236 protein-coding genes, 4 tRNA genes and 4 pseudogenes (1 of these 244 cut by a window edge) are annotated in these 225,217 nt (G+C 67.6%); 166 read left to right on the plus strand and 78 right to left on the minus strand.

Annotation, left to right across the window (positions count from 1 at the left end):
* The 9 genes and pseudogenes from MFM001_RS24485 to MFM001_RS11670 form a co-directional block, all read left to right on the plus strand.
* Positions 1-444: pseudogene (locus MFM001_RS24485) on the plus strand (hypothetical protein); the annotation flags it as partial.
* Positions 445-537: 93 nt separating this feature from the next.
* Complete coding sequence (locus tag MFM001_RS24490; RefSeq protein ID WP_160118008.1) at positions 538-675, plus strand: hypothetical protein; 138 nt, start codon at positions 538-540, stop codon at positions 673-675.
* Positions 672-935 (plus strand): NUMOD4 domain-containing protein, encoded by a 264-nt coding sequence (locus MFM001_RS11640; RefSeq protein WP_116375447.1) that lies wholly within the window; start codon positions 672-674, stop codon positions 933-935. The genes MFM001_RS24490 and MFM001_RS11640 overlap by 4 nt, the downstream gene beginning before the upstream one ends.
* On the plus strand, positions 932-1,120 hold the full coding sequence (locus tag MFM001_RS24335) for a hypothetical protein (RefSeq protein ID WP_142760687.1): 189 nt from the start codon (positions 932-934) through the stop codon (positions 1,118-1,120). The genes MFM001_RS11640 and MFM001_RS24335 overlap by 4 nt, the downstream gene beginning before the upstream one ends.
* Positions 1,121-1,417: 297 nt before the next feature.
* Positions 1,418-1,786, plus strand: a complete 369-nt coding sequence (locus MFM001_RS11645) for a P27 family phage terminase small subunit (RefSeq protein ID WP_116375448.1) — start codon at positions 1,418-1,420, stop codon at positions 1,784-1,786.
* A complete protein-coding gene (locus MFM001_RS11650) occupies positions 1,783-2,169 on the plus strand; it encodes a hypothetical protein (RefSeq protein ID WP_116375449.1) in 387 nt (128 codons plus the stop codon). The genes MFM001_RS11645 and MFM001_RS11650 overlap by 4 nt, the downstream gene beginning before the upstream one ends.
* Entirely contained in the window at positions 2,166-2,501 is a 336-nt protein-coding gene (locus MFM001_RS11655; RefSeq protein WP_116375450.1) for a hypothetical protein, read from the plus strand. Before MFM001_RS11650 ends, MFM001_RS11655 begins: the two co-directional genes overlap by 4 nt.
* A 200-nt stretch (positions 2,502-2,701) precedes the next feature.
* Positions 2,702-4,051: a phage major capsid protein gene (locus tag MFM001_RS11660; protein WP_116375451.1), complete on the plus strand. Its 1,350-nt coding sequence runs from the start codon at positions 2,702-2,704 to the stop codon at positions 4,049-4,051.
* 808 nt (positions 4,052-4,859) lie between these two features.
* Positions 4,860-7,025 carry a hypothetical protein gene (locus tag MFM001_RS11670; RefSeq protein WP_116375453.1) on the plus strand — a complete coding sequence of 722 codons (2,166 nt, stop codon included), beginning with the start codon at positions 4,860-4,862 and terminating at the stop codon, positions 7,023-7,025.
* A gap of 4 nt (positions 7,026-7,029) precedes the next feature.
* On the opposite strand, the gene MFM001_RS11675 is transcribed toward MFM001_RS11670, so the two are convergent.
* The 4 genes from MFM001_RS11675 to MFM001_RS11690 form a co-directional block, all read right to left on the minus strand.
* Complete coding sequence (locus MFM001_RS11675) at positions 7,030-7,368, minus strand: hypothetical protein (RefSeq protein ID WP_116375454.1); 339 nt, start codon at positions 7,366-7,368, stop codon at positions 7,030-7,032.
* Between the two features lie 111 nt (positions 7,369-7,479).
* A tRNA-Val gene (locus MFM001_RS11680) sits at positions 7,480-7,554 on the minus strand.
* A 16-nt stretch (positions 7,555-7,570) separates the two neighbouring features.
* Positions 7,571-7,644 (minus strand) — tRNA-Cys (locus MFM001_RS11685).
* A 29-nt stretch (positions 7,645-7,673) separates the two neighbouring features.
* Positions 7,674-7,746: transfer RNA gene (locus MFM001_RS11690), tRNA-Gly, on the minus strand.
* 169 nt (positions 7,747-7,915) lie between these two features.
* Between MFM001_RS11690 and MFM001_RS11695 the strand changes: the two genes are divergently transcribed.
* Positions 7,916-7,990 (plus strand) — tRNA-Val (locus MFM001_RS11695).
* A gap of 19 nt (positions 7,991-8,009) precedes the next feature.
* Here the strand turns inward: MFM001_RS11695 and MFM001_RS11700 are convergent.
* From MFM001_RS11700 to MFM001_RS11715, 4 genes are all read right to left on the minus strand, one after another.
* On the minus strand, positions 8,010-8,399 hold the full coding sequence (locus MFM001_RS11700; protein ID WP_116375758.1) for a type II toxin-antitoxin system VapC family toxin: 390 nt from the start codon (positions 8,397-8,399) through the stop codon (positions 8,010-8,012).
* Positions 8,396-8,653 (minus strand): CopG family transcriptional regulator, encoded by a 258-nt coding sequence (locus MFM001_RS11705; protein WP_116375455.1) that lies wholly within the window; start codon positions 8,651-8,653, stop codon positions 8,396-8,398. Before MFM001_RS11705 ends, MFM001_RS11700 begins: the two co-directional genes overlap by 4 nt.
* 39 nt (positions 8,654-8,692) lie before the next feature.
* Positions 8,693-10,498, minus strand: a complete 1,806-nt coding sequence (locus MFM001_RS11710) for a hypothetical protein (RefSeq protein ID WP_238159117.1) — start codon at positions 10,496-10,498, stop codon at positions 8,693-8,695.
* Positions 10,499-10,632: 134 nt separating this feature from the next.
* Positions 10,633-11,745 (minus strand): enolase C-terminal domain-like protein, encoded by a 1,113-nt coding sequence (locus tag MFM001_RS11715; RefSeq protein WP_116375456.1) that lies wholly within the window; start codon positions 11,743-11,745, stop codon positions 10,633-10,635.
* Positions 11,746-11,789: 44 nt separating this feature from the next.
* On the opposite strand from MFM001_RS11715, the gene MFM001_RS11720 reads away from it, so the two are divergent.
* On the plus strand, positions 11,790-13,559 hold the full coding sequence (locus tag MFM001_RS11720) for a glycoside hydrolase family 15 protein (protein ID WP_116375457.1): 1,770 nt from the start codon (positions 11,790-11,792) through the stop codon (positions 13,557-13,559).
* 10 nt (positions 13,560-13,569) lie between these two features.
* Here MFM001_RS11720 and MFM001_RS11725 read toward each other — a convergent pair whose 3' ends face one another.
* Entirely contained in the window at positions 13,570-15,522 is a 1,953-nt protein-coding gene (locus MFM001_RS11725) for a SpoIIE family protein phosphatase (RefSeq protein WP_116375458.1), read from the minus strand.
* Positions 15,523-15,622: 100 nt separating this feature from the next.
* Here MFM001_RS11725 and MFM001_RS11730 point away from each other — a divergent pair, with 100 nt between their 5' ends.
* The 3 genes from MFM001_RS11730 to MFM001_RS11740 are packed head-to-tail and all read left to right on the plus strand — an operon-like array spanning position 15,623 to position 17,909.
* On the plus strand, positions 15,623-16,108 hold the full coding sequence (locus tag MFM001_RS11730; RefSeq protein ID WP_116375459.1) for an oxidoreductase: 486 nt from the start codon (positions 15,623-15,625) through the stop codon (positions 16,106-16,108).
* The gene (locus MFM001_RS11735) at positions 16,105-17,595 is read left to right on the plus strand and encodes a molybdopterin-dependent oxidoreductase (RefSeq protein ID WP_116375759.1); all 1,491 of its coding nucleotides are present in this window, start codon (positions 16,105-16,107) and stop codon (positions 17,593-17,595) included. Before MFM001_RS11730 ends, MFM001_RS11735 begins: the two co-directional genes overlap by 4 nt.
* Positions 17,592-17,909: a hypothetical protein gene (locus MFM001_RS11740; RefSeq protein ID WP_116375460.1), complete on the plus strand. Its 318-nt coding sequence runs from the start codon at positions 17,592-17,594 to the stop codon at positions 17,907-17,909. The genes MFM001_RS11735 and MFM001_RS11740 overlap by 4 nt, the downstream gene beginning before the upstream one ends.
* On the opposite strand, the gene MFM001_RS11745 is transcribed toward MFM001_RS11740, so the two are convergent.
* A complete protein-coding gene (locus MFM001_RS11745) occupies positions 17,845-18,213 on the minus strand; it encodes a hypothetical protein (protein WP_116375461.1) in 369 nt (122 codons plus the stop codon). The genes MFM001_RS11740 and MFM001_RS11745 overlap by 65 nt on opposite strands.
* 7 nt (positions 18,214-18,220) lie before the next feature.
* Positions 18,221-19,258: a hypothetical protein gene (locus MFM001_RS11750; protein WP_116375462.1), complete on the minus strand. Its 1,038-nt coding sequence runs from the start codon at positions 19,256-19,258 to the stop codon at positions 18,221-18,223.
* A 128-nt stretch (positions 19,259-19,386) separates the two neighbouring features.
* On the opposite strand from MFM001_RS11750, the gene MFM001_RS11755 reads away from it, so the two are divergent.
* The 4 genes from MFM001_RS11755 to MFM001_RS11770 all read left to right on the plus strand — a co-directional run bounded on the left by MFM001_RS11755 (position 19,387) and on the right by MFM001_RS11770 (position 25,652).
* Positions 19,387-19,947, plus strand: a complete 561-nt coding sequence (locus MFM001_RS11755) for a hemerythrin domain-containing protein (protein WP_116375463.1) — start codon at positions 19,387-19,389, stop codon at positions 19,945-19,947.
* Between the two features lie 9 nt (positions 19,948-19,956).
* Positions 19,957-20,607, plus strand: a complete 651-nt coding sequence (locus tag MFM001_RS11760; RefSeq protein ID WP_116375464.1) for a UdgX family uracil-DNA binding protein — start codon at positions 19,957-19,959, stop codon at positions 20,605-20,607.
* Between the two features lie 147 nt (positions 20,608-20,754).
* Positions 20,755-22,560 carry a thiamine pyrophosphate-requiring protein gene (locus MFM001_RS11765; RefSeq protein ID WP_116375465.1) on the plus strand — a complete coding sequence of 602 codons (1,806 nt, stop codon included), beginning with the start codon at positions 20,755-20,757 and terminating at the stop codon, positions 22,558-22,560.
* Positions 22,557-25,652 carry an FAD-binding and (Fe-S)-binding domain-containing protein gene (locus MFM001_RS11770; RefSeq protein WP_116375466.1) on the plus strand — a complete coding sequence of 1,032 codons (3,096 nt, stop codon included), beginning with the start codon at positions 22,557-22,559 and terminating at the stop codon, positions 25,650-25,652. The genes MFM001_RS11765 and MFM001_RS11770 overlap by 4 nt, the downstream gene beginning before the upstream one ends.
* Before the next feature lie 4 nt (positions 25,653-25,656).
* On the opposite strand, the gene MFM001_RS11775 is transcribed toward MFM001_RS11770, so the two are convergent.
* A complete protein-coding gene (locus tag MFM001_RS11775; RefSeq protein ID WP_116375467.1) occupies positions 25,657-27,021 on the minus strand; it encodes a 13E12 repeat family protein in 1,365 nt (454 codons plus the stop codon).
* A 180-nt stretch (positions 27,022-27,201) separates the two neighbouring features.
* The gene (locus MFM001_RS11780; RefSeq protein ID WP_116375468.1) at positions 27,202-28,212 is read right to left on the minus strand and encodes an SDR family oxidoreductase; all 1,011 of its coding nucleotides are present in this window, start codon (positions 28,210-28,212) and stop codon (positions 27,202-27,204) included.
* A gap of 89 nt (positions 28,213-28,301) precedes the next feature.
* Here MFM001_RS11780 and MFM001_RS11785 point away from each other — a divergent pair, with 89 nt between their 5' ends.
* The 3 genes from MFM001_RS11785 to MFM001_RS11795 are packed head-to-tail and all read left to right on the plus strand — an operon-like array spanning position 28,302 to position 29,714.
* Positions 28,302-28,619, plus strand: coding sequence for a helix-turn-helix transcriptional regulator (locus MFM001_RS11785; RefSeq protein WP_116375469.1), 318 nt, complete (start codon positions 28,302-28,304; stop codon positions 28,617-28,619).
* Positions 28,609-29,091: an SRPBCC family protein gene (locus tag MFM001_RS11790; RefSeq protein ID WP_116375470.1), complete on the plus strand. Its 483-nt coding sequence runs from the start codon at positions 28,609-28,611 to the stop codon at positions 29,089-29,091. The genes MFM001_RS11785 and MFM001_RS11790 overlap by 11 nt, the downstream gene beginning before the upstream one ends.
* Positions 29,088-29,714, plus strand: coding sequence for a maleylpyruvate isomerase family mycothiol-dependent enzyme (locus tag MFM001_RS11795; RefSeq protein ID WP_116375471.1), 627 nt, complete (start codon positions 29,088-29,090; stop codon positions 29,712-29,714). The genes MFM001_RS11790 and MFM001_RS11795 overlap by 4 nt, the downstream gene beginning before the upstream one ends.
* 10 nt (positions 29,715-29,724) lie before the next feature.
* Here the strand turns inward: MFM001_RS11795 and MFM001_RS11800 are convergent, their stop codons facing one another.
* From MFM001_RS11800 to MFM001_RS11815, 4 genes are all read right to left on the minus strand, one after another.
* Complete coding sequence (locus MFM001_RS11800; RefSeq protein ID WP_116375472.1) at positions 29,725-30,159, minus strand: anti-sigma factor antagonist; 435 nt, start codon at positions 30,157-30,159, stop codon at positions 29,725-29,727.
* Between the two features lie 156 nt (positions 30,160-30,315).
* Positions 30,316-30,975 (minus strand): DedA family protein, encoded by a 660-nt coding sequence (locus MFM001_RS11805; RefSeq protein ID WP_116375473.1) that lies wholly within the window; start codon positions 30,973-30,975, stop codon positions 30,316-30,318.
* Positions 30,976-30,979: 4 nt separating this feature from the next.
* Positions 30,980-31,798 carry an HAD family hydrolase gene (locus MFM001_RS11810; protein WP_116375474.1) on the minus strand — a complete coding sequence of 273 codons (819 nt, stop codon included), beginning with the start codon at positions 31,796-31,798 and terminating at the stop codon, positions 30,980-30,982.
* 22 nt (positions 31,799-31,820) lie between these two features.
* On the minus strand, positions 31,821-32,471 hold the full coding sequence (locus MFM001_RS11815) for a hypothetical protein (protein WP_116375760.1): 651 nt from the start codon (positions 32,469-32,471) through the stop codon (positions 31,821-31,823).
* 32 nt (positions 32,472-32,503) lie between these two features.
* On the opposite strand from MFM001_RS11815, the gene MFM001_RS11820 reads away from it, so the two are divergent.
* Positions 32,504-33,268 (plus strand): IclR family transcriptional regulator, encoded by a 765-nt coding sequence (locus MFM001_RS11820; RefSeq protein WP_238159119.1) that lies wholly within the window; start codon positions 32,504-32,506, stop codon positions 33,266-33,268.
* A gap of 69 nt (positions 33,269-33,337) precedes the next feature.
* On the opposite strand, the gene MFM001_RS11825 is transcribed toward MFM001_RS11820, so the two are convergent.
* From MFM001_RS11825 to MFM001_RS11845, 5 genes are read right to left on the minus strand one after another with little or no spacing between them, the layout of a single operon-like run.
* Positions 33,338-34,051, minus strand: a complete 714-nt coding sequence (locus tag MFM001_RS11825) for a class II aldolase/adducin family protein (RefSeq protein ID WP_116375476.1) — start codon at positions 34,049-34,051, stop codon at positions 33,338-33,340.
* Positions 34,048-34,830 (minus strand): 3-(cis-5,6-dihydroxycyclohexa-1,3-dien-1-yl)propanoate dehydrogenase, encoded by a 783-nt coding sequence (gene hcaB / locus MFM001_RS11830; RefSeq protein WP_116375477.1) that lies wholly within the window; start codon positions 34,828-34,830, stop codon positions 34,048-34,050. The genes MFM001_RS11825 and hcaB overlap by 4 nt, the downstream gene beginning before the upstream one ends.
* Complete coding sequence (locus tag MFM001_RS11835) at positions 34,827-35,039, minus strand: dihydrodiol dehydrogenase (RefSeq protein WP_116375478.1); 213 nt, start codon at positions 35,037-35,039, stop codon at positions 34,827-34,829. The genes hcaB and MFM001_RS11835 overlap by 4 nt, the downstream gene beginning before the upstream one ends.
* Positions 35,036-35,551: a 3-phenylpropionate/cinnamic acid dioxygenase subunit beta gene (locus MFM001_RS11840; protein ID WP_116375479.1), complete on the minus strand. Its 516-nt coding sequence runs from the start codon at positions 35,549-35,551 to the stop codon at positions 35,036-35,038. The genes MFM001_RS11835 and MFM001_RS11840 overlap by 4 nt, the downstream gene beginning before the upstream one ends.
* The gene (locus MFM001_RS11845; protein WP_116375480.1) at positions 35,548-36,876 is read right to left on the minus strand and encodes a Rieske 2Fe-2S domain-containing protein; all 1,329 of its coding nucleotides are present in this window, start codon (positions 36,874-36,876) and stop codon (positions 35,548-35,550) included. The genes MFM001_RS11840 and MFM001_RS11845 overlap by 4 nt, the downstream gene beginning before the upstream one ends.
* A 297-nt stretch (positions 36,877-37,173) precedes the next feature.
* Here MFM001_RS11845 and MFM001_RS11850 point away from each other — a divergent pair, with 297 nt between their 5' ends.
* Both MFM001_RS11850 and MFM001_RS11855 read left to right on the plus strand, forming a co-directional pair.
* Entirely contained in the window at positions 37,174-38,109 is a 936-nt protein-coding gene (locus MFM001_RS11850) for a Rieske 2Fe-2S domain-containing protein (RefSeq protein WP_371685529.1), read from the plus strand.
* Positions 38,106-38,591, plus strand: a complete 486-nt coding sequence (locus MFM001_RS11855; protein WP_062539944.1) for a hemerythrin domain-containing protein — start codon at positions 38,106-38,108, stop codon at positions 38,589-38,591. The genes MFM001_RS11850 and MFM001_RS11855 overlap by 4 nt, the downstream gene beginning before the upstream one ends.
* A 13-nt stretch (positions 38,592-38,604) precedes the next feature.
* Here the strand turns inward: MFM001_RS11855 and MFM001_RS11860 are convergent, their stop codons facing one another.
* Positions 38,605-39,366: a bifunctional 2-polyprenyl-6-hydroxyphenol methylase/3-demethylubiquinol 3-O-methyltransferase UbiG gene (locus MFM001_RS11860; RefSeq protein WP_116375481.1), complete on the minus strand. Its 762-nt coding sequence runs from the start codon at positions 39,364-39,366 to the stop codon at positions 38,605-38,607.
* A gap of 24 nt (positions 39,367-39,390) precedes the next feature.
* Here MFM001_RS11860 and pcaH point away from each other — a divergent pair, with 24 nt between their 5' ends.
* The 5 genes from pcaH to pcaC are packed head-to-tail and all read left to right on the plus strand — an operon-like array spanning position 39,391 to position 42,984.
* Positions 39,391-40,131, plus strand: coding sequence for a protocatechuate 3,4-dioxygenase subunit beta (gene pcaH / locus MFM001_RS11865; protein ID WP_116375482.1), 741 nt, complete (start codon positions 39,391-39,393; stop codon positions 40,129-40,131).
* Positions 40,124-40,630 carry a protocatechuate 3,4-dioxygenase subunit alpha gene (pcaG, locus tag MFM001_RS11870; protein ID WP_116375483.1) on the plus strand — a complete coding sequence of 169 codons (507 nt, stop codon included), beginning with the start codon at positions 40,124-40,126 and terminating at the stop codon, positions 40,628-40,630. The genes pcaH and pcaG overlap by 8 nt, the downstream gene beginning before the upstream one ends.
* Positions 40,627-41,826, plus strand: a complete 1,200-nt coding sequence (locus MFM001_RS11875; RefSeq protein WP_116375484.1) for a lyase family protein — start codon at positions 40,627-40,629, stop codon at positions 41,824-41,826. Before pcaG ends, MFM001_RS11875 begins: the two co-directional genes overlap by 4 nt.
* Complete coding sequence (locus MFM001_RS11880) at positions 41,823-42,602, plus strand: alpha/beta fold hydrolase (protein ID WP_116375485.1); 780 nt, start codon at positions 41,823-41,825, stop codon at positions 42,600-42,602. The genes MFM001_RS11875 and MFM001_RS11880 overlap by 4 nt, the downstream gene beginning before the upstream one ends.
* Positions 42,603-42,615: 13 nt before the next feature.
* Complete coding sequence (gene pcaC / locus MFM001_RS11885) at positions 42,616-42,984, plus strand: 4-carboxymuconolactone decarboxylase (RefSeq protein ID WP_116375486.1); 369 nt, start codon at positions 42,616-42,618, stop codon at positions 42,982-42,984.
* Here pcaC and MFM001_RS11890 read toward each other — a convergent pair.
* Positions 42,981-43,769, minus strand: coding sequence for a class I SAM-dependent methyltransferase (locus MFM001_RS11890; protein WP_116375487.1), 789 nt, complete (start codon positions 43,767-43,769; stop codon positions 42,981-42,983). The two genes, pcaC and MFM001_RS11890, sit on opposite strands and share 4 nt — an antisense overlap.
* The gene (locus tag MFM001_RS11895) at positions 43,769-44,365 is read right to left on the minus strand and encodes a DUF2249 domain-containing protein (RefSeq protein WP_116375488.1); all 597 of its coding nucleotides are present in this window, start codon (positions 44,363-44,365) and stop codon (positions 43,769-43,771) included. Before MFM001_RS11895 ends, MFM001_RS11890 begins: the two co-directional genes overlap by 1 nt.
* A 53-nt stretch (positions 44,366-44,418) precedes the next feature.
* On the opposite strand from MFM001_RS11895, the gene fdxA reads away from it, so the two are divergent.
* Genes fdxA through MFM001_RS11920 form a run of 5 tightly spaced genes read left to right on the plus strand, consistent with a single transcriptional unit; the run spans position 44,419 to position 47,110 of the window.
* Entirely contained in the window at positions 44,419-44,757 is a 339-nt protein-coding gene (fdxA, locus tag MFM001_RS11900; RefSeq protein WP_116375489.1) for a ferredoxin, read from the plus strand.
* Positions 44,754-45,380 (plus strand): metalloregulator ArsR/SmtB family transcription factor, encoded by a 627-nt coding sequence (locus MFM001_RS11905; RefSeq protein ID WP_116375490.1) that lies wholly within the window; start codon positions 44,754-44,756, stop codon positions 45,378-45,380. The genes fdxA and MFM001_RS11905 overlap by 4 nt, the downstream gene beginning before the upstream one ends.
* Positions 45,377-45,802, plus strand: a complete 426-nt coding sequence (locus tag MFM001_RS11910; RefSeq protein ID WP_116375491.1) for a hypothetical protein — start codon at positions 45,377-45,379, stop codon at positions 45,800-45,802. Before MFM001_RS11905 ends, MFM001_RS11910 begins: the two co-directional genes overlap by 4 nt.
* Before the next feature lie 24 nt (positions 45,803-45,826).
* Entirely contained in the window at positions 45,827-46,159 is a 333-nt protein-coding gene (locus MFM001_RS11915) for a cupin domain-containing protein (protein WP_116375492.1), read from the plus strand.
* Positions 46,160-46,162: 3 nt separating this feature from the next.
* Positions 46,163-47,110, plus strand: coding sequence for a nitronate monooxygenase family protein (locus tag MFM001_RS11920; RefSeq protein WP_116375493.1), 948 nt, complete (start codon positions 46,163-46,165; stop codon positions 47,108-47,110).
* Here MFM001_RS11920 and MFM001_RS11925 read toward each other — a convergent pair.
* Entirely contained in the window at positions 47,107-47,790 is a 684-nt protein-coding gene (locus tag MFM001_RS11925) for a metalloregulator ArsR/SmtB family transcription factor (RefSeq protein ID WP_116375494.1), read from the minus strand. The genes MFM001_RS11920 and MFM001_RS11925 overlap by 4 nt on opposite strands.
* Positions 47,791-47,878: 88 nt before the next feature.
* Here MFM001_RS11925 and MFM001_RS11930 point away from each other — a divergent pair, with 88 nt between their 5' ends.
* Complete coding sequence (locus MFM001_RS11930; protein ID WP_116375495.1) at positions 47,879-48,301, plus strand: DoxX family membrane protein; 423 nt, start codon at positions 47,879-47,881, stop codon at positions 48,299-48,301.
* Here MFM001_RS11930 and MFM001_RS11935 read toward each other — a convergent pair.
* Entirely contained in the window at positions 48,283-48,780 is a 498-nt protein-coding gene (locus tag MFM001_RS11935) for a DUF1990 family protein (RefSeq protein WP_116375762.1), read from the minus strand. The two genes, MFM001_RS11930 and MFM001_RS11935, sit on opposite strands and share 19 nt — an antisense overlap.
* 58 nt (positions 48,781-48,838) lie before the next feature.
* Here MFM001_RS11935 and MFM001_RS11940 point away from each other — a divergent pair, with 58 nt between their 5' ends.
* The 18 genes from MFM001_RS11940 (at position 48,839) to MFM001_RS12025 (ending at position 64,808) form a co-directional block, all read left to right on the plus strand.
* Entirely contained in the window at positions 48,839-49,711 is an 873-nt protein-coding gene (locus MFM001_RS11940; RefSeq protein WP_116375496.1) for an aldo/keto reductase, read from the plus strand.
* A 67-nt stretch (positions 49,712-49,778) separates the two neighbouring features.
* A complete protein-coding gene (locus MFM001_RS11945; RefSeq protein ID WP_116375497.1) occupies positions 49,779-50,402 on the plus strand; it encodes a PaaI family thioesterase in 624 nt (207 codons plus the stop codon).
* A gap of 99 nt (positions 50,403-50,501) precedes the next feature.
* Positions 50,502-52,535 carry a threonine--tRNA ligase gene (thrS, locus tag MFM001_RS11950; RefSeq protein ID WP_116375498.1) on the plus strand — a complete coding sequence of 678 codons (2,034 nt, stop codon included), beginning with the start codon at positions 50,502-50,504 and terminating at the stop codon, positions 52,533-52,535.
* Positions 52,528-53,079 (plus strand): HIT domain-containing protein, encoded by a 552-nt coding sequence (locus tag MFM001_RS11955; RefSeq protein WP_238159122.1) that lies wholly within the window; start codon positions 52,528-52,530, stop codon positions 53,077-53,079. The genes thrS and MFM001_RS11955 overlap by 8 nt, the downstream gene beginning before the upstream one ends.
* Complete coding sequence (gene pgsA, locus MFM001_RS11960) at positions 53,076-53,723, plus strand: phosphatidylinositol phosphate synthase (RefSeq protein WP_116375500.1); 648 nt, start codon at positions 53,076-53,078, stop codon at positions 53,721-53,723. The genes MFM001_RS11955 and pgsA overlap by 4 nt, the downstream gene beginning before the upstream one ends.
* Positions 53,720-54,652, plus strand: a complete 933-nt coding sequence (locus tag MFM001_RS11965) for a phosphatidylinositol mannoside acyltransferase (protein WP_238159124.1) — start codon at positions 53,720-53,722, stop codon at positions 54,650-54,652. Before pgsA ends, MFM001_RS11965 begins: the two co-directional genes overlap by 4 nt.
* Entirely contained in the window at positions 54,652-55,776 is a 1,125-nt protein-coding gene (locus tag MFM001_RS11970) for a glycosyltransferase family 4 protein (RefSeq protein ID WP_116375501.1), read from the plus strand. Before MFM001_RS11965 ends, MFM001_RS11970 begins: the two co-directional genes overlap by 1 nt.
* Positions 55,776-56,789, plus strand: coding sequence for an NUDIX domain-containing protein (locus MFM001_RS11975; RefSeq protein ID WP_116375502.1), 1,014 nt, complete (start codon positions 55,776-55,778; stop codon positions 56,787-56,789). The genes MFM001_RS11970 and MFM001_RS11975 overlap by 1 nt, the downstream gene beginning before the upstream one ends.
* 99 nt (positions 56,790-56,888) lie before the next feature.
* On the plus strand, positions 56,889-57,782 hold the full coding sequence (pdxS, locus tag MFM001_RS11980) for a pyridoxal 5'-phosphate synthase lyase subunit PdxS (RefSeq protein ID WP_255422285.1): 894 nt from the start codon (positions 56,889-56,891) through the stop codon (positions 57,780-57,782).
* A 9-nt stretch (positions 57,783-57,791) separates the two neighbouring features.
* Positions 57,792-58,631: an acyl-CoA thioesterase II gene (gene tesB / locus MFM001_RS11985; RefSeq protein ID WP_116375503.1), complete on the plus strand. Its 840-nt coding sequence runs from the start codon at positions 57,792-57,794 to the stop codon at positions 58,629-58,631.
* A complete protein-coding gene (gene pdxT, locus MFM001_RS11990) occupies positions 58,628-59,224 on the plus strand; it encodes a pyridoxal 5'-phosphate synthase glutaminase subunit PdxT (protein ID WP_116375504.1) in 597 nt (198 codons plus the stop codon). The genes tesB and pdxT overlap by 4 nt, the downstream gene beginning before the upstream one ends.
* Positions 59,225-59,252: 28 nt before the next feature.
* Entirely contained in the window at positions 59,253-60,602 is a 1,350-nt protein-coding gene (locus MFM001_RS11995) for an AarF/ABC1/UbiB kinase family protein (RefSeq protein ID WP_116375505.1), read from the plus strand.
* 46 nt (positions 60,603-60,648) lie between these two features.
* The gene (locus MFM001_RS12000) at positions 60,649-61,401 is read left to right on the plus strand and encodes a YebC/PmpR family DNA-binding transcriptional regulator (protein WP_116375506.1); all 753 of its coding nucleotides are present in this window, start codon (positions 60,649-60,651) and stop codon (positions 61,399-61,401) included.
* Between the two features lie 93 nt (positions 61,402-61,494).
* Positions 61,495-62,049 carry a crossover junction endodeoxyribonuclease RuvC gene (gene ruvC, locus MFM001_RS12005; RefSeq protein WP_116375507.1) on the plus strand — a complete coding sequence of 185 codons (555 nt, stop codon included), beginning with the start codon at positions 61,495-61,497 and terminating at the stop codon, positions 62,047-62,049.
* Positions 62,046-62,624, plus strand: coding sequence for a Holliday junction branch migration protein RuvA (ruvA, locus tag MFM001_RS12010; protein WP_116375508.1), 579 nt, complete (start codon positions 62,046-62,048; stop codon positions 62,622-62,624). The genes ruvC and ruvA overlap by 4 nt, the downstream gene beginning before the upstream one ends.
* The gene (gene ruvB, locus MFM001_RS12015; protein ID WP_116375509.1) at positions 62,621-63,670 is read left to right on the plus strand and encodes a Holliday junction branch migration DNA helicase RuvB; all 1,050 of its coding nucleotides are present in this window, start codon (positions 62,621-62,623) and stop codon (positions 63,668-63,670) included. Before ruvA ends, ruvB begins: the two co-directional genes overlap by 4 nt.
* Positions 63,667-64,053, plus strand: a complete 387-nt coding sequence (locus MFM001_RS12020) for a DUF1304 domain-containing protein (RefSeq protein WP_116375510.1) — start codon at positions 63,667-63,669, stop codon at positions 64,051-64,053. The genes ruvB and MFM001_RS12020 overlap by 4 nt, the downstream gene beginning before the upstream one ends.
* A gap of 86 nt (positions 64,054-64,139) precedes the next feature.
* A complete protein-coding gene (locus MFM001_RS12025) occupies positions 64,140-64,808 on the plus strand; it encodes a hypothetical protein (RefSeq protein WP_238159126.1) in 669 nt (222 codons plus the stop codon).
* 69 nt (positions 64,809-64,877) lie between these two features.
* Here MFM001_RS12025 and car read toward each other — a convergent pair whose 3' ends face one another.
* From car to MFM001_RS12045, 4 genes are all read right to left on the minus strand, one after another.
* A complete protein-coding gene (gene car / locus MFM001_RS12030) occupies positions 64,878-68,333 on the minus strand; it encodes a carboxylic acid reductase (RefSeq protein WP_116375511.1) in 3,456 nt (1,151 codons plus the stop codon).
* A 124-nt stretch (positions 68,334-68,457) separates the two neighbouring features.
* Positions 68,458-69,798 carry a 4-aminobutyrate--2-oxoglutarate transaminase gene (gabT, locus tag MFM001_RS12035; protein WP_116375512.1) on the minus strand — a complete coding sequence of 447 codons (1,341 nt, stop codon included), beginning with the start codon at positions 69,796-69,798 and terminating at the stop codon, positions 68,458-68,460.
* Between the two features lie 27 nt (positions 69,799-69,825).
* Positions 69,826-70,071, minus strand: coding sequence for a hypothetical protein (locus MFM001_RS12040; protein WP_116375513.1), 246 nt, complete (start codon positions 70,069-70,071; stop codon positions 69,826-69,828).
* A gap of 56 nt (positions 70,072-70,127) precedes the next feature.
* Positions 70,128-70,799 carry a nitroreductase family protein gene (locus MFM001_RS12045; protein WP_116375514.1) on the minus strand — a complete coding sequence of 224 codons (672 nt, stop codon included), beginning with the start codon at positions 70,797-70,799 and terminating at the stop codon, positions 70,128-70,130.
* Between the two features lie 98 nt (positions 70,800-70,897).
* On the opposite strand from MFM001_RS12045, the gene MFM001_RS12050 reads away from it, so the two are divergent.
* From MFM001_RS12050 to MFM001_RS12090, 9 genes are all read left to right on the plus strand, one after another.
* Complete coding sequence (locus MFM001_RS12050) at positions 70,898-72,298, plus strand: serine/threonine-protein kinase (RefSeq protein ID WP_116375515.1); 1,401 nt, start codon at positions 70,898-70,900, stop codon at positions 72,296-72,298.
* A gap of 15 nt (positions 72,299-72,313) precedes the next feature.
* Positions 72,314-72,643: a preprotein translocase subunit YajC gene (gene yajC, locus MFM001_RS12055; protein WP_116375516.1), complete on the plus strand. Its 330-nt coding sequence runs from the start codon at positions 72,314-72,316 to the stop codon at positions 72,641-72,643.
* A gap of 64 nt (positions 72,644-72,707) precedes the next feature.
* The gene (gene secD / locus MFM001_RS12060) at positions 72,708-74,456 is read left to right on the plus strand and encodes a protein translocase subunit SecD (protein WP_116375517.1); all 1,749 of its coding nucleotides are present in this window, start codon (positions 72,708-72,710) and stop codon (positions 74,454-74,456) included.
* Positions 74,453-75,664 (plus strand): protein translocase subunit SecF, encoded by a 1,212-nt coding sequence (secF, locus tag MFM001_RS12065; RefSeq protein WP_116375518.1) that lies wholly within the window; start codon positions 74,453-74,455, stop codon positions 75,662-75,664. The genes secD and secF overlap by 4 nt, the downstream gene beginning before the upstream one ends.
* A gap of 4 nt (positions 75,665-75,668) precedes the next feature.
* Entirely contained in the window at positions 75,669-77,312 is a 1,644-nt protein-coding gene (locus MFM001_RS12070; protein WP_116375519.1) for an ABC transporter substrate-binding protein, read from the plus strand.
* The gene (locus MFM001_RS12075; protein ID WP_116375765.1) at positions 77,312-77,827 is read left to right on the plus strand and encodes an adenine phosphoribosyltransferase; all 516 of its coding nucleotides are present in this window, start codon (positions 77,312-77,314) and stop codon (positions 77,825-77,827) included. The genes MFM001_RS12070 and MFM001_RS12075 overlap by 1 nt, the downstream gene beginning before the upstream one ends.
* Positions 77,828-77,915: 88 nt before the next feature.
* A complete protein-coding gene (locus tag MFM001_RS12080; RefSeq protein WP_116375766.1) occupies positions 77,916-80,273 on the plus strand; it encodes a bifunctional (p)ppGpp synthetase/guanosine-3',5'-bis(diphosphate) 3'-pyrophosphohydrolase in 2,358 nt (785 codons plus the stop codon).
* Between the two features lie 119 nt (positions 80,274-80,392).
* A complete protein-coding gene (locus MFM001_RS12085; RefSeq protein ID WP_116375520.1) occupies positions 80,393-80,701 on the plus strand; it encodes a hypothetical protein in 309 nt (102 codons plus the stop codon).
* 30 nt (positions 80,702-80,731) lie between these two features.
* Positions 80,732-81,460, plus strand: a complete 729-nt coding sequence (locus MFM001_RS12090) for a hypothetical protein (RefSeq protein WP_116375521.1) — start codon at positions 80,732-80,734, stop codon at positions 81,458-81,460.
* 7 nt (positions 81,461-81,467) lie between these two features.
* On the opposite strand, the gene MFM001_RS12095 is transcribed toward MFM001_RS12090, so the two are convergent.
* Positions 81,468-82,355, minus strand: coding sequence for a peptidylprolyl isomerase (locus MFM001_RS12095; RefSeq protein WP_116375522.1), 888 nt, complete (start codon positions 82,353-82,355; stop codon positions 81,468-81,470).
* Positions 82,356-82,421: 66 nt separating this feature from the next.
* Between MFM001_RS12095 and MFM001_RS12100 the strand changes: the two genes are divergently transcribed.
* Together MFM001_RS12100 and hisS are read left to right on the plus strand one after the other, a co-directional pair.
* The gene (locus MFM001_RS12100; protein WP_116375767.1) at positions 82,422-83,078 is read left to right on the plus strand and encodes an MBL fold metallo-hydrolase; all 657 of its coding nucleotides are present in this window, start codon (positions 82,422-82,424) and stop codon (positions 83,076-83,078) included.
* Positions 83,075-84,337: a histidine--tRNA ligase gene (gene hisS / locus MFM001_RS12105; protein WP_116375523.1), complete on the plus strand. Its 1,263-nt coding sequence runs from the start codon at positions 83,075-83,077 to the stop codon at positions 84,335-84,337. The genes MFM001_RS12100 and hisS overlap by 4 nt, the downstream gene beginning before the upstream one ends.
* Before the next feature lie 135 nt (positions 84,338-84,472).
* Here the strand turns inward: hisS and MFM001_RS12110 are convergent, their stop codons facing one another.
* Positions 84,473-85,690 carry an acyl-CoA dehydrogenase family protein gene (locus MFM001_RS12110; protein WP_116375524.1) on the minus strand — a complete coding sequence of 406 codons (1,218 nt, stop codon included), beginning with the start codon at positions 85,688-85,690 and terminating at the stop codon, positions 84,473-84,475.
* A gap of 57 nt (positions 85,691-85,747) precedes the next feature.
* The gene (locus MFM001_RS12115) at positions 85,748-87,304 is read right to left on the minus strand and encodes a metallophosphoesterase family protein (RefSeq protein WP_116375525.1); all 1,557 of its coding nucleotides are present in this window, start codon (positions 87,302-87,304) and stop codon (positions 85,748-85,750) included.
* Between the two features lie 106 nt (positions 87,305-87,410).
* Here MFM001_RS12115 and MFM001_RS12120 point away from each other — a divergent pair, with 106 nt between their 5' ends.
* Genes MFM001_RS12120 through MFM001_RS12130 form a run of 3 tightly spaced genes read left to right on the plus strand, consistent with a single transcriptional unit; the run spans position 87,411 to position 90,121 of the window.
* Positions 87,411-88,196: an aldolase gene (locus tag MFM001_RS12120; RefSeq protein ID WP_116375526.1), complete on the plus strand. Its 786-nt coding sequence runs from the start codon at positions 87,411-87,413 to the stop codon at positions 88,194-88,196.
* A gap of 10 nt (positions 88,197-88,206) precedes the next feature.
* Positions 88,207-89,082, plus strand: a complete 876-nt coding sequence (locus MFM001_RS12125; RefSeq protein ID WP_116375527.1) for a dihydrodipicolinate synthase family protein — start codon at positions 88,207-88,209, stop codon at positions 89,080-89,082.
* A gap of 31 nt (positions 89,083-89,113) precedes the next feature.
* Complete coding sequence (locus MFM001_RS12130) at positions 89,114-90,121, plus strand: Rv2578c family radical SAM protein (protein WP_116375528.1); 1,008 nt, start codon at positions 89,114-89,116, stop codon at positions 90,119-90,121.
* Between the two features lie 6 nt (positions 90,122-90,127).
* Here MFM001_RS12130 and MFM001_RS12135 read toward each other — a convergent pair whose 3' ends face one another.
* The 3 genes from MFM001_RS12135 to MFM001_RS12145 are packed head-to-tail and all read right to left on the minus strand — an operon-like array spanning position 90,128 to position 92,491.
* Positions 90,128-91,003, minus strand: coding sequence for a neutral zinc metallopeptidase (locus MFM001_RS12135; RefSeq protein ID WP_116375529.1), 876 nt, complete (start codon positions 91,001-91,003; stop codon positions 90,128-90,130).
* Positions 91,004-91,037: 34 nt separating this feature from the next.
* On the minus strand, positions 91,038-91,562 hold the full coding sequence (locus MFM001_RS12140) for an SRPBCC family protein (RefSeq protein WP_116375768.1): 525 nt from the start codon (positions 91,560-91,562) through the stop codon (positions 91,038-91,040).
* A 47-nt stretch (positions 91,563-91,609) separates the two neighbouring features.
* Complete coding sequence (locus MFM001_RS12145) at positions 91,610-92,491, minus strand: oxidoreductase (RefSeq protein WP_116375530.1); 882 nt, start codon at positions 92,489-92,491, stop codon at positions 91,610-91,612.
* A 47-nt stretch (positions 92,492-92,538) separates the two neighbouring features.
* Between MFM001_RS12145 and aspS the strand changes: the two genes are divergently transcribed.
* From aspS to MFM001_RS12160, 3 genes and pseudogenes are all read left to right on the plus strand, one after another.
* Positions 92,539-94,341 carry an aspartate--tRNA ligase gene (gene aspS, locus MFM001_RS12150; protein WP_192886935.1) on the plus strand — a complete coding sequence of 601 codons (1,803 nt, stop codon included), beginning with the start codon at positions 92,539-92,541 and terminating at the stop codon, positions 94,339-94,341.
* Positions 94,328-94,720, plus strand: coding sequence for a PaaI family thioesterase (locus tag MFM001_RS12155; protein ID WP_116375532.1), 393 nt, complete (start codon positions 94,328-94,330; stop codon positions 94,718-94,720). Before aspS ends, MFM001_RS12155 begins: the two co-directional genes overlap by 14 nt.
* 23 nt (positions 94,721-94,743) lie before the next feature.
* Positions 94,744-95,034 (plus strand): annotated as a pseudogene (locus tag MFM001_RS12160) (nitroreductase/quinone reductase family protein); the annotation flags it as partial.
* On the opposite strand, the gene MFM001_RS12165 reads toward MFM001_RS12160, so the two are convergent.
* From MFM001_RS12165 to MFM001_RS12185, 5 genes are all read right to left on the minus strand, one after another.
* Complete coding sequence (locus tag MFM001_RS12165) at positions 95,031-95,474, minus strand: transglycosylase family protein (RefSeq protein WP_116375533.1); 444 nt, start codon at positions 95,472-95,474, stop codon at positions 95,031-95,033. The pseudogene MFM001_RS12160 and the gene MFM001_RS12165 overlap by 4 nt on opposite strands.
* A 329-nt stretch (positions 95,475-95,803) precedes the next feature.
* Positions 95,804-96,193 carry an MmcQ/YjbR family DNA-binding protein gene (locus MFM001_RS12170; RefSeq protein ID WP_116375534.1) on the minus strand — a complete coding sequence of 130 codons (390 nt, stop codon included), beginning with the start codon at positions 96,191-96,193 and terminating at the stop codon, positions 95,804-95,806.
* 36 nt (positions 96,194-96,229) lie between these two features.
* Positions 96,230-96,457: a transcriptional repressor gene (locus tag MFM001_RS12175; protein WP_116375535.1), complete on the minus strand. Its 228-nt coding sequence runs from the start codon at positions 96,455-96,457 to the stop codon at positions 96,230-96,232.
* The gene (locus MFM001_RS12180) at positions 96,450-96,857 is read right to left on the minus strand and encodes an ankyrin repeat domain-containing protein (protein WP_116375536.1); all 408 of its coding nucleotides are present in this window, start codon (positions 96,855-96,857) and stop codon (positions 96,450-96,452) included. Before MFM001_RS12180 ends, MFM001_RS12175 begins: the two co-directional genes overlap by 8 nt.
* 61 nt (positions 96,858-96,918) lie before the next feature.
* Positions 96,919-97,404, minus strand: coding sequence for an LGFP repeat-containing protein (locus MFM001_RS12185; protein WP_116375537.1), 486 nt, complete (start codon positions 97,402-97,404; stop codon positions 96,919-96,921).
* A gap of 233 nt (positions 97,405-97,637) precedes the next feature.
* On the opposite strand from MFM001_RS12185, the gene MFM001_RS12190 reads away from it, so the two are divergent.
* Complete coding sequence (locus MFM001_RS12190) at positions 97,638-98,462, plus strand: DUF3097 domain-containing protein (RefSeq protein ID WP_116375770.1); 825 nt, start codon at positions 97,638-97,640, stop codon at positions 98,460-98,462.
* Here MFM001_RS12190 and MFM001_RS12195 read toward each other — a convergent pair.
* Positions 98,459-99,442, minus strand: coding sequence for a hypothetical protein (locus tag MFM001_RS12195; protein ID WP_116375538.1), 984 nt, complete (start codon positions 99,440-99,442; stop codon positions 98,459-98,461). The two genes, MFM001_RS12190 and MFM001_RS12195, sit on opposite strands and share 4 nt — an antisense overlap.
* Before the next feature lie 125 nt (positions 99,443-99,567).
* Between MFM001_RS12195 and MFM001_RS12200 the strand changes: the two genes are divergently transcribed.
* The gene (locus MFM001_RS12200) at positions 99,568-100,914 is read left to right on the plus strand and encodes a replication-associated recombination protein A (RefSeq protein WP_116375539.1); all 1,347 of its coding nucleotides are present in this window, start codon (positions 99,568-99,570) and stop codon (positions 100,912-100,914) included.
* On the opposite strand, the gene MFM001_RS12205 is transcribed toward MFM001_RS12200, so the two are convergent.
* On the minus strand, positions 100,911-101,552 hold the full coding sequence (locus MFM001_RS12205; RefSeq protein ID WP_116375771.1) for a GntR family transcriptional regulator: 642 nt from the start codon (positions 101,550-101,552) through the stop codon (positions 100,911-100,913). The genes MFM001_RS12200 and MFM001_RS12205 overlap by 4 nt on opposite strands.
* Before the next feature lie 70 nt (positions 101,553-101,622).
* Between MFM001_RS12205 and MFM001_RS12210 the strand changes: the two genes are divergently transcribed.
* The 4 genes from MFM001_RS12210 to MFM001_RS12225 are packed head-to-tail and all read left to right on the plus strand — an operon-like array spanning position 101,623 to position 105,413.
* Positions 101,623-102,966: an LLM class flavin-dependent oxidoreductase gene (locus tag MFM001_RS12210; protein WP_116375540.1), complete on the plus strand. Its 1,344-nt coding sequence runs from the start codon at positions 101,623-101,625 to the stop codon at positions 102,964-102,966.
* Positions 102,966-104,150, plus strand: a complete 1,185-nt coding sequence (locus tag MFM001_RS12215) for a CaiB/BaiF CoA-transferase family protein (RefSeq protein ID WP_116375772.1) — start codon at positions 102,966-102,968, stop codon at positions 104,148-104,150. Before MFM001_RS12210 ends, MFM001_RS12215 begins: the two co-directional genes overlap by 1 nt.
* A 10-nt stretch (positions 104,151-104,160) precedes the next feature.
* The gene (locus MFM001_RS12220; RefSeq protein WP_116375541.1) at positions 104,161-105,081 is read left to right on the plus strand and encodes a CoA ester lyase; all 921 of its coding nucleotides are present in this window, start codon (positions 104,161-104,163) and stop codon (positions 105,079-105,081) included.
* Positions 105,078-105,413, plus strand: a complete 336-nt coding sequence (locus MFM001_RS12225; protein WP_116375542.1) for a hypothetical protein — start codon at positions 105,078-105,080, stop codon at positions 105,411-105,413. Before MFM001_RS12220 ends, MFM001_RS12225 begins: the two co-directional genes overlap by 4 nt.
* A 2-nt stretch (positions 105,414-105,415) precedes the next feature.
* Here the strand turns inward: MFM001_RS12225 and MFM001_RS12230 are convergent, their stop codons facing one another.
* On the minus strand, positions 105,416-106,039 hold the full coding sequence (locus tag MFM001_RS12230; protein WP_116375543.1) for a hypothetical protein: 624 nt from the start codon (positions 106,037-106,039) through the stop codon (positions 105,416-105,418).
* Positions 106,040-106,244: 205 nt separating this feature from the next.
* On the opposite strand from MFM001_RS12230, the gene MFM001_RS12235 reads away from it, so the two are divergent.
* From MFM001_RS12235 to aroQ, 13 genes are all read left to right on the plus strand, one after another.
* Positions 106,245-106,634: a secondary thiamine-phosphate synthase enzyme YjbQ gene (locus tag MFM001_RS12235; protein ID WP_192886936.1), complete on the plus strand. Its 390-nt coding sequence runs from the start codon at positions 106,245-106,247 to the stop codon at positions 106,632-106,634.
* Between the two features lie 57 nt (positions 106,635-106,691).
* A complete protein-coding gene (gene alaS, locus MFM001_RS12240; protein ID WP_116375545.1) occupies positions 106,692-109,388 on the plus strand; it encodes an alanine--tRNA ligase in 2,697 nt (898 codons plus the stop codon).
* Complete coding sequence (gene ruvX / locus MFM001_RS12245) at positions 109,389-109,883, plus strand: Holliday junction resolvase RuvX (RefSeq protein WP_116375546.1); 495 nt, start codon at positions 109,389-109,391, stop codon at positions 109,881-109,883.
* Complete coding sequence (gene mltG, locus MFM001_RS24845; RefSeq protein WP_142760688.1) at positions 109,876-111,111, plus strand: endolytic transglycosylase MltG; 1,236 nt, start codon at positions 109,876-109,878, stop codon at positions 111,109-111,111. Before ruvX ends, mltG begins: the two co-directional genes overlap by 8 nt.
* Complete coding sequence (locus MFM001_RS12255; protein ID WP_238159128.1) at positions 111,089-111,877, plus strand: shikimate dehydrogenase; 789 nt, start codon at positions 111,089-111,091, stop codon at positions 111,875-111,877. The genes mltG and MFM001_RS12255 overlap by 23 nt, the downstream gene beginning before the upstream one ends.
* 10 nt (positions 111,878-111,887) lie before the next feature.
* Positions 111,888-112,307, plus strand: a complete 420-nt coding sequence (locus MFM001_RS12260) for an A24 family peptidase (RefSeq protein WP_116375548.1) — start codon at positions 111,888-111,890, stop codon at positions 112,305-112,307.
* Between the two features lie 41 nt (positions 112,308-112,348).
* Entirely contained in the window at positions 112,349-112,594 is a 246-nt protein-coding gene (locus MFM001_RS12265) for a type II toxin-antitoxin system Phd/YefM family antitoxin (protein ID WP_116375549.1), read from the plus strand.
* Positions 112,591-112,845, plus strand: a complete 255-nt coding sequence (locus tag MFM001_RS12270; protein WP_116375550.1) for a Txe/YoeB family addiction module toxin — start codon at positions 112,591-112,593, stop codon at positions 112,843-112,845. Before MFM001_RS12265 ends, MFM001_RS12270 begins: the two co-directional genes overlap by 4 nt.
* Positions 112,846-112,960: 115 nt before the next feature.
* On the plus strand, positions 112,961-113,374 hold the full coding sequence (locus MFM001_RS12275) for a hypothetical protein (RefSeq protein WP_116375551.1): 414 nt from the start codon (positions 112,961-112,963) through the stop codon (positions 113,372-113,374).
* Positions 113,375-113,416: 42 nt separating this feature from the next.
* The gene (gene aroC / locus MFM001_RS12280) at positions 113,417-114,619 is read left to right on the plus strand and encodes a chorismate synthase (protein ID WP_116375774.1); all 1,203 of its coding nucleotides are present in this window, start codon (positions 113,417-113,419) and stop codon (positions 114,617-114,619) included.
* Positions 114,619-115,239, plus strand: a complete 621-nt coding sequence (locus MFM001_RS12285; protein WP_116375552.1) for a shikimate kinase — start codon at positions 114,619-114,621, stop codon at positions 115,237-115,239. The genes aroC and MFM001_RS12285 overlap by 1 nt, the downstream gene beginning before the upstream one ends.
* The gene (gene aroB / locus MFM001_RS12290) at positions 115,236-116,324 is read left to right on the plus strand and encodes a 3-dehydroquinate synthase (protein ID WP_116375553.1); all 1,089 of its coding nucleotides are present in this window, start codon (positions 115,236-115,238) and stop codon (positions 116,322-116,324) included. The genes MFM001_RS12285 and aroB overlap by 4 nt, the downstream gene beginning before the upstream one ends.
* A complete protein-coding gene (aroQ, locus tag MFM001_RS12295; protein WP_116375554.1) occupies positions 116,321-116,749 on the plus strand; it encodes a type II 3-dehydroquinate dehydratase in 429 nt (142 codons plus the stop codon). Before aroB ends, aroQ begins: the two co-directional genes overlap by 4 nt.
* On the opposite strand, the gene MFM001_RS12300 is transcribed toward aroQ, so the two are convergent.
* Complete coding sequence (locus MFM001_RS12300) at positions 116,746-117,453, minus strand: B-4DMT family transporter (protein ID WP_116375555.1); 708 nt, start codon at positions 117,451-117,453, stop codon at positions 116,746-116,748. The genes aroQ and MFM001_RS12300 overlap by 4 nt on opposite strands.
* Before the next feature lie 34 nt (positions 117,454-117,487).
* On the opposite strand from MFM001_RS12300, the gene MFM001_RS12305 reads away from it, so the two are divergent.
* From MFM001_RS12305 to MFM001_RS24495, 8 genes are all read left to right on the plus strand, one after another.
* Positions 117,488-118,573 carry a Xaa-Pro peptidase family protein gene (locus MFM001_RS12305; protein ID WP_116375556.1) on the plus strand — a complete coding sequence of 362 codons (1,086 nt, stop codon included), beginning with the start codon at positions 117,488-117,490 and terminating at the stop codon, positions 118,571-118,573.
* 239 nt (positions 118,574-118,812) lie between these two features.
* On the plus strand, positions 118,813-119,118 hold the full coding sequence (locus tag MFM001_RS12310) for a DUF732 domain-containing protein (RefSeq protein WP_160118009.1): 306 nt from the start codon (positions 118,813-118,815) through the stop codon (positions 119,116-119,118).
* 119 nt (positions 119,119-119,237) lie between these two features.
* A complete protein-coding gene (locus MFM001_RS25200) occupies positions 119,238-120,122 on the plus strand; it encodes a WXG100 family type VII secretion target (RefSeq protein WP_371685530.1) in 885 nt (294 codons plus the stop codon).
* A complete protein-coding gene (locus MFM001_RS12320) occupies positions 120,107-120,415 on the plus strand; it encodes a hypothetical protein (RefSeq protein ID WP_142760689.1) in 309 nt (102 codons plus the stop codon). The genes MFM001_RS25200 and MFM001_RS12320 overlap by 16 nt, the downstream gene beginning before the upstream one ends.
* Before the next feature lie 74 nt (positions 120,416-120,489).
* Positions 120,490-120,837, plus strand: a complete 348-nt coding sequence (locus MFM001_RS24340) for a hypothetical protein (RefSeq protein WP_142760690.1) — start codon at positions 120,490-120,492, stop codon at positions 120,835-120,837.
* A gap of 277 nt (positions 120,838-121,114) precedes the next feature.
* Entirely contained in the window at positions 121,115-121,636 is a 522-nt protein-coding gene (locus MFM001_RS12325; protein ID WP_142760691.1) for a hypothetical protein, read from the plus strand.
* Positions 121,637-121,704: 68 nt separating this feature from the next.
* Positions 121,705-122,196, plus strand: a complete 492-nt coding sequence (locus MFM001_RS24345) for a hypothetical protein (protein WP_142760692.1) — start codon at positions 121,705-121,707, stop codon at positions 122,194-122,196.
* 47 nt (positions 122,197-122,243) lie between these two features.
* A complete protein-coding gene (locus tag MFM001_RS24495) occupies positions 122,244-122,417 on the plus strand; it encodes a hypothetical protein (RefSeq protein ID WP_238159132.1) in 174 nt (57 codons plus the stop codon).
* A 429-nt stretch (positions 122,418-122,846) separates the two neighbouring features.
* Here the strand turns inward: MFM001_RS24495 and MFM001_RS12340 are convergent, their stop codons facing one another.
* The 7 genes from MFM001_RS12340 to MFM001_RS12365 form a co-directional block, all read right to left on the minus strand.
* On the minus strand, positions 122,847-124,136 hold the full coding sequence (locus MFM001_RS12340; protein WP_142760693.1) for a phage major capsid protein: 1,290 nt from the start codon (positions 124,134-124,136) through the stop codon (positions 122,847-122,849).
* Between the two features lie 438 nt (positions 124,137-124,574).
* Positions 124,575-124,865, minus strand: coding sequence for a hypothetical protein (locus tag MFM001_RS12345; protein WP_116375563.1), 291 nt, complete (start codon positions 124,863-124,865; stop codon positions 124,575-124,577).
* Positions 124,865-125,176, minus strand: a complete 312-nt coding sequence (locus MFM001_RS12350) for a hypothetical protein (RefSeq protein WP_116375564.1) — start codon at positions 125,174-125,176, stop codon at positions 124,865-124,867. The genes MFM001_RS12345 and MFM001_RS12350 overlap by 1 nt, the downstream gene beginning before the upstream one ends.
* Positions 125,177-125,683, minus strand: a complete 507-nt coding sequence (locus MFM001_RS24350) for a hypothetical protein (protein WP_142760694.1) — start codon at positions 125,681-125,683, stop codon at positions 125,177-125,179.
* A 413-nt stretch (positions 125,684-126,096) separates the two neighbouring features.
* Positions 126,097-126,363, minus strand: a complete 267-nt coding sequence (locus MFM001_RS12355) for a hypothetical protein (protein ID WP_116375565.1) — start codon at positions 126,361-126,363, stop codon at positions 126,097-126,099.
* Positions 126,363-126,620, minus strand: coding sequence for a hypothetical protein (locus MFM001_RS12360; RefSeq protein ID WP_238159134.1), 258 nt, complete (start codon positions 126,618-126,620; stop codon positions 126,363-126,365). The genes MFM001_RS12355 and MFM001_RS12360 overlap by 1 nt, the downstream gene beginning before the upstream one ends.
* Positions 126,621-126,767: 147 nt before the next feature.
* A complete protein-coding gene (locus tag MFM001_RS12365) occupies positions 126,768-127,670 on the minus strand; it encodes a tyrosine-type recombinase/integrase (RefSeq protein WP_116375566.1) in 903 nt (300 codons plus the stop codon).
* A 128-nt stretch (positions 127,671-127,798) separates the two neighbouring features.
* Between MFM001_RS12365 and efp the strand changes: the two genes are divergently transcribed.
* From efp to MFM001_RS12445, 16 genes are all read left to right on the plus strand, one after another.
* Positions 127,799-128,356, plus strand: coding sequence for an elongation factor P (gene efp, locus MFM001_RS12370; RefSeq protein WP_116375567.1), 558 nt, complete (start codon positions 127,799-127,801; stop codon positions 128,354-128,356).
* 2 nt (positions 128,357-128,358) lie between these two features.
* Positions 128,359-128,832: a transcription antitermination factor NusB gene (nusB, locus tag MFM001_RS12375; protein WP_116375568.1), complete on the plus strand. Its 474-nt coding sequence runs from the start codon at positions 128,359-128,361 to the stop codon at positions 128,830-128,832.
* Complete coding sequence (locus tag MFM001_RS12380; RefSeq protein ID WP_116375569.1) at positions 128,829-129,206, plus strand: antitermination protein NusB; 378 nt, start codon at positions 128,829-128,831, stop codon at positions 129,204-129,206. The genes nusB and MFM001_RS12380 overlap by 4 nt, the downstream gene beginning before the upstream one ends.
* A 41-nt stretch (positions 129,207-129,247) precedes the next feature.
* Complete coding sequence (locus MFM001_RS12385) at positions 129,248-132,040, plus strand: aminotransferase class I/II-fold pyridoxal phosphate-dependent enzyme (protein ID WP_116375570.1); 2,793 nt, start codon at positions 129,248-129,250, stop codon at positions 132,038-132,040.
* 14 nt (positions 132,041-132,054) lie between these two features.
* On the plus strand, positions 132,055-133,578 hold the full coding sequence (locus MFM001_RS12390) for a CdaR family transcriptional regulator (RefSeq protein WP_116375571.1): 1,524 nt from the start codon (positions 132,055-132,057) through the stop codon (positions 133,576-133,578).
* A gap of 91 nt (positions 133,579-133,669) precedes the next feature.
* On the plus strand, positions 133,670-134,305 hold the full coding sequence (locus tag MFM001_RS12395) for a hypothetical protein (RefSeq protein ID WP_116375572.1): 636 nt from the start codon (positions 133,670-133,672) through the stop codon (positions 134,303-134,305).
* A 127-nt stretch (positions 134,306-134,432) separates the two neighbouring features.
* Entirely contained in the window at positions 134,433-135,659 is a 1,227-nt protein-coding gene (locus MFM001_RS12400; RefSeq protein ID WP_116375573.1) for an FAD-binding oxidoreductase, read from the plus strand.
* Between the two features lie 79 nt (positions 135,660-135,738).
* A complete protein-coding gene (locus tag MFM001_RS12405) occupies positions 135,739-136,209 on the plus strand; it encodes a GreA/GreB family elongation factor (RefSeq protein WP_116375574.1) in 471 nt (156 codons plus the stop codon).
* Positions 136,210-136,407: 198 nt separating this feature from the next.
* Positions 136,408-137,145: a GntR family transcriptional regulator gene (locus MFM001_RS12410; protein WP_116375575.1), complete on the plus strand. Its 738-nt coding sequence runs from the start codon at positions 136,408-136,410 to the stop codon at positions 137,143-137,145.
* Positions 137,142-137,369 carry a ferredoxin family protein gene (locus MFM001_RS12415; RefSeq protein WP_045376345.1) on the plus strand — a complete coding sequence of 76 codons (228 nt, stop codon included), beginning with the start codon at positions 137,142-137,144 and terminating at the stop codon, positions 137,367-137,369. The genes MFM001_RS12410 and MFM001_RS12415 overlap by 4 nt, the downstream gene beginning before the upstream one ends.
* 1 nt (position 137,370) lies before the next feature.
* A complete protein-coding gene (locus MFM001_RS12420; protein WP_116375576.1) occupies positions 137,371-138,717 on the plus strand; it encodes an ABC transporter substrate-binding protein in 1,347 nt (448 codons plus the stop codon).
* The gene (locus MFM001_RS12425; RefSeq protein ID WP_192886924.1) at positions 138,714-139,562 is read left to right on the plus strand and encodes an ABC transporter permease; all 849 of its coding nucleotides are present in this window, start codon (positions 138,714-138,716) and stop codon (positions 139,560-139,562) included. The genes MFM001_RS12420 and MFM001_RS12425 overlap by 4 nt, the downstream gene beginning before the upstream one ends.
* Entirely contained in the window at positions 139,559-140,299 is a 741-nt protein-coding gene (locus tag MFM001_RS12430) for an ABC transporter ATP-binding protein (protein ID WP_116375577.1), read from the plus strand. Before MFM001_RS12425 ends, MFM001_RS12430 begins: the two co-directional genes overlap by 4 nt.
* On the plus strand, positions 140,296-142,980 hold the full coding sequence (locus tag MFM001_RS12435; protein ID WP_116375578.1) for a fumarate reductase/succinate dehydrogenase flavoprotein subunit: 2,685 nt from the start codon (positions 140,296-140,298) through the stop codon (positions 142,978-142,980). The genes MFM001_RS12430 and MFM001_RS12435 overlap by 4 nt, the downstream gene beginning before the upstream one ends.
* Before the next feature lie 59 nt (positions 142,981-143,039).
* Complete coding sequence (locus MFM001_RS12440) at positions 143,040-143,603, plus strand: TetR/AcrR family transcriptional regulator (RefSeq protein ID WP_116375579.1); 564 nt, start codon at positions 143,040-143,042, stop codon at positions 143,601-143,603.
* A gap of 37 nt (positions 143,604-143,640) precedes the next feature.
* Positions 143,641-144,780, plus strand: a complete 1,140-nt coding sequence (locus tag MFM001_RS12445; protein WP_116375580.1) for an acyl-CoA dehydrogenase family protein — start codon at positions 143,641-143,643, stop codon at positions 144,778-144,780.
* A 12-nt stretch (positions 144,781-144,792) separates the two neighbouring features.
* On the opposite strand, the gene MFM001_RS12450 is transcribed toward MFM001_RS12445, so the two are convergent.
* Together MFM001_RS12450 and MFM001_RS12455 are read right to left on the minus strand one after the other, a co-directional pair.
* Complete coding sequence (locus tag MFM001_RS12450) at positions 144,793-145,998, minus strand: serine hydrolase (protein WP_116375581.1); 1,206 nt, start codon at positions 145,996-145,998, stop codon at positions 144,793-144,795.
* 37 nt (positions 145,999-146,035) lie between these two features.
* Positions 146,036-147,325 (minus strand): DUF222 domain-containing protein, encoded by a 1,290-nt coding sequence (locus tag MFM001_RS12455; protein ID WP_116375582.1) that lies wholly within the window; start codon positions 147,323-147,325, stop codon positions 146,036-146,038.
* Between the two features lie 126 nt (positions 147,326-147,451).
* Here MFM001_RS12455 and pyrR point away from each other — a divergent pair, with 126 nt between their 5' ends.
* From pyrR to pyrF, 7 genes are read left to right on the plus strand one after another with little or no spacing between them, the layout of a single operon-like run.
* Positions 147,452-148,015, plus strand: coding sequence for a bifunctional pyr operon transcriptional regulator/uracil phosphoribosyltransferase PyrR (pyrR, locus tag MFM001_RS12460; protein ID WP_116375583.1), 564 nt, complete (start codon positions 147,452-147,454; stop codon positions 148,013-148,015).
* Positions 148,012-148,959 carry an aspartate carbamoyltransferase catalytic subunit gene (locus tag MFM001_RS12465; RefSeq protein ID WP_116375584.1) on the plus strand — a complete coding sequence of 316 codons (948 nt, stop codon included), beginning with the start codon at positions 148,012-148,014 and terminating at the stop codon, positions 148,957-148,959. The genes pyrR and MFM001_RS12465 overlap by 4 nt, the downstream gene beginning before the upstream one ends.
* Positions 148,956-150,248 (plus strand): dihydroorotase, encoded by a 1,293-nt coding sequence (locus MFM001_RS12470; protein WP_116375585.1) that lies wholly within the window; start codon positions 148,956-148,958, stop codon positions 150,246-150,248. The genes MFM001_RS12465 and MFM001_RS12470 overlap by 4 nt, the downstream gene beginning before the upstream one ends.
* The gene (locus MFM001_RS12475) at positions 150,245-150,745 is read left to right on the plus strand and encodes a transporter (RefSeq protein ID WP_116375586.1); all 501 of its coding nucleotides are present in this window, start codon (positions 150,245-150,247) and stop codon (positions 150,743-150,745) included. Before MFM001_RS12470 ends, MFM001_RS12475 begins: the two co-directional genes overlap by 4 nt.
* Positions 150,745-151,863 carry a glutamine-hydrolyzing carbamoyl-phosphate synthase small subunit gene (gene carA / locus MFM001_RS12480; RefSeq protein ID WP_116375587.1) on the plus strand — a complete coding sequence of 373 codons (1,119 nt, stop codon included), beginning with the start codon at positions 150,745-150,747 and terminating at the stop codon, positions 151,861-151,863. The genes MFM001_RS12475 and carA overlap by 1 nt, the downstream gene beginning before the upstream one ends.
* On the plus strand, positions 151,863-155,210 hold the full coding sequence (gene carB / locus MFM001_RS12485; protein ID WP_116375588.1) for a carbamoyl-phosphate synthase large subunit: 3,348 nt from the start codon (positions 151,863-151,865) through the stop codon (positions 155,208-155,210). The genes carA and carB overlap by 1 nt, the downstream gene beginning before the upstream one ends.
* Positions 155,211-155,212: 2 nt before the next feature.
* The gene (gene pyrF, locus MFM001_RS12490; protein ID WP_116375589.1) at positions 155,213-156,013 is read left to right on the plus strand and encodes an orotidine-5'-phosphate decarboxylase; all 801 of its coding nucleotides are present in this window, start codon (positions 155,213-155,215) and stop codon (positions 156,011-156,013) included.
* A gap of 31 nt (positions 156,014-156,044) precedes the next feature.
* On the opposite strand, the gene MFM001_RS12495 is transcribed toward pyrF, so the two are convergent.
* Together MFM001_RS12495 and MFM001_RS12500 are read right to left on the minus strand one after the other, a co-directional pair.
* On the minus strand, positions 156,045-156,308 hold the full coding sequence (locus tag MFM001_RS12495) for a hypothetical protein (protein ID WP_116375590.1): 264 nt from the start codon (positions 156,306-156,308) through the stop codon (positions 156,045-156,047).
* Between the two features lie 157 nt (positions 156,309-156,465).
* A complete protein-coding gene (locus MFM001_RS12500) occupies positions 156,466-156,885 on the minus strand; it encodes a molybdopterin-binding protein (RefSeq protein WP_116375591.1) in 420 nt (139 codons plus the stop codon).
* A gap of 497 nt (positions 156,886-157,382) precedes the next feature.
* On the opposite strand from MFM001_RS12500, the gene mihF reads away from it, so the two are divergent.
* From mihF to metK, 5 genes are all read left to right on the plus strand, one after another.
* Entirely contained in the window at positions 157,383-157,700 is a 318-nt protein-coding gene (gene mihF, locus MFM001_RS12505; RefSeq protein WP_003932123.1) for an integration host factor, actinobacterial type, read from the plus strand.
* A 13-nt stretch (positions 157,701-157,713) separates the two neighbouring features.
* Positions 157,714-158,325 (plus strand): guanylate kinase, encoded by a 612-nt coding sequence (gmk, locus tag MFM001_RS12510; RefSeq protein WP_116375592.1) that lies wholly within the window; start codon positions 157,714-157,716, stop codon positions 158,323-158,325.
* A 67-nt stretch (positions 158,326-158,392) separates the two neighbouring features.
* Positions 158,393-158,716, plus strand: coding sequence for a DNA-directed RNA polymerase subunit omega (rpoZ, locus tag MFM001_RS12515; protein ID WP_062538747.1), 324 nt, complete (start codon positions 158,393-158,395; stop codon positions 158,714-158,716).
* Between the two features lie 19 nt (positions 158,717-158,735).
* Positions 158,736-159,992: a bifunctional phosphopantothenoylcysteine decarboxylase/phosphopantothenate--cysteine ligase CoaBC gene (gene coaBC, locus MFM001_RS12520; protein WP_116375593.1), complete on the plus strand. Its 1,257-nt coding sequence runs from the start codon at positions 158,736-158,738 to the stop codon at positions 159,990-159,992.
* 90 nt (positions 159,993-160,082) lie between these two features.
* Positions 160,083-161,294, plus strand: a complete 1,212-nt coding sequence (gene metK, locus MFM001_RS12525) for a methionine adenosyltransferase (protein ID WP_116375594.1) — start codon at positions 160,083-160,085, stop codon at positions 161,292-161,294.
* 73 nt (positions 161,295-161,367) lie between these two features.
* On the opposite strand, the gene MFM001_RS12530 is transcribed toward metK, so the two are convergent.
* Together MFM001_RS12530 and MFM001_RS12535 are read right to left on the minus strand one after the other, a co-directional pair.
* Positions 161,368-162,846 (minus strand): NAD(P)/FAD-dependent oxidoreductase, encoded by a 1,479-nt coding sequence (locus MFM001_RS12530; protein ID WP_116375595.1) that lies wholly within the window; start codon positions 162,844-162,846, stop codon positions 161,368-161,370.
* A pseudogene (locus tag MFM001_RS12535) lies at positions 162,843-163,005 on the minus strand (cytochrome P450); the annotation flags it as partial. The gene MFM001_RS12530 and the pseudogene MFM001_RS12535, both read right to left, overlap by 4 nt.
* A 90-nt stretch (positions 163,006-163,095) precedes the next feature.
* Between MFM001_RS12535 and MFM001_RS12540 the strand changes: the two are divergent.
* Complete coding sequence (locus tag MFM001_RS12540) at positions 163,096-164,118, plus strand: AraC family transcriptional regulator (protein ID WP_116375596.1); 1,023 nt, start codon at positions 163,096-163,098, stop codon at positions 164,116-164,118.
* 26 nt (positions 164,119-164,144) lie between these two features.
* Here MFM001_RS12540 and MFM001_RS12545 read toward each other — a convergent pair whose 3' ends face one another.
* From MFM001_RS12545 to MFM001_RS12555, 3 genes are all read right to left on the minus strand, one after another.
* Complete coding sequence (locus tag MFM001_RS12545) at positions 164,145-164,387, minus strand: hypothetical protein (protein ID WP_238159136.1); 243 nt, start codon at positions 164,385-164,387, stop codon at positions 164,145-164,147.
* 149 nt (positions 164,388-164,536) lie between these two features.
* A complete protein-coding gene (locus MFM001_RS12550) occupies positions 164,537-165,472 on the minus strand; it encodes an alpha/beta hydrolase (RefSeq protein ID WP_116375598.1) in 936 nt (311 codons plus the stop codon).
* A complete protein-coding gene (locus MFM001_RS12555) occupies positions 165,469-166,407 on the minus strand; it encodes an alpha/beta hydrolase (protein ID WP_116375599.1) in 939 nt (312 codons plus the stop codon). The genes MFM001_RS12550 and MFM001_RS12555 overlap by 4 nt, the downstream gene beginning before the upstream one ends.
* Between MFM001_RS12555 and MFM001_RS12560 the strand changes: the two genes are divergently transcribed.
* The 4 genes from MFM001_RS12560 (at position 166,406) to MFM001_RS12575 (ending at position 172,627) form a co-directional block, all read left to right on the plus strand.
* The gene (locus MFM001_RS12560) at positions 166,406-167,119 is read left to right on the plus strand and encodes a lysoplasmalogenase (RefSeq protein ID WP_116375600.1); all 714 of its coding nucleotides are present in this window, start codon (positions 166,406-166,408) and stop codon (positions 167,117-167,119) included. The two genes, MFM001_RS12555 and MFM001_RS12560, sit on opposite strands and share 2 nt — an antisense overlap.
* A gap of 50 nt (positions 167,120-167,169) precedes the next feature.
* A complete protein-coding gene (locus MFM001_RS12565) occupies positions 167,170-169,095 on the plus strand; it encodes a primosomal protein N' (protein WP_116375777.1) in 1,926 nt (641 codons plus the stop codon).
* Between the two features lie 104 nt (positions 169,096-169,199).
* Positions 169,200-170,642 carry a cytochrome P450 gene (locus tag MFM001_RS12570; protein ID WP_116375601.1) on the plus strand — a complete coding sequence of 481 codons (1,443 nt, stop codon included), beginning with the start codon at positions 169,200-169,202 and terminating at the stop codon, positions 170,640-170,642.
* A gap of 29 nt (positions 170,643-170,671) precedes the next feature.
* Positions 170,672-172,627 (plus strand): aconitate hydratase, encoded by a 1,956-nt coding sequence (locus MFM001_RS12575; protein WP_116375602.1) that lies wholly within the window; start codon positions 170,672-170,674, stop codon positions 172,625-172,627.
* 3 nt (positions 172,628-172,630) lie between these two features.
* Here MFM001_RS12575 and MFM001_RS12580 read toward each other — a convergent pair whose 3' ends face one another.
* On the minus strand, positions 172,631-173,443 hold the full coding sequence (locus tag MFM001_RS12580; protein ID WP_116375603.1) for a class I SAM-dependent methyltransferase: 813 nt from the start codon (positions 173,441-173,443) through the stop codon (positions 172,631-172,633).
* Positions 173,444-173,533: 90 nt separating this feature from the next.
* Here MFM001_RS12580 and MFM001_RS12585 point away from each other — a divergent pair, with 90 nt between their 5' ends.
* Genes MFM001_RS12585 through ribD form a run of 5 tightly spaced genes read left to right on the plus strand, consistent with a single transcriptional unit; the run spans position 173,534 to position 178,107 of the window.
* Entirely contained in the window at positions 173,534-174,037 is a 504-nt protein-coding gene (locus MFM001_RS12585; protein WP_192886925.1) for a MarR family transcriptional regulator, read from the plus strand.
* 27 nt (positions 174,038-174,064) lie between these two features.
* Positions 174,065-174,997, plus strand: coding sequence for a methionyl-tRNA formyltransferase (fmt, locus tag MFM001_RS12590; RefSeq protein ID WP_116375779.1), 933 nt, complete (start codon positions 174,065-174,067; stop codon positions 174,995-174,997).
* Positions 174,994-176,400, plus strand: coding sequence for an RsmB/NOP family class I SAM-dependent RNA methyltransferase (locus MFM001_RS12595; RefSeq protein ID WP_116375604.1), 1,407 nt, complete (start codon positions 174,994-174,996; stop codon positions 176,398-176,400). Before fmt ends, MFM001_RS12595 begins: the two co-directional genes overlap by 4 nt.
* Positions 176,348-177,091, plus strand: a complete 744-nt coding sequence (gene rpe / locus MFM001_RS12600; RefSeq protein WP_371685531.1) for a ribulose-phosphate 3-epimerase — start codon at positions 176,348-176,350, stop codon at positions 177,089-177,091. Before MFM001_RS12595 ends, rpe begins: the two co-directional genes overlap by 53 nt.
* On the plus strand, positions 177,088-178,107 hold the full coding sequence (ribD, locus tag MFM001_RS12605; protein ID WP_116375606.1) for a bifunctional diaminohydroxyphosphoribosylaminopyrimidine deaminase/5-amino-6-(5-phosphoribosylamino)uracil reductase RibD: 1,020 nt from the start codon (positions 177,088-177,090) through the stop codon (positions 178,105-178,107). The genes rpe and ribD overlap by 4 nt, the downstream gene beginning before the upstream one ends.
* Positions 178,108-178,110: 3 nt before the next feature.
* On the opposite strand, the gene MFM001_RS12610 is transcribed toward ribD, so the two are convergent.
* On the minus strand, positions 178,111-179,643 hold the full coding sequence (locus tag MFM001_RS12610; protein WP_116375607.1) for an MFS transporter: 1,533 nt from the start codon (positions 179,641-179,643) through the stop codon (positions 178,111-178,113).
* A 4-nt stretch (positions 179,644-179,647) separates the two neighbouring features.
* Entirely contained in the window at positions 179,648-180,361 is a 714-nt protein-coding gene (locus MFM001_RS12615; protein WP_116375780.1) for an LppX_LprAFG lipoprotein, read from the minus strand.
* 70 nt (positions 180,362-180,431) lie between these two features.
* Between MFM001_RS12615 and MFM001_RS12620 the strand changes: the two genes are divergently transcribed.
* From MFM001_RS12620 to whiA, 8 genes are all read left to right on the plus strand, one after another.
* Positions 180,432-181,031, plus strand: a complete 600-nt coding sequence (locus tag MFM001_RS12620; protein ID WP_116375608.1) for a riboflavin synthase — start codon at positions 180,432-180,434, stop codon at positions 181,029-181,031.
* 92 nt (positions 181,032-181,123) lie between these two features.
* On the plus strand, positions 181,124-182,401 hold the full coding sequence (locus MFM001_RS12625) for a bifunctional 3,4-dihydroxy-2-butanone-4-phosphate synthase/GTP cyclohydrolase II (protein ID WP_116375609.1): 1,278 nt from the start codon (positions 181,124-181,126) through the stop codon (positions 182,399-182,401).
* Between the two features lie 10 nt (positions 182,402-182,411).
* Positions 182,412-182,894 (plus strand): 6,7-dimethyl-8-ribityllumazine synthase, encoded by a 483-nt coding sequence (ribH, locus tag MFM001_RS12630; protein ID WP_116375610.1) that lies wholly within the window; start codon positions 182,412-182,414, stop codon positions 182,892-182,894.
* Positions 182,891-183,352: a PH domain-containing protein gene (locus MFM001_RS12635; protein WP_116375611.1), complete on the plus strand. Its 462-nt coding sequence runs from the start codon at positions 182,891-182,893 to the stop codon at positions 183,350-183,352. Before ribH ends, MFM001_RS12635 begins: the two co-directional genes overlap by 4 nt.
* Before the next feature lie 69 nt (positions 183,353-183,421).
* Positions 183,422-185,332 (plus strand): excinuclease ABC subunit UvrC, encoded by a 1,911-nt coding sequence (gene uvrC, locus MFM001_RS12640; protein ID WP_116375612.1) that lies wholly within the window; start codon positions 183,422-183,424, stop codon positions 185,330-185,332.
* The gene (gene rapZ / locus MFM001_RS12645; protein ID WP_116375613.1) at positions 185,329-186,237 is read left to right on the plus strand and encodes an RNase adapter RapZ; all 909 of its coding nucleotides are present in this window, start codon (positions 185,329-185,331) and stop codon (positions 186,235-186,237) included. Before uvrC ends, rapZ begins: the two co-directional genes overlap by 4 nt.
* Complete coding sequence (gene yvcK / locus MFM001_RS12650) at positions 186,234-187,277, plus strand: uridine diphosphate-N-acetylglucosamine-binding protein YvcK (RefSeq protein WP_116375614.1); 1,044 nt, start codon at positions 186,234-186,236, stop codon at positions 187,275-187,277. The genes rapZ and yvcK overlap by 4 nt, the downstream gene beginning before the upstream one ends.
* Complete coding sequence (whiA, locus tag MFM001_RS12655; RefSeq protein ID WP_116375615.1) at positions 187,274-188,251, plus strand: DNA-binding protein WhiA; 978 nt, start codon at positions 187,274-187,276, stop codon at positions 188,249-188,251. Before yvcK ends, whiA begins: the two co-directional genes overlap by 4 nt.
* A gap of 18 nt (positions 188,252-188,269) precedes the next feature.
* Here the strand turns inward: whiA and MFM001_RS12660 are convergent, their stop codons facing one another.
* A complete protein-coding gene (locus tag MFM001_RS12660; protein ID WP_238159139.1) occupies positions 188,270-188,848 on the minus strand; it encodes a QsdR family transcriptional regulator in 579 nt (192 codons plus the stop codon).
* A 258-nt stretch (positions 188,849-189,106) separates the two neighbouring features.
* Between MFM001_RS12660 and MFM001_RS12670 the strand changes: the two genes are divergently transcribed.
* From MFM001_RS12670 to secG, 7 genes and pseudogenes are all read left to right on the plus strand, one after another.
* Complete coding sequence (locus tag MFM001_RS12670; protein WP_116375616.1) at positions 189,107-190,633, plus strand: long-chain-fatty-acid--CoA ligase; 1,527 nt, start codon at positions 189,107-189,109, stop codon at positions 190,631-190,633.
* A 15-nt stretch (positions 190,634-190,648) separates the two neighbouring features.
* The gene (locus MFM001_RS12675; RefSeq protein WP_116375617.1) at positions 190,649-192,154 is read left to right on the plus strand and encodes a wax ester/triacylglycerol synthase family O-acyltransferase; all 1,506 of its coding nucleotides are present in this window, start codon (positions 190,649-190,651) and stop codon (positions 192,152-192,154) included.
* A gap of 204 nt (positions 192,155-192,358) precedes the next feature.
* Positions 192,359-193,381, plus strand: a complete 1,023-nt coding sequence (gene gap, locus MFM001_RS12680; RefSeq protein WP_116375618.1) for a type I glyceraldehyde-3-phosphate dehydrogenase — start codon at positions 192,359-192,361, stop codon at positions 193,379-193,381.
* Between the two features lie 3 nt (positions 193,382-193,384).
* Entirely contained in the window at positions 193,385-194,593 is a 1,209-nt protein-coding gene (pgk, locus tag MFM001_RS12685) for a phosphoglycerate kinase (RefSeq protein ID WP_116375619.1), read from the plus strand.
* Positions 194,590-195,375: a triose-phosphate isomerase gene (gene tpiA, locus MFM001_RS12690; protein WP_116375620.1), complete on the plus strand. Its 786-nt coding sequence runs from the start codon at positions 194,590-194,592 to the stop codon at positions 195,373-195,375. Before pgk ends, tpiA begins: the two co-directional genes overlap by 4 nt.
* 64 nt (positions 195,376-195,439) lie before the next feature.
* Positions 195,440-195,811 (plus strand): annotated as a pseudogene (locus tag MFM001_RS25205) (hypothetical protein); the annotation flags it as partial.
* Positions 195,812-196,493: 682 nt separating this feature from the next.
* Positions 196,494-196,727 (plus strand): preprotein translocase subunit SecG, encoded by a 234-nt coding sequence (gene secG, locus MFM001_RS12700; protein WP_045377679.1) that lies wholly within the window; start codon positions 196,494-196,496, stop codon positions 196,725-196,727.
* A 2-nt stretch (positions 196,728-196,729) separates the two neighbouring features.
* Here the strand turns inward: secG and MFM001_RS12705 are convergent, their stop codons facing one another.
* The 6 genes from MFM001_RS12705 to tkt form a co-directional block, all read right to left on the minus strand.
* Positions 196,730-197,122, minus strand: a complete 393-nt coding sequence (locus MFM001_RS12705) for an ATPase (RefSeq protein ID WP_116375622.1) — start codon at positions 197,120-197,122, stop codon at positions 196,730-196,732.
* A gap of 175 nt (positions 197,123-197,297) precedes the next feature.
* The gene (gene pgl, locus MFM001_RS12710; RefSeq protein ID WP_116375623.1) at positions 197,298-198,041 is read right to left on the minus strand and encodes a 6-phosphogluconolactonase; all 744 of its coding nucleotides are present in this window, start codon (positions 198,039-198,041) and stop codon (positions 197,298-197,300) included.
* The gene (gene opcA, locus MFM001_RS12715) at positions 198,038-198,949 is read right to left on the minus strand and encodes a glucose-6-phosphate dehydrogenase assembly protein OpcA (RefSeq protein ID WP_116375624.1); all 912 of its coding nucleotides are present in this window, start codon (positions 198,947-198,949) and stop codon (positions 198,038-198,040) included. Before opcA ends, pgl begins: the two co-directional genes overlap by 4 nt.
* 52 nt (positions 198,950-199,001) lie before the next feature.
* Positions 199,002-200,555 (minus strand): glucose-6-phosphate dehydrogenase, encoded by a 1,554-nt coding sequence (gene zwf, locus MFM001_RS12720; RefSeq protein WP_116375625.1) that lies wholly within the window; start codon positions 200,553-200,555, stop codon positions 199,002-199,004.
* Positions 200,552-201,670: a transaldolase gene (gene tal / locus MFM001_RS12725; protein ID WP_116375626.1), complete on the minus strand. Its 1,119-nt coding sequence runs from the start codon at positions 201,668-201,670 to the stop codon at positions 200,552-200,554. Before tal ends, zwf (MFM001_RS12720) begins: the two co-directional genes overlap by 4 nt.
* Positions 201,671-201,686: 16 nt before the next feature.
* Positions 201,687-203,777: a transketolase gene (gene tkt / locus MFM001_RS12730; RefSeq protein WP_116375627.1), complete on the minus strand. Its 2,091-nt coding sequence runs from the start codon at positions 203,775-203,777 to the stop codon at positions 201,687-201,689.
* 207 nt (positions 203,778-203,984) lie between these two features.
* On the opposite strand from tkt, the gene MFM001_RS12735 reads away from it, so the two are divergent.
* The 7 genes from MFM001_RS12735 to MFM001_RS12765 all read left to right on the plus strand — a co-directional run bounded on the left by MFM001_RS12735 (position 203,985) and on the right by MFM001_RS12765 (position 210,613).
* Positions 203,985-204,899: a heme o synthase gene (locus tag MFM001_RS12735; RefSeq protein ID WP_116375628.1), complete on the plus strand. Its 915-nt coding sequence runs from the start codon at positions 203,985-203,987 to the stop codon at positions 204,897-204,899.
* A gap of 73 nt (positions 204,900-204,972) precedes the next feature.
* The gene (locus MFM001_RS12740; RefSeq protein ID WP_116375629.1) at positions 204,973-206,427 is read left to right on the plus strand and encodes a PPE family protein; all 1,455 of its coding nucleotides are present in this window, start codon (positions 204,973-204,975) and stop codon (positions 206,425-206,427) included.
* 111 nt (positions 206,428-206,538) lie between these two features.
* On the plus strand, positions 206,539-206,847 hold the full coding sequence (locus MFM001_RS12745) for a PE family protein (protein ID WP_116375630.1): 309 nt from the start codon (positions 206,539-206,541) through the stop codon (positions 206,845-206,847).
* Between the two features lie 2 nt (positions 206,848-206,849).
* On the plus strand, positions 206,850-208,418 hold the full coding sequence (locus MFM001_RS12750) for a PPE family protein (RefSeq protein ID WP_116375631.1): 1,569 nt from the start codon (positions 206,850-206,852) through the stop codon (positions 208,416-208,418).
* Between the two features lie 3 nt (positions 208,419-208,421).
* Positions 208,422-208,715 (plus strand): type VII secretion system protein EsxG, encoded by a 294-nt coding sequence (esxG, locus tag MFM001_RS12755; RefSeq protein ID WP_116375782.1) that lies wholly within the window; start codon positions 208,422-208,424, stop codon positions 208,713-208,715.
* Between the two features lie 15 nt (positions 208,716-208,730).
* On the plus strand, positions 208,731-209,021 hold the full coding sequence (locus MFM001_RS12760; protein WP_116375632.1) for a WXG100 family type VII secretion target: 291 nt from the start codon (positions 208,731-208,733) through the stop codon (positions 209,019-209,021).
* Between the two features lie 134 nt (positions 209,022-209,155).
* Positions 209,156-210,613: a PPE family protein gene (locus tag MFM001_RS12765; protein WP_238159151.1), complete on the plus strand. Its 1,458-nt coding sequence runs from the start codon at positions 209,156-209,158 to the stop codon at positions 210,611-210,613.
* Here the strand turns inward: MFM001_RS12765 and MFM001_RS12770 are convergent.
* Both MFM001_RS12770 and MFM001_RS12775 read right to left on the minus strand, forming a co-directional pair.
* The gene (locus MFM001_RS12770; RefSeq protein ID WP_116375634.1) at positions 210,610-211,587 is read right to left on the minus strand and encodes a quinone oxidoreductase; all 978 of its coding nucleotides are present in this window, start codon (positions 211,585-211,587) and stop codon (positions 210,610-210,612) included. The two genes, MFM001_RS12765 and MFM001_RS12770, sit on opposite strands and share 4 nt — an antisense overlap.
* 60 nt (positions 211,588-211,647) lie before the next feature.
* Entirely contained in the window at positions 211,648-212,832 is a 1,185-nt protein-coding gene (locus MFM001_RS12775; RefSeq protein ID WP_116375635.1) for an RNA-guided endonuclease TnpB family protein, read from the minus strand.
* Between the two features lie 114 nt (positions 212,833-212,946).
* Here MFM001_RS12775 and MFM001_RS12780 point away from each other — a divergent pair, with 114 nt between their 5' ends.
* Positions 212,947-213,597: a hypothetical protein gene (locus MFM001_RS12780; RefSeq protein WP_116375636.1), complete on the plus strand. Its 651-nt coding sequence runs from the start codon at positions 212,947-212,949 to the stop codon at positions 213,595-213,597.
* Here MFM001_RS12780 and MFM001_RS12785 read toward each other — a convergent pair.
* The 4 genes from MFM001_RS12785 to mptB all read right to left on the minus strand — a co-directional run bounded on the left by MFM001_RS12785 (position 213,547) and on the right by mptB (position 218,048).
* Positions 213,547-214,458, minus strand: coding sequence for a heme A synthase (locus MFM001_RS12785; RefSeq protein WP_238159152.1), 912 nt, complete (start codon positions 214,456-214,458; stop codon positions 213,547-213,549). The genes MFM001_RS12780 and MFM001_RS12785 overlap by 51 nt on opposite strands.
* A gap of 187 nt (positions 214,459-214,645) precedes the next feature.
* Entirely contained in the window at positions 214,646-215,422 is a 777-nt protein-coding gene (locus tag MFM001_RS12790) for an ABC transporter permease (RefSeq protein WP_116375637.1), read from the minus strand.
* Positions 215,419-216,351, minus strand: a complete 933-nt coding sequence (locus MFM001_RS12795; RefSeq protein ID WP_238159141.1) for an ABC transporter ATP-binding protein — start codon at positions 216,349-216,351, stop codon at positions 215,419-215,421. The genes MFM001_RS12790 and MFM001_RS12795 overlap by 4 nt, the downstream gene beginning before the upstream one ends.
* Entirely contained in the window at positions 216,348-218,048 is a 1,701-nt protein-coding gene (gene mptB, locus MFM001_RS12800; RefSeq protein ID WP_116375638.1) for a polyprenol phosphomannose-dependent alpha 1,6 mannosyltransferase MptB, read from the minus strand. Before mptB ends, MFM001_RS12795 begins: the two co-directional genes overlap by 4 nt.
* 13 nt (positions 218,049-218,061) lie before the next feature.
* On the opposite strand from mptB, the gene MFM001_RS12805 reads away from it, so the two are divergent.
* The 8 genes in view from MFM001_RS12805 to zwf (MFM001_RS12840) are tightly spaced (at most 49 nt apart) and all read left to right on the plus strand, a layout consistent with a single transcriptional unit that may run on beyond the window.
* A complete protein-coding gene (locus MFM001_RS12805; RefSeq protein ID WP_116375639.1) occupies positions 218,062-218,853 on the plus strand; it encodes a metalloregulator ArsR/SmtB family transcription factor in 792 nt (263 codons plus the stop codon).
* A complete protein-coding gene (gene sufB, locus MFM001_RS12810; protein WP_116375640.1) occupies positions 218,854-220,314 on the plus strand; it encodes a Fe-S cluster assembly protein SufB in 1,461 nt (486 codons plus the stop codon).
* Positions 220,314-221,489: a Fe-S cluster assembly protein SufD gene (gene sufD, locus MFM001_RS12815; RefSeq protein WP_116375641.1), complete on the plus strand. Its 1,176-nt coding sequence runs from the start codon at positions 220,314-220,316 to the stop codon at positions 221,487-221,489. The genes sufB and sufD overlap by 1 nt, the downstream gene beginning before the upstream one ends.
* Positions 221,486-222,259 (plus strand): Fe-S cluster assembly ATPase SufC, encoded by a 774-nt coding sequence (gene sufC, locus MFM001_RS12820; RefSeq protein ID WP_116375642.1) that lies wholly within the window; start codon positions 221,486-221,488, stop codon positions 222,257-222,259. Before sufD ends, sufC begins: the two co-directional genes overlap by 4 nt.
* A 2-nt stretch (positions 222,260-222,261) precedes the next feature.
* Positions 222,262-223,503: a cysteine desulfurase gene (locus tag MFM001_RS12825; protein WP_116375643.1), complete on the plus strand. Its 1,242-nt coding sequence runs from the start codon at positions 222,262-222,264 to the stop codon at positions 223,501-223,503.
* Complete coding sequence (sufU, locus tag MFM001_RS12830) at positions 223,500-223,982, plus strand: Fe-S cluster assembly sulfur transfer protein SufU (protein WP_116375644.1); 483 nt, start codon at positions 223,500-223,502, stop codon at positions 223,980-223,982. Before MFM001_RS12825 ends, sufU begins: the two co-directional genes overlap by 4 nt.
* Positions 223,957-224,304, plus strand: coding sequence for a metal-sulfur cluster assembly factor (locus tag MFM001_RS12835; protein ID WP_116375645.1), 348 nt, complete (start codon positions 223,957-223,959; stop codon positions 224,302-224,304). The genes sufU and MFM001_RS12835 overlap by 26 nt, the downstream gene beginning before the upstream one ends.
* Before the next feature lie 49 nt (positions 224,305-224,353).
* A protein-coding gene (zwf, locus tag MFM001_RS12840) for a glucose-6-phosphate dehydrogenase (protein WP_116375646.1) crosses the window boundary here: on the plus strand, positions 224,354-225,217 show its 5' portion. Its footprint extends 606 nt past the window's final position; the window shows 864 of its 1,470 coding nt (coding positions 1-864); it begins with the start codon at positions 224,354-224,356; its stop codon lies off the right edge, out of view.

Raw genomic sequence — 225,217 nt, forward strand, 5'->3', positions numbered from 1 at the left:
CTGTGCGCGATTCCGGGATTCGACCCCGATTCGGTGCCAGCGTTTGTCGATAGCGGTCTGTGGGCGTATCACGGCACGCATTGGCTGATCGTTGACTTTGCCACCACTCAGACAACGCGCTCGGAGTTGGAAGCGCTCGACCGAGTACGCGCACGCGACCGAGAGAAGAAGGCGCGCAAGCGCGCTGCTCAAAGGACTGTCCCCGGGGACGCTCCCCGGGACTGTCCCTCGGGACAGGACGGGGGACTACACAGGCTAGGCAAGGCTAGGCAAGGCAAGGAAGAAAAGGGGACCAACTACGTAAGCGGCAGCGTCGAAAACGACGACATTCCTGACAGCGCATACGAGCGCGAGTGCGCCGAATACTTCGCTGCCGGCGCCGCTTACGAACCGCCGACCGTTGATGCCGATGGCTTCCCTCTCGACGAGTGGGGCAGCCGATGAGCTTCGCCAACTACGTCCAGGCCGCCTGCCGCTGCCGCCGCGGCTTTCTATGCCCGTTCTGCCGCCCCTGGATTCTCCCGAGGAAGGAAAGCTGTGACCAACGAAAGACTCAGGATCGTCCCGGCCGTCGCGCGCCTGGACGCCAAGCCGCGCAAACCGACCAAGGTGACGCGATTCAAACAGCAGCGCGAGCTGAAAGCCTGGCAGCGGAAAGCGGCTGAGCAGAAGTGAGTTGGCGCGACATTCCTGGCTTCGATGGTCTGTACGAAATCGCTCGTGACGGCCGGGTGCGGTCCCTGGATCGCGCAGTGCCCCAGCGCAGCCGCTACGGCACCACGCAGTACAACCACCACCACGGTCGCGTGCTGCGTCCGTACCGCTGTAAGAACGGCCGGCTGCGCGTGATCCTGCACGACCACACTCACCGCCGGCACATGCGTTACGTCGACCATCTCGTCGATGTCGTGTTCGGCGAAGCGCAGGCCGCATGAGCAAGCACAGTCACGGCCGACGCCGCAACGCACACACCCGCAACGCCATAACGCGGGCTCGTCGCCACAGCGCGCGGCGGATGCAGTTCGGCCCGCAGCCCCGACTCATCCGCGAGGCGCGCTCGGAAGTGACCGCGGACAAATCAGCAGCAGAAGTGATCATGAACGAATCGGGCCAGAAGTGATCATGACCTAGCAAACTCAGGCAAGCCACAGCGAACCCTCCGCGGGGATGGTCCTTATTAGACACAACGGCGGAAGTGATCATGAAATGCCGCTGATCGACCATCGACCCTCCCGATATAACCGCAGGTCAGGACCCCGACCATGCACAGATTCCCTAAAACCGCAGGTAGGGGGGGCTTTTAATCCCTCGGGAGGGCCTCAGGAGCGACCCCGCTCAGCTGGGCGTTTGCGCGCGCACTGTTGCGCATTTAAATCTGGCTATTGACACCATCACGCTCGGGAGAACGGAGCAGCAAATGAGCAAACTCAGCAAACAAGCCGTTGACCCTCCGCGGTCATTGGACCCCATGGCCCGTGAGGTGTGGGACCGCCAGGCCGCCCGGCTGTGGCGCGACGGCCGCTGGCACAGCATCGATCACGACCTACTATGCCTGTTCGCCGAGACGACCGCTTTGTACCTGCGCCTGAAGGCCGACGTGGACGAGCGGGGGTTTCTGGTGACGGGCCGCTCGGACACGGTGGTACGAAATCCCGCCTTGACGCCGCTGGCCCAGGCCCGCGCCGACCTGTTGCGGATCGCCAAGGCGATTCCGCTGGCGCTGCCGGCCGTGCAGGCTGACGGTTTCGGCGCCGAGGTGGACCGGCTGCTAGAGGAGCTGCGGTGAGCCGCCGCGAGTACTACTGCAGCGTCGACGAATATGCCACGCAGATCAGGGATTGGGGCATCTTCAGCAAGGAGGTCCGCGCGCATCGCGGTCAGCTGCCGCTGGACCCGAACGTGGTGTTCAACTTTGCCCGTGTCGCGGCCGTGTGGGAGCGGCTGCGCTGGGACATGCACACCAAGGGCACCACCCCGGGTGACCGTAACCGGCTCGACGAACTCACCGACCAATTGCAAACCCTGGCGACCCAGCTGGGACTAGGCAAGGTCGACCCGGATGGGTTCCTGCCCGGCGACCCGTCTGTGTACCTGGCTCACAACCGGGTCAGCGGTCTCGATCCGTGGTGGATGCACTGTTCCTACGACCCGAAAGCAAACGAAAAATGAAACAAGACGATCCGCAGTGGATTAACGAAATGCTGCGCACAGGAATGCTGGGCATTTTCAACTACGGGCTAGAACCGACGCCGCCGTGGATGAGGACCGCAATCGGTGATGTCGCCGAGCAGGTGAAGCGGAAGGTGCAGGGAGCGTCGACCCCGGTGCCGATTGGCGGTGGTCTGGATGCGGCGCCCATCAGTAGTGACGACGCGCTTTGGTACCGGGCCGCGGTCGCAACCCAGAACCTACTGGCGGACGCGCTCGGGACCGATGGGCCGTCGTATACGGAGTTTTGCGAGGTGTTATGGGAATTACCGCCGGCACCCGTTCCGAAATGAATGACACTAGTGTAAGCTTGGGGATAAGCCATCGGGCTTGACCGCCGCCCCGACCGCTGTGCCGCCGCTACGGCCGCCGCATCGCCGCCGGGACCGCCGCCAAAAACGCTGGTTTACAAATTGAAGAAAATGCTGTTGACCTGCGTAAATGGTCCAGCTAGTTTCTTCGTTCCCAATTCTTATGGACCTTAAGGGTTTAGATGAATGACGCTATGCTGCGCCACCGTGCGCAGGAATTGAAAGATGAGATCGCGCTGAAAACAGCGGATCTCGAAGGCGGCCGGATTACCGCCGCACAATACAAGTCCTTTGTCGACCGGGCCGTGGAGGAAAGCGGCGAGATCGAGACGCATCTCAAGGCCCTGGCAACAGGTGGCCGGTTCATGGCCAGCCAGGATGCCGCGCTCGAGTCCTTAGCCACTCAGGATTGGTCGAACGGCGCGCCCAGTATGAAGGCGTTTGGTGTCGGGTCTACCGTGCCTGGTTACCTTGATGCGGGCCAGGCTAACGAGTTGCGCGTTGCGTTGGAGACGAAACGGCCCTGCACGTTGGAGGTGGATGTCCGTAAGGCGTTCGCTTCCGGTATCCACTTCAAGACTGCGACTGCGGAATCGGCGTTGATAAACGGTCCGCTGCCGGGGATTATGCAGCCGAACCGGTTTATTTCGCTGCCGTATGAGCCGACGCGGATTGCCTCGTATTTGCCGGCTGCCGCTATGGACGGCCCCAGCTCGTATTGGTTGCAGCACACCTCCAACGCCGCGGAGGCGAACGGTGTCGCTGAGCTGGGCAGCAAACCGGACCTTGGGATGACATTCACCGAAAACAAGGTGTTGCCCCAAAAATTGGCCGGCCAGGCATCTGTCTCCATGGAATTCAATATGGACTACCCGGAATTGGGTGGCTGGATGCAGGCCGAGTTGCAGCGGTCGCTTATCAACCAGGAAAACAACTACATCCTGAATGCGGGCGCCGCGGGCGGCCCGACCGGGGCGGCGTTTACCGGCCTGTTGGGGGTTTCGGGAACTCTGACTCAGGATGCCACCGGCACGAACGGTCTCGACGCAATCGCGTATGCCGCGCAGGCGTTACGTAGCAGCACGGCGGCCTACAGTCCACCGGACCTGCTGATCCTTTCCCCGGCAACGGTTACGGCGCTGTTGACGACCAAGGACGACACCGGCCGCTACGTCTTGGACATGCTGCAGGGGCCAGCTGGAAATCTGACCTGGAATGGGGACGCCGCTGCTCATGCGACCACGAACCCATCACTGGGTGGGATTTGGCCGCAAGGCAATGAGGGCGGCAATCTGTCGCTATTCGGAGTCCCGGTCGTTCAGAGCACGCAGATAGCTAACGGCGTCGGCGTAATGCTGTCGATCCGCGGCGGGGCCGCAGTGTATTGGACCAGGCTGAATATGCTGATCATTTTCGATCCGTACACCGGCTTGACGAACAACACGTGGCGGTGGGTTATCGAATCTCGTATATCTCTGTCCACGCCGCGCCCTGGTGCGATCAACATCATCGAGAACCTTCCGTTCGTGTGATGAAGACACCGGAATTAGACCCGCAGGACCCGGATTACCTTTACAGGGCGACTCCGGTTCCCGCGGATTATCCCCGGCCGTCGCGGACAATCAAGGAATACGACGATCCGCCCGTTGCTTTCCTGGGCGGCGCTACGCCGGAGCCTGCGCCCGCGACCTCGGCGGGAGCGGCTATCACCGATGCGGAAGCTAAAGAGGCGGCTACCCCAATCCGGGTGCGCGTCAACAAACCGTATCGGGTCGTGCATCAGGGTGTGCCGTATACGGGTGGGGACAGGATATCTGTCCCGAACGACAAAACTACTGCCGCTTGGCTTGCCGCCGGGTGGGTAACGAAAGTGAGAAAATGAAATGGCGATAAGTACCGGCCAGGTGTCGGTTGGCACTACACCGACGAAGTTGTTCACAAGCGGCCCCGCGCCGATCAGCAGAGCACTCGTGTATTCCAGCGCGGCAGCGTTTATCGGTGGGTCGGCTGTAACCAGCACAACGGGTCTGCCGATCCCGGCGACCACACTGGTAGAGGTTCCGTTGACCGGCGCTGAGGACGACGCAGTATATGCGGTAGTCGGCTCGGGCACCGCGACCGTGTCGTACTTCTTCGTCGCGTGAAATACGTTGCCGTGCTGGGTTTCTCTACCCTCGCGGCACGAAGGGTTGCGCCTGCACCAGCGCCACCCACCGCGGCCGGGTTGGCGGTTCTTTATGCGGTTTCATCAGTCCCGCGCCCTTTCACCCGCCAGCCCGGCCGCACCTAAAACTCGACGAGAGGTAATCGCCTGTGGCAGAAGATGACTCAACGATTTGGGTGGACATCGCACCTCGGCTCGACGAGTCCGCGACCGAGCGCGAGACCGGCAAGCTGCGCGAGAAGTTCAAGAACGCCGGCCACAACATCGGTGACGCGCTCAAGGACATCACGCGGCCGATGTTCGAGGGCATGGCGGATGAGGCCGAGAAGTGGGCTTCGGGTATGGCCCGCAGCTTGGACCACGGCGGTATCTCCGAGGCACTGCAAAAGGTTGGCGACCAGGCTAAGGGGGTCACCGATGTCGTCGCCGGGATCGGCGATGCGTTCGGCGCGGACCTGAGCAGTGTGCGTGGCTTTGGCGACAGCGTCTCAGGGTACTTGGACAAGACCAACAAGGCAGTGGACAGCCTGGCGAAAGCACTGCACGGCGATGTGCTCAAGGGGGCCAACGACTTAGCGAACGCTTTAGGTGTGAAGTTGCCGCCCGCGCTTCAGCAGACCGCCGATAAATCCAAGACCCTGCTCGACACCTTCGGCACCCTCAAGGGTGAAATCAAGGACGTCACAACGCTATTCGGAGACTTTGAAAAGGACGCGCCCGGTATCGCGGGGGCGTTCGCGATGATTTCGGACGCGGCCGGACCTCTGGCGGCACTGCTGGGGACGATGGCGCAGACCTGGCCGACATCAAGCGTGAAAGATCAGATCGACAAAGCCACCGGCAAGAAGCCGCAGGACTGGTGGACGACAATCCTGGGGCCTTCTGTCGGCTCGCGCGCTGAGCGCGGCTACAACGATCTGTTCCATCATGGCGGCGGTGCGCCGGCGCCGGGCGCTGCGCCGCATCCGGCTGCCCCGCCTAACCCAGCAGGGGGAGGCACCGGACTCCCGTCGATGCTGCCGCCCATCGCTGGCGGCGCGCCGGGAATGCCTGGCGCCGCTTTGCCTCCCGGCGTTCCGAATATTGCCCCACCCGACACTGGCGGCGGTGCCCACACTTCCGCCGCCACGACCGGCGGCACGCACGCCGCCACCTTCGTCGACTTCACCTCACCCGCTGGCGGCGCAGGCGACAACGTAGTTCCGCGCCACATCGGCAGCGACAAGGGATTGACGCCGACCAGTATCCAGATGAAGGACATGGTGGCGTCGCTGTTCCCGCAGATCACCGATATCGGCGGCTGGCGTCCACCCGACGGCTACAACGAGCACTCGTCGGGTCAGGCGCTCGACGTGATGATCCCCGGCTGGAACACCCCGCAGGGCAAAGCGCTGGGCGACGCGATCTCGCAGTACGCGCTGAGCACCGGGCTTTCCGACTACACGATCTGGCAGCACGGCCAGCACAACCCCAACGGCACGTTCCAGATGTACGCCGACCGCGGTTCGCCGACGCAGAACCACATGGATCACGTCCACATCCACACCAGGCTGACCGGCTCTCCAACTGGCGGCGGCGGCGGCTTCCGCGCTTCCCCAGCCGGTTTCGGCCCCGGCGGCAGCATCCCCGGCGTCATCGGTAGTCCCGCCGGCATCCCCGGCGGTCCCGTAGCTCCCGGCGGCGGCCTTCCCGGCGCTCCCGGTGGCGGCTCGCTGCCCATCGGGACGCTGCCCAACATCAACCCCACCAACACCTACGGCCAGCAGCAGCCCACGCAGCTCGGCTCCGGCTCAGGCTTCGGACTGACCGGCGGTGGCCTGATCGGGATGGCCGAGCAGGCAGCCTCGATGGCGGCGGGCGCGTTTTCCTTCGGCGGCGGCTCGATGGCCGCGCAGCTGGCCTTCCAGGAGCTGAACCTCGCCGTGCAGAAGGGCGGCCAAATGGCCGCGACGGCGGCGATGGCACCCCTGGAAACCCTGTGGCTCTCGGGTGGTCAGATGGGGGCGCCCAGCGTCGGCGGCCCAGGACAAGCGGGCTGGATCGGCAAGTTGCTCGGCGGCATGGTCGGCTCTCAGTTCGGGCTGCCCAACATCGCCGGGACCGCGCAGCCACCCAAGCAGCAGAAGCAGCCGGGCGAAGAAGCCGACGATTCCAAGCTCGGCGCGGGTCTCGGTGGCGGCGACAAAGGCAAGCAGAGCGGTGGCCAGGGCGGTGGCGGCAACGGGCCAGCCGGGACCAAGGACGATCCCATCCACGTCAAAGGCACCGGGGGCAGCAGTCCGCAGGGCGCGGCCACCAGCGCCGCCAGCATGCACGCCTACATGAGCCCGATGATCGCCTAGGACGTCAGTGCTCGGTGCTCACCCGGTCATAGGTCGCCAGCTCGTCGCACTCATCGGCCACGGCGATCAATGCACGGGCCAGCTGGCGGGCGCGCGCCGGGGTCAGCGGCTCGGCGTCGGTGTGGATATACACCCGAATTTCGCGCTCGCACTGGCCGCTCGACCACTGGATACCGTCGACGTTGATCTGGATGGTGTCGCGCTCACCCTCGATCACGCGGCAGCTACCGGAAAAGCCCCGCGACGGCTCAGCCCAGCCGGTGCGGTGCGGTAGCTCCCAGTCCCAGACCTTCACGGCGCCGGCCGGTAGCGGGACGTCGAAGTGAATGGTGTCGTTGGTCATGGCTGCAACCTTTCATGGTCAGGTTGCCAGCGCGCCGATTCGGTCAGGTCATATCTAGGTCATGGACCCGTATTCGCTGATCTAACTACCGCTACCTAGCTGTGCGAATGTTGGTGCGCGGTACTGGGATTGAACCAGCGACCTCTTCCGTGTCAGGGAAGCGCTCTCCCGCTGAGCTAACCGCGCCCGGGTCAAAAAGAAATGGAGGTGGAGACGGGAATCGAACCCGTGTGCACGGCTTTGCAGGCCGTTGCCTCACCACTCGGCCACTCCACCGCTGGGGTTGATGCCACTTGCACCTTCCGAGCGGATGACGGGATTCGAACCCGCGACCCTCACCTTGGCAAGGTGATGCGCTACCAACTGCGCTACATCCGCGAGCCACGGACGAGATCGTCGCCCGTCGCGAAGCACGACGATAGTCCACCCAAGCGGGCCGCACAAATTTCTCGGTACAGCCCGGCGCGCCTCGCCGGCCACCGGAGCAGCGCGTTCTCGGAAAACGTCTCAGCGTGCTAATCTTCGACCTCGTTCGCCTTTCGGCACCGGTCCTGTAGCTCAGCGGGAGAGCGTCCGCCTCACACGCGGAAGGTCGCTGGTTCGATCCCAGTCGGGACCACCAAAATGTCAAGAGCCGGCCGTCACCTAAGTGGCGTCGTAAACGGTGGCTGCAGATGTTCGAACATCGGGAAATGACGCACGTTGAGTGTTGCCAACTCGAGGCCCTGCACGTCGGCGGTTGCCGCGATGAGGTAGTCGCCGAGTCCGATCGCGTTGTGACTTCTGCGGTATCGGCGCATCAGATCACCTGCGCGGCGCGTGATGATTTCGGTCGCGGGCTCCACGTGAAAAGACGCGAGCAGGCGCCACACCTCACGCCGCTCGGCACTTCTCATCCCACCGATTAATTCGGCGATCGACACCACGCTGATCGCGAGAGTTCCCTCCTTGCGCGTTTTGATCAGCCAGTCGCGGGCTGCTGTGACTCCCCGCAAATGAGCGATTAGTACGTCGGTGTCGACAAGGATCACGACGTGCTGCGCCACACCTGGTCGAGGTGCTCCTCTCGGCCACTGGGGCCGCGTGGGGGCTCCTCGAAGTCGCGAAGCGCTCCGAACGAATCGTTGATCGCTGCGAGGTCCGACACCAAGTCGTCGTCGGCGTTGTTGAGAGCCCGGTTCAGTAGCTGCCGGATGAGCTCGGCACGCGACACCCCTTGCTGTTCGGCAAGCTTGTCGAGGCTGGCCGTCTGCGCTTCATCAAGGTAGATGTTCGTGCGCTTCATACATCACAACATACACCGCTTCCCGACGCGCAGAGACGGTCAGAACTTGAACGACGGCATCGTCGGCAAGCTGAAGTGCGGCATCGACGGCATTGCGGGCGCCGCGGGCGGTGGCATTGAAGGCAACTTGGGCATGGCCGGAGCCGGCATTGCGGGCATGGAAGGCGCTTGCGGCGCCGGCATCTGCGGTGCCTGAAAAAGGGGCAGGTGCATCGGCGGCTCGGGTGAGGGCATGTGCACCGGCGGCTGGGGATCTGGCATCTGAATCGGCGGCGTCGGCAGGTGTATCGGCGGCGTCGGGTCCTGAACCGGCGGCGTGGGCACGTGGATTGGTGAGCTCGGCAGCTTCCAAGGCGGTGTCGGGTCCTGGATGGGCGGCGTCGGTAGGTGAACCGGCGGCGTCGGGTCCTGGATGGGCGGCGTTGGCAGATGTATTGGTGGCGTGGGCTTCTGAACCGGTGGCGTCGGGACGTGCACGGGTGGGGTCGGCTGCCGCACGGGCGGCACACGTACCGGTGGCGACGGTTGGCGAACCGGGGGAGTCGGTACGTGCACCGGTGGCGTCGGGTGCTGCACCGGCGGCTGCGGAACCGGCAGATTGATCGGAAGCTGCGGAACCGACGCCTGAACCGGCGCGGGCGCTGGCACATTCGCAGGCGCGGGAACCGGAATCCGGATCGGCACGGGCACCGGCACAGGTGCCGGCACCGGGGCCGCAGGAGGCGGAACCGGCGCAGGTGCTGCAGGCGGCGCGGGCAGCGCGAGCGGCGCCGGCGGCGCGACGGCATGGACCTGCGCGGGCTGCGGCGCCGGCGCGGCCATGTGTGCCGCCGGTGGTTGCGGCTCGGACACTGACGCCGCCGGCGGCGGGGCGGGCGCCGGCTCGATCGGCTCGATCAGCCTCTGCACCGGCGCCGGCAACAGCGCAACGGTCGGGCGAATGCCGATCGCCAACGCGACTTCCAACGCCACAGCAGCGGTAACGAAAACGACGGCCAATATGCTGCCGACCAACAGCAACGGCCTGCGCCCCTGCCGGACTTCGCCGACAGAGATAACAGCAGTATCGGCCTCGTCGTCTGCGACGGCGCTGTACGCCACATCGTCCGAACCGCCATCCGAGAATGCCTCGAAATAGTAGGGGTTCACGACACCGGTGCCGGGATCCTGCGCGTACGCCAACGCCGCCGTCGACGACGCGAACAACGGCGCGTTCGCCGACGCCAACGCCGCGCCCCGGGCCAGCGCCGTCTCCGGCTCCTCCGGCGCGCTCACCGGCAGCCATGTCGTCGCCTCCAGCGCCGGCTTGATCGGTGCCACATCGACACCCGAGCCCACCAGAAACAGCCCCTCTACGCCGTCCACGTCGGCGACCATCGCCGCAAGCTCGCCCACCACGTCGTCGCTGCGCAGCGGGCGGCGGCGCACATCGGTGACCGAGCCGTCGGAGGCGTCGACGACGGCCAGCGTCGCCGTCTCGGGCTCGACGAACAGCATCGCAGTCTGCTCGTAACCCATTGCATTGCCGACGGTTTGGGCCAACGCCGCCGCCGCCAAGAACGCCGACACCAGCATGACGTTCTCGACCTTGTGGGCCGCCAGCGCATCACGCAGCGCGGCGGCATCGGCCGGGTCGGTCCACGTCACCCCGGTCGACCTCAGCTCGTAGCCGCCTTCGGTGGCGCCCTCACGGGTGCCGAGGATGGCCGCGATCACCTGATCCGGTGTGCTGTGGGCGGTGTCGATGTTGTCTTCCTCGACCGTGACGCCGTCGGCGTCTTCGCCCTCGACCAGCACCATGCGAATTGTCTTGGGAGCCATCGATACCCCGAGTACGATGTCCACTTCTCCTCCAACGTCTCTTGCCGCCGAGCCACGGTCTGTGCGGAGGAGTGCACCGCGCGGGCCGCTACTTACATAGTTTGTCGGTCTAACAGCATTCGACGTTACAACGCCAATATTTGTGCCAGCTGTGAATTTCAGGCCACCCGGAACTGTTCGAGGTCAGCCTGTTTGACGGTCAGCCCATGCCCGGGCGCGCTGCGATCCGGCCGCAGCAAGCCGCCCGGCTCGGGCTCGATCACACCGTCGAACGCCAGCCCTTCGATCCGCACGTGGTCGTGGAAGTACTCGAGATGGCGCAGATGCCAGATCGCGGTGCCGACCTGGCCGCTGATCTGCGGCGCGCAATGCAGCGACAAATCGATGCCGCGCGCATCGCACAGCGCGGAAACCTTGAGCACGCCGGTGATCCCCAGCGCGCGGGTGACGTCGGCCTGTAGACAGTCCACCGCGCCGGCGGCCAGCATCTGGTGGAAGTACGGGAGGTGGTAGCCGTATTCGCCGGCGGCGATGTCCATTCCGGCTGGCCCCTGCGACGACAACTGCCGCAGGCCGTCCAGGTCGTCGGAGCTCACCGGCTCTTCGAACCACCGCACGTCGTACTCGGCGAAGCGTTGCGCCCACAGCAGCGCCTGTTTGCGGTTGTAGGCCCCGTTGGCGTCGACAAAGAGCTCGACGTCGTCGCCAATGGCCGAGCGGGCGGCCTGAACCCGGCCGATGTCGGCATCCGGATCGCTGCCCACCTTCATCTTGACCCTGGGAATGCCGGCTCCCACCCACCCGCACAACTGCTCGCGCAACGCGTCGTTGTCGTAAGACGTGAATCCGCCGCTGCCGTAGATCGGCGTGGCGTCCTGCACCGCCCCGAGCGTGATCACCAGTGGCTCGTCCAGCAGCCGTGCCCGCAAGTCCCACAACGCGATGTCGACCGCCGAAATCGCGCACGCCACCACGCCGGGCTTGCCCAGGTTGCGCACCGCGTGCTGCATCTGGGCCCACCGCGCCGGCGGCTGCAACGCGTCGCCGCCCTTGACGACGTCGGCCAGCTTGGATTGCACGACGGTCGCGACGGCGGTCCCGCCGTAGGTGTAGCCGATCCCCACCTGACCACCCGCTCGCACGCTCACCAGCACGAAGGTGGTCGAATCCCACGCCAGCGTGCCGTCGGCTTCGGGCGCGTCGGTGGGAATGGAGTAGGCCGAGACGTCGACGGATTCGACGGGGATCGCGGAGGCGGCACGCAAAGTCATGCCGGGTGACTACCCGCAACACAAACCGGGTATGCCGCAAACCGATGGACGCAACCCCGCATGTGCTGCGCGAGTACGCGTTGCTCGCCGACGGCGAGCGCGGCATCGTCGTCGGACCGCGCGGCGACTGCTGCTGGATGTGCTTGCCGCGCTGGGACAGTCCCGCTGTGTTCACCTCGCTGCTGGGCGGTGGCGGCCTGTATGCCGTCGCGCCGGATCATCCGCGGTACGTCTGGGGCGGGTACTACGAGAAGGGGTCGCTGATTTGGCGGTCGCGGTGGGTGACCACCGACGGGATCGTCGAATGTCGCGAGGCGCTGGCCTTCCCGGGCGATCCGCACACCGCGGTGGTGCTGCGACGCATCCGGGCGCTCGACAAGCCGATGCGCATGCGGATTTGTCTCGACATCCGCGCGGAATTCGGCGCCGAGCGCATGCACGACCTCGCGCTGCACGACGGGGTCTGGACCGGGCGGTCGGGTCCGCACCGATTCCGCTGGGCCGGTGCGGCCGACGCACAACGCGACGACGACGGCTCGCTGCAGGCGATCGTGCACGTCGTTCCCGGCCGCGACCACGACCTGGTTCTCGAACTGTCCGACCGCGAGTTGCCCGATGATGCCGTCCGGCCCAACGACGCCTGGCGCACCACCGAAAGTGCTTGGGCGCAAGCGGTTCCCGAGGTCTCCGGCACTCTGGCCGACGACGACGCAACAACCGCCTACGCGGTGCTGCAAGGACTGACCAGCAGCGGCGGCGGGATGGTGGCCGCGGCAACGATGTCGCTGCCCGAGCGGGCCGAACAAGGCCGCAACTATGACTACCGGTACTGCTGGATCCGCGACCAGTGCTATGCCGGGCAGGCGGTGGCCGCGGCCGGCGCGCACCCGCTGCTCGACGACGCGGTGCGCTTCGTCAGCGAGCGTGTCCTGGCCGACGGCCCCGGCCTGAAGCCGGCCTACTGCGTCACCGGTGATGCGCCGCCCGAAGAACAAGACCTCGACCTGCCGGGCTATCCGGGCGGCGCGGTCAAGACGGGCAACTGGGTGACCGACCAGTTTCAGCTCGACGCGTTCGGCGAGGCGCTGCTGCTGCTGGCGGCGGCCGGCCGCCTGGACCGCCTCGACGCGCAGCATTGGCGGGCAGCGGAAACACTGGTCGAAGCCATCGAGAAGCGGTGGCGCGAGCCCGACGCCGGGATCTGGGAAGTGGACGACCGGCGCTGGGCGCACTCCCGGCTGATCTGCGCGGCCGGACTGCGGCGCATCGGCGAAGTAGCGCCCACGCGGCAGGGTGCGGGGTGGCAGCGGCTGGCCGACCAGTTGATCACCGACGCCGACTCCGACTGCCTGCACCCGAATGGCAGATGGCAACGCGCGCCGGATGATTCGCGAGTCGACGCCGCGCTGCTGACACCGGCAATCCGTGGCGCGCTGCCGGCCGGCGACCCGCGCAGCATTGCCACGGTCGAAGCGGTGCGCAACGATCTGGGCCGGCACGGCTTCGTGTACCGGTTCCGGCCCGACGAGCGGCCGCTCGGCGAGGCCGAAGGCGCCTTCCTGCTGTGCGGATTCCTGATGGCGCTGGCCGACCATCAGCAGGGCAACGAGCTGGCGGCGGTCCGGTGGTTCGAGCGCAACCGCACGGCATGCGGCCCGCCGGGGCTGTTCACCGAGGAATTCGACGTGGCGCAGCGGCAGTTGCGGGGCAACCTGCCGCAGGCGTTTGTCCACGCGCTGCTGTTCGAGTCGGCGTATCGGCTCGCCGACTCGTGCGGGCCGGGCGTCGGCACCGGCACTGGAAAAGTCGGCTAGACAACGGCTTTCACCCGCGCACGGATTCGCTGGCGGCGATCGGCAGCCGGACGAGCGACAAGACGTGGTGCGCCGGGCTGCCCGGCGGCGCGATCAGCACGCAGTCGGCGGTGTTGCGACGGGCTTGGTGGTGAGCGTCGGCCAGGGTGCTGACTCCGGCCGACCCGAGGTGGGTGACCGAACTGAGGTCGACCGTCACCGGCTTGGTGCCGCCGCGGCTTTGCAGGGAGATCTGCTGGCCCAGCTTGGCCGCGGTCAGGGAGTCGACGTCGCCGACGACGACGATGCGTCCGTCGTCGTCGACCATGGTGCGGAATTCGTAGTCCATGCCGCGCTCGTCGACGACCGGGCTCACCCGCGGGTCGGTGACGATCCGTGCGGGGCGGGTGAGCCGGTGGGTCAGCGCGGCCGTGGTCCCGTCGGCGCCGTGCGTGACACGGATTTCCGAGACCAGCGCCTCGGCCACCGCCAGCCCGCGTCCGCCGTCGCGCGCCGAGTCGTCTCGTTCCTTCCACCGACCGTGGTCGGTCACCCACGCCCGCAGATTGCCGTGGCCGTCCAGTGCCGCCTGGACGACGATGCCGCCGGCCGTTTCGGCCGGATATGCGTGTTGGGCGGCGTTTTCGACGAACTCCGAGATCGCGTGCACGACATCCGAGATGTCCTCGGAATCGGCGCCGATGCCAGACAGCCAGTCGCGCAGCCGCGCCCGCACCGCGCGGGCGGCTTCGAGGTTTGCATCGACCGTCATCCGCAGCGGCGCCGGCGGCGTACGCCGTTGTGCCGCAAGCAGTGTCACGTCGTCGCTGTAGCCGGTGGTGCGCAGCAAAAGTTCTAATGTTTGCGTGCAGAGCCGGTCGATCGGCCGGGTGGTGGCGTCGAGCGGCAACCCGCCGCCCCCGAGAATCTGGGCGGCCAGGTCGGCGAACTCGGCGGTGCTGGCCGCCAGCGGGCGGCCCGGGCGTTCGATCAGGCCGTCGCTGTAGAGCAGGATGGCGTCGCCGATGTCGAGGGTCTCGCTGCGCACCGGAAAGCCGGTGCGGCTGCCCAGCGGGCCGGCGCCGGTCGGCTCCAGATAACGCGGTGTCGCATCGGCCGACACGACGAGCGGCGGCGGATGCCCGGCGGTGCAGTACCGGAATACACCGGTGCTGAGGCTGAGCGCACCGACGCACAGCGTGGACGATTTCGAGCCCGGCACCTCCTCGCGGAAGCGGTCGACCGCCTCCAGCGCCTGAGCGATGTCGCGGCGGTCGAGCAGTTGCATCCGCAGCGCGGTGCGCAATTGGGACATCACCGCGGCGGCTTCGACGCCGTGGCCCACGACATCGCCGACGACGAGCACCAGCTGGTCGCCGAGCGCCACCGCGTCGAACCAGTCGCCGCCGGCCGCGGTGTCTTCCGCGGCAACCAGGTATTCCGCGGCGATGTCGGCGCCGGGCAGCACGGGCACCGACGGCGCCAGCAACGCCTGCTGCATGACGGTCGCCGAATCGCGGACGTGACGGTACCGGTCGGTCATCTCCTGCGCGCGCGCCTCGGCGGCGATCCGGTCCCGCACCCGGGCGGTGACGTCGTCGATGACGAACTGGACCCCTTCGATGGACCCGTCCGGGCGGCGGCGCGGTGTCGCGAGGAAGTCGAAGAACCGCTCCTGAATGGTGCCGGAGCCGTCGACGTCGAGGTGCAGGCGCCACTCGCTCGCCGACTGTGGCTCGCCGGTTTGATACACCCGGTCGAGCATCTCGTGGATCTGCTGGCCAGCGAGCTCGGGGGCGACCTCGAGCAGCGGCTTACCGACCTCGGTGACCCGGGGAAACATGTTGCGGTACGCCTCGTTGACGGCGACGTAGCGATGGTCGGGACCGTCGAAGCCCACCAGGATGGTCGGGACGCTGTCGAACACGCGCCGAACATCGTCGGCCTTGCCGACGGTTCCGTCCCAGTCCATTTCGGCGGGCATTGGCCGTCCCTCCTGCCGCACCCCCGCAAAGGAGGCTATCAAGCCGCGCGGGGACGTAGGCGATGGTTTGCCACGACGCCCCCCGGGGTACGCAGCCGCCGTGGGTCTTGTTGTGCGCCTAAGGGGACCCAGCCGGCTGTATCAGATCCTGCGACTGGGCGGCTGGGTCGCCTTTGACCTACCGCGCACGGTCACCGCGCTGGGCGGACTACTGCTGCTGGGCATTGTGGTGGCACACGTCTACGTCCTGACCTGGGAGCCGGCGCTGCCGGCGTATTTCGTCGTCTACGCCGTCGTGCTGATCGCGGGCTGTCTGGCGGCCGCAGGGGTCATGTGGCTCGCTGTGAATCCCAGTCTCCCGCAACTGGGTTGGCTTGCGGGAGACGTAGTTTCGGTGATCTTCCTCGGCCTGTATCTGGTCAGCCGGGTCACCAGCCTGCCGGGGTTGGTGGCTTTGACCGGCCGCTGGGACGTGGCTCCCGGCTCTTTTGCGGCGGCGTTCGCACTGGGCTTCATCGCGGTGCACTTCTCGGTGCTGTTGGGGATCAATGTGGCGTACCCGCAACGGCAGAATTGGCGCGACTGATGACATTCGACTATCCGGTGTGGCTGCGGATCGACCACTGGCTCAACGTGCTGTTCTTGACGTTGCTGTTGCGCAGCGGCATCGAGATCCTCGGCACGCACCCCAAACTGTATTGGCACGACGACAGCAAGCCGGGCACCGAGTGGGCGCGCTTCACCACCAAGGAAATGCCGACCGACAAGCTCTACGACACCCTCGACGAAGAGGAGCATTACAGCTCGATCGTCGCCCTACCCGGCCACAAGAAGCTGGGCATGGGCCGGCACTGGCACTTTTTCGCCGTGATCGGATGGATTCTGGTTGGCCTGTCGTACTACATCCTGTTGTTCGCGACCGGCCAATGGCACCGGTACTGGCCCTATTCGTGGTCGATCTTCTCCGAGGCGTGGAACGACATCGTCGCCTACATGACGTTCAATCTGCCGTCGCTGTTGCCCAGTGAACCGCTGGATGCCATCCAGAAGTTGACGTACGCCGCTGTGATCTTTCTGCTCGCGCCGTTCCAGATCCTTACCGGCGCAGCTCAATCCCCGGCGGTGGAGGCGCGGTTCCCGTGGTATGTCCGAATGTGGGGTGGTCGGCAGTGGGCACGCAGCCTACATTTCTTCGGGCTGGTCGCGTTCGGAGTCTTCATCGTGATCCATCTGTCGATGGTCTTCTTCTGGGGCTGGGGCCAGCTGACCGCAGCCATGATCTTCGGCTCGGTCCGCAACATCAACTGGGCGACGTTCTTGTCCTTCGTGATCATCGGTGCGATCGTCGCCGTCCACGTCGCCGCGACGGTGTGGAGCCTGAAACGACCGGTGCAGGTTCACAAGATCCTGGGGGCGATCAACACCCCCGCCAAGCTGATGCTGTTGCGGCCGTTGGACTCCCGGCAGAACTATCCGGTGAGCAAGCTGTCCAGGGAACACCGCGTCAACGGCAAGCCGCCGTGCTCGAACGAGTACAAGGTGATGGCGGTGCACAACTTCGTCGACTGGCGGCTGCGAGTCGGCGGCCTGGTCGAAAATCCGGTGACTCTGGACTTGGACGCGCTGCGCGCGCTGGCCGAACCGGAGACGCAACGCGTCATGCACAACTGTGTGCAGGGCTGGACCAGCATCGGCCAGTGGAGCGGCATCCACCTGAGCCGGCTACTAGCGGAGGTCAAGCCGCTGCCGCAGGCGCGCTACATCTGTTTTCTGACCATGCAGGACAACAGCCGTGACGAGCCCAGCTCCGACGGGCTGGGCCAGTTCTACGAAGTGATGGATATGGAACTGGCCTACAAGCCGCAGACCATCCTGGCCTACGAGATGAACGGCCATCCGCTCCCGATCAAACACGGTGCGCCGCTGCGGCTTCGGGTGGAAACCCAGGTCGGTTTCAAGATGGCCAAGTGGATCAACCAGATCGAGTTCGTCGACGACCACAGCGGAATCGGCAGGGGCTTGGGCGGCTGGCGCGAGGACAACATCCATTACGACAAGGATGTAGAGATATGACCGACTGGATTCGCCCCGAGTTGATCCGGCTGGAGCCCGTCGAGTGCGACAAGGTGCTGGCGCAGCTCAACGCCAAGGGCGGACACTGCGAGGCCTGTGGCGCAACGGAATTCGACGTCGGTGACGCGCTGTACCTCGGTTTCCTGTTCCTCGACGAGGACGACGACGCCTACATGGTGGCGTTGACGTGTCGGAATCCGGACTGCCCCAAGCCGCGGACCGGAATCAAGCTGCGGGAGAAAGACTTTCTCAACCGCGATGCAACCGCAGCGCGCGCCGCGAGCTGGACCGTCGAGCTCCCCGATGCCGTTTAGCCTTCGCCGGCGGGCTATCGGTAAACACCGGCTGCGCCAGCTCGAATCGGTCGATCAGGTCGGATAGCCCGCGCAGCTCGTCGCACAGCGCTTGAAACCGGCGTTCTTCGGCCTCGTTGAGGATGCCCTGGGAGCTGTAATGCACCAGCCGTCGTAGCCGCCCGGCCAGCGCCGCGCCCCACCGGATGGAGAAGTCGTAGCTTTCGCCCTCGGCGAGTTTCTCCTTTTGCCCCAGCTTCTTCAGCGCCTCGATCTGCTCGTTGAGCAGTTCGAAGTCGTCGTCGATGCCGGTCGGCGTGGTCATGAGTACCTCACAGGTGTGGTTTGGCGACGCCAATTACAGAGTTGGTTCCGCGCAGGGTGAGGAACACCTGGTGCGGCCCAACGTCCATCCCCGACAGCGGCGCCGACTTCGCTTGGCCGGCAGGCAGGTTCGCGCGGTAGTCGACCACATGGATTATGTGCATGGTGTCGTTGGGGTAGCCGCCGAAGCTGTTCGCCTCGAGCGTCACGAGTTGCCGGTCCGTTGCTGCGTAGATCCTGGTGTCGTCGGTGCCGAGGTAGCGCACCGGAGACGACGGCAGTTGCGCGCGGCCGACCACCTCCAATCCTTTGCCGCCGCGGCGGGAGTCGACGGAGTAGAGCACGTCGTGCTGGTGGTCGGCGACATACGTGCGAGTCACCTTCGTGCTGTTGCCGGCCGATACGGCGACGTCCATGGCCATCGCGCCGCGCTCTTCCGGCGGCGACGACGGGCCTTTGTAGTAGCGGATTCCCGACGGTCCGTACACGTGGTAGTCGATCTCACGGCCGCGGTTGGAGCCGTCGATCGAATCCGCGTGCTCGATCTTGGCGGCCGGCAACTTGCGGTAGCCGTACTGCTCGACCGGGGTCACCGTGGTCCCGTCCGCCGACAGCGCGAGCAGGATGCGCATGCCGGCGTCTTCGGACAGATAGTCGGGGGCCGGGCCCGCGTCGAAGTGGGCGACGGGCCGCAGGGTGGCGATGTCGACGACGGCCACGCTGCCACGCTTCGGCTGCGGCACGAAGACATGCCGGTCGTCGCGTTGGCTGATCTGCAGGTTGCGTCCGGCGTCCAGTGGTTCGGACACAGTGGTGTGCGCGGTGTCCGGATTCTCGGCGCCGCTGACCTTGGCCAGCCGGTGGTCGTCGGTGAGCCCGAGCAGGGTGTGCGTGCCGTACGACCACACCGGGTTGTGCAGCGGCGCGCCGACGGGGATCAGTGTCACCTCTGGTGCGCTCTCCGGCTGGCTGGGCGACGAACAACCCGCGACGACGGCGGCGCCGACAGCTGTGGCGGCACACCAGCGCCGCAATCCGGTGACCACGTTCGATGCAGTACCCCGGCAATCGCGCCGCTACACCTGCGTTTCGCGCGCGAAGGCGTCGGGTAGCCGTTTATCGCGCGCACACCAACAGCCCGGCGCGCAAAATCCAGATATCGCAGGAGGAAACCATGGCAGCGCCTGCCGCCAAGACACCGACGGATGTCGTCGAGTTCCTCGTCAACCAACACGAGCAGATCAAGGGACTTTTTTCCGAGACGCTCAACGCCACCGGCAAGGACCGCAAGGAGCCGTTCGTCAAGCTGCGGCGACTGTTGGCCGTGCACGAAACCGCCGAAGAGGAAATCGTTCACCCGCGGGCCAAGCGCAAGCTGTCCAACGGCAGAGACGTCGTCGCGGCCCGGCTGGAAGAAGAGCACGACGCCAAGAAGGTCCTCGCCAAGTTGGAGAAGCTCGACGTCGCTTCGCAGGAGTTCGCTAAGGAACTGGCCACGTTCCGCGACGCCGTCGTCAAGCATGCCGAGCAGGAAGAGAAGCAGGAATTCGCCAAGCTGCAGAAGGAACTGAGCAGCGAGGAGCGCGAGAAGATGGGCCGCGCCGCCAAGCTGGCCCAGGCGATCGCGCCGACGCGGCCGCATGCGGGGGTGGAATCCCAAGTGGCCAACCTGATGGCCGGCCCGTTCGCGGCGATGCTGGACCGGGCGCGCGACGCCATCACGGGCAAGCGCTGACGCCGTGCAATGACCACCAGCGCGGCGCGCTATCTGCCCGATGACCGCAGCCTGGATTCGCTGCAAGCCGCGGCAAGCAGCTGCCACGGCTGCTCGCTGTACAAGGACGCGTCGCAGACGGTCTTCGGGCACGGGCGGGCGGATGCGCCGATCATGCTGGTCGGCGAGCAGCCGGGGGACCGGGAGGACATCGAGGGGCTGCCGTTCGTCGGTCCGGCGGGGCGGCTGCTCGCCCGTGCGCTGGACGACGCAGGCATCGATCCGGACCTGACGTATCAAACCAACGCCGTCAAGCACTTCAAGTTCACCAGGAAGCAAGGCAAACGGCGAATCCACCAAAAGCCCAGCCGCACCGAAGTTGTCGCGTGCCAGCCGTGGCTGCTCTGCGAAATCGAGGCGGTGCAACCGGAAGTGATCGTGTGCCTGGGCGCAACGGCGGCACAGTCGCTGCTCGGCAGCGCGTTCCGGGTCACCGCACATCGGGGCGAAGTCCTTCAGCTGCCTGTCGATCTGGACATGCAACTGGAGCCGGAGCCACGCGTGGTGGCCACCGTTCATCCGTCGGCGATTGTGCGCGACCGCAGCGAGCGCCGGCAGGATAACTACGCGTCATTCGTCGACGACCTTCGCAGCGCACGCAGCGGCATAGCGACCGTTTGACGCTCGTACTCGCGGGTACACGTCGCTTGAGACCACCGGCGTCGTCACCGCCGCCGTGGCATCCATTACCGCCGCCGTTGTTCCCTACCGGCAGTCGGCGGCGATGCCGGTGGTCCTCCTAAGCCAATAGATTCCGAAGGAGTACCAATGCCCAAGACTGCCGACTTTATCCTTGATCGCTTGCGGGAGTGGGGAATTCACCGTATATACGGATATCCGGGCGACGGCATTTTGTCGATGTTGGGTGCCCTGGATCGGGCCGGCGGCGACCCGGAGCTTATTCAGCCGCGGCATGAGGAGATGGGCGCGTTCATGGCGACCGCGCACGCCAAGTTCACCGGCGAGATCGGCTGCTGTCTGGCCACCTCCGGCGGCGGGACCATCCATCTGCTCAACGGCCTCTACGACGCCAAGCTCGACCACCAGCCGGTGGTGGCGATTGTCGGTCAGCAGAAACGGATGTCCCTGGGTGCGGCGTATCAGCAGGAGATCGACCCCAATTCGCTGTACAAGGACGTGTCTTCGGACTTCGTCCAGACCTGCATGGCGCCGGAGCAGGCGCGTCAGCTTGTCGACCGGGCGTGCAAGGTCGCACTGAACAACCGGACGGTGGCGACGATCATCCTGCCGGAGGATGTGGCGGAGGCCGATGCGGTGCCGTCGCCGCCGCGCATGCACGGCGCGGTGTTCACCGGCGTGGGCTGGACCAAACCGCGGGTGATTCCGCCCGAGTCCGAGCTGCAGAAGGCGGCCGGAATTCTCAACGACGGCAAGAAAGTCGCGATCGTTGTCGGCCAGGGTGCCGCCGAGGCGGCCGACGAGGTGGTCCAGGCCGCCGAGTTGCTGGGCGCCGGCATCGCCAAGACGTCGCTGGGCCGGGCTGTCTTGCCGGATGATCTGCCCTACGTCACCGGACCGATCGGGCTGCTCGGCTCCACCGCCAGCGAGACGATGATGTCCGACGCCGACACCCTGTTCTTCATCGGCACCAGCTTCCCCTACACGGAGTGGCTGCCCAAAGAGGGCCAATGCCGCGGCGTCGAGATCAACATCGATGGCCGGATGATCGGCACCCGCTATCCGATGGAGGCAAACCTCGTCGGGGGCTCCAAAGAGACGCTGCAGGAGCTGATTCCGCTGTTGCAGCGCAAGGACGACAGGTCGTGGCAGTCCAAGATCGAAAAGGAAGTGAAGACGTGGTGGGGTGTGCTCGACAAGCGGGCGCACGACAGGGCGAATCCGCTCAATCCGGAGCTGGTGGTGCACGAGTTGTCGAAACGCTTGCCCGACAACACGATCCTGACCACCGACGCGGGTTCGGTGGCGAATTGGTGGGCGCGGCACTTGAAGCTGCGTCCGGGCATGGCCGCGTCGCTGGCCGGCAACCTCGCCACGATGGGCCCGGGCACGCCGTATGCGATCAGCGCCAAGCTAGCTCATCCGGGCCGTCCGGTGATCGCCCTGATCGGTGACGGCGTGTTCCAGATGAACGGCATGGCCGAGATGATCACCGTCAAGCGGTACAAGGATCGGCTGTCCGACGGGCCGCTGATCTTCTGTGTGTTCAACAACGAAGACCTCAACCAGGTGACCTGGGAGCAGCGGGCAATGGGTGGTGAGCCGAAATTCGAAGGCTCACAGTATATTCCGGACGTTCCCTACGCGGAGTTCGCCAACCTGCTCGGCTTGACCGGGATTCGCTGCGACGACCCGGCGAAGATCGGGGACGCCTGGGACCGGGCGCTGGCGGCCAGCACACCGGTGGTACTTGAAGTGGTGGTGGACAAAGACATTCCACCCGTGCCGCCGCACATCAAGAAGATGATGGCCAAAAAGACGGCCAAGGCTGTGATGAAAGACCCCGACCGCGTCAGCATCGGCAAGAAGGGCGCCAAGCAGAAGATGCACGAGTTCACCGAGTCGATCAAGCAGACCGTCAAGGGTGACGAATGACGCAGACGGTTCCTGCCCGGCCCGACACCCGGTTTGTCGCCGGGATGGCGTCCGTCGACAAGGTCAACGTCGCGGGGCTGGAAAACCAGCTGCGTCGGCATGTCAGCGGAGAAGTGCGATTCGACGCGGGCACCAAGGCGATGTACGCCAACGACGCGTCGAACTTCCGGCAGGTCCCGATCGGGGTGGTGGTGCCCAAGACGCTCGAAGACGTCGTGCAGACGATGCGAGCGTGTCACACCTATGGCGCGCCGGTGCTGTGCCGCGGAGGCGGGACCAGTCTGTCCGGCGAAACCGTGAATGTCGCGGTGGTGATCGACTTTTCGAAGTACCTGACCGACATCATCGACATCGACGCCCAGGGCCGCCTGGTCACCGCGGAAACCGGGGTGATCAACGAGAACCTCAACCGGGCCACCGGTGAATACGGGCTGGTGTTCGGGCCGGACCCGTCATCGCATTCGCGCTGCACCATCGGTGGCAACATCGGAAACAACTCCTGCGGGGTGCATTCCATCCAGGCCCACCTGTACGGTCCGGGGCCGCGGACCTCCGACAACACCCATGCGATGGATGTCGTCACGTATGACGGAGCGCGGTTCACCGTCGGCGTCAACGAGGAGAAGGATCTCGATGCGATCATCGCCGCCGGCGGCCGTAAAGGCGAAATCTATGCGGCGCTGCGGGATTTGCGCGACGAGTACGCCGACGACATCCGCAAGGGGTTCCCGTCGGTGGACGAGCTGCCGCGGCGGGTGTCGGGCTACAACCTCGACGAACTGCTGCCGGAGAAGGGTTTCAACGTCGCGCGGGCTCTGGTGGGCACCGAGAGCACCTGCGCGGTGGCATTGACCGCGACGCTGATGCTGACGCCGGCGATGCTGCACCGCACACTGGTGGTGATCCACTACGACACCGCCGGCGAGGCCGGCGACGCGGGCCCGGACATCATGGCGTGGAAGCCGATCGGGCTGGAAGCCGTCGACCATATGCTGGTTCACGATCAGAAGATCAAAGGCACCAACGCCTCCGGGCTGCAGGCGCTGCCGCGATCCGATGCGACCGGGGCCTGGCTGTTTGTGCAGTTCGGTTCGGATTCGCCCGGCGAATCGCTCACGCGCGCCGAGGAATTCGTGCGCTGGCTGAAAAAGAAGAAGCATGTCGACGAGGACCGCATTGTGCTTGCCCGCAGCAAGCAAGACGGAGGCAACAGCGACGAGCTGTGGTCGATCCGCGAAGCGGGCCTGGGGTCGACGGCGTTCCCGGTCGACAGCGACGATCACTGGCCGGGCTGGGAGGACTCGGCGGTACCGCCGGACCGGATCGGCGACTACATCCGCGATCTGCAGCAGCTGTATGCCGACCATGGGTTGCGCGGCGCCATGTACGGCCACTTCGGGGAGGGCTGCATCCACTCCCGCATCAATTTCGACTTGCGGCACAAGGACGGGCTGGCTAACTACCGGCATTTCATGGAGGCGGCCGGTGACCTGGTGGCGTCGTACGGCGGGTCGATGTCGGGCGAGCACGGGGATGGCCAGCAGCGCGCCGAGTTGCTGGGCAAGCAGTACGGTCCGCGGCTGATCGAGGCGATGCGCAAGTTCAAGCTGATCTGGGATCCGGAGTGGAAGATGAACCCGGGCAAGGTCATCGACGCGTATCGCTTCGACGAGAACCTGAAGCTGGGTACTGACTACAACCCGCCGCGGCCGAAAGTGAAGTTCGCCTACAAGCAGGACGGCGGCGACTTCTCGCATGCGGCGCTGCGGTGCGTCGGCGTCGGGAAATGCCGGGTGCCGGAGGCGACGAGCACCATGTGCCCGAGCTATCAGGTGACGCGGGAAGAAAAGCACTCGACCCGTGGACGCGCGCGACTGTTGTTCGAGATGCTGCGCGGGGAAGTGATCACCGACGGCTGGCAATCGGCAGAGGTGGCCGACGCGCTGGACCTGTGTCTGGCGTGCAAGGGCTGCACCAGCGACTGCCCGGTGGACGTGGACATCCCGACCTACAAAGCCGAATTCCTGTATCACCATTTCCGGTCGCTGCGCCGGTGGCGGCCGCGGTATGCCTACGCGTTCGGGTTCATCGACCAGGCGGCTCGATTGGCCAGCGCGATGCCGGAGCTGGCGAATTTTGCCACCCAGACACCGGTGCTGTCGCGGATAGCCAAGTTGGTCGGTGGGATTGACCGGCGGCGGCCGCTGCCGACGTTTGCGCCAATGACATTGCAGCGCTGGTTTTCTGGTCGTCCGGTGGTCAATGAAAACGGGCCGCGGGTGATCCTGTTCCCGGACACGTTCAACAACCGGCTGCACACCGACGTCGGGGTGGCATGTGTGGAGGCGATCGAGGCGGCCGGCTGGCGGGTGATCATGCCTGGCGGGCATATCTGTTGTGGGCGACCGCTCTACGACTACGGCTTCTTGGATGTGGCGGAGCGCTATCTGCGCGACGTCTTGACGCAGTTGCGCGACGAGATCAGGGCCGGCACGCCGATCGTCGGGATGGAGCCGAGTTGTCTGGCGGTGTTCAAGGACGAGCTGCCCAAGCTGATGCCGCACGACGACGATGCAGATCGGTTGGTGCGCAACAGCTATCACTTCGCAGAGTTTTTCTCTAAGTTCGACGTCGAGGTACCGCGGCTATCGGGAACGCAAGCGCTGCTGTGGGGGCACTGCCACCAGCGGGCGACCGGCGGCGTCGACGCCGACCAGCAGGTGCTGGAGAAGATGGGCCTTGAGGTCGAGCCGGTTACCGGCGGCTGTTGCGGGCTGGCGGGCTCGTGGGGCTTCGAGGAAGGCAAATACGACATCTCGATGGATTGCGGCGAACAAGCGCTGCTGCCGGCGATCCGCAAGAATCCCGGCGCCTTGGTGGTAGCCAACGGGTTCTCCTGCCAGACACAGATCAGCGACGCCGGAGCGGCTAAGCCGATGCATCTGGGTCAGGTGATGGCGGGTGCCGCGCCTGCCCGCCCGACGCCGTCGCCGCGCGTCAGAGCCGCCAGGGTGGCTGCACCGTTGGCCGGGCTTGCCGTCGCCGGCGCCGGTGCGTCATGGGCGTTGGCATCCGTGCTCCGGAGGCGTTGAGCCACTACGGATCTTCGTCGTCATCGCCATCCCGGAGGAGTTTTTCGGGGTGGTGGTATTGGTTGACGCGGGGTTGGCCGTGGTCGAGGTGTGGTGGTGGGATCCATTCGGTGTCGCCGTGTGCGTTTTTGCGGGTGGTCCAGCCTTCTTCGGCCAGCGGGTGGTGTCCGCCGCAGCCCAGGGTGAGGTCGTTGATGTCGGTGGTGCGGCATTTCGCGTAGGGGGTGCAGTGGTGGGCTTCGCAGTAGTAGCCGGGCACTGGGCAGCTGGGGAAGCTGCAGCCGCGATCCTTGGCGTAGAGCACAATCCGCTGGGCGGGCGAGGCGAGGCGTTTCGTGTGATAGAGCGCCAGCGCTTGGCCTTTATCGAAAATCGCGAGGTAGTGATGCGCGTGCGAGCCCAGCCGGATGACATCGGACATCGGTAGCAGTGATCCGCCGCCGGTGAGGCCGTGTCCGGTGCCGGCTTCGAGATCGCCCAGGTTGGCGGTGACGATGATGCTGGCCGGTAATCCGTTGTGCTGCCCCAGCTCTCCGGACGCCAACAGCCCCCGTAGCCCGGCTAGCAGGGCGTCGTGGTTGCGCTGCCCGGTGCTGCGCGCGTCACGCTGGGCGGTCTGCTCACAGGGTGTCCGGTCCAGCACTGGCGCCGGGTCGTCGGGGTTGCACATGCCTGGGGCGGCCAGCTTGGCCCACACCGCTTCGATGGTGGCGCGCAGTTCCGGGGTGACCCAGCCGCTCAGTTGCGACATGCCATCGGGCTGCTGGCGGCCCAGCATCAGCCCGCGCCGGCGGGCCCGGTCCTCGTCGGTGAAATCGCCATCGGGGTTAAGGCAGTCGGTGAGCCGGGCGGCCAGCTTGGCCAAATCGTCGGGGCGATGCTGGCTAGCCAGGCCGGCCAGATGGGCTTCGGCGTGCTCGCGGGTCTCGGCATCAACGAACCCGGGCAGGTGGGCAAAAAAGCTGCGGATCACGCTGACGTGAGCGGCACCGATCTGGCCGGCGCGTTGGGCGGCGGCAGTCGCGGGCAACACCGGTTCGAGCGGTTCGCCGGTGAGCGCCCGGCGCTCCCCGAGCTCTTCGGCGTCGTGGATGCGCCGGGAGGCTTCGGCGGGGGTGATGCGTAGCCGTTCGGCCAGCGCAAAGCGCAGCGTGCCGCCCAGCTCGGTGTCGCTGGCCTGCTCGGCGAGCTGGTTGATCAACGGATGCTCTACAACAGGCAGCTGGCGACGCAGCGTTTCGCAGCACTCCAACATGGCCAACGACTCCGGGGTGGTCAGCACCTCGAAAGACAGATCCAGCGCGCGCTTCATGGCAGCCTGCAGCGCGTCGAAGACCTCGACGATCTCCTCACGGCTACTCGAACACATGTTCTAATACTATCACGCGGATGGGACTCGCGCTACCGCGGTCCGCAGGCAAAACGACAGTGGCGCAAGTGGTTACAGTGATCGGTGGGGCAGAATGCCAAAGCCGGTCTGTCGCATCCAGAGCCCCGTCCACGCCTGCCAGCAACCACCGAGGACAGAGGGGCTACTGGGACAGAATGCTTAAAGCTGGCGCTGCGCCCAACTCGATGCGGCAAACAGGCTCGCCAAGAGTCCGGCGCCGAGCAACGACCGCCGATGCCGTGTCAGCCAGAACTGCGCGCTGTGGCCGTGTGACTGGTCGTCGAACACGCCATGGGGCCCGTAGTCGCGACCGCCCGGGCCGTCCAGAGGTTCCCACAGATTCGCCGAGCGGTCTGGCTCGACCTTCTGGTCGGTCTGCTGCGAGTCGTATCCGGTTCGCGCGAGGTACCGGTCGAGCAGCGCCGGGGCCATCCGCTGCCCCATGATCGTGCCAACGGTGCTAGCGCCGACCCAGTACTGCTTGCGGCGGGGATGGTCGAGCGCATGCAGGACCCCGCGCGCGGCGACCTCCGGCTGGTAGATCGGCGGCACCGGCTGCGGATGCTTGTCCAGACGCGATAGCACCCAGGAGAACTGCGGCGTATTGACCGCCGGCATCTGCACAACGGTGACCCGCACCTTGCTCTTCTCGTGCATCAATTCGGTTCGCAGCGACTCGGTGAAGCCGTTGATGGCGTGCTTGGCGCCGCAGTACGCCGACTGCAGCGGAATCGCGCGGTCTCCCAACGCCGATCCCACTTGCACGATGACGCCGGAGTTCCGCGGCCGAAACCGCTTGAGCGCAACCATCGTTCCATACACGAAGCCGAGGTAGCTGATCTCGGTCACCCGGCGGAACTCCTCGGGCTTGATTGCGGCGAAGGGTGCGAACACCGAGCTGAACGCGACATTGATCCACGCGTCGATACGCCCGAACTTTTCCTCGACGCGCTGGGCGGCCCGTTCCACCGCGTCGTAGTCCGAGACGTCGGTCGGGATTGTCAGCGCCTCACCGCCAGCCGCGCGCACATCGTTGGCCGCCCCCTCCAGCCCGGTCTCGCCGCGCGCCAGCAGGCCGACCCGGGCGCCCCGCCGACCGAGCAGTTGCGCGGTGGCGCGACCGATTCCTGCGCTTGCTCCGGTGACGACGACGACTTGTGAATTTCCCATGGCTTAACGATGTCCCGATCCGATGGGCCGTAAACGTTAGTCGTCACGAACCGTTGACAGCTACTTACCGTTCGTGCACACTTACCGATATGGCCGCGTCGGCGGATGTCGTGCTGGATGCGTTGGGAGATCGCACCCGTCGCGCAATCCTGGAAAAGCTGGCGTCGGGCCCGGTTTCCGTCGGCGTGCTGGCCGACCAGTTGCCTGTTTCGCGCCCGGCCGTCTCGCAGCACTTGCGGGTGCTCAAGGGCGCCGACCTGGTCGTCGAATCGGTTGCCGGCACCCGGCGGCTGTACCGCATCAACCAGTCGGGGCTTCAGGTGGTGCGCGACTACTTCGACCGGTTTTGGGAGACCGCACTGGACAACTTCGCGATCCTGGCCGAAAGGAGCAAGGATGAGCACTGAATCCACCGTCGTCGAGGTTTTCCGAACGCTGAGCGTGCCGTTGACGCAGGCCCGCGCGTTCGAGTTGTTCACCGCGCGGATGACCGACTTCTGGCCCAAAGAACATTCGATCGGGAGCTCCGAGCTCGCTGAGGTGGTCGTCGAGCCCTACGGCGGCGGGCGCTGGTTCGAGCGCGGGGTCGAGGGCAGCGAATGTCAGTGGGGCCGTGTGGCTTCCTGGGAGCCGCCCCGAAAAGTCGTGCTGCTCTGGCAGATTGGCGCCGACTGGCGATTCGACCCGGACTTCGAAACCGAGGTCGAGGTGACGTTCACCCCGGAAGGCGCGGACCGCACGCGACTGGATCTGCGTCACCGCAACCTGCAACGCTACGGTGAGGCCACCGAGCAGATGCGCGCGATCTTCGATGATCCGGCCGGTTGGACCGGCACGTTGGCGAATTTCGCCGACCTCGTCACGGGCGCAGTGCAATGACCGAGACCATGCAGATGGCCTGCGAGGAACGCGGGGACTTCGCGAACCTGCTTGCCGGCCTGTCACCGGCGCAATGGGAGCAACCCACTCTGTGCGAGCGCTGGCGGGTGCGCGACGTCGTCGCCCATGTGCTCAGCTACGACGAGCTCAGCCGCTGGGAAGTGGTGCGGCGCTTCCTCAAAGGCGGCTTGGTGCCCGATCGCGTCAACGCGATCGGCGTCGCCGAGTACGCCACTCGCTCGCCCGAACAGCTCACCGAGTTGATGCACGTCTGTATCCCTCCCCGCGGCCTCATGTCGGCATTCGGCGGCATGCCCGCACTCGTCGACGGCACGATCCACCAGCAGGACATCCGACGGCCGCTCGGTATCGAGCGCGTTATTCCACCCGAGCGCCTGCAACGGGTGTTGGACTTCGCACTGCGTGCTCCCGCCGTGCGGGGCGCCTGGCGGGCCCGGGGCCTGCGTTTGGTGGCGACCGACGTGGACTGGTCCCACGGCAGCGGACCCGAAGTCACCGGTCCGGGGGAGGCGCTGCTGATGGCGATGGCCGCTCGCCCAGACGCGCTCAACCAGTTGAGTGGAGCAGGGAAAGAAGTTCTCGCCCAACGCATTCGCCGTTAGGCGGAAAGCCTTACCAGTCGACCGATGTCGACAGCGCGGCGTCCACGGTGTCGTCGACGGGGAGCAGCTCGCTCAGCCCGCATGCACCGACGATCCGCGCAACGCCCGGCTGATTGCTCACCAAACGCAGTTCGACGCCGCGCCGACGGCACCGCTCGGCCTCTTCGGCGAGCACCGCAAAGGCACAGCAGCCCATGAAATCCAGTCCGCTGGTGTCGATTACAAGCGCACCAGGCGGGAAAGCGGCGGCGCCCGCCTCGCTCAACAGGTGACGCCAGGTGGCCTCGTTCGAGGCGTCCACCTCGCCTCCGGCATGGACGATTACAGCCGGGCCGGTGCGTTCGACAGTGGTCCGCAGCGTGCTGTGCGCATCGGCCAACTCAGAGACGAGCCGACTGCTCAACATCATGTGGCGAAATGATGTTTCGGCGGTGGCAAAGTTCATGGTGAACTCCTTTCGAACGACGCTTCGCGTCGCGAAGGATGCCCGCCCTACGTGCCTGAAGACAGACGTCGCATTTGTGGATCACATTTATATAACACCAGTTCAACCGCCCTGTCCATGCCCAATTTCTTAAGGATTTGGGTGAACGCCGTTAAGCTACTGGGCGGTTGTCGGGTCCGATTCTTCGCTGTGCTCGGCCTCGAATTCGGCGATCGCCCGGGCGGTGCGTTTTCGCAGCAGGATCGCGGCGATGCCGCCGCCCAGCACGGCCACTACCAGCGCGATCCAGGAGAACCGCTCCAGCCAGCGCTCGGCCGCGATCCCCGCGTAGTAGATCACCGCGGTGGTGCCACCCGCCCAACACACGGCACCGGAAACATTGGCGAACAGGAACCGTGGATACGGCATTTTCAGCGCGCCGGCCAACGGCCCGGCGAAGATCCGCAATAACGCGATGAACCGGCCGAAAAACACCGCATGCGAGCCCCATCGCTCGAATATGTGCTCGGCAAGACCGACGTGGCCGGGACCGAAGTGCCGCGGAAATCGTCGGCCCAGCCAGTCGAACAGCGGCATGCCGAACCGCCGGCCGATCGTATAGCCGATCGAGTCGCCGACCGCGGCGCCGATCACGCCTGCCGCGCCGACGCCCAGCGGGTTGACCGCCAGCTCATGGCGCGACGACAGCAGTGCCGCAGTGACGAGCACGATTTCGCCGGGAAGCGGGACCCCCAAGCTCTCGATCCCGACCACGCCGGCGACGATCAAGTACACCGTCAGCGGCGGGATCGACTGCAACAGGGCATCTACAGGCACGGCATCACTTCGTGGCTTCGGGCAGGACGAAGCGCTCGACGGCCTTGGCGAAACCGTCGCTGTCGTTGCTGTCGGTGACCTCTTTGGCGGCCTTCTTCACCTTCTCGTCGGCGTTGCCCATCGCGATGGTCAGCCGGGAGTGCTTGAACATCAGGATGTCGTTGGGCATGTCGCCAATGGTCGCGATCTGTTCGGGCCCGAGCTTGTATTCCGCCGCAAGGTATTTGGCGACCGAGCCCTTGTTTGCCTCCGGATGGGTGACGTCGAGGTAGTAGGGCTGCGACGTCGACGCCGCGACGTGCTCCCCGAATCGGTCCTGCACCGCCTTGGTGGCCGCCGCGACGGCGTCGTGGTCGTCGCTCACGCCGACGATCTTGGCGACCGACTCGGTGTGGTCCTTCACGTCCGTCATGACCTTCGGCTCGAACTGGACGGTTTTCGACTCCTTGTCCACGTGGGCGCCGTCTGGGTCGGGGACATACCAGTCGGCCCCTTGATAGATCCACACGTCGAGGTCGAACGAGCCGATCACGTCGGCGATCTGTGCGACGAGGTCGTCGGGAAGCACCTTCTGTTCGATGACCGTCATGTCCGGTTTGACGAAGATGCCGCCGTTGAATCCCGCGATCGGGGTTTGCAGCTTAAGCGGATCGATCAGCATCGCCATGCCCTTGGGCGGTCGTCCGCTGGTGACGGCGAACAGCACGTCGGCGTCGTGCAGTTTGTGCACCGCGTCGATCGCCGCGTCGGTCAGTTTTTTCTCTTGGTCCACCAGCGTGCCGTCGACATCGGCGAGCAGTAGACGAATTCGGTCGGTGGCCACGTGACCGATGGTAGCCAGCGCCTCAGGCGACCCGGGACATGAGCTGCTGGCGGCGGGTGGACGCCCAGTCGTCGATGTCGATTCCGCTCTCGACGTCGCAGGCCGTCATCAGCAGCGCCGCCCGCGGAACCACCGCCAGGCCGTAGTCACAGGTGCGCCCCGGCGCAGTCATCGCCCACACCAGCACGCCGTCGTCCGCCACGGCGAACCGGCGCAGGCGCATCGGCGCGGAATCACCCGTGGGGGCCACCCCGATGGCGTCGCTGCTGCAGGCGGACACCGTGCTGAAGCCGTTCCACACCACCTCATGCGGGTCCAGCGGTCTGCCGTAGACGTCGATCGATTCGGCGTACAGCGCCGAGTTGCCGACGCGATAGGTCGCATCGGCGTGATCGGAGGCGTTGACGGGCAACAGCGGGGAGCCCTTGAACACCAGGGCCGCCAAGCATTCCGGCGGGCGAGCGCTGGTGAAGAGCTCGTCGCCGCGGGAGGCCGTCGTCGCGGGACCCATCGGCGTGCGGTCGCCGTCGTGCAGCAGGAGCTCGCGCGCCGACGCCAGCGACTTTCGGGGCGCGGGAGGTGGACCCGGCACGGTCGTTGGGTGTCCGGGCACCGACGTCGTGCACGCCGCCAACACCACTGCGAGGCCGGCTGCCCATGATTTCGCGGCCATGTTCGTACGCTACGGCAGGTAGCGTTTCTGCTATGCAGAAAACGGTTGCGCCGCAGTATCCGATCGAGTCGGTCGACAACGCGCTGAAGCTGTTGCTGCTGTTGGGTGAACAACCGTCGATCCGGTTGAGCGAGGCAACCCGATACCTCGGGGTGGCGTCGTCGACCGCGCACCGGCTGCTCGCGATGTTGGCCTACCGCGGGTTCGTGCGGCAGGACCCGGTGTCGAAGGCGTATCTGCCGGGCCCGGCGCTGACCGGGGTGGCGTTTGCGATCTTCGGCCGCATCGACATCGCCGGCACCGCGACGCCGGTGATGCGCGGCTTGAGCGAACGGCTGCGCGAGACAGTTCATGTCGGGATGCTCGACGGCGCCGCGGTCCGGTTCGTTGCCGCCGTGGAGGGCCCGACGGCGGTGCGGGTGGCGTCCCGGTTGGGCCGCGCCATGCCCGCGCACTGCACGTCGACCGGCAAGGTGATGCTGGCCCAGCTGCCGACAGCGGAACTGCATCAGCTGCTGCCCGAGGAGAACCTGGAGCGCATCACCGATCGGTCGATCGGCAGCCGCATCGCCTTGGAGGCCGAGCTGGCCCGTGTCCGCGAACAGGGCTACGCCGTCAACCGGGAGGAAAGCGAGGAGGGCGTGGCATCGGTCGCGGTGGTGATACCGACCCGGGCGCCGGGGCTTCGGCTGGCGCTCAATGCCGCGGCGCCGCAGCAGCGGCTACCCAAGTCGCAGTATTCGTCGGTGGCGGCCGCACTTACGGAGGCGGCCAAGGAGATTGGCGATCAGCTCTGATTTCCTCGAACGTCGAGTTATTGCGAGAATAGGCCAAAATTCGCCCAACAACTCGACATTCGACCGTCCTTACTCACCCAGCCTGGCCACTTCATGGCGCCACGCGGCGTCGGTGAAACCGGGCCCGAGATCGGGAAGGTCGTCCCAGTCCCGGTCGGCGATGTCGCGCAGGGCACCGTCGGCCGAAACGATTGTCAAGGCCATGCGGGCCAACGCGTCGACACTGATGGCCTGCAACACCGCCTGCTGCACGGTGGCCGCGGCGCTGGTGATCCCATGGCCGCGCAGGATCACCACGGGTCGGCCGCGCATCGCGGCAACCATTTCCTTGGCCAATCCGCTGTTTCGGATCAGCACCGCACGTTCGTAGACCGGCACGCCATCACGGGCAAGCCGGGCGCCGGGAATGTCGTACGCGCCGTAGATCGGCCGGATGGTGATGCCGGTGAGATCGGCGGCGACGACGGCGGGCGGGTGCAGGTGCGCGACCGCGCGGTACTGCGGGTTGGCGAGCAGGGTTTCGACGTGGATCGGCAGTTCGTGGGGAACCCGGTAGCCGTCGAGTTCTCCTGCGGCCGCGGCGCTTCCGTCGAAGTGGATGAGCCGGACGTCGTCGGGCCGGGTGAACGCCACACCGGTGTCGGTGTCGCTGCGGCAGCGGATCAGCAGCCGCTCGTCGTCGACCCGCAGGGATAGGTGACCGAGGATGCCGTCGACCAGTCCGCGCGCGGCGGCGACCCGGCATGCTGATGCCACCAGGGCGCGCTGTTCGTCGAGGGTCATAGCCCGAATCCGCCGTCGGGGTGGACGGTGTCGCCGGTGATCCCGCGGGATCTGTCGGAGGCAAGGAACACGAAACTCCAGGCATGGTCGTGACCGGTGAGCGCGACGTTCAACGGTGTGCGGGCGGCCAGGTCGTGCTCGCGGTCGGGGGTGTCGTCGAGGCGTACATCTTGTAGACCAAGGCTTTTCAGGCCACGCAGATCGGTGTTCAGTGTGCCGCCCGGCGCCACACCGTTGACCCGGATCCGCGGTGCCAGTTCGTGGGCGAGCGTGGCGACCAGTCCGCGCACCGCGAATTTCGATGCCACGTATAGCACCCCGCCGCGGCCGGGATAGAACGAGGAGGTGGATTCGGTCAGCACGATCGACGGGCCGTTCCCGGCTTGTAGCGCCGGCAGCGCCGCCTTCACCGATTGCAGATGGCTGAGCACGTTGGTGCGGAACATTTCGTCGAATGCCGCCTCGAGGACGCCGGCGGCGATGTCGGCGATTCCCTTGTAGAAGTCGAAGATTCCCACGCAGTTGACCAGCGTGTCGAGGCCGCCGAACGACTCCACAGCGGTAGCTACCGCCCGCTCGTTGTCCTCGCGGCTGATCGCGTCGCCGTCGACTACCGGGATGTCCGGGCATTGCTGTCGCAGCGCGTCGCATTTGCCGGGATCCCGTTCCAGCACCGCGACTTTGGCGCCCTCGGCACGAAAGGCGTCGACGAGGGCCCGGCCGATGCCGGATCCGGCGCCCACCACCAGTGTGCGTTTGCCGTCCAGCCAGCCGGTCATGGCAGCAGGGGCCCGTCGGTATTGCCCACCATTGCCTCCAAAGTGCGCGGGTTCTGGCGGGTCAGCGCCTCCAGCTCGAGCGCGTCCAGGCTGATCGACCGCCCGGACTTGGGCGCGGTGATCAGCAGTCGCGACCCGTTGCGGGTATCGACGCGGCACACCTCGACTTCGGCGAATTCGTTTGCGATGGTGAGGGTTTCATCGTTCACAGGAACACCGCCAGGTTCTGCATCCGCAACACCGACTCGTCGACCATGATGGTGCGGCGCGCCAGTTTCCATTGGCCGTCTTCGCGGCGCAGCACATCGCGGCGCCCACAGGACACCAGCGCGGACTCGTTGACATCGCCGCGGCTGCGGAAGAGCAGCTCCGCGGATTCGACGACCACATGGGCATCATCTTCGCAGGCGAACGTCCGAACGTTGGTGATGTAGTGCCGCAGCCGCGACGGCGGATCCTCGGTCCAGGCGTGTTCGGTGCGAAACCGGGCCACCCGCCGGGAGAGCGAGTACTTGTTCTCGTCGAAGTGCGCCATCCCCGGCGAGGTGTCGAACCCCGCGCCCAGCGCGGTGGTGACCCGCACCGGCATCAGGTAGTGGACGTCGTCGGTCAGGGTGTCCAGCCACGCCTCGTACTGCTGGGCGTCGAGCAGATAGGCCTCGTCGACCAGAAATTGGTGGGCCTGCAGATGCCTATCGTCGTTGAACGGCAGGGGTTTCATGCCGTCTCCAGATAGCTGGCCCACAGCTTGAGCAGTTCGCGCTGGTTGTTTTCGTTGTAGCCGACCTGGGCGCGTCCGGGTCCGTGAAATGCTGCGGCGGGCAAGGTTTCGACGACGGGGCGGTCGTCGGAGAGCAGGCCCATCCTGCTGTTGAGCAGCAGCCGGCGGGCCATCGAGCCGCCGGCGGTGGTGGTCAGCGACACCCAGTTCTCGACGTCGTCCTGCTCGAACATGCCCGTCGATCCGAAGCACATCAGATAAGCCTTGTACGAGTCCTTCTTGTATCCCGCTGGCGCGGCGGAATCCACCGCGAACCAGGAACATACCTCGGTTTCGTTCTCGCTGACCGGCTGCCAGAGCCTGATCGAGATGAACGGCAAAACCGCTTGGCCTTCCTGCACTTTGGGCCAGTTGTGCACGAAGCTCAGGTTCGGGAAGCACGACGCGGCCGAGATCATGAAGCCGTCCTCGCCGACCACTTGAAGGTGGCGCGGCGACCAGACCTCTTTGACCCGCTCGATCATGGCGTCCGGGTAGCCGACGTAACGCATGCGGTCGTCGAAGCCGCCCGGCGGGAGTTTGTAGGTGGTGCCGCCGCCCGGGCCGGCCCAGTACGTGGCGCCGTCCTTGCGCTTCTGCGCTTTGGGTTCGCGGAACAGCCCGATCTCCACGATCGACGTGTGCGTGTGTGGGGTGTGGTACATATCGCCGGCGAAATTCTCCGCGCCGATCTTCCAGTTGGCGTTGATCCGCCAGCGCTGCGGGCCGCGGACCTCCAGGCCGTCGCGGCTCTGCTTGGTGTAGTAGTCCAGGTAGAACCGAAAGTCGCCCAGGTAGTCCTCCAGCGGCTCGGCGTGGGGGTCCATGTTGATGAAGATCAGGCCGTTGTAAGTCGCGAGATTCGGTGCGGGCAAGAGCGTTTGGTTGGTTTTCGGGAAGCCGTCTTCGCCGCCGTAGGCTTCGCGGTGAAACGGCAGGCCGGTGAGCCGTCCGTCGTTGCGGTAGGTCCAGCCGTGGTAGGGGCAGCGAAAGTTCGAGGCGTTGCCCATTTCTGCGCGGCACACCTGCATTCCGCGGTGCAGGCACATATTAAAAAGAGCGCGTACCCGGCCCTCGACATCGCGGGTGATGATGAACGAGTCGGCCAGCACGCGGCGCACCACGTAGTCGCCGTCGTGCGGGATCTCCGACTCGTGGGCGACGAACATCCAGGCCCGGCTGAACAGCCGCTCCTTTTCCAGCTCGAAGATTTCTTTGTCGTTGTAGATGTGCGCGGGGATCATCCCGCGCCGCACGTCGTCGAAGATGCGGCGGTGATCGGTCATGGCATCCTCACGTGGTCTGCTGTGCAGAAAGCTACTCTACTACACAGAGATGCTGTATGGCGAGTGCGTTACCGTTGATGAAAGGCCTTCTGCCTCAAGGCTTCCGGCGAGTTAACGGCTCCTGTGAATTCACTGCGCGAACCGTCGCCCGAATAGCGCGTTGTCGGACCGTTCGGGTACCTTGGTCACGGCGCTGCACCGCATATGCGTATGGTGTTGTCGTATTTACTTGGGGTTCTGTGAAGCCATGCGTGCATTATGCGTATTTGGCTCCGCAGTTGAGGAAGGACTGATGCCGTGGTCGAGGCCACTCCGGAAAGTCGGTTGCAGAGGCGGGGGGCGCGACTGCTGTCCTTCATCGGACATCAGGAATGGCTGGATCGGCCCAGCTACCGGTTCGAGCACCTGCTCAGCTACGCCTTCAACGCGCTGGGCGGGGCCCGCGATCGAGTCTCCAACGCGCTCAACGGCGTCTGGCTCGGGCATCCGGTTCACCCGCCGCTGGCGTCGCTGACCAGTGGCGCGATCGGCACGACGGTGGGGTTGGACGCGCTCAGCCTGCTGCCGGGCCGGCCCAAATCCGAGCTCATCGACGCGTCCCGGTTCGCCTCCCGCGCGCTGGGGCTGGGCATCGTGGCGAACCTGGGCTCGGCGGTCACCGGCGTCGCGGACTGGCAGCACACCCACGAGGAAGACCGCCGCATCGGCGCGGTGCACGGCCTGCTGAACCTGCTGGCGACGGGCCTGTACATCGCGTCGTGGGTGGATCGGCGGCGCGGCCGGCACCGCCGGGGCATCGTGATCAGCGCGGTGGGCTACGCCATCACGGCCGGCAGCAGCTACCTGGGCGGCGCGTTGGTGTTCGACTCCGGAATCGGCATCGACCAGTCTGGCCGGCGGCTGCGTACGGCGGACTGGACGCCGGTGTTGCCGGTGGGGTCGCTGAAGAACGGCAAGCCGCAGCGCATCGAGGTCGACGGGGTCGGTCTGGTGCTGTGCCGGACCGGCAGCAACGGGGAGATCGCGGCGTTCGGCGAGTTCTGCCCGCACCTGGCCGCACCGATGGCCGACGGCTGGGTCGATCGCGGCCGGCTGGTGTGCCCGTGGCATGGCTCGCGCTTCGACGTCTGCTCCGGCGAGGTACTGCGAGGGCCGTCGGCGGCACCGTTGCCGCGCTACCAGACGCGAATCAACGACGGGATGATCGAGTTGCGAAACGAGGCCGCCAAATGAACGCCTACACCGTGTTGCAGGACCACCACAAGACGCTCAAGGGGCTGGTCAAGAAGATCTACTCGACGCCGGCGACCGCCCCGGAACGTCAGGACTATCTCGACGATCTGCTCGTCGAACTCGACATCCACTTCCGCATCGAGGACGACATCTACTACCCGGCGTTGGCCGCGGCCAGCACGTTGATCGCGATCGCGCACGCCGAACATCGGCAGGTCATCGACCAGCTCTCGGTGCTGCTGCGCACGCCGCCGAGCGCGCCTACCTACGAGGACGAATGGCATTCGTTCGCAACGGTTTTGGAGGCGCACGCCGACGAGGAAGAGCGCGACATGATCCCGGTGCCGCCCTCGGTGAAGATCAGCGACGCCGAACTGGTCGAGCTGGGCGAGAAGATGGCGGCCCGCATCGAGGAGTTGCGCGAATCCACCGCGCACCGACTGCGGGTGAAGGGGCGCAAGTCACTGCTGCGGGCCCTGTAGCTCCGAATTCCGCTCAGCGGCGGCCGATTCCGGCGACCATCATCGGCGTGAGCAGACGCGTGTGCTCACCGAAGCGGGCGGCGGCCGCGTCGGCATCGGCAGCGGAGAGCAAACCGGCGTCGACGACGGCGTCGCGGATGCTCTCGAACGACAGCCGGAAGAAGTCGAAGCCGGGGGAGTCGGAGTCGATCACCCGGGCGCGGCCCTCGCCGCGAATGTCGGCCAGCCCGGCGGCGGCCATGTCGGCGACGACGCGCCGGCCGTAGCGCGGGTCGAAGCCGGCCTGCGCCATGAACGCCATCACCGACTCGGTCACCCGCTCGAAACCCGGATCGGCGTCTTCGAATCCGAAGGCGGTCCAGTCGTAGTCCTCGATCACCAGCCACCCGGCCGGGCGTAGCGACGCCGCCAGCCGGTCGATGATCTCCCGGCGCTCGGCGAGGTGTTCGAGCACCAGACGCGCGTGGACCAGGTCGAACTCGTTCTGCGGTAACTCGTCGGTGCGGATGTCCACCCGTCGTACGTCGACCATGTCACCGGCCATCGGCTCGATGAACCGCGTGTCGATATCGATTGCCGTCACAGTGGCGCCGCGGCTCACCATCCACTGAACCAGTGAGCCGCCGCCCGCGCCGACCTCGAGACATCGCCAGCCGTCGGTGATGCCGACGTCGTCGAGCAGGGCCTGACTTCCGGGATCCCACAAGCTTTCGATGCCGGCCAGCCGGATCCTCTCGTCGGCGAAGCTCTGGTCGTAGACATAGCCACCCGCCACGGGCTAACGGTACCGTCAGCAGTCATGGCGGCTGCAGCGGAGCGTGTCGCGTCCCAGCGTGACATCACGGCGGAGATCGCGAGCATCGCAGCGCAGTACCAGGGCAACGACGAAACGCAGCCGCGACTGAACTATCCGCCGTACCGCAGCAGCGCGCTGCGCCATCCGCAATCGCCGTTCGTCCGCGTCGACCCCGAGGAACTCGAACGCCGTAGCCCGTGTTTCGGCGAGCAGGACGTCGACCCCGGTGATGCGGACCTCACGGCCGGCCACGCCGGTGAGCCGATCGGCGAGCGCATCGTCGTGACCGGCCGGCTGCTCGACACGGCGGGCCGGCCGATTGCGGGCCAGCTCGTCGAGATCTGGCAGGCCAATGCCGCCGGCCGCTACCACCACCAGCGCGACCAGCATCCCGCGCCGCTCGACCCGAATTTCACCGGGGTCGGCCGGTGCCTGACCCAAGCCGACGGAACCTACCGCTTCCTCACCGTCAAGCCGGGCCCCTACCCGTGGCGCAATCACCACAATGGGTGGCGGCCCGCGCACATCCACTTCTCGGTATTCGGAACGGCTTTCACCCAACGGCTGGTCACCCAGATGTACTTTCCGGGCGACCCGCTGTTCGCGTCGGATCCGATCTACCAGTCCGTTGTCGATCCCGTTGCGCGCCAACGGCTGATCGCCAGCTACGACCACGACCTCACCCAGCCCGAGTACGCGACCGGCTACCGGTGGGACATCGTTCTGGACGGTGGGCATGCGTGAATTCGCCTGCACGCCAGGGCAAACCGTCGGCCCGTTCTTCCATTGCGCGCTGCCGTATTCTGGCGACAACCGGTTGGTGGACGATGATCACCCGGACGCCATTCGGTTACACGGCACGGTGTACGACGGGGCCGGCGACGGCATCCCGGATGCGCTGGTCGAAGTCTGGCAGCCGGGTCCCGACGGGAGCGTCGTCGCGCAAGCCGGTTCGTTACGGCGCGGCGACGCGTTCACCGGGTGGGGACGATGTGCCACCGACGCGGCTGGGCGCTACACCTTTACGACGCTGACACCCGGGCCGCCGGGGTTCTTCGCGATCGCGGTTTTCGCCCGCGGGCTGTTGAACCGGTTGTTCACCCGTGCCTATCTGCCGGATAGCGAGCCCCTGCTCTCGGATACCCTGCTGTGTGTCGCCGAGCCGGCCGGGTACCGTTTCGACATCCACCTGCAAGGCGCGCGTGAGACGGTTTTCCTGGTGTATCGCGGTGATCCGCGATGACGAACCTGTTGTGGCCGGGCGATCACCGCGCGGGTGACCTGATGACCGACCAGGCTCTGCTCGCGGCGATGGTGGCAGTGGAATCGGCGTGGCTGGACGCGCTGGTTGGCGCGGGACTGGCGCCGGGCGATCCGGTGGACCTTCGCGGGCTGTTGCAGCCGCAGGACTGTGAAGCGCTGGCGCTGGGCGCCGAGGATGGCGGCAACCCGGTCATCGGCCTGGTGGCCCTGCTGCGCGAACGGGTCGGCGCGCCGCCTGGCCGCTGGATTCACCGCGGGCTCACCAGTCAGGATGTCCTCGACACCGCGCTGATGCTAGCTATTTGCGGGGTGGTCGAAACATTGGCAGACCAACTCGCCGAACAGATTTCGACGCTTTCCGCGCTTGCGACAGCCCATCGCGCGACGCCGATGGTGGCCCGGACCTTGACCCAGCACGCGGTGCCCACCAGGTTTGGCGCCAAGGCGGCGGTGTGGCTGAACGGTGTGGTGGACGCCTACCGGCAACTCGAGGCGCTGAGCTTTCCGGTCCAGATCGGCGGTGCCGCCGGAACACTCGCCGCGACAACCGAATTGGCCTCTTCAGAGGTCTCGGTCCAGCTGGTGCACACCACCGCGACCGCACTGGGTTTGGACTACCGGTTGCCGTGGCACACCACACGGGCGCCGGTCACGGCGATCGGTGACGCCCTGGTCGGCTGCACGGACGCCTGGGGCCACATCGCCTCGGACGTCGTCACGCTGGCCCGTCCGGAGATCGGCGAGCTCAGCGAGCCGGCCGCCGGAAGCCGTGGTGGATCGTCGACGATGCCGGGCAAGCGCAATCCTGTGCTGTCCATCCTGATTCGCCGCGCCGCGATGGCTGCGCCGCCGCTGGCCGCGACACTGCACACCGCTGCGGCGCTGGCCCACGACGAACGTCCCGACGGCGCCTGGCATGCCGAGTGGGACACCCTGCGCACGCTGGCCCGCCGGACCGTGGCTGCCGGGTCGCAATGCAGCGAACTGCTTGCCGGGCTGGACGTCCACGCCGAGCAGATGGCGGCCAACCTGGCCAGCGCCGACGTCAAGGGTGAACAGCGTGCTATCGCTGAACTCGTCGAGAAAGAGCCGTCGTCAACGTATTTCGGCGCCGTCGACCTGCTGATCGACGAAAGCGTGGACCGCGCGCAACGGATCGTGAAGGAACGCCGGTGAGCGTCCCCACCATCCGCGGAGCACAACTGGGCGGCACACCGGACCTGCCGCTGCTGGTCGTCGGGCCGTCGCTGGGCACGCCGGTCGGCACGTTATGGTCGGCCGCGGCACGGCGTCTGGCGGACAACTATCACGTCGTCGGCTGGGACCTTCCCGGCCACGGCGCCAGTCCGCCGCCGCGCGACGCCTTCACGATCGCGGACCTGGCCGCCGGTGTCGTCAAACTGGTGGACCGCACGCTGGGCGGCAGGCCGTTCACCTACGCCGGTGTGTCGGTCGCCGGTGCCGTCGGAATCCAGCTGCTGCTCGCTCACCCCGAACGCGTCCTGGCCGCCGCACTGATCTGCACTGCGGCCAGGATCGGCGATCCGGACGACTGGCAATCGCGAGCGCAGGTCGTTCGCACCGGGGGCACCGGCGAAGTCGTGTCCCGGTCGGTCCAGAGATGGTTCGCGCCAGGGTTTTTCGAGCGTGACCCGGAGTCGGCGCGAGCGCTTCTCGACGCGTTACGGAGGGTGGACGACGACGGCTACGCGCGGACGTGTGAGGCGCTGGCCGAATTCGACGCCCGCAAGCGGCTTTCCGAGATCGACACCCCGATTGTCGCCGTCGCGGGGGCGCACGACATCGCGACACCGCCGGACTCGGTGCGGTTCATCGCCACCAACGTGAGCCGCGGCCGGTTCGTCCAGGTGCCCAACGCCGCGCACCTGGCGCCCGCCGAACAGCCCGACCAGATCGCCAATGTGCTTGCCACGCTGAAGAAGTGGAGATGAATTGACCGACAGTATGTACGACCGCGGGATGGCTGTGCGACGCGAGGTGCTCGGCGACGGGCATGTCGAGGGCGCCGAGGCCCGGACCACCGACTTCACCCGCGACTTCCAAACGCTGATCACCGAATACGCCTGGGGCGCAATCTGGACACGCCCCGGGCTGGACCGGCGTAGCCGCTCGATGATCGCGCTGACCGCGCTGATCGCCCGTGGCCGCGACGACGAACTCGCGGCGCACATTCGCGCCGCACTGCGCAACGGGCTGTCCCGAGACGAGCTCAAAGAGGTTCTGCTGCAGACGGCGATCTACTGCAGCGTGCCCGACGCCAATAGCGCGTTCCGGATCGCCCAGTCCGTCTTCGACGAGCTCGACTCGGCCTAAGCGGGTTTGTGCGCGACGATCGCGACGGCGATCAGCCGGTCGCGGTACTTGCGGAACGTGCGGCGCATGGTCAGCACTCGCCGCCGGGCGTCGCGGTGGATCAGCAGGTTCCTGGCGAACCGCAGCGCTCCCAGCACACCCTCGTCGGCGATCAGGCGCCGCGGCTGCAACAACGCCATCGGCGCCGTCGCCACCTCGTCGACCACCAGGCCGCACTCGGCCAGCAACGCGGTCCACTCGGTCACCGTCAGCGGGCGAGCGTTGACTTTGATTGCGCGAGCGAGGGATTGGCGCACGTCGGTCTTGACCTCGTCGGAGACGGTGTCCGGTGTGAGCGCGAGTTCGTGGATCGCGTAGCGCCCACCCGGCCGCAGCACCCGCGACGCCTCGGCGACGATGTTGTGCTTGGCGGCATCGCCCTGCATCGTGAGCATCGCCTCGCCGATCACGACATCGGTGGCCGCATCGGGCAGCCCGGTGTCGGCGGCGTCGGCGACACGGACGTCGCCGTGGCCGGCGACGAGATCGCGCACCGCCCGCGCGGCGTCGGGGTCCTGCTCCGCGCCGAGGTACGAACGCGGGTGGCGCGCCAGGATTTCGGTCGCGGTGCGGCCCAGCCCGGGTGCCAGCTCGAGCACGTCGGCGTCGGTGACGCCGGCGCGGGCCAAAAGTGTGCGGGTCAGCCCGATCCCGCCCGGTCGCAGCACCCGCTTGCCCAGCCGGGCCAGCAGCCAGTGGCCCTGGACGGCGTTATCGGCGCGATCAGCCGAGGGCAGGCCGGCCATCAGACTGCCTGTCGCACAGTCGGAGTCAGCGGCAGGATCTCGCGCTTCTGGTGCACGGTCAGGTACCGCAGCCCGTCGGGGCCGGCGCTGAACTGGCGTCGGGACCGCTTCGGCAGCCACAGCAGCGCGCCTGGGGCCAGCTCGATCTCGCCCTGCTCCGTGGCCAGCCGCCCGCTGCCGGACAGCACGTGGATCAGCACGTCGACGTCGGCGCCGGCGTGCGCGTCGATCCCGCCGCCCGGCGCCAGCGCAATGACATTGGAATCCAGGTCGCGATCGCGGACTTCCAGCTTCCACACCGCACCGGTCACGTCCGGCTCGGCCGCGACCTCGGCGGTGTTGGCGAGGATCCGGGGGAGCGAAGTCGCAGTGAGTTTGGTGATCCGGATCCGCCAGACCTTCGGCCCCTTTTCCACGTACTCCCAGCCGTAGCTGCCCGGGTAGTCGGTTTCGAACTCGTCGCGCAGGTGTTTGGGGTCGTGGTTGTTGACCAGCACGAACGATTCGCCGACGGCCAGTGCGCCGTAGGTGGCGAAGATCGTCGGGTGCTTCTGCGGCTTGGGCAACTCCCGGACGTCAAGTTCGTTCTCGGCCATGGATTTTCGAGCCTCCCTAGTTTTTACAATATGCCTTGTGTAAACTCTAGCGCATGACGTACGTGATCGGGAAGCCATGTGTCGACGTGATGGACCGGGCCTGCGTGGACGAGTGCCCGGTCGACTGCATCTACGAGGGCGGACGCGCCCTCTACATCCACCCCGACGAATGCGTGGATTGCGGAGCCTGTGAGCCGGTCTGCCCGGTCGAGGCGATCTACTACGAAGACGACCTTCCTGAGGATCTGCAGCCGTATCTGGCCGACAATGCCGCGTTCTTCAGCGAAACGTTACCGGGCCAGGACGGGCCGTTGGGCTCGCCGGGCGGAGCGGCCAAGGTCGGGCCGCTGGGTGTGGACACGCCGCTGGTGGCTAACCTGCCGAAGGGATGAGCGCAATCAAGGAACCAGTCGGCCGCCGCCGCGATGTGCTGCGGGTGCTGAAGGCGGCGGCTGCTCCGATGAGCATCGTCGCGATCGCCGACGAGCTGGGCGTGCATCCCAACACCGTGCGGTTCCATCTCGACTCGCTGCTGGGCGACGGGCAGGTGGAGCAGGTGAGGCCGGAGCGCAAGGGGCCGGGCCGCCCGGCGCTGATGTTCCGCGCCACACGTCAGATGGATCGCGGCGGTCCGCGGCGCTACCGGCTGCTGGCCGAAATCCTGGCGATGGGCTTCGCGGCCGACCGCGATCCGGGCGCCAAGGCACTGGCCGCCGGCCGCGCGTGGGGACGGCAACTGGAACCGCCCCGGCGCACCAAGGAATCGGTCGAGCACCTGGTCGACGTGCTCGACGAACTCGGGTTCGCCCCCGAGCGGCGCGGGCGCAAACAGCTCGGCCTGCGACACTGCCCCTTCCTGGAAATGGCCGAAGCGCGGCAAAGCGTTGTCTGCCCGATCCACCTCGGACTCATGCAGGGCGCATTGGAGAACTGGTCGGCGCCGGTGACCGTCGAACGGCTAGATGCGTTTGCTGAACCCGATCTCTGCATGGCGCACCTGGGCGCCGCGCGATGAGCCCCGCACCGGCAATCGCCGTCGCGGTCACGTTCGTGTGGTTGGGCATGGTGCTGGCCATCTCGTTCCTCGAGGCACCGCTGAAGTTCCGCGCGCCGAACGTGACGCTGCAGATCGGGCTCGGCATCGGGCGGCTGGTTTTCCGTGCGCTCAACACGGTCGAGGTCGTACTGGCGCTGGTCGTCGTCGCGGTCATCGTTGCCGACCCGCCGGCACCCGCGGTCATCGGGGCGTTCGTGATCGGGTTCGCCGCGCTGGCCCTGCAGTTGGCGGCGGTGCGGCCGCGGCTGAATCGCCGCTCCGACAAGGTGCTCGCCGGCCTCAACGCGCCGCGCTCGCGCGGCCATTACGCCTACGTCGGCTTCGAGTTGGTCAAGGTGATCGCCTTGGCCGTCGCCGGGATTCTTCTACTATCCAGCTGAAGACGTCACCAGAAAAGGACTTCCATGGAAACGATTTCGCTGACCAGCCTGGCCGACGAAAAACTGGCCGAGGCCCGCGAGACACGCAGCGGGCGCGCCGCGCACACCCTGCACGGCGGCCATACCCACGAGCTGCGCCAGACCGTGATGGCGCTGTTGGCCGGGCGTGAGCTGTCCGAACACGACAGCCCGGGACAGGCGTCGCTGCAGGTGCTCAAGGGTCACGTCCGGATCAGCGCCGGCGACGACTCCTGGGACGGCAAGACCGGCGACTACGTCGTGATTCCGCCGCAACGGCACTCCCTGCAGGCGGTCGACGATTCGGTGGTCCTGCTGACCGTCTTCAAGAGCCTCTAGCCGTTGCTGTCGACGCCCTGGTCGCGCGGTGTGGGGCTGCGGGTCCCGATCGTCAACGCGCCGATGGGCGGGGTGGCCGGTGGCCGACTAGCCGCCGCGGTCACCGCGGCGGGCGGGCTGGGCATGGTCGGCATGGGCAGCACCGGGTCGACGTCGTCGCTGACCGCCGAGCTGCAGCACGTGCGCGGGACGTTCGGAATTGGCTTGGTGGACTGGGTGATTCGCCAGGAGCCGGACCTGCTGGACGCCGCTCTGGACGCACAGCCGGCGCTGTTGTCGGTCAGCTTCGGCACCGACCTGTCCTGGGCCGCGCGCGCCCGTGACGCCGGAATCGCCACGGCCACACAGGTTTACGACGCCGACGGCGCCCGGCGGGCGGCCGACGCAGGGATCGACGTGCTGGTGGCCCGCGGCGCCGAAGGCGGCGGCCACGGAGAGGCTACGATCGCGACGCTGCCGCTGCTCGACGCGGTACTGGACGCCGTGTCGGTGCCGGTGCTGGCCGCCGGCGGAATCGGGTCGCCGCGAAGCCTCGCCGCCGTGCTGGCCGCCGGCGCTGCCGGCGCGTGGTTGGGCACCTGCCTGTCGGCCTGCGCGGAGGCGCTGACCACCGACGCCGCCCGCAAGGCACTGATCGCCGCCCGCGAGACCGACACCACCCCCACCCGCGTGTTCGACGTCGGCCGCGGATACCCGTGGCCGCAGCGGTTTCCGTCGCGGGTGCTGCGCAACGACTTCGTCGCACGGTGGGCCGGGCGGGAAGACGCGCTGGCCGACGATGCCGGCGCGCGGGCCGAGCTTGCCGACGCGATCGCCGCCGAGGACTACCGGATCGCTCCCGTCGACGCCGGGCAGGGCGTCGGGATGATCACCGGGGTGGAGCCCGTCGCCGCCGTCATCGAGCGGCTGTGCGCCGGCGCCGAACGCCTGCTGGCACGTTGGGCCGGCTAGCCCGCGGCAAGCACCACGCAACACCGGTCCGGGTGCGGATCGAGCCGGGTGTGCGGGCTGTGTGGCGCCAGCGCCTCGGCCACGCCAGCGATCAGCGCGTGGTTCATGCCGCAAGCCAATTCGGTCTGCTGGCGGGCCAGCGCGTGGAACGGGCAGTTGGCCAGACAGATCTCGTCGCCGACGCGGCGGGGTTCGTAGCCGTGCGCGGCCAGCAGCGCCGCCGCGAGCTCCAGCGCCGACTCGGCGTCGCGCGGCCGCTCGGCGTCCTGCGCTATCGCCCGGCCGTGGTCGTGGGCGATCCGGTGTAGCACGTCGACGGCGGGTACGCCCGTCGCGGCGGACTCGGCAATGGCGTCGGCCATCAGCCGGCCGGCCAGCTCGTACTCGCGCTGCGGCAGGCTGACCGCGATGTCGCGGCCCGCCCGCCGATACAGCTTCGAGGGGCGGCCCGCCCCCGGGCCCGAGCGTCCGGTCAACCGGGCGTAGTCGCATTCCAGCAGGCCCTCGGCCGCCAGCCGGTCGAGATGGAATTTCGCCTGGTGGCGGGCGATGCCGACGGCCTCGGCGGCCTGGTCGCGGCTGACCGGTTCGGCTTGTGAGCACACGAATCGGTAGAGCTGGCGGCGTACTGGATCGGCGAGTGCGCCGATCCCGGCGGCGTCACGCTGCAGGTCGTCCATCGAGCCCATTTCTAACTAACAAAACGCTTGACGTTACATTCTACAAGTTCTAACGTTCAAATTATTATCCGTTAGTCAGGAGGCAGTCATGGCCACCGATCAAGCCACCCCCGCAATCACGCTGAAGGATCCGGCGCACGCCGCATACCTGCTGCTGCGCGTCGTGTTCACCGTCGCGCCGATCGTGTTCGGGCTGGACAAGTTCTTCAATCTGCTCACGCACCCGCATCACTGGAGCATGTACCTGGCGCCCTGGATCGACGACATCGTTCCGGGCAGTGCCGACCAGTGCATGTACCTGGTCGGCGTGATCGAGATCGTCGCCGGCGTGCTGGTGGCCGTCGCGCCGCGCATCGGCGCGTGGGTGGTGGCGGCCTGGCTGGCCGGCATCATCATCGACCTGTTGACCTTGTCCGGCTACTACGACATCGCGTTGCGCGACTTCGGTCTGCTCGTCGGCGCTGTCGCGCTGGGCCTGTTAGCGCAATCCGCTCACACCGCGCGCACGTAGCGCTTGGCGATGACCCGCTGGCCCAGCTTGGTGAACGGGCCGGCGGCCTTGGCCCACCACGCCACCGGCCGGGAGAACGACGACACTTCGGCGAACACCGCGGCGGTCACCGGGTCGTGGCGCACCACGAACCGCTCCTCGCCGGACTCGGGGTGGCCGGGCAGCGTGCCGTAGGCAAATCCCTTGGCCTCGGGTTCGTCGACCACATACACCACCCGGCAGGGTGCTTGCAGCGGGCCGAGACCGACCAGCACCACCGCGCCGACCGTCACCACGTCGCTGCTGGCCTTCACCCGCAACCCGGCGCCACGCTGCATGCCCCAGTGCATGACGGCGTCGGCGGCGTCCTCGAAACGCTTTTGGCCGGCGCCGATTTGGGTGGCAAACCCGAGATGGTCATAGCCCGGTGGCGGCGGACCGGCGGTCGCGCCCACTTCGGGATAGGTCAACGGCAGATCGGTCAGCGTGTGCAAGTCCACGCGCTTCAGCTTGCCACGCGCGGCGGCGGCCACGCAGGCGCGGCGTACGGTCGAAAAGGTGACTGCACAAACCGCAAAAGCTCAAGCATCCGGCACGTTCACTCTCGGCGACATGACGGTCAACCGGCTGGGTTTCGGCGCCATGCGCCTGACCGGCAAGGGCGTGTGGGGCCCACCCGCCGACCGCGCCGAAGCCGTGCGGGTGCTGCGTCGGGCGGTGGAGCTCGGCGTCAACTTCATCGACACCGCCGACTCCTACGGCCCCTACGTCTCCGAAGAAATCATTCGCGAGGCGCTGCACCCCTACGACGGCCTGGTGATCGCGACCAAGGCCGGCCTGCTGCGCACCGGGCCGGATGTGTGGATCCCGCTGGGAAACCCGAGCTATCTGCGCCAGGAATGCGAGATGAGTCTGCGCCGGCTCGGGGTCGACACGATCGACCTGTTCCAGCTGCACCGCGTCGACGCCAATTTTCCGCTGGCCGACCAGGTCGGCGAGCTCGTCAAGCTCAAAGACGAAGGCAAGATCCGCCACATCGGCCTGTCCGAGGTCGATGTCGACCAACTGAGACAGGCCCAGCAGATCACACCGATCGTGTCGGTGCAGAACATGTACAACCTGACCGCGCGTGCCGCCGAGCCGCTGCTGGACGCGTGCACCAAGGAGGAGATCGGGTTCATCCCGTGGTTCCCGCTGGCCGCCGGCCCCCTGGCCGCCCCCGACGGCCCGCTGCAGCGGATGGCCGGCGAGCACGACGCCACCGCCTCGCAAATGGCGCTGGCCTGGCTGCTCAAACGCTCGCCGGTGATGCTGCCGATCCCCGGGACCTCCAGCGTGGCGCACCTGGAAGAGAACGTCGCCGCCGCCGAGATCACGCTGTCGGACGACGAATTCGAGCTGCTGGCGGCCATCGGCGAACAGAACGCCTAGCGGCGATCGCAAGCGCGGCGAAGCCGGGCGCAGCGGGTCGCCGCCATCGAGGCAATACGGTGTCCTGGTGGCACCCGAGAACACGCGACACCCCGGCGGCGGATTCAACCCGCCCGAGCCGACCACCAAAGGCGGTCCCGACTACGGCAGGTTCATCGAGGCGGTGCGGGTGCTGCAGGACCATGCCCGTGCCGTCGACGCACCCGACGAGGTGATCGGCGAGGCGGCCGATCTGTTGGAAAAGGTGTCCGACCTGTTGACGCCGTTCGACACCGACGAATGGCGCTCGCCGTCGGGCCGCCGGATGGACCTGCCGATGCGCGGCAACATCTCGTCGATACCGATGAAGATGAACAAGACCGACGACGGGCGGATCCGCGGCTGGGCCCGTTTCCGCCGGTTCCATTTGGGGCGCAACGGCGCTGTACACGGCGGCATGGTTGCGCAGCTCTTCGATTCGGTGCTGGGGCTGACGTCGGCGGTGCTCACGGGCGGCCCCTACCAGCGCACCGCCTACCTGCATCTGGACTACCGGCACATCGTGCCGATCGAGAAGGAGCTGCAGGTGGAGGCCGGAATCAGCCGGGTCGAGGGCCGCAAGATCTTCGTCTCAGGCCACCTGAGCGACGGCGACACCCTGCTGACCGAAGGCGAAGCGCTGTTCGTGATGCTCAAACCGGGCCAGGCGTAGCTGTTTCAGCGGTTCCGGTGGCGGCTCGGCGGCCCTGCTTGGCCACGGGCCGCCCCGATAGCATGGTCGTCGACCCACCGAACTTTGGAGACCGCCCCGATGACTGCAGCCCTGATCCGGGTACCAGCCGGAACGAGCGCTGCTGCGGCGGTACGCGAGGCGGGATTGCCCGGCCGCGGCGAGCCCGACGCGGTCGTGGTGGTGCGCGACGCCGACGGCAAACTGCGCGACCTGAACTGGGTACCCGAGGCCGACGCCGAGGTGGTCCCGGTTGCGGCCAACACCGAAGACGGTCGCAGCGTGATAAGGCATTCGTGCGCCCACGTGCTGGCGCAGGCCGTGCAGGAACTGTTCCCGGCTGCCAAGCTCGGCATCGGCCCGCCGATCACCGACGGCTTCTACTACGACTTCGACGTGCCGGCGCCGTTCACGCCGGAGGATCTGGAGGCGCTGGAAAAGCGGATGCGCCAGATCGTCAAGGAGGGTCAGCTGTTCTCCCGGCGGGTCTACGAGTCCAAGGAGCAGGCCCGCGAGGAGTTGGCCAATGAGCCCTACAAGCTGGAATTGGTCGACGACAAGTCCGGCGACCCCGCGGTGATGGAGGTCGGCGGCGACGAGCTGACCGCCTACGACAACCTGAATCCCCGTACCCGGGACCGTGTTTGGTACGACCTGTGCCGCGGCCCGCACATTCCCACCACCCGCCACATTCCGGCGTTCAAGCTCACGCGCAGCTCGGCGGCGTACTGGCGCGGCGACCAGAACAACGCCAGCCTGCAACGCATCTACGGCACCGCCTGGGAGTCGCAGGAGGCATTGGACCGTCACCTCACACTGCTGGAGGAAGCCCAGCGCCGCGACCACCGCAAGCTGGGCACCGAGCTGGACCTGTTCAGCTTCCCCGACGAAATCGGTTCGGGCCTCGCGGTTTTCCACCCGAAGGGCGGCATTGTGCGCCGGGAGCTGGAGGAGTACTCGCGGCGCAAGCACATCGAGGCGGGCTACGAGTTCGTCAACACCCCGCACATCACCAAGGCCGACCTGTTCCACACCTCCGGGCACCTGGACTGGTACGCCGACGGGATGTACCCGCCGATGCACCTCGACGCCGAATACGACGACGACGGCGCAGTGCGCAAGCCCGGGCAGGACTACTACCTCAAGCCGATGAACTGCCCGATGCATACGCTGATCTTCCGGTCGCGGGGCCGGTCGTATCGCGAACTTCCGTTGCGGCTCTTCGAGTTCGGCACCGTCTACCGCTACGAGAAGTCGGGTGTGGTGCACGGCCTGACCCGGGCGCGCGGCTTCACGATGGACGACGCCCACATCTTCTGCACCCGCGACCAGTTGCGCGCCGAGCTTGCGTCGCTGCTGCGGTTCGTGCTCGACCTGCTCGGCGACTACGGCCTGGAGGACTTCTATCTGGAGCTGTCCACCAAGGACCCGGACAAGTTCGTCGGCTCCGACGAGCTGTGGGCCCAAGCCACCACCGTGCTGGCCGAAGTGGCGGCGGACTCCGGCCTGGAACTGGTGCCCGATCCGGGCGGCGCGGCGTTCTACGGACCGAAGATCTCGGTGCAGGCCCGCGACGCGCTGGGCCGCAGCTGGCAGATGTCGACCATCCAGGTGGACTTCAACTTCCCTGAGCGTTTCGAGTTGGAGTACACCGCCGCCGACGGCTCCCGGCAGCGGCCGGTGATGATCCACCGCGCGTTGTTCGGGTCGATCGAGCGGTTCTTCGGCATCCTCACCGAGCACTACGCCGGCGCGTTCCCCGCGTGGCTGGCGCCCGTGCAGGTGGTCGGCATCCCCGTCGCCGACGACCACGTGCCCTATCTGGAAAGCGTTGCAGCGCAACTGAAAGCGCACGGCGTGCGCGTCGAGGTGGACACCAGCGACGACCGGATGGCCAAAAAGATCGTCAACCACACCAACCAGAAGGTGCCGTTCATGCTGCTGGCCGGCGACCGTGACGTCGCAGCCGACGCGGTGAGCTTCCGGTTCGGTGACCGCACGCAGATCAACGGGGTGCCGCGCGACGACGCCGTCGCCGCTATTGTGCAATGGCTCGCCGACCGCGAAAACGCCGTGCCCACTGCAGAACTGGTGAAAGTGAGTGGCCGTGGCTGACGAGGACGCGATCGTCGACCGGGGCGTGGGTGAGGCCGACCGGCTGCAGCGCTTGTGGACGCCGTACCGGATGAGCTATCTGGCCGAGGCGCCGCTGAAGCGGGAAAACTCCGATCCCGCACAGCTGTTCACCGACATCCCGCAACTGTCCGACGAAGACGGCCTGGTGGTCGCCCGCGGCGAGCTCGTCTATGCCGTGCTCAACCTCTACCCGTACAACCCCGGCCACCTGATGGTGGTGCCCTATCGGCGGGTATCCGAACTGGAGGACCTCACCGACAAGGAAAGCGCCGAGCTGATGGCGTTCACGCAGAAGGCGATCCGCGTCATCAAGGCCGTGTCGCGGCCGCACGGCTTCAACGTCGGCCTGAACCTGGGAGTCTCGGCGGGAGGCTCGCTGGCCGAACACCTGCACGTGCACGTGGTTCCGCGCTGGGGTGGCGACGCCAACTTCATCACGATCGTCGGCGACTCGAAGGTGATCCCGCAGCTGCTGCGCGAGACCCGCCAGCTGCTGGCCACCGAGTGGGCGAAACAGTCGTGAGCAAGTTGTTGTCCCGGGAAGGGGTGGCACGGGTCACCACGCCGGTGGCGAGGGCATTGCTGCGGCTCGGCCTGACCGCCGACGCGGTCACGATCATGGCTACCGCGGCATCGGTTCTCGCCTCGCTGACGCTGTTTCCGACCGGCCAGCTGTTCGCCGGGACGTTCGTCATCTGGTTCTTCGTGATGTTCGACATGGTCGACGGCGCAATGGCCCGGGAGAGCGGCAACGGCAGCCGGTTCGGGGCCGTGCTGGACGCCACCTGCGACCGGATCAGCGACGGCGCGGTGTTCTGCGGATTGTTGTGGTGGGCGGCGTTCGGGCTGCGCAGTCCGTCGCTGGTGGTGGCGACGTTGATCTGTCTGGTCACCTCGCAGGTCATCTCCTACATCAAGGCCCGCGCCGAGGCCAGCGGGCTGCGCGGCGACGGCGGATTCATCGAACGCCCGGAGCGGTTGATCATCGTGCTGGTGGGCGCGGGATTGTCCGATCTGCCGGTGTTTCCGCTGCCGTGGGCGCTGCACGTGGCGATGTGGCTGCTGGCGGTGGCCAGCATGATCACCTGCGCGCAGCGGCTGCACACCGTGCGGCACTCGCCCGGGGCGGCGGAGCCGCTGCACGCACCGGGGAAGAGCGAGCCGTGATCTCGCTCCCCGGAGTTGACGGCTTCCCGTTGGCTGACCGGGCAAGCGACTGGGGCTATGCGGCCGGCTGGATGGTAGTGCGGGCCATGCCGGAGTTCGCCGCGCGCAACGTGTTCGACGCCGGCGCGCTGTACGCGTCGCGAGGCGGCGGGCCGGTCCAGCTGCGCAAGAACCTGGCTCGCGTCATCGGCGTGCCGCCCGGCGACGTGCCCGGCTCGCTGATGCGGGCCTCGCTGGCGTCCTATGCGCGCTACTGGCGGGAAGCATTCCGGTTGCCGACGATGGACCACGCCAAGCTGGCCCGCCGGCTGCACGAAACGATTCTGGGACAACAACATCTGAATGCGGCGCTGGCGGCCGGCCGCGGCGCGGTGCTGGCGTTGCCGCACAGCGGAAACTGGGACATGGCCGGCGTGTGGCTGGCGCAGACGCACGGCACGTTCACCACGGTGGCCGAGCGGCTCAAACCCGAGTCGCTGTATCGGCGGTTCATCGCCTACCGGGAAAGCCTTGGCTTCGAGGTGCTTCCGCTGTCCGGCGGCGAACGCCCGCCCTTCGACGTGCTCTGCGAACGGCTGCGCGACAACAAGATCGTGTGCCTGATGGCCGAGCGCGACCTCACGCGCAAAGGGGTTCAGGTCGACTTCTTCGGCGAACCCACCCGGCTGCCCGCCGGGCCGGCCAAGCTGGCGCTCGAAACCGGGGCGGCACTGCTGCCGACGCACTGCTGGTTCGAGCGCGACGGCTGGGGCGCCGAGATCTATCCGGCGCTGGACTGCACCGGCGGCGACGTCGCCGCGATCACCCAGGCACTCGCCGAGAAGTTCGCCGCCAACATCGCCGAACACCCCGCCGACTGGCATATGCTGCAGCCGCAATGGCTGGCCGATCTGCCCCGCGAGCGTCGGGCCCGGTTGGAGGAGGCCTGATGCGCATCGGCATGGTGTGCCCGTACTCGTTCGACGTGCCGGGCGGGGTGCAATCGCACGTGCTGCAGCTGGCCGAGGTGATGCGCTCTCGCGGGCATTCCGTCAGCGTGCTGGCGCCGTCGTCACCGCATGTGAAGCTGCCCGACTACGTCGTCTCGGCCGGCAAGGCCGTGCCGATCCCGTACAACGGCTCGGTGGCCCGGCTGCAGTTCAGCCCGGCAGTGCACGGCCGGGTTCGGCGCTGGCTGGCCGAGGGCGACTTCGACGTGCTGCACCTGCACGAGCCCAACGCGCCCAGCCTGTCCATGTGGGCGCTGCGGGTGGCCGAGGGGCCGATCGTGGCGACCTTTCACACTTCGACCACCAAATCGCTGACGCTGTCGGTGTTCCAGGGCGTGCTGCGGCCCTGGCACGAGAAGATCGTCGGCCGGATCGCGGTGTCGGATCTGGCGCGGCGCTGGCAGATGGAGGCGCTGGGCTCCGACGCGGTCGAGATTCCCAACGGCGTCGACGTCGGGGCGATCAGTGCCGCACCGCTTTTGGACGGATATCCCCGGCCGGGCAAGACCGTGCTGTTCTTGGGCCGCTACGACGAGCCGCGCAAGGGCATGGCGGTGCTGATGGACGCGCTGCCTGCCGTGGTGCGCCGCTTCCCGGATGTGCAGCTGCTGGTCGTCGGCCGCGGCGACAAGGACGAATTGCGTGATGCCGCAGGGTCTTTGGCGGGTCACCTGCGTTTCCTGGGTCAAGTCGACGACGGCGGGAAGGCGTCGGCGCTGCGCAGCGCCGACGTCTACTGCGCGCCCAACACCGGCGGCGAGAGCTTCGGCATCGTGCTGGTGGAGGCGATGGCCGCCGGCACCCCGGTGGTGGCCAGCGACCTGCACGCGTTCCGGCGGGTACTGCGCGACGGCCAGGCCGGGCGGCTGGTGCCGGTCGAGGACAGCGCCGCGCTGGGGGCGGCGCTGGTCGCGGTGCTGGAGAACGACGTGCTGCGGGAACGGTATGTGGCGGCCGGCGCCGAAGCAGTGCGCCGCTATGACTGGTCGGTGGTGGCCAACCAGATCATGCGGGTGTACGAGACGGTCGCCGGCTCCGGCACCAAGGTGCAGGTGGCGAGCTGATGGTCTGGCTGGTCGCGGCGCTGGCCGTGCTGCTGGTGCTGCTGGCCGTGTTCGGCTCCTGGGTGTATCACACCGCCCACCGGCTGGACCGGCTGCACGTGCGTTACGACCTGTCCTGGCAGGCGCTGGACGGGGCGCTGGCCCGTCGCGCCGTGGTGGCCCGCGCGGTGGCCGTCGACGCCTTCCACGGCGCGTCGGAGGGCAAGCGGCTGGCGGCGCTGGCCGACGCGGCCGAACGCGCGCCGCGGCAGAGCCGCGAGGCGTGCGAGAACGAGTTGTCTGCCGCGCTGGCGATGGTCGACCCGGCGTTGCTGCCGTCGGCGCTGGTCGCCGAACTGGCCGACGCCGAAGCCCGGGTGCTGCTGGCCCGTCGCTTCCACAACGACGCGGTGCGCGACACGCTGGCGCTGCGCGAGCGGCCACTGGTGCGGCTGCTTCGGTTGGGTGGAACCGCTTCGCTGCCAAGCTATTTCGAGATCGCCGAACGCTCGCATTCGGCGGGGCACCGGTCGAGCAAGCGCACGTCGGCGCGGGTGGTGCTGCTCGACGACGCCGGCGCGGTGCTGCTGCTGTGCGGATCGGACCCCGCGCTGCCTGCGGGAAGCGCGCCGCGGTGGTGGTTCACCGTCGGCGGCCAGACCCGCGACGGCGAGGACCTGGCCGCGACCGCCGCGCGCGAGCTGGCCGAGGAGACCGGCCTGCAGGTCAACGCCGCCGACATGATCGGACCGATCTGGCGGCGTGATGCGGTCTTCGACTTCAACGGTTCGGTGCTCGACAGCGAGGAGTACTTCTTCGTCTACCGCACGCACCGGTTCGAGCCGTCGATCGCCGGGCGGACCGAGCTGGAACGCCGCTACATCCACTGCCACCGCTGGTGTGACGCCGGCGACATCGCTTCGCTGGCCGCCGCCGGCGAGACCGTCTACCCGCTGCAGCTCTCCGAGCTGCTGGCCGATGCGAATGCGCTGGCACAGACCCGCGAGCCCCGCCAGCTGCAGTCGATCAGGTAGCCGCTTCTGCCGAGTGTGCGGCCAGCTTCACATTCGGCGCCGAGCGTGCGGCCAGCTTCACGTTCGGCGCTTTGGGGGCCACCATTTAGACTGGTAGCCGTGACTTCGAATGGGCAGACCGGCACCGCGCGGGTCAAGCGCGGCATGGCCGAGATGCTCAAGGGCGGCGTCATCATGGACGTCGTCACCCCCGAGCAGGCCAAGATCGCCGAGGGCGCCGGCGCCGTCGCCGTGATGGCGCTGGAACGGGTGCCCGCCGACATTCGCGCCCAGGGCGGGGTGTCCCGGATGAGCGACCCCGACATGATCGAGGGCATCATCTCCGCGGTCACCATCCCGGTGATGGCCAAGGCGCGCATCGGGCACTTCGTCGAGGCGCAGATCCTGCAGTCCCTCGGCGTGGACTACGTCGACGAGTCCGAGGTGCTGACCCCGGCCGACTACACCCACCACATCGACAAGTGGAAGTTCACCGTGCCGTTCGTCTGCGGCGCCACCAACCTGGGCGAGGCGCTGCGGCGCATCAACGAGGGCGCGGCGATGATCCGCTCCAAAGGCGAAGCCGGTACCGGCGACGTCTCCAACGCCACCACCCACATGCGGGCCATCACCGGGGAGATCCGCCGGCTCACGTCGCTGTCCGAGGACGAATTGTTCGTCGCCGCAAAGGAATTGCAGGCGCCCTACGAGCTGGTGGTCGAGGTGGCCCGGGCCGGCAAGCTGCCCGTCACCCTGTTCACCGCCGGCGGGATCGCCACCCCGGCCGACGCCGCGATGATGATGCAGCTCGGCGCCGAGGGCGTGTTCGTCGGCTCCGGCATCTTCAAGTCGGGCGACCCGGCGCAGCGGGCCGCCGCGATCGTCAAGGCCACCACCTTCTTTGACGACCCCGACGTGCTGGCCAAGGTGTCGCGCGGGCTCGGCGAGCCGATGGTTGGCATCAACGTCGAGGAGATCGCCGCGCCGCACCGGCTGGCCGAACGCGGCTGGTAAGAACGATCCGTGGCGATCGAGCAGATCCTCGACCTCGAGCAACTCGAGGTCAACATCTACCGGGGCAGCGTCTTTTCCGCCGAGTCCGCGGCGTGGCAGCGCACCTTCGGCGGTCACGTCGCCGGCCAGACCCTGGTGTCGGCGGTGCGCACGGTCGATCCGCGGTTTCTGGTGCACTCGCTGCACGGCTACTTCCTGCGGCCCGGAGATGCCAAGGCGCCCACCATCTTTATCGTCGAACGGATCCGTGACGGCGGCTCGTTCTGCACCAGGCGGGTCAACGCGATCCAGCACGGCGAGACGATCTTTTCCATGTCGGCGTCGTTTCAGACCGACCAGAGCGGCATCGAGCACCAGGACGTGATGCCCTCGGCGCCGCCGCCCGACGACCTGCCGGGGCTGAAGTCGATGAAGGTGTTCGACGACGCCGGGTTCCGCCAGTTCGACGAGTGGGACGTGCGGATCGTGCCGCAGGAGAAGCTGGAACGCCTGCCCGGGCTGGCGTCGCAGCAGCAGGTGTGGTTCCGCCATCGCGACCCGCTGCCCGACGATCATGTGCTGCACATCTGTGCGCTGGCCTACATGAGCGATCTGACCCTGCTCGGCTCCGCGCAGGTGATCCACCTCGAGGAGCGCCAGCACCTGCAGGTCGCCTCGCTCGACCACGCGATGTGGTTCATGCGGCCGTTCCGGGCCGACGAATGGCTGCTCTACGACCAGTCGTCGCCGTCGGCGTGCGGCGGGCGGTCGCTGACCCAGGGCAAGATCTTCAACCAGTACGGCGAGATGGTCGCGGCGGTGATGCAGGAGGGCCTGACCCGCTACAAGCGCGACTTCCGGCCAGAGTGAGCGACCCACGCGTCGGCGTCCTGGCACTGCAGGGCGACACTCGCGAGCACATTGCGGCCCTGCGCGAGGCCGGGGCGTCTGCGGCGCCGGTGCGTCGCCGCGACGAGCTCGAGGCCGTCGACGCACTGGTGATCCCGGGCGGCGAGTCCACCACGATGAGCCACCTGCTGCGTGATCTCGACCTGCTGGAGCCGCTGCGCAAGCGGCTGGCCGACGGGCTGCCGGCCTACGGGGCGTGTGCCGGCATGATTCTTTTGGCGAGCGAGATCCTGGACGCCGGGGCGGGCGGGCGTGAGGCGCTGCCGCTCGGTGGCATCGATATGACCGTGCGGCGCAACGCTTTTGGGCGACAAGTCGATTCGTTCGAAGGCGATCTGGAGTTCGCCGGTCTCGACGATCCGGTGCATGCGGTGTTCATTCGTGCGCCGTGGGTGGAGCGCTGCGGATCCGACGTGCAGGTGCTGGCCCGTGCGGCCGGTCACGTTGTCGCGGTGCGTCAGGGCCCGGTCCTCGCGACGGCGTTTCACCCGGAGATGACCGGCGATCGCCGCATCCACCGGCTGTTCGTCGACATCGTCACCGGCGACGCCTGAACGCAGCCCGCCAAGGCATGATGTGGGCATGGCCGACATCGTGCGGGGCCGATTCGGGCGCGTCGCAAAGCTGGCGAGCCTTCCGGCGGGCGCGGCCGGGCGCGCCGCGCTGGGCGTGGGCAAGCGGATGACCGGCAAATCCAGGGACGAGGTCAACGCCGAACTTCTGGAGAAGGCCGCCGACGAGCTGTTCCAGGTGCTCGGCGAGCTCAAGGGCGGCGCTATGAAAGTCGGTCAGGCGCTGTCGGTGATGGAGGCCGCGATCCCTCCGCAATTCGCCGACCCGTTTCGCGAAGCGTTGGTCAAGCTGCAAAGCGAAGCCCCGCCGCTGCCGGCGGCCAAGGTGCACCGGGTGCTCGACGCGCAGCTCGGCACCAAATGGCGCGACCGCTTCCAGTCCTTCGACGACACGCCGGTCGCCTCGGCGAGCATCGGGCAGGTTCACAAGGGCATCTGGAAGGACGGCCGCGAGGTCGCCGTCAAGGTCCAATACCCCGGCGCCGACGAGGCGCTGCGCGCGGACCTCAAGCTGATCAAAAGGTTCTCCTGGGTGGTCAAGCAGATTGTGCCGCGAGCCGACGTAGACCGGATCGTCTCAGAGGTCAGCGAGCGCATCGAGGCGGAGCTGGACTACCGGCTGGAAGCCAACTATCAGCGTGCCTTCGCGAAAGCCTTTGCGGGCGACGAGAAGTTCTACGTGCCGGCCGTCGTCGCTAGCGCGCCCAAGGTCATCATCTCGGAGTGGATGGAGGGCCGGCGTCTTTCCAACATCATTGCCGAGGGCACCCGAGATGAACGAGACTCCGTGTGCGCCTTGCTTTTCGAGTTCATCTTGAGCTCACCGGCACGCGTCGAGCTGGTGCATGCCGACCCGCATCCGGGCAATTTCATGGTGCTGGCAGACGGCCGGCTCGGAGTCATCGATTTCGGCGCCGTCGCCGAGCATCCCGGCGGCCTGCCTCCCGAGTTCGGCGAACTGCTGTGCTGGGCGCGCGACGAACAGTGGGACGAAGTGATCCGGCTGCTGAAGAAGCTCGGGTTCATGCCGCGCGACTACGAGCTGACCGCCGAGCAAGTGGTGGAGTACATCGACCCGCTGTGGGCCTACATCGACCCGCTGCGGGCCGGTGAGTTTCATTTCACCCGCAAGTGGTTCCAGAAGACGGCATTGGTCACGACCGACCCGATGCGCGACGGATTCGCCGACCGGTTCAAGCTTGCCCGCCAGTTGACCATCCCGCCCGGCTGGGTCATGTTGCTCCGCACGCTCGGCGGCCTGCTCGGAGTCGCCGTGCAACTCGACGCGCACGTGGCGTACGCCACGCTGGTCGAGCGATGGGTACCGGGATTCTTCGAGGCCGACCAGCCGCCCACGTAGACTCGTCTGGCGAACTTTGCCAAGCGACGACAAGAGGTAGTAACCGATGAGCGGCCATTCCAAGTGGGCCACCACCAAGCACAAGAAGGCCGTCATCGATGCGCGCCGCGGGAAGAACTTCGCCCGGCTGATCAAGAACATCGAGGTCGCGGCCCGGGTCGGTGGCGGTGATCCGGCGGGCAACCCCACGCTGTACGACGCCATCCAGAAGGCGAAAAAGAGCTCGGTACCCAACGACAACATCGAGCGGGCCCGCAAGCGGGGTGCCGGCGAGGAGGCCGGCGGCGCCGACTACCAGACCATCACCTACGAGGGCTACGGCCCCAACGGCGTGGCGGTGCTGATCGAATGCCTGACCGACAACCGCAACCGGGCCGCCAGCGAGGTGCGGGTCGCCATGACCCGCAACGGCGGCAACATGGCCGACCCCGGGTCGGTGTCCTACCTGTTTGCCCGCAAAGGCGTGGTCACGCTGGACAAGAACGGGCTGACCGAGGACGACGTGCTGGCGGCGGTGCTCGATGCCGGCGCCGAGGACGTCAACGACCTCGGCGACAGCTTCGAGATCATCACCGAGCCGGGCGATCTGGTGGCAGTGCGCACGGCGCTGCAGGACGCCGGCATCGACTACGACTCTGCGGAGGCGGGATTTCAGCCGTCGGTCACCGTCCCCCTCGACGCAGAGGGCGCGCGCAAGGTGATGAAACTGGTCGACGCGCTCGAAGAGAGCGACGACGTGCAGGACGTCTACACCAACGCCGACATCCCCGACGAAATCCTGGCCCAGATCGAGGCATGACGCGGGGCGGGCTCTTCCCGCGTGTCCTACCGGCCGCTGTCGGTCCCGCCCAGTAGGGTATCGAACAACCGTTCGGCATCGAGGGAGCGTGGCGTGCGCGTGATGGGCGTCGACCCGGGACTGACCCGCTGCGGGCTGTCGGTGGTCGAAAGCGGCCGGGGCCGGCAGATCGTCGCCCTGGACGTCGACGTCGTGCGCACCCCGGCCGACCAGTCGCTGCCGAACCGGCTGCTGACCATCAGCGAGCACGTCGAGCACTGGCTGGACACCCACCATCCCGAGGTGATTGCCATCGAGCGGGTGTTCTCCCAGCAGAACGTGTCGACGGTGATGGGCACCGCGCAGGCCGGCGGCGTGATTGCATTGGCGGCCGCCAAGCGCGGCATCGCCGTGCACTTCCACACGCCGTCCGAGGTGAAGGCCGCGGTCACCGGCAACGGCGGCGCGGGTAAGACGCAAGTCACCGCGATGGTCACCAGAATCCTTGGGCTGCAAGCCAAACCGACGCCCGCGGATGCCGCCGACGCGCTGGCGCTGGCCATCTGCCACTGCTGGCGCGCGCCGATGATCGCCCGGATGGCGCAAGCCGAAGCGGCAGCGGCCCAGCAGCGCAAGAAATTCGCCGCGAAAGTCAAGGCCGCAACATGATCGCCTCGGTGCGCGGGGAAGTGCTCGACGTGGCGCTGGACCACGTCGTCATCGAGGCAGCCGGCGTCGGCTACAAGCTGATGGCGGCGCCGTCGACGCTGGCGACGCTGCGGGTCGGCAGCGAGGCACGGCTGATCACCGCGATGATCGTGCGCGAAGACTCGATGACGCTCTACGGCTTTCCCGACGCGGACACCCGCGACCTGTTCCTGACGTTGCTGGGGGTCTCCGGCGTCGGGCCCAAGATCGCGCTGGCCACGCTCGCGGTCTACGGCGCGCCGGCGCTGCGGCAGGCCCTTGCCGACGGCGACGTCACCGCGCTGACCCGGGTGCCCGGCATCGGCAAGCGCGGCGCCGAGCGGATGGTGCTCGAGCTGCGCGACAAGATGGGCGCGATACCGACCGCAACGGTCAACGGTCACTCGGTCCGCGGTCCGGTAGTGGAAGCCCTTGTTGGACTTGGCTTTGCGGTCAAGCAGGCCGAGGAGGCCACCGACAAGGTGCTGGCGGGCGAACCGGAGGCCAGCACGTCGAATGCGCTGCGCGCGGCGCTGGTGATGCTGGGTAAGAAATGAGCGAGCCCGACGAACGCGAGGTGACGCCGGCGCTGACCGTCGGCGAGGGCGACGTCGACGCCAGCCTGCGACCGCGCTCGCTGCGCGAATTCATCGGCCAGCCGCGGGTCCGCGAACAACTGCAGCTGGTGATCGAAGGCGCCAAAAACCGCGGCGGCACACCGGATCACATCCTGTTGTCGGGCCCGCCGGGATTGGGCAAAACGTCGCTGGCGATGATCATCGCCGCCGAGCTCGGCTCGTCGCTGCGGGTGACGTCCGGGCCGGCGCTGGAACGCGCCGGCGACTTGGCCGCGATGCTGTCCAACCTCGTCGAGCACGACGTGCTGTTCATCGACGAGATCCACCGCATCGCCCGGCCCGCCGAGGAGATGCTGTATCTGGCGATGGAGGACTTCCGCGTCGACGTCGTCGTCGGGAAAGGCCCTGGGGCGACGTCGATTCCGCTCGAGGTGGCACCGTTCACGTTGGTGGGCGCCACAACTCGCTCCGGCGCGCTGACCGGCCCGTTACGCGACCGGTTCGGGTTCACCGCGCACATGGATTTCTACGAGCCCGCCGAGCTGGAGCGGGTGCTTGCACGTTCGGCCGGGATCCTGGGCATCGAGCTGGGCGGCGAGGCGGCGTCGGAGATTGCGCGCCGCTCGCGGGGGACCCCGCGGATCGCCAACCGGCTGCTGCGCCGGGTGCGCGACTATGCCGAGGTTCGCGCCGACGGCGTGATCACCCGCGACGTCGCCAAGCAGGCGTTGGAGGTCTACGACGTCGACGAACTCGGGCTGGACCGGCTGGACCGCGCGGTGCTCTCGGCGCTGACCCGCAGCTTCGGCGGCGGCCCGGTCGGCGTGTCGACGCTGGCGGTGGCGGTCGGGGAGGAGGCCACCACCGTCGAGGAGGTGTGTGAGCCGTTTCTGGTGCGCGCGGGCATGATTGCGCGCACGCCGCGCGGCCGGGTGGCCACCGCGCAGGCCTGGACGCATCTGGGCATGGCGCCGCCGGTCGGGGTGATGGGCCAACCGGGACTTTTCGACGAGGAGACGGATTGATCACTGCCGCAATGGTTTTCGCTGCGCTGGCGGCGCTGTTACACGTCTACATCTTCGTCATGGAGTCGCTGCGGTGGACCGCGCCGCGGACACGTGCGACGTTCGGAACCACCCCCGAAGAGGCCGAGACCACGAAGCTGCTTGCCTTCAACCAGGGTTTCTACAACCTGTTTCTGGCGGTCGTGACCGGCGTGGGCATCGTCGCGCTGGCGGTGGGCAGTACCGCGGTGGGGTCGGCATTGGTGTTCGCCGGCGTGGGCTCGATGGCGGCAGCAGCCGCCGTTTTGGTGGCTTCGGCGCCGGACAAAGCGCGTGCTGCGGCCATCCAGGGCACGTTCCCGGTGGTCGCGATCGTTTTGCTCGCGATCGCGCTGGTCGGCTAGGGCGCCGGTTTAGCGCGGCAAACCGTTGGGGTACTCAGCACGGATTCGGCACCGCCGGTGTCGGTGTGTTGTGAGGAGATTCTGAAATGACCGACTCGCGAATAGGTCGCGGTGCGCTGCACATGCCACGCAGCCGCGGCGCAGTCAGCGGATTGCTCCTGATCATTCTCGGCGCGTGGGGCGCATTGATTCCGTTCGTCGGACCGTATTTCCACTGGGCCTACACGCCGGACAAGGAATGGACCTGGACTGCGGCCAGGGGTTGGTTAGAGGTGTTCCCCGGGGTCGCGGCCGTGGTGGGCGGCCTGCTGCTGGTGGGCTCGGGCAACCGCGCCACCGCGATGTTCGGCGGCTGGCTGGCGGCATTCGCCGGCGCCTGGTTCGTTGTCGGCCGCCCGTTCGCTTCGCCGCTGCGACTCGGCGACGTAGGTCAACCGGTGGCGTCGAACGACACTAAGCGCGCCCTGCTCGAAATCACCTACTTCTCGGGGCTGGGCGCACTGATCGTGTTCCTGGCGGGTGCCATCCTGGCGCGGTTGGCGGTCCGGACGGCGCGTGACGTGGAAGCGGCGGCAGCCGTCGCTCCCGCCGATGTGCCGCCGGCCGATGTGCCGCCAGCGCCGGAGTATACGCCCGCGCCCGAGGCGTCGCCGGATGCGGTCACCCAGGCTCGCGCCGAGCCGTTCCCGGCCGAGAAGCGCGAGGAAGGCAGGAGTCTGTTCCGTCGCCGCAAACGCGCCGACGCGTCGCGGTAGGGCTCGCGAGCTAGAAGCCAGGGTCGTGATTCGGCGGGAATCACGACCCTGGCTTCTGTTTCGCGCTCGTCAGAGTAAGCCGAGCAGCTGCAGGTCGGTGATGTACTTGACGATGATCGGCGCCGTGACATGTGGAATGTCTTTGTCCGGACCGATTTTCGCCTCTTGCACCGCGGCGCGGAACCGGTCGGTCGGTGCGATCGACCCGCGGATGGGCTTCTCCGGCTTCTGGTAGTTGTGCAACAGCGGCAGCAGCGACGCCTGGCGCTGCTTCTCCGGCAGAGCCCGCAGGCTGGTCTCGAACCGCTGCACCCACTCGCGGTAGTCGTCGATGCGCTGGACCGGATAACCGGCTTCGATCAGCCAGTCGACGTACTCGTCCATCCCGATGCCGTCGTCGTACGGGTTCATCACGTGATACGTCTGGAACGCCTCCACGTTCTGGGCTCCCAGCGTCGAGATCGCCTCGGCGATGAACTCGACCGGCAGACCGTCGTAGTGGGCGCGCTGCCGGTTGCCGTCGGCGTCCAGCTCGTAGAACGACTTCGGCGCGATACCGGTGGCCACCAGGGAAAGCATCATCCGGGTGAACATGTCCGGCAGGTTGAGCTGGCCCGCGTAGGTGGTGTCGGCCAGGATCATGTCGCAGCGGAACACCGCGACCGGCAGGCCGCACAGGTCGTTGGCCTCCCGCAGCAGCACCTCGCCGGCCCACTTGCTGTTGCCGTAACCGTTGGCGTAGCCGTCGTTGATGGCGCGGGTCGGGCTCATCACCCGGACGTCGGCGTCCTCGGTGAACTTGCCGGGCGCGATCTGGTCGCCCACGCCGATTGTCGACACGTAGGTGTACGGCTTCTTCTTGGTGGTCAGCGCGATGCGAATCAGCTCGGCGGTGCCCAGCGCGTTGGGTCCGAACAGCTCGCTGTAGGGCAGCACGTGGTTGACCAGTGCGGCGGGGTCGACGATCAGGTCGACGGTGTCGGCCAGCCGCTGCCAAGTCTGTTGATCCAGGCCAAGATTCGCCTCGCCCTTGTCGCCGGCGATGACCTCCAGGTGGTCGGCGGCCAGCTCTTGGTAGTGCGCAAGGAGTTCCGGGTCGCCGCTGTCGAACGTCTTGTCCAGACGTTCCCGCGCCGCCGCGTCGTCCTTGGCGCGCACCAAGGCGATGACCTTGCCGTCGACCAGGTCCATCCGCTCCAACCACTCCAGAGCCAGGTAGCGGCCCAAGAATCCCGTTGCGCCGGTGAGCAATACCGTGCGCACTTCGTGGTTGGCCCGCGGCAGATTCCGCGCGGCGGCCAAAGTCTCGGCGTCGAGGAACTTGTCCAGCGTCAGGTCTTTCGCGTGCACCTCGACGGCGTCGCGGTCGTGCACCGAAGCGAATGTCGGCCGTTTCGAGCCTCGGCGTTCGCCCTCGATGTAAGCGGCGATGGACTGCAGGTCCGAGGCCGGGCTGACGATCACGCCCACCGGCACGTCGACATCGAAGATCTCACGCAGCAGGTTGCCGAATGTCAACGCCGACAACGAGTCTCCGCCCAGATCGGTGAAATGCGCGTCAGGCGAGACGTCACTGGTCGATGCGCCCAGCAGCGCCGCCGCGGCCCGGCTCACCGTCTCGAGCACCGGCTTGTCGGCACCGTTTTGGCGCAAGGCCCGAAGCTCGTTGGCCTGGCCTTCTTCCAGCTCGGCGTAGAGCTGTTCGAGCCGCTCGCCGTAGTGCTGCTTCAGCTTGGGCCAGGCTAGCTTGCGGATGCCGGTCAGCAGACCGTTCTCCAGCGTGAAAGGCGTTGTCTCGATGATGAAGTCACGCGGCACCTCGTAGGACTGCAGCCCCGCTTCCTTGGCGACGGCCTGCAGCGACTCGGCAATCGCCGACTTCGGCGCGTTCGGCTCCGTCGGCACCACGACCGCCAACAGGTACGGGTGTGCGCTGTTGCCGTAGATGTAGATCTGGCGGACCAGTGGGCTGTTGCCGAACACCGCCTCCAGCTTGGCGAGCGTGACGAACTCGCCCTGCGCCAACTTCAGGACGTTGTTGCGCCGGTCGACGTAGACCAGCCGGTCTGGGGCGACCTCGGCCACCACGTCGCCGGTGTGGTAGTAGCCGTCGGCGTCCAGCACGTCGGCGGTGATCTCCGGGCGCTTGTAGTAGCCCGGGAACATGTTCTCGGTCTTGAGCAGCAATTCGCCTCGGGGATAAGGCTTGTCGGTGGCGAAGTAGCCCAGATCCGGGACGTCGGCCAGCTTGTAGTCGATCACCGGCGGCCGCTGCACCTCGCCGTCGAACAGGACCATGCCGGCTTCGGTGGAGCCGTAGCCGTCCATCAGGTGCATCTCGAGTAAGGACTCGACCCAGGCCTTCAGCTCCGGGGAGGTGGGCGCGGAGCCCGTCATCGCGAAGATGAACCGCCCTCCGAGAAGGTTCTGCCGCATGTCGGCCATCACGTCGGATTCGTCACGGCCGCGGTCGAGTTCGCGCTGATACTCCTGGTACAGCGTCTCCCAGATCCGCGGCACGAAGTTCAACTCCGTCGGCCGCACCAGCGTGAGGTCCTCCAGCAGGGTCGACAGGTCGCTCTTGGCGCCGAAATAGGCGGTGCCGCCGTTGCCGAGCGTGCCGTAGAGAATTCCGCGGCCCATCACGTGGCTCATCGGCATGAAGTTCAGCGTGATCGACGCGGCGCTGGGCCCGAACCAGTTGCGGGCGGACCGCCGCCACATCTTGGCGACGTTGCGCTGCGGATACATCGCGCCCTTGGGTGCGCCGGTGCTGCCGGAGGTGTAGATCAGCAACGCCAACGCGTCATCTCCGGCATCCACCGCCGGCACGGGCGGCAGCGACTTTCCGCGGTCCAGCACGTCGGCCAGGGTCTCGACGACGACCGGGCTGTCCGCCAGCCGGGTGCGCGCGGCGTCGATGGCCTCGCGGTGGTCGTCGACCTCCGGGTGCACGTCGAACACCACCAGCCGTCCGGGCTGGTGGCCGGACTGGATCAGCTCGACGGCGTCGGACAGGTAGTCGACGCTCGCGGCGAGCACAACAGGCTCGGTCTCGGCGACGATCGGCTGCAGCTGAGTGATCGCGGCGCTGGTCTGCAGCGGAACCGAGACGGCGCCCAGCTGGCCCAGTGCCACGTCGATCGTCGTGTAGTCGACGCTGGTGAACCCCAGCACGGCGACGCGGTCGCCGGGGGCGACCACGCCGTCGGCCCAGGCGGCCGCGAGAGCGCCGACACGGTCGCCGAGCTGGCGGTAGGTGATGGTGTCGAAGCGGGGGAGGAGTTGCGCCGACGTGCGACCGGTCGCCGGGTCGGTGACGAATTCGACGGCACGCTGACCGAGAGCCGGCCGGTCGGCGTAGCCCTCGAGGATGGTCTGGATGACCTGCGGCAGCGTGAGCCCCGGCTGCTCGACCGCGGCGGCGACGGCCTCGCTGGGCCGGGCGGCGGCGAACTGCGGGTCGCTGGTAGTCAGGTCGGCGATGCGGCGTTCCAGCCGCTCTTCATTGATTTCAATCGACATAACGGACCTCTAAGACAAATCACTGGGGAAGTTTGGCCGGCGCCACGCTGCGCCCAACAGAAAACTACGTTAGCAAAGCTAATATTATTCCGGAAGCGAGGCGATAAGTGACATCGGCCACCGTTTAGAGCTCGGCCAGCAGGCCGGCCAGCACCTCGAGAGCTTCGGAGAGCAGGTCGTCGCTGATGGTCAGCGGCGGTAGGAACCGCAGCACGTTGCCGAACGTGCCTGCGGTCAAGACGATCACGCCGGCGGCGTGTGCGGCGGCGGCGAGCTTGCCGGTCAACTCCGGGTCGGGGTCGGCGGAACCGGATTTCACCAGTTCGGCGGCGATCATCGCGCCGCGGCCCCGGACGTCGCCGATCCGGTCGTCGTCGGCCTGCAGCCGGGACAGCCGGTCGGTCATCAGCTGCCCGATCTGCCGCGCCCGCTCGACCAGCCCGTCGCTCTCGATCGTCGTGATGGCGGCCAGCGCCGCCGCGCAGGCGACTGGGTTGCCGCCGAACGTGCCGCCCAGCCCGCCGGGGTGAGAGGCGTCCATGATCTCGGCGCGGCCGGTGACGGCCGACAGCGGCAGCCCGCCGGCGATGCCCTTGGCGGTGCAGATCAGGTCCGGTTCGATGCCCTCGTGCTCGCAGGCGAACAAGGCGCCGGTGCGGGCGAAGCCGGTTTGCACCTCGTCGGCGATGAACACGACGTTGTTCTGGCGGCACCACTCCAAGAGCGTGGGCAGGAATCCTTCGGCCGGGACGATGAAGCCGCCCTCGCCCTGGATCGGCTCGATCACGAGGGCGGCCAAGTTGTCGGCGCCCACGAGCCGGCGGATCTCCCGGATTGCGCGCTGGGCGGCCCGCTCACCGTCGGTGGCCAGCTCCTTGTCGATCAACCCGTCGCGGTACGGATAGGACAGCGGCGCCCGGTAGATCTCCGGCGCGAACGGCCCGAAGCCGCTCTTGTAGGGCATCGACTGGGCGGTCAGGGCCATCGCTAGGTTGGTGCGGCCGTGGTAGGCGTGGTCGAACGCCACCACCGCCGGCTTGCGCGTGTGGACGCGCGCGATCTTGATGGCATTCTCCACCGCCTCGGCGCCGGAGTTGAACAGCACCGACCGCTTCTCGCCCGACCCCGGGGTGAGCCGGTTGAGCTCCTCGGCGACGGCGATGTAGTTCTCGTACGGCGTCACCATGAAACAGGTGTGGGTGAAGTCGGCGACCTGCGCGCGCACCGCGTCGACCACCCGGGGAGAGGCGTTGCCGATCGTGGTGACCGCAATCCCGGAGCTCAGGTCGATGAGCCGGTTGCCGTCGACGTCTTCGACGATGCCGCCGCCGGCGCGCACCGCGTACACCGGCATCGTGCTGCGCACCCCCCGGGCCACTGCCGCGGCCCGCCGCTTGGTCAGTTCCAGCGATGCAGGGCCGGGGATTTCGGTGACGAGGTGGCGACTCTGTTCGAGAGTGGTCACCTCAGCAGCCTAACCGCGCGGCGCGGTTCAGAGTTGGCCGAGCGGCCTGCACACGTTGTCGCCCGGCTTCCAGTACTGGCCTTCCGGGCAGTTCAGGGGCTGCGGCCCTTCGCCCAGCGGCCGGCACACGTTGGCGGTCGGGTCCCACCACTGGCCTTCGGGACAGTTCAGGGGCTCCGCCGAGCTCACAGCCGGCGTCGCGACCGCCACCAGCGCCGTCGCTGCTGCCGGCAACACCGCCACCGTCGCCAACCGTCCAACAAGGTTTCTCATCGCAGGCCTTTCAGGAGAGCGTACGAACGTCGCGCAGAGCTTATTTGACGCCACCGTCATCCGTCGAACGCGGGTCCGTCGATCGAGTCGACGGTAGTGAACGAGTCGACGGGCGCACGCCTGAGCCGCCTCGCCGCCCGGACCGGATGGCCCAAAGCGATCACCGCGGCCAACGCACAATGGTCGGGTGCGCCGAGCAGCGATTTCACCTGCGGCTCTTCGCGGATCGCAATCGTGGTGATCACGCCGCCGAGCCCTTCCTCGCGGGCGGCCAGCAGGACGCTCCACGCGAACGGGTAGATCGACGCGCCGCCGGCAAACGTGTACCGGTCGGCGTCGCGGTCCACCGCGGCCAGCATCGACAGGTCGGCGAACAACGCCAGCAGCACCGGCGCCGCATCGAAGTGTTCGGCGAATCCTCCTGGCGTTGCCGGGTTTTCGGCCGCCAGGGCGCGGGCCTCGGCGTCGCGGTCGTTGGTCGGCGCCCACGGCCGCAGGCCGGCGGCGCTCAGCGCCATGTAGTCGCGCGAACCCTGCAGGTACAAGTCGCGCAGCCGTCGTCGCCGCCCCGGGTCCTTGAGCACCACGACCCGCCAGGCCTGCGCGTTGGCGCCGCTGGGCGCGAACCGGGCGGTGTCGAGGATCCGGGCCACGGCGGCGTCGTCGACCGGCTGATCGGTGAAGTCGCGGACCGCGCCGGTGGTGCGCAACGCCTCGGTGAGTTCCATGCGTTTCTCCTAGCACCGCGCCGACGTGCGGCATGTAGCCCGTTGTCTCACTCCCGCTTTGCCACGTCAAGGGCTCGTATGTTTGAGAGGATGCCGTCATGCCCTCACCGCGGCAGGGTTCACGTGTCGGCACCATGTTCGGGCCGTACGAGTTGCAGGCGCTGCTCGGCGTCGGCGGGATGGGCGAGGTGTACCGCGCCTACGACACCGAGAAGGGTCGCACGGTCGCGCTGAAGCTGCTGCTCGACGACCTGGCCGCCGACGACGATTACCGGCGGCGCTTTCAGCGGGAGTCCCGGGTGGCGGCGCGGCTGGCCGAACCGCACGTCATCCCGGTGCACGACTGGGGCGAGATCGACGGCGTGCTCTACATCGACATGCGCCTGGTCGAGGGCCGCAACCTGAAGACCGTGCTGAGCGAGGACGGCCCACTGAGCCCGGAGGCGGCCGGCTCGGTGATCAGCCAACTGGCCAGCGCGCTGGACGCTGCGCACCGCGACGGCCTGGTCCACCGCGACGTCAAGCCGGAGAACGTGCTGATCACACCGGACGGCTTCGTCTACCTGGTGGACTTCGGGATTGCCTATTCGGGCGTCGACCCGGGCCTGACCACCACCGGTCACCTGGTTGGCTCCAAGTCGTACATGGCGCCGGAGCGGTTCACCAGCGAACCGTTCGGCCCGGCTTCCGACATCTACTCGCTGGCCTGCCTGCTCTACCAATGCCTTACCGCCACCGCGCCGTTCCACGGCGCCGACGTCAGCCAGCTGATCGCCGCGCACCTGTTCTCGGCGCCGCCGCGACCATCCCAGGTCCGTCCCGGCCTCAGCCCGGCGTTCGACGCGGTGGTCGCCAAGGGCATGGCCAAGCGGCCCGACGAGCGGTTCGCGTCGGCCGGCGAGCTGGCCAGGGCAGCGCTCGACGCCGCCGCTCCGCAGCTGACGCCGCACCTACGCGAGCCCGCCAAGCGGCCGGGCCGGCTGGTTGCCGGGGCGGCCGCGGCCGCGGTCGTCGTCGCAGCTGTTGTCGCGACCGTCGTCGTCCTCGCCCGGCCCGACCACCGGTCGTCGCCGGCCGCGCCGCCGCCGTCGTCGCGCACGCAGCAGGCGCCCAAGCCGACTCCCAAGCCGACGACGGCGTCGGCGCTGGCCCCGGCAACCTCGGGGATCTCGCTGCCCGACGCGGACGCGCACGGCTTTCTTCGTTACCCCGAGGCGCGATGCCATGGCGCGGACGTGGCGGCGCTGGCCGAGCGGACCACCAAGTCCGCACTGGTCGTCTGCAAATCGGCGGGCAGCGACACCTACTACTACCGCGGCGTGCGGCTCTCGGACGGGGCGGCCATCGAGTTGCCCGGGGCGATGCCGGCCGGCGACGGCTTCGACGCGATGAATCCCGAGGACGCCACCCGGTACGAGATGCGCCGCGACGGGTTGACGATCGTGGTGAACGGAGAGGTCGCGGACACCGAACCGATGGTCGAATATGCGGGCGAGTAGGGCACACTGGCGGTCATGGAACAACTGGTCGTCTTCTTGCCGCTGCTCGTCATCCTGGGCGTGTTCATGTTCTTCGCGTCGCGGCGTCAGCGGCGTGCGATGCAGGCCACGATCGACCTGCACGAGTCGCTGCAGGTCGGTGACCGGGTGCACACCACTTCCGGCTTGCAGGGCACCGTCACCGACATCACCGACGACACCGTGGATCTCGAGATCGCCCGGGGCGTGGTCACCACCTGGATGAAACTGGCCATCCGCGACCGCATCGAGCCCGAGGTACCCGAGCTCGACGAGACCGAAGCGGTCGAGCTCACCGCCGACCCGGAGCGAGCGCCCAAGGACTGAGTTCGGCTGACCGGCACGTACCCTTTGCGGGTGCGGTCGTAAATCAACGAGGAGACTCAACAACGTGGCATCGCCTTCGGCGCCGGTGCACCCTGCCCGCTATCTGACGGTGTTTTTGGCCCTGCTCATCGGCGTGTACCTGCTGGTCTTTTTGACCGGTGACAAGCGCGCGGAGCCGAAGCTCGGTATCGACCTGCAGGGCGGCACCCGGGTCACGTTGACCGCACGCACCCCGGACGGCTCGAAGCCGACCCGCGACGCGCTGGCGCAGGCGCAGTCGATCATCAGCTCCCGGGTCAACGGCCTGGGTGTCTCTGGTTCCGAAGTCGTTGTCGACGGCGACAACCTGGTGATCACGGTGCCCGGAAACGACGGCAACGAGGCCCGCAACCTCGGCCAGACCGCGCGGCTGTACATCCGCCCGGTGATCAATGCGCTGCCGGTCGAGACCGCTCCGCCGCCGGAGCAGCCAGCACCGGCCGGCACGCCGCAGTCCCCGGCCGGCGAGCCGGGTCAGGCGCCGGGGGAGGCGCCCGCCGCGCCGGGCGAGCTGCCGGGCCCCGCCCCCGGCGAGACTCCGCCGCCACAGCCGCGGCCCTACCCGCAGGAGCCGACACCCGCCCCGTCGCCGTCCCCTGCACCGGGGCAGGCGCCCACGCCGCCGGCGCCACCCGTGCAGCCCGCGCCGCCGGACCCGCGCAAGGACCTCGCCGAGCGCATCGCCAAGGAAAAGCAGTGGCGGCAGAGCACCAACAAAGGGGTGCAGTTCCTGGCGCTGCAATTCGAGGCCACCCGCTGCAACCAGGAGGACATCCTGGCCGGCAACGACGACCCCAACCTGCCGCTGGTGACCTGCGACAAGGACCACAAGTCGGCCTATCTGCTGGCGCCGTCGATCATCAGCGGCGACCAGATCCAAAACGCCAGCTCCGGCCTGGACCAGCGCAGCGGCGGCTACGTCGTCGACCTGCAGTTCAAGAGCGCGGCCGCCAACGTCTGGGCCGACTTCACCGCCGCCCACATCGGCACCCAGACCGCGTTCACCCTGGACTCGCAGGTGGTCAGTGCGCCGCAGATCCGTGAAGCCATCCCCGGCGGGCGGACCCAGATCACCGGGAACTTCACCCAGGGCCAGGCCCGTGAACTGGCCAACGTCCTCAAATACGGTTCGCTGCCGCTGTCGTTCGAATCCTCGGAGGCCGAAACCGTTTCGGCCACACTGGGTTTGACGTCGCTGCGGGCAGGCCTGATCGCCGGTGCGATCGGTCTGGCGCTGGTGCTGGTGTACTCGCTGCTCTACTACCGGGTGCTGGGGTTGCTCACCGCGCTATCGCTAGTAGCTTCCGGCGCAATGGTTTTCGCGATCCTGGTGTTGCTGGGCCGCTATATCAACTACACGCTGGACCTGGCCGGTATCGCGGGTCTGATCATCGGTATCGGCACCACCGCCGACTCGTTCGTGGTGTTCTTCGAACGCATCAAAGACGAGATCCGCGAAGGCCGTTCGTTCCGCTCGGCGGTGCCTCGCGGTTGGGGGAGGGCCCGTAAGACCATCGTGTCGGGTAACGCGGTGACCTTCCTGGCCGCCGCGGTGCTGTACTTCCTGGCGATCGGACAGGTGAAGGGCTTTGCGTTCACCCTGGGCCTGACCACAATCCTCGACCTCGTCGTGGTGTTCCTGGTCACGTGGCCGCTGGTGTACCTGTCGTCGAAGTCGCCCACGCTGGGCAAGCCGGCCTACAACGGCCTGGGCGCGGTTCAGCAGGTTGCGCGCGAACGCCGGGCCGCCGCGCATACGGGGGTAGTGCGATGACCGAACTCACCGAGTCCGAGGGCATCCTCGTCGAGGACGTCAACGGGGCCCAGTTGCCGCACCACAGTTTCCTGTCGCGGCTCTACACCGGCACCGGGGCGTTCGAGGTGGTCGGGCGCCGCCGGATGTGGTACGTGATCAGCGGGACGATCGTGGCGATCGCGATCGCCAGTATTGTGTTGCGCGGCTTCACTTTCGGCATCGATTTCGCCGGCGGTACCAAGGTGTCGATGCCCGTCGCGGCTGCAACGGGCACAGTGAAGGTCAGCCAGGTGGAAGACGTGTTCCGCCAGACGATCGGCAAGGACGCCGAGTCGGTGGTGATCGTCGGCAAGGGTGCGTCGGCGACGGTGCAGATCCGCTCGGAAGCCTTGTCCAACGACCAGACGGCCAAGCTGCGCAATGCGCTGTTCGACCGGTTCCAGCCCAAGGGGCCCGACGGCAAGCCCAGCAAGCAGGCGATCAGCGACTCGGCGGTCTCGGAGACCTGGGGCGGTCAGATCACCAAGAAGGCGGTGATCGCGCTGGTGGTGTTCCTGGTGCTGGTCGCCCTCTACATCACCGTGCGCTACGAGCGCTACATGGCGATCTCCGCGCTGGCGGCGATGTTCTTCGACGTGGGCGTCACCGCCGGGGTGTACTCGCTGGTCGGCTTCGAGGTCACCCCGGCCACCGTCATCGGGTTGCTGACCATCCTCGGGTTCTCGATCTACGACACCGTGATCGTGTTCGACAAGGTCGAGGAGAACACCCACGGTTTTCAGCACACGACGCGGCGCACGTTCGCCGAGCAGGCCAACCTGGCGGTCAACCAGACGTTCATGCGCTCGATCAACACCAGCCTGATCTCGGTGCTGCCGGTGGTCGCGCTGCTGGTGGTGGCGGTGTGGCTGCTGGGGGTCGGCACGCTCAAGGACCTGGCGCTGGTGCAGCTGGTCGGGATCATCGTCGGCACGTACTCGTCGATCTTCTTCGCCACGCCGCTGCTGGTCACCCTGCGTGAGCGCACCGAGTTGGTGCGCGGCCACACCCGCCGGGTGCTGCGACGCCGCAGCGGAGCTCCCGAAAAGCCTACGGAGCCAAGGGAATCGACCGAGACCGAGCCTAAGCGAGAGACCGCCGCGGCCGCTCCGAAGAAGCCCGCGCCGAGCAAGCCGGCTCCGGGCGCGCGGCCCGTCCGGCCGACCGGCAAGCGAAACAAGCGGTAACCCGATGGCTGCCTGGCGTCGGCGCGCTGCGGCCGTCTCTGCGGCGATGCTCGTGGCCTTGTCGCCGCTGACCGCGTGTTCGGGCAGCGCAGCCGGTCAGATCGACTACGCCGTCGACGGCGCGCTGGTCACCTACAACACCAACACGGTCACCGGCGCCGCCTCGGCGGGCGCGCAGGCGTTCGCCCGCACGCTGACCGGGTTCGGCTACCACGGCCCCGACGGGCAGGTGGTGGCCGACCACGACTTCGGCACCGTCTCGGTGGTCGGCGGCGCGCCGCTGGTGCTCGACTACCAGATCGCCGACAACGCCGTCTATTCCGACGGCAAACCGGTCACCTGCGACGACATGGTGCTGACCTGGGCCGCGCACTCCGGGAAATTCCCCGGGTTCGACGCCGCCAGCCAGGCCGGCTACATCGACATCGCCGGCATCGACTGCCAGCCCGGGCAGAAGAAGGCGCGGGTGTCGTTCGCGCCGGACCGCAGCGTCGTCGACTACGACGAGCTGTTCACCGCGACCTCGCTGATGCCGTCGCACGTCATCGCCGACGAAACGGGTGTCAACGTCACCGCCTCACTGCTGGGCAGGAACATGCCGGCCGTCGAGCGCATCGCCCAGCAGTGGAACACGATCTGGGACCTCAAGCCCGGCCTGGACACCAAGCGCTTCCCGTCGTCGGGGCCGTACAAGATCGAGTCGGTGTTAAGCGACGGCGGGGTGGTCCTGGTCGCCAACGACCGCTGGTGGGGCCCCAAGCCGATGACCAAGCGGGTCACGGTGTGGCCGCAGAAGGCCGACATCCAGGACCGGCTCAACAACGGCAGCATCGACGTCGCGGACGTCGCGGCCGGGTCGTCGGGCTCGGTGATCACGCCGGACAACTACCGGCGCACCGATGCGCCGTCGGACGGGATTCAGCAGCTGATCTTCGCGCCGCACGGCCGGTTCGCCGACACGCCGGTGCGCCGCGCGGTCGCGTCATGCACGCCGCGGGACGTGATCGCGCGTGACGCCGGGGTGCCGATCGCCAACTCCCGGTTGCACACCGCCGCCGAGGACGCCATCGCTCAGGCCGAAAACGTCCCCGAGGCAGGGCAATTCGTGAAGGCGAATCCGGACGCGGCCCGAAGCGCGCTGGGCGGGGCGCCGCTGACCGTGCGCATCGGCTACCGGGCGCCCAACGCCCGGCTGGCCGCCACCGTCGGCGCGATCGCCAAGGCCTGCGCACCGGCCGGTATCACGGTCTCCGACGTCACCTCGGACACCACCGGACCGCAGACGCTGCGCGACGGAAAGATCGACGTGCTGCTGGCCACCACCGGCGGCGCCAGCGGCAGCGGATCGACCGGCTCGCCGGCGATGGACGCCTACACGCTGCACACCGGCAACGGCAACAACCTGCCCGGCTACAGCAATGGCCAGATCGACGGGATCATCAGTGCGCTGGCGGTGTCGGCCGACCCGGCCGAACTGGTGCGGCTGCTGGCCGAGAGCGCGCCGGTGCTGTGGGCCGACATGCCGACGCTGCCGCTGTATCGCCAGCAGCGCACCCTGATGGCGTCGAAGAAGATGTACGCCGTCACGGCCAATCCGACTCGCTGGGGCGCCGGCTGGAACATGGACCGCTGGGTGCTGGTGCGGTGATTGCTGAGCTCATCGCATCGTTGACCCGGGAGATCGACGACTTCCCTACGGCGGGAATCCAATTCAAGGACCTCACCCCGCTGTTCGCCGACCATCGCGGCTTTTCCGCGGTGACCGAGGCGCTGGCCGACGTGGCGGCCGGCGCCGACCTGATCGCCGGGATCGACGCCCGTGGTTTTGTGGTGGGCGGCGCCGTCGCGGCCCGGCTCGGCATCGGCATGCTGGCCATCCGCAAGGGCGGCAAGCTGCCGCCGCCGGTGCGCGCCGAGCAATACGACCTCGAGTACGGCACCGCCACCCTGGAGATCCCGGCCGACGGAATCGAGCTGGCCGGGCGCCGCGTGGTCATTGTCGACGACGTGCTGGCCACCGGCGGGACCGTGGCGGCGGCTTACCGGTTGTTGGAGCACAGCGGCGCGCACGTGACGGCCGCCGCCGTCGTGCTGGAGCTGGCCGGGCTGGGCGGCCGCGACAGGGTTGCGCCGTTGCCGGTACACAGCTTGCGCTCTGTCTAGCCCGGCGACGATGCAGACCGGGTACCGCGATGAGGAGGAGCCGGGCAAGCATCTTGAGCGATATCCTTGGTGGTCGGAGGTGACAAACGTGGCGGACGACCAGCGCACGGCTACCCAGCCCCCCACCGAGCCGCTGCAGGTCCCCGATGCCCTGCCGGCCGAGCCCCGGATCGGGCTGAAGACCTCCACCAGCGCGTCGCGACGGGTGCGGGCCCGGTTGGCGCGGCGAATGACCGCTCAGCGCAGCACCGTCAGCCCGGTGCTCGAGCCGCTGGTGGCGGTGCACCGTGAGATTCATCCCAAGGCCGACCTGTCGATCCTGCAACGCGCCTACGAGGTCGCCGAGCAACGGCACGCCGACCAGATGCGCCATTCCGGTGACCCCTACATCACCCACCCGCTGGCCGTCGCCAACATCCTGGCCGAACTGGGGATGGACACCACCACGCTGGTGGCCGCGCTGCTGCACGACACCGTCGAGGACACCGGTTACACCTTGGCGCAGCTGTCCGAGGAATTCGGCGAGGAGGTCGGCCATCTGGTCGACGGGGTGACCAAGCTGGACCGGGTGGTGCTGGGCAGCGCCGCCGAGGGCGAGACCATCCGCAAGATGATCACCGCGATGGCCCGCGACCCGCGGGTGCTGGTGATCAAAGTGGCCGACCGGCTGCACAACATGCGGACGATGCGTTTCCTGCCGCCGGAGAAGCAGGCACGCAAGGCCCGTGAAACGCTGGAAGTCATTGCACCACTGGCACATCGGCTGGGGATGGCCACCGTCAAGTGGGAGCTGGAGGACCTGGCGTTCGCGATCCTGCACCCCAAGAAGTACGAAGAGATCGTGCGGCTGGTGGCCGACCGGGCGCCGTCGCGCGACACCTACCTGGCCAAGGTGCGCGACGAGATCGTCTCCACCCTGGGCGCATCCAAGATCAACGCGGTGGTCGAGGGCCGGCCCAAGCACTACTGGTCGATCTACCAGAAGATGATCGTCAAGGGCCGCGACTTCGACGACATCCACGACCTGGTCGGCATCCGCATCCTGTGCGACGAGATCCGGGACTGTTATGCCGCTGTGGGCGTGGTGCATTCGCTGTGGCAGCCGATGGCGGGCCGGTTCAAGGACTACATCGCCCAGCCGCGCTACGGGGTGTACCAGTCGCTGCACACCACGGTCGTCGGCCCGGAGGGCAAGCCGCTGGAAGTGCAGATCCGCACCCGCGACATGCACCGCACCGCCGAATACGGCATCGCCGCGCACTGGCGCTACAAGGAAGCCAAGGGCCGCAACGGCGTTCCACACCCGCACGCCGCCGCCGAGATCGACGACATGGCATGGATGCGTCAACTGCTCGACTGGCAACGTGAGGCCGCCGACCCCGGCGAGTTCCTGGAGTCGCTGCGTTACGACCTTGCGGTGCAAGAGATTTTCGTGTTCACCCCCAAGGGTGACGTGATCACGCTGCCCACCGGGTCGACGCCGGTGGACTTCGCCTACGCCGTGCACACCGAGGTCGGCCACCGCTGCATCGGCGCCCGGGTGAACGGGCGGCTGGTGGCGCTGGAGCGCAAGCTCGAAAACGGGGAAGTCGTCGAGGTTTTCACGTCCAAGGCGCCCAACGCGGGGCCGTCGCGGGACTGGCAGCAATTTGTGGTCTCGCCGCGGGCCAAGACCAAGATCCGCCAGTGGTTCGCCAAGGAGCGTCGCGAGGAGGCGCTGGAGGCCGGCAAAGAGGCGATGGCCCGCGAGGTGCGCCGCGGCGGACTTCCGTTGCAGCGCTTGGTTAATGGCGGGTCAATGGCCGCGGTGGCCAACGAGTTGCACTACGCGGACGTGTCGGCGCTCTACACCGCGATCGGTGAGGGGCACGTCTCCGCCAAGCACGTGGTGCAGCGGCTGGTGGCCGAACTGGGCGGCATCGACCAGGCCGAGGAAGACCTCGCCGAGCGGTCCACCCCCGCCACGATGCTGCGACGCCCGCGCAGTACCGACGACACCGGGGTCGCGGTGCCCGGCGCCCCGGGCGTGCTGTCCAAGCTGGCCAAGTGCTGCACACCGGTGCCGGGCGATGCGATCATGGGGTTCGTCACGCGCGGCGGCGGGGTCAGCGTGCACCGCACCGACTGCACCAATGCCGCGTCGCTGCAACAGCAGTCGGAGCGCATCATCGAGGTGCACTGGGCGCCGTCGCCGTCGTCGGTGTTCCTGGTGGCCATCCAGGTCGAGGCGCTGGACCGGCACCGGCTGCTGTCGGACGTCACCCGGGTGCTGGCCGACGAGAAGGTGAACATCCTGTCGGCGTCGGTGACCACGTCGAACGACCGGGTGGCAATTAGCCGGTTCACCTTCGAAATGGGCGACCCCAAGCACCTGGGACATCTGCTGGACGTCGTGCGCAACGTCGAAGGCGTCTTCGACGTCTACCGGGTGACGTCGGCGGCTTAGTGGTGGCGGCGCGCAACAAGCGTCGGCGCTTCAGTCCATAAAAGTAAACCAAAGTAGTTAATACAGGTTTTACGTACACGTAATCGGTACTTCGTTCACTGAGAGCATCGTGGGTGCCCATGGACGACCACGAAAAGGACCCGGCGGTGGTGTTGCCGTACCTCGTGGGCAGGCCACTTGCCGCCACCGAGGTCTATGAGGCGTTCGGCTATCGAAAATCGGCTTACTACAAGGCAGCTCGCGAGGGCCGGCTGATCACCGCCGACAACCTCATCAGAGCGGCCGAGTACTTCGGGCTGAATCCGGTTGACCTGCAGGTCCGTTACGGGTTGATCCGGCGCGAGGCGGTCGCCGAATACGTGGAGTCTGCATCCGGGCGACCAAGTCTGCGCGACCTTGCGCCCGACCCCGCCAAGCCGCCTGTCTGACGCTCATCGCGAGTACGTTGGAGTGTGACAATGATGTCCGCACTCATCCTCGTGACGCTGGCTGCCATCTTCTACAGTCTGTGGATCCGGCGCGACACCTGGCGCTCCCGCTGGGAAGCCGGTGCCAGCCTGAACATTGCCTTGCAAGGCTGCGCGGTGCTGCTGATGTCGCCATGGGCATCGGCGACACTGGGGCCAGTGCTGCACGGCGTATTCCGGCGCTGGAACGTGGAAGATCTGCTCGGCCACATCTGCCTCATCGTCGCGGTGACGGCGATAATCCACCACGGGCTGGCGCGGCTCGATCACGAACGTCAGCTGCGCCGCCTGTTTCGCCGACACGTCGAAATCCCACTGCGGTGGGGTATTCCACTGCTCGTGGCGGTGTTCGTCATCGCCGACGAGGGCTATCACCCCGACCTATTCCCCGCCCACGTCAGCACCGTCTGGTTCGGGGCCTACTGGCTGGTGCTGGGCGGTCTGCTCATCTACTTGTTCAGCTACGCGGGCAGGGTGATGCTGATCTTGCGGAAGGATGCGCGCTCAAGGTCGACGGTCAACCTCTACCTGATCTCGGCCGCGTTCGGGATTGCAGCGACGGCGATTCAGGTCATCACGGCCGAGCTCGGCATTGATATCACGCTGCCCGTCTGGTTGTGTGCCTGCCTGGGCGCCATCGGTTTTGCGTACGGATCCGCCCGATCCTGGCACGCGAAGGTTGCGTGGTTCACGCCCGGCATCCACCGGTCCTCTTGGTAGCCGGCGCTCAGTCCAGCATCAGCGACTTGATCGTCACCGGGGTGGCGGGTGCGCCGTCCTCGCCGCCGCCGGCAACCCCGGCCTTGGCGATCTTGTCCAGCGTGGCCAGCCCGTCGTCCTGGATGGTGCCGAAAACCGTGTACTCGGGCGGCAATTGCGAGTCCTTGTAGACCATGAAGAACTGGCTGCTGTTGGTGCCGGGCCCGGCGTTGGCCATCGCGAGCGTGCCGCGGGGGTAGACGACGGGCTGCTGCAGGGCGGGGTCGTTCGGCGGGTATTGGTCGGTCGGGTATTCGTTGGCGAACTGGTAGCCCGGGCCGCCGGTGCCGTCGCCCTTCGGGTCGCCGCACTGCAGCACGGAGAGTGTCGGCGACGTCGTCAGCCGGTGGCATTGCGTGTCGTTGAAGAAGCCCTGCTGCGCCAGGCTGGCGAAACTGTTGACCGTGCACGGCGATTTGCCGTTGTCCAGCATCAGCCCGACCTTGCCCTGATCGGTCACCATGCTGGCGCTGACCGTGGCCGGATCGGTAGGCACCTTGCCCGTCCGCGGCGGCTTGGCCGGCTTGCTGGCCGGCTCCGGCGACGGCGGGTACTGGCAGTTGGCGCCCAGTTCGGGCGACGGCTTGAACGACGGCAGCGGCGGCACTGCCGGCGCCTCGCCCGGTGCCGATGTCGTCGCCGAAGCGCTGCTGCTGGCGGGCGACGCGGTGTTGTGCTTGTGCTCGCGGTTGGTGAGCAGCACGGTCGTCACGACCGCCGCGATGACGACCACCGTCGCGACCGCTGCGCCGACGATCGCCAAAAGTCGGCGGCGGCGGGCTTGTTCGGCACGGCGTTCCAGTTGCCGTTCGAGTTTGCGTTTGGCGTTGGCACGTCGCTGTTCATTGGTCGGCACGACACCACAGTGTGCCAGTTCATGGTGAATGACTGTGCCGCACCCTGGCATGGGAAACTGGAGACCGTGTTGATCTCCGCGTTTCCGGCCGGGTTGCTGGCGTGCAACTGCTATGTGCTGGCCCAGCGGCCCGGGTCGGACGCCATCATCGTCGACCCCGGCCAGCGGGCGATGGGTCCGCTGCGGCGCATTCTCGACGAGAATCGGCTGACCCCGGCGGCGGTCCTGCTCACCCACGGCCACATCGACCACATCTGGTCGGCGCAGAAGGTGTCCGACACGTTCGGCTGCCCGGCCTACATCCATCCCGAGGACCGGTTCATGCTGACCGACCCGATCAAGGGCTTCGGCCCGCGGATCGGTCAGCTGTTCATGGCGGCGATGTTCCGCGAGCCCAAGCAGGTCGTCGAACTCGACCGCGACGGCGACAAGATCGACCTCGCCGACATCACGGTCACTGTCGACCACACGCCCGGGCATACCCGTGGCTCGGTGGTGTTCAAGGTGACCGATGACACCGACATCGTCTTCACCGGAGACACCCTGTTCCAGGGCTCGGTGGGCCGCACCGACCTGTTCGGCGGCAGCGGCCGCGACCTGATCACCTCGATTGTCGACAAGCTGCTGGTGCTCGACGACAACACCGTGGTGCTGCCCGGTCACGGCCCGAAGACCACGATCGGCGCCGAGCGCCGGCACAACCCGTTCCTGGAAGGCCTATGACCGGATTCCAGGCGCCGAAGGGCGTACCCGACTATGTCCCGCCGGATTCGGCGGCGTTCGTCGCGGTGCGCGACGGCTTGCTCGACGCGGCCCGGCGGGCCGGCTATGCCGACATCGAGCTGCCGATCTTCGAGGACACCGCGCTGTTCGCCCGCGGGGTGGGCGAGTCCACCGACGTGGTGTCCAAGGAGATGTACACCTTCGCCGACCGCGGTGACCGCTCGGTGACACTGCGTCCGGAGGGCACCGCCGGGGTGGTGCGCGCGGTGATCGAGCACGGACTGGACCGCGGCGCGCTGCCGGTCAAGCTGTGCTACGCGGGCCCGTTCTTCCGCTACGAACGGCCGCAGGCCGGTCGCTATCGTCAGCTGCAGCAGGTGGGAGTGGAGGCGATCGGTGTCGACGACCCGGCGCTGGACGCCGAGGTAATCGCGGTCGCCGACGCCGGTTTTCGGTCCCTGGGGCTCGACGGCTTCCGGCTGGAGATCACCTCGCTGGGCGACGACACCTGCCGACCGCAGTATCGGGAACTGTTGCAGGACTTCCTGTTTCAGCTCGACCTCGATGCGGAAACCCGCCGTCGCGCCGAGATCAACCCCATGCGGGTGCTCGACGACAAGCGCCCCGACGTCAAAGCCATGACCGCCGACGCCCCGGTGATGCTCGACCACCTCTCCGACGTCGCCAAGCAGCATTTCGACACGGTGCTCGCCCACCTCGACGCGCTCGGGGTTCCGTATGTGATCAACCCGCGGATGGTGCGCGGACTGGACTACTACACCAAGACCACCTTCGAGTTCGTGCACGACGGCCTGGGGGCGCAGTCGGGGATCGGCGGCGGCGGCCGCTACGACGGGCTGATGAAAGAGCTTGGCGGACAAGACTTGTCCGGCATCGGATTTGGGCTCGGCGTGGACCGCACCTTGTTGGCGCTGAAAGCCGAGGGCAAAACCGTCGGTGCTGCGGCCCGCTGCGACGTGTTCGCGGTGCCGCTGGGGGAGCAGGCCAAGCTGCGGCTGGCGGTGCTGGCCGGACAGTTACGGGCCGCCGGGGTGCGGGTGGATCTGGCCTACGGCGACCGCGGCCTCAAGGGCGCTATGCGCGCGGCCGACCGGTCGGGCGCGCGTGTCGCGCTGGTGGCGGGTGAGCGCGACATCGAGGCGGGCACCGTCGGCGTCAAGGATCTTGCGTCGGGCGAGCAGGTCGACGTCCCCGCCGATGCCGTTGTCGCCGAAGTCCTTTCCCGCCTGCGCCCTTAGCCGCGGGCGAGGGCGCGGGAATCGACTGTGAACTGATGGCTTTCAGTGTGCAACCAGGGCGGCCAGATCGCGAAAATGCCGCCCTACGTTCACTTTCGGCGCCAAGGATTCACACTCGCGCCAAAGGGGTGGGGCTCAGGTTCGGCTGTGCTTGACCTGGTTGAACGGCACCCCGCGATCGGCGGCGTATTCGCGGGGAAAGCCCAGCACCCGTTCGCCGATCACGTTGCGCGCCATCTCGGTGCTGCCGCCGCCCAGCGCCGCGGTCTGCCGGGACAGATAGCGCTCGCCCACACCGAGCAGCTCTCCGACGACACCTGCGGTACCCGCGATCTTCAAAGCGGTGTCGACCTCGAGTTCGATGGCCTCGGCGTGGAAGAGCCGGATCAGCGAACCGGCCGACGCCGGCAGCGAGCCGTCCAGCACGCCGCGGTAGACGTGATCGATCAGCTGATCGCGCACCGCACGGTGCACCAGCGCCCGGCCCGCCGCATCGCGAACATGCTCGGAGTCGCGCCCGATCGCCCGGGCCAGCGCGACGTAGTCGGGCGGGTGGTCCTGGGCGTTTTCGCTGCCGGTCCCGCTGGCGAACTCCGAGCCGCCGCCGACCGCGCGTCGCTCGTGGTAGAGCTGTCGTGACGCCACGTCCCAGCCCCGGTCGACCTCGCCGACCACGTCGTCGTCGCTCAGTTCGAGGTTGTCGAAGAACTCCTCGCAGAACTCCGTCGACCCGTTCACCTGGGTGATGCGGCGCAACGTGATCCCCGGGCTGTCGATGCGCGCCAGAAACATCGTCAGGCCGTCGTGTTTGGGCACGTCCCAATTGGTGCGCGCCAGCAGCAGCCCGTAGTCGGCGGCGAACGCGCCGGTGCTCCACGTCTTGGCGCCGTTGACGATCCATTTGCCGTCGCGGCGCTCGGCGCGGGTGATCACCCCGGCCAGATCCGAGCCGCCGCTGGGTTCGGAGAGCAGCTGGACGAGCACCTCGTCGCCGCGCAGCGCCGCCGAAATGTGTTGGCGCTTCTGCTCTTCGCTGGCCGTGTCGAGAATGGTGGCGCAGCAGATCGTGAAGGTCGGCGTGTTGAGGATCAGCGGCATTTCATAGCCGAGGCATTCGACGTCGAACGCCTTCTGATACTCGATGTCCAGCCCCAGCCCGCCATACTCGCGGGGGAAACAGATCCCGGCGAATCCGCCGTCGTAGAGCCGGCGCTGCAATTCACGGGCCCGCTGCCACGACGCTTCCTCGCCGCGGTCGGCGAACGGCGGGTTGTCCGGGTCGATGCGCGGCATGTTGTCGGCCAGCCACGCCCGGGCGCGCTCGGCGAACTGGGCCACTGATTCTGTCGGCATGCGACGCCTCTCGAGAGTGTCATTCGTCTAAAGCGGAAATGACATTACCATCGCTGGTCACGAGCCACCGCGGGGCTTGGTGAGCACGAACTTCTCCACCACCGTCATCGCGCCGAACGGCCCGGTCACCGCATAGTGGGTCGCCGTGATCGACGTATTGCCGCCCGGCGATCCCGGGTCGACGTCGAATGCCACGAAGCCGTACGGATTGTCGCGGTCGCGAAACGCCGACCAGGGCGCGTCCTCGGTCACGTAGATCGGCGCCTTGCGGCCGCGCGCCGGGTCGAATCCGTCGACGCCGGTCAGCACCCGGCAGCGCGGGTGCGGGAAGAACATCGTGTTCGACGGCGCCGACGTGCCGCCGCCGCCGATCACCACGTGCACGGTTCCCTTGCTGGTGTCTATCACGTCGGCGCGGGTGTCGACGGTAATCGGTGTGTGGGTCTCGTTGTCCACTGTGCCGCGCACTGGGTGTGAGCGTTCGTAATGGTGCTCGTGGCCGCACACCACCAAATCGACTCCGTAGCGGTCGAACAGCGGCAGCCATTGCTGGCGGATTCCGAGGTCGGCGCCGTTGGTCCGGTCGGCGGTCGAGATCGCCGTCTGGTGCATGCACACCACCACCCAGTCGACGTCCGAGTCCCGGCGCGCGTCGGCGAGTTCGTTTTCCAGCCAACGACGTTGCGCCCCACCGGAATAGCCGTGCACATAGAAGTTTCCGCCGTCCTGGAAGCAGACGTCGTCGTTGGACAGGCTGATCACCCGCACCGATCCGGCGGTGAACGAATACCACAGCCCGCGCAGCTCGGCGTCGGCTCCCGAGTCGGGCAACGCGAAGAACGCCTGATACGCCGCGAAGCCGACCGGGCCGTTGCCCAGCTCGTTTTCGTGATTGCCCACCGCCGGCATCCACGGCCGGTAGCGTGTCGAGCGGGTGTTGTTCTCGAACCAGTCCGACCAGCTGCGAACCCGGTCCGTGGCCAGGTTGGCGTAACACAGGTCGCCGTTCACGAGGTGGAACAGCGGACCGATGCGTTCGATCGCGGCGGTGGTGTCGCCGGCGGCCGGCGAGCCGAGGTTGTCGCTGGTATAGCTGTTGCCCATCCGCCTGCCGAGCGTCGGGGTGGCCTGGTCGCCGAAGCTGGTGAACGACAACGGCTTCCGGCCCGACGGAGCGGTGCGCATCGTGCCGAGCTCCGGGCCGGTGCCGTCGTGCACGGCCGCGTACACGTACTCGGTGTCGGGTGCCAGGTTGTCCAGCACGGCGTGGTTGACGCGAACCTCGGTGCGCGACTTGGCATCCCGATAGGTACGGGTCTGGGCCGGCACGGTGCGGCCGAAGCCCGACGTCGGGGTGCCGACCATCACCCGCGGGTTGTGCACCGGGTCGGTGGTGTGCCACGACACCACCACCTCGCGAGAGGCGTGCTTGCCGAATTGCAGATGCAAACCGCCCACCGGCGGCGCGCCGCTGCGATCCGGCTGCGTCCACAGCGCGGGACCCCGTGACTGCAGCAGCGTGGCCGCGGCACCGCCCACTCCCACACCGAGGATCGCGGCCGTGCCCGTCGTCAACACCGTTCGTCGGCTGATGCCGCCGGGTTCTTCGCTCACTCCTGTTTCTTACCGGACCCGGTCGCCGAGTGTGGGCTTGATGCACGCACCACGCGGCAAACCCGTGACGCAACCGCACACTCGGCAGCTGAGTAGCCTGGCAGATATGGCCACCACGTTCACTGATTCCAAGGCCGACTTGATGCAGCGCGCGCAGGACGCGCTGGCCGCCAACGTCGGCGAGTCGGGATTGACCACCCGCCAGAAGCTGGCGTTGACGTGCCGGGCGCTGTTCGACGCCGGCCACGACTCGGGGCTGGCAGGACAGATCACCGCGCGGGCCGAAGAGCCCGGCACCTACTACACCCAGCGGCTGGGGCTGGGGTTCGACGAGATCACCGACGCCAACCTGTTGCTGGTCGACGAGGACCTCACCGTGCTCGACGGCGACGGAATGGCTAACCCCGCCAACCGTTTTCACAGCTGGATCTACCGCGCGCGGCCCGATGTGGCCTGCATCGTGCACACCCACGCGTTCCACTGTGCGGCGCTGGCCATGCTCGAGGTACCGCTGGTGGTGTCACAGATGGACACCACCCCGCTCTACGATGACTGCGCGTTCCTGGCCGACTGGCCGGGAGTTCCCGTCGGCAACGAGGAGGGCGAGATCATCAGCGCCGCCCTCGGCGACAAGAAGGCAATCCTGCTGGCGCACCACGGCCAGGTGGTGGCCGGCGCCAGCATCGAGGAGGCCTGCTCGCTGGCGGTGCTCATCGAGCGGGCGGCCAAACTGCAACTGGCCGCTATGGCCGCCGGCACCATCAAGGAACTTCCGGAGAAACTGGCCCGCGAGGCGCACGACTGGACGCTGAGACCCGAACGCAGCCGGGCGAATTTCGCCTACTATGCCCGCCGCGCGCTGGCCCGCCACCCCGACGTCTTGACCAGCTGAGGAGCCTGCAGTGCCCGACATTCACGGCATCATCGCCTACCCGGTCACCCCGTTCGACGCCAGCGACGCCATCGACGCCGCCGCGCTGTCCACGCTCGTGGATCGACTGGTGGGTTCCGGTGTGCACGCGATCGCCCCGCTCGGCAGCACCGGCGAACTGGCCTACCTCGACGAATCCGAGTTCGACACCGTCGTCGACACCACGATTGCGGCCGTCGACAGCCGGGTGCCTGTCGTAGTCGGCGTGTCGGATCTGACCACCGCCAACACAATTCGGCGCGCGCAATACGCCGAGAAGGCCGGCGCCGACGCCGTGATGATCCTGCCGGTGTCCTACTGGAAGCTCACCGAACGCGAGATCGTGGCGCACTACACCAGCATCGGCGAATCGATCGGGATTCCGATCATGGCGTACAACAACCCGGCCACCAGTGGCATCGACATGAGCCCGGAGCTGCTGGTGAAGATGTTCGAGACGATCGACAACCTGACCATGGTCAAGGAGTCCACCGGCGACCTGTCGCGCATGCAACGCATCGACAAGCTCAGCGGGGGCGAGCTGCCCTTCTACAATGGCAGCAACCCGTTGGTGCTGGACGCGCTGCGGGCCGGGGCTTCTGGATGGTGTACTGCCGCACCATGTTTGCGGCCGCAGCCCTGCATCGACCTGTACGACGCGGTGCGCGCGGGCGATCCCGACAAGGCGCAGAAGATCTACGACGAGCTCAAGCCGCTGCTGGAGTTCATCGTCGCGGGCGGGTTGGCCACCACCGTCAAGGCTGGCCTGGAACTGCTCGGCGCCGGTGTCGGAAATCCGCGACGGCCGCTGTTGGCACTCGATGACGACGGGCGAGCCAAGTTGCGGGAGTTACTCGCCAACGCTTGACTTCTATCCGAACATCCGTTCGAATTGATGTATGCGGTGGGACCAGCAAGGGATCGCCGTCGACGACGGTGCGCTGCCTGGCCTAGAGCGCATCGGGTTCGTCCGCAGCGTGCGCACACCGCACTTCGACGGGATCACGTTTCACGAGGTGCTGTGCAAGTCGGCGCTGAACAAGGTCCCGGACGCGTCCGCATTGCCGTTTCACTACACCGTCAATGCCTACCGGGGCTGCTCGCACGCGTGCCGCTATTGCTTCGCCCGTCCCAGCCACGAGTACCTGGAGTTGAACTGCGGCAACGATTTCGACACCCAGATCGTTGTCAAGACCAACGTCGTCGACGTGTTGCGCCGTGAGCTGCACCGCAAATCCTGGCGGCGCGAGACCGTCGCGCTGGGCACCAACACCGACCCCTACCAGCGCGCCGAGGGGCGTTATGCGTTGATGCCCGGCATCATCGGGGCGCTCGCCGATTCGGGTACCCCGCTGTCGATCCTGACCAAGGGCACGCTGTTGCGCCGCGACCTGCCGCTGATCGCCGGGGCCGCCGCACAGGTGCCGGTGCGGGTGGCTATCTCGCTGGCGGTCGGCGATCCCGAGTTGCACCGGGACGTCGAACCCGGGACGCCCAGTCCGCAAGCCCGGCTGGGACTGATCACCGCGATCCGCGACGCCGGTCTGGACTGTCACGTGATGGTGGCGCCGGTGCTGCCGCACCTGACCGACTCGGTCGAGCACCTCGACGACCTGCTGGGCCAGACCGCTGCGGCGGGAGCCACTGGGGTCACGGTGATGGGACTGCACCTGCGCGGTTCGACGCGGGGCTGGTTCATGTCGTGGCTGGCGCGCACTCACCCGGAGCTGGTCGCCCGGTATCGCGAGTTGTACCGCCGCGGTGCCTATTTGCCGCCGCACTACCGCGACGAGCTGCAGGCCCGTGCGGCACCGCTGATCGCGAAGTACCGGCTGGGCGGTGATCGGCGCCGCCCCGCTGAGCCGGCTCAGGTGGCCGCCGCACCCCTGCAGCCGACGCTGTTCTAGCGGGGGCTATCCCAGCGCGCCGCGGAAGGTGTCGCACTGGTTGGGGTCGCCGGTCTGGTAGCCGACCGTGAACCAGTGCTGGCGCTGCTCGGACGACCCATGCGTCCACGACTCCGGGTTCGTGCGCCCGGTTGCCTGCCGCTGGATGCGGTCGTCGCCCACCGATGCCGCCGCCGACAGAGCGTCCTGAATGTCTTTGTCGCTCAACGGTTCCAGGTACGGCACGCCGGTGCTCTCCTGCTTGGTGATCGACGCGTAGTGCGCCCACACACCGGCGTAGCAGTCGGCCTGCAGCTCGGTGCGCACACCGTTGCCGCCGGCGCCTTGCGCGCCCTGCTGGGCGCGGCCGAGGTTGCCCTGCAGATTCTGGACGTGGTGGCCGAACTCGTGAGCCACCACGTACTCCTGCGCCAATGGCCCACCGCTGGAACCGAATTGGTCGACGAGCACCTGGAAGAAGTCGGTGTCGAAGTAGGCGGTCTGGTCCACCGGGCAGTAGAACGGCCCCACCTCGCTGGTGGCCGATCCGCAGCCGGTGCCGACCTGTCCGCTGAACAACCGCACCCGCGGGCGGGTGTAGCCGCGCATCAGCTGTTTCCAGACGCCGTCGACGGAGTTGCCGGTGGCCACCACGCGGCACTGCACGTACTTGTTGGCGTCGGAGCCGGTCCGGCATTTGTTCAGATCGAACCCCGGCGCCACATCCTCGCGGGTGTTCACCGTTTGCTGGCTGAGCACGTTGCCGGGGTCGACACCGAGCAGCATGGCCACCACGACGATCACTAGTCCGCCCAGGCCGCCGCCGATCGCAATCCCGCGACCGCCACCGCCCGACGACGAGGTGGTGCTGGTGTCGATCTGCATACCCTCGTTGAAGGTCATCGCGCGCTCCGTTGCATCTCGGTGGGGGCTTGCTTCAGCTTTCCACAGCGCGGTCCGGCTTGCCCGTGGTTGCGGCGAAGCGAGCGTTGGTGTAGCTGCGCAGGTTGGCCAGGAACCGCCGCAGCATCCAGTTCATGACCGGGCGGCCCAGGAACAGACCCAGCCGCGCCACACCGAGCGGCTTGATCGCCATGGTCCAGGTCAGCCGACAGCCTGCGCGTGTCGGTTCGACGCGGTAGTCCTCGGCGAACGCGCCAAGGCTGCGCGTCGAGCATTCGTTGAACCGAAAAGCCATGCGGGTGAACGGTTCCCAGACCAAGTACTCCTCGTCGCCGACGATGCCGCCTCGCATGTGCACGATGCGGGTGGTGCCCACGCCGCGCGGCTCGGGGCTGGTCCAGGTCACCTTGGTGATCACCGATGCCCAGCGTGGCCACGATTCGGCGTCGGCGAGGACTTCGAAGAGCTGCTCGGGTGTGATTGCCAGGTCGACGCTGTTGGCGAACCGATACGGCGCGGTCTCGGTGAAGCTTGCGTCGACGCGTTCGCAGGGAAACATTTTCGGCACGGGCACTCCTTGGGGTGGAATCGGGCAGGGGATCGAAGTCAGCCCGGCCCGTCGCTGGCGGCGGCCAGCAGCGGGACCAGGATGTCGCTGATCGGCGTGGGGATGCCGTGACGGCGGGCCTTGCGGATGATCACGCCGTTGCGCACTTCCCATTCCAGCGGGCGACGGGCCTCGCGGTCGGCAAGCATCGAGGTGCCCATGTCGGCGGGGGCGCGGCGGAACATCTCGACCATTTCGTCGACCACTTGCTCGCTCAGGTGGGCGTCCTCGGCGTGCGCCACCGCCAGGCATTCGGCCAGATAAGCGCGCGACATCGCGGCCACGTCGTCGCGGCGGAACATGCCCGAGCGCCGTCCGGTCAGCACCATCAGCCCGGCCAGCGCGTTGACCAGCAGTTTGCGCCACAGCGCGGTGGTGAAGTCGGGGTCGCAGTCCACCATGCAGCCTGCGCCGCGCAGCAGCTCGGCGACCGTCTGCGCCGCCGGTCCGGTGGGCAGCACCAGCCGGGCTTCGGTGCGCAGCCGCACCCACCCGTTGGGCTCGGTCTCGGCGCTGTACCAGACGATGCCGGGCACCACCGCCGACGACGGGCAGTGCGGCTGCACCTGCTCGACCTGCTCGATGCCGTTTTGCAGCACCGCGACGATCGTGTGCTCGTCGCACAGCGGGGACAGCCAGCCGGCGGCCTGGTCGTTTTGGGTGGCCTTGACGGCCAGTACCACCACGTCGACCGGGGCGTCGATCTCGCCGGGGTCGGTGCAGACCGGCCCGGGTACCACGATCGGATCGCCTTCGTCGGGCCGCAGCTCGATCCGGTCGCGCGCGGTGCGCCCGCACAACAACACGCGGTGACCGGCGGCGTGCAGCAGCGCAGCGACCGTCGTACCGACCGCTCCGGGACCTACCACGGCAATATGCATGACGATCGTCGAAACTACCCGCTCTACACTGGGCAGTCGTTCCCACCATTTCCAGAGGAGTATTCGTGCTGCGCACTCACGCCGCAGGTTCGTTGCGCGCCGCCGACGCCGGCCAGAAGGTGACGCTGGCCGGCTGGGTGGCACGCCGCCGCGACCACGGCGGGGTGATCTTCATCGACCTGCGCGACGCGTCGGGGGTATCGCAGGTGGTGTTCCGCACGGCCGACGTGCTCGAGCAGGCGCACCGGCTGCGTGCCGAGTTCTGCGTCGCCGTCGAAGGTGTCGTCGAGATCCGCCCGGAGGGCAACGCCAACCCCGAAATCGCCACGGGTGAGATCGAACTCAACGCCACGTCGCTGACCGTTCTCGGTGAGTGTGCGCCGCTGCCGTTCCAGCTCGACGAGCCCGCCGGCGAGGAGGTCCGGCTCAAGTACCGCTACCTCGACCTGCGCCGCGACGGCCCGGGTGCGGCAATTCGGTTGCGCTCCAAGGTGAATGCCGCCGCGCGGGAAGTGCTGGCACGCCACGACTTCGTCGAGATCGAGACGCCGACGATGACCCGCTCCACCCCGGAGGGCGCGCGTGACTTCCTGGTGCCGGCGCGGCTGCAGCCCGGATCGTTCTACGCGTTGCCGCAGAGCCCGCAGCTGTTCAAGCAGCTGCTGATGGTGGCCGGGATGGAGCGCTATTACCAGATCGCCCGGTGCTACCGCGACGAGGATTTCCGCGCCGACCGCCAGCCGGAATTCACCCAGCTCGACATGGAGATGAGCTTCGTCGACGCCGACGACGTCATCGCCGTCTCCGAGGAAATCCTTGCCGCGCTGTGGACGCTGATCGGATACGAGCTGCCCCGGCCGATTCCGCGGATCACCTATGCCGACGCCATGCGCCGATTCGGGTCCGACAAGCCCGACATGCGTTTCGGCCTGGAGCTGGTGGAGTGCACGGAGTTCTTCTCCGACACGCCTTTTCGGGTGTTCCAGGCACCGTACGTCGGCGCGGTGGTGATGCCGGGCGGGGCGTCACAACCGCGGCGCACGCTGGACGGCTGGCAGGACTGGGCCAAGCAGCGCGGGCACAAGGGGCTGGCCTACGTGCTGGTGGCCGACGGCGGCACGCTGGGCGGGCCCGTCGCCAAGAACCTGTCCGACGCCGAGCGCGCCGGTTTGGCCGCCCACGTCGGCGCCAAACCCGGTGACTGCGTGTTCTTCTCGGCAGGTCTGCCGAAGCCGTCGCGCGCGCTGCTGGGCGCGGCTCGCAACGAGATCGCCAAGCGGCTCGACATGATCGACCCCAACGCCTGGGCGTTCGTCTGGGTGGTCGACCCGCCGTTGTTCGAGCCGGCCGACGAGGCGACGGCCGCCGGTGAAGTCACCGTCGGCGGCGGTGCGTGGACCGCCGTGCACCACGCGTTCACAGCGCCCAAACCGGAGTACGCCGAGCGCATCGAGACCGACCCGGGGGCCGTGCTGGCCGACGCCTACGACATCGTCTGCAACGGACACGAAATCGGCGGCGGCTCAATTCGTATCCACCGCCGTGACATTCAGGAGAAGGTGTTCGCGGTGATGGGCCTCGACAAGGCGCAAGCAGAAGAGAAGTTCGGATTCCTGTTGGAGGCGTTCACGTTTGGCGCGCCGCCGCACGGCGGCATCGCATTTGGCTGGGACCGGACCAACGCGCTGCTGGCCGGCGCCGACTCCATCCGCGAGGTGATCGCATTCCCGAAGTCCGGCGGCGGCGTCGACCCGCTGACCGACGCGCCGGCGCCGATCACCGCGCAGCAGCGCAAGGAAGCCGGCATCGACGTCGTGCCGCCGCCCAAGGGTAGTAATGGAACCCGGTGACCTCGCCTCGGCCATCCCATTGGCGGCGACCCTCGGGATCGAGGTCGGCGAGGTCACGCCGCAACGGGTGACGGCGACAATGAATTGGGCCGAGAACCTCTGCACGACAGGCGGAATCCTGCACGGTGGAGCGCTGATGGCCTTCGCCGACACGATCGGCGCGATCTGCGCGGTGGCCAACCTGCCGCCGGGCGCCGGCACCGCGACAATCGAGTCGAAGACGAACTTCTTCCGCGCCGTACGCTCGGGTGCCGTCACCGCCATCAGCGAGCCGCTGCACGTTGGCCGGACCACGATCGTCGCGCAAACCAATCTCGCCGACGACCGCGGCAAGTTGGTCGCTCAGGTCACTCAGACGCAGGCAGTGCTGACGGAATAGGACTCGCTGCCAAGCGGGTTGAGGAGCCGCGACTTACGCCATTGGCCTACCTGCGCATCGACGGCAAGCTGATCGTCATCGGGTCCTTCGCCGGCGCCGACGTCAATCCCGCCTGGGTACACAATCTGCGCGCCAACCCGGCGGCGCATGTCGAGATCGGGACCGAATCCTTCGACGTGATCGCCCGCGAATTGCCGCCCGCCGAACGGGACGCCGCTTTCCCCAAGATCACCGCCGCGGCGCCGGGTTTCGGTGATTACCAGGCGAAGACCACTCGGGTCATCCCGCTTTTCGAGTTGCAGCCGACGAATTAGTGCGGGATCGCCTTCGACCACAGCTTGTGCAGCGTGGTGCGCACCGGATGCCCGGACCGCAGGATGTTGACCACTTCCGTCGGGAACAGTGTTTGGTCGGGTCCGCACTTCGGCCACGCCTCGGGTCCCTGATTGGCCAGGGTGCGTTCGGCCACAGCGATCTGCTGCTCCCGGGTGGCGTTCGCCGGTGAGCCGACGCCGCCGTTTTCGGCCCAGGTCGATGGCTTGAACTGCAGGCCGCCGTAGAACCCGTTGCCGGTGTCGGCCGACCAGTTGCCGCCTGACTCGCATTCGGCGACGGCGTCCCAGTTGACGCTGTCGGCGTATGCCACCCCGGTCGTGGGGTCGATGACCAGGGAGATCGCGACGACGACGATTGCCGCCTTCACCAATGACTTGCACCAGGTTTCTGCATTGAGTGCTCCACCAAATCGTGCCATTTAACACCAGTAACAAATGATCGTGAAAACTGTCAACAGATGAGTCAATTTTTATTTAGCGAGATTGATGGTGTCCCGGCGTTTCGAGTAGTCATGAGTTAATAGAAGTGTTATTGATGCAAATGATGCAATCGCTATCAAAGTGATGAATGTTATTAGAACAACTTACTGAGGTAGTAGTTAACTACTGTTGTTTCTGTTGCTTGTGATGTTTCTGAGGTGATTTCGGTATCGACGTGCCCTCTATTGAGGTAAGCAGGCGGTGCGAGTGGCGCCGGTGATCCTTGCAGCGGTCGTTGCGACGTGCGTGGACGACCTGGAAGCGGTCATCACGTTGCCTCGCCGAGGAACTCCTCGACCAGGCGTTTCGGCGCCTGCGTCAGCCAAGCCTCGGTGATCACCTCGCGCAGCCCGAGCTCGTCGATTTCGCCCAGTTTGACCAGCACCGCCGGATAGCCGTCGAAATGCGGGGTGGTGAAATACACAGCGGGCTCCTCGGCGATCAATGCGAACTTGACCCCCTCGTCGGCCACCCGTACACCGAGGATGTCGCCGCTGGGCGGTTCAATTCCCTGCGCCGCCAACGCTTCTCGATCGGATTTGCGCAGCGGCCGCTCCCAGGCAATCAGCTTCTTGCCGACCCGCCAGTCGTGTGGTGAGCGCTCTTCGATGAGCGGCAGCTCCCCGACGATGCCGACAACGTCGTCCCACGTGGCCACAATTCGATTGTGCTCCCGCAGAGCCGGTTAGGGTAGCTAGCTACGCACCCAATGTGCGTGTCGTCCGGATATGTTGCGGCGCTTGACCTCTCCCCGGCGTTCGAGCACGGTGAGGCTGCGGTAGACCGTCTCGATGACGATCGGTTGCCGAAAGTGCTCTTCGGTGTGTTCGCGCAGCTGGGCCGTGGTCAGTGAGTGGCTGGAGCGGGTGAGGTAGCTCAGCAGCGTCTGGCGCAACAGCTCTGGGCAGACGCGGTCATGCATCCGCGCTCAGCGCAGCTTGAAGTTTGGGAAGCAGCCCGGCCGTCTCTTCGTCGTCGGTCATCTTGTGCGCCAAGTCGATCGGGCTGACATCGTGGTTGTTCTTCGCGGCCGGGTCCGCACCGCGCTCGAGGAGAAGCCCGACGATCGCATCGGTCCCCGGAGCGTGGTACACCGCTCGCCACAGCGGGGTGTTGCCCCACCGGTCAGGCAGGTTCACGTCTGCGCCGACGCTCACCAGGAATACGGCGAGATCCTCGGCGCCGAGGTCGATTGCGCGGTGCAGCGGCGTCCTGCCGTCGTCGTCGACCGCGTCGATGTCGAGGCGCCCGTCACTGATCTGTTCTTTGAGTTCATCGGCGCCCATCAGCGCCGCGCCGTTGATGGACGAACTTTGCGTCATCTTTCCCCCAGATAACCGGCCGTCGAATTGCCAAGGCAGTCAACGGTTTACCGCAGCATCGCTAGCTGATTGTGATGTGTGGGCCGTCGGTGTACGTGATGGTCCCGTGCTGGAAGTGCTGTTGGCTGCCACCGGGAATCGGTTGCTCGTCGCTGGTCGGGTAGCCCAATTGCCCGCCCGCGCCGCCGTTTTGTAGCCAGGTGTTGCCGATCCCGCCCCAGAGGATGTGGGCGCCCGTGGTGGGCGACCAGTAGATGGCGCCGCCGTCGAACGTGCTGTACTGGCCGTCGCCCGGGCCGGGTCGCTCGCTGGCCGTCGGTCGCGCCAGTGCACTGTTCGGCCCGCCGACCGAGTTGTATTTCTGCAGGATCGCCCCGTGTAGAACGAATTCACCGCTCGGGGTCGGGATTTTCGTGCTCTCGGTGCCGGCGGCTGCCGGCTCACTGAGGCCGGTGCCGTTGGCATCGGCCGTGGGCTTGCCCGAACATCCGGCCAGCGCCGCGGCCCCGGCCGTCACAAGGGCAGCCGCCTGCCGCGTGCGCTTCATGACGATGCCCCCTTCCGCACCGACTTCCCCACGAGTTCGGCGTGCGAACCCCCGAAGTTGACGGATCGCAATCAACCCCCTGGTAGCGACCGCGATCCGCCAACCTCTCGAATCCTTGGACACAGTCCGTCGTATTGTCAAGGGTTCTGACGAAAATGCGGTCGATGTACACGTGTCTGGTAGACGGTGTGGCGACCCGCGATTCGGCCGCGACCGTTCCTAGGATCGCTCGGGTGACCGACCGCTACGGAACCGACGTTTTGGCCAATGACCCGCACCGATCCCGGCGCCCGCGCGCCACGGAACTGCCGGTGGAGCTCGGCATGGTCCTCGAAGACGCCCAGAGCGGCTATGTGGGCGCGGTGGTGCGAATCGAGTACGGCCGCATGGAACTCGAGGACCGCCACGGCCGCACCAAACCGTTCCCGATCGGGCCGGGCTACCTCGTCGACGGCCGGCCGGTGATTCTGACGAAGCCGCGCCGCCCGCTCCCCGAGGCGCCGAAGCGCACCGCGTCGGGCTCGGTGGCGGTGTCGGGGGAGCGCGCCCGGGTGGCGCTGGCCAGCCGGATCTATGTCGAGGGACGCCACGACGCCGAGCTCGTCGAGCAGGTGTGGGGCGACGATCTGCGGGTCGAGGGGGTGGTGGTCGAGCACCTCGGCGGCGTCGACGACTTGGTGGGCGTGGTCGAGCGGTTCCGGCCGGGCCCGGGCCGGCGGCTCGGCGTGCTAGTCGACCACTTAGTGCCTGGGTCGAAGGAGGCCCGGCTGGCGGACGCGGTACGACGCGGGCCGGGCGGCGCGCACACGCTGGTCGTCGGTCACCCGTTCGTCGACATCTGGCAGGCGGTCAAGCCGAATCGCCTTGGGCTGCAAGCATGGCCGGTGATTCCGCGCGGAGTGGACTGGAAGCGCGGGGTGTGCGAGGCGCTGGGCTGGCGGCCGGACACCGCCGCGGCGTGGCGGCGCATCCGCGGCCGGGTGCGGGACTGGAACGACCTCGACCCGGCCCTGATCGGCCGGGTCGAGGAGTTGATCGACTTCGTGACGGCTTCTTAGCTCGTCGGCGCCACCTGTCCGCCGGAGAGGCGGCGGTAGGTGTAGGTCTGGATGAGCAGCGCCACCGGGGCCGCGACGATGAGCCCGACGCCGCAGACCAGCGCGCCGACCAGCACGACCAGGAACTGCACCAGCCACGACAGCAGCGCGCCGCCGATGTTCGACCTGACCGTCCTGAAGCTGGCCTTCAGCGCCTCGAATGCCGGCAGCCCCCGGTCGGTCGCGAAGGCGATCGTGAACAGGGCGAAGAAGCTGAAGATGAGGCCCGGGATGATGAACAGCAGATAGCCGATTGCCGTGAGCACGCCGACCAGCAGCGCCGCCAGGATCACGACGCCGAAGTTGCGCGGCTTGAAGAACGAGCCGATGCTCACCGGCCGGCCGTCGGCAATGTCCAGCGTTCCGGACAACGTGGCCGCCTGCACGAACGTGCCGTAGACGAAGCTGACGACCTCCAACACGATCGTGCCGATGGTTCCGAGACTGGCGGAGAACATTCCGTTACCGGTGGAGGTGTCGCCCAGAAGGGCGAACACCAGGTAGTGCAACACCACCCCGATCACGCCATAAACCACGAACGAAACAATCAGTGGCAGTGGGTTTTTGGCGAACTTGTTCCAGGCCCAGATGAGCGCGTCACCGACACTGAACTGACTCGACGGGTAGCCGGTCGGCGGGTAGCCCGGGGGCGGATAGCCCTGTTGCTGCGGGTAGCCCGGCGGTGGTGGCGCGCCGCCATATCCCGGGGGCGGGCCGTAACCCGGCGGCGGCGGTGGCGGTGCGCCGTAGCCGGGAGGCGGCCCGGGCGGCGGACCGTACCCCGGAGGCGGTCCCGGCGGCGGACCGTAACCGGGCGGGGGCCCGGGCGGCTGGCCGTAGCCGGGCGGGGGCGGCGGTGACTGGTAGCCGGGTGGCGGATAACCGGGGCCACCGGGCTGCGGATCGGTGGGGCTGCCGGACTGCTCCGGTGGTTGGCTCATGTCCCGCTCCTACCTCGTCGGCGTGAAGTCTGCGCTCGCAGAACTTAGCAAGTATTGGGCAGCGCCGCCGGAAACGCGCCGTCCGTCGCTCGCCCGCGCGCGGTTCTCAGCGGCGCCGCCGTGGTATGCCTGAAACCGTGTCCGACGGTCTGTTCGACGTCCCCGACGCGGCCGGGCTCACCGATCGCCCCCAGGGCGGGTCGGCCGCGGCGCCGCTGGCGGTGCGAATGCGCCCGGCCACTCTCGACGAGGTGGTCGGGCAGGACCACCTGCTGCAACCCGGCTCGCCGCTGCGCCGCCTGGTCGAGGGCTCCGGCGTGGCGTCGGTCATCCTCTACGGGCCGCCCGGCAGCGGCAAGACCACACTGGCGGCGCTGATCTCACAGGCCACCGGCCGGCGGTTCGAGGCGCTGTCGGCGCTGTCGGCCGGCGTCAAGGAGGTCCGGGCCGTCATCGATCTGGCCCGCCGCGCCGCGGCACACGGCGAGCAGACCGTGTTGTTCATCGACGAGGTGCACCGGTTCTCCAAGACCCAGCAGGACGCGCTGCTCTCCGCGGTGGAGAACCGGGTGGTGCTGCTGGTCGCGGCGACCACTGAAAATCCGTCGTTCTCGGTGGTGGCGCCGCTGCTGTCGCGCTCGCTGATCCTGCAGTTGCATCCGCTGAGCGGCGACGACGTGCGCGCCGTGGTGCAGCGCGCGATCGACGACCCGCGCGGCCTGGCCGGGCGCGTGCAGGTCGACCCCGACGCCGTCGACCTCCTGGTCCAGCTGGCTGCCGGTGACGCGCGCCGCGCCCTGACCGCGTTGGAGGTAGCAGCCGAAGCCAGCGACCGCGTGGCCGTCGAAACCATCGAACAGTCGCTGGACAAGGCGGCGGTGCGCTACGACCGAGACGGCGACCAGCACTACGACGTGATCAGCGCGTTCATCAAATCGGTGCGCGGCTCCGACGTCGACGCCGCACTGCACTACCTGGCCCGGATGCTGGTTGCCGGCGAGGACCCGCGGTTCGTCGCCCGCCGGCTGATGATCCTCGCCAGCGAGGACATCGGGATGGCCGATCCGACCGCACTGCAGACCGCGGTCGCCGCCGCGCAGACCGTGCAGCTGATCGGCATGCCCGAGGCGCAGCTCACGCTCGCGCACGCCACCGTGCACCTGGCCACCGCACCCAAGTCGAACGCGGTGACCACCGCGCTGGGTGCGGCGATGGCCGACATCAAAGCGGGCAAGGCCGGACTGGTGCCCGTACATCTGCGCGACGGCCACTACTCGGGTGCCGCCGCGCTGGGCAACGCCCAGGGCTACCGGTACTCCCACGACGACCCGGATGGCATTGTGGCACAACAATATCCGCCCGACGAGCTGGTCGGCGTGGACTACTACCACCCGACCGGCCGCGGCGCCGAACGCGAAATCGCCGGCCGGCTGGACAAGCTGCGGGCGATCATCCGCGGCAAGCGCCGCTAACGGCTTTGCAGCGCGTCGGCCAGTGAGCGGCCGGCGTCGAGCACATGGCGTTCGGCGATGTCCCGCGCGCGCTCGGCGTCGCGGTCGGCGAGCGCCTCGACGAGCGCCTGGTGGTCTTCTAGGGCGTGGTGCTCGTGCTCGGGGAAGGCCGCCAGGAAGTTCGACGGCACCACCCGCACGGCCTGCCGGATCTGCGCCATCAGCCGCTGCGAGTGGGCCGCCCGATGGATCTCCCGGTGAAAGCGCCAATTCGCGTCGACGATGCGGCCTTCGCCGGAGTGCGATTCCACATCGGTGGCCAGCGCGCGCAGCCGCTCGATGCCGTCGGGCGTGACCCGCTGCGCAGCCCATGCCGCGGCCTGACCGGTCAGCACACCCAGGATGGTGAAGCTGTCGAGCACGTCGTCGGGGCTGATCCCGATCACCGTGATGCCGCTGCGGGGCGCCACCCGCACCAGCCCGTCGTAGGACAACTCGAGCAGCGCCTCCCGCACCGGCGTGCGGCTGGTGGCGAACTCGGTGGTGATGGCGTCCAGGTCGAGCCGGGTGCCGGCGGGCAGCGCGCCGGTCAGGATGCGGTCGCGCAGTTCGCGGGCGGCGCGCTCCCGCACCGTGCCGGCGATGTCGATGCTGGGCATGACCACGACTTTAAGCCATGCAGACATCTAACACTTGAAATCTAATATATCAAATGTTAGACATCAAGCCATGACCACACGACAGATGGCCCTCGTCGCCTTCATGCAAGCCGGCAACACCTCGGTTTATGCGGGCTCGTGGCGCCACCCCGCCACCGAGCACGGCTACCTCGACGCCTCCTACTACGCCAAGATCGGCCGGCAACTCGAAGAGGGTTGTTTCGACCTGATGTTCTTCGACGACCGGCTCGCGATGCCGGGCATCTACGGCGGCTCGGTCGCCGACGCGGTGCGCTACGGCGCGCGGCCGGTGAAGCTGGATCTGTCGATCGTGCTGGGCGTGCTGGCGCAGGCCACGTCGCGCATCGGGTTGGGCGCCACCTCCTCCACCACCTACTACCCGCCGTTTCACGTGGCGCGCACGTTCGCCACCCTAGATCACCTGTCGGGGGGCCGCGCGGCGTGGAACGTGGTCACCTCGGTCAACGACAGCGAGGCCCAAAACTTCGGCGTCGACGCACATTTGGGCCACGACGCCCGCTACGACCGCGCCGACGAATTCCTCGACGCCGTCGTCGGCCTCTGGGACACCTGGGAGGACGACGCCCTGCTGCACGACCGCACGGCCGGTCGCTACGCCGACCCGGCCAAGGTGCACGAGCTCGGCCACGTCGGCGAGTACTTCTCCGTGCGCGGCCCCCTGACGGTGCCGCGCGGCCCGCAGGGCCGGCCGGTGATCATCCAGGCCGGCTCGTCCGGGCGCGGACGCGAATTCGCCTCGCGCTGGGCGGATTTGATCTTCACCGGCGATCCCGGGATCGAGGTGGCGCGCAGCCACTACGCCGACCAGAAGGAGCGCATTGCCGCCGCCGGCCGCGACCCCGACACGGTCAAGCTCTGCCCGATGGCCTACGCGGTGGTGGGGGAGTCCGAGGACCACGCCAAGCACCGCGAGCAGGTCTTCCTCAACGACCTGGTGCACCCGATGGCGTCGCTGACTCTGCTCTCGGAGCTGATGAACTATGACTTCTCCCAACACAATCTAGACGACCCGATCACCGACGAGCTGATCGCCTCGGTGTCCGGCATTCGTGGCCTGGTGCAGAACCTGCGCACCCATATCGGCGACGCTGTCACGCTGCGCGACCTGGCCGGCCACCGCGCCACCCTGCTGCAGGGACCGCGGTTCGTCGGCACCGGTCAGCAGGTCGCCGACCAGATGGAGGAGTGGTTCCACGGCGGCGCCTGCGACGGATTCGTCTTGGCTGCAACGCATTTGCCCGGGGCGTTCGAGGACGTGGTGCGCATGGTGGTCCCGGAGTTGCAGCGGCGCGGCCTGTTCCGCACCGGCTACGACGGCGTGACCCTGCGCGACCATCTGGGCCTGCCGCGGCCGGCCTGCGTCAGCGCATGATGCTCGACGGCATCCGGATTCTCGACATGGCCACGCTGGCGGCGGCGCCGCTGGCGGCCACCTACCTCGGCGAGTTCGGCGCCGACGTCATCAAGGTCGAGCAACCGGGCAGCGGCGATCCGATCCGCAGCTGGGGACACCAGCGCGACGGCGTCGGGCTGATGTGGAAGTCGGTGTCGCGCAACAAGCGTGCGATCACTCTCGACCTGCGTGTCACCGAAGGCCAGGCGTTGCTGCGTCGCCTCGTTCAGCATGCGGACGCCGTGATCGCCAACACCCGGCCGTCGACGCTGCGGTCCTGGGGGCTGGACTACGACGCGCTGCGCGCCGTCAACGACCGCATCGTGATGCTGCACATCACCGGCTACGGGCTGTCCGGGCCGAAAAGCGACCGGCCCGGCTTCGGCACGCTCGGCGAGGCGATGAGCGGCTTCGCGCATATCACCGGCCAACCCGACGGGCCGCCCACCCTGCCGCCGTTCATGCTGGCCGACGGGGTGGCGTCGCTGAACGCGGCCTACGCGGTGATGCTGGCGCTCTATCACCGCGACGTGCACGGCGCGCCAGGGCAATTGATCGACGTCAACCTGATCGATCCGTTGGCGCGGCTGTTGGAGCAGACGCTGCTCGGCTACGACCAGCTCGGGCTGGTGCCGAACCGGAGTGGCAACCGCTGGGACATCTCCGCGCCGCGCAACACCTATCGCACCGCCGACGGCCGCTGGCTGGCGATGTCGGGCAGCTCACCGGCGTTGGCGCTGAGGGTGTTTCGGGCGATCGGGCGTGCCGACCTGGTCGAGGACGCCGACTTCGCCGACCCGCAGCGGCGGCTGGCCCGGGCCCGCGAGGTCGACCAGGTGGTCGCCGACTGGGTGGCGACCAAGACGCTCGCCGAGGCGATGGCCATTCTCGACGCCGAAAACGTCGCCGCCGCACCCGTTTACGACATCACCGACCTGGTCGCCGACGACCAGCTGACGCACCGTGAGGTGTTCGTCAAAGTCGGCGACGACGAACTCGGCGCCATGACCGTGCAAGCGCCCGTGCCGCGGTTCTCCGACACGCCGGGCCGCGTGGCGCAGCTCGGTCCGCGGCTCGGCGAACACAACACCGAGGTGTACGGCGAGCTACTCGGCTTGACACCCACCGATATCGACGACCTGCACGCCCGCGGCGTGCTGTAGCCAAGGAGACCTGCCAATGCTGTTGCGCCGCTCGGAACTTGCCGTTCCCGCCAGCAACGACCACATGTTCGCCCACGCCGCCTCGTCGCAAGCCGACCTGGTGTTCCTCGACTTGGAGGACGCCGTCGCACCCGCACACAAGGAGACCGCGCGCGCCAAAGCCGTTGCGGCACTGAACGAACTCGACTGGGGGCGCACGGTCCGGGCGATCCGGATCAACGGCCTCGACACCCGTTGGTGCCACGACGACATCATCGACGTGGTCACCGCGGCCCGCGAAAACCTCGACACGATCATCGTTCCCAAGGTGCGCACCGCCCGCGACGTCTGGTGGGTCGACGTGCTGCTGACGCAGCTGGAAGCCAAGCTCGGGCGGCCGCGCCCGATCCGGCTGGAGGTGCTGATCGAGGAGGTCGAGGGGCTGGCCAACGCGGAGGAGATCGCCGCCGCCAGCAGCAGGCTGGACGCGCTGATCTTCGGCGTCGGCGACTACTCGCTGTCGCAGGGCGCGCGGGTGGACACCAACTTCGTCCCACTCGGCGACTACCCCGGCGACTTCTGGCACTACGCCCGCACCAAGGTGCTCGTCGCCGCGCGGATCGCCGGGATCGACGCGATCGACGCGCCCTACCCGGACTACCGCGACCTCGAGGGCTATGAGCGTGACGCCCGCCGCGCCGGGCTGCTCGGTTACACCGGCAAATGGGCGATCCACCCGAGCCAGGTGCCGGTCGCCAACGAGGTGTATTCGCCGACGGCCGAGGAGATCGCACTGGCCGAACGCAACGTCGCCGCCTACCGCGACGGCGAGGCCGACGGCCTGGGTGCGGTGGGAGTGAACGGGGTGCTCGTCGACGCCGCCCATGTCAAGATGGCGCAGGCGACGCTGCAGCGCGCCGCCCTGATCGACGGCGACAGGGGAAGCGGATGAAGACCTTCACCGACGACGAGATGAACGCCCTGCTGCCGGCCGCCAAGACCTACAGCGTCGTCATCCTCACGCGGGGGCCCGATTTCGGCGGCGACGACACCCCGGCGATCATCTGGGAGCACGGTCGGCGCAACTTCGCGCTTCGCCACGAAGGCGTGCTGGCCGTGGTGTTGCCGGTTACCGACGGCTCGGATGTGTGCGGCGTCGGCGTGTTCACCGGGACCGTCGAGGAGACCACCGCGGTGATGCACGACGATCCCGGCGTGCAGGCCGGGGTGTTCACCTACGAGGTGCACCCCTGCCGGGGCTTCCCCGGCGACGCGTTGCCCTAGAGCTAGACCAGCTCGGGCACCCGCAACTGAGCGATCGCCAACTCGAACTCGCCGACGTCCACCTGGTCGGCGCCGAGGTCGCGAAGTATGCCGGTGCGCAGTGAGCGGGCCTGGTCGTCGCTGCGCCGCATCGCCTCCATGCTGTCGAACGTCGACGAGGACACGGCGCGGCACGACGTGCGGTCGAGCATCAGGCTGGCGCTGCAGAAACCCTCGAGTTCCTCGATCGCCGGCAGCACCGACTCCCGGTAGAACCCAATGGCCTTGTCGAACTGCTCGGGCCGGATCTTGAGCCAGGTGGCGCGCACGCCGGCGCCCCGCCCCGAGCGGTGGTCACGGTGCAGCACCGCGATCTCCCACCGGTCGACGGTGGGGGTGCCGCCGCCGAACACTTGCGCCGCGCGCTGCTGAAGCGGCCGGACCTGCTCGCCGCTGGCGTGCATTGTTTTCTCCGAGTCCCACGAGCTGGTGGCGATGCATCTGCCGGACTCGCGGTCGACCAGCAGCGACAGTCCCATGCACCCGTCCAGGTCCTGCAGAGCGGGCATGACCACGTCGCGGATATGCGCAATGCCGGCGTCGATGCACGACCGTTGCGCCTGGATTGTGGTAGAGCGCGCGTACACGATTCAACCCCTCCTTGCTCGGGGGCAGCGCCCCGGTGGCGCCACCGGTCCTATCAACACCTTCCTCCAATGTGATAAGCGTCGCAATGGTTTTGCCGCGGATCGGCGGCTCCGTAAATACCAGCCGGGCTCGACGACGTCGACCCGCTGCGCCCGGCTTCGCCGCGCTTGCGATCGCCGTACCCTGGATGACGTGGATACCGATGTGCTGGATGTGGACACCGCGCGTCGCCGGATCGTCGACCTGACGGACGAGGTGCGCTCGTTCTGCTCTTCGCGCGCTGACGGCCTGTGCAATGTGTTCGTCCCGCACGCGACGGCCGGGGTGGCGATCATCGAGACCGGCGCCGGTTCCGACGACGATCTCGTCGACACGCTCGAGCGGTTACTGCCGCGCGACGACCGTTACCGGCACGCGCACGGCTCGCCTGGTCACGGCGCCGACCATGTGTTGCCGGCCATCGTGTCGCCGTCGGTGACGGTGCCGGTGGCCGGCGGCGAACCGCTGCTGGGCACCTGGCAAAGCGTGGTGCTCGTCGACCTCAACCGGGACAATCCGCGGCGGTCGGTGCGGCTGAGCTTCGTCAAGGGCTGATCCTGCAGACCGGTAAGGTAGTGCGATCAAATTGGCGAGAAGGACAGCGACGACAACGTGCAGACACACGAGATCAGGAAGCGGTTCCTCGATCATTTCGTGAAAGCGGGTCACACCGAGGTGCCGAGTGCCTCGGTGATCCTCGACGACCCCAACCTGCTGTTCGTCAACGCCGGCATGGTGCAGTTCGTGCCGTACTTTCTCGGCCAGCGCACCCCGCCGTACCCGACGGCTACCAGCATCCAGAAATGCATCCGCACTCCGGATATCGACGAGGTCGGGATCACCACCCGGCACAACACGTTCTTCCAGATGGCCGGCAATTTTTCGTTCGGCGACTACTTCAAACGCGGCGCGATCGAGTTGGCCTGGACGCTGCTGACTAATTCCAAAGACGACGGCGGCTACGGGTTTGACCCCGAAAAGCTCTGGGCCACCGTGTATTTGGACGACGACGAGGCCGCCGGACTGTGGCAGGAAGTGGCCGGTCTGCCGGCGGAGCGGATCCAGCGCCGCGGCATGGCCGACAACTACTGGTCGATGGGCATCCCCGGCCCGTGCGGGCCGTCGTCGGAGATCTACTACGACCGCGGCCCCGAATACGGCCCGGAAGGTGGCCCACTGGCCAGCGAAGAGCGCTACATCGAAATCTGGAACCTCGTGTTCATGGAAAACGAACGCGGCGAGGGCACCAGCAAAGAGGACTACGAGATCCTTGGGCCGTTGCCGCGCAAGAACATTGACACCGGCATGGGCGTCGAGCGGGTCGCGGTGCTGTTGCAGGGCGTGCACAACGTCTACGAAACCGACCTGCTGCGCCCCGTCATCGACACCGTGGCCGCCAAAGCGCCGCGGCCATACGACGTCGGCAACCACGACGACGACGTGCGCTACCGGATCATCGCCGACCACAGCCGCACCGCCGCGATCCTGATCGGCGACGGTGTGAGCCCAGGCAACGACGGCCGCGGCTACGTGCTGCGCCGGCTGCTGCGCCGGGTGATCCGCTCGGCCAAACTGCTGGACATCGACGGCCCGATCGTCGGCGAGCTGATGGCTACCGTGCGCGACGCGATGGGCCCGTCGTATCCGGAACTGGTCACCGACTTCGAGCGGATCAACCGGATCGCCGTCGCCGAGGAGACCGCGTTCAACCGCACCCTGGCGTCGGGCTCGAAGCTGTTCGAGGAGGTGGCCGGCGCCACCAAGGCCTCCGGCGCCACCGTGTTGTCCGGCTCGGATGCGTTCACGCTGCACGACACCTACGGGTTCCCGATCGAGCTGACCCTCGAGATGGCCGCCGAAGCCGGTCTGAAAGTGGACGAAAGCGGCTTTCGCGAGTTGATGGCCGAGCAGCGCCGTCGCGCCAAGGCCGACGCCGCCGCCCGCAAGCATGCGCACGCCGACCTCTCCGCCTACCGCGAGCTGGTCGACGCCGGGCCCACCGAGTTCACCGGTTTCGACGAATTGTCTTCGGAGGCACGGATTTTGGGCGTCTTCGTCGACGGCCGACGGGTACCGGTGGTGGCACACGACGACGCCGTCGCCGCCGATCGCGTCGAACTGGTGCTGGACCGCACCCCGCTGTACGCCGAATCCGGTGGGCAGGTCGCCGACGTCGGCACGATCAGCGGCACCGGCGCGGGGGAGAGTGCCCGGGCGGCGGTCACCGACGTGCAGAAGATCGCGCACACCCTGTGGGTGCACCGGGTCAACGTGGAATCCGGTGAATTCGTCGAGGGCGACACGATTGTCGCGGCCGTCGACCCAAGCTGGCGCAAGGGCGCCACCCAGGGCCACTCGGGCACCCACATGGTGCATGCGGCGCTGCGACAAGTGCTGGGCCCCAACGCCGTTCAGGCCGGCTCGCTGAACCGCCCCGGATATCTGCGCTTCGACTTCAACTGGCAGGGCCCGCTGACCGAGGAGCAGCGCACCCAGATAGAAGAAGTGACCAATCAAGCCGTGCAGGCCGACTTCGAGGTGCACACCTTCACCGAACAGCTCGACAAGGCCAAGGCGATGGGCGCGTTGGCGCTGTTCGGCGAGCGCTACCCCGACGAGGTGCGGGTCGTCGAGATCGGTGGGCCGTTCTCGCTGGAGCTCTGCGGCGGCACGCACGTACACAATTCGGCGCAGATCGGGCCGGTGACCATTCTGGGCGAATCGTCGGTGGGTTCCGGGGTGCGCCGGGTCGAGGCCTACGTCGGGTTGGAGTCGTTCAAGCACCTGGCCAAGGAGCGGGCACTGATGGCGGGGCTGGCGTCGTCGCTGAAGGTGCCGTCGGAAGAGGTGCCTGCCCGGGTGGCCAACCTGGTCGAGCGGCTGAAGGCCGCCGAGAAGGAACTCGAACGCGCCCGGCTGGCAAATGCCCGGGCCGCGGCGACCAATGCGGCGGCCGGTGCGCAGCGCATCGGTAACGTGCGTGTGGTGGCGCAGCGGATGTCGGCGGGGATGACGGCCGGTGACCTGCGCTCGCTGGTCGGCGACATCCGCGGCAAGCTCGGCAGCGACCCGGCGGTGGTCGCGTTGATCGCCGAGGGGGAGGGCGACGCCGTGCCGTATGCGGTCGCCGCCAACCCCGCGGCTCAGGAGCTGGGGATCCGGGCCAATGACCTGGTCAAGCAGCTGGCCGGGGCGGTAGACGGGCGCGGCGGCGGCAAGCCCGACCTCGCGCAGGGCTCAGGGAGGGATCCGTCGGGCATCGACGCGGCGCTCGACGCGGTACGGGCAGAGATAGCGCGGGTCAGCTGAGTGGAATCTTCGCAACACCGCCGGCCGGACCGGCCCGGCGGAGACGATCCCGGACGCGGGCGGCGGCTGGGCGTCGACGTCGGCAGCGTGCGCATCGGGGTGGCCGCCAGCGACCCCGACGGCATCCTGGCCACGCCGGTAGAGACTGTTCGCCGGGACAGGTCCGGCCGCCACGTGCGCCGGCTGGCCGAGCTGGTCGCCGAGCTGGACGCTGTCGAGGTGATCGTCGGGCTGCCCCGCACACTGGCCGACCGCACCGGCCCGTCGGCCCGCGACGCGATCGAACTGGCCGAGCTGCTGGCCCGCCGGATCGCCCCGACGCCTGTGCGGCTGACCGACGAGCGGCTGACCACCGTCAGCGCGCAGCGCTCGCTGCGCGAGGCCGGTGTTCGCGCCAAGGGCCAGCGGGGCGTCATCGACCAAGCGGCGGCGGTGGCCATCCTGCAGGGCTGGCTCGACGAGCGGCGTGCAGCGCTGGAGGTCAACGGTGCGTGAGGGACGCGAGCGAGCAGCGCCTGAGGCGGTGGGGCCGCCCCGGCGGGTGCGCAGCCGCGCCGAGCGGCTGCGTGCCGAGCGTGGCCGTCGCCGTCGGCGCCTCGTCAGCGGGCTCGCCACAGCCGTGCTCGTCGTCGTGGTCGTCGCGGCCGTCTTCATCGGCTCCAAGCTGTGGCACATGTTCGGCTCGCAGAACGACTATCGCGGCAGCGGCAAACAGGACGTGGTGATCCAGATCCACTCCGGCGACTCGACCACGGCGATCGGCGAGACCCTGCACGACCGCGGCGTGGTCCGCACGGTCCGCGCGTTTGTCGATGCCGCGCACGGCAACTCCGCGATCTCGTCGATCCAGCCCGGCTACTACCGGATGCGCACCGAGATCCCGGCGTCGTCGGCCGTCGAGCGGCTCGCCGACCCCAACAGCCGGGTGGGCCGGCTGGTGATCCCGGAGGGCCGCCAGCTCGACGACACCACCGACGTCAAGACCAACGCCGTCACGCCGGGCATCTTCACGCTGATCTCGCGGGCCACCTGCGTGGAGCTCGACGGCGACAAGCGCTGCGTCGCGGTCAACGACCTGCGCGCCGCCGCCGCCAGCACACCGCCGGCGGTGCTGGCGGTGCCCGGTTGGGCCGTCGACCCGATGACCCGGATGGGCAGCGACCACCGCCGGATCGAGGGGCTGATCGCGCCGGGCACGTTCAACGTGAACCCGTCGGCGTCGCCGCAGAAGATCCTGTCGACGCTGATCAGCTCCAGCGCGGTCGACTACGTGAAGTCGGGGCTGGTGGACACCGCCAAGGAGATGAACATGTCGTCCTACGACGTGCTCGTCGTGGCGTCGTTGGTGCAGCGCGAAGCCAAGCCGCAGGACTTTCCGAAGGTCGCCCAGGTCATCTACAACCGGCTGGCCGAGCACCGCACGCTCGAGTTCGACTCGACGGTCAACTACCCGCTGGACCGCCGGGAGGTCGCCACCACCGACGCCGACCGCGCCCAGTCCACGCCGTGGAACACCTACCTGTCCGAGGGGTTGCCGGCGACGCCGATCTGCTCGCCGGGCACCGATGCGCTGTCGGCCGCCGAGCATCCCGAGCCGGGTGACTGGCTGTACTTCGTCACGATCGACGCGCAGGGCACGACGCTGTTCACCCGCGACTACCAGCAGCATCTGGCCAACATCGAGCTGGCTCAACACAACGGTGTCCTGGACAGCGCCCGCTAGACGGGCCGGCGTGCTCGGCAAGCCGATCGCGCATTCACGCTCTCCGCGGCTGCACCTGGCGGCCTACCGCGCGCTGGGCCTGGACTGGACGTACGAGCGCATCGAGTGCGACGCCGACGAACTGCCCGGCGTGGTCCGCGGCTTCGGCCCGGAGTGGGTCGGGGTGTCGGTGACGATGCCGGGCAAGTTCGCGGCGCTGCGGGTCGCCGACGAGCGCACCGCGCGCGCTGAACTGGTCGGCTCGGCTAACACGCTGGTCCGCACACCACATGGTTGGCGGGCCGACAACACCGACGTCGACGGCGTGACGGGAGCGCTCGGCGCGGCGTCCGGACAGGCGGTGGTCGCCGGGTCCGGCGGCACGGCACCGGCGGCGGTGGTGGCGCTGGCCGAGCTGGGGGTCAGCGGCATCACTGTCGTCGCGCGCAACCCGGACAAGGCCGCCCGGTTGGTGCAGCTGGGCGCCAACGTCGGGGTGCCGACCCGGTTCAGTGGGCTGGGCACGCCACTCGACGAGGCGACGGTGTTGGTCAATACGCTGCCGGCCGACGTTGCCGCGGAGTATGCGCAGACCCTGGCCGCCGTCCCGGTGCTGCTGGACGCGATCTACGACCCGTGGCCGACACCGCTGGCCGAGGCGGTGGCCGCGACGGGCGGGCGAGTGATCAGCGGCCTGCAGATGCTGCTGCACCAAGCGTTCGCGCAAGTCGAACAATTCACAGGCTTGCCGGCGCCGCGAGAGGCGATGATCGCCGCGGTGGGCTAGCGTGCGCCGCATGCTGATCGCTGCCACGTTGCTGTGGATGGGGGTGCTGACCGGCTACGACATTCGCCAGCGTCGGTTGCCCAACTGGCTGACGCTGCCGGGCTTCGCGGTGATCATGGTGTTCGCGATCAGCTTGGGCCGCGGTCCGGCCGCGGCGCTGGGCGCAGGGCTGCTGGCGACCTGCTATTTGCTGGTCCATGAAGTTGCGCCGGCGGCAATGGGAGCCGGGGATGTCAAGCTGGCGCTGGGCCTGGGCGCGCTGACCGGCTGCTTCGGCGTCGACGTATGGGTGCTCGCGGCAATCGGCGCGCCGCTGCTGACCGCGGTGATCGGGGGAGCGGCATGGCTCGGCTGGTCGATGAGGACCCTGCCGCACGGCCCGTCGATGTGCGCGGCTAGCGCCGCCGCGCTGGGCCTGGCCCAACTGTAAGACTGGTACCATATCTTGTACCACTAACAGGGAGGATTTGCGTGGCAATCACTGCGAGCGAGGCGCGCAAGAACCTGTTTCCCCTGATCGAAAAGGTGAACGCGGACCGCACACCGGTTGAGATCACGTCGAAGGCCGGTCGCGCTGTGCTGATGTCCGCCGATGACTGGGAAGCGTGGCAGGAGACTGCGTATCTGTTCCAGTCCCCGGCGAACGCCCGTAGGCTCCTCGACGCCGCTGACGCCCTGGACAAGGGCCGCGGAATCCGGGGCGAGCTCAGCGAGTGAACCTCGTCTTCGCGCCTCAGGCGTGGGACGACTACCTGTATTGGCAGGCCGCCGACCGTGCAGTGCTCAAGCGGATTAACAAGCTCATCGCGGACACCTGTCGGTCGCCGCAGGAAGGCATCGGTAAGCCAGAGCCGTTGAAATACGGGCTCATCGGCGCCTGGTCCCGGCGGATCACCCAGGAACACCGGCTCGTCTACCGCGTCGTCGACGACGACCTGCAAATCCTCCAGGCGCGATATCACTACTAGCCAATTGTCGCTAGGCGCGGCGCGCGATACGGGACGAAACTAAACGGCTGATGCTGGCAGCGTTTGGCAGCGCTGGTGGTGGAGTCGGCAGCGCTCGGGCCCGGACCATTCGGACATGACAACCACATCGATCTCGACCACGTCCCGCCGCAACGACACCAGACGGTGGCGATCGATCGCCGCCGATCTCGCCTTCTGGACCGTCGCGGGGGGTGCCGTCGCCGCGCTCAGCGGCCCTCTCAGCCAGGCGTGGCACGTGCCGCGGGCCGTGCTTCTCGCCGGCGGGCTGTCATTCCTGGTCCTGGGGCCAGTCCTGCTGCTCGGCCTCAAGCGTGTTCGCCCGACGACCGGCGCACTGGTGTCCGCTTTCGTGGTGACCAACTTCCTGCTGGCACCGATCACGGTGGTTTCGGCCTTTCTCGGCTGGTTGCCGCTCAGCACCGCGGGCAACTGGGCGCTGGCCGACGCGGGCGCGGTCATGCTCGTGCTGGGCATCTGGCAGTTCACCGCGCTGCGACGCCGCCCCTGAGGCTTTTTCGCTGGCGGCGCGTGTCATGGGAAGATGGGACGCGTGTTGCGTTGGACCACTGCCGGTGAATCCCACGGCCGCGCGCTGGTGGCCGTGCTGGAGGGCATGGTCGCCGGGGTGGCCGTCACCTCCGAGGACATCGCCGACCAGCTGGCCCGCCGCCGCCTTGGCTATGGCCGCGGCGCCCGGATGAAGTTCGAACGCGACCAGGTGACGATCCTGGCCGGGGTGCGGCACGGCAGCACGCTGGGCGGGCCGATCGCCGTCGAGATCGGCAACACCGAGTGGCCCAAGTGGGAAGAGGTGATGGCCCCCGACCCGGTCGACCCGGGCGTGCTGGACGTGGCCCGCAACGCACCGCTGACCCGGCCACGACCCGGCCACGCCGACTACGCCGGCATGCTCAAGTACGGCTTCGACGACGCCCGCCCGGTGCTGGAGCGGGCCAGCGCCCGCGAGACCGCGGCCCGCGTCGCCGCCGGCACCATCGCCCGCCAGTTCCTGCGGCAGGCGCTGGGCGTCGAGGTGCTCTCCCACGTCGTCTCCATCGGCGCATCAGAGCCTTACGACGGCCCGCCGCCGCAGCCCGAGGATCTCCCAGCGATCGACGCCAGCCCGGTGCGCGCCTTCGACAAGGCCGCCGAAGAACGCATGATCGCCGAGATCGAAGCCGCCAAGAAGGACGGCGACACGCTCGGCGGCGTGGTGGAGGCCGTCGCGATCGGCCTGCCCGTCGGTCTCGGCTCGTTCACCAGCGGCGACAACCGGCTCGACGGCCAGCTTGCCGCGGCGGTGATGGGCATCCAGGCGATCAAGGGCGTGGAGATCGGCGACGGCTTTGAAACCGCGCGCCGCCGCGGCAGCCGCGCCCACGACGAGATGTACCCCGGACCCGACGGCGTCGTCCGCTCCACCAACCGGGCCGGTGGCCTGGAGGGCGGCATGACCAACGGGCAACCGTTACGGGTGCGTGCCGCGATGAAGCCGATCTCCACTGTCCCGCGGGCGCTGGCGACCGTCGACATGGCCACCGGCGACGAGGCCGTCGCCATCCACCAGCGGTCGGACGTGTGCGCGGTGCCGGCCGCGGGAGTGGTGGTGGAAACGATGGTGGCGCTGGTGCTGGCCCGCGCGGCGCTGCAGAAGTTCGGCGGCGATTCGCTGGCCGAAACCCGCCGCAACGTCGAGAGCTACCAGCGCGCGGTCGCCGACCGGGAAGCACCGGCCGCCCGGGGTACCGCGTAATGGCGCCGAAGGCGGTGCTGGTGGGCTTGCCCGGGTCGGGCAAGTCCACGATCGGCCGGCGGCTGGCCAAGGCACTCGGCGTCGAGTTGCTCGACACCGACGCCGCGATCGAAGCGCAAACCGGGCGCAGCATCGCCGACATCTTCGCCACCGACGGCGAGAAGGAATTCCGCCGCATCGAGGAGCAGGTGGTGCGTCAGGCGCTGGCCGAGCACGACGGCGTGCTGTCGCTCGGCGGCGGCGCGGTCACCACGCCCGGGGTGCGCGCCGCGCTGGACGGCCACACGGTGATCTTCCTGGAGATCACCGCCGCCGAAGGGGTGCGGCGCACCGGCGGCAACACCGCGCGCCCGCTGCTGGCCGGCGGCGACCGCGCCGAGAAGTTCCGGGCGCTGATGTCGCAGCGGGTTCCGCTGTACCGGCGGGTCGCTACGATCCGGGTGAACACCAACCGGCGCAATCCCGGCGCCGTGGTGCGCTACATCGCGTCGCGGCTGGAGGATCCGGAAATGACTCGACGGTGCGGGCGCCGCCGCCTGGACGCCGAACCCTCGTCGCCGTCCACCCCCGTCACGCCGGCCACCCTGGCCGCCGCCCGTCGCGCCGAGGCGGGCAAATGAGCCACCCAGCCGAACCGGTCACCGTGCAGGTGGCCGTCGACCCGCCCTACCCCGTGGTGATCGGCACCGGTCTGCTCGGTGAGCTCGAAGAGCTGCTCGCCGGCCGGCACCGGGTCGCGGTCCTGCACCAGCCGGTGCTGTCGGAGACCGCCGAGGTGATCCGAAAGCGATTGGCGGACAAGGGTATCGACGCGCACCGCATCGAAATACCGGACGCCGAGGCGGGCAAGGACCTGCCGGTAGTGGGATTCATCTGGGAAGTGTTGGGCCGCATCGGGATTGGCCGCAAGGACGCTTTGGTCAGCCTGGGCGGGGGAGCCGCCACCGATGTCGCCGGCTTTGCCGCCGCCACCTGGCTGCGCGGCGTCGACATCGTGCACGTGCCCACCACGTTGCTGGGCATGGTCGACGCCGCGGTCGGCGGCAAGACAGGGATCAACACCGACGCCGGCAAGAACCTGGTCGGCGCATTTCACCAGCCGGCTGCCGTGCTCGTCGACCTCGCGACGCTGGAAACGTTGCCGCACAACGAGATCGTCGCCGGGATGGCCGAAGTCGTGAAGGCTGGTTTCATCGCCGATCCGGTGATCCTCGACCTGATCGAAGCCGACCCGCAGGCCGCGCTGGACCCGAAAGGTGACGTGCTGCCGGAGCTGATCCGGCGCGCGGTCGCGGTCAAGGCGGACGTGGTCGCGGCCGACGAGAAGGAGTCGCAGCTGCGCGAAATCCTCAACTACGGGCATACTTTGGGTCATGCCATCGAGCGCCGCGAACGCTACCAGTGGCGCCACGGCGCCGCGGTGTCGGTGGGTTTGGTGTTCGCGGCCGAGTTGGGCCGGCTGGCGGGTCGGCTCGACGACGCCACCGCCGCGCGGCACCGCAGCGTGCTGACCTCGCTGGGGTTGCCGGTCAGCTACGACGCCGACGCGCTGCCGGAGCTGATGGAATACATGGCCGGGGACAAGAAAACCCGTTCGGGTGTCTTGCGATTCGTGGTTCTCGACGGGTTGGCCAAGCCCGGCCGGCTGGAAGGGCCGGACCCGGCGCTGCTGGCCGCTGCCTACGCGGAGGTTGGTGCCCGATGACAACGGTCAACGTGATCAACGGACCCAACCTCGGCCGGCTGGGCCGGCGGGAACCCGACGTCTACGGCGACACCAGCCACGACGACCTGGTCGCTATGATCGAGCGCGAGGCCGCCGAACTCGGGCTGAAAGTTGTTGTGCGGCAAAGCGACAGCGAAGCCCAGTTGCTGGAGTGGATTCATTCGGCGGCCGATGCGCAGGAGCCGGTGATCCTCAACGCCGGCGGTCTGACCCACACGTCGGTGGCGCTCCGCGACGCATGCAGCGAGTTGCGCGCGCCGCTGATCGAGGTGCACATCTCCAATGTGTATGCCCGCGAAGAGTTTCGGCGGCACTCGTATTTGAGCCCGATAGCGACCGGAGTGATCGTCGGCCTGGGTATACAGGGCTATGTGCTGGCGCTGCGCTACTTAGCCGGCGGCTAGGACTCGTCTTCGCGCTTGGTCTTCTCGGTTTCGGCCTCGGATTCGGCCGGCCGGGCCTCGGTGGGCCGTTCGACGTCGGACAGCTTGATTTCCTCGGTCGGGGATTCGCTGTAGGCCGGCTGCGGCGCCGTGGTTTCTTCGCGTTCGGCCGTGGCCACCGACGACGCCTGCGGCTGATGCGCAGCGCCGCCCTGGGTGGCGGCATCGTCGGGACGGACGGCGGCGAACACGTCGGTGTCCACGCGGTCCTCGTCACCGCCGCCGCGCTGCTGCGGTGCGTAGTCGCCCTTGCGGTCGATGAGCCAGCGGCCCAGCGTCGCTCCACCGATTCCGCCCAGGAACACCAGCAGCGCGGTGAACGCGGCGAACGTCGTCAGCTCGTTGATCAGCCCGCCGGCATAGAGGCCCTTGTAGAGCAATGAAATCAGCCAGGCGACCGCGCCGCTGACGATGCCGGCTACCAGGCCGGCCAGCAGCCACACCATCGCCAGGTCGCCGCGACGGTCCGGGTCGGGCTGCACCCGTGCGTCGGCGCGGCCGTCGATCACGCCCCACACCACGATCCCGATGATGAAGAGGATGAGCAGCACAATGCTGATCAATGCGGCCTGGGTTTGAAAGGCGTTGATCAACGTCCCCTGGAACAGGCGGACGACGACCATCGCGGCGGCGTAGACCAGACCGCGCAGCATCCAGTTACTCATGGGGCCACAGCGTAGACGAGTACCGTCGTCGGGCGTGACACATTCCCAGCGTCGACACAATCTGAGTTCGCGGATCGGCGCCGCCGGGCTGGACGCGATGCTGGTGAGCGACCTGGTCAACGTTCGCTACCTGTCCGGTTTCACCGGCTCGAACGCCGCCTTGCTGGTCTTCGCCGACGACCGCCCGCCGGTGCTGGCCACCGACGGGCGGTATCGCACCCAGGCCGCCGAACAGGCGCCCGACCTGGAGGTGGTGATCGAGCGGGCCTGCGGTCGCCACCTGGCCGGGCGCGCGGCGTCGGCTGGCGTGCAGCGGCTGGGCTTCGAAAGTCACGTCGTGACCGTCGACGGCTTCGACGCACTGGCCGACGAGGCGGGCAGCGCTGAACTGGTCCGCGCGGCCAGAACGGTGGAGGCGGTGCGCGAAGTCAAGGACGCCGGCGAGGTGGCGCTGCTGCGATTGGCGTGCGAGGCGGCCGACGCCGCACTGGCCGACTTGGTCGAGCGCGGCGGGCTGCGGCCGGGCCGGACCGAACGCGAGGTGGGCCGCGAGTTGGAGGCGCTGATGCTCGACCACGGCGCCGACGGCGTGTCGTTCGAGACGATCGTGGCGGCCGGGGCCAATTCGGCGATCCCGCATCATCGGCCGACCGACGCCGTGCTGGCCGCCGGCGACTTCGTCAAGATCGACTTCGGTGCGCTGGTCGCGGGTTACCACTCCGACATGACCCGCACCTTCGTGTTGGGCAAGGCCGCCGACTGGCAGCGTGACATCTATCAACTGGTCACGGCGGCACAGCAAGCCGGGCGCGACGCGCTGCACCCCGGCGCAGTCCTGTCCGAGGTCGACGGCGCCGCTCGCGAGGTGATCGCCGAGGCCGGCCACGGCGAGCATTTCGGGCACGGGCTCGGCCACGGAGTGGGCCTGCAGATCCACGAAGCGCCGGGGATCAGCGCCAGCGCCGCCGGTACACTACGTGCGGGCTCTGTGGTGACGGTGGAGCCCGGTGTCTATGTGCCCGACCATGGCGGCGTCCGCATCGAGGACACGTTGGTCGTGGGAACGCAAGGCCCCGAACTACTTACCCGGTTCCCCAAAGAACTGGCCATTCTAGCCTAGCTAAGCACTGTGCTTGACCTGCAAAGATGAGGTCAGAAGCAAGCGTTATGGGATAAATTAGCTTGGGGATCAGCTAACTCTCATCGAGAGAGGTCTCAGGTGGCGCCGACTTAGCAAGTCACCGACACCTCGCGGACTGACCGCATTCTGTGCCAATCACAAGTGATCAAGGCCTTCGGAGGCATACGCTGCCCCCTCTCAGGCAAGTTCAAAGAGGAGGTCAGCGGCCATGCTTCTCCGTGCAAATCTCATCGCGGCAGCCGTTGCCACCGCTGCGATTGGGGGCGGTATTACCGGCCCATGCTGACTCTGATGACGATGCTTTCCTACGGGCAATGTCCGCGCACGGCATCTCCGACCAGAAGGGGCCGCAGGCCCTTATCCAAATGGGCCATGAGATCTGTGGCCTATTGGGCGATGGCTATAGCGTCAACGGCCTCGCCCAGCATCTCGCGCTGAGCGAACAGAACGGCATGACCGACGACGACACTAAGTACTTGGTGCAGACGTCTGCCGCAGCGTACTGCCCGCAATACTTAAGCTAATCAGTTCGCGGGATGGCGGTCCCGGCTGCACCTGAGGTCAACCGTAACGGATCCTTGTGCGGCCGCGCTCTGGCGGATTACCGCAATTGGACCAGTGCCAGCGCGGATAAACTGCCCGGATGGAGGCGCTGACCACCGATCCCGCTGCCCTGGTGAAAGAGGCCGCGAACTTCGAGCGGATCGCCGGTGAGCTGAAGGGCATCATCGCGAAAGTGGAGCAGATCGCCGCCGACATGGGCGCCCATTGGCAGGGCACAGCCGCCGATGCCGCGCAATCTGCGATTCGCCGGTTCCAGCAGGCCGCCGACGCGCAGATCGCGCAACTTAATGAGATCTCGACGAACGTTCAGACCGCGGCCGCGAAATACAGCGCGACCGATGATGAGAAGGCCGCGGAGCTGGCGTCAATGATGAGCTTCGGAATGGGCGGCCCGCTGCCTACCGACCGCAAACCGTGGGAGTACAACCTCGACCTGAAAAGCCGCGTGACGACCCATGAGCCTGGTATGCCGGGTCCTCCGGTGAGCGCCGGGTCGGTCGCCAGCATCAACGACGTGTGGAATGAGCTGCACCGCTGCTTCAACTGCAACTTTCCCATCGGCGGTGCGCCGCAGCAGTTTCCGAACGTAGGCGACAAGCTGCCGCTTGAGCTCAAGGTGGGCAAGGGGATTGGGGTGAAGGTCGCGAACCTGCCGGTGCAGGTGACGCAGATCCAACGGACCGCCGACCAGATCAACATCGAGTTCGCCACCCTGCCGGGACATGAAGATGGCCTGGGCAGCACGATCCACTTTCAATGGATAAAAGAGGGCGGCGAGATGCACTTACACATACGGGGATACGTTGCGGAGGCCGGTCCTGGGTCGGAGGGCGGGCCGCAGTCTCCCCTGGAGCGCGGTGTCTACGGCGGCATCTTCGCCCCTGTCACCTGGCAGCCCTATATCGACAACGTGACTAAGCACATCGCTGAGGCCAAGGGTTACCCCACGTGGGACACGCCATGAGGTGGGCACGGATTCTGGGCGGTGTCGCTGGCGGTCTGCTCGCCGGTATTGCGTTGTGGGCGTTGGCCGCAATCCTGCTGGCGATCTTCGGCAGCACTCCCGGCCTCGCCATCGGCACAGCTCCCTTCGTAGCGTTAATCGTTCTGCTCGGCTTGCTCTGGTGGCGTCGTCCACTGATAGATGTCGTCTGGAAGGCGGCATTCGGCGCGGCTTTTCTCCTCCTTGTGGCGTGGGCCATCACGAATCTCATTGAGATTCCCAGCGCCGTCATGTTCGTCAACCTGCTCACCTAGCGGAGGTAGTCACTCCTTCTCACCTGGCGCATTCGGCAAACAACCGACGCGAGCCCGTGTAACCATCGGTACCCATGGATCTCTGGGCCGCAATTGCGAGAGCCGCCACCGCATGTTCGGTGTTTGCGTTTCTGACTGGATGTGCGTCGGCGCCACCTTCGTCGGCCGCGCCCACGTTGACCTGTGCAGACGTCGGTGGTGTATTCGTTGCCCACGGCACCGACGGGCGCGGCGATTGTGAGCCAGCAGATCCGCGCCCGAAATGCCATGTTCCGCCAGCCGACCAGGACGCCAATTACCTTGCGGGCCTGACCATGATGCCGCCCTTCCCGAACGGCACGCTCGACCCTTGGATGACGCCGTCGATGATCCAGAACGCGAGCAACAAGGACTGCTGGAAACAACCCGCCTATCCGTCATAGTCAGTCCGCCGTGGGGAGTTTCATCTTGAAACTGCCCGCGGGTTGTCCACAGACTGGGACAACCTTGGTGGGGCCGGTGGGGCGGGTGGGACTTGAACCCGCGACCTCGCAGATTATGAGTCTGACGGCTACGGCGACCCGCTCAGTGCCCAGGCTCAGAGCAAGTGATACCGCCATATGCCGTTAGAGCCGTCGAGCTTCTCCGAGCGCGCCTGCGCGCGGACGCCTGTCGATGAATTGACCGCCCCTTGTCGGACTGGCGAGGGAGAATGGCACCATGAGCAGGTTCGTCCGCAGGCGTGGGGTCGGCGGTGTGGCGCCTCGTCGGGTGGCCATGGGCGCCAACGATCGCAAACGGCTTTTCTGGCTTGTCGCCGCGGGGCTGGTCGTACTCGCCCTGTCGTCGCTGAACGGGCTGCTGTGGATCGTGGGCGTAGCGCTACTGGTGGCCGGCCTGACGGCGTTGATACGACAACCGATAGGGGGCAATTCGTTGACCGGAGACTGGCCCGGAGTCTCACGTGACGGGGAACCCGAATTGGTACGCGGCCCGCAACCCGGCTCGGCGAAGCGGCCGAACGAATACCAGATCCGCACCACACCCGTTCCTGCCGGGGCACATGGCGCCGACTGGCTCGGGCTTTTCAACTCCCAGTTGGCCGGGCCACCGTTCACTGCCTATCACGACGGGAACAAGATCATCGTTGAGTGCCGGCCGGATGACGAACCGACGTTGGTCGAAACGGTCGACGCGGCCATTGAGCACGCGAATGAACGGCTGAGGGCACTTTACGGTTAGGTCGGCTCACACGGCAGGCGCGCGAAATCACGTTTCCCGGTTGACTGTCAGGAGTTTACGATTTTGGCGTGGGGCAGTACCGACAGTTCCATTTCGATCAGCCCGGCCTTCGCGGTCGGCGTATGCGTGTTGTAGCGGAATGGCCTACCGACGATTACGACGTCCCGGTTGACCTGAAGCGTGGCACCGACGTGATATGCCTTAGTGACGAGACCAATGTTTTCTTGGCTCTTGAAGTACACCCTGTGGAAGATCCCAGCCAGGTCTTCAGGGTGCGCTACGACGACCTCGCACTGTATGACGATGGGACGCCGCTTCCGCCGCTTCCCAAGTACAACAGCGTGTTTCCCGTCCATGCAACCGGACTGAGCGGCCGACCGATGCGCGTGGTCGGTCGTCCGGTCAACTTTGTCGGGGAAATCCAAGACATTCCGGTGGACGTGATCGCCATTGACGACACGCCCGACGCCGAGCACAACCTTCTAGTCCGCGCCGCGGACGACCCGAACCGCACAGCCCGCATCTCCTACGACCAGCTGAACCTATGCGACATTACTTAAACGGTCCCAAGCGCCGTAGCGCCCGTGTTTAACTTCTCCCGACGCCAATGACCGGCGTCTCAATCGGAGGACTGAACAAGATGAAGGCTGTTGCGGCACTTATTGCGGCTACAGTTGCCGCGTTCTTGCTGGGCACCGGGGTCGCCAAGGCTGATTGCTACACCAGTTGTTATGACGGCGGTGACAACGGCTATCAGTGCGACACCAACTGTGACGACTGACGGCAACATACGAGCAAGTTTGAGGCTGCGCCGGACGGCTTGGGGGACACCCCCGGGCGCAGCAGGGCGAAAATTTTAAGGTGGGCCAGGGATGAGAAGAGAAACCCATCCCCGGCCCCGCAATGCGGACAAGGAGAATGCGCATTGACAGCCGCATGAAGAAAGGCGCAAATTCATGCGGTTTTGTTGCCGATCGCGTGGGCCTAGTACGAACCACCATCGGCATTCCCGGCCCCTCGGCACAGTAGGGGTTAACGAGAACAGTTCTACCCTTCGGCGATCTCCTCGCGGGTTTTGCGCCGACCTCGCCGCTGATCGTCGGGTGATGTTCCCACCACCACCAGATCAGAGTCGCCGTGCTCGGGTTCCATGGGATTGACAAATCCCGGAAACTCTCCGGTCGGGGCAATGGGCAGCCTACCGAACATTTTAGACCGCGAACGAAGCGGGCAGGCCGGTCAAAAGACCCACAGCCGTGGGCCGAACAACCGCCAGATTAAGACGCTCGATAACCGCCCAGCGTTGCAAGAACTCCGAAAAGTCGCTGGCGTTATAGCCGGGAGACAGCAGACGCAGACCCTCTCGGAGGATGACAAAACCGAAGCGGTCGGTATCAATAAAGACCATCTCGCCAGGAGTAACCTGGGTCGACAGGTAAACCTTGACCCCGAAAATCCGCTCGATAATGTCGGTAGTCGGGTCAGGAGTCGACAGCCAGCGGCCCAGGCTGTCCTTATTCTGCGCCACGATGGCATGGAAAGTCGCAGGATGAACGAACGCTTTATCCGCCACCGCCAGCGACTTAGACACCCGCATGGCATCAATGGTGGAGATCACGTAGTCAAACGTGTTAGCGCCGGTCGGCATAGTGCTGGGAACCGCGACCGTGATGATACCGGGGGTCTGAGTCAGGCCAACGATACCCGAAGTGCCATTCAACAGAAGATTGTTCTCTTCGTCGCTGAATTGCTTGAAAACTTCGGCGGTCAGGTAGCCCAGCAGCGATGGGCGATCGGAAAGCGTCTCATAAGAGGCGCCGAACGTGCATTTAATCGCCTGCGCGGCCAGGGTGGTCTCTCCGAAGTTCAACACCGCATCGGGAGCAGCGACGCCCTCACCGGTAATACCGGTGACCGTGTTGCTGGTCGTATTGTCCGAAATGAACTCATAGTTCAGCGTGGTTGACGATACGGTCGGCAACAGGTCTGCGATACGGGGTTCGTGGATGCGTTCGACCACGCCGGGCATAAGCTCGGCCGGCAACAGTGACTCAACGGTGTTGAATCCCTTGGTGGTCACGCCGTCCTCGACCAGCTTGACCTGAAAAGCGTGCCCGGTCTTCAAAGACTTAGACATCAGGTCAAGGGTGCGGGCATCAATCCGGAAAGGGTTGATATCCCGGCCCAGGGTGGTAATGCGGCGGCCGTGCTGGTCGAAATGCTCGGAGACGGGAGTGCCGTCGCCAGTGGCTTCGCTTGCGGCGGTGCCGAGGTCAGCAGAGTTGCTCATTTTGCTCATAGTTTTGTGTCCAGCTTCTAACTTCTGGCGCGCAATTTTCAGGGCTTCGGATTCCTCGAGCCATTGGTCTTCTTGGCGGTCGATGGACTTCTTCAGCCACGCCGGATTGCCTTTTGCTTTGCATACTTTGTAAAGCTCGTCAATCTCGTCAGAACGCGCCATAAGTTCCCGCTCACGGTTCTCAAGCTGTGAGAGGTTCACTGTGTTTTTACTTTCTTGGTGGTAGTTGATGGGACTACCAGCGGACGCTTTATTGCGGGTTACCTAAGTAAGCGGCAAGCGTCGGGTGGTTGGCTATGCCTGTGTGCGGGTTATGCGGGTCCGTGGGAGCGGCATAAGCGGCTTTGGACAGAGCCTTAAAGGTAATCGCGAATTACCTAAAGTGTTTGGGGGCGCAGCGACCTAGCCGCTGCCTCCCACCGGGAGGCCCATGGTGGCCTTCAGGATCGCGTTTCCGGTCTCCTGGTGGTCTGCGGTGTGGTTACTGACGCCGCAATCTGTGCAGCATTCACCGCGCTTGTTCGTAACTGGTCGGACAGCAGTCATCTCCGCCGTGGCGCCTGAAGCGGCCGAGACGGTCCTTGGCGATCAGCCGATTGCAGATGGGGCAGTCCTGGCGTTGCGCCTTCGGCCGGCGCCTCACTGGAACCACAGCCTCGCACACTCAAGCGATGAGTCGTTGAATATGCGCTGTGGGTCGCCGGGCAGGAATCCGTTCACGCTGTCGCCGAGGCCCAGCTTTTTGGCTAGCGCGCTCAGCATCTCGGTGACTTCACGGAATCTGGCGTCATCGTCGGGGGTAGTCGTGCGGTCGTGCTGCGCCAGCCGCATCTGCTCGAAGCGGGCGGCCACGAACGAGTACTTACGCACAAGCCGCTGTGCGGTGATCGGCATCCTGTAGGGGTCGCTGATCACGATGGTGTCTGTCATTAGTACTTCTCTACTAGCTGTTCGAATGACAAGCGGCCTGCGCGATACTGTTTGACCAGATCTTTAGGAAAAAACATTTCGGGTTTGGCACACATCAGCGTCTTAAGCATCATCTCCGCAATTTCACGCGCAGACTCAAAAGCGATCGGCAGAATGAAGGGGCTGCCGGCCACGGGTTCGACCTGCAGGCCGATCACGGGGTCGCCACCGTCCTTCGGTTGGGGGTCCACCAGGACGTCAAAGCTCTTGGCGTAGATGTGACCGGGGCCGCTGGGGTTAAGGCGCCGCTTGATGCGCTCGGAGTAGTACATTTACGCTCCAATTCGTTGAAGGGTGGTGGGAAGGTTGCCGGGTACGCTGGCTGAGCCAACATATATCGGTTGTTTTAGTAGCATGGGCCGATTCGATCGGCGCCCTACAGGGCTGATGACTACACGATTCGGGAGGTGGTCAGGCGTCAATAGGCGCTTGTGGAATTTGAAGTCCCGCCATTCCAGGAATTCTTCGTCAGCCTCCCAGATCAGATTCCCGGCCGAACAGTCCTGCACATCGCCGTTTTTATGGCGGACGCGGGCCGCCGGCCACCCAAAAGGCGGTTCACCATGAAACTGGAAAGCCACAAGCTCATCAAGCAAGCGTAATGTGCTGTCTCGACCGGGCGCTGGCACTGGGCCGTAGTAATCGTGGCCAAGGTCGACAGTGGGCAATCCGGCGATCGCGTCTGTAATCGACACCACGCGGCGATTGTGGTAGATCACGCCGGCCGCACTGACTTCCCAGCCGTCTAGTCCGGTGATTTTACGTCGCCGGAAGCGCACGTTTCTTTTCTTTCAAAAATCCGTCTTTCTGGTTAACTTCTGTCTTCTATAGTGGGTTGCGCTGGCAAAGCGACCAACAAATTACTCCGCTGGTAACTGCCAGTTCAGAGCGCGCTGGGTCGCGAGATGCCCGCGAGAAAGGTGAGCGCCTCGGTTACGTGAGTGACACTCGCGAAGGCGAGTGACCCGCAAACCCTGTCCTCATCCATGCGCGCCTTACCGAGACGGCTGGGTCCGCAAGAAAGCTCGCTAGCCCGCTACGCTCGCGGCGGAAACTTCGTTGCCTAGAGTTCCCTCTACTTCTAGTATTTCAGGAACCCCCCCGAAAGTGCGCATTAAAGTTGTTACATTCATTAAATCCCCGGTTCGCGGGCGGGCGCGTAGAAGTGCAAAACCGGAACCATTACGGGTTTTTACACCGCGCCGTAATTTTCCAGCACCCACCGCCGGGAAAGGGACTGGTGTACTTCGTGGGCCGGCATGAGGTGCCGAACCACATCTAGCTCGTCTCCGCGAAAGGAGTGGGTAGCGCCGCCGCGTAGGCAGTCAGCCGCCTTGCTGAGTATGCGAAGCGTGGCGGCGTCATAGTCCTCCCCGTCTTCTAGGGGTATGGGCAAGTCGGCCGCCACGTCCGTATACGTCTCGTTGATTGCGTCGCGCCACAGGTCCGCGTAGGTCATCACGCCGCCCCCTTGCGACGGCGACGGGCCTGCGCAGACTTCAGCGCAAGGGACTTGTAGAACGCTTTGCGGGCGCTTTCGGCCATTGCGGCGCGTTGGGCTGGCGGTAGCCGCTGCTCGGGGTCGACCTGCTGTTCGAAACGGTCCCAGGCCGCGAGACGGGCGGGAAGCGTTCGCGCGCTACGGTCTTGGGTCCGCGCCCAGCTTTCGTGGGCGCCGATCTGCGAACGCAACCGGCGCTCGGCGGATGTGGACATACTGCCCCTTCATCATTCTGGAGTGGCCCACGGTGGGCCGCTCTCTGTGGAGGAGGCAGGACGTCATGCCGTTGGACGCTACAGCGTTAAACCACTGCGCGCCAGGCTGATCCGTTACATTCACGAAATTTCCAGTTCAGAAATGTCTTACAGATCGCCGAGGTTTAGCTTGCGCGCCTCGGCTGCGGCACGCTCGGCGGCGGTTGCGGCGGTGTAGCGGTCAAGCATCTTGCGGCTGGACCAGCCTGCGACTGCCATTAGACCGCCCTCAGACCCGCCAGCGGCCAGCCAGCGCGTCGCCGCGGTATTCCGCAGTAGGTGAAGGTGGAAGCCCTCGATGCCGGCCTTTGCAGCCCGTGCCCGTAGCGCGTCATTGAGCCCGAAGTAGCCGAAGCCCTTGCCGCGCGCCCCCAGCCACAGATTGGGCGCGTCAGCGTAGCGGTGGGCGCGCCGCACGCGGAGGTAGCGGTCGATTGCCGCGGCGGTCTGCGGGCCAAATGGGGCTATCCGGCCCTTGCCGCCCTTGCCCCAGATGTTTACCAGCCCGCGGTGTGCGTCGGTGTCTGTCAGCTTCAGCCCGACAAGCTCACTGGAGCGGATCCCCGTCTCGGCCATGAGGCGCACGATGGCCGTATCGCGGCGGTCGGTGAAGCTACGCCCCTCGCACGCCTTGAGAAGCGCACGCAGCTGATCCTCGGTGAGGCCCTTAACCACCTTCGTCGTCAGCTGCGGCGCGGGCAGCCCGACGAGGGGGTTTGCGTCTAGCTCGCCCTCCTCGGCCAGCCACGCGGCGAACTGGCGTAGCGCGGCATGGCGTGCCCGTATCGTGGTCGGCTCTTTGCCGTCGCTGACCAGTTCGGCGGTGTAGTGCTGCACCTGGCCGCGGGTAAGCTGCGGCGGGTGTCCGTTCTCCTCGCACCACCGGAGATACAACCGGATCGCGCTCAGGTAGGAGGTAAGCGTCGTGCGTGACTTGTTCTGTGCGCGAAGGGCAAGCTCCCAGGAGGGAACTAGCTCCGCGAGGTCGGGCGTCAGCAAAGATTCAGCCATACCGGTTATCTTAGGGTATAGCGCTGTGCAAAGTGTTATATTGGGGGAAATCCTGCAAAAGCACAGGTCAAACCAACTTCAGATCAGTAGGCGGTTCCCCAAAGAACTGGCCATCCTTTAGGAGACTCGTGGCAACCACTGCCGACTTCAAGAACGGGCTGGTGCTGGCTATCGACGGCCAGCTGTGGCAAATCGTCGAGTTTCAGCACGTCAAACCCGGCAAGGGCCCGGCGTTCGTGCGCACCAAGCTCAAGAACGTGCTCTCCGGCAAGGTGGTCGACAAGACCTACAACGCCGGGGTGAAGGTGGAGACCGCCACCGTGGACCGGCGCGACACCACCTATCTGTACCGCGACGGCTCGGACTTCGTGTTCATGGACAGCGAAGACTACGAGCAGCATCACCTGCCGGAGTCGCTGGTCGGCGACTCCGCCAAGTTCCTGCTCGAAGGGATGCCGGTGCAGGTGGCCTTCCACAACGGCGCACCCCTGTACATCGAGCTGCCGGTGACCGTCGAGCTGGAGGTCACCCACACCGAGCCGGGCCTGCAGGGCGACCGATCCAGCGCCGGCACCAAGCCCGCAACGCTGGAGACCGGCGCGCAGATCAACGTCCCGTTGTTCATCAACACCGGCGACAAGCTGAAAGTGGACTCCCGCGACGGCAGCTACCTGGGCCGTGCTTGACGATGCCTGAGGCCAAGCCCGTCAAGGGACGGCATCAGGCCCGCAAGCGCGCCGTCGACTTGCTGTTCGAGGCCGAGGCCCGCGGTCTGTCCCCGGCCGAGGTGGCCGAAGCCCGCGCCGAGCTGGCGAAGGCCAAACCCGATGTGGCGCCGGTGCATCCGTATACCCAGACCGTGGCCCGCGGCGTCACCGAGCACGCCGCGCACATCGACGACCTGATCTCGTCGCACCTGCAGGGCTGGGCGCTGGAGCGACTGCCGGCGGTGGACCGGGCCATCCTGCGTGTCGCGGTCTGGGAGCTGCTGCACGCCGACGACGTGCCCGAGCCGGTCGCCGTCGACGAGGCGGTGCGGCTGGCCAAGGAGCTGTCCACCGACGATTCGCCGGGCTTCGTCAACGGGGTGCTGGGTCAGGTGATGCTGGTGACGCCGCAGATCCGGGCCGCCGCTCAAGCGGTCCGGAACCGCGAGTCATGACCCGGCTGGAGCTGCGGGTCGTCATCGCCGGCATGCTGGCCGCGACGGTTGTGCTGGGCGCGGTGGTCTGCGCCGCCTACGGGCAGGCGGCGATTGCGGCGGCGCTGGCGATCTATGCGCTGGGCGTGGGGGCGTGGCTGTATCACTGCATCGAGCGCTACGTGGTGGCGCGGCGCATCAGCACGGTTCGTTCGGCGGCCAGACCGTTTGCGCCGCTGCTTCCGGTGATGGCCGCGATCATGGGGTTGACCCAGGCCGTGGTGCGGTCGCTGTCCGACGTCACCGACGCGGCGCCGCGACGCTGGGATCTGCCGGTGCGACGGTGGATGGCGATCAACCGCAGGCCGACGCGCGGCGACGACCTCGACCGCTGAAAGCACCCCCACGCCGCTCCAAGGAGGGACAGACTGGCGACATGGACCGCGACGGCAACCGCCCGAGACGGCTTCGTGTTTCCGCGCTGGCGGCGGTAGCCAACCCGTCGTACTCGCGACTGGACACGTGGAATCTGCTCGACGACGCCTGCCACCAGCTCGCCGTCGTCAACCGGGCCGGACTGGACACCGCACACGAAGCGGCCCGGGCCAAACGCCTGATCAAGCGGCTCGCGGCCTATGAGCGGTATTGGCTGTACCCGGGCGCGGAGAATCTGGCGGCCTTCCGCGAATACCTCGACAACATGGCCACCGTCCGGCTGGCCGACGAGGTGTCGCTTGCGGTGCGGCTGCTCTCCGAATACGGCGACCGGGCAGCGCTGTTCGACACGTCCGGGTCGCTGGCCGACCAGGAGCTGGTGGCGCGGGCCAAGGAACAACAGTTCTACACCGTGCTGCTTGCCGACGACTCGCCGACGACGGCGCCGGAGAGCCTGGTCGAATGCCTGCGCGCGCTGCGCGACCCCGCCGATGACGTGCAAATCGAGGTGCTGGTGGTGCCGAGCGTCGAGGACGCGATCACGGCCGTTGCGCTCAATGGCGAGATCCAAGCCGCGATCATCCGCCATGACATACCGCTGCGTTCGCGTGACCGGGTGCCGTTGATGACCACGTTGCTCGGCGCCAGCGACCAAGTCGTGGCCAGCTACGACTGGGTCGAGTGCGGCGAGTGGATCCGCGAACTGCGGCCACACATCGACCTGTATCTGCTCACCGACGAGTCGATTGCCGCCGAGACCGAGGACGAGCCCGACGTCTACGACCGCACCTTCTACCGGCTCAACGACGTCACCGACCTGTACAGCACGGTGCTCTCCGGCATCCGGAACCGTTATGCCACTCCGTTTTTCGATGCGCTGCGCGCCTACGCCGCCGCACCGGTCGGCCAGTTTCACGCCCTGCCCGTCGCGCGCGGCGCCAGCATCTTCAACTCGAAGTCGCTGCACGACATGGGGGAGTTCTACGGCCGCAACATCTTCATGGCCGAGACGTCGTCGACGTCGGGCGGGCTGGACTCGCTGCTGGACCCGCACGGCGCCATTCGCGCGGCGATGGACAAGGCCGCGGTGACCTGGAACGCCAATTCGACCTACTTCGTCACCAACGGCACGTCGACCGCCAACAAGATTGTGGTGCAGGCGCTTACCCGGCCCGGCGACATCGTGCTGATCGACCGCAACTGCCACAAGTCGCATCACTATGGCCTGGTGCTGGCCGGGGCGTACCCGCTGTATCTGGACGCGTACCCGTTGCAGCCGTTCGCGATCTACGGCGCGGTCTCGCTGGAGACCATCAAGCAGGCGCTGCTCGAGCTGGAGGCCGCGGGACAGCTCGACCGGGTGCGGATGCTGCTGCTGACCAACTGCACGTTCGACGGCGTCGTCTACAACCCGCGGCGCGTGATGGAGGAGGTGCTGGCGATCAAGCCGGACATCTGCTTTTTGTGGGACGAGGCGTGGTACGCGTTCGCCACCGCGGTGCCGTGGGCCCGGCAGCGGACCGCGATGATCGCCGCCGAGCAACTCGAATCGATGCTGGCATCTCCGGCCTACGTCGAGGAGTACCGCAAATGGCGCGCTGAGATGGAAGGGGTCGAGCGCGCACAGTGGGTGAACCACCGGCTGCTGCCGGACCCCAGCCGCGCCCGAATCCGGGTCTATGCAACACATTCCACGCACAAGTCGCTGTCGGCGCTTCGGCAGGCGTCAATGATCCACATCCGCGACCAGGATTTCGCGGCGCAAAGCCGCGACGCGTTCGCCGAGGCATTTCTGACGCACACCTCGACGTCGCCCAATCAGCAGCTGCTCGCGTCGCTGGACCTGGCGCGCCGGCAGGTCGACATCGAGGGCTTCGAGATGGTCCGCTACGTCTACGACATGGCGCTGGTGTTTCGGCACCGGGTCCGCAAAGACCGGTTGATCGGCAAGTGGTTTCGCATCCTCGACGAATCCGATCTGGTGCCCGAGGAGTATCGCAAGTCGACGGTCAGCTCGTACCGGCAGGTGCGCCAGGGCGCGCTGGCGGAGTGGAACGAGGCGTGGCGTTCGGACCAGTTCGTGCTCGATCCGACCCGGGTCACCCTGTTCATCGGCAAGACCGGCATGAACGGGTACGACTTCCGCGAGAAGATCCTGATGAACCGGTTCGGCATCCAGATCAACAAGACCTCGATCAACAGCGTGCTGCTGATCTTCACGATCGGCGTCACCTGGTCGAGCGTGCACTACCTGCTCGACGCGCTGCGGCGGGTAGCCGCCGATTTCGAGCGAACCCAGTCCGCGGCCGGCAAGGAAGACCGCGCGCTGCACGAGCGCCGGGTCGAGGAGATCACCGAGGATCTGCCGGCGCTGCCCGACTTCAGCGAATTCGACAGCGCATTCCGGCCCGAGGGCACCTGCTCGTTCGGCGACATGCGGTCGGCTTTCTACGCCGGCTACGAGGATTCCGACCGCGAACACGTCCAGCTCGGCGCCGCCGGCCGCCGGCTCGCCGAGGGAAAGCCGTTGGTGTCCACCACGTTTGTGGTGCCCTACCCGCCGGGCTTTCCGGTGCTGGTTCCGGGCCAGGTGATCTCCAAGGAGATCCTGTATTTCCTCGCCGAGCTCGACGTGAAGGAAATCCACGGCTACAACCCCGAATTGGGCCTGTCGGTCTTCACCGAGGCGGCGCTGCAACGGATGGCCACCACCCGGCGCGCCGTCGCCCAGGCAAGCGGCAACGGCAAAGCGTCGGAGGTGGCGGTGGCGTCCACCCGGGCCATCCTCGGCTGAGGGATGCTCACCCGGTGATCACATTGGACCGCCTGGTCAACGTACTGGGTAGTTACGGTGTTCGCTTGCGGTGGTCTTCGGTGCCGAGATCGACCGAACTGCGCAGCGTGGTCATCCACGAAACCGGCGTCGAACGGCCCGTTCTGGGCGACGTACTGCTGGCGATCGGCGCAGGGTCGCTCCGGGAAGCAGTGCGGTGGGCCGCCGCCGCGCGTGCGGTCGTGGTGTTGACGCGCGGCGGTGACGAGCCGATCACCTTCGACGACGACGTGGAGGCCGGCGCGGTCATGGTGGTCGACGAGACCGTGTCGTGGAGCGAGCTGGCTGCGGTGGTCTACGGGCTGGTGCTGGAGGGGCGCGAGACCGAATCCGGCCGCGGCCCAACCGATTTGTTCGCGCTGGCCGACAGCCTCGCGGATGCGGTCGGGGGCGCGGTGGTCATCCACGATCGGCTCCTGCAGGTGCTGGCGTATTCGCGGCGGCAGCAGAACGCCGACGCTGCCCGGGCGGCGACCATCCTGGAGCGGCAGACACCCGAGCAGCTGCGCGAATTATTCGTTGCCCGTGGGGTATTCGCACACCTGGAAGATTCTGACGATCCTGTGTTCGTCGAGCCGGACGCCGAGCAGGGGTTGATCGGGCGCATGGTGGTGGCGGTGCGCTCGGGAGGAGAACTGATCGGGTCGGTGTGGGTGGCGTGCGCGGCGCCGTTGGACCGGGCCGCGCGCACCGCATTGGCCGAGGGGGCGCAGACCGTGGCAGTGCACCTACTGCGATCACGTGCCAGCGCCGACCTGGAGCGGCAGGTCGAATCCGAGTTGGTGATCCGGTTGCTGGAGGGCAGCGCCGACGCCGCCACGGCGGCCACCAGGCTGGGTTTGTTGCCGCACAGCCGATTACGGGTGATCGCGCTGCAAGCGTTCATCGGCGTGGAACGCGATGCCGCTCTGCTGCTGGCATTCGAGCGCGCCACCACCGGGTTCGGTTGGTCACGGCCGGGCCGCAGCGCCCTGGCCGGAAACACCGTCTACACCCTGCTTCCCGGCGACCAGGCGGCGGCGCGGCGCTGGGTCACCGGTTTAGGGGCCGCCCTTCCGGACGGAGCAACGGTGTTGGCCGGCATCAGCGGGGCGGCCGAGGTTTCAGACCTTGTCGCCGCGCGTCAGGAAGCCGACGAATGCCTTGCGCTGCACGAGTTAACGCCTCGGGCCGCGCCCCCGGCCTACGACGAGTCATGGGACGACATCCTGCTGCAGCGGCTGCGCACCGCCGCGCGCTCCGGCCGCTCGCCGGACCGTGGGCCGGTGGCCGAGCTGCGCCGCCATGATCACGCCAACGCGACCGACTATGTGGCCACGCTGCGGGCCTGGCTGGAGGCACAGGGCGATCCGACCGAGGCCGGTGCGCGGTTGGGAGTGCACGAGAACACCGTCCGCTACCGGCTGCGCAAGATGGCCGAGATCACTACCCTGCCGCTCGACGACGCCAAAAAACGGCTGGCCATGATGATCGAACTCGCAGCCACCGACCCCGACTGACGGTTCATCTGTCGAAAGGCGACAAAGCGCCTTGAAGCGATTGTCCGACCGGCGCAAAACTTGCGGCCTTCATCCACGCCACGATGGGCACATGACCACCCCACGACCCGACCGTCAACGGCTGAGCGGCCATTGGCGCGACGAAGACGCGTTCGCGCTGCGCCTGCCGCGTTGGCGCGTTGTGCGGTTGTTGGGCCGTAACCCGCTGGTACGGACCAGCGACCGGATCGAAGCGCTTGTTCTGGTGCTGGCCGTCGCGGTATCCGTGCTGGCGATCCCCGTCGCTGCCGCCGTCGGCACCGTCGTGCATGACGCCCGCAGCCAGGTCTACGCCGAGCAAGCTCAGGATCGGCGCTTGGTCAGCGGCGTCGTCATCGACACCAGCGTGGCCACCAAGCCACCGAGGAAGCCGGGCAAAACGATCGCGGTGAAGGCCCGCTGGTTTGCCAACGGCGCCGAACGCACCGGCGTGGTGGCCGCGGAACGCGCAGTCAAACCCGGCGACGCGATCGATATTTGGGTGCGCCACGACGGCTCCCCGGCCGGCCCGCCGACGAGAACCGCGGTGGACGAGGCGGTGGCCGCCGCCCTCGCGATCTGGTGGTGCGTGGTTCTGGTTGCCGTGGGGTTGTTCGCGGGCACACGGACAGTCCTCGACCGCGTCCGCTACGCGCAATGGCAGCGTGACTTCGACAAGCTGACCGACGGGCCCACCCGCCGGCCCTGAATCCGCTGGGCATTGTCGGAGGACGACAACGGCCCACCGCGGCATTGTCCAGTTCCGGCAAACACCAGTGCACCGATCCACAGCACGATGGGAATTGCCAACCAAATTCCAGCTCCGGAGGTGCGCGATGGGCGGCGTCGAACGGATCGACGGGGGACCCCGGTCGGCGATCGTCGTCGGCGCTGGCATCGTCGGATTGTCGACGGCGTGGTTCTTGCAGGATCGCGGAATCGAGGTCACCGTGGTGGACCGCACCGGCGTGGCCGCGGGCGCCTCCTGGGGCAACGCCGGATGGATCGCTCCGGGGCTGATTTGTCCGCTGAACTCACCGGGACTGCTGCGCCACGGACTGCGCGCGCTGCGCGACCCGGCCACACCGCTTCACCTGCCGTCGGCCGCCGATTGCCGGCGATCTTCGCGCAAACGGGCACTGCGGGCCACCGTAGCTCTCAACGAGGAATGCATCGAAGCCTTCGACGTGCTGATCGGCAATGGGGTCGACGCGCCGGTGACCGACGCACCGATCACTGCGGTGTTTCCCGCCGCCAAAGAAGCGCAACACATGCTGTGGCAGTTACAGCAGCTCGAAAACGCCGGCCAGACAACGTATGTCACGGGGTTGTCGGGTGAGGCCTTACGCGAACAAGTTCCGCTCGCGGCACCGGCCGTTACCGCCGGGCTGAACATCAACGCGCAGCGCTTTGTCGACCCGCGGCGATTTGTCGAGGCGCTGGGCCGCTCCGTGGTGGCGCGCGGCGCAGTGATGCAGAGGGTGGAAATTCGCGACGTGCTCAGTTCGGCCAGCGGTGTTGCGGTGTACCCGCACCGAGGCAGGCCGCTGACGGCCGACGTCGCGGTGATCGCCACCGGCGCACGGTTGTCGCGGCTGGCGAACCGCTGGCTGCGCGTCCCCGTGCAGGCCGGTCACGGCTACTCGTTCAGCGTCCCCGTGGACCGCCCGATGACGGGCCCCATCTACCTGCCGGGTGCGCGGGTGATGTGCACGCCATACAAGGGCGCCATGCGTGTTTCGGGCACCACCCAATTCCACCGCCCGCGCGATCCGTTCGCACCGGAACGGGTGGAGGCGCTCGTCGTCGCGGCCGCCCGCTTGCTTGACGGCGTGCGCTGGGCCGAGCGCAGCGACCTGTGGGCCGGTGCATGCGCGGTCACCGCGGACGGCCGCCCGTTGATCGGAGAGGTGTCGCCGGGCGTCTATCTGGCTGGGGGACATGGGATGTGGGGATTGGCGCACGGTCCGGTCACCGGTCGGCTCTTGGCCGAACACATCAGCACCGGCAAGCAACCCGAGCCTCTCACCGAATTCGATCCGCTGCGCAGAAGCGGCCACTGACAGGAACCAGAGCCAGACGCGACCCCGCCGTGCCCTACGGCTCTCACCAACTACCCAGTGCAGCGTGAAAGGAACGAACATGACCAACACACAACAACATCCGTGGATCTCTCCCCAAGCATACGAGCGGCTGCAACGCGAACTGGCGACACTTCGCGAGTTATCTGCCAACGGAACCGCTGACGGGGCTACCGACCCGAACGCCGCTGCCGTCCAACGCGCGTGGCGGGCGCGGATAAAACAGATCCATGATCTGCTGGCCAATGCCGTCGTCGGCGAGGACCCACCCGACGACGGGGTCGCCGAGCCCGGCATGGTTTTGACCATCCGCTACGACGACACCGGTGACGTGGAAACCTTCTTGCTGGGCGTGCGCGGCGCCGAATACGCCGATATGGAGGTGTACTCCAGCCAATCCCCGTTGGGTGCCGCGATCATGGGCGCACGTCCCGGCGAACGCTGTAGCTATCGGCTGCCCACCGGCGCCGCGCTGAGCGTCACCCTGCTCAACGCCGTCCCCTACGGCCTCCACAAAGCTGGCGAAAGCTGACACATCCGGGCCAAGACCGAGGGTTTTGTTCACCGGGATCGCAACGGTCGGCGTTTGAGCAGAAGTGGCGCAATCGTCGGCTGATCCCGGGTTTCGGCTGGTAACGCAGCAGCGCCGGGCGGCGCAATGCGTGCCGTCGCCTCGCCGCAGGCATTTCGGCTGGCCAGGACACCTCCGGTGCGCCGATAGCGTGACGGCGTGGCACTTGCCGTACCGATACCGATCCGCCGGGCCCGCGCCGACCGCGCGCGCCAGGTCGCCGACGTGCTGCGCCACCAAATACACAGCGGTGTCTACGACGACGGGCTGCCCACGGAGCAGCAGCTGGCAGCCGAGTTCTTCGTCTCCCGCAACACCATTCGTGACGCCCTGGCCGTCCTGAAGAACGAGGGGCTCATCGATCGCGGGCCGCGCGTGGGAACCCATGTCGCACAGCGCAAATACGATCACGGGCTCGACACGCTCCTGGGTCTGAAAGAAACCTTCAAAGGCTACGGCGAGGTCCGCAACGAGGTGCGGGCGGCAATGACCGTCGCCGCCCCGCCGTCAGTGGCGCAGCGGCTACACCTGGCGCCGGGCCAGCAGGTGGTGTTCATCGAACGGCTGCGTTACCTCGGCGGCCTGCCGCTGAGTCTGGACCTGACATACCTGGCTCCGGACGTCGGCGCCGAGCTTCTGGCCCAACCGCTGGAGACCAACGACGTGTTCGCCCTCATCGAGCGCCGACATCGGCTCGGCTCGGCGAGCCTGGCGCTGGAGGCCATTCCCGCCGACCCGCATTCCGCGGCAGCGCTGCAGGTACCTGACGGTGCGGCGCTACTCATGCTGGAGCGGCTCACCAGTCTCGACGACGGCAGACCCGTCGACCTGGAATACATCCGGATGCGCGGTGATCGAATCACCATGCGCGGCAGCCTCGTTAGGAGTTCGACGTGACACTGGTCAATCAGCGCGCCGACGTCCCGGTGACCATCGACGAGTCGCTGTGCATCGACGGCTGCACGCTGTGCGTCGACATTTGCCCGCTGGACTCGCTAGCCATCAACCCCGACACCGGCAAGGCCTTCATGCATGTCGACGAATGCTGGTACTGCGGCCCGTGCGCCGCTCGCTGCCCCACCGGCGCGGTGACCGTCAATATGCCCTACCTGATTCGCTGAGATGAACCGCCTCACCGTCCTCATGGCGTCGGTTGCGCTGGTCGCCGCCGGTTGCGCGCTGAACTCCACCGATGCAGTCAACGTCGTCGTGGGCTATCAGTCCAAGACCATCAATACGGTGACCGCCGGCACGCTGTTGCGCGCCCAGGGTTATCTGGAACGCCGACTCGACGACGTCACCAAACGCACCGGCACGAAATACCGTGTCACATGGCAGGATTACGACACCGGCGCGCCGATCACCGCCCAGATGGTCGCCGAGAAGATCGACATCGGCTCGATGGGCGACTACCCGATGCTGATCAACGGCTCCAAGACCCAGGCCAACGAGCGGGCCCGCACCGAAATCGTCTCAGTCACCGGCTATCAGCCCAAGGGCGCACTGAACATGGTCGTGGTGACACCGGCGTCGACCGCAGAAGCGATCACGGACCTGGCCGGGAAGAAGGTCTCCGCCAGTATCGGTTCGGCCGGTCACGGCACCCTGGTGCGGGCGTTGTCGAATGCCGGCATCACCGGCGTCGAGGTGTTCAACCAGCAGCCGCAAGTCGGGGCGTCGGCACTGGAATCCGGTCAGGTGCAGGCACTCTCGCAGTTCGTGGCCTGGCCCGGTCTGCTGGTCTACCAGAACAAGGCCAAACTGCTCTACGACGGCGCCGAGCTGAACTACCCGACGCTGCACGGCGTCGTGGTGCGCCGCGCCTACGCCGCCGCCCACCCCGAGGTACTCGACGCCTTCCTGCAGGCGCAGCTCGATGCCACCGACTTCATCAACACCAAACCGCTGGAGGCGGCGCGCATCGTCGCCGAGGGCAGCGGGCTGCCGGCCGAAGTCGTCTACCTCTACAACGGCCCGGGCGGCACCGCGTTCGACACCACGCTCAAGGCCCCGCTGGTGGACGCGCTGAAAGACGATGTGCCGTACCTGAAGTCGATCGGCGACTTCGCCGACCTCGACGTCGGCGGCTTCGTGCAGGACGCGCCGCTGCGGGCGGCGTTCGCGACTCGAAAGCTCGACTACGACAAGGCGGTCGGCCTCATCGACCACCCGCCGCGCAGCGGCGGTGAACTGTGGCTGGACGGATCGGACACCACCCAATCGGTCGCCGATCCGACCGCGTTGCTAAAAGCCGTGCGGGACGCCACCGCTCACGGCGCGCAGGTGCGCGCAGCCTATGTACACGACGCCGAACTGGGCACCCGCTGGTTCGCCGACAAATCGGTGTGGGTCCGCGACGGCCAGAACTACCTGCCGTTCGACACCCCGTCGGGTGCGCACCGTTACGTCGCCGCGCACCCGGGCAGCGTCGCCATCGACTACCAGCAGGCCCTGGCGGGTGCGGCGTGACCGCCGTCAGCATCGGTGCGCCGGCGACCGCGGTGCCCGTCGCCGCGCTGCCGCGCCGGGGACGGTCGCCGTGGCGGTCACGGCTGCTGCGGGTCGCGTCGGTGGCCGCCGCGATCGGGTTGTGGCAACTGCTCACCGCGGGCAACGTTCGGCTGTGGCTGCGGTTCGACACGCTGCCCACCGTCACCGAGATCGTGAATGCGCTGGGCCGCCGGCTGGCCACCGACGATTACTGGCTTGACTTGGGGCAGTCGCTGATTCGTATCCTCACCGGCTTCGGGCTGGCCGCTGTGGTGGGAGTCGCGACGGGCATCCTGCTGGGGCGGTCCCGATTGTTTGCCGACGTGATCGGCCCACTGACCGAGTTGACCCGGCCGATCCCGGCGATCGCGGTGGTGCCGGTGGCGATCCTGCTGTTTCCCACCGACGAGGCCGGCATCGTGTTCATCACGTTCCTGGCGGCCTACTTCCCGATCATGGTCAGCACTCGGCATGCGGTGCGCGCCCTGCCGACACTGTGGGAGGACTCGGTGCGCACCCTCGGCGGAGGCCGGTGGGACGTGCTGACCCGCGTCGTGCTGCCCGGCATCCTGCCCGGCGTGTTCGGCGGGCTGTCGGTGGGCATGGGCGTGGCGTGGATCTGCGTGATCTCCGCCGAGATGATCTCGGGCCGGCTCGGTGTCGGATATCGCACCTGGCAGGCCTACACCGTGCTGGCCTACCCCGACGTGTTCGTCGGCATCATCACGATCGGGGTGCTCGGATTCGCTACCTCGGCGGCGGTGGAACTGGTGGGCCGTCGGGTGACCCGGTGGCTGCCGCGCGGTGAGGAGAATGCCCGATGACGGCCGGCATGAGCCTGGAGTTGGATCGAATTCGATTGTCCTACAGCGGGTCTGCGGTGATCGACGACCTGAGCCTGACGGTGCGGCCGGGGGAGATCCTGGTGCTGACCGGGCCGTCCGGCTGCGGCAAGACGACGGTGCTGCGCGCGCTGGCCGGACTACTGAGGCCCGACGCCGGCCGGGTGCTGGCCGACGGCGCCGAGGTCACCACCACCTCCGGTGAGCGGGGAGTGGTGTTCCAGGACAACGCGTTGTTGCCCTGGCGCAGTGTGCGGTCCAACATCGAGCTGGCGCTGCGGCTGCGCGGCGAGCCGCGAGCAACCCGCCGCGCCCAGGCCGACCGGTGGATCGGCGAGCTGGGTCTGACCGGGTTCGGCGACTACCTGCCTAAAAACCTTTCCGGCGGCATGCGCCAGCGCGTCCAGCTGGCCCGGGGCCTGGCCGGTGCGCCCCGGGCGGTGATGATGGACGAGCCGTTCGGCGCGCTCGACACCCAGACCCGCGTCGCGATGCAGCGGCTGCTGATCGACACCTGGCGCACGCACCCGACGACGATCGTGTTCGTCACCCACGACGTCGACGAGGCGCTGACGCTGGGCGACCGGGTCGCGGTGCTGGGCCGGGCTGGGCAGCCGCTGCGCGCGCTGGTCGACGTGCCGGTGCCGCGCGGCGACCGGCCGCAGCCGGAGTTGCGATCGAAAATCATTGCCGCACTTGAGTACTCGGTGGCAGCATGATCCAGATTCCCGACCCTGCGACACCGACCAGGCTCGACTGCGACGTGCTGGTCATCGGCGGCGGCACCGCCGGCACCATGGCCGCGCTCACGGCCGCTGAAAACGGTGCGCAGGTACTGCTTTTGGAGAAGGCGCACGTGCGGCACTCCGGGGCGCTGGCGATGGGGATGGACGGTGTCAACAATGCCGTCATCCCCGGAAAGGCCGAACCGGAGGACTACGTCGCCGAAATCACCCGCGCCAACGACGGAATTGTCAACCAGCGCACCATTTATCAGACCGCCACCCGCGGGTTCGCGATGGTGCAGCGGCTCGAGCGCTACGGCGTCAAGTTCGAAAAAGACGAACACGGCGAATACGCGGTGCGCCGCGTACACCGCTCCGGCTCCTACGTGTTGCCGATGCCCGAGGGCAAGGACGTCAAGAAGGCGCTGTACCGGGTGCTGCGGCAACGCTCGATGCGCGAGAAGATCCGCATCGAGAACCGGCTGATGCCGGTCCGGGTCCTCGTGCAGAACGGCCGGGCCGTCGGTGCGGCCGCACTGCACACGCGCACAGGCGAATTCGTTGCCGTCGCCGCCAAAGCCGTGATCCTGGCGACCGGAGCATGCGGCCGGCTGGGCCTGCCGGCGTCGGGGTACCTGTACGGCACCTACGAGAACCCGACCAACGCGGGCGACGGGTATTCGATGGCCTACCACGCCGGCGCGGAGCTGTCCGGCATCGAGTGCTTCCAGGTCAACCCGCTGATCAAGGACTACAACGGACCGGCGTGTGCCTACGTGGCCAACCCGTTTGGCGGTTACCAGGTCAACGCGCTGGGGGAGCGGTTCGTCGACTCCGACTACTGGTCGGGGCAGATGATGGCCGAGGTGCGCAGCGAGATCGAATCCGCCCGCGGGCCGATCTATCTGAAGGTGTCGCATCTGCCGGACGAGACGCTGACGGCGCTGGAGAACATCCTGCACACCACCGAGCGGCCCACCCGCGGCACTTTCCACGCCAATCGCGGGCACGACTACCGCACCCACGACGTCGAGATGCACATCTCCGAAATAGGCCTGTGCTCCGGGCATTCCGCGTCAGGGGTGTGGGTCGACGAGCATGCTCGCACCACGGTGTCGGGGCTGTACGCCGCCGGCGACTTGGCCTGTGTGCCGCACAACTACATGATCGGCGCATTCGTCTTCGGCGACCTGGCCGGCGCACACGCCGCTTCGACGCTCACGGAAGTGCCGGCACCGCAAGGGCTTCCGCAGGACCAGCTGCGCGAAGCCCACGAACTAATCTACCGGCCGCTGCGCCACCCGGACGGGCCGCCGCAACCCCAGGTGGAGTACAAGCTGCGACGGTTCGTCAACGACTATGTGGCGCCGCCCAAGACGGCCGCCAAACTCTCGATAGCTGTGCGGACCTTCGAGCGGATGCGCGGCGAGATCGCCGAGATGGGTGCGCGCACGCCGCACGAGCTGATGCGCGCCGTCGAGGTGTCGTTCATCCGGGACTGCGCCGAGCTGGCCGCCCGCTCGTCGCTGACCCGCACCGAGTCGCGGTGGGGCCTTTACCACCAACGCTCCGACCTGCCTGCGCGCGACGATCAGCAATGGGGCTACCACCTCAACGTGCACAAGGGTGCCGACGGGTCGATGCAGTTCCTGAAACGTCCGGTGGCGCCGTATTTCATCTCGGTGTCCGGACTCGAGGTCGTGCCGCCCACCGACCAGACCGCGTACGCGGTGGAGCAGCCGCCATTGGTCGGCGGTCAGGCCCCTTCCACCACCCGGACGCGGATCAGTGCCGCAGCATCGAGCGAGCCGCCGTCGCCGCGGATCGCCGCCGCGCTGGCGCTCGAGGAACCGACCATCGCCAATCTGGCCGGGTTTCTTGCCGATTCGGATGCCGGCGTGCGGCGCACAGCGGTTTCAGCCCTGACCGAACACACACCGGACGGCTACGCCACAGCGCTGCTGGATGCGCTCGACGACACCGATCCGGGCGTGCGCCGGGTCGCCGCCGACGGCGTACGTGAACTCGTCGAAGTGCTCCCGCAACCCGAAGCCGCACGTGCGTATCTGATGTCAGCTGACGCTGTGGTCCGCGCCGTGGCCGTCTATCTGCTGGCCGCGCGCCGCGCCGGGGAGGCCGGGCACTACCGCCTGGCGCTCGACGACGCCGATCACCGGGTGCGGATCGAGGCGGTGCGCGCGCTGGTGTCCGTCGATGACGCGGACGGTGTCGCCGCGGCCGCCGGCGACGACAACCGGGAGGTCCGCATCGCGGCGGCCAACGGCCTGGCCACGCTCGGGGCGGGCGTGGCCACCGTCCGCGGCCTGATCGCCGACTCGGATCCGCTGGTGCGTGCGGCCGCGCTGGCCGCACTCGGCGAATTGGGTTGCGGCGCAGACGATGTGGCCGCCGTCGACCAGGCGCTGCGAGCGCCGGCCTGGCAGGTGCGCGAAGCCGCCGCGAAAGCTCTGTCGGGCGCCGCAGCGGAGGTCGCGGTTCCGCGGCTCACCCAAACCCTGGCCGACGAGCACCTCGACGTGCGCAAGGCGGCGGTACTGAGCCTGACCCGGTGGGCCGGCGAGCCCGGCGCGCGGGATGCGCTGGGCATCGCGCTCAAAGACGACGACGCCGACGTGCGCGCCTATGCCCGTCGCGCGTTGGCCGCCTCCGTATGACATTTGCGTCAAATTAGTGCAATCAGGGGCCGCACAAATGGCTACGCTTAATCAACGTGGTGACTTCGGCCGGAGCGTCCAATTCACGGCTGTCCGTAGATGACTGGGTCCAGGAAGGCTTCCGGGTGCTCGCCGAGGACGGCCTCAAGGGCCTGACCCTGGATCGGCTGTGCCGCCGGCTTGGCGTGACGAAGGGCAGCTTTTACTGGCACTTCAGCGACATGAAGGCCTACCGCAAAGCGCTGGTCGACACCTGGGCCGCCGTCCGCGACGAGGACCGCTGGTACTTCGACGACCTGGCCGGCGACCCGCCCCGGCAGCGGCTGTCCCGGATGATGACAGCGCTGGTCGGCCCGCGGCACTGGATGCTGGAGCGTGCGATGCGCGAGTGGGCGCGCTCGGAGGAGACAGTCGCCAAGGCGGTACGCGCATCCGACGAGCGGGTGGTCGATGCCGTGCGGCAGGCGTTCCTCGACGACGGCTTCGACGCGGAGGAGGCCGACATGCGCGCCAACGCGACGTTTGCGGCCGGCATCGGATTCTTGCACCTGTCCGGGTCGCGGCCCAGTCCGCGGGCAGCCGGCCGCCGCGAGGACTTCATCGAGGTCATGCTGCGGCACTGACGCTGTCCATACCAAAAGGTATCGTACGGTCCCGGCCATGATCGCCGCAGACTTTGTCGACCGGTTGGCGGAACGCGCGGGCGAGGCGGAAAAGCTGCGACGGCTGCCGCAAGCCACCGTCGACGACTACCGCCAATCCGGGCTGGCGCGACTGCTGATGCCGGCGCGCTACGGCGGGCGACAGGCGGAGTTTCCCGAAATCTTCGGCGTGGTGCGGCAAATGGCGCACGGCTGTGCGTCCAGCGCCTGGACGCTGGGCTTCTACACCCTGCACAACTGGATGCTCGCGCTGCTGAGCGAGCAGGCCCAGGACGAGGTGTTCGCCGACGGGCCAGTGTTGTGCCCGGCGCCGCTGGCTCCGACCGGGCGAGGGGTGCCGGTCGACGGCGGCATCCGGCTTTCCGGGCGGTGGCCCTGGGCCACCGGCGTGATGGATGCCGACTGGGTGCTGGTCGGCGCCATCTGCGACCCCGACGGCAGCCCGTATCCCGCGCTGGTGCTGCTGCCGGCCTCCGACGTCCGCGTCGAGGATGTCTGGCATGTCGCCGGGATGTGCGCGACCGGCTCCAACGACGTCGTCGTCGACGACGTGTGGGTGCCTGGCCATCGGCTGGTCACGGTCGTCGACATCTACAGCGGCACAACGCCGGGCGCCGCACTGCACGACGCCCCGGTGTACCGCTGGCCGATGGTGCCCGCACTGGCGTTGACCGCGGCGATGCCGGCCCTGGGCTCGGCCGAACTGGTCGCCGACACCTACGCCCGTCGGCTCGGCGAGCGGGTGCTGGCGTATTCCGGTGTGGCGCAAAAGGATCAACCCGCCGCGCAAATCCGGCTGGGCGCGGCGCGGGTGCGGCTGCGCGCCCTGCACGCCTTGCTCGACGACACCGCGAACCGCATCCAGTCCGCTGTGCGCGCCGGTCAGCGGGTCAGCCGCGCGGCCCGCGCCGACGCCCGGGCCGCGGCCGCGCATATCGTGCACGAGTCCCGGTCGGTGATCGCCGTCCTGCTGGAGGCGTCGGGGGCCAGCGCGCAATTTCTGGACAACCCGTTGCAGCGCGCCAAGCGCGATGTCGACGTGATCTCGGGGCATGTGGTGTTCGACTACGACGTCAGCCGCGAACTCGCCGGCGCGCTGGAGATCGGCGCGAAAGTCTCGCCGATCGCAATGATCTAGGTTTGGCGAGCCCTACAGTCCCAGCGCCTGGTAGGTGCGGCGGACGAATTTCGGTTGCACCGCTTGCAGTCTGGCCTGCGACGTGTTGCCGGCGACGGCTGCGGCGGCGTCGGCGGACAGGGTGGGCATGTTCTGCACCAGGTACAGCAGAATCAACTCCGCTGCGGGATCGGCCTGCCACCACGTGCCGTAAGCGCCTGGCCAACTGAAGGTACCGAGCCCGCCGGGCCCGAACAGCGGCGTCGACTTGGCCGGATCGGTGACCACCGACAGGTTCAGCCCGAACCCGCGGCCGATCCAGTACGGTGCGCCCAGGAAAGAATGCCGCTTCTGCTCATCGGTGAGGCGATCGGTGCGCATCGCAGCCACCGACTCTTCCGAGAGCACCCGCACGCCGTCGAGAGTGCCGCCACGCAACAGCATTTCGACGAATCGCAGGTAGTCGTCAGCGGTGGACCACAACCCTCCACCGGCATTGGGGAATGCCGGCGGAGTCAGATGCGGCGGCCCCATCACGTCGTGGCGAAGCCGGTTGTCCTCGTCGAGCCGGTACATCGTCGCGGCACGGCGGCGGCCGTCGGCCGAAACGCAGAACCCGGTGTCGACCATGCCCAGCGGCTGCAGGATTCGCTCGTCGAGCACCTGGTGGAACGGCTTGCCCTCAATGCGCGACACCAGCACCCCGAGCACGTCGATCGAATGGCTGTAGGTCAGCCGCTCACCCGGCTGATGAACCAGCGGCAACTCGGCCAGCGCGGCCAGCCAGACGTCGGGACCCTGCCCGAACGGCAGCCGAACGTAGGCCCGGGAGATCGGGCCGCCGACCGAGAATCCGTATGCCAGCCCACTGGTGTGGGTGAGCAGGTCTGCGACCAGGATCGCCCGCTGCGCCGGATGCGTCTGGTCCAGCGGACCGTCCGAGTCGTCGAGCACGCGCATGTCGGCGAGCTCGGGCAGCCAGCGCGCGACCGGGTCGCGCAGCGCCAGCTTGCCCTCGTCGACCAGCGTCATCGCGGCGGCGACAGTGACCGGCTTGGTCATCGACGCGATGCGAAACAGCGTGTCGCGCTGCATCGGTAGCCCCGCGTCGATGTCGCGGAAACCGATCTCGTTGACCTGCAAGACTTCTCCGCGATGCCACACCACCGTGAGTGCGCCGGCCAGCAGACCGGCATCGCAGGCCGCGCGGATGGAGGTTTGGTTGCCGTCGAGATTCACGCCGTCAGGGTATCGGCTGGGCGTGGCCTTCCATTTGCTAGGCGGCGTGCAGGGCGGTCAGCGCAATGCCGATCCGAGTCTCGACCTCGCTGACCGTGACCCACAGCGGCCCGGGCAGCGGTGGCGCTGTCGAGTGATAGTGCGCACCGGTTGGTGTGATGAATTCCGCTGTGTGCCAGCCTGTTTCGTCCACAGTGGTGCTGACTCGCCAGCCGGGTGATTCCTTGACGTAGTTGCAGCGCTCGCAGGAACCGAGCCCGTTCGCTGCGCTGGTGGGCCCGTCGCGATGGTGCGGCCGGGCGTGGTCGCGGTGCCGGATCGGGGCATCGCAGTATGGGGTGCGACATCGCTGGTCGCGTAACCCGATAAACGTGGCCAGGCCCTTCGGGAAGCGGCGTGCCCGCGACTCCATCGCCACCAAGGCCCCGGAGCGGGGATGACGGTAGAGCCGGCGCAGCGTGGCCCGCGAGCGGGCGTCGGTGACTGCCTCGCTTATCAAACCGCGAGCAACAGCCGCCGGGATGGGGCCATAGCCGTCGACCACAGCCGGAGCGTTGTCGCCGCCGAGCAACGCCTCGTCGGAGATGACCAGGTTGACCACGACAGGTTCGGCGATCTCAGCGGGTCGTCCGGTGACGCGTTCGACCAACGTGTCTGCCATCACCTGACCGCGGGCGCGGTCATCGAATGTGGTGTCCGCCGCCCGCTTGAGCGCCGCATACACCGAGACGCCCTGTGCGACCGGCAATAACGCCGTCACCCAGGTCATGGTGTCGGGAGCGGGGCGGATCGTCACTGTGCGCTCCGAGGCGGCCTTCGCGGCACGATCGACCACCGCCTGCGCGTTGAGCCGGTAGGCGATGTTCTTTGCCGCAGCGGCGATCCGGGCATCACCCAGCCCGTCCAATGCGGACATGTCGGCGCACAGCTCGGCATCGAGTGTGCGGCGGTCCTCGACGTCCAAACAGGCCGACTCGCGCACGATCAGGGTGGCGCGCCACTCGGACAACTGCCCGACCTCCAGCGCCGCGAGCGTGTGCGGCATCTCGTACACCAGTGCCTTCGCGAAGCCTAGGTGCCGCCCACCCCGAGCCGGCGAATCCCGTCGCGCAAGCGCGATCTCGCTGGCCACCCCGCGCCCGCGCTGAGCCAACGGCACGCCCGCATCCGCCTCACTGGAGCGCCGTATTGCATCCAGAGCCGCCGCGGCGCGCGCCTGGCCTGCGGCAGCGGCCGATTTCACCCGCTCCAGCTCGGCGATCCGCGCGATCAGCGTCGCCTCGTCGGCGTGCGGGTCCACCGCCGCAAACCCGCTTGATTCGAACATAGGTTCGACTATACACGCCACGGGCGACACGCGCCGTCACGCGACAGCCGAAGTGCTACGCTGCCCGGCAGTCGACATCCTTTAACGATCCGTCCGGTGAGGCGGAGAAGGAGGTCAAGGTCTCGCATGGGTGCAGCGGGTGACACCGGCACCGGCCGCGAATTGATGTCGGCGGCCGACGTGGGCCGAACCATTTCTCGGATCGCGCACCAGATCATCGAAAAAACCGCGCTCGACGGGCCCGACGCGCCCCGGGTGGTGTTGCTGGGCATCCCTACCCGCGGCGTGATCCTGGCCGAGCGGCTGGCCGCCCACATCGCCGAATTCAGCGGGGTCCAGGTGGCCCACGGCGCGCTGGACATCACGCTCTACCGCGACGACCTGATGCAAAAACCGCCCCGCCCGCTGGAGGCCACCTCGATCCCGGCCGGCGGAATCGACGACGCTCTGGTGATCCTGGTCGACGACGTGCTGTTCTCCGGGCGCTCGGTGCGCTCGGCGCTGGACGCGCTGCGCGACATCGGCCGGCCCCGGGCCGTGCAGCTGGCGGTCCTCGTCGACCGCGGCCACCGCGAACTGCCGCTGCGCGCCGACTACGTCGGCAAGAACGTCCCGACCTCCCGCAGCGAGAGCGTGCACGTGCTGCTGCGCGAACACGACGACCGCGATCAGGTGGTGATCTCGCGATGAGCACCCGACACCTGCTGGCCGCCGGCGACCTGTCCCGCGACGACGCCACCGCAATCCTCGACGACGCCGACCGATTCGCGCAGGCGCTGGTCGGCCGCGAGGTGCGCAAGCTGCCCACGCTGCGCGGGCGGACGATCATCACGATGTTCTACGAGAACTCGACCCGCACCCGGGTGTCGTTCGAGGTGGCCGGCAAATGGATGAGCGCCGACGTGATCAACGTCAGCTCGTCGGGATCCTCGGTGGCCAAAGGGGAATCGCTGCGCGACACCGCGTTGACGTTGCGGGCCGCCGGCGCCGACGCGCTGATCATCCGGCATCCCTCGTCGGGTGCGGCGCACCTACTGGCCGACTGGACCGCCACGGAATCCGGTGGCCCGTCGGTGATCAACGCCGGCGACGGCACCCACGAACACCCGACTCAGGCGCTGCTGGACGCACTGACCATTCGCCAACGCCTCGGCGGCATCGAGGGCCGGCGAGTGGTGATCGTCGGCGACATCCTGCACAGCCGGGTCGCCCGCTCCAATGTCATGCTGCTGCACACCCTGGGCGCCGAAGTGGTGTTGGTGGCGCCGCCGACGCTGCTGCCGGTCGGCGTGGCCGACTGGCCGGTCACCGTCTCCTACGACCTGGACGCCGAATTACCCGCCGCCGACGCGGTATTGATGCTGCGGGTACAAGCGGAGCGGATGAACGGCGGCTTCTTCCCGTCGGCGCGGGAGTACTCGGTGCTCTACGGCCTCTCCGACCGGCGCCAGGCGATGCTGCCCGGCCACGCCGTGGTGCTGCACCCGGGTCCGATGCTTCGCGGCATGGAGATCGCGTTCTCGGTGGCCGACTCGTCGCAATCGGCTGTGCTGCAACAGGTTTCCAACGGAGTGCACGTGCGGATGGCCGTGCTGTTCCACCTCCTGGTGGGGGCGGAGGAGGTTGCGGCGTGAGTGTGCTGATCCGCGGTGTGCGGCTCTACGGCGAGGGGGACCGGGTCGACGTGCTGGTCGACGACGGCCAGATCGCCGAAATCGGTGCCGGGTTGAAGATTCCCGACGACGCCGACGTGATCGACGCCACCGGGCAGATCCTGCTGCCCGGCCTGGTCGACCTGCACACGCACCTGCGCGAGCCGGGCCGCGAATACGCCGAGGACATCGAAACAGGTTCGGCGGCAGCGGCTCTCGGCGGCTACACCGCGGTGTTCGCGATGGCCAACACCAACCCCGTCGCCGACAGCCCGGTGGTCACCGACCATGTCTGGCAGCGCGGCCAGCAGGTCGGCCTGGTCGACGTGCACCCGGTCGGGGCCGTGACCGTCGGACTGGCCGGAGCCGAGCTCACCGAGATGGGCATGATGGCCGCCGGGGCGGCGCAAGTGCGGATGTTCTCCGACGACGGCAAGTGCGTCCACGATCCGCTGGTGATGCGCCGCGCGCTGGAATACGCCACCGGCCTGGGTGTGCTGATCGCCCAGCATGCCGAGGAGCCGCGGCTGACGGTCGGCGCCGTCGCCCACGAGGGACCCAACGCCGCGCGGCTCGGCTTGGCGGGCTGGCCGCGGGCGGCCGAGGAGTCGATTGTCGCCCGTGACGCGCTCTTGGCCCGCGACGCTGGCGCCCGGGTGCACATCTGCCACGCCTCCACTGCGGGCACTGTAGAGATCCTGAAATGGGCTAAGCAGCAAGGGATTTCGATCACTGCCGAGGTCACCCCGCATCACCTGCTGCTCGACGACGGCAGGCTGGCCAGCTACGACGGAACCAACCGGGTGAACCCGCCGCTGCGGGAATCCGCGGACGCGGTCGCGCTGCGTCAAGCACTGGCCGAGGGGGTAATCGACTGTGTGGCCACCGATCACGCCCCGCACGCCGAGCACGAGAAATGCGTCGAGTTCGCCGCCGCGCTGCCCGGCATGCTCGGGTTGCAGACCGCGCTGTCGGTGGTGACGCAGACGATGGTGCAGCCGGGTCTGTTGACCTGGCGGGACATGGCCCGGGTGATGAGCGAGAACCCCGCCCGCATCGCCCGGCTGCCCGATCAGGGCCGGCCGCTGGAGGTCGGCGAACCGGCCAACCTCACCGTGGTGGATCCCGATGCTACGTGGACGGTGGCCGGGGCCGAGCTGGCCAGCCGATCGGCCAACACGCCGTACGAGTCGATGACGCTGCCGGCCACCGTGACCGCAACACTGTTGCGGGGCAAGCTCACCGCGCGCGACGGAAAGAGTCCGGCATGAATTCCGGAACACTGGTCGCGTCGCTGATCTTCGCCGCGGTGCTCGCGGTGCTGATCGCCTTCGTGATCCAGCTGATGATGCGCGGCTGGCGGCACCGCGCCGAGCGGCAGGCCACGCTGGTGGGCACACTGCCGCCGGTGCCCGACACCGTCGGCGCGCCGATCGTCGCACCCACCCGCGGCATGTATGTCGGCTGCACATTGGTGCCCAGCTGGCACGACCGGGTCGCCGTCGGCGACTTGGGCTATCGCACGAAGGCGGTGCTGACCCGCTACCCGGAGGGAATCATGGTGCAGCGCAGCGGTGCCCGACCGATCTGGATTCCGCAGGAGTCGATCAGGGCCATCCGAACCGAGCGCGGCATGCTGGGCAAAGCCATGACGCACCCGGGCATTCTGGCGATCCGATGGCGGCTGCCGTCGGGGGCCGAGATCGACACCGGCTTCCGCGGCGACAACCGCGACGAGTACACCCGCTGGCTGGCGGAGGCCGGCTGATGGACAAAGCCTTACTGGTCCTCGAGGACGGCCGGGTCTTCTCCGGCAAGCCGTTCGGCGCGATCGGCGAAACACTGGGCGAGGCAGTGTTTTCCACCGGCATGTCCGGCTACCAGGAGACGCTGACCGACCCCAGCTACCATCGGCAGATCGTGATCGCCACCGCGCCGCAGATCGGCAACACCGGCTGGAACACCGAAGATGCCGAGAGCCGCGGCGATCGGATCTGGGTGGCCGGCTACGCGGTGCGCGACCCGTCGCCGCGCCCGTCGAACTGGCGGGCCACCACGACACTCGAAGACGAGCTGGTTCGCCAGAACGTCGTCGGCGTCGCCGGCATCGACACCCGCGCCGTGGTCCGGCATATCCGCAACTTCGGCTCGATGAAGGCCGGCATCTTTTCCGGTGCGGCGCTGGGGGAGCCGGAGCTGCTGCTGGAGCGGGTGCGCGCCCAGCAGCCGATGCTGGGCGCCGACCTGGCCGGTCAGGTCAGCACCCCGGGCAGCTATGTCGTGGAACCCGAAGCGCCGCACCGGTTTACCGTCGCGGCGCTCGATCTCGGGATCAAGACCAACACGCCGCGCAATTTCGCCCGGCGCGGCATCCGCAGCCACGTGCTGCCGTCGTCGGCAACCTTCGAGCAGATCGCCGAGCTCAAGCCGCACGGCGTGTTCTTGTCCAACGGCCCCGGTGACCCGGCCACTGCCGACCACGTCGTCGGCGTGACCCGCCAGGTGCTGGACGCCGGAATCCCGTTGTTCGGCATCTGTTTCGGCAACCAGATCCTGGGCCGAGCGCTGGGCCTGTCGACGTACAAGATGGTGTTCGGCCACCGTGGGATCAACATCCCGGTGATGGACCACGCCACCGGACGGGTCGCGGTGACGGCGCAAAACCACGGCTTCGCGCTGGAAGGCGAGGCCGGACAGCGGTTCGACACGCCGTTCGGCCCAGCGGTCGTCAGCCACACCTGCGCCAACGACGGCGTCGTCGAAGGTGTGAAGCTTGCCAGCGGGCAAGCGTTTTCGGTGCAATACCACCCGGAGGCCGCGGCCGGCCCGCATGACGCGGAGTATTTGTTCGACCAGTTCGTCGACCTGATGGCAGGGGGGCGCTGATGCCGCGACGGACAGATCTCAACCACGTGTTGGTGATCGGCTCCGGGCCGATCGTGATCGGGCAAGCCTGCGAGTTCGATTATTCGGGTACCCAGGCGTGCCGGGTGCTGCGCGCAGAGGGCATACAGGTCAGCCTGGTCAACTCCAATCCGGCGACGATCATGACCGACCCGGAGTTCGCCGACCACACCTACGTCGAACCGATCACCCCGGCCTTCGTCGAACGGGTCATCGCCCAGCAGGCCGAGCGCGGCAACAAGATCGACGCGCTGCTGGCCACGCTGGGCGGGCAGACCGCGCTCAACACCGCGGTGGCGCTCTACGAGAACGGCGTGCTGGAGCGCTACGACGTCGAGCTGATCGGCGCCGATTTCGAAGCCATCCAGCGCGGCGAGGACCGCCAGCGGTTCAAGGACATCGTCGCCAAGGTCGGCGGCGAATCTGCCCGCAGCCGAGTCTGTTTCACGATGGACGAGGTCCGCGAGACGGTCACCGAACTGGGTCTGCCCGTCGTGGTGCGGCCGAGCTTCACCATGGGCGGTCTCGGTTCCGGCATGGCGCACAGCGCCGACGAGGTCGAGCGGATGGCCGGCGCCGGCCTGGCCGCCTCGCCGAGCGCCAACGTGCTGATCGAGGAATCGATTTATGGCTGGAAGGAATTCGAGCTCGAGCTGATGCGCGACGGGCACGACAACGTCGTCGTGGTGTGCTCGATCGAGAACGTCGACCCGATGGGCGTGCACACCGGCGACTCGGTGACCGTCGCGCCGGCGATGACGCTGACTGACCGCGAATACCAACGAATGCGCGATCTGGGCATCGCGATCCTGCGCGAGGTGGGCGTCGACACCGGCGGCTGCAACATCCAGTTCGCGGTCAACCCCAAAGACGGCCGGCTGATTGTCATCGAGATGAACCCGCGAGTGTCGCGGTCTAGCGCGCTGGCATCGAAGGCCACCGGCTTCCCGATCGCCAAGATCGCCGCCAAGCTGGCCATCGGCTACACCCTCGACGAGATCCTCAACGACATCACCAAGGAAACCCCGGCCTGTTTCGAACCGACCCTGGACTACGTCGTGGTCAAGGCGCCGCGGTTCGCGTTCGAAAAGTTCGTCGGCGCCGACCCGACGCTGACCACCACGATGAAGTCCGTCGGCGAGGCAATGTCGTTGGGCCGCAATTTCGTCGAGGCTCTCGGCAAGGTGATGCGGTCGCTGGAAACCAGCCGCGCGGGATTCTGGACGTCGCCCGACCCGCAGGCCTCCGCCGAGGACATCCTCGAGCGGCTGCAAACACCGACGGAGGGCCGGCTCTACGACATCGAGCTGGCGCTGCGGCTGGGCGCCACCGTCGAGCAAGTGTCGGAGGCTTCCGGGGTCGACCCGTGGTTCGTCGCGCAGATCGCCGAACTGGTCACGCTGCGCCGCGAGCTGGTCGACGCCGCGGTGCTCGACGCCGACCTGCTGCGCCGCGCCAAGTACAGCGGGCTGTCGGATCGCCAGATCGCCGCTTTAAGGCCGGAACTGGCCGGCGAGAACGGCGTGCGGTCGCTGCGCGGTCGGCTCGGCATCCACCCGGTGTACAAAACCGTCGACACCTGCGCGGCCGAGTTCGAGGCCAAGACGCCGTACCACTACAGCAGCTACGAACTTGACCCGGCCGCCGAGACCGAGGTGGTGCCGCAGACCGAGAAACCTAAGGTGCTCATCCTCGGGTCCGGGCCCAACCGGATCGGGCAGGGCATCGAGTTCGACTACAGCTGCGTGCACGCGGCAACCACGTTGAGCCAGGCCGGGTTTGAGACCGTGATGGTCAACTGCAACCCGGAAACGGTGTCCACCGACTACGACACCGCCGACCGGCTGTATTTCGAACCGCTCACCTTCGAAGACGTCCTGGAGGTGTTCTACGCCGAATCCCAGTCCGGGACCGGGGGACCGGGCGTCGCCGGGGTCATCGTGCAACTGGGCGGACAAACCCCGCTCGGTCTGGCGGAACGGCTCGCCGACGCCGGGGTGCCGATCGTCGGAACACCGCCCGAAGCCATCGATTTGGCAGAGGACCGCGGCGCATTCGGCGACGTGCTGACGGCCGCCGGATTGCCGGCTCCGCGGTACGGCACCGCCACCACGTTCGAGCAGGCCCGCCGGATCGCCGCCGAGATCGGCTACCCGGTACTGGTCCGCCCGTCATACGTGCTGGGCGGGCGGGGCATGGAGATCGTCTACGACGAGGAGACGCTGCGGGGCTACATCACCCGCGCCACCGAGTTGTCGCCCGAGCACCCGGTGCTCGTCGACCGCTTCCTCGAGGACGCCATCGAGATCGACGTCGACGCGCTCTGCGACGGCAGCGAGGTCTACATCGGCGGGATCATGGAGCACATCGAGGAGGCCGGGATCCACTCCGGCGACTCGGCGTGCGCGCTGCCCCCGGTTACCCTGGGCCGCACCGACATCGACAACGTGCGGCGCGCAACCGAGGCCATCGCCCACGGCATCGGGGTGGTGGGACTGCTCAACGTGCAGTTCGCGTTGAAGGACGACGTGCTCTATGTGCTCGAGGCCAACCCGCGGGCCAGCCGCACGGTGCCGTTCGTCTCCAAAGCCACCGCGGTACCGCTGGCCAAGGCGTGCGCGCGGATCATGTTGGGCGCCACCATCGCTGCGCTGCGCGAGGAAGGCCTGTTGGCGGCGTCCGGCGACGGCGCCAGCGCGGCACCGGATGCGCCCATCGCCGTCAAGGAAGCGGTGCTGCCGTTCCACCGGTTCCGGACCGTCGACGGCGCGGGCATCGACTCGCTGCTGGGACCGGAGATGAAATCGACCGGCGAGGTGATGGGCATCGACCGCGACTTCGGCAGCGCCTTCGCCAAGAGCCAGACCGCCGCATACGGGTCGCTGCCGGCGCAGGGCACCGTGTTCGTCTCGGTGGCCAACCGGGACAAGCGATCACTGGTCTTTCCCGTCAAACGCCTTGCCGATCTGGGGTTTCGGGTACTCGCCACTGAAGGGACAGCAGAAATGCTGCGCCGCAACGGGATTCCGTGCGACGTGGTTCGCAAGCACTTCCAGGAGCCGCGCGCTGACCGCCCGGCGCTGTCCGCGGTCGACGCGATCCGCGCCGGCGACGTCGACATGGTGATCAACACGCCTTACGGCAACTCCGGCCCGCGGATCGACGGTTACGAAATCCGCTCGGCCGCAGTCGCAATGAATATCCCCTGCGTCACCACGGTGCAGGGCGCGTCGGCCGCGGTCCAGGGTATCGAGGCCGGCATTCGGGGCGTGATCGGAGTGCGCTCGCTGCAGGAACTGCACAGTGCGCTGAACAACGGCGGCCGCTAGCGATGCCGGGTTTCGGCACCCGGCTGGCCGACGTGATGTCGCGCCGGGGACCACTGTGCCTGGGCATCGACCCGCACCCGGAGTTATTGCGGGCGTGGGGTTTAACGGAAACGGCCGACGGTCTCGCCGCGTTCTGCGAGACCTGCGTGGCGGCGTACGCCGACTTCGCGGTCGTCAAGCCGCAGGTGGCGTTCTTCGAGGCTTACGGTGCCGCGGGATTCGCGGTGCTGGAACGGACGATCGCCGCCCTACGCGAAGCCGGCGTGCTGGTGCTGGCCGACGCCAAACGGGGCGACATCGGGTCGACGATGGCGGCCTATGCCCAAGCGTGGGTTGGTGATTCGCCGCTGGCCGCCGACGCCGTCACGGCCTCACCGTATCTGGGCTTCGGCTCGCTGCTGCCGCTGCTGGACACCGCCGCTGCCCGCGACCGGGGGGTCTTCGTGCTGGCGGCAACTTCCAACCCCGAAGGCGCAGCTGTGCAGGGCGCCATCGCGGGAGAACGCAGCGTCGCGCAATCGGTGGTCGACGACGTCGCCGCCTGGAACAGCACACATGAATCCGGCTCGGCGGGCGTCGTCGTCGGCGCCACGCTGACCCACGTGCCCGATCTCTCCGGGCTGAACGGCCCCGTGCTGGTGCCCGGCATTGGCGCGCAAGGCGGTCGGATGTCGGCGCTGAAGGCATTCGGAGGAGCGCAGCTGCTGCCCGCCGTGTCGCGCGAGGTCCTACGGACCGGCCCCGACGTCGCCGTACTGCGCGCCGCAGCGGAGCGGATGCGCGACGCGGCGGCCAGCCTGTAAGCACAGGGCCGGCCGCCGCTCGTGCAGCGTGTCAGCGGTGGGCCGACGTGGCCGTGACCTGAGCCGGGTTGTGCTTGAGTTCCTTCTTGTCTTGCTTGAGAACCTTTTTGCGGTCGTGATGGTCGAGCTTGATGCTGGGGCTGGGCGCCGGCGCGGGCGCGCCCTTGCTGGTGGCAATCGGTGAATTACCCGGTGCCGGAGCGGCATTGGCCGTCGCGATCCCGCTGCCGAACAGCCCGGCCAAACCGATGCCGGCCGCGATCGAAGAGGCGCACAGTATGCGTTTTGCGTCCATGAGATCCAGTCCCTTTCTCGCGTTGTGGTGCTTTCGCCCTACCCGGATGACGTTATGCGCCAAAGCCGTTGAAAGGCTGAGCTCGAATTGTGAGGGGACTGACAATAACTATGGGGATTGCGTACGGCTGGTTGTGATTTCGCTGCGAATCTGGCTGTTACCCGGCACCGCGCGTGCCGTCTTGGGGTGTTTCGACGATGACCGTGGTGGCTTTCACCACCGCCACGGCGACACTTCCGGGTTCCAGCTTCAGTTCGCGCGCGGCCTCGGTGCTCATCAGCGAGACCACCGTGAACGGACCGCACTGCATTTCGACCTGGGTCATCACCTTGTCGGTAACCAACCTGGTGACCAAACCGACAAAGCGGTTGCGCGCCGAACTGCCGACGCCGAGCGGATTCGGGGGGAGCGCGGGGGCATTGGTGCGGGAAAACTCGGCCAGGGCGTCGCCGGCGATCACCTTGCGGCCCGACTGGTCCTGGCTGACCGGCAGGGCGCCTTGGTCGATCCATCGCCGCACGGTGTCGTCGCTGACCCCGAGCAGTTCGGCAGCCTCGCGGATCCGCATCATGGCCATCTTTCGATCCTACGGTGGCGGGGCCGTCGAGATCGGCGACCTCGGACGGCGATTTCGGGCCTCGCGGACCCCTACTACACAGCGTCGTTGACCTGTCCGGGGCGACGGGCGAGCTGCGTCGCACCGTCCACGCCGGGCGGGCGACACGCCCGACACGCCGTGACATGCGCAATTGGCCTCATCCGGGCATGTCGAGCCAGTTCGGCGCCTTCACCGGGAGGGGCAACGAGCCACCCGTACGTCCAGAGGGGAGCCCAAAAGACCTGCTAGACAGCATGTTCGGGGCCGGCGCCGAGCCGCAAAGCCCGGGGAGAGCGCGCTGGGCGGGACCGCCGCCCGCGACGCCGTCGTAGCGTCTGACAGCCCCACACGCTGGGGCTTTGTGGCTTCAAGCCGGGGGGCGGGTTAGATTTCGTCAGACAGCGTGGGTACGGTCGTCTGCGCTGGCTGGGACTACCCCGGCTGAGACAAACCAAGATCGATGAGACGGAGGAATCGTGGCCCTTCCCCAGTTGACCGACGAGCAGCGCGCGGCCGCGTTGGAGAAGGCTGCTGCCGCACGTCGAGCACGCGCCGAACTCAAAGACCGGCTGAAGCGTGGCGGCACCAACCTCAAGCAGGTGCTCAAGGACGCTGAGACCGACGAGGTTTTGGGCAAGATGAAGGTTTCTGCGCTGCTGGAGGCCCTGCCGAAGGTTGGCAAGGTCAAGGCGCAGGAAATCATGACCGAGCTCGAAATCGCACCGACCCGCCGCCTGCGTGGGCTCGGCGATCGTCAGCGCAAGGCACTGCTGGAAAAGTTCGACTTCTCCTAACCCGGAGCAGTCGGTGAGCGCCGACGGAGGACCGGACGGCGCGCACGACACACGCCATGGACGCGTGGTCGTGTTGTCCGGTCCCTCCGCGGTCGGAAAGTCGACGCTGGTCCGGTGTCTGCGTGAACGAATCCCTGACCTGCGCTTTTCCGTGTCGGCAACCACCCGGGCACCCAGGCCCGGCGAGGTCGACGGCGTCGACTACCACTTCGTGACCCCCGCTCAATTCCAGGAGCTGATCGAATCGGGCGCCCTACTGGAGTGGGCGGAAATCCACGGCGGCCTGCACCGATCCGGCACGCTGGCCCAGCCGGTCCGCGAAGCCACCGCCTCGGGGCATCCGGTGCTGATCGAGGTGGATCTGGCCGGTGCCCGGGCGATCAAGAAGGCCATGCCGGAGGCGCTCACGGTGTTCCTGGCGCCGCCGAGCTGGGAAGTCCTGGAGTCGCGGTTGGTCGGCCGCGGCACCGAGACGCCTGATGTGATTCGCCGCAGACTGGACACCGCCCGCGCCGAACTCGCAGCTCAGGACGACTTCGATGCGGTCGTGGTCAACAGTCGATTGGAAACTGCCTGCTCGGAATTGGTATCGTTGCTGGTGGAAACCGCCCCCGGCACGGCGTGACCCGCCATCTTCATCCGATTCACCACCAAGCGATTCGCCCCTCTACGCCGCCAGGAGAAAGACCTACGTGAGTACTCCCCAAGCCGACGCGCAACTGGCCGCCGTCCCCGACCAATTCGACCCGGCGTCGGGCGCGGTCGGCTACGACACGCCACTGGGCATCACCAACCCGCCCATCGACGAGCTGCTGGACCGCGTGTCGAGCAAGTACGCCCTGGTGATCTACGCGGCCAAGCGGGCGCGGCAGATCAACGACTACTACAACCAGCTCGGCGAGGGCATCCTCGAATACGTCGGCCCGCTGGTCGAGCCGGGCCTGCAGGAAAAGCCGCTGTCGATCGCGCTGCGCGAGATCCACGCCGACCTGCTCGAGCACACCGAAGGCGAGTAGCGGGCAGGCCGGGCGCGCTGTGGACAACCGCGATCGGGTCGCGAAGAGAGTCATCGTCGGCGTCTCCGGGGGCATCGCCGCCTACAAGGCCGCGACCGTCGTTCGCCAGCTCACCGAGGCCGGCCACCGCGTCCGGGTCATCCCCACCGAATCGGCGCTGCGCTTCGTCGGCGCCGCCACGTTCGAGGCGCTGTCCGGCGAGCCCGTCCACACCGGCGTCTTCGACGACGTCCCCGAGGTGCCCCACGTCGCGCTCGGGCAGGGCGCCGACCTGGTCGTCGTCGCACCCGCCACCGCAGACCTACTGGCCCGGGCCGTCCACGGCCGCGCCGACGACCTGCTGACCGCCACGCTGCTCACCGCGCGATGTCCGGTGCTGTTCGCGCCCGCGATGCACACCGAGATGTGGCTGCATCCCGCCACCCAGGACAACGTGGCTACGCTGCGCCGCCGCGGCGCCGTCGTGCTGGAACCGGCCTCTGGCCGGCTCACCGGCGCGGACAGCGGCGCCGGCCGGCTACCCGAGGCCGAGGAGATCACCACGTTCGCCCAGTTGCTGCTGGAGCGCCACGACGCCATGCCCTACGACCTGGCCGGCTGCAAGATGCTGGTCACGGCCGGCGGCACCCGCGAGCCGATCGACCCGGTGCGCTTCATCGGCAATCGCAGCTCCGGCAAGCAGGGCTACGCGCTGGCGCGGGTCGCCGCCCAGCGCGGCGCCGAGGTGACGCTGATCGCCGGCCACACCGCCGGGCTCGTCGACCCGGCCGGCGTCGACGTCGTGCACGTCAGCTCGGCGCAGCAGCTGCGCGATGCGGTCTCCAAACACGCGCCCGACGCTCATGTGCTGGCGATGGCGGCCGCCGTCGCCGACTTCCGGCCCGCCCAGGTTGCGACCGCCAAGATCAAAAAGGGCGCCGAGGCGCCGCCGACGATCGAGTTGGTCCGCAACGACGACGTGCTGGCCGCCGCGGTGCGCGCCCGCGCCGACGGGCAGCTGCCGAATATGCGTGCCATCGTCGGGTTCGCCGCCGAGACCGGCGACGCCAACGGCGACGTGCTCTTCCATGCCCGGGCCAAGCTGCGGCGCAAGGGCTGCGACCTGCTGGTGGTCAACGCCGTCGGCGAGGGCAAGGCCTTCGAGGTGGACAGCAACGACGGTTGGCTGCTGGCCTCCGACGGCACCGAGTCGGCGCTGCAGCACGGCTCGAAGACGCTGATGGCCAGTCGTATCGTGGACGCAATCGCCACCTTTCTGCACGGCGGTAGCGGGTAACTGCACATCGCGGGGCGCCCGAAGCGGCGGACGGCACGGCGATATAATTCGTCTAACTAACATTTTGTCGAGGATGGGAAGGATGCGGGTGTGAGCGAAAAGGGTCGGCTGTTCACCAGCGAGTCGGTGACCGAGGGACATCCCGACAAGATCTGCGACGCCATCAGCGACTCCGTGCTCGACGCGCTCCTGGCCGATGACCCCCGTTCCCGCGTCGCGGTCGAGACGATGGTCACCACTGGTCAGGTGCACGTCGCCGGGGAGGTGACGACGAACGCCAAGGAAGCGTTCGCCGAGATCACCGACACGGTCCGCAGCCGCATCCTCGACATCGGCTACGACTCGTCCGACAAGGGCTTCGACGGCGCCTCGTGCGGGGTCAACATCGCGATCGGCGCGCAGTCGCCCGACATCGCGCAGGGTGTCGACACCGCCCACGAGGCCCGCGTCGAGGGCGCCGCGGACCCGCTGGACGCCCAGGGCGCCGGCGATCAGGGCCTGATGTTCGGCTACGCGATCAGCGACACCCCGGAGATGATGCCGCTGCCCATCGCGCTGGCCCACCGGCTGTCGCGTCGGCTGTCCGAGGTGCGCAAGGGCGGTGTGCTGCCCTACCTGCGCCCTGACGGCAAGACGCAGGTCACCATCGCCTACGAGGGCAACACCCCGGTCCGGCTGGACACCGTCGTCATCTCCACCCAGCACGCCCCGGACGTCGACCTGGAGGGCATGCTGGCTCCCGACATCCGGGAGAAGGTGCTCAACACCGTGCTCGACGACCTGGCGCACGACACGCTGGACGCCTCCGACGTGCGGCTGCTGGTCAACCCGACCGGCAAGTTCGTGCTCGGGGGGCCGATGGGCGACGCCGGCCTGACCGGCCGCAAGATCATCGTCGACACCTACGGCGGCTGGGCCCGGCACGGCGGCGGCGCCTTCTCCGGCAAGGACCCGTCCAAGGTGGACCGCTCGGCGGCGTACGCGATGCGCTGGGTGGCCAAGAACGTCGTCGCGGCGGGGCTGGCCGAGCGGGTCGAGGTGCAGGTCGCCTATGCGATCGGCAAGGCCGCGCCGGTCGGGCTTTTCGTGGAGACGTTCGGCACCGAGACCGTCGACCCGGTCAAGATCGAGAAGGCCATCGGCGAGGTGTTCGACCTGCGGCCCGGCGCGATCATCCGCGACCTGGACCTGCTGCGGCCGATCTACGCGCAGACCGCCGCCTACGGGCACTTCGGCCGCACCGACATCGAGTTGCCGTGGGAGCAGCTCGACAAGGTCGACGACCTCAAGCGCGCGGTCTAGTTTTCCCGCGAACGTGCGGCTGGCCGCACACTCGGCGCCGACAGTGCGGCTGGCCGCACACTCGGTGGCTGCGCTAGGCCGTGAACCGGTAGTCGTCGAGGTCGAAACGCCTACTGCGCCAATAGGCTTCGACGGTGGTGGTGGGCCGTAGCGGCACGTCGCCGTTCTTGTCGAAGTAGTAGCTGTTGGCCAGCCGGCAGCTGTCTTGCCAGAACACCTGGCGGTGCCGGCGACGCATCATCTCGGCGAAGTACCGGTCGTTGGCCTCCTCGGTGACCTCGATGCGGGTCGCCTGGCGGCGCCCGGCTGCTGTCAGGCACCGCACGATGTGGTGCGTCTGCGCCTCGATCAGCGCGAAATACGACGAGCCGACGTAGCCGTACGGGCCGAACACGCTGAACAGGTTCGGGAAGCCGGGAATGCTGACGCCTTCATAGGCCTGTAGCCGATGCTGGTCCCAGAACTGGCTCAGCGACCGGCCGCCGCTGCCGGTGACCGCGAACGTCGGCACGCTGTCGGTGTCCATCACCTTGAAACCCGTTGCCAGCACCAGAACGTCGATCTCGTGGCTTTCGCCGTCGCTGGTGGCCACCGACGACGGCGTGACCTTGTCGATCGGCTCGGTCACCAAGCGGACGTTGTCGCGGTTGAACGTCGACAGGTAGGTGTTGTGGAAGCCGGGCCGTTTACAGCCGACCGCGTAACGCGGCGTGAGCTTTTCGCGTACCACCGGGTCCTCGACCTGCTGGCGCAGATAGGCCCGCCCGGCCGACTCCATCCACCTGGCCATCGGGAACACCGTGAAGTACTGCGCCGGGATCGGGAACGTCGCCTCGACGAAGGCCTGGCTGGCCAGCCGCTGCAGCGCCTTACCGCCCGGCAGGCGCATCGCCCAGCGCGCCGGCCGCGGCAGCGGCACGTCGAACTTCGGGAAGCACCAGATCGGTGTGCGCTGAAAGACGGTGAGCTGCTCCACAATTGGTGCAATCTCCGGGATCACCTGCACCGCGGACGCTCCGGTGCCGATGATGCCGACCCGCTTGCCGGTGAGGTCCTGAGAGTGGTCCCAGCGCGCGGTGTGCATGGTGATGCCGTCGAACGAGTCGACGCCGTCGATGTCGGGCAGCTTGGGCACGGTCAACACACCGCTGGCGTTCACCAGGAACCGCGCGGTGACGGTGCCGCCGGGATCGGTCTGCACCCGCCACAGCGCGTGCTCGTCGTCGAACTCGGCGCCCAAAACCTTGGTGTTGAACCGGATTTTGGAGCGGATGCCGTATTTGTCCACGCAGTGCTCTGCGTAGGCTTTCAACTCCTTGCCGGGCGCGTAGGTTCGCGACCAGTCCGGTCGCTGCTCGAAGGAGAACTGGTAGGAGAACGACGGAATATCCACGGCGATACCGGGATACGTGTTCCAGTGCCAGGTGCCGCCGACGCCGTCGCCGGCCTCGATCAGCAGGTAGTCACCGAGGCCGGCCTTGTCGAGTTTGATCGCGGTGCCGATGCCGGAGAATCCGGCGCCGACGACGACGGTGCGGTAGTCGGGTGTCATGCTCTCCTCCGTCCGATCACGTGCACACCGTGCTTGGGCCGCAGTGATCGCGGCTATCAACACCATCTCCATCAACGCGAAGCTTTACCCGATGCAGATCCGTCGCCCGCCGCCGAACGGCAGGTAGGCCGAGCGCGGCCGATCGGTGCCGCCGCGCAGGCGTCAGCGTGGCCATACCCCAACTGTAAATAGCCGAGCGACCGGTAGTAATGCGACTATGGGACAAAGACTTGGGAATTTAGGACACGGATGACGACGTGGTCGCCGGATCTGCGGCATCGGGTGTTCGCGTCGCGGGTGCTGTGCGAAGTGGCTGGCGAGCGCGGCATCGGGATGCCGGAGCTGCTTGCCGGCACCGGCATTGCGCCCGCCGACCTCGACGACCCGAACGCTCTCGTCACGGCCTGGGACGAAGTCGTGCTGGCGCGCCGGCTGCTCGAGCGGTTGGCCGAGGGCGGCGGCGTGGGCGTCGACGTGGGCAGGCGGTTCACGCTGACCCATCTCGGGTTGTTCGGGTTCGCGGTGATGTCCTGCGGCACGCTTCGGGAACTGATCACGATTGGCATGCGGTATTTCGCGCTGACGATGTTGCAGATCGACGTCGCGCTGTTCGAAGGCGCCGACGACTGCATGGTCGAGCTCAACGCCGACCATCTGCCCTCCGATGTGCGCCGGTTCTTCATCGAACGCGACATCGCCGGAATCATCTCAACCACAACCGGATTCGTTCTGCCTGCGGTGGCGAAGTACGCCGATCAGGTAACGGCGGAACTGGCGATCGACGAGGATGTGCTGCGGCCACTGCTCGAGCTGATCCCGTTCGAGAACGCCGCGTTCGGGCGGGCGCACAACCGGCTGCATTTTCCGCGGGCCATGCTCGACGAGCCGCTGCCCCAAGCGGATCCGCACACGCTGGAGATCTGTATCGCGCAGTGCGACGTGCTGATGCAGCGCAGCGAGCAACGCCGCGGTATCACCGCGGTGGTGCGCACCAAGCTGTTTCGGGATACCGGGGCGTTCCCCACGCTGCCCGACGTCGCCGCCGAACTCGACATGCATCCCCGCACGCTGCGGCGCCGGCTGGCCGAGGAGGGGACCTCGTTTCGGGCGTTGCTCAACGAGGCTCGCTCGGCGCTGGCGGTCGACCTGCTCTGCAACGTCGGCCTGACCGTCGACGAGGTGTCCAAGCGACTGGGTTACACCGACCCGTCGACGTTCTCGCACGCCTTCAAACGCTGGCACGGCATTGCGCCGAGCGCTTACTTCGATTAGCGGTTAGTCCGTTGGGGATGCTCAGTTCACGCCTGGTCGAGCAGGAGGAAGTGGGCGGTACCCTGCTCGTCCAGTTGCACGTCCAACGTCTTGTTGTCCAGGAAGTCGGCGACCCGCGGTTCGAGGAACACCCGTGCGCCCTCGCCCTCCACGACCTGGTCGCCTTCGCTGGGCTGCTCCGCCGCGCTGAGTTGCAACGTGCCCTGGCCATCCCCACTTGACCCGATCCGCAGCCCAGCACTCTCTGGGATGTTCGGCGCGCTGGTCACGGCCCTGACAGCTTCGACGGCTGCGGGCGTCAGTACTAGCATGTCTCGGCTCCTGTTCGACGGTCGTGTTCACGGAAGCCGCCCACTGTAATGGCGGATCGGCGCGCTCGCATCGGTCCAGGCCAGGAACGGTTACGCGTCACCGCGAGCTAGTGCAGCGCCTTTTTCAGCGCGGCCAGCCCGCGGTTGGCCGCCTCGGCAGCCGCGGGAACCAGCAGCGCGAAGCTGACGAAGCCGTGCACCAGCGTCGGCTCGTTGCTCAGTTCGACGGGAACGCCTGCGGCGCTGAGCAACTCGGCGTAGCGGGCGCCGTCGTCGCGCAGCGGGTCGTGCTCGGCGGTGCCGATATAGGCCGGCGCCAGACCGGACAAGTCGCCGGCGTTGGCCGGTGCCACTGTCGCCGGCAGGGTGGTCGGCTCGCTCATGTCGACGCCGGGCAGATACCACTCCAGGAACGCGTCGATGACGTCGCGGTTCAGGATCGGGCCGTCGGCGTTCTCGACGAACGACGGCAGCGACAGGTCGCCGGTCAGCGACGGATACCACAGCAACTGGAACGCCAGGTTCGGCCCGCCGTTGTCGCGGGCAAGCTGCGCCATCACCGCCGACAGGTTGCCGCCGGCGGAGTCCCCGGCGACCGCGATCCGCGACGGATCGCCGCCCAGCTCGGCGGCATGCTCGCCGACCCACTGCAAGGCGGCCCAACAGTCGTCGACGCCGGCCGGGAACGGATGTTCCGGCGCCAGCCGATAGTCGACCGAGACCACGATCGCCTCGGCGCCCACCGCGTGGGCCCGGGCCACGGCGTCGTGGGTGTCCAGGTCGCCGATCGACCAGCCGCCGCCGTGATAGAACACCACCACCGGCGGGGCGTCGGAGTCCACCGGCGGCCAGTAGATGCGGGCCGGGATGCCATCCGCGATCGTGCGGTCCTCGATTCGCAACTGCGGCAACATCTCCGGCGGGGCTTGCAGCTGGCGGATCCTCGCCCGCGCCACCTCGACGCCGTCGGCCGCACTGAACGTCGTCGGTATCGCGTCCAGCAGCGACTTGAGCAGCGGATCGATCTCGGGGCGGGCGGTCATCGATGCAGGCCCTTGCGCAGCGCGGCCAATCCGCGGTCCATCGCCTCCGTCGCGGCGGGCACCACGCCCGCGTAGCCGACGTAGCCGTGCACCAGCGTTTCGGCGTTGTGCACCTCGACCGGCACTCCGGCGGCCGCGAGCAGCTCGCCGTAGCGGATGCCGTCGTCGCGCAGCGGGTCGTGCCCGGCGACGGCGATGTAGGCCGGCGGCAGGCCGGCCAGGTTCTTGGCACGCCCCGGAGCCATCCCGGCGGGCGGGGCGGACAGGTCGACTTCGCCTGCGTACCAACGAGTGAACGCGGCGATGGCCTCGCGACCCAGAATCGGCGCCGATGCGTTTTCGCGGAACGACGGCAGCGACGAGTCCCACATCGTGGACGGGTACCACAACAGCTGGAAGACGATCGGCGGGCCGCCGTTGTCGCGGGCGCGCTGCGCGACGACGGCCGAGATGGTTGCGCCCGCCGAGTCCCCCGCGACCGCCAGGCGGCCGGCGTCGGCGCCGATATCCTCGCCGTGCCCCGCCACCCACTGCGTTGCCGCCCAGGCGTCGTCCACCGCGGCGGGGTAGGGATGCTCGGGCGCCAGCCGGTAGGCGACCGACACCACCACCGCATCGGCGCCCACGGCGTGCTGGCGGCAGGTGCCGTCGTGGGTGTCGAGATCCCCGACGACAAAGCCGCCGCCGTGGAAAAACACCACCACCGGTAACACGTCATCGCTTGGCGGCCAATAGATTCGGATCGCAAGCGGGCCGGCCGGGCCGTCGATGGTCTTGTCCTCGGTGCGGACCTCCGGGTGCACCGGACGCCGCGGCAAATCCCGCAGCCGTTGCCGCGCGGCCTGGACGCCGCCGTCCAGCGACAGCTGAAACGGCACCTTATCCAGTACCTTCAGCAGAATGGGGTCGATGGCGGGCCGGGTGTCCTCGGGCATGGAGACACCCTATGCACCGCGCATGGTGGTCGGTTGCTGGGTGGCCGCGGGCTGGGCCGGCGTCGCCTACGGGTTGTTTTTGACCGCGACGGTGCTGCTGTCGCCGCCGGGCGAAGAGCTGACCGGCCGTTTCATGGCCCAGCCGCTGTTCAAGGCGTCGATGGCACTGCTGCTGGCCGCCGCCGCGGTGGCCCACCCGATCCTGCGCGAGCGGCGCTGGCTGATGCTGGCGTTGGTGTTCTCGGCGGTCGGCGATGTGCTGCTGGCGATTCCGTGGTGGACGGCGTCGTTTGTGCTCGGGCTGGCCGCGTTCCTGCTGGCGCACCTATGTTTTCTGGGCGCGCTGATTCCGCTGGCGCGCCGGTCGTGGCCTCGTCTCGTCGGGGTCGCGGTCGTCTGCGTGGCGTGTGTGGCGCTGCTGGTGTGGTTCTGGCCGGGCCTCGGTCGCGACGGGCTGACGGTGCCGGTCGTGGTGTACATCGTGGTGCTGGGCGGGATGGTGTGTGCGGCGCTGCTGGCGCGGTTGCCCACTATCTGGACCGCGGTCGGCGCGGTGTGCTTCGCGGTCTCCGACGCGATGATCGGGATCGGGCGGTTCGTCCTGGGCAACGAGGCGTTGGCGGTGCCGGTCTGGTGGGCCTATGCGACGGCGCAGATCCTGATCACCGCCGGCTTCTTCTTCGGCCGCGCGGACTCCGCCGTCGAGCCGTGAGCACCACCTGGCAGCCCGCCGAGCATGAGCCGATCGCCCGGGTGCTGCCGATGTTGTCGGTGCCGCATCTGGACCGCGAATTCGACTACCTGGTGGCCGCCGAGCAGTCGGATGACGCCCACCCGGGGGTGCGGGTGCGGGTCCGGTTCCACGGCCGGCTGGTCGACGGTTTCGTCCTGGAACGCCGCACCGACACCGACCACGTCGGCAAGCTCGCCTGGCTCGACCGGGTGGTATCACCCGAGCCGGTGCTCACCCCCGAGATCCACCGCCTGGTGGACGCGGTGGCCGCCCGCTACGCCGGTACGCGCGCCGACGTGCTGCGGCTGGCGATACCCGCCCGGCACGCCCGAGTGGAACGCGAAACCCCAACGGCGCCAAGCCAACCCGTCGTTGCACCGGTCGACCGGGCCCGGTGGGAGGTGTATACCCGCGGCGGGCAGTTCCTGACCGCGTTGGCCGAGTCGCGGGCAGCCCGCGCGATCTGGCAGGGGCTGCCCGGCGACCTGTGGACGGACCGGTTCGCCGAGGCGGCCGCGCAAACCGTGCAGTCCGGCAGGGGAGTGCTGGCCATAGTGCCCGACCAGCGCGACGTCGACGCGCTGTCTGCGGCCGCCGCGAAGCTGTTCGACGAGTCCGCCGTGGTGGCGCTTTCGGCGGGGCTGGGACCGGCCGCGCGCTACCGGCGCTGGCTCGCGGCGCTGCGCGGCAGCGCGCGGCTGGTGATCGGCACCCGCAGCGCGGTGTTCGCACCGGTGGCCGACCTGGGCCTGGTCATGGTGTGGGACGACGGCGACGACACGCTGGCCGAGCCGCGGGCGCCGTATCCGCACGCCCGCGACGTGGCGATGCTCCGTGCGCACCAAATGCGTTGCGCCGCTTTGATTGGCGGATATTCCCGTACCGCCGAGGCGCAGGCGCTGGTGCGCAGCGGTTGGGCCCACGACGTCGTCGCGACCCGTCAAATAGTCCGTGCCCGCACCCCGCGGGTGGTGGCGCTCGACGAGCGCGTCGACGAACGCGACCCCGCCGCGCGCAGTGCACGGCTGCCGTCGGTGGCGTTGCGGGCCGCCCGCGCCGCGCTGGAGACCGGCGCGCCGGTGCTGGTGCAGGTGCCGCGCCGAGGCTATGTGCCGTCGCTGGCCTGCGGGCGCTGCCGTGCGATCGCCCGGTGCCGGCATTGCACCGGCCCGCTGTCGCTGCCCGAGCGTGGGTCGGGCGCGGTCTGTCGCTGGTGCGGCCGCGTGGATACGGCGCTGCGGTGTCCGCGCTGCGGTTCGGACGCGGTGCGCGCCGTCGTCGTCGGCGCCCGGCGCACCGCGGAGGAACTCGGCCGGGCGTTTCCCGGAACGGCGGTGATCACCTCAGGCGGCGACGCCGTCGTGGGCGCCGTCGGGCCTGGTCCTGCCCTGGTGGTGGCCACCCCGGGGGCCGAACCTTCCGGCGACTACGCGGCGGCGCTGCTGCTGGACAGCTGGGCGCTGCTCGGGCGGCAAGATCTGCGCGCGGCCGAGGACACGCTGCGACGCTGGATGACCGCCGCGGCGCTGGTGCGGGCCCGCGGCGACGGCGGAGTGGTGGCGGTGGTCGCCGAGTCGTCGATCCCGACTGTGCAAGCGCTTGTCCGATGGGATCCGGTCGGCCATGCGGAGGCCGAGTTGACGGCCCGCGCCGAGGTGGGCCTGCCGCCGAGCGTGCACATCGCCGCGCTCGACGGTCCCGCCGACGCGGTGGCGGCGCTGCTGGAGGAAGCCGAGCTGCCCGACGGCGCCGATTTGCTCGGCCCGGTGGACCTGCCTGCGGGGGCGCGCCGGCCAGCCGGGGTCAGCGGCGACGTGATCCGCATGCTGGCGCGTGTTCGCCGCGAGCAGGGTCTGGCTCTGGCGGCGGCGTTGCGTCGCGCCACAAGTGTGCTCAGCGCCCACCAGGATCACGAGCCGGTCCGGGTTCAGATCGACCCGCTCCACATCGGCTAGGGGCCTCGCCGGCGTCGAGTGTGCATCTACGGCGTTGAGTGTGCGTGTAGGGCGGCCTGCCGCCGAAAATCTACGCGAACAGCCAAAGAGGTAGTCCACTACGCATGTGCTCAGCGCCGCACACTGAGAGCGTTGTTGATGTGCTGGAATCGACCGACGTCGCCAAACTGCCACTGGCGCCGAAGAATCCGTTGCCCTACTGGCACCAGCTGCGGGCCGTGCGGTCGCTGATCGACGGTTTTCAGGAACTCATCGACGCCGGCGGCCCCATCACTCGTATCGTGCTTGCGCCCAAATGGCTTTTCCCGACCGTGGTGTTGATCGCCTCGCCGCAGGGTGCGCGGGACGTGTTGGGCCGCACCGACGAAATCGCGGACCGAGGCGGGACGACGATGGCGATCGAGCTGCACGGGCTGATGGGCGGCAACCTGCTAAATCTGCCGCACTGCCAATGGCTGCCGCGGCGGCGCACTCTACAGCCGATGTTCACCAAACAGCGTGTCCCGCGCTATGCCGGTCACATGGCGGCGGCGGCGCAGACGGTGGTCGACGGCTGGCGCGACGGGGCGACCGTGGACCTGGACACCGAGTGCCGCGCGCTTACTCTGCGCGCACTTGGGCACTCGGTGCTCGGACTGGACCTCGATGCCAAAGCCGACACCATCGGGCCCGCACTGCGCATCGCGCTTTCCTGGGTCGCCGACCGTGCGACCCAGCCACTGAACCTGCCACAGTGGCTGCCGACCCCCGGCCAGCGGCGGGCCCGCCGGGCCAACGCGACTCTGCACCACCTGGCCGCCGTGATCCTCGCCGCGGTAAGAGCCGACCCCGCCCTCGACGCGCCGCTGGTGCGTGCATTGATCACCGCAACCGATCCACTTACGGGCCAACCACTCTCGGATGACGACATCTGCCATGAGCTGGTGCTGTTCATGCTGGCCGGCCACGACACCACATCCACCACGCTCACCTACTCACTCTGGGCGCTCGGCCACCATCCCGACATCCAACAGCGCGTGTTCGATGAGGTGAGCGCGCTCGGCGACCGTCCGCTGACACCCGACGACGTGCCCCAGCTTGGCCACACCGTGCGAGTGCTGCACGAGGCCCTGCGGCTATGCCCGCCCGGTGCCGGAACGCCGCGCCTGGTCACAAAGGAATTGGTCGTCGACGGCTACCGCCTGGAGGCCGGCACCATGGCGGTGATCGGTTTCTACGCCATGCACCGAGACCCACAACTGTGGGACGACCCGCTGACATTCGACCCGGACCGGTTCCTGCCGGCGCGCTCAAAGGGCCGCAGCCGCTGGCAGTACCTGCCGTTCGGTGGCGGACCCCGATCATGTATCGGTGACCACTTCGCCATGCTCGAAGCCACGCTGGCGCTGGCCACCATCGTCCGCGCCGCCCGTATCGAATCGCTGGATGACGACTTCCCGCTGGCCACACCGTTCACCGTTGTCGCAGCTGAGCCGATCGTTGCACGTGTTCATGTTCGGGCGTCAGTCCGTGTCCCGTCGAGCAGCAGGCTTCGGGCGCTGGCATAAGCGCCGCCCTATCGGGGTAAGCAGAGGCTATGCCTCTCAACGTCACCCAAAAGCTGATCGAGTCGCACCTGGAATCCGGTGAGATGACGCCGGGCGAGGAGATCGCGATCCATATCGACCAGACGCTGACGCAGGACGCGACGGGCACGCTGGTGATGCAGGAACTCGAGGCCCTCGGACTCGACCGCGCCCGCACCGAGGTCAGCGTGCAGTACGTCGACCACAACCTGCTGCAGACCGACGAGAAGAACGCCGAGGACCACGAGTACTTGCGCACCGCCGCACAGCGATTCGGGTTGTGGTTCTCCAAGCCCGGCAACGGGGTGTCGCACCCGACCCACATGCAGCGCTTCGGCATTCCCGGCAAGACCATGGTGGGCTCCGACTCGCACACGCCGGCGGCCGGTTCGCTGGGCATGCTGGCGATCGGGGTCGGCGGCCTGGAGGTGGCGCTGGCCATCACCGGCCGCCCGCTGCACATCCGCATGCCCGAGGTGTGGGGTGTGCGGCTGGAAGGTGAATTGCCGCAATGGTGTTCGGCCAAAGACGTGATCCTGGAGATGCTGCGCCGGCACGACGTCAAGGGCGGGGTGAACCGGATCATCGAGTACTACGGGCCGGGCCTGGAAACCCTGACGGCGATGGACCGGCACGTGATCGCCAACATGGGCGCCGAACTCGGCGCCACCACAACGGTTTTCCCCAGCGACGATGCCGTCCGCGACTTTCTGCGGGCCGAGGACCGCGAGGACGACTGGGTTGAGCTGCTTGCCGACGACGGCGCCGGCTACGACGTCGAGGACACCATCGACCTGTCGGCTCTCGAGCCGTTGATCGCCAAGCCGTCCTCGCCGGGCAACGTGGTGCCGGTCGGCGAGGTCGCCGGCGAGGAGATCTCCCAGGTGGTGATCGGATCGAGCGCCAATCCCGGACTGCGCGATTTCGCGATCGCCGCCGCCATGGTGGCCGGACGGCAGACCGCGCCGCAGGTCAGCTTCGACATCAACCCGACGTCGCGGCAGATCCTGACCGATCTGACGAAGATGGGCGCCACCGCGGACCTGGTGATCGCCGGCGCTCGCATTCACCAGGCGGGCTGCATGGGCTGCATCGGGATGGGGCAGGCACCGGCTGTCGGGCGCAATTCGCTGCGCACGATGCCGCGCAACTTCCCCGGCCGCTCCGGCACCAAAGAGGACTCGGTGTGGCTGTGCTCGCCGGAAACCGCTGCCGCGTCGGCGCTGACGGGGGTGATCACCGATCCGCGCGAGTGGGCCCGCGAGGAGAAGATGGACTATCCGAAGCTCGACCTGCCCGACAAAAGCTCGGTCAACACGGCAATGCTGGTGGAGCCGCTGCCCGAAGACGAGGCGAAGAAGGTCGAACCGGTCAAGGGCCCCAATGTTTCTGACCTTCCGGAGCTTTCGCCGCTGCCCGACGAGATCGAGGCGCCGGTCCTGCTCAAGGTCGAGGACAACATCTCCACCGACGAAATCTCGCCCGCCGGTGCGCGGGCGCTGCCGTTCCGGTCCAATATTCCGAAGCTCGCGGAGTTCAGTTTCACCCAAATCGACGAGTCCTACCCGCAACGCGCGCAGGAGGCCGGCGAGGCCGGTCACATCATCGTCGGCGGCGAGAACTACGGCCAGGGCTCCTCGCGTGAGCATGCGGCGATCGCACCCCGCTATCTGGGGTTGCGGGTGGTGATCGCGAAGTCGTTCGCGCGCATCCACTGGCAGAACCTCGCGAATTTCGGCGTGCTGGCGCTGGAATTCGAGAACGCCGACGACTACGACGGCATCGACCAGGACGACACGTTGCGACTGCAGAACCTGCGCGACGCCCTGGCAGACGGGGACACGCTGAAGGTCGACAACGTCACCAAGGACTCGTCTTTCACTGTGCGGCACCGGCTTTCGCCGCGGCAGGTCAAGGACGTGCTCGCGGGGGGACTGATTCCACGCTTGGCGGAAGAAGAGGACTGAGGCTCATCGCTTCCGCGCGGTGAGCAGCAGGTACTCCCACTCCATGACGCCACAGCGCAAGTGCCGTCGGGCAAGTTCGACGAGTTGGGCGTCGAGGGTGGCGGCCAACACCCGATTGCGCCCGATCAGGCGGTAGGCGTTAATCGTTGGGCCGTAATGAGTTTTGAAGTACTCGTGGCACTCCTCGGGGCTGCCGAACCGGTCCACTCGCAATGTGCGCCGCTCCGTTGTGATTTCGCCGACTCGCTCACCCAGCAAGCCGGTGACGTAGTCCTCGCGCCCCCACAGCGCCGCCGGGGGCGTGCCGGGCACGAGCGTCGGCCGGTACGGCCTGATGGCGGCCAACATCTGGCCGAAGAAGCCCTCCGGTGTCCAGCTGATCAAAGCGATCGTCCCGCGGGACCGGCAGACCCGGACCAGTTCGTCGGCGGCGCGCTGGTGATGCGGCGCGAACATCACTCCGATCGCGGATAACACCACGTCGAACTCGCCGTCGGAGAACGGCAGGTTTTCGGCATTGGCTTCCCGCCAGTCGAGCGTCACACCTTCCGCAGCGGCCCGCATTTGGGAGCGCTGCAGCAGTTCCGGGGTGAGATCACTGGAGACGACTGTGGCGCCCCGCATCGCCGCCGGGATCGAGATGTTGCCAGAGCCGGCGGCCACGTCGAGCACGCGGTCGCCGGCGACAATCCCGGCGAAGTCGACCAGGACCGGGCCGAGTGGTGCCATCACCTGCTCGGCCATCAGGGCGTAGTCGCCCATCGCCCACATCGACCGGTGTGTGGTCGCCAGGGCTTCGGGTGTGCCGGCGTTCATCAAGACCTCCTGTGTATGCGTTACCCCTGGCTATAGTTCTAATAGGAAACAATTGCTATAGACAATAGTAGACGGCTGTTAGACTCCTGGATGTCCGCTGTGGCGAATGGAGGGAGAACAGCCATCTCGACCGACGACGTCACGGCGACTGCCGACTCCCTCGATGCGATCACTGACGCGTTGCTGACCGCGTCGCGGTTGCTCGTCGCCATCTCGGCTCACTCGATCGCGCAAGTGAACGAAACCATCACAATCCCGCAGTTCCGGACCTTGGTGATCCTGTCCAATCGCGGTCCGATCAACCTCGCCACGCTGGCGGGCCTGCTCGGTGTGCAACCTTCCGCGGCTGGCCGGATGGTCGATCGGCTGGTTGGCGCAGGGTTGATCGAGCGCCTGCCGCACCCGTCCTCGCGGCGTGAACTGCTGGCCAGGCTGACCGACCGCGGACGACACGTCGTCGGCCAGGTCACCGCGCACCGGCGCGCCGAGATCGCCCGCATCGTGGAGAAAATGCCGTCGCCGGAGCGCCACGGATTGGTGCGCGCGCTGGCCGCTTTCACTGCGGCCGGGGGCGAACCCGACGTTGACGCGTAGTCGCCGACGCCTCCCTAGACTGTGCCGGTGCGTCTTGTCTTCGCCGGCACCCCGGAACCCGCGCTGCCCGCGCTGCGCCGGCTGATCGACTCGCCGCGCCACGAGGTCGTCGCGGTCCTCACCCGGCCCGACGCCGCCTCCGGCCGGCGCGGCCACCACCAGCCGTCGCCGGTGGCCCGCCTGGCGCTCGACGCGGGCATCCCGGTGCTGCGACCGCAAAAGCCCAACACCGCCGAGTTTGTCGCCGAGCTGCGCGAGCTGGCGCCGGACTGCTGCCCTGTGGTGGCTTACGGCGCGTTGCTGCGCGACGAGCTGCTGGCCGTGCCGCCGCATGGCTGGATCAACCTGCACTTCTCGCTGCTGCCGGCCTGGCGCGGCGCCGCCCCGGTGCAGGCGGCGATCGCCGCCGGCGACACGGTCACCGGCGCAACCACGTTCCGGATCGAGCCGAGCCTGGACTCCGGACCGGTCTACGGCGTCGTCACCGAAACCATCCAACCCACCGACACCGCCGGTGATCTGCTTGATCGCCTTGCGGTTTCGGGTGCGGCGCTACTGGAAACCACGCTCGACGGGATCGCCGACGGCACGCTGACGCCGGTGCCGCAGCCCGCCGACGGGGTCAGCGTCGCGCCCAAGGTCACCGTCGACGACGCCCGCGTGCGCTGGGACCTGCCGGCTCACGTCGTCGAACGGCGTATCCGCGCCGTCACTCCGCATCCCGGCGCGTGGACGACGATCGGTGACGTGCGGATCAAACTCGGCCCGGTGCAGGTCGACTCCGACGCGCCAAACTCCTTGCAGCCCGGCCAGATTGACGTCGAGCGTCACAGCGTGCGGATCGGCACCGGCTCACAACCGGTTCAGCTCGGCGAAATACAGCCGCCCGGAAAGAAATTCATGAACGCCGTCGACTGGGCCCGAGGCGCCCGGCTGGACTCCGCGGCACGGGCGTCATGAAACGCGCACGCCGCAAGCCGCTGGATCCCGCCCGCAAAGCCGCCTTCGACGTGCTGCGCGCGGTCACCGAGCGTGACGCCTATCCCAACCTGGCGCTGCCCGCGCTGCTACGCGAACGGGGCATCCGCGGGCGCGACGCCGCCTTCGCCACCGAGCTCACCTACGGCACATGCCGCACTCGCGGTCTGCTCGACGCGGTGATCGGCGCGGCTGCCGGACGCAAGCCGGCGGCCATTGACCCGGTGCTGCTCGACCTGCTGCGCCTCGGCGCCTACCAGCTGCTGCGCACCCGGGTCGAGACGCACGCGGCGGTGTCCACCACCGTCGAGCAGGCTGGCATCGAATTCGATTCTGCGCGTGCTGGTTTCGTCAACGCCGTGCTGCGCACCATCAGCGCGCGCGACGAAAAGGAGTGGGTCGACGAGCTGGCGCCCGACCCGGTGGCCGATCCGGTCGGGCATGCGGCGTTCGTGCATGCCCACCCGCGTTGGATCGCCCAGGCCTTCGCCGACGCGCTCGGCGGGGCCGCCGGAGAGCTCGAGGCGGCGCTGGCCAGCGACGACGAACGCCCACAGGTGCACCTGGCCGCACGGCCCGGCGCCCTGACCGCCGCGGCGCTGGCCGAGGCGGTGCACGGCACCGTCGGCCGCTATTCGCCGTATGCGGTGTACCTGCCGGCCGGCGACCCGGGGGAGTTGCCCGCGGTGCGCGACGGCCAAGCGCTGGTCCAAGACGAGGGCAGCCAGTTGGTGGCCCGCGCGCTGACGCTCGCGCCGGTCGACGACGACGCCGGCCGCTGGCTGGACCTGTGCGCGGGTCCCGGCGGCAAGACCGCGCTGCTGGCCGCGCTGGGCGTCGACCGCCAAGCACGGGTGACCGCGGTGGAGCCGTCGGAGCATCGCGCGAAGCTGGTGGAGGACAACACTCGTGGGCTCCCCGTCGAGGTGCTGCAGGTCGACGGCCGCGACACCGGACTAGGCGGCGGCTTCGACCGGGTGCTGGTCGACGTCCCGTGCACCGGGCTGGGCGCGCTGCGCCGTCGTCCCGAGGCCCGCTGGCGGCGTCAACCCGCCGACATCCCGGCGCTCACAAAACTTCAGCGCGAACTGCTCGGAGCGGCGATCAGCCTGACCCGCCCCGGCGGTGTGGTGCTGTACGCGACCTGCTCGCCGCACCTGGCCGAGACGGTCGGCGTCGTCGCCGACGCGCTGCGCCGCCACCGAGTACAGGCGTTGGATACCCGGCCGTTGTTCGAGCCCGCCGGCGAGCTCGGCGACGGTCCGTATGTGCAGCTGTGGCCGCACCGGCACGGCACCGATGCCATGTTCGCCGCGGCGCTCGCGGTGCTGGATGGTCCGGCTTCTCCTCGCGCCGCTACTCGGCGCTCGTCGGCGCCAGACTAGGCTGACGAGCATGAATCGTCCCTTGATCGCGCCGTCGATCCTGGCCGCCGATTTCGCCCGGCTGGCCGACGAGGCCGCCGCCGTCGAGGGCGCCGACTGGCTGCACGTCGACGTGATGGACGCCCATTTCGTGCCGAACCTGACGATCGGGCTACCGGTGGTGGAAAGCCTGCTCCAGCACACGGACATTCCGATGGACTGCCATCTGATGATCGAGGACCCGGACCGCTGGGCGCCGCCGTACGCCGAGGCCGGCGCCCACAACGTCACCTTTCACGCCGAGGCCACCGACAACCCCGTCGCCGTCGCCCGCGACATCCGGGCCGCCGGCGCCAAGGCGGGCCTGTCCATCAAACCCGGGACCCCGCTGGACCCGTATCTGGAGATCCTCAAGGACTTCGACACGTTTCTGGTGATGTCGGTCGAGCCCGGGTTCGGCGGCCAGGAGTTCATCCCCGAGGTGCTGAGCAAGGTCCGCACGGTCCGCAAAATGGTCGACTCCGGCGAGCTGACCATCCTGGTCGAGATCGACGGCGGCATCAACGACGACACCATCGAGCAGGCCGCCGAGGCCGGTGTCGACTGCTTTGTCGCCGGATCGGCCGTCTACAACGCCGACGATCCGGAAGCCGCGGTCGAGGCGCTGCGGCGACGGGCCGCGGCCGTGTCCCCGCACCTGCGCCTCCAATGAGCACCGCGGCGGCCATCAGCCACGACGCCGCCATGCGCCTCGCCGTCGAGCACGCCGAGATGGTCAAGGGCGCGACGTATCCGAATCCGCCTGTCGGCGCGGTGATTTTGGACCGCGACGGGCGGGTGGCCGGTGTGGGCGGCACCGGGCCGGCCGGCAGCGCCCACGCCGAAGTGGTAGCGCTGCGGCGGGCCGGCAACCTGGCCGCCGGCGGCACCGCCGTCGTCACCCTCGAGCCGTGCAACCACCACGGCAAGACCCCGCCGTGTGTGGACGCCCTGCTGGACGCGCGCATCGCGTCGGTGGTCTACGCCGTCGCCGACCCCAACCCGCTGGCCGCCGGCGGCGCGGCTCGGCTCGCGGCGGCCGGCGTGAACGTCGTCAACAACGTCGAGGCCGAGCTGGTGGCGGCCGGACCGCTACGCGAGTGGCTGCACAAGCAGCGCACCGGGCTGCCGCACGTGACCTGGAAGTACGCCACCAGCATCGACGGGCGCAGCGCGGCCGCCGACGGCTCGAGTCAATGGATCACCAGCGAGGCCGCGCGCGCCGACCTGCACCGCCGGCGGGCGGCCGCCGACGCCATCGTGGTGGGCACCGGCACCGTGCTCGCCGACGATCCGACGCTGACCGCCCGACTGGCCGACGGCAAGCTTGCCGATCGACAGCCGCTGCGTGTCGTGGTGGGTAAGCGCGAAATCCCTTCGGAGGCAAACGTTCTCAACGACGACTCGCGCACCATGGTGATCCGTACGCACGACCCGGCCGAAGTCCTCAAGGCGCTGTCGGACCGCACCGATGTGCTGCTCGAGGGCGGACCGACGCTGGCCGGCGCGTTCCTGCGGGCCGGGGCGATCGACCGCATCCTGGCCTATGTCGCGCCGATCCTGCTGGGCGGGCCGATCACCGCGGTCGACGACGTCGGGGTGCCCAGCATTGCGCGGGCGCTGAAGTGGCGCTTCGACGGGGTGGAGCGAGTCGGTCCGGACCTGTTGCTCAGCCTGGTGCCGCGCTAGCGCTTACGCGTCGACGGCCTCGTGCTCCGGCAGCTCCGGCTCCTCGGCGTGGACGCTGCGGCTGGACAGCAGCAGACCGAGCAGCGCACCCACCACGCAGACGATCGCGGTGGCCGTGAAGATCCCGGCGTACATCTCCGCGAACGATTCCCGGTACAGGCGTCCTTGCAGGGCCAAGCGAACCACCAGGCTGGCGTTGGCCGGAACCTGCGCGGACTTGGTCGCGACGATCTCGTTGAACCGGTAGAACCCCCAGGCGCTCAGCGCCGCCACCCCGATCAGCATGCCGGTCATCCGCGCCACCACCACCAGCGCCGAGGCGATGCCGTGCTGGGCCGACGGGACCACTCGCAAGCTGGCCGACGAGAGCGGCCCGATCACCAGGCCCAGCCCGATCCCGGCGATCGCCAGATCAGTATCCAGCGCCGGCAGCGAGAACAAGCCGAAGATGTCGTGCCGGTCGGTCAGCAGGTCGAGCCGCCAGTGCGAGATCAGCCAGTACCCGGACGCCGCGATCAGCAGTCCGATGAACGTCATCGCCCGGTCGCCGATCTTGGTGGCGATCCACCCACCGACCACCGCGCCGATCGGCAACGCAATCAAGAAGCGCAGCAACATGATTGCCGCCTCGTCCTGTTCCTTGCCGAGCACGCCCTGGGCGAACAGCTCGACGTCGACGAGCGTCACCATCAGCGCCGCGCCGGCCGCCAGCGATGCGCCCAGCGCAGCCAGGAAGGGCCGGAAGTGCACGCCCGCGGGTTCGATCAACCGGGTCCGCGCGAAGCGCTCCCACAGCGCGAACACCACCGCGGCGACAATGGCCCCGATGACCAGCGGCCAGCCGTAGCTCGGCAGCGCGTCGTGGCCGTTGGGATTCGGGTTGTAAAGCCCAATCACCGCCAGGCCCAACGTGATTGCCAGCAGCACCCCGCCGATCAGGTCGATCTTCTCCGGCTCTGTGGTGCGCTCCCGCGACGGCAGGCTGAAGTGGATCATCACCATCGCGACGGCGGCCAGCGGCACGTTGATCCAGAACACGTCCTGCCAGCGGCTGGTCAGCCAGACAATGAAAATCCCGTACAGCGGGCCCAGCACACTGCCGAGCTCCTGCGCCGCGCCGATCCCGCCGAGCACCCCCGCCCGGTTGCGCTGTGACCACAGGTCGGCGCCGAGTGCCAGCGTGACCGGCAACAGCGCACCGGCGGCCAGCCCTTGGATCGTGCGGCCGACCACCAGCACATGCAGGTCGCCGGACAGTGCGGTAACCACCGAGCCGACGGCGAAGCCGGCCAGGCTGGCCTGCAGCAGCAGTTTGCGGCCGAACCGGTCCGACGCACGCCCCAGCAGCGGCATTGCGGCGATGTAGCCCAGCAGGTACCACGTGACGATCGGGGTGATCCGCTGCAGCTGGTTAACCGGGATGCCGACCGTGCTGATGATGTCGCGCATGATCGTGACGACGACATAGGTGTCCAGCGCACCGAGCAGCACGGCGAGGCTGCCGGCGCTGATCGCAATTCTGCGTCCAGCCTGCATGAACTCAGCTCACCTGTGGTTTCGTGACTTGGACCTGCTCACCCCAGTTGGACAACGTCATCTGGATGGTGTTGCCCTCACTCGGGTCCATTTTGGCCTGCACCAGTTGGTGATCGCCGTTCTCCTGGATCCAGACGGTGGCCGGCAGTGGTTGGGTCGCATTCACCGACGGCGCAAGCCGATTCAGTGCGTCGGGGGCGACCTTTCCGGTGATCCGGACGGTGTCTTGGCCACCGATGGTCTCGCGGCCTTCGGCCTTGGCGTCGGTGAAATTGGCCAGCACGTTTGCCAGGCCGTTGTCGGGGTTCAGGATCGTGGAAACGTCGTAGATGTCGGCGGCCGGACCGAGGTCCGTCCATACGTTCGGGGTGAGCGTCGCGTACAGGTTCGAGTCGTACACCACGAAGTCGGCGTCGATGTCAGAGCCGCCCACGACGACCTTGGCGTTGCCCTTGGCGGCCGTGCTGGGTGCGGTGGTCAGATCACCGGTGAGCGTTTTGATGGGCAGCCCCTTCACTTTTCCGCTCGTCGAGAGCACAACGTGCACGCTCTTGACGTTCTTGGTGGTCTGGCTGGACTGCTTGACCAGCGTGCTCGCATCCGGCAGCGGGCTGCTGTTCTTCTTGGACGCCGACGAACAGCCGGCAACCAGGGCGGCGGCGAAGCTGAGGGCGGCAAGGACGGCGATGAGGCGGCTACTTTTCCGCGGCGTCTGCATACGTTGCATCGTAGAGGGTGCCCGCAGCGGCGGCGTCGCGCGCCGAAGCGTGAGTCACTAATCTGAGGCGGTGTTCACCGGGATCGTCGAGGAACTGGGCGAGGTCGTCGACAAGGATGACCTCGGCGATTCCGCGCGCTTCACGATCCGCGGCCCCGTCGTCACCGCCGATGCCGGCCACGGCGATTCGATCGCGGTCAACGGGGTGTGCCTGACCGTCGTCGAAGTACTGCCCGGCGGGCAGTTCACCGCCGATGTGATGGGCGAGACACTCGGCCGGTCCAGCCTGGGTGCGCTCGCCGCCGGCAGCCCGGTCAACCTGGAGCGCGCGGCGGCCCTGGGCAGCCGGCTCGGCGGGCATATCGTGCAGGGCCACGTCGACGGCACCGGGCAGATCCTGGCCCGCACCCCGGCCGAGAACTGGGAAGTGGTGCGCATCGAGCTGCCCCAGTCGCTGGCCCGCTACGTCGTGGAAAAGGGTTCTATCACGGTCGATGGCATCTCGCTGACCGTCTCCGGGCTGGGCGAGGACTGGTTTGAGGTCTCGCTGATCCCGACCACCCGGGAACTGACCACGCTGGGCCGCGCCGCCCTGGGATCCGCGGTGAATCTCGAGGTCGACGTCATTGCCAAGTACGTCGAACGGCTGGTTCTGCATCCCACTGATTAGGCCGCCGCAATACCCGCGCCATCCTCGTGGTTCATACTGAATGCAACGCATGAGCCCTGCGACGGGGCTCGTGGAGAGACTAGGTGGCAAAGATGACGCGGTTGGACTCCGTCGAGCGGGCGGTTGCCGACATCGCGGCGGGCAAGGCCGTCGTCGTCATCGACGATGAGAACCGCGAGAACGAGGGCGACCTGATCTTCGCCGCCGAAATGGCCACTCCCGAACTGGTGGCCTTCATGGTCCGCTACACCTCGGGCTACCTGTGCGTGCCGCTTGACGGCGCCATCTGCGACCGGCTGGGCCTGTTGCCGATGTACGCGGTCAACCAGGACAAGCATGGCACCGCCTACACCGTCACCGTCGACGCGAGAAACGGTGTGGGAACGGGTATTTCGGCTTCCGACCGCGCCACCACAATGCGGCTGCTGGCCGATCCGGGAAGCGTCGCCGAGGATTTCACTCGGCCCGGCCACGTTGTTCCGTTGCGCGCCAAGGACGGTGGCGTGTTGCGCCGCACCGGCCACACCGAGGCCGCGGTCGACCTGGCGCGGCTGGCCGGATTGCAGCCCGCTGGTGCGATCTGCGAGATCGTCAGCCAGAAGGACGAAGGCGCGATGGCGCAGACCGACGAGTTGCGGGTCTTCGCCGACGAGCACGACCTGGCGATGATCGCGATCGCCGACCTGATCGAGTACCGGCGCAAGCACGAGAAGCACATCGAGCGGGTCGCCGAGGCCCGGATCCCGACCCGGCACGGGGAGTTTCGCGCGGTCGGCTACACCAGCATCTATGAGGACGTCGAGCACGTGGCGCTGGTCCGCGGTGAGATCGCCGGGCCCAACTACGACGGCCACGACGTGCTGGTCCGGGTGCACTCGGAGTGCCTGACCGGCGACGTGTTCGGTTCGCGTCGCTGCGACTGCGGCCCGCAGCTGGACGCGGCGATGGCGATGGTCGCCCGCGAGGGCCGCGGCGTGGTGCTCTACATGCGCGGACACGAGGGCCGCGGCATCGGCCTGATGCACAAACTGCAGGCTTATCAGCTGCAAGACGCCGGCGCCGACACCGTCGACGCCAACCTCAAGCTCGGATTGCCCGCCGACGCACGCGATTACGGCATCGGCGCGCAGATCCTCGTCGACCTCGGTGTCCGCTCGATGCGGCTGCTGACCAACAACCCGGCCAAGCGGGTCGGGCTCGACGGTTACGGGCTGCACATCATCGAGCGGGTGCCGCTGCCGGTGCGCGCCAACGCGGAGAACATCCGCTACCTGATGACCAAACGCGACAGGATGGGCCACGACCTGATCGGGCTGGATGACTACCACGAATCCGCCCACCTGCCAGGCGAATTCGGCGGGGCTCTGTGAGGGGAGCTCTGTGAGTCCAGCCGCCGGTGTGCCGGAGATGCCGGCACTCGACGCGTCGGGAGTGAAGCTGGCGATCGTGGCCAGCACGTGGCACACGACCATCTGTGACGCGCTGCTGGGCGGCGCTCGCAAGTTGGCCTCCGAATGGGGTGTGGACGACCCGACGGTGGTGCGGGTGCTCGGCGCGATCGAGATCCCGGTGGTGGCACAGGCGCTGGCGCGCGAGCACGACGCCGTCGTCGCGCTCGGTGTGGTGATCCGCGGCCAGACACCGCATTTCGACTATGTCTGCGATGCGGTGACTCAGGGGCTGACCCGGGTCTCACTGGACGCGTCGACGCCGGTCGCCAACGGGGTGCTGACCACCAATACCGAGGAGCAGGCGCTGGACCGTGCGGGGCTGCCGGAGTCGGCCGAGGACAAGGGTGCTCAGGCCACGGCGGCGGCGCTGAGCACCGCGCTGACCCTGCGTGATCTGCGCGCAAAGCCGTGACGTCGCAGCCGAACTGGGACGCCGAAGTTCGTCCGCACCTCACACCGTATTTCGCCTACATCGCGGCGTTCGTGATCGCGGCGGCGCACATCGGGGTGGGCCTGGCGCTCAAGGTCAAGTCCAGCGGGGTGATCTTCCAGACCGCGGACCAGGTCGCGATGGCGGTGCTGGGCCTTGTCCTTGCCGGCTTGGTGCTGTTGTTCGCGCGGCCGCGGCTGCGGGTCGGGCCCGCCGGGCTCTCGGTGCGCAACCTGCTGGGCTATCGGCTGGTGCCCTGGTCGGAGGTGGTGGGGGTGTCGTTTCCGGCCGGCGCCCGCTGGGCGCGCATCGACCTGCCCGACGACGAGTACATCCCGCTGATGGCGATCCAGGCCGTCGACAAGGACCGCGCCGTGGAGGCCATGGACACCGTGCGGACAGTGATGGCGCGGTACCAATCTCCGCGCGAGCAGACGTAGAGTCGCATCCGCGACGCCGCCCCAGTGCGATTCTGCGTCTTGTCGCGGCGGCAGACTAGCCTAGAAACCGTGCCTGACCCCGCCACGTATCGCCCCGCGCCCGGGTCCATCCCGGTCGAGCCGGGCGTTTACCGGTTCCGGGACCAGCACGGACGCGTCATCTACGTCGGCAAGGCCAAGAGCCTTCGCAGTCGGCTGACGTCGTACTTCGCCGACGTCGCCAGCCTGCATCCGCGTACCCGCCAGATGGTGACCACCGCGGCCAAAGTCGAATGGACCGTGGTGGGCACCGAGGTCGAGGCGCTGCAACTGGAATACAACTGGATCAAGGAGTTCGATCCGCGGTTCAACATCCGCTACCGCGACGACAAGACCTATCCGGTGCTGGCCGTCACCCTCAACGAGGAATTCCCCAGGCTGATGGTCTATCGCGGTCCCCGCAAGAAGGGCGTGCGCTATTTCGGGCCCTACTCGCATGCCTGGGCCATCCGCGAAACCCTGGACCTGCTGACCCGGGTGTTTCCGGCCCGCACCTGCTCGGCCGGAGTATTCAAGCGGCACAAGCAAATCGACCGGCCATGCCTGCTCGGCTACATCGACAAGTGCTCGGCGCCGTGCATCGGGCGGGTCAGCGCCGAGCAGCATCGCCGGATCGTGCTGGATTTCTGCGACTTCCTGTCCGGCAAGACCGACCGGTATGCGCGCAGCCTGGAACAGCAGATGAACAGCGCCGCCGAACATCTGGACTTCGAACGCGCCGCGCGGCTGCGTGACGACCTGTCTGCGCTGAAGCGCGCGCTGGAGAAGCAGGCCGTGGTGCTCGGCGACGGCACCGACGCCGACGTCGTGGCATTCGCCGACGACGAGCTGGAGGCCGCCGTGCAAGTGTTCCACGTCCGCGGCGGACGGGTAAGAGGCCAGCGTGGCTGGATCGTCGAAAAGCCGGGCGACCCAGGCGATTCCGGTGAGGCGAGGCTGGTCGAGCAGTTCCTGACCCAGTTCTACGCCGAGCAGGCCGAACTCGACGGCGCCGCCGACGAATCCACCAACCCGGTGCCCCGCGAGGTGCTGGTGCCGTGCCTGCCGCCCAACTCCGACGAGCTGGCCAGCTGGCTTTCGGAGTTGCGCGGTTCGCGGGTGGCGCTGCGGGTGCCGCGCCGCGGCGACAAAAAAGCTCTTGCCGAAACCGTGCAGCGCAACGCCAAAGAGGCTCTGCAGCAACACAAGCTGAAGCGCGCCGGTGACTTCACCGCCAGATCTGCTGCGCTGCAGAACATTCAGGAGTCACTTGGCCTGGCCGACGCGCCTCTGCGCATCGAATGCGTCGACATCAGCCACGTGCAGGGCACCGACGTGGTGGGCTCGCTGGTGGTCTTCGAGGACGGTCTGCCTCGCAAGTCCGACTACCGTCACTTCGCCATCCGGGAAGCCGCGGGCCAGGGCCGCTCCGACGACGTCGCCTCCATCGCGGAGGTGACCCGGCGCCGTTTCGCCCGCCACCTGCAAGAGTCGAATACCCTTGCACCGGAAGGTAAGTCACGTAAGTTTGCCTACCCGCCGAACCTGTACGTCGTCGACGGCGGCGCGCCGCAGGTCAACGCGGCCAGTAAAGTGCTCGACGAGCTCGGCATCACCGACGTGGCGGTGATCGGGCTGGCCAAGCGACTGGAAGAGGTGTGGGTGCCCAGCGAGCCGGACCCGATCATCCTGCCGCGCAACAGCGAAGGCCTCTATCTGCTGCAGCGGATCCGCGACGAGGCGCACCGGTTCGCGATCAGCTATCACCGCAGCAAGCGGTCCAAACGCATGACGGCGTCCGCGCTGGACGCGGTGCCGGGGCTCGGCGAGCATCGCCGCAAGGCGCTGGTCACCCACTTCGGATCGGTGGCCCGGCTGCGGGAGGCCAGCGTCGAGGAGATCACCGCGGTGCCCGGTATTGGCGTGGCGACCGCGACCGCAGTACTCGAGGCCCTGCGATGACCAGTCACAGCCAAGCCGAAAACACCGGCAGCACAACTGAATCCGGCATCGACGTCGTGCTGGTCACCGGGCTGTCCGGGGCCGGACGCGGCACTGCCGCCAAAGTGCTCGAGGACCTCGGCTGGTATGTCGCCGACAACCTGCCACCGCAGCTGATCACCCGGATGGTGGACTTCGGTCTGGCGGCGGGCTCGCGGATCACCCAGCTGGCGGTGGTGATGGACGTGCGATCCCGCGGGTTCACCGGGGACCTGGACTGGGTCCGCAACGACCTGGCGACGCGCAACATCACGCCGCGGGTGCTGTTCATGGAGGCCTCCGACGACATGCTGGTGCGCCGCTACGAGCAGAATCGCCGCAGCCATCCGCTGCAGGGTGAGCAAACGCTGGCTGAGGGCATCGCCGCCGAGCGCGAGATGCTGGCGCCGGTGCGCGCCACCGCCGACCTGATCATCGACACCTCCACGCTGTCGGTGCGGGCGCTGCGGGAGAGCATCGAACGGGCATTCGGCACTGAGGCGGTCGCCCACACCAGCGTCACCGTGGAGTCGTTCGGTTACAAATACGGCCTGCCGATGGACGCCGACATGGTGATGGACGTGCGGTTCCTGCCGAACCCGCACTGGGTCGACGAACTGCGGCCGCACACCGGCCAACATCCGATGGTTCGTGACTACGTGCTCGGCCAGACCGGCGCGGCGGAGTTCCTGGACACCTACCATCGATTGCTGTCCCTGGTTGTCGACGGCTACCGCAGGGAGGGGAAGCGCTACATGACCGTCGCTATCGGTTGTACCGGCGGCAAGCATCGAAGTGTGGCCATCGCTGAAGCGCTGGCGCGGCTGCTGGAACCCGATAGGCAACTGTCGGTGCGGGTGCTGCACCGGGATCTGGGCCGCGAATGAGCCCGCGCATTGTCGCCCTGGGCGGCGGACACGGCCTGTACGCGACGTTGTCGGCGGCCCGGCGACTGACCCCACATGTCACCGCTGTCGTCACCGTCGCCGACGACGGCGGTTCGTCGGGCCGGCTGCGCAGCGAACTCGACGTGGTGCCGCCGGGTGATTTGCGAATGGCGTTGGCGGCGTTGGCATCCGACAGTCCACACGGGCGGTTGTGGGCGACCGTTCTGCAGCACCGGTTCGGCGGCAGCGGCGCACTGGCCGGGCATCCGATCGGCAACCTGCTGCTGGCCGGGATCAACGAGATGCTGGCCGACCCGGTCGCCGCGTGCGACGAATTGGGCCGGATTCTCGGCATCAAGGGCAGGGTGTTGCCGATGTGCCCGATCGCGCTGCAGATCGAGGCCGACGTCTCCGGCCTGGAGACCGACCCGCGGATGTTCCGGCTGATCCGCGGCCAGGTGGCGATCGCGACCACACCCGGCAAGGTGCGCCGGGTGCGGCTGCTGCCCGCCAACCCGCCGGCCACCCGGCAGGCCGTCGACGCGATCATGGCCGCCGACCTGGTGGTGTTGGGGCCCGGATCCTGGTTTACCAGCGTGATCCCACACGTGCTGGTTCCGGGCCTGGCGGCGGCGCTGCAGGCCACCACGGCCCGGCGCGCGCTGGTGCTCAACCTGGTCGCGGAACCGGGGGAGACGGCCGGGTTCTCGGTGGAACGGCACCTGCACGTGCTCGCGCAGCACGCACCGAACTTCAGCGTCCACGACGTCATCATCGACGCCGAGCGGGTGCCCAGCGAGCGCGAGCGTGATCAGCTGCGGCGCACGGCAAAGCTGCTGGACGCCGAGGTTCGATTCGCGGACGTGTCGCGGCCTGGTACACCTTTACATGACCCGGGCAAGCTGGCCGCGGCGCTGGACGGGGTGAGTATGCGCGACACTGGTCAGGCAGCGTCCCCGGTGACAGCCCCGATGCCGATTGAAGGCGAACGTCAGCAAACGGGCGCAGACGGACCGAGAGGTGACGACGCGTGGCAATGACGGCTGAAGTCAAAGACGAGCTGAGCCGCCTGATGGTGAACTCGGTGAGCGCGCGGCGCGCCGAGGTCACCTCGCTGCTGCGGTTCGCCGGCGGGCTGCACATCGTCGGCGGCCGGGTGGTCGTCGAAGCCGAGGTGGACCTGGGCAGCATCGCCCGGCGGCTGCGCAAGGACATCTTCGACCTGTACGGCTACAACGCCGTCGTGCATGTGTTGTCCGCCAGCGGAATTCGCAAGCAGACCCGGTACGTGCTGCGCGTCGCCAACGACGGCGAGGCGCTGGCCCGCCAGACCGGTCTGCTGGACCTGCGGGGCCGCCCGGTGCGCGGGCTGCCGGCCCAGGTCGTCGGCGGCAGCGTCGCCGACGCCGAGGCCGCCTGGCGGGGGGCCTTCCTGGCGCACGGTTCGCTGACCGAACCGGGGCGCTCGTCGGCGCTGGAGGTCAGCTGCCCCGGCCCGGAGGCGGCCCTGGCGCTGGTGGGTGCGGCGCGAAGGCTCGGGATCAGCGCCAAGGCGCGTGAGGTGCGCGGTGCCGACCGCGTCGTGGTGCGCGACGGCGAGGCCATCGGCGCGTTGCTCACGCGGATGGGCGCGCAGGACACCCGGCTGATCTGGGAGGAGCGCCGGATGCGCCGCGAGGTGCGGGCGACGGCCAACCGGCTGGCGAACTTCGACGACGCCAACCTGCGGCGCTCGGCGCGCGCCGCGGTGGCTGCGGCCGCCCGAGTCGAGCGAGCTTTGGAAATCCTGGGCGACAGCGTGCCCGACCATCTGGCCGCGGCCGGCAAGCTGCGCGTCGAGCACCGGCAGGCGTCGCTGGAGGAGCTTGGCCGGCTGGCCGATCCGCCGATGACGAAAGATGCTGTGGCAGGCCGTATTCGGCGGCTGCTGTCGATGGCCGATCGCAAGGCCAAACAGGACGGCATCCCCGACACCGAATCGGCGGTGACCCCGGATCTGCTGGAAGACGCGTAGCGACCCCCGCACGCCCCATCAATCGTGGCGACTGAGCAGCGCGCTGATGGCCTGTTTCGCCTTGGCGATGTCCGGTTGTTCGCCGGTGATGATGTCGGCGTAGAGGAAAGATTCGACAATCCTCACGATGAGGTACGCGAGGTCGTGCGGCGGTAAGGGCGGCTTCAACTGCGCGTGCGTAATCTCCTCGCGCAGAATGATTTCCACGGCGGCAACCAACCGTTGCTGGACCGCGCTGGCGCGCGTGGTGAGGATTCTCAGCGCGCGTTCGGGCTCGCGGCGGAGGAAGTCCCGGAAGTAGTCGGCCTCGTCGAGGATGGTGGCGAATCGATCCATGATGGCCACGATGCGCTGACCGCCGCGCCCCGGTGCGCCGTCGACCGCCATCGCCAGCGTCGGTTCGGCGAGCGACCACAGGATTTCAGCGAGCAGATCGTCTCGGCTGCCGACCCAGCGGAACAAGGTGGCGCGGTTCACGCCAAGCTCGGCGGCCAGTTCCCGCATCTCGATCCGACGGCCGGCCATGAACCACCGCCGAGCGATGCGGAATGCGGTCAACGGGTCCGGCCGACGGTCCGCCGCCAGCAGACGGGTCAACTGTGTCTCGGTGATGTCGCACCTCCCGGCTGTCAGACACTGTCACATCGTCGCAACATCTTATCAAACATTGCACTATGAGAGCTAAGTCGCAAAGCATTGCAATGATGCAACATCTATGGATATGCTGCAAACGGTCTCAATGAACCTCCAGCGCCAGAACGGCTGCTGATCTTCCTCGCCAGCGAAGCCAGCAGTTATGTCACCGGCGTCACGCTGCCCGTCGAGGGCGGCATGCTTACCACCTGAGGAGTCGTCATGAACGTCGGATCGCATCTCTCGAAGCGGGCCGAGCTGAATCCGGGCCTGGAGGCGCTCGTGGACGAAGCCGCCGGTCTGCGGTTCACCTTCACCGAACTCAACGAGCGAGCCGATCGAACCGCCCGTGTGCTGACCGGGCTGGGGCTCGCCCAGGGTGACCGGGTCGCCGTGCTGCTGCCCAACGGGCACCACTTCGTCGAAACCTTTTACGGCGCCGCCCGGGCCGGCCTGGTGGTGGTCCCACTGAATTTGCGGCTGGTTGCCAACGAGCTGGCGTTCATGCTGAATGATTCCGGCGCAAAGGTTTTGGTGTACGACGCCGAGTACGACGCCGTCGTCGCCGAGCTGCACGATGGACAGACGCCGGTCAGGCACTGGATGCGCATTGGCGCTGACGGTCCAGGCTGGGCCGCGGATTTCGATGCTCTTGTGGCCCAGGCACCGTCGGACCGGGTGGCTGTCGAGGGTGACGGCGACGACCCGCTGTTCATCATGTACACGTCGGGCACCACCGGATTGCCGAAAGGCGCGGTGCACACTCACGACAGTGTGGAGTGGTCGATCATCACGGCGTTGGCCAGCGTCGACGTGCGGTTCCGCGACCGCTACCTCATCTCGCTGCCGCTGTTTCATGTCGGTGCGCTCAATCCGATGGCCTGTTGTGTCTATCGCGGCGCACCGATCGTGATGTTGCGCCACTTCGATGCCAAGCGGATCTGGGAAGTATTTCGCGACGAACGGGTCACCATCACGCTGGCCGTTCCCGCGATGCTGAACTTCATGCTGCCGACCTATCGGCCCGAACTGCGCGATTCGCTGCAGTTGCGCTGGATCATGAGCGGGGCAGGGCCGGTGCCGCCGTCGCTGATCGAGACCTACGCCGGTCTCGGCTACGAGGTCCACCAGGTCTACGGACTCACCGAGACCTGCGGTCCGGCCTGCGTCATCAGCCCCGACGACGCGATGTCACACGTCGGGTCGACGGGTAAGGCGTTCTTCCACACCGAAGTTCGCATCGTTGACGACAACGGCGTTGACGTCGAACCCGGTGTGCCCGGCGAGGTGCTGGTGCGTGGCCGCCACGTCATGGCCGGTTACTGGAACCGCCCGGAGGCCACCGCGGAGACCATCACCGACGGCTGGCTGCACACCGGTGACGTCGCGGTCCGCGACGCCGACGGCTTCGTCTACATCCAGGACCGCATCAAGGACATGATCATCTCCGGCGGCGAGAACGTCTACCCGGCCGAGATCGAAGACGTCCTGCTGTCGCATCCCGGCATCGCCGACGTCGCGGTGCTGGGCATGCCGTCGGTCAAGTGGGGTGAGTCGCCCCTGGCGGTGGTGGTGCGCGCCGACCCCGACCTGGACGAGGCCGCGGTGCTGGAGCATTGCAGCGGAAAGCTGGCCCGGTTCAAGCTGCCCAAGCGCGCCGTGTTCGTCGACGCCATCCCGCGCACCCCCACCGGTAAGGCATTGAAACGCGTTCTGCGCGAACAGTTCTCATTCGATTCTCCCGAATAGCCAAGGAGCCGCCCCGTGAAGCAACTTACCGGCCTGGATGCCGCTTTCCTCTACATGGAGACGCCGACGACGTTCGGGCACGTCACCGGGCTGATGATCTTCGAGCGGCCCAGCCCCGACTACGACCCGTATGCGGCGGTGTACGCGAAGTACGCCGCCCTGGTCGGGGAGCTCGAGCCGCTGCGACGGCGTCTGGTCGGGGTGCCGTTCGGGCTCGACCATCCCTACTGGGTGGCCGACCCCAATTTCGACCTCGCATTCCATGTCCGCGAAATGCACTTGGCCCGACCGGGTCTCGTCGACCAGTTGGCCGATCAGGTGTGCCGGATCGTCGGGCGACCGATGGACCGCACCCGCCCGCTCTGGGAGGTCTACGTCATCGACGGGCTGCAGGATGGGCGATGGGCGCTGCTGACCAAATACCACCACGCCACCATCGATGGCGCCTCCGGGCAACTGATGTTGCAGATCGTCACCGACACCGAGCCCGATGCTGCCGCGCCGGGGGAGGGTCCGTCGTGGGAACCCGAGCAGCTGCCCAGCACGGCCGAACTGCTGCGCCGCACAGTGGTCCACCTGACCGCCAATCCGTTCAAGGCGATGCGGGTACAGGCCCGCATCGTGCGCCAGCTCGCCGACGCCGCCGGGATCCACGGCGTCAGCAGTGCCGCCGGCCGGGCGGGGGCGGCCGTGAAATGGATCGCCCAATTCGGCGGCAGCAACCGACCGAACATTTCGCTGCCCAAAACCAGCGCACCGCCCACACCGTGGAACAAGACGATCAGCGGACACCGTCGATTCGCCATGCGGACAACCTCTTTGGAGAACGTCAAGCGACTCAAAACGGCCACCGGCGGCACCGTCAACGACGTCGTGATGGCGATCTGCGCCGGCGGGCTGCGGCAGTACCTGCTGGCCCACGACGCGCTGCCGGACCGCCCGCTGCGGGCCATGGTGCCGGTGTCGATCCGCACCGGCGACGAAGCGGACCCGTGGACCAACCGGGTATCGGCGATCGTCGCCGAACTGCCGACCGACTGCGACGATCCCGTCGAACGGGTCGCCCGCTGCCGTGCCGCGATGCAACGGGCCAAGCGGCTACACGAACTAGTGCCGGCTGCCGAACTGGTCGACCTCACCCAGCACTCGACCCCCGTGCTGGCCACCGCCGCCGTGCGGCTGGCGTCGCGGCTGCGGCTGGCCGACCGGGTGACCCTGCCGTTCAACGTGGTGATTTCCAACGTGCCCGGTCCGCGCCAGCCGTTGTATTTCGCCGGGGCAAAGCTGTGTCACCAATTCCCGGTGTCGATCGTCACCGACGGGCAGGGCCTCAACATCACCGTGGTGAGCTATCTGGACCGGCTGGACTTCGGCTTCATCGCCGACCGTGAACTTGTGCCCGACGTGTGGGACCTCGCCGATATGCACGTCGCCGAGATCGGCCGGCTTTTCGAGGCCACCGGCGCCGAGTGGGCCCAGCCCCCGCAGCCGGCGTTCCCGCGCCGCGGTCCGATGAGGTGAGGCGAGCCGAGACGGACGCCCCAGCGCCTGCCCGCTGGTGGCCCGACTGGGCTGGTCGGTGCCGACCCGCTGCGCCCGGCTTCGCCGCGCTGGCGGTCGCACTGGGTCGGTCTGGTGGCGACCCGCTGCGCCCGGCTTCGCCGCGCTTACGGTCGCCACTAAGCTGGCCGGTGGATCACACCAGCAACTAAGGAGACGAGAGACGTGACGGTCCGGGTAGGCATCAACGGCTTCGGTCGAATCGGACGCAACTTCTACCGGGCCCTACTGGCGCAGCAGGCCCAGGGCACCAGCACCGACATCGAGGTGGTGGCGGTCAACGACCTCACCGACAACGCGACGCTGGCGCACCTGCTCAAGTTCGACTCGATCCTGGGCCGGCTGCCTCAGGACGTCAGCCTGGAAGGCGACGACACCATCGTCGTCGGCAGCGCCAAGATCAAGTCGCTGGAAGTCAAGGAGGGGCCGGCCGCGCTGCCCTGGGGTGACCTGGGCGCCGACGTCGTCGTCGAATCCACCGGCATCTTCACCAACGCCGCCAAGGCCAAGGGTCACCTGGACGCTGGCGCCAAGAAAGTGGTCATCTCCGCGCCCGCCACCGACCCCGACATCACGATCGTGCTCGGCGTCAACGACGACCGCTACGACGGCAGCCAGAACATCATCTCCAACGCGTCGTGCACCACGAACTGCCTTGCGCCGCTGGCCAAGGTGATGCACGACGAGTTCGGGATCGTCAAGGGCCTGATGACCACCATCCACGCCTACACCCAGGACCAGAACCTGCAGGACGGTCCGCACAAGGACCTGCGCCGGGCCCGCGCCGCCGGACTCAACATCGTCCCGACGTCCACGGGCGCCGCCAAGGCCATCGGGCTGGTGATGCCGGAGCTCAACGGCAAGCTCGACGGCTACGCGCTGCGGGTGCCGATCCCGACCGGCTCGGTCACCGACCTGACCGCGGATCTGGCCAAATCGGCTACTGCCGAACAGATCAACGCCGCATTCAAGGCTGCCGCCGAGGGCAAGCTCAAGGGCATCCTCAAGTACTACGACGCCCCGATCGTCTCCAGCGACATCGTCACCGACCCGCACAGCTCGATCTTCGACGCGGGCCTGACCAAGGTGATCGACAACCAGGCCAAAGTGGTGTCCTGGTACGACAACGAGTGGGGCTACTCCAACCGCCTCGTCGACCTGGTCGCGCTGGTCGGTAAGTCGCTGTAAGCCGTGAACACCCTGGAAGACCTTCTTGCACAAGGGGTTTCGGGGCGCGGCGTGTTGGTGCGCTCCGACCTCAACGTCCCGCTCGACGACGGGGGAGCTATCACCGACCCGGGTCGCATCAGCGCCTCGGTGCCGACGCTGCGGGCGCTGGTCGACGCCGGCGCCAAGGTGGTGGTGACCGCGCATCTCGGCCGGCCCAAAGGCGGCCCGGACCCGAAACTGTCACTGGCACCGGTGGCGGCAGCCCTCGGTGAGCAGCTGGGGCAGCACGTGCAGCTGGCCGGCGATGTGGTCGGCAGCGACGCGCTGGCCCGCGCCGAGGGCCTCACCGATTCAGATGTCCTGCTGCTGGAGAACATTCGCTTCGACCCGCGCGAGACCAGCAAGGACGACGCCGAGCGGCTGGCGCTGGCCAAGCAACTGGTCGAACTCGTCGGCGACGACGGCGCTTTTGTTTCCGACGGGTTCGGGGTGGTGCACCGCAAACAAGCCTCGGTGTACGACGTCGGCACCCTGCTGCCCTCCTACGCCGGTACGCTGGTCACCGACGAGGTGAAAGTCCTTGAGCGGCTGACCAGTTCGACCGAACGCCCCTATGCCGTCGTGCTCGGCGGGTCGAAGGTGTCCGACAAGCTGGGCGTGATCGAAAAGCTGGCGACCAAGGCCGATTCCATCGTGATCGGCGGCGGCATGTGCTTCACCTTCCTTGCCGCGCAAGGCCTTTCGGTGGGCACGTCGCTGCTCGAGACTGAGATGATCGACACCTGCCGACGCCTGCTGGACACCTACGCCGACGTGCTGCGGCTGCCCAGGGACATCGTGGTTGCCGAGAAGTTCGCCGCCGACTCGACGCCGGACATTGTCGCGGCCGACGAGATTCCGGACGGCAAGATGGGCCTGGACATCGGGCCGGGCTCGGTGCAGCGATTCACCAAGCTGTTGGCCAACGCGCAGACGATCTTCTGGAACGGCCCGATGGGTGTCTTCGAGTTCCCGGCCTTCGCCGCCGGCACCAAGGGCGTCGCCGAGGCGATCGCCGCGGCGACTGCCAAGGGAGCGTTCAGTGTGGTCGGCGGCGGCGACTCCGCCGCCGCGGTGCGCGCGCTGGGCCTGCCCGAGGACGGCTTCTCGCACATTTCCACCGGCGGCGGCGCGTCGCTGGAATACCTTGAGGGCAAAACCCTGCCCGGCCTGGAGGTTCTGAACCGATGACCCGTAAGCCGCTGATCGCCGGCAACTGGAAGATGAACCTCAACCATTTCGAAGCGATCGCGCTGGTGCAGAAGATCGCTTTCTCGCTGCCGGACAAGTACTACGACAAGGTCGACGTGGCGGTCATCCCGCCGTTCACCGACCTGCGCAGCGTGCAAACGCTGGTCGACGGCGACAAGCTGCGGCTGACGTACGGCGCCCAGGACCTTTCGCCGCACGATTCCGGTGCCTACACCGGCGACATCAGCGGCGCGTTCCTGGCCAAGCTGGGCTGCACGTACGTCGTCGTCGGGCACTCCGAGCGGCGTACGTACCACGACGAGGACGACGCCCTGGTGGCCGCCAAGGCCACCGCCGCGCTCAAGCACGAGCTGACCCCGATCGTGTGCATCGGCGAGCACCTCGAGGTCCGGGAAGCCGGTGACCACGTGAGCCACAACGTCGAGCAGTTGCGGGGCTCGCTGGCCGGGCTGTCCGCCGAGCAGATCGGCCGTGTCGTCATCGCCTACGAGCCGGTATGGGCCATCGGCACCGGGCGGGTGGCCAGCGCTACTGACGCGCAGGAGGTGTGCGCGGCGATCCGCAAGGAGCTGGGCGCGTTGGCGTCGCCGCAGATCGCCGAGAGCGTGCGGGTGCTCTACGGCGGTTCGATGACCGCGAAGAACGTCGGTGACCTCATTGCCTGCGACGACGTGGACGGCGGTCTGGTCGGGGGTGCGTCGCTGGACGGGGAGCAGTTCGCCACCTTGTGCGCGATCGCCGCGGGCGGGCCAATTCCGTAAGTGCTCGCGGCTTGACCTCAACTGCTGTTGAGGTCATAGCGTGAGGACCATGTACTCCGATGCGATGGCCGAGGCGTACCGGCGTCTCGACGGGCTCGGCTACGAGCGCGGCGAGAACGACTTCGCCAACCACGGTCCGATGGCCGCTGAAGCGTTGTGCGCCTTGGGTTTTGGCGACGAGGTGGCGTCCTGGGTCGAGGACTACAAGCGCCGGATGGACCACCATGATCCGCCGGAGCCCCGATTCCGCATCGACCCGGCCGACGAACAGTCCTGGCGCGAGGCGTTGGGGCGGTTCGAGCGGGCCGGCGATTGGGAGGAACTGTTCCGCCGTGAACTTGCCGACCGGCCGTGGCGCGAGGTGCTGGCCCAGTGGTGGCCGCGGCTGGTGCCCGGCCTGCTGGCGGCCTTGACTCACGGGCTGATTCGCACCGCACATGCCGTGCGGTGCCTGACCGCTGCTGCCCACCCCGACGATGCGGCGCTGACCGAATTGGCCCGCGGGCTGGCCTACTGGGCGGCGCGTTACTCGCTGCTGCCCGGCGAGGTGGCTTTCGCCGGCGAGCGGACGATCGCCGAGGCGATCGCGGGCGTGGGTCGCGGCCGGTCGGACCTGGCGCAGCTCGAAGACAGTCCCGGCTACGCCGAGGCGTTGCGCGCGCTGAGCCCGCTGGACGCGGGCCGGCGGCTGAGCGAGATGACGTCGACGTTCGCCGGTGTCTACCTCGCCCACCCCGACGGGCCGCCGGTGCCGATGATTCACGGGGTGACGGCGCCGGCCGCCATGCGGATCGCGCTGGCGCAGCTACCCGACGAGCTCCACGACCCGTCGGTGGCCGCGATGTGGCGTGTTCACCTCGCGATGCTGGCGATGTTCACCCGGGACGTCGGCGCCGAAGCGCAAAGCCTCGAGATCGCATCCCGCGCCGGGCTGCCGTCGTGGCGAGACCTGTTCGGCCGGGCGGCGGAGAACGGCGACGAGCACGTGATCAAGTTCACCGAAGCTTGTTCCCGGGAGAATGCGCTGCAACCCGACCCACGGTTTCCCGCGGCGGTCCAGGCCGCGCTGGACCGCATCCATTTCAGGCCGCCGACCACCAGCCGGTAAGGTAGCGGCCATGCAATTGGCCCTGCAGATCATCCTGGTGGTCACCAGCGTGCTGGTGGTGCTCCTGGTCCTGCTACACCGCGCCAAGGGTGGCGGTCTGTCGACACTGTTCGGTGGCGGCGTGCAGTCCAGCCTGTCGGGGTCGACCGTGGTGGAGAAAAACCTCGACCGGTTGACGCTGTTCGTCACCGGCATCTGGCTGGTGTCGATCGTCGCGATGGCCCTGCTGATCAAATTCCGCTGACGTCAGCGCACGGTCCGGTTCCGCAAGGCGTTGAGCATGCCGCGCACCGCGTGCTCGGTCACTGACAACGGCGACATCACCGTCTCGCCGACACTCACGATGTAGTCGATCCGCTCGACGATGGCCTCCACGGGCTCGATCAGCGCGACGAGCCGGCGGGCCAGGTCGTCCAGGCCGGTCAGCGTGCCTTCGAAGTGGTCCAGCCCGGTGTCCAATCGCTCGACGGTGGAGTTCAAGGCCGACAGCGACTCGTTCAAGTCGTTCAACGTGGGTCCGAGACCCTTGAGCAGTGACTCGAGTTGCGCCACTGTGACGTCGGCGTTCATCGCCGCCTGGGCGAGGGTCTTGATCCGCTCCCGGGGGGCGCGTTCGGATTTGTCGGCCATGACGGCCATTATTGCCTCCGCCGGAACCGTCCGCGCCGACAGTGCATCTGATCGGTATGCACCAGCGACATTGTGAACGGGATCGGCGCCACCTCATGACACCGAGCGCCGCGCAACACGACACCGCTCGACGGCTCGAGGAGTATGCCGCGGGGTACGCCGACCGTCAGGCCGAGCAGCAAAGCTAGCCGGGCAGCTTGGCGGCCGCTTCGCTGTCGAGAAACCAGACGGTGTTGTCCCGTCCGGTGGCGCCGGCGGCCGGGCACGAGACGGGGTCGGCGCCGCCGACCGCGGCGGCGACGGCGTCGGCCTTTTCGCTGCCGGACACCATCATCCAGACTTCGCGGGCCCGCCGGATCGCCGGTAGCGTCAACGTGATCCGTTCCGGCGGCGGTTTCGGCGAATCGTCGACAGCGACCACCAGCCGGGTGGTTTCGCGGACGGCAGGTGTGTCGGGGAACAACGAATTGATGTGCCCCTCGGGACCCACGCCCAGGAAATGGACGTCGAAATCGGGTGCGGGCTCGCCCGGTTCGGCGTTGGCGGCCAGGACCTGTTCGTACGCGAGCGCCGCCGCGGCCAGGTCGCTGTCGAATTCGCCGTCGCGGGCCGGCATGGCGTGCACGTTGCGGGCCGGGATGTCGACGTGATCGAGCAGGGCGGCTCGGGCCTGCTTTTGGTTGCGCTCGTCGTCGTCTTCGGGCACATAGCGCTCGTCGCCCCAGAACAGATGCACGTTTGCCCAGTCGATGCGCTGCTGCTGGTCCTTGAGATATTTCAGCAGCCGGTTGCCGTTGCCGCCGCCAGTCAGCACGATCAGCGCGCGGCCCCGTGCTGCCACTGCCGCGTCGATGACACCGATCAGTCGCTCTCCTGCCGCGGCGACGAGAGCGTCGCTGTCGGGAAATGTCTCGATGCTGGTGCTCATATGTACTCCACCCGGTCGATGCCTTCGAGTGCGGAACGGTAGATCACGTCGGGGTCCAGCCTGCGCAGGTCCTCCGCCAAACATTCACGAGTTTCCCTGCGCGGCAACGGAACCAGCGCATCCGGCTTGGCGGTGCGACTCAATGTCGCCGTTGTGCCCTCCTGCGGGCGGCTCAAGGTGATCGTCTCGGTGGTGCGCACCAGCTCGACTTTGAGCTCGCCGACCGCGCGGCGCACCGGCCCGTCGATCCGGCTGGCCAGCCAGCCGGCCACCACGTCCAGCGCCGGCTCGGTCCTCAGGCCGGACACCAGCGCCGAGGTGATCGGCTCGTGCGGCGGCTGGTCCACCGCCGACGCGAGTAGCGCCCGCCAGTAGGTGATGCGGCTCCAGGCCAGGTCGGTGTCACCGGGCGTGTATCCGGGCAGCCGGCTCTTGATCGCCGACAGCGGGTCGACACCGTTGGTTGCGTCGGTGATGCGCCGAATCGCCAACTTGCCCAACGGGTCCTGGGCGGGCACAGCGGGAGCGATGTCCGGCCACCACGCCACCACCGGGATATCGGGCAGCAGGAACGGCACCACGACGGCGGCGGAATGGCCGGCCAGCGGACCGGACAGCCACAGCACCACGACCTCCCCGGCGCCGCTGTCACCACCGACCCGCAGCTGAGCATCCAACCGTGCCTCCGGGGCATCGGCGTCCCGGTTCATCACCACGATCACCCGGCTGGGATGCTCGTGGCTGGCGCCGTTGGCCGCCTCGATGGATTCCTCCAGCACGGCTTCGCTGTCCGGCGCGATGACCAGGGTCAGCACGCGGCCCATGGTGACCGCACCGACCTTCTCGCGTAACTCGTCGAGCTTCTTGTTGATTGCAGTAGTGCTGGTGTCCGGCAGATCGATGATCAATTGCGCCGCTCCTCCCCATCACTTCGTTCTGCATCGTCGCCGGCGCGGATCATCAGGGCCGCCGCCATTCCCGGCCTGTGCGGCGCAGCATCTCGAACGACGACGCGGGGCCCCAGGTTCCGGCCTCGTACGGCTCGGGCTTACCGTGAGCGGCCCAATTGTCCAGCACCGGATCGAGTACCTCCCAAGCCAATTCGACTTCCTCGTTGACCGGAAACAGTGACGGCTCACCGAGCAGCACGTCGAGGATCAACCGCTCGTAGGCCTCGGGTGAGTCCTCGGCGAACGCCGAGCCGTAGGAGAAATCCATGTTGACGTCGCGGACCTCCATCGCGGTGCCCGGCACCTTGGACCCGAACCGCAGCGTGACGCCTTCGTCGGGTTGCACCCGGATCACCAGAGCATTGGCGCCCAGCTCGTCGGTCATGGTGGCGTCGAACGGCAGATGCGGAGCACGCTTGAACACCAACGCGATCTCGGTCACCCTGCGGCCCAAGCGTTTTCCGGTGCGCAGGTAGAACGGCACGCCCGCCCAGCGTCGTGTGTCGACCTCCAGTGTGATGGCGGCGAACGTCTCGGTGACCGAATCTTTGGAAAACCCCTCCTCGTCGAGCAGCCCGACCACCTTCTGCCCGCCCTGCCAGCCGGCGGTGTACTGGCCGCGGCTGGTGGTCTCGTCCAGCGGCTGCGCGAGCTGTGTGGCCGAGAGCACCTTGATCTTCTCGGTCTGCAGCTCGGTGGGCTGAAAGCCGACCGGCTCCTCCATGGCGGTCAGGGCCAGCAGCTGCATCAGGTGATTCTGGATCACGTCGCGGGCGGCCCCGATCCCGTCGTAATAGCCTGCGCGGCCTCCCAAACCGATGTCTTCGGCCATCGTGATCTGCACATGGTCGACGTAGTGCGCGTTCCAGATCGGGTCGAACAGCTGATTGGCGAACCGCAACGCCAAGATGTTCTGCACCGTCTCCTTGCCCAGATAGTGGTCGATGCGAAACACCGACTCCTCCGGGAAGACGCTGTTGACCACCCTGTTGAGCTCGCGGGCGCTGTCGAGATCGTGGCCGAACGGCTTCTCGATGACCACTCGGCTCCACCGACCGTTTTGCGGCCGGGCCAGCCCGGACCGGTCCAGCTGCTCGCAGACCGTCGGGAACGACTTGGGCGGGATCGCCAGATAGAAGGCGTGGTTGCCGCCCGTCCCGCGCTCGGCGTCGAGCTTCTCCAGGCATTCGGCCAGCCGGGCGAACGCGGCGTCGTCGTCGAAAGTGCCTTGCACGAACCGGATTCCCTCGGCCAGCCGATCCCAGATCGCCTGGCGGAACGGTGTGCGGGCATGCTCCTTGACAGCTTCGTACACCTGCTGGCTGAAGTCCTGGTCGTCCCAGTCGCGACGGGCGAAGCCGACCAGCGCGAAGGTGGGCGGAAGCAGACCGCGGTTGGCCAGGTCGTAGATGGCCGGCATCACCTTCTTGCGGGCCAGGTCGCCGGTGACGCCGAAGATCACCAAACCGCACGACGGAGCGATCCTGGGCAGCCGCTTGTCGCGCTTGTCGCGCAACGGGTTTCGCCACTGCCCGGCGCTACTCCGGGCACCGGCCGGGCTCACTTGCTGGTCGAGTCGAGCTGGGCCTGGGTTTCCTTCAGCAGCTCGTTCCAGGAGTCCTCGAACTTCTCCACGCCTTCGTCCTCCAGCACGACGAACACGTCGGTCAGGTCGACGCCCACCGCTTCGAGCTTGTCGAACACCTCCTGGGCCGCCGTCGCGGTGCCGGTGACGGTGTCACCGGTGATGACGCCATGGTCGGCGACGGCGTCAATCGTCTTCTCCGGCATGGTGTTCACCGTGTTGGGCGCAACCAGCTCGGTGACGTAGAGGGTGTCGGAGTAGTCGGGATTCTTGACGCCGGTGGACGCCCACAGCGGCCGCTGCACCCGCGCGCCGTCGCCCTTGAGCTTCTCGAAGGCATCCCCGCCGACGAACACCTCCTGGTATGCGGCGTAAGCGAGCCGGGCGTTGGCAACTCCGGCCTGCCCGCGCAGCGCCTTGGCCTCGTCGCTGCCGATCTTTTCCAGTCGCTTGTCGACCTCGGTGTCCACCCGGGAGACGAAAAACGATGCGACCGAGTGGATCTTGGACAGGTCATGCCCGGCCTTCTTGGCCGCCTCCAGTCCCTTCAGGTAGGCGTTCATCACCGCGCGGTGCCGCTCGACGGAGAAGATCAACGTGACGTTGACCGAGATGCCCTCGGCCAGCACGGCAGTGATGGCCGGCAGGCCGGCCTTGGTGGCAGGGATCTTGATGAACAGGTTGGGCCGGTCGACGATCTTCCACAGCTCGACGGCCTGGGCGATGGTCTTGTCGGTGTCGTGCGCCAGCCGTGGGTCGACCTCGATCGAGACCCGGCCGTCGACACCGTCGGACGCCTCCCACTGCGGCGCGAGGACATCGCAGGCGTCGCGCACATCATCGGTGGTGACGGTGCGGATGGTGGCGTCCACGTCGGCGCCGCGCTCGGCGAGCTCGGCCAGCTGGTCGTCGTAGACATCGCTGTCCGCGAGCGCTTTCTGGAAGATTGTCGGGTTGGTGGTGACCCCGACGACGGACTTGGTGTCGATCAGTTCCTGTAAGTTGCCGGAGCGCAACCGCTCTCGCGACAAGTCGTCCAGCCACACAGATACGCCCGCGGCGCTCAAAGCGGCGAGGTTGGGATTCTGAGTCATCGAACTGCCTTCCTTCTCAGTTGTCGAGTGCTCGTTCGGCGGCGGCGACGACGGCCTCGTGGGTGAAGCCGAATTCCCGGAACAGCGTCTTGTAATCGGCAGATTCGCCGTAGTGCTCGATCGAGACGATCTGTCCGGTATCACCAACGAGTTTGTGCCAGCATTGCGCGACGCCCGCTTCGACGGCGACCCGGGCCGACACGCTGGGTGGCAGCACCTTGTCGCGATAGTCGTAGGGCTGTGACTCGAACCACTCCAGACACGGCATCGAAACCACTCGCGCCGCAATGCCCTTGTCCGCCAACGCTTTCGCAGCGGCCACCGCAATTTGTACTTCCGAGCCGGTGGCGATCAGCACCACGTCGGGCTCGTCGCCGCCCGCGTCGCCCAGGATGTAACCGCCGCGGGAGACGCCCTCATAGCTGGTGCCCTCCAGCACCGGCACGCCTTGGCGGGTCAAACAGAGCCCGACCGGGCCGCTGCCGTTGCCCCGGGCGAGGATGGTGCGCCACGCGTAGGCGGTCTCGTTGGCGTCGGCGGGCCGCACCACCGACAACCCCGGAATCGCGCGCAGCGCCGAGAGGTGCTCGATCGGCTGATGGGTCGGCCCGTCTTCGCCCAGGCCGATCGAGTCGTGCGTCCACACGTAGATGGTGTCGATGTCCATCAGTGAGGCCAACCGGACCGCCGGGCGCATGTAGTCCGAGAACTGCAGGAACGTGCCGCCGTAGGCGCGGGTCGGGCCGTGCAGCACGATGCCGGACAAGATCGCGGCCATCGCATGCTCGCGAACACCGAAGTGCAGCGTGCGGCCGTACCAGTGGGCGGTGAACTTCTTTGTCGAAATCGACGGTGGCCCAAAGGAATCCACGCCCTCGATGGTGGTGTTGTTGCTGCCGGCCAGGTCGGCCGAGCCGCCCCACAACTCGGGCAGCTTCGGTCCCACCGCGGCGAGCACTTCGCCGGAGGCTTTGCGGGTGGCCACGTCCTTGGATCCGGGTTCCCACTTCGGGATGTCCGCGTCCCAGCCGTCGGGCAGCTTTTCGGCCGTCAGCCGGTCCAGCAGTTCTTTGCGTTTCGGTTCGCGCTGCGCCCAGGCGTCGAACTCCGGCTGCCACTTCTCGTGGGCTTCCCTGCCTCGGTCCACCAGCTTGCGGGTGTGCGCCAGCACCTCGTCGCGGACCTCGAACTTCTTGTCCGGGTCGAAGCCGAGCACCTTCTTGATCTCGGCCACCTCGTCGTCGCCGAGCGCCGAGCCGTGGGCATCGCCGGTGTTCATCTTGTTCGGCGCCGGGTAGCCGATGATGGTGCGCAACTCGATGAACGACGGCCGGTCGGTGACGGCCTGCGCGTTGGCGATGGCCTCTTCGATGCCGACCACGTTCTCGCCGCCTTCGACTCGCTGCACATGCCAGCCGTAGGCCTCGTACCGGGCGGCGGTGTCCTCGCAGAGGGCGATGTTGGTGTCGTCCTCGATCGAGATCTGGTTGTGGTCGTAGAACACGATGAGGTTGCCCAGCTGCTGCACCGCGGCCAGCGACGACGCCTCGGAGGTCACGCCTTCTTCGATGTCGCCGTCGGAGGCGATCACGTAGATGTAGTGGTCGAACGGGCTGGTTCCCGGGGCGGCGTCCGGGTCGAACAGGCCCCGCTCGTAGCGCGAGGCCATCGCCATGCCGACCGCCGACGCCAGGCCCTGGCCCAGCGGGCCGGTGGTGATCTCCACCCCCTTGGTGTGCCGGAACTCCGGGTGGCCGGGCGTCTTGGATCCCCAGGTGCGCAGCGACTCGATGTCGGAGAGCTCGAGGCCGAAACCGCCGAGGTAGAGCTGGATGTACAGCGTCAGGCTGGAATGCCCGCACGACAGGACAAACCGGTCGCGGCCCAGCCACGTGGTGTCGCTGGGGTCGTGGCGCATGGTCCGCTGGAACAGCGTGTACGCCAGCGGCGCCAGGCTCATCGCCGTGCCGGGGTGGCCGTTGCCGACCTTCTGGACGGCGTCGGCGGCCAGCACCCGGATGGTGTCGACGACGGCCGAGTCGATCTCGGTCCAGTCGTCGGGGTGGTGCGGTCGGGTGAGCGCAGAGATGTCTTCCAATGTGGTCACGACTCAAGTCCTCGGGTCGGCAGCTGATTCATTCCCACCCTAGTGCGGGATCCTGCGTCGACGCAGGTGAAGATTTCGACGTACCACTTTCAATCGGCGGATAAACCGGCGCGCCAAACCGACCCTGCGGTGTGGGCAGCCGGACGGCGCGGTCTACCATCGTCTGTAGTAGAAGCTGCGCGCTGCTGCGATCCGAGGAGTTATTGCGTGAGCGTTCGCGGGCGCGTCGCGCCGAGCAAGGTACGCACCACGGTGCTCGCGTACCTGGCGCTGACCAAGCCGCGGGTCATCGAGCTGTTGCTGGTTACCGCAATACCGGCGATGCTGCTGGCCGACCGCGGCACGGTGAACCCACTGCTGATCGCTAACACGCTGATCGGCGGAATGCTGGCCGCCGCGGGCGCCAACACGCTGAACTGCGTCGCCGACGCCGACATCGACAAGGTGATGAAGCGCACCGCGAGACGGCCGCTGGCCCGTGCCACCGTGCCGACCCGCAACGCGCTGGTGTTCGGTTTGGCGTGCAGCGTCGGCGCGTTTTGCTGGCTGTGGTGGACGACGAACCTGCTGTCGGGTCTGCTGGCTGTCGCCACGATCGCGTTCTACGTGTTCGTCTACACGTTGTTGCTCAAGCGCCGCACCTCGCAGAACGTGGTATGGGGCGGAGCGGCCGGGTGCATGCCGGTGATGATCGGCTGGTCGGCGGTCACCGGCACGATCGGCTGGCCCGCGCTGGTGATGTTCGCGATCATCTTCTTCTGGACGCCGCCCCACACCTGGGCGCTGGCCATGCGCTACAAGGAGGACTACCAGGCGGCCGGCGTGCCGATGCTGCCCGCGGTGGCGACCGAGCGCCAGGTCACCAGGCAGATCCTGGTCTACACCTGGCTGACCGTCGCGGCGACGCTGGTGCTGGCGCTGGCCGCCGGCTGGCTGTACACCGCCGTCGCGGTGGTGGCGGGGGTGTGGTTCCTCGCGATGGCCCATCAGCTGTACGCCGGGGTTTGCCGCGGCGAGCCGGTCAAGCCGCTGCGGCTGTTTTTGCAGTCGAACAACTACCTGGCCGTGGTGTTCTGCGCGCTCGCGCTGGACTCCGCGATCGCCTTGCCGACCCTGCTGTAGAAATCGGACGGAACTTTTCCCTGCCGTCAGCCGACTAGTGCTGCGGTATGCGTAGCGGGGGCGAGGCTCGGGTATGACGGCGCCGATCTGGATGGCGTCGCCGCCGGAGGTGCATTCGGCGTTGCTGAGCAGCGGTCCCGGACCCGGGTCGTTGTTGGCGGCCACCGCGGCGTGGTCGTCGCTGAGCACTGAATACGCCTCGGTTGCCGACGAACTCACCGCGGTATTGGCGGCAGTTCAGGCGGGCGCATGGCAGGGACCGACGGCCGAGCAGTACGTGGCTGCGCATGCGCCGTATCTGGCGTGGCTGACGCAGGCCAGCGCCGACAGCGCGGCAGCGGCCGCCCAGCACCAGACCGCCGCCGTCGCCTACACCGCGGCGTTGGCGGCCATGCCGACATTGGCCGAGCTGGCGGCCAACCACGCGATCCACGCGGCATTGCTGGCCACGAACTTCTTTGGCATCAACACAATTCCGATCGCGCTCAACGAGGCGGACTACGCCCGCATGTGGGTGCAGGCCGCCACCACGATGACCACCTATCAGGCCGTCTCGAATGCCGCAGTGGCCGCGACACCCAGCACTGCGCCGGCGCCGCAGATCCAGAAAAGCAGCGACTCAGGGACCCAGGACATCATCGACAACGACGGCGGCAACCCGTACGACCCGAGCTGGTACGTCAACCGGGTCACGGAAATCACCGACACGCTCGGCAGGGACTTCGCGGAATTTCCGTCGAACCCCGCCGCGACGATAGCGCAGCTGGAGGCCGACATCCCGGCGCTCATCGCCGACGAAATCGGCCACCTCGGCGAGTTCATCACCGCATTCCAGCCGGAACTGATAGCGGCCGCAGCAGGGCTGGCTGCCGCCAACGTCGGATTCGCCGGCGGCTTCGCCGCGCTGGCCGGGCTGGCGGACCTGCCCCAACCCGCCGCTGCGGCGCCCGCCCCGGAGGCGGTGTCCGCGCCGGCTCCGTCCAAGACGTTGCCGGCCGCCGGACTCTCGCCGTCGGTTGCGCCGACCGTGTCGGCGTCGACGACCACCACCGCGTCGACGCCGGCGCCCGGCTCGGTCAGTACCCCCGGCCCGCCAGCGGCGACGGTGGCCCCGGTCGCCGCAGGTTTCGCCGCTCCCTACCTCGTCGGACCTCCCGGCATCGGATTCGATTCCAGCTTGAGCGCCAGCGACCGTGCCGGCGCCAAAAGGAAGACGCCCGAGCCGGACGCCGCCGCGGCGGCGGCGAGAGCCGCGCGGGAGCAGAAGCGCGCGAGGCGGCGCCGGCAAGCCGGGCTGCGCGGGCACGGCGACGAGTTCATGAACATCGAGGTGCAGCCGGACTGGGCGGAGCCGGCGGTTGCCTCGGATCAAAGCGCCGGACCGGTCGGTTTCGCGGGCGCGCTACGCACGGAAAGTGCTGCCGCGGCGGCCGGACTGACCACGCTGGCCGGCGACGGGCTCGGTAGCGGCGCAACGCTGCCGATGCTGCCGGGCAGCTGGGCATCGGAGCAGGGCGACCGCCGCTAAGCCCGACCATCTCCAGTCCGTGAGTCGGGCTTGAAAAACGGGCCACCATCGTATTCAATGCCAGATAATGAAAATCATGTTCATTAGTTGGGCGTGGGAGGAGTCGCCGGCATGACGTTGCGTGTGGTGCCCGAAGGCCTGGCCGCGGCAAGCGCGGCTGTCGATGCGTTGACCGCCCGGCTCGCGGCCGCACATGCGGGTGCGGCGCCGGTGATCTCCGCGGTGGTTCCTCCCGCCGCTGACCCGGTGTCGCTGCAGAGCGCCGCCGGACTCAGCGTGCGCGGTAGCGAGCATGCCACGGCGGTGGCGAGCGGCATACAGGAACTGGGGCGCGCCGGCGTCGGCGTCGCCGAATCCGGCGCCGGCTATGCGGCCAGGGATGCGGCCGCCGCGGCGACGTATGGGATCGCCGGCAGCTGATCGTGTCGGCACCGGTGTGGATGGCGTCGCCGCCGGAGGTGCATTCGGCGTTGCTGAGTAGCGGGCCGGGGCCGGGGCCGTTGTTGGCGGCGGCAGCTACATGGTCGTCGCTCAGTACCGAATATGCTTCTGTGGCAGACGAACTGGGCGTGTTGTTGGCGTCGGTGCAAGGCGGGGCGTGGGAGGGGCCTAGCGCGGAGGCGTATGTCGCGGCGCACGCGCCGTACCTGGCCTGGCTGACGCAGGCCAGCGCCGACAGCGCCGCGGCAGCCGCCGAACATGAGACCGTCGCGGGCGCTTACACCGCCGCGCTGGCCGCGATGCCGACGTTGCCCGAGCTGGCCGCCAACCACGCGATACACGGGGTGTTGGTGGCGACGAATTTCTTTGGTATCAACACGATTCCGATTGCTCTCAACGAGGCCGACTACGCCCGGATGTGGGTACAGGCGGCCACCACGATGGCGAGTTATCAGGGGATCTCCGGCACCGCGGTGGCCTCGACGCCACACACCACCGCTGCGCCGCAGATTCAGAAGTCCGACACCTCAACCCAAGACTCCGGGAACCCGTTCCCTGACCCGACGGTCGACAACCCGCTGGACGACCTCATTGCGAACATCCTGAAGAACTTCGGGATCAATTGGAATCCCGCCCAGGGCACCGTCAACGGGCTGCCCTACGACGCTTACACGAACCCGGGGCAACCGATCTACTGGGTGGTCCGTGCCCTCGAACTGTTTGAGGATTTTCAACAGTTTTTCGTATACCTCCAGACAAATCCGGCGTTGGCTTTCCAGTATCTGGTTGCCCTCGAGATGTTCGACTGGCCGACCCATATCGCCCAGATTGCCGGCTTTTTGGGCACCCAGCCGGAGTTGCTGGCGGCAGGAGCCATCTTCGCGATCGCGCCCTTCGGGGCCATAGGCGGCTTCGCCGGGTTGGCGGGCCTGGCCGGGCTGCCTGCGCTCCCTGCGCCGGCACCCGCGCCGGTGCCTGCGGCGCCGATTCCGCTGCCCGCCATCGCAATAGCTCCGACCGTGGCCGCAACTGCGGCGGCAGCCCCTGCGACCGCACCGGCGCCCGCGCCCACAGCCACGGCGAGCACGGCGGCCAGTTCCCCACCGCCACCGGGCTCGCCGCCGCCGGCCGGCGGTGCGGGTTTTCTCCCTCCGTACGTGGTGGGTCCGCCCGGAATCGGGGTCGGCACGGGGATGAGTACCAGTGCCAGCTCGAGTGCGAAACGCAAGGCACCGGAGCCCGATTCCGCGGCAGCTGCCGCGGCAGCGGCGTCACGAGAGCAGGCGCGAGCGCGCCGGCGCCGGCGCGCGAAGCAGTCCGAGGGCGGCGACAAATACATGGACATGAACGTCGAGCTCGACCCGGACTGGGATGGGCCGCCCGTGGCTTCGGGGCAGGGTGCGGGTTCGTTGGGTTTTGCGGGGACGGTGCGTAGCGATGCCGTGGAGCGGGCGGCGGGGTTGGCGACGCTGGAGGGTGATGAGTTCGGTGCTGGCCCAAGGGTTCCCATGGTGCCGGGCAGCTGGGTGGTTGACGAGGAAAGGAAGTAAGTGATGAGTATGTTGGATGCCCATATTCCGCAGTTGGTGGCGTCGCAGTCGGCGTTTGCGGCCAAGGCGGGGTTGATGCGCTCGACGATCGGTCAGGCCGAGCAGGAAGCGCTCTCGGCGCAGGCGTTTCATGTCGGGGAGTCCGCGGCGGCGTTTCAGGCCGCCCACGCCCGGTTTGTGGAGGTGGCGGCCAAGGTGAACGCGCTGCTGGATATTGCGCAGGCCAATTTGGGTGATGCGGCGGGCACCTATGTGGCCTCTGATGCCGCGGCCGCGTCGACGTACACCGGGTTCTGAGAGGGGTTATAAGCGATGTCGCAGATTATGTACAACTACCCGGCGATGCTGGCCCATGCCGGAGACATGGCCTCTTATGCGGCCACGATGCAGGGCTTGGGGACCGATATCGCCAGCGAGCAGGCGGCGTTGTCGGCGGCCTGGCAGGGCGATACCGGGATGACCTATCAGGCGTGGCAGGCGCAGTGGAATCAGGCCATGGCCGATCTGGTGCGCGCGTATCACGCGATGGCCGGCACCCACGAAACCAACACCACCTCGATGCTGGCCCGCGACCAAGCCGAAGCCGCCAAATGGGGCGGCTGACCAAGTTATCAGCGGCCGAGATTCGGTCGTCGAATGTGGCTGCGCAACGCTGTTGCGCGTAAGCCTTGCGAAACACGTTGTCGTCGCAGTGATTCTTCATACAGATTGGAGTGCCTGGCATGGCGTTGCACGTCGTGACGGCACCGGCGTGGATGGCGTCGCCGCCGGAGGTGCATTCGGCGTTGCTGAGCAGTGGTCCAGGGCCGGGGCCGCTGTTGGCGGCGGCGGGTACGTGGTCGTCGTTGAGCGCTGAATACGCTTCTGTGGCAGACGAACTGGGCGTGTTGTTGGCGTCGGTGCAAGCTGGGGCATGGGAGGGGCCAACAGCCGAGACGTATGTGGCGGCGCATGCGCCATATCTGGCGTGGCTGAGCCAGGCTAGCGCCGACAGCGCTGCGGCGGCGGCTCAGCATGAGACCATGGCCGGCGCGTACAGTGCTGCGCTGGCCGCGATGCCGACGCTGGCCGAGTTGGCGGCTAACCATGCGGTGCACGCGGCGTTGGTGGCGACGAATTTCTTTGGTGTCAACACGATTCCGATCGCGCTCAACGAGGCCGACTACGCGCGGATGTGGGTTCAGGCCGCTACCACGATGGCGACTTATCAGAGCGTTTCGGACACCGCGGTTGCCTCGACGCCACACACCACCACTGCGCCGCAAATCCTCGATCACGATCACAGCGGCCATGACCACGATGATGATGGGATCCATGACGGTGAGCTGAGCCCCAGGGACCCAGAGTGGTGGATCGATGTCGGCGGCGAGATGGCTCGATACGGTCAGCTTCTCCTGAACGATCTGCTCACCAACCCGGCTGCGCTGCTGACCGATCTTCCAATGGTGTTGGCCGACCTGGCGTTCCATGCGAGCCAGCTGCTGTCCACCGTGCTCCAATTTGCTCCCATGCTGATGGGGCCGGCTCTCGGCCTGGTCATTGCCGCCCTTGGCCCTGTTGCCGGCCTGGCGGGGCTGGCTGGGTTGGCCGCATTGTCTCAACCCGCGGTCGCGCCCGCCCCGGCGCCGGAGGCGGCTGACCCGAATGTGTTGCCTGCGATTGGGGTGTCCCCGACGGTGGCTGCGCCCGCGGGGGCGGCCGCGACGGTGGCTGCGCCCACAGCGACGGCCACGGCGAGCACGGCGGCGAGTTCCGCGGCTCCGCCTGCGCCGCCGGCCGCGGGTGCGGCAGGGTTTTTCCCGCCGTATGTGGTGGGTCCGCCCGGTATCGGTGTCGGGTCGGGGATGAGTACCAGTGCCAGCTCGAGTGCGAAACGCAAGGCGCCAGAGTCCGATTCGGCTTCTGCGGCTGCTGCGGCGCGCGAGCAGGCGCGGGAGCGTCGTCGGCGGCGTGCGCAGCAGTCCGAAGATAGCGACAAGTTCATGGATATGAATGTCGAGCTCGACCCGGACTGGGACGGGCCGACCGCGGCTTCACAGCAGGGTGCCGGGCCGTTGGGGTTCGCGGGCACGGTGCGTAGTGATGCCGTGGACCAGGCGGCGGGGTTGGCGACGCTGGACGGTGATGAGTTCGCTAATGGCCCAAGGGTTCCCATGCTGCCAGGGAGCTGGCAGCACGACGGTGAACCACGCTAGGGCACCAGCACGATCGAGCCGATGGTCTTGCGGTCCTGCAAGTCCCGATGTGCTTGCGCGGCCTCGGCCAGCGGATAGCGCGCGCTGACCGTCACGCTGATGGTGCCTCCGGCGATCGCGTCGAACAATTCCTCCGAACGCCAAGTGAATTCCTGCGCGGTGCGGGTGAAGTGGGCCAGCATCGGGCGGGTCAGGTACACCGAGCCGGCGGCGTTGAGCCGCTGCGGGTCAACCGGGGGGACCGGGCCGCTGGCCGCGCCGAACAACGCCAGTGTTCCCCGAATCGCCAGGCTGGCCAGGCTGGCGTCGAAAGTGCTGGCGCCGACTCCGTCGTACACCGCGGCCACACCGGCGCCGTCGGTCAATTCCCTGATCCGCCTGCCGAATTCGTCGGGGTCATCACCGGGGTAGTCCAGCACGTCGGTAGCGCCGGCTTGCCGGGACAACTCGGCCTTCGCCGGCGTCGACACCGTCGTGATCACCCGGACACCCAAACTGGTTGCCCACTGCGTCAGGATCAGGCCCACGCCGCCTGCCCCGGCATGCACCAGCACGGTATCCCCGGGCTGCACCGGATAGACCGACTTGAGCAGGTAGTGCGCGGTCATGCCCTTCAGCAGCGCCGAAGCGGCCACCTCGAAGTCCACCGGCGCAGGCACCTGAGCAGTCAAATCGGCTGGTGCCGTGCAGAATTCAGCGTAGCCACCCGACGCTGCGGCCGTCACCACCCGGTCGTCGATCGCCAGCGCCGTCACGCCGTCGCCGACCGCGGCTACGGTGCCGGCCACCTCGCTGCCCAGGATGAACGGCAACTCGCGTGGGTATTGCCCGGACCGGAAATAGGTGTCGATGAAGTTGACGCCGATCGCTTCGGCTTTGATCAGCACCTCGCCGGCGCCGGGGGAGGGCCGCGACTTGTCGAGGTAACGCAGAACTTCGGGTCCGCCGGTTTCGGCGACTTCGATCGCGTGCATGCCCACTATCTTGACGTCCTCCCCGACATAAGTCTGGAGATTCCAACCCGGGCTGGCTACTTAGACAGCAGGACAGCTGGGTTGGGGTTCACGGTTCGCAGACCGCCTGATGGCGAGGTCTCCCCGTGCTGGCACCGCCCGCCCGGCGGCGATGTTGCGTGCTGCGTTCACGTCGGCATTGCACGGTTCCGCTTTGCAGGCGACGCACGCGAAGACCGCTTGGCTCTTGCGGTTTTCCGGTGCGACGTGTCCGCAGACGGAGCATCGTTGCGACGTGTACGCGGCCGGGACCCGCTCGATGCGTCCCCCGGCTTTGTCGTCGAGGCGGGCAACTAACCGGCCCCATCCTTGACGATTGATTGCGCGGTTGAGGCCACGTTTCTGCGCGACCCGAACCCCCGGTTGTGCCAGCGTGCCGCGCGCCGAGCGGGTCATCGCCCGCACATCGAGGTCCTCCACCCGAATCGTGTCGAACTGGCGGGCCAGATTGGTCGTCGTCTTCTCGATCCAATCGCGGCGCCGATCGGTTTCGCGGGCTTTGAGTTTGGCGATCGCCAACTTGGTGCGTTGTCGGCGCTCGGAGCCGCGTTTGGCGCCGGTGAGGCGCTGCTGCAGGCGGCGCAGCCGGGTCTGCTCGCCAGGCGTCAGGGCGGGGCAGTGCAGCAGTTCGCCGGTGGACAGTGCGACCGAGACTGTTATCCCGCGATCGACGCCGACGACGCTGCCATCACCTGGGGCAGGAATCGGGTCAGGGATGTGCGCGAAGGCGAGGTGCCATCGTCCGGCCCGGTCCTGCGTGATGCGATAGGACTTGACGCCGGCGGGCACAGCTCGAGTCCAGCGGAATCGGATCCATCCGATTTTGGGGACCCAGACTCGCCCATGACGTCGGTTGAGCTTTTCGACGTGGTGGGGCTTGAGGTCGACTTGCCGGAAGCCTTCATGCACGCCAGCCTTGCGCCACGTCGGGCGGCGATGGGTGCCGGCGAAGTAGTTGCGCATGGCTTGGGCGAAGTCGCGCAGCGCCTGCTGCTGCACGGTTTGCGAGCCAGCGGCCAGCCAATCGTATTCGGCGCGGATTTCGGTCAACTGTGCCGACTGTTCGTGGTAATCAGGGCCACGGCGACCTCGCTGCCAAAGCTGTTGCTGTTCCACGGCCAGGTTCCACACAAACCGCGCATGCCGGCAATGCTCCACCAACGCTACCTGCTGAACTGGCGTCGGCAGCAATCGAAACCGAGACATAGCATGCAACGTAACGACCGCCACCGACAGCGATTGGCCTTGCAGCCGTCGCAGATCGGGATTGGCGAATTTTCCCGCATAAGATGTCGGGATTCCCGCAAGTGTGGAGTCCGCATGAAGTTGGCCCGGCCCGATATCCGCCATCCGCGCATCGTGCTGGCCGGAACCGGCAACGACGCCGGCCTGATCGCCGCCCTGCGCAAGCGCGGGTTGCACGCGCGGTCGATGCCGTGGGACGACCCCGACACGTTGCGCGCCGACCTGGTGATCCTGCGGGAGGCTCCCGACGACCGGGGTAAGGAGTTTCTGCGCTGGACCAAGCGGGCGTCCAACCTGCTCAACGCCGCCGACGTCGTCGCCTGGAACAGCGATCGCCGATACTTGCGTGACCTTCAGCACGCCGGGGTGCCGACGCAGTCGAAGGCTGAAAGCCTGACCGCGCTGGTCTTTTTCGGCGGCACGCAGTCGTACGCGTTCGGCCCGCAGGGGGCAGTCGATGCCGACTTCGAACTGTGGGATGTCGGGTATGCGGCGCTGCGCGCGGCGGCCGAACGCGTGAGCATCGGCACCGACGAATTGCTCTACGCCCGCGCCGACGTCACCGACGACCAGCGGTTGACAGCCCTGGATCTGGTGGCGCCGTCGCTGGGCTGGGAACTGCTGGACGACGCCACGCGGGAGGACGCGCAGCGCCAGTTCGCGTTGAGCGTCGAGTCAGCTCTGGAGCGGCTGGGGTTGGGTCCGCTCTCGCATCGACGCCCATAGCGCCGCAGTGGCCGCGGTGCACAAAGCAGCGCCGGCGACATGCACGGCGACCAGGACGGGCGGCACCCCGGTGAAGAACTGCACGGTCCCGACCAGGCCCTGGCCGCAGACCAGCAGCACCAGAACACCCAGCCGCAGCAGCACCGGGTGGGGGGCCTGGACGGCCAGCAGCCCAAAACCCAGCCCGACCAACAGCGCCAGGTAGGCCACCAGCAGCGACGAATGCATGTGCACCAGCGTGGTGATCTCGACCTTGAGCCGCGGCACGGTGCGCGTCGGGCTGGTGTCGCCGGCGTGCGGACCGGCCGCGGTGACCAGGGTGCCGGTCACCAGCACGGCGGCCAGTGTGATCGCGCTGAGCAGGGTGAGCCCGCGCAGGGGCTTGACCACTGTGGGGCTGACCACCCCGGCGTCGGGTTCGCCGATCTTGACGTAGAGCAGCACGGCCAGCCACACCATCGTCATCGAGGCCAGGAGGTGGACGGCGACCGTCCACCACAACAGGCCGGTGAGCACGGTGATGCCGCCGATCACGGCCTGCGCCACCGTCGAGGCGGGCATCAGCCACGCGTAGACCTGCACTTCGGCGCGGCGCCGAGCCCTGGTGACTACGAGCACCGCCAATGCTGCGGCGATCACCACCCCGAAGGTCACCATGCGGTTGCCGAACTCGACGGCCTGGTGGATGCGGGGCACCTCGGCGACGGCCACCGGGGTGAAGCTGCCCGGGAAGCACTGCGGCCAGGTCGGACAACCCAATCCGGACGCCGTGACCCGGACGATGGCGCCGGTGACGGCGATGCCTCCCTGCGTCAGGATGACCAGCGCCGCGATCATCCGCTGCGTGCGCACGCTCGGCATCGGCAGCAGGTCCACCAAACGCAGCAGCCAGCGACCGACGGGCATCGTCGTGGTCGTCACGGACCCGATCGTAGGCGACTGAGAACTACAAGCCGTAGTAGGGCGCTGAGTGTGTGGTTTCGTACGCGACGCGCCGATGCGGGCGTATGAATCCGCACACTCGGCGCGGGACCGGTCGCGGCCGAAGTCAGGTGAAGCGGAACCAGCGCAGGGCGGCCAATCCGCCCAGCGCGCCCCAGACGGCCAGGACGGCGACGCCGAACCAGTCGACCGACACGCTCATCGCCTGTGACAGCGCTTCGGTGAGCGCTCCGGACGGGGTGAGCCGCGCGGCCCACTTGACCGCGGTCGGCACCAGGCTGGTCTCCACGGTCAACGCGCCCAATCCGGCGAAGACGAACCACAGCAGGTTGGCGACGGCCAGCACGATCTCGGCGCGCAGGGTGCCGCCCAGCAGCAGACCCAGCGCGGCGAACCCGGCGGTGCCCAGTGCGATGATCACGGCGCCCAGCCCCAGCCCTGCGATGTCGGGCCGCCATCCCAGTCCAAAACCGATGGCCCCCAAGACAATTGCCTGCAGAAAGACGACAGCGACCACGGCCAGCGACTTGCCGGCGATGATCCCCCACACCGGCAGCGCGGTGGCGCCCAGCCGTTTGAGGGCGCCGTAGCGGCGGTCGAAGGCAACCGCGATCGCCTGGCCGGTGAACGCGGTGGAGATCACCGCGAGCGCCATGATCGCCGGGACAAAGGTGGCCGCACGGTTGTCGCCGAACGAGCCGAGCGGTAGCAGTGTCAGACCCACCAGCAGCGTGATCGGGATGAACATGGTCAGAAGCAACTGCTCGCCGTTGCGCAGCAACAGCTTCAGCTCCAGGCTGAACTGCGCCGCGAGCATCCGCCCGACCGTGTTGGGTCGCGGGTTCGGTGTGAAAGTCCCTGCGGGAAAAGGCGATTCGGTCATGATCGCAACTCTCGGCCGGTCAGATCCAAGAACACGTCCTCCAGGCTGCGTTGCTCGACGCGCATGTCGGTGGCCAGCACGTCGATTTGCGCGCACCACGCCGTCACCGTGGCCAGCACCTGCGGGTCGACGGGGCCTTCGACCAGATACTCGCCGGGCGCCAGCTCGCTGGCCCGGTAGTTCTCCGGCAGCGCGGAGATCAGCAGCGACAGGTCCAGCCGCGGCGGTGCGCTGAACCGCAACTGGTCTTTGGCGCCGCTGCGCATCAGCTCGGCCGGCGTGCCGGCGGCCACCGCCGCTCCGTGGTCGATGATCACCAGCCGGTCGGCCAGTTCCTCGGCCTCCTTGAGCTGGTGAGTGGTCAACACCACGGTCACGCCGTCGCGGCGCAGCGCGTCGATCAGCTCCCACACCAGCAGCCGGGCATGCGCATCCATGCCGGCGGTCGGCTCGTCGAGGAAAACCAGCTCGGGACGGCCGACCAGCGCGCAGGCCAGCGCCAGCCGCTGCTGCTGGCCGCCGGACAGCCGCCGGTAGGTGGTGCGGGCGGCGTCGGTCAGACCCAGCGTGGTCAGCAGCCAATCGGGGTCCAGCGGGTCGGCGGCATAAGCAGCCACCAGCTGGAGCATCTCGCCGGCGCGGGCGGCCGGGTAGCCGCCGCCGCCCTGCAGCATCACCCCGATGCGTTCGCGCAGCCGCGCATTGTCGGCGATCGGGTCCAGGCCCAGCACCTCGATGGTGCCGGCGTCGGGGCGGACGAAGCCCTCGCACATCTCGACCGTCGTCGTCTTGCCGGCCCCGTTGGGACCCAGCAACGCGAACACCTCGGCGGCGTGTACCTCGAGGTCGAGGCCGTCCACCGCCGTCGTCGACCCGTACCGCTTGGATACCCCGCGCAGCCGCAGCGGGATGTTCGAGGCGGAGGTCACGGGGACTCAGCGTAAGCGCCGGGTACCGGCGCGGGCTCCCGGGTCTCGGTGTCGCTCAGCACATCCGGGGACAGCGCGTCGTGCAGCAGCTCGGCGCCCTCGGCGCGAATTTGGCGCCACGGCAGGCGGGTGTAGGTCGTTGCGATCAGCAGCAGGACGATGATCGTGCTGGCCACCGTGGCATCGACGATCTGGAACAACGCGAAGCGGTCGCCGTTGGCGGTGGGCCCGAAGACGCCGACGACGATCGTGACGCCGATCGCCGCGATCCGGAAGCCGGCGCGGGTGGCCCAGGCGGCCAGCGGGATGATCGCCCACAACAGGTACCACGGCTGCACCACCGGGAACAGCAGCACCGTGACGCCGAGCGCGACGCCCAGCCCGCCGACGGGATGCAGCCTGCCGCGGAAGACCGCCCACAACAGCCAGCACACCATCACCGCGATGATCAGCACGCCGATGCCACGGGTCAGCGACAACACAGCGGTGGTGTGATCACCCAGGCCCAGCAGGATGCCGACCTGCCCGGTGCCCAGCGCCAACAGCGTCGGCGGCGACATCCAGCTGCGGACGACGTTAGCGGTGCCGAGGGTGAAGACCCAGCCGAAGCCCAGCCGGCTGGCCCAGCCGACCAGCGCCATCACGGCCAGCGCCAAGCCCGCCATCAGCCCGCCGGCCAGCAGGAACGCCCGCACGCTGCTGCCCCAGCGGCAGGCCAGCGCCATCGCGACGAACCCCAACGCTAGCAGCGACGGCAGCTTCACCTGCGAGGACAGCGTGATCAGGATCGCTCCGACCAGAAGCTCGACCAGCGGCACCCACTCGTGCCAGTGGCGCCGATGTTCGGGAATCAGCCGCCGTGTCGAGTCCACGCCCCGCAAGGCGAATTCGGTGCCGGTGAGCATCAGCCCGAGCATCAGCGCCTCGTTGTGGATGCCGGCGACCAGATGCATGATCAGCAGCGGGTTGGCGGCGCCCAGCCACAGCGCGCTGACCTCGGCGACTCCGCAGCGCCGGGCCAGTCGCGGGGTCGCCCACACGATCAGACCCACGCCGGCCAGCACCACCAATCGGTGACACAACACCGCGGCGACGAGGTTTTCGCCGGTCAGCGCCGAAATCCCGCGCCCGACCCACAAGAACAGCGGCCCATAGGGGGCCGGGGTCTCGCGCCACAGGCTGGGCACCGACAGCGTGAACACATGACCGAGGCCCAGGCCGGGAGCAGGCCCCACCCGGTAGGGGTCGAGCCCCTCGCGGCAGATCTGGCTTTGCGCCAGATAGGAGTAGACGTCCTTGCTGTACATCGGGGGCGCCACTAGCAGCGGGATGGTCCACAGCAGCAGGGTGCGGTCCAGCTCGCCGCGCGACATACGCCGATCGCCCAGCGCGAAGCGTCCCAGCATCAGCCAGGCCAGCGCCATCATCACCGCGCCGGTGGTGGTCATCGTCAACGAGACCGTCTGAATGCGCGACGGCAGGTTGAGGAGCCGGACCCCGAACGACGGGTCCTGCACCACCGGCCGCGCCCCGGCACCCAGCGCGCCGATCGCCATCAATACCGTGCCGGCGCCGCCGAACAGCCGAGTGCGGCGTACCGCGACCAGCTCGCCGGCGTCGAGCGGCGGCCCGACGGTCTGTTCGTCGCCATGCCAGCGGGCAATCGACGAACTCAGGGTGTGGTGGCGGGCAGCCATCAGTGCAGCGTAACTGCCGGGCAGGTGGGTCCAGCTGGACCGGTCGCCGGAATTGCGTCACACTGGTGTTGTGAAAATCCCGTCGGATGCGGCACTGGCCGCAGCTTCGACGCACGACGGCCACACCCGAAGCGCCGTCGTGCGGTTGTTGCTGGAATCCGGGACTATCACAGCAGGGCAGATCGGTGACCGGCTCGGGCTGTCCGCGGCCGGGGTGCGGCGCCACCTGGACGCCCTGATCGACGCCGGCGAGGCCGAGTCGGTTCCCGCCGCCGCCTGGCAGCAGGTGGGCCGGGGACGCCCGGCGAAGCGGTACCGGCTGACCGCGGCCGGTCGCGCGAAGCTGGACCACAGCTACGACGACTTGGCGTCGGCGGCGATGCGTCAGTTGCGGGAGATCGGCGGCGAGGATGCGGTCCGCAAGTTCGCCCGGCAGCGCATCGACAGCATTCTGTCCGATGCGGCGGCGCCCGAGGCCGACGTCGAGGGTAAGGCCGACCGCGTCGCGGCGGCACTGAGCAAGGCCGGGTACGTCACCACCACCACGCGGGTGGACGGCCCGATCCACGGTGTGCAGATCTGCCAGCACCACTGCCCGGTGTCGCATGTGGCCGAGGAGTTCCCGGAGCTGTGCGAGACCGAGCTGCAGGCGATGTCCGAGGTGCTCGGCACTCACGTGCAGCGGCTGGCGACGATCGTCAACGGCGACTGCGCGTGCACCACGCACGTCCCGCTGAACCCTGAGCAGTCCCTTCGGCGCACAGCCCGCGCCGAAGCCCCCACGAGCAAGCAAGGAGCGTCGTAGATGACGACCACCCCTGAGGTTCGCCCGATAGGTGGCCCCTTGGCCAAAGAAGCGTTGTCCCAGGAAGAGGCCATCGCTTCGCTGGGCCGGTACGGCTACGGCTGGGCCGACTCCGACGTCGCGGGCGCGAGCGCGCAGCGTGGCTTGTCCGAGGCTGTGGTGCGCGACATTTCGGCCAAGAAGAACGAGCCGGAATGGATGCTGGAGAACCGGCTCAAGGCCCTGCGCATCTTCGAGCGCAAGCCGATGCCGAAGTGGGGCTCCAACCTCGAGGGCATCGACTTCGACAACATCAAGTACTTCGTGCGCTCCACGGAGAAGCAGGCGGCCACGTGGGATGACTTGCCGGAAGACATCCGCAACACCTACGACAGGCTGGGCATCCCGGAAGCCGAGAAGCAGCGTCTGGTTGCCGGGGTAGCGGCCCAGTACGAGTCCGAGGTCGTTTACCACCAGATCCGCGAAGACCTTGAGTCCCAAGGGGTTATCTTCCTCGACACCGACACCGGCCTGCGGGAACACCCCGACATCTTCAAGGAGTACTTCGGCACGGTGATCCCGGCGGGGGACAACAAGTTCTCTGCCTTGAACACTGCGGTGTGGAGTGGCGGCTCGTTCATTTACGTCCCGCCCGGCGTACACGTCGATATTCCGTTGCAGGCCTACTTCCGGATCAACACCGAGAACATGGGTCAGTTCGAGCGGACGCTGATCATCGTCGACGAGGGCGCCTACGTGCACTACGTCGAGGGCTGCACCGCTCCGATCTACAAGTCGGACTCGCTGCACTCGGCGGTGGTGGAGATCATCGTAAAGCCCGGTGGCCGTTGCCGTTACACGACGATCCAGAACTGGTCGAACAACGTCTACAACCTGGTCACCAAGCGGGCGCGCGCCGAAGCCGGCGCCACCATGGAGTGGGTCGACGGCAACATCGGCTCGAAGGTCACTATGAAGTACCCGGCCGTGTGGATGACCGGCGAGCACGCCAAGGGCGAGGTGCTCTCGGTGGCGTTCGCAGGCGAGGGCCAGCACCAGGACACCGGCGCCAAGATGCTGCACCTGGCGCCGAACACGTCGAGCAACATCGTGTCCAAGTCGGTGGCCCGCGGCGGCGGCCGGGCGTCCTACCGCGGCCTGGTCCAGGTGAACAAGGGTGCGCACGGATCGCGCTCGAGCGTGAAATGCGATGCGCTGCTGGTCGATACGGTCAGCCGCAGCGACACCTACCCGTATGTCGACATCCGCGAAGACGACGTGACGATGGGCCACGAGGCCACCGTGTCCAAGGTCAGCGAGAACCAGCTGTTCTACCTGATGAGTCGCGGGCTGACCGAGGACGAGGCAATGGCGATGGTGGTGCGCGGCTTCGTGGAGCCCATCGCCAAGGAGCTGCCGATGGAATACGCGCTGGAGCTCAACCGGCTGATCGAGCTGCAGATGGAAGGCGCGGTCGGCTAGTGGCGAATCTGACCGAAGCGGTTGAGGGTTCGGCCCTGACCGCAGCCAACAAGGGCGAGGTTTTCACCTCGTTCGACGTCGACGCCTTCGAAGTGCCGCACGGCCGCGACGAGATCTGGCGGTTCACCCCCTTGCGGCGGTTGCGCGGCCTGCACGACGGGTCGGCGCGGGCCACCGGCAGCGCGAAAGTTACCGTCGCCGAACGTCCCGGCGTCACCGTGGAGACGGTGCGGCGCGGCGACGAGCGGCTGGGACAAGGCGGCATACCCGCTGACCGGGTTGCCGCGCAAGCGTTTTCGTCGTTCAACTCCGCGACGGTAGTGACGGTGAACACCGCCGAGCCGGTCGACATCGCGATCGAGGGCCCCGGCGAGGGCGCAACCGCATACGGCCACCTGCAAATCCGGGTGGAAGAGCTCGCCGAGGCCGTCGTCGTCGTCGACCACCGCGGCAGCGGAACCTACGCCGACAACGTCGAATTCGTCGTCGACGACGCTGCCCGGCTGACGGTGGTGTGGATCGCCGACTGGGCCGACGACGCGGTGCACGTCAGCGCGCATCACGCCCGGCTGGGCAAGGACGCGGTGCTGCGGCACGTCGCGGTCACCCTGGGTGGTGAGCTGGTGCGGATGTCGGCCAATGTCCGATTCGCCGGGCCGGGCGGCGACGCCGAGCTCCTCGGCCTGTACTTCGCCGACGACGGCCAGCATCTCGAGTCACGGCTGCTGGTCGACCACGCTCACCCCGACTGCAAGTCCAACGCCCTGTACAAGGGTGCGCTGCAAGGAGATCCGGACTCGAATCTGCCCGACGCGCACACCGTCTGGGTGGGCGACGTGCTGATTCGCGCAGAAGCCACCGGCACCGACACCTTCGAGGTGAACCGCAACCTGGTGCTCACCGACGGCGCGCGTGCCGACTCGGTGCCCAACCTGGAGATCGAGACCGGCGAAATCGTCGGCGCCGGACACGCCAGCGCCACCGGACGATTCGACGACGAGCAACTGTTCTACCTGCGCTCCCGCGGCATCCCCGAGGAGCAGGCCCGCCGCTTGGTGGTGCGTGGTTTCTTCAACGAGATCATCGCCAAGATCGCGGTGCCCGAGGTGCGGGAGCGCCTGACCAACGCCATCGAACACGAACTGGCCATTACGGAGAAGACAACAGCCTCATGACCACTCTGGAAATCAAAGACTTGCACGTCAGCGTCGAAAACCAAGCCGACGGCGGCGAGATCCCCATCCTCAACGGCGTCAACCTGACCGTGCGCTCCGGCGAGACCCATGCGGTGATGGGCCCCAACGGATCCGGCAAATCCACCCTGTCGTACGCGATCGCCGGTCACCCTAAGTACACGGTGACGTCCGGCTCCATCACGCTCGACGGCGCCAATGTCCTCGACATGACCGTCGACGAACGCGCCCGCGCCGGACTGTTTTTGGCGATGCAGTACCCGGTCGAGGTGCCGGGGGTGTCGATGTCGAACTTCCTGCGCAGCGCGGCCACCGCTGTGCGCGGCGAAGCGCCGAAGCTGCGGCACTGGGTCAAAGAAGTCAAGTCCGCGATGGAGGCCCTCGACATCGACCAGGCGTTCGCCGAACGCAGTGTCAACGAAGGCTTTTCGGGTGGTGAGAAGAAGCGCCACGAGATCTTGCAGCTGGGTTTGTTGAAGCCCAAGATCGCGATCCTCGACGAGACGGACTCGGGCCTGGACGTCGACGCGTTGCGAGTGGTCAGCGAGGGCGTCAACCGCTACGCAGAGGAAGTCCACGGCGGCATCCTGCTGATCACGCACTACACCCGGATCCTGCGATACATCCATCCGCAATTCGTGCACGTGTTCGTCGGCGGCAAGATCATCGAATCGGGTGGTCCGGAGCTGGCCGACGAACTCGAAGAGAACGGCTACGTGCGCTTCACGCAAACGGCGGCCACGGGGGCCTGACCATGGTCCCACTTGACGTTGCTGCGATCCGCGCGGACTTCCCGATCCTCAAGCGCGGGATGCGGGGCGGAAAACAGCTGGCCTACTTGGATTCCGGTGCCACGTCGCAGCGCCCGGTGCAGGTGCTCGACGCCGAGCGAGAATTCTTGACCACTTCCAACGGCGCGGTGCACCGCGGCGCGCATCAGCTGATGGAGGAGGCCACCGACGCCTACGAGCAGGGTCGCACCGATGTCGCGGAATTCGTGGGCGCCGAGGCCGACGAGCTTGTGTTCACCAGGAACGCCACCGAGGCGCTCAACCTGGTGTCTTACACCTTGGGTGACAACCGCTTCGAGCATGCGGTAGGCGAAGGCGATGTCATCGTCACCACCGAGCTCGAACACCACGCCAACCTGGTGCCCTGGCAGGAACTCGCCCGGCGCACCGGCGCCAGCCTGCGCTGGTACGGCGTGACCGACGACGGCCGCATCGACCTGGATTCGCTGCAACTCGACCAGAACGTCAAAGTGGTTGCCTTCAGCCATCATTCGAACGTCACCGGCGCCCTGGCCCCGGTGGCCGAACTGGTAAACAGGGCTAAAGAGGTGGGCGCACTGACCGTGCTGGACGCCTGCCAGTCGGTGCCGCACGAGCCGGTTGACTTCCACGCCCTCGACGTCGACTTCGCCGCCTTTTCCGGGCATAAGATGCTGGGGCCCAACGGGATTGGTGTGCTGTACGGCCGTCGCGAGCTGCTCGCGTCGATGCCGCCGTTCCTCACCGGCGGGTCGATGATCGAGAACGTGGCCATGGAAGCCTCCACCTATGCGCCGCCGCCGCAGCGGTTCGAAGCCGGCACCCCGATGACTTCGCAGGTGGTGGCGTTGGCCGCGGCTGCCCGCTACCTCGGCAAGATCGGCATGGACGCCGTCGAAAACCACGAACGCACACTGACCGCCGCCGCCATCGAGGGCCTGTCCGCCATCAAAGGTGTGCGGATCATCGGGCCGCAGTCCATGGAGCACCGCGGCTCGCCCGTGTCGTTCGTCGTCGACGGCGTGCATGCGCACGACGTCGGCCAGGTGCTCGACGACGACGCCGTCGCGGTGCGGGTCGGGCACCACTGCGCGCTGCCGCTGCATCGCCGGTTCGGCTTGGCCGCCACCGCACGGGCGTCGTTCGCGGTGTACAACACGCCCGAGGAGGTCGACCGACTGGTGGCCGGCGTGCAACGTGCCCTGGACTTCTTCGGGAAAGACTGAGCATGCGTCTCGAGCAGATCTATCAGGACGTGATCCTCGACCACTACAAGCATCCCCAGCACCGCGGGCTGCGGGAACCGTTCGCCGCCCAGGTGTATCACGTCAACCCGGTCTGCGGCGACGAGGTGACGCTGCGCGTGGCGCTGTCCGACGACGGCGATCACATCGCCGACGTCTCCTACGACGGGCACGGCTGTTCGATCAGCCAGGCCGCCACCTCGGTACTCACCGAGCAGGTGATCGGCCAAAGCGTCGGCCAGGCGCTCAAGACCGTCGCCGCGTTCACCGAGATGGTCTCGTCGCGGGGAACAGTGGAGGGCGACGAGGAGGTGCTGGGCGACGGCGTCGCTTTCGCCGGGGTCGCCAAATACCCGGCGCGGGTGAAATGCGCGCTGCTCGGCTGGATGGCATTCAAAGACGCACTGGCCCAGGCCAGCGCAAAGGAGGTAACGGATGAGCGAGACCGCCGCACCGGATAACGAACTGCTCGCCGACATCGAGGAGGCGATGCGCGACGTCGTCGACCCCGAACTGGGCATCAACGTCGTCGACCTGGGACTGGTCTACGGGCTGAACCTGGAAGAAGGCGACGAGGGCACCGTCGCGCTGATCGACATGACGCTGACCTCGCCGGCCTGCCCGTTGACCGATGTCATCGAAGACCAGTCGCGGTCCGCGCTGATCGGCGCCGGCTTAGTCGACGAGCTGCGGATCAACTGGGTGTGGAACCCGCCGTGGGGCCCGGACAAGATCACCGACGACGGTCGCGACCAGCTGCGGGCGCTCGGCTTCACGGTCTGAACGGCCGTTTTCTCCTCGCGGCGGCCCCCGTCGTGGCTACTCTGGGGCTGTGACCGATCCCGCAAAGGGCCGGGGGGCCAAGGAGACGGGCAGCAGCGCAGATCCGCATGTCGTCGTCTTGTTCGGTGCCACAGGCGATTTAGCACGTCGTAAGCTGCTGCCCGGCCTATACCATCTGTCCTGTTCCAACCTCGCTCCGGAGATACGCATCGTCGGGACGTCGCTGGAGGATCTCGACAACGAGGCGTTTCGCACGCTGGCCGACAAGGCATGCCGGGAATTCGCCAGGCGCAAAGCTACCGACGAGCTGCTGGAGCAGTTCACCAAGAACCTGGTTTACGTGCCGCAGGAGGCAGGTCCGGACGGCCTGGCGAAAGCTGTGCGCGAGCAGCTCGAGACACTCGGCGCTAACGCCCGGCTGCTGCACTATTTGAGCGTGCCGCCCTCGGCCGCGATGGCCGTACTGGAAACGCTCTACAAGGCGGACCTGGTTGAGCATTCCCGGGTGATCATGGAGAAGCCGTTCGGCACCGACTTGCAGAGTGCGCAGGAGCTGAACGCGGAGATTCACAAGAGATTCGAGGAAGAACGGATCTTCCGGATCGACCATTTCCTCGGCAAGGAGCCCGCGCAGAACATCCTCGCGTTCCGCTTCGCGAACGGGTTGTTCGAGCCGATCTGGAACCGGAATTTCATCGACCACATTCAGATCGACGTGCCGGAGAAGCTCACCCTTGAGGGGCGCGCGCAGTTTTACGAATCGACGGGCGCATTCCGGGACATGGTGGTCACCCACCTGTTCCAAATTCTGGCGTTCGTCGCGATGGAACCGCCCACCGCGCTGGCACCGCTCGCGATTACCGACGAGAAGAATAAGGTCTTCCGCTCGATGCGCCCGCTGGATCCCAACGAT

The sequence above is a fragment of the Mycobacterium sp. MFM001 genome, from assembly GCF_003402475.1.
Taxonomy (GTDB): domain Bacteria; phylum Actinomycetota; class Actinomycetes; order Mycobacteriales; family Mycobacteriaceae; genus Mycobacterium.

Bases quoted from the DNA above. Each gene is read 5' to 3' on its own strand.
- MFM001_RS24335 (WP_142760687.1), top strand. From the start codon at position 932: ATGAGCAAGCACAGTCACGGCCGACGCCGCAACGCACACACCCGCAAC.
- MFM001_RS11645 (WP_116375448.1), top strand. From the start codon at position 1,418: ATGAGCAAACTCAGCAAACAAGCCGTTGACCCTCCGCGGTCATTGGAC.
- MFM001_RS11655 (WP_116375450.1), top strand. From the start codon at position 2,166: ATGAAACAAGACGATCCGCAGTGGATTAACGAAATGCTGCGCACAGGA.
- MFM001_RS11660 (WP_116375451.1), top strand. From the start codon at position 2,702: ATGAATGACGCTATGCTGCGCCACCGTGCGCAGGAATTGAAAGATGAG.
- MFM001_RS11675 (WP_116375454.1), bottom strand. From the start codon at position 7,368: ATGACCAACGACACCATTCACTTCGACGTCCCGCTACCGGCCGGCGCC.
- MFM001_RS11705 (WP_116375455.1), bottom strand. From the start codon at position 8,653: ATGAAGCGCACGAACATCTACCTTGATGAAGCGCAGACGGCCAGCCTC.
- MFM001_RS11715 (WP_116375456.1), bottom strand. From the start codon at position 11,745: ATGACTTTGCGTGCCGCCTCCGCGATCCCCGTCGAATCCGTCGACGTC.
- MFM001_RS11720 (WP_116375457.1), top strand. From the start codon at position 11,790: ATGGACGCAACCCCGCATGTGCTGCGCGAGTACGCGTTGCTCGCCGAC.
- MFM001_RS11725 (WP_116375458.1), bottom strand. From the start codon at position 15,522: ATGCCCGCCGAAATGGACTGGGACGGAACCGTCGGCAAGGCCGACGAT.
- MFM001_RS11740 (WP_116375460.1), top strand. From the start codon at position 17,592: ATGACCGACTGGATTCGCCCCGAGTTGATCCGGCTGGAGCCCGTCGAG.
- MFM001_RS11745 (WP_116375461.1), bottom strand. From the start codon at position 18,213: ATGACCACGCCGACCGGCATCGACGACGACTTCGAACTGCTCAACGAG.
- MFM001_RS11755 (WP_116375463.1), top strand. From the start codon at position 19,387: ATGGCAGCGCCTGCCGCCAAGACACCGACGGATGTCGTCGAGTTCCTC.
- MFM001_RS11760 (WP_116375464.1), top strand. From the start codon at position 19,957: ATGACCACCAGCGCGGCGCGCTATCTGCCCGATGACCGCAGCCTGGAT.
- MFM001_RS11765 (WP_116375465.1), top strand. From the start codon at position 20,755: ATGCCCAAGACTGCCGACTTTATCCTTGATCGCTTGCGGGAGTGGGGA.
- MFM001_RS11770 (WP_116375466.1), top strand. From the start codon at position 22,557: ATGACGCAGACGGTTCCTGCCCGGCCCGACACCCGGTTTGTCGCCGGG.
- MFM001_RS11775 (WP_116375467.1), bottom strand. From the start codon at position 27,021: ATGTGTTCGAGTAGCCGTGAGGAGATCGTCGAGGTCTTCGACGCGCTG.
- MFM001_RS11780 (WP_116375468.1), bottom strand. From the start codon at position 28,212: ATGGGAAATTCACAAGTCGTCGTCGTCACCGGAGCAAGCGCAGGAATC.
- MFM001_RS11785 (WP_116375469.1), top strand. From the start codon at position 28,302: ATGGCCGCGTCGGCGGATGTCGTGCTGGATGCGTTGGGAGATCGCACC.
- MFM001_RS11790 (WP_116375470.1), top strand. From the start codon at position 28,609: ATGAGCACTGAATCCACCGTCGTCGAGGTTTTCCGAACGCTGAGCGTG.
- MFM001_RS11795 (WP_116375471.1), top strand. From the start codon at position 29,088: ATGACCGAGACCATGCAGATGGCCTGCGAGGAACGCGGGGACTTCGCG.
- MFM001_RS11800 (WP_116375472.1), bottom strand. From the start codon at position 30,159: ATGAACTTTGCCACCGCCGAAACATCATTTCGCCACATGATGTTGAGC.
- MFM001_RS11815 (WP_116375760.1), bottom strand. From the start codon at position 32,471: ATGGCCGCGAAATCATGGGCAGCCGGCCTCGCAGTGGTGTTGGCGGCG.
- MFM001_RS11820 (WP_238159119.1), top strand. From the start codon at position 32,504: ATGCAGAAAACGGTTGCGCCGCAGTATCCGATCGAGTCGGTCGACAAC.
- MFM001_RS11825 (WP_116375476.1), bottom strand. From the start codon at position 34,051: ATGACCCTCGACGAACAGCGCGCCCTGGTGGCATCAGCATGCCGGGTC.
- hcaB (WP_116375477.1), bottom strand. From the start codon at position 34,830: ATGACCGGCTGGCTGGACGGCAAACGCACACTGGTGGTGGGCGCCGGA.
- MFM001_RS11840 (WP_116375479.1), bottom strand. From the start codon at position 35,551: ATGAAACCCCTGCCGTTCAACGACGATAGGCATCTGCAGGCCCACCAA.
- MFM001_RS11845 (WP_116375480.1), bottom strand. From the start codon at position 36,876: ATGACCGATCACCGCCGCATCTTCGACGACGTGCGGCGCGGGATGATC.
- MFM001_RS11855 (WP_062539944.1), top strand. From the start codon at position 38,106: ATGAACGCCTACACCGTGTTGCAGGACCACCACAAGACGCTCAAGGGG.
- pcaH (WP_116375482.1), top strand. From the start codon at position 39,391: ATGGCGGCTGCAGCGGAGCGTGTCGCGTCCCAGCGTGACATCACGGCG.
- pcaG (WP_116375483.1), top strand. From the start codon at position 40,124: ATGCGTGAATTCGCCTGCACGCCAGGGCAAACCGTCGGCCCGTTCTTC.
- MFM001_RS11875 (WP_116375484.1), top strand. From the start codon at position 40,627: ATGACGAACCTGTTGTGGCCGGGCGATCACCGCGCGGGTGACCTGATG.
- pcaC (WP_116375486.1), top strand. From the start codon at position 42,616: ATGTACGACCGCGGGATGGCTGTGCGACGCGAGGTGCTCGGCGACGGG.
- MFM001_RS11890 (WP_116375487.1), bottom strand. From the start codon at position 43,769: ATGGCCGGCCTGCCCTCGGCTGATCGCGCCGATAACGCCGTCCAGGGC.
- MFM001_RS11895 (WP_116375488.1), bottom strand. From the start codon at position 44,365: ATGGCCGAGAACGAACTTGACGTCCGGGAGTTGCCCAAGCCGCAGAAG.
- fdxA (WP_116375489.1), top strand. From the start codon at position 44,419: ATGACGTACGTGATCGGGAAGCCATGTGTCGACGTGATGGACCGGGCC.
- MFM001_RS11905 (WP_116375490.1), top strand. From the start codon at position 44,754: ATGAGCGCAATCAAGGAACCAGTCGGCCGCCGCCGCGATGTGCTGCGG.
- MFM001_RS11910 (WP_116375491.1), top strand. From the start codon at position 45,377: ATGAGCCCCGCACCGGCAATCGCCGTCGCGGTCACGTTCGTGTGGTTG.
- MFM001_RS11915 (WP_116375492.1), top strand. From the start codon at position 45,827: ATGGAAACGATTTCGCTGACCAGCCTGGCCGACGAAAAACTGGCCGAG.
- MFM001_RS11925 (WP_116375494.1), bottom strand. From the start codon at position 47,790: ATGGACGACCTGCAGCGTGACGCCGCCGGGATCGGCGCACTCGCCGAT.
- MFM001_RS11930 (WP_116375495.1), top strand. From the start codon at position 47,879: ATGGCCACCGATCAAGCCACCCCCGCAATCACGCTGAAGGATCCGGCG.
- thrS (WP_116375498.1), top strand. From the start codon at position 50,502: ATGACTGCAGCCCTGATCCGGGTACCAGCCGGAACGAGCGCTGCTGCG.
- MFM001_RS11970 (WP_116375501.1), top strand. From the start codon at position 54,652: ATGCGCATCGGCATGGTGTGCCCGTACTCGTTCGACGTGCCGGGCGGG.
- MFM001_RS11975 (WP_116375502.1), top strand. From the start codon at position 55,776: ATGGTCTGGCTGGTCGCGGCGCTGGCCGTGCTGCTGGTGCTGCTGGCC.
- MFM001_RS11995 (WP_116375505.1), top strand. From the start codon at position 59,253: ATGGCCGACATCGTGCGGGGCCGATTCGGGCGCGTCGCAAAGCTGGCG.
- MFM001_RS12000 (WP_116375506.1), top strand. From the start codon at position 60,649: ATGAGCGGCCATTCCAAGTGGGCCACCACCAAGCACAAGAAGGCCGTC.
- ruvA (WP_116375508.1), top strand. From the start codon at position 62,046: ATGATCGCCTCGGTGCGCGGGGAAGTGCTCGACGTGGCGCTGGACCAC.
- ruvB (WP_116375509.1), top strand. From the start codon at position 62,621: ATGAGCGAGCCCGACGAACGCGAGGTGACGCCGGCGCTGACCGTCGGC.
- MFM001_RS12025 (WP_238159126.1), top strand. From the start codon at position 64,140: ATGACCGACTCGCGAATAGGTCGCGGTGCGCTGCACATGCCACGCAGC.
- car (WP_116375511.1), bottom strand. From the start codon at position 68,333: ATGTCGATTGAAATCAATGAAGAGCGGCTGGAACGCCGCATCGCCGAC.
- MFM001_RS12040 (WP_116375513.1), bottom strand. From the start codon at position 70,071: ATGAGAAACCTTGTTGGACGGTTGGCGACGGTGGCGGTGTTGCCGGCA.
- MFM001_RS12045 (WP_116375514.1), bottom strand. From the start codon at position 70,799: ATGGAACTCACCGAGGCGTTGCGCACCACCGGCGCGGTCCGCGACTTC.
- MFM001_RS12050 (WP_116375515.1), top strand. From the start codon at position 70,898: ATGCCCTCACCGCGGCAGGGTTCACGTGTCGGCACCATGTTCGGGCCG.
- yajC (WP_116375516.1), top strand. From the start codon at position 72,314: ATGGAACAACTGGTCGTCTTCTTGCCGCTGCTCGTCATCCTGGGCGTG.
- secF (WP_116375518.1), top strand. From the start codon at position 74,453: ATGACCGAACTCACCGAGTCCGAGGGCATCCTCGTCGAGGACGTCAAC.
- MFM001_RS12070 (WP_116375519.1), top strand. From the start codon at position 75,669: ATGGCTGCCTGGCGTCGGCGCGCTGCGGCCGTCTCTGCGGCGATGCTC.
- MFM001_RS12085 (WP_116375520.1), top strand. From the start codon at position 80,393: ATGGACGACCACGAAAAGGACCCGGCGGTGGTGTTGCCGTACCTCGTG.
- MFM001_RS12090 (WP_116375521.1), top strand. From the start codon at position 80,732: ATGATGTCCGCACTCATCCTCGTGACGCTGGCTGCCATCTTCTACAGT.
- hisS (WP_116375523.1), top strand. From the start codon at position 83,075: ATGACCGGATTCCAGGCGCCGAAGGGCGTACCCGACTATGTCCCGCCG.
- MFM001_RS12110 (WP_116375524.1), bottom strand. From the start codon at position 85,690: ATGCCGACAGAATCAGTGGCCCAGTTCGCCGAGCGCGCCCGGGCGTGG.
- MFM001_RS12120 (WP_116375526.1), top strand. From the start codon at position 87,411: ATGGCCACCACGTTCACTGATTCCAAGGCCGACTTGATGCAGCGCGCG.
- MFM001_RS12130 (WP_116375528.1), top strand. From the start codon at position 89,114: ATGCGGTGGGACCAGCAAGGGATCGCCGTCGACGACGGTGCGCTGCCT.
- MFM001_RS12135 (WP_116375529.1), bottom strand. From the start codon at position 91,003: ATGACCTTCAACGAGGGTATGCAGATCGACACCAGCACCACCTCGTCG.
- MFM001_RS12140 (WP_116375768.1), bottom strand. From the start codon at position 91,562: ATGTTTCCCTGCGAACGCGTCGACGCAAGCTTCACCGAGACCGCGCCG.
- MFM001_RS12145 (WP_116375530.1), bottom strand. From the start codon at position 92,491: ATGCATATTGCCGTGGTAGGTCCCGGAGCGGTCGGTACGACGGTCGCT.
- MFM001_RS12155 (WP_116375532.1), top strand. From the start codon at position 94,328: ATGGAACCCGGTGACCTCGCCTCGGCCATCCCATTGGCGGCGACCCTC.
- MFM001_RS12165 (WP_116375533.1), bottom strand. From the start codon at position 95,474: ATGGCACGATTTGGTGGAGCACTCAATGCAGAAACCTGGTGCAAGTCA.
- MFM001_RS12175 (WP_116375535.1), bottom strand. From the start codon at position 96,457: ATGCATGACCGCGTCTGCCCAGAGCTGTTGCGCCAGACGCTGCTGAGC.
- MFM001_RS12180 (WP_116375536.1), bottom strand. From the start codon at position 96,857: ATGACGCAAAGTTCGTCCATCAACGGCGCGGCGCTGATGGGCGCCGAT.
- MFM001_RS12185 (WP_116375537.1), bottom strand. From the start codon at position 97,404: ATGAAGCGCACGCGGCAGGCGGCTGCCCTTGTGACGGCCGGGGCCGCG.
- MFM001_RS12195 (WP_116375538.1), bottom strand. From the start codon at position 99,442: ATGAGCCAACCACCGGAGCAGTCCGGCAGCCCCACCGATCCGCAGCCC.
- MFM001_RS12200 (WP_116375539.1), top strand. From the start codon at position 99,568: ATGCCTGAAACCGTGTCCGACGGTCTGTTCGACGTCCCCGACGCGGCC.
- MFM001_RS12205 (WP_116375771.1), bottom strand. From the start codon at position 101,552: ATGCCCAGCATCGACATCGCCGGCACGGTGCGGGAGCGCGCCGCCCGC.
- MFM001_RS12210 (WP_116375540.1), top strand. From the start codon at position 101,623: ATGACCACACGACAGATGGCCCTCGTCGCCTTCATGCAAGCCGGCAAC.
- MFM001_RS12215 (WP_116375772.1), top strand. From the start codon at position 102,966: ATGCTCGACGGCATCCGGATTCTCGACATGGCCACGCTGGCGGCGGCG.
- MFM001_RS12225 (WP_116375542.1), top strand. From the start codon at position 105,078: ATGAAGACCTTCACCGACGACGAGATGAACGCCCTGCTGCCGGCCGCC.
- MFM001_RS12260 (WP_116375548.1), top strand. From the start codon at position 111,888: ATGCTGATCGCTGCCACGTTGCTGTGGATGGGGGTGCTGACCGGCTAC.
- MFM001_RS12275 (WP_116375551.1), top strand. From the start codon at position 112,961: ATGACAACCACATCGATCTCGACCACGTCCCGCCGCAACGACACCAGA.
- MFM001_RS12285 (WP_116375552.1), top strand. From the start codon at position 114,619: ATGGCGCCGAAGGCGGTGCTGGTGGGCTTGCCCGGGTCGGGCAAGTCC.
- aroB (WP_116375553.1), top strand. From the start codon at position 115,236: ATGAGCCACCCAGCCGAACCGGTCACCGTGCAGGTGGCCGTCGACCCG.
- aroQ (WP_116375554.1), top strand. From the start codon at position 116,321: ATGACAACGGTCAACGTGATCAACGGACCCAACCTCGGCCGGCTGGGC.
- MFM001_RS12300 (WP_116375555.1), bottom strand. From the start codon at position 117,453: ATGAGTAACTGGATGCTGCGCGGTCTGGTCTACGCCGCCGCGATGGTC.
- MFM001_RS25200 (WP_371685530.1), top strand. From the start codon at position 119,238: ATGGAGGCGCTGACCACCGATCCCGCTGCCCTGGTGAAAGAGGCCGCG.
- MFM001_RS24340 (WP_142760690.1), top strand. From the start codon at position 120,490: ATGGATCTCTGGGCCGCAATTGCGAGAGCCGCCACCGCATGTTCGGTG.
- MFM001_RS12325 (WP_142760691.1), top strand. From the start codon at position 121,115: ATGAGCAGGTTCGTCCGCAGGCGTGGGGTCGGCGGTGTGGCGCCTCGT.
- MFM001_RS24495 (WP_238159132.1), top strand. From the start codon at position 122,244: ATGACCGGCGTCTCAATCGGAGGACTGAACAAGATGAAGGCTGTTGCG.
- MFM001_RS12345 (WP_116375563.1), bottom strand. From the start codon at position 124,865: ATGACAGACACCATCGTGATCAGCGACCCCTACAGGATGCCGATCACC.
- MFM001_RS12350 (WP_116375564.1), bottom strand. From the start codon at position 125,176: ATGTACTACTCCGAGCGCATCAAGCGGCGCCTTAACCCCAGCGGCCCC.
- MFM001_RS12355 (WP_116375565.1), bottom strand. From the start codon at position 126,363: ATGACCTACGCGGACCTGTGGCGCGACGCAATCAACGAGACGTATACG.
- MFM001_RS12360 (WP_238159134.1), bottom strand. From the start codon at position 126,620: ATGTCCACATCCGCCGAGCGCCGGTTGCGTTCGCAGATCGGCGCCCAC.
- MFM001_RS12365 (WP_116375566.1), bottom strand. From the start codon at position 127,670: ATGGCTGAATCTTTGCTGACGCCCGACCTCGCGGAGCTAGTTCCCTCC.
- nusB (WP_116375568.1), top strand. From the start codon at position 128,359: ATGCCTGAGGCCAAGCCCGTCAAGGGACGGCATCAGGCCCGCAAGCGC.
- MFM001_RS12380 (WP_116375569.1), top strand. From the start codon at position 128,829: ATGACCCGGCTGGAGCTGCGGGTCGTCATCGCCGGCATGCTGGCCGCG.
- MFM001_RS12385 (WP_116375570.1), top strand. From the start codon at position 129,248: ATGGACCGCGACGGCAACCGCCCGAGACGGCTTCGTGTTTCCGCGCTG.
- MFM001_RS12395 (WP_116375572.1), top strand. From the start codon at position 133,670: ATGACCACCCCACGACCCGACCGTCAACGGCTGAGCGGCCATTGGCGC.
- MFM001_RS12400 (WP_116375573.1), top strand. From the start codon at position 134,433: ATGGGCGGCGTCGAACGGATCGACGGGGGACCCCGGTCGGCGATCGTC.
- MFM001_RS12405 (WP_116375574.1), top strand. From the start codon at position 135,739: ATGACCAACACACAACAACATCCGTGGATCTCTCCCCAAGCATACGAG.
- MFM001_RS12420 (WP_116375576.1), top strand. From the start codon at position 137,371: ATGAACCGCCTCACCGTCCTCATGGCGTCGGTTGCGCTGGTCGCCGCC.
- MFM001_RS12430 (WP_116375577.1), top strand. From the start codon at position 139,559: ATGACGGCCGGCATGAGCCTGGAGTTGGATCGAATTCGATTGTCCTAC.
- MFM001_RS12435 (WP_116375578.1), top strand. From the start codon at position 140,296: ATGATCCAGATTCCCGACCCTGCGACACCGACCAGGCTCGACTGCGAC.
- MFM001_RS12445 (WP_116375580.1), top strand. From the start codon at position 143,641: ATGATCGCCGCAGACTTTGTCGACCGGTTGGCGGAACGCGCGGGCGAG.
- MFM001_RS12455 (WP_116375582.1), bottom strand. From the start codon at position 147,325: ATGTTCGAATCAAGCGGGTTTGCGGCGGTGGACCCGCACGCCGACGAG.
- pyrR (WP_116375583.1), top strand. From the start codon at position 147,452: ATGGGTGCAGCGGGTGACACCGGCACCGGCCGCGAATTGATGTCGGCG.
- MFM001_RS12465 (WP_116375584.1), top strand. From the start codon at position 148,012: ATGAGCACCCGACACCTGCTGGCCGCCGGCGACCTGTCCCGCGACGAC.
- MFM001_RS12475 (WP_116375586.1), top strand. From the start codon at position 150,245: ATGAATTCCGGAACACTGGTCGCGTCGCTGATCTTCGCCGCGGTGCTC.
- carA (WP_116375587.1), top strand. From the start codon at position 150,745: ATGGACAAAGCCTTACTGGTCCTCGAGGACGGCCGGGTCTTCTCCGGC.
- carB (WP_116375588.1), top strand. From the start codon at position 151,863: ATGCCGCGACGGACAGATCTCAACCACGTGTTGGTGATCGGCTCCGGG.
- pyrF (WP_116375589.1), top strand. From the start codon at position 155,213: ATGCCGGGTTTCGGCACCCGGCTGGCCGACGTGATGTCGCGCCGGGGA.
- MFM001_RS12495 (WP_116375590.1), bottom strand. From the start codon at position 156,308: ATGGACGCAAAACGCATACTGTGCGCCTCTTCGATCGCGGCCGGCATC.
- MFM001_RS12500 (WP_116375591.1), bottom strand. From the start codon at position 156,885: ATGGCCATGATGCGGATCCGCGAGGCTGCCGAACTGCTCGGGGTCAGC.
- MFM001_RS12530 (WP_116375595.1), bottom strand. From the start codon at position 162,846: ATGACACCCGACTACCGCACCGTCGTCGTCGGCGCCGGATTCTCCGGC.
- MFM001_RS12540 (WP_116375596.1), top strand. From the start codon at position 163,096: ATGACGACGTGGTCGCCGGATCTGCGGCATCGGGTGTTCGCGTCGCGG.
- MFM001_RS12550 (WP_116375598.1), bottom strand. From the start codon at position 165,472: ATGACCGCCCGCCCCGAGATCGATCCGCTGCTCAAGTCGCTGCTGGAC.
- MFM001_RS12560 (WP_116375600.1), top strand. From the start codon at position 166,406: ATGGAGACACCCTATGCACCGCGCATGGTGGTCGGTTGCTGGGTGGCC.
- MFM001_RS12555 (WP_116375599.1), bottom strand. From the start codon at position 166,407: ATGCCCGAGGACACCCGGCCCGCCATCGACCCCATTCTGCTGAAGGTA.
- MFM001_RS12565 (WP_116375777.1), top strand. From the start codon at position 167,170: ATGTTGTCGGTGCCGCATCTGGACCGCGAATTCGACTACCTGGTGGCC.
- MFM001_RS12570 (WP_116375601.1), top strand. From the start codon at position 169,200: ATGTGCTCAGCGCCGCACACTGAGAGCGTTGTTGATGTGCTGGAATCG.
- MFM001_RS12575 (WP_116375602.1), top strand. From the start codon at position 170,672: ATGCCTCTCAACGTCACCCAAAAGCTGATCGAGTCGCACCTGGAATCC.
- MFM001_RS12580 (WP_116375603.1), bottom strand. From the start codon at position 173,443: ATGAACGCCGGCACACCCGAAGCCCTGGCGACCACACACCGGTCGATG.
- MFM001_RS12585 (WP_192886925.1), top strand. From the start codon at position 173,534: ATGTCCGCTGTGGCGAATGGAGGGAGAACAGCCATCTCGACCGACGAC.
- MFM001_RS12595 (WP_116375604.1), top strand. From the start codon at position 174,994: ATGAAACGCGCACGCCGCAAGCCGCTGGATCCCGCCCGCAAAGCCGCC.
- rpe (WP_371685531.1), top strand. From the start codon at position 176,348: ATGGTCCGGCTTCTCCTCGCGCCGCTACTCGGCGCTCGTCGGCGCCAG.
- ribD (WP_116375606.1), top strand. From the start codon at position 177,088: ATGAGCACCGCGGCGGCCATCAGCCACGACGCCGCCATGCGCCTCGCC.
- MFM001_RS12610 (WP_116375607.1), bottom strand. From the start codon at position 179,643: ATGCAGGCTGGACGCAGAATTGCGATCAGCGCCGGCAGCCTCGCCGTG.
- MFM001_RS12615 (WP_116375780.1), bottom strand. From the start codon at position 180,361: ATGCAGACGCCGCGGAAAAGTAGCCGCCTCATCGCCGTCCTTGCCGCC.
- MFM001_RS12625 (WP_116375609.1), top strand. From the start codon at position 181,124: ATGACGCGGTTGGACTCCGTCGAGCGGGCGGTTGCCGACATCGCGGCG.
- rapZ (WP_116375613.1), top strand. From the start codon at position 185,329: ATGACCAGTCACAGCCAAGCCGAAAACACCGGCAGCACAACTGAATCC.
- yvcK (WP_116375614.1), top strand. From the start codon at position 186,234: ATGAGCCCGCGCATTGTCGCCCTGGGCGGCGGACACGGCCTGTACGCG.
- whiA (WP_116375615.1), top strand. From the start codon at position 187,274: ATGACGGCTGAAGTCAAAGACGAGCTGAGCCGCCTGATGGTGAACTCG.
- MFM001_RS12670 (WP_116375616.1), top strand. From the start codon at position 189,107: ATGAACGTCGGATCGCATCTCTCGAAGCGGGCCGAGCTGAATCCGGGC.
- tpiA (WP_116375620.1), top strand. From the start codon at position 194,590: ATGACCCGTAAGCCGCTGATCGCCGGCAACTGGAAGATGAACCTCAAC.
- secG (WP_045377679.1), top strand. From the start codon at position 196,494: ATGCAATTGGCCCTGCAGATCATCCTGGTGGTCACCAGCGTGCTGGTG.
- MFM001_RS12705 (WP_116375622.1), bottom strand. From the start codon at position 197,122: ATGGCCGTCATGGCCGACAAATCCGAACGCGCCCCCCGGGAGCGGATC.
- pgl (WP_116375623.1), bottom strand. From the start codon at position 198,041: ATGAGCACCAGCATCGAGACATTTCCCGACAGCGACGCTCTCGTCGCC.
- tal (WP_116375626.1), bottom strand. From the start codon at position 201,670: ATGACTCAGAATCCCAACCTCGCCGCTTTGAGCGCCGCGGGCGTATCT.
- MFM001_RS12740 (WP_116375629.1), top strand. From the start codon at position 204,973: ATGACGGCGCCGATCTGGATGGCGTCGCCGCCGGAGGTGCATTCGGCG.
- MFM001_RS12745 (WP_116375630.1), top strand. From the start codon at position 206,539: ATGACGTTGCGTGTGGTGCCCGAAGGCCTGGCCGCGGCAAGCGCGGCT.
- esxG (WP_116375782.1), top strand. From the start codon at position 208,422: ATGAGTATGTTGGATGCCCATATTCCGCAGTTGGTGGCGTCGCAGTCG.
- MFM001_RS12760 (WP_116375632.1), top strand. From the start codon at position 208,731: ATGTCGCAGATTATGTACAACTACCCGGCGATGCTGGCCCATGCCGGA.
- MFM001_RS12770 (WP_116375634.1), bottom strand. From the start codon at position 211,587: ATGCACGCGATCGAAGTCGCCGAAACCGGCGGACCCGAAGTTCTGCGT.
- MFM001_RS12775 (WP_116375635.1), bottom strand. From the start codon at position 212,832: ATGTCTCGGTTTCGATTGCTGCCGACGCCAGTTCAGCAGGTAGCGTTG.
- MFM001_RS12780 (WP_116375636.1), top strand. From the start codon at position 212,947: ATGAAGTTGGCCCGGCCCGATATCCGCCATCCGCGCATCGTGCTGGCC.
- MFM001_RS12785 (WP_238159152.1), bottom strand. From the start codon at position 214,458: ATGCCGAGCGTGCGCACGCAGCGGATGATCGCGGCGCTGGTCATCCTG.
- MFM001_RS12790 (WP_116375637.1), bottom strand. From the start codon at position 215,422: ATGACCGAATCGCCTTTTCCCGCAGGGACTTTCACACCGAACCCGCGA.
- mptB (WP_116375638.1), bottom strand. From the start codon at position 218,048: ATGGCTGCCCGCCACCACACCCTGAGTTCGTCGATTGCCCGCTGGCAT.
- sufB (WP_116375640.1), top strand. From the start codon at position 218,854: ATGACGACCACCCCTGAGGTTCGCCCGATAGGTGGCCCCTTGGCCAAA.
- sufC (WP_116375642.1), top strand. From the start codon at position 221,486: ATGACCACTCTGGAAATCAAAGACTTGCACGTCAGCGTCGAAAACCAA.
- MFM001_RS12825 (WP_116375643.1), top strand. From the start codon at position 222,262: ATGGTCCCACTTGACGTTGCTGCGATCCGCGCGGACTTCCCGATCCTC.
- MFM001_RS12835 (WP_116375645.1), top strand. From the start codon at position 223,957: ATGAGCGAGACCGCCGCACCGGATAACGAACTGCTCGCCGACATCGAG.